The sequence below is a fragment of the uncultured Tateyamaria sp. genome (assembly GCF_947503045.1).
Lineage (GTDB): Bacteria > Pseudomonadota > Alphaproteobacteria > Rhodobacterales > Rhodobacteraceae > Tateyamaria.
In genome coordinates, this window is record NZ_CANNCF010000001.1 from 946133 (window position 1) to 1172762 (window position 226630).

The 226630-nt window shown below is 61.3% G+C and carries 216 protein-coding genes, 5 tRNA genes and 2 pseudogenes (1 of these 223 only partly in view); 131 read left to right on the forward strand and 92 right to left on the reverse strand.

What is annotated here, in order from left to right:
* The 8 genes from Q1A89_RS04835 to Q1A89_RS04870 form a co-directional block, all read left to right on the forward strand.
* Window positions 1–432 carry the 3' portion of a cytochrome c oxidase subunit 3 gene (locus Q1A89_RS04835; RefSeq protein ID WP_299724466.1) on the forward strand. The gene continues 423 nt to the left of window position 1, outside the view, so only the last 432 of its 855 coding nucleotides appear in the window; the start codon falls outside the window, past its left edge; its stop codon occupies window positions 430–432.
* Between the two features lie 80 nt (window positions 433–512).
* Window positions 513–1190 (forward strand): SURF1 family protein, encoded by a 678-nt coding sequence (locus Q1A89_RS04840; protein ID WP_299724468.1) that lies wholly within the window; start codon window positions 513–515, stop codon window positions 1188–1190.
* Between the two features lie 13 nt (window positions 1191–1203).
* A complete protein-coding gene (thrC, locus tag Q1A89_RS04845; RefSeq protein WP_299724470.1) occupies window positions 1204–2592 on the forward strand; it encodes a threonine synthase in 1389 nt (462 codons plus the stop codon).
* 10 nt (window positions 2593–2602) lie between these two features.
* Window positions 2603–3865: a pitrilysin family protein gene (locus Q1A89_RS04850; RefSeq protein WP_299724472.1), complete on the forward strand. Its 1263-nt coding sequence runs from the start codon at window positions 2603–2605 to the stop codon at window positions 3863–3865.
* Window positions 3865–4449, forward strand: a complete 585-nt coding sequence (locus Q1A89_RS04855) for a GNAT family protein (protein WP_299724474.1) — start codon at window positions 3865–3867, stop codon at window positions 4447–4449. Before Q1A89_RS04850 ends, Q1A89_RS04855 begins: the two co-directional genes overlap by 1 nt.
* 64 nt (window positions 4450–4513) lie before the next feature.
* A complete protein-coding gene (locus Q1A89_RS04860) occupies window positions 4514–5344 on the forward strand; it encodes an MBL fold metallo-hydrolase (RefSeq protein WP_299724476.1) in 831 nt (276 codons plus the stop codon).
* A 62-nt stretch (window positions 5345–5406) separates the two neighbouring features.
* Window positions 5407–6819 carry an FAD-binding oxidoreductase gene (locus tag Q1A89_RS04865; RefSeq protein ID WP_299724478.1) on the forward strand — a complete coding sequence of 471 codons (1413 nt, stop codon included), beginning with the start codon at window positions 5407–5409 and terminating at the stop codon, window positions 6817–6819.
* 127 nt (window positions 6820–6946) lie between these two features.
* The gene (locus tag Q1A89_RS04870) at window positions 6947–7651 is read left to right on the forward strand and encodes an SGNH/GDSL hydrolase family protein (protein ID WP_299724480.1); all 705 of its coding nucleotides are present in this window, start codon (window positions 6947–6949) and stop codon (window positions 7649–7651) included.
* A gap of 113 nt (window positions 7652–7764) precedes the next feature.
* Here the strand turns inward: Q1A89_RS04870 and Q1A89_RS04875 are convergent, their stop codons facing one another.
* The 5 genes from Q1A89_RS04875 to Q1A89_RS04895 form a co-directional block, all read right to left on the reverse strand.
* Window positions 7765–8295 carry an adenine phosphoribosyltransferase gene (locus Q1A89_RS04875; protein ID WP_299724482.1) on the reverse strand — a complete coding sequence of 177 codons (531 nt, stop codon included), beginning with the start codon at window positions 8293–8295 and terminating at the stop codon, window positions 7765–7767.
* A complete protein-coding gene (locus Q1A89_RS04880) occupies window positions 8292–8915 on the reverse strand; it encodes a LysE family translocator (protein WP_299724484.1) in 624 nt (207 codons plus the stop codon). Before Q1A89_RS04880 ends, Q1A89_RS04875 begins: the two co-directional genes overlap by 4 nt.
* A gap of 15 nt (window positions 8916–8930) precedes the next feature.
* Entirely contained in the window at window positions 8931–9602 is a 672-nt protein-coding gene (locus tag Q1A89_RS04885) for a DUF2927 domain-containing protein (RefSeq protein WP_299724486.1), read from the reverse strand.
* Entirely contained in the window at window positions 9599–10471 is an 873-nt protein-coding gene (locus Q1A89_RS04890; RefSeq protein WP_299724488.1) for an S-methyl-5'-thioadenosine phosphorylase, read from the reverse strand. The genes Q1A89_RS04885 and Q1A89_RS04890 overlap by 4 nt, the downstream gene beginning before the upstream one ends.
* A 142-nt stretch (window positions 10472–10613) precedes the next feature.
* Window positions 10614–12497, reverse strand: coding sequence for a hypothetical protein (locus tag Q1A89_RS04895; protein ID WP_299724490.1), 1884 nt, complete (start codon window positions 12495–12497; stop codon window positions 10614–10616).
* A 229-nt stretch (window positions 12498–12726) separates the two neighbouring features.
* Here Q1A89_RS04895 and Q1A89_RS04900 point away from each other — a divergent pair, with 229 nt between their 5' ends.
* Window positions 12727–14340, forward strand: a complete 1614-nt coding sequence (locus Q1A89_RS04900; RefSeq protein WP_299726097.1) for a SulP family inorganic anion transporter — start codon at window positions 12727–12729, stop codon at window positions 14338–14340.
* Window positions 14341–14411: 71 nt separating this feature from the next.
* Here Q1A89_RS04900 and Q1A89_RS04905 read toward each other — a convergent pair whose 3' ends face one another.
* Window positions 14412–15323: an AraC family transcriptional regulator gene (locus tag Q1A89_RS04905; RefSeq protein WP_299724492.1), complete on the reverse strand. Its 912-nt coding sequence runs from the start codon at window positions 15321–15323 to the stop codon at window positions 14412–14414.
* 128 nt (window positions 15324–15451) lie between these two features.
* Here Q1A89_RS04905 and Q1A89_RS04910 point away from each other — a divergent pair, with 128 nt between their 5' ends.
* A complete protein-coding gene (locus Q1A89_RS04910; protein WP_299724494.1) occupies window positions 15452–16291 on the forward strand; it encodes a cysteine hydrolase in 840 nt (279 codons plus the stop codon).
* A gap of 102 nt (window positions 16292–16393) precedes the next feature.
* Complete coding sequence (locus tag Q1A89_RS04915; protein ID WP_299724496.1) at window positions 16394–16516, forward strand: hypothetical protein; 123 nt, start codon at window positions 16394–16396, stop codon at window positions 16514–16516.
* Window positions 16517–16618: 102 nt separating this feature from the next.
* Here Q1A89_RS04915 and Q1A89_RS04920 read toward each other — a convergent pair whose 3' ends face one another.
* Window positions 16619–17224 (reverse strand): flavin reductase family protein, encoded by a 606-nt coding sequence (locus Q1A89_RS04920; protein WP_299724498.1) that lies wholly within the window; start codon window positions 17222–17224, stop codon window positions 16619–16621.
* An 89-nt stretch (window positions 17225–17313) separates the two neighbouring features.
* On the opposite strand from Q1A89_RS04920, the gene Q1A89_RS04925 reads away from it, so the two are divergent.
* Window positions 17314–17799 (forward strand): N-acetyltransferase, encoded by a 486-nt coding sequence (locus Q1A89_RS04925; RefSeq protein WP_299724500.1) that lies wholly within the window; start codon window positions 17314–17316, stop codon window positions 17797–17799.
* 31 nt (window positions 17800–17830) lie between these two features.
* Complete coding sequence (locus Q1A89_RS04930) at window positions 17831–18589, forward strand: EcsC family protein (RefSeq protein WP_299724502.1); 759 nt, start codon at window positions 17831–17833, stop codon at window positions 18587–18589.
* Here Q1A89_RS04930 and modC read toward each other — a convergent pair.
* From modC to modA, 3 genes are read right to left on the reverse strand one after another with little or no spacing between them, the layout of a single operon-like run.
* Entirely contained in the window at window positions 18573–19661 is a 1089-nt protein-coding gene (modC, locus tag Q1A89_RS04935; protein WP_299724504.1) for a molybdenum ABC transporter ATP-binding protein, read from the reverse strand. The two genes, Q1A89_RS04930 and modC, sit on opposite strands and share 17 nt — an antisense overlap.
* Window positions 19658–20350: a molybdate ABC transporter permease subunit gene (modB, locus tag Q1A89_RS04940; RefSeq protein ID WP_299724506.1), complete on the reverse strand. Its 693-nt coding sequence runs from the start codon at window positions 20348–20350 to the stop codon at window positions 19658–19660. The genes modC and modB overlap by 4 nt, the downstream gene beginning before the upstream one ends.
* On the reverse strand, window positions 20347–21081 hold the full coding sequence (modA, locus tag Q1A89_RS04945; protein ID WP_299724508.1) for a molybdate ABC transporter substrate-binding protein: 735 nt from the start codon (window positions 21079–21081) through the stop codon (window positions 20347–20349). The genes modB and modA overlap by 4 nt, the downstream gene beginning before the upstream one ends.
* Window positions 21082–21271: 190 nt before the next feature.
* Here modA and Q1A89_RS04950 point away from each other — a divergent pair, with 190 nt between their 5' ends.
* The 5 genes from Q1A89_RS04950 to ptsP all read left to right on the forward strand — a co-directional run bounded on the left by Q1A89_RS04950 (window position 21272) and on the right by ptsP (window position 26685).
* On the forward strand, window positions 21272–21736 hold the full coding sequence (locus Q1A89_RS04950; RefSeq protein WP_299724510.1) for an NUDIX hydrolase: 465 nt from the start codon (window positions 21272–21274) through the stop codon (window positions 21734–21736).
* A 52-nt stretch (window positions 21737–21788) separates the two neighbouring features.
* Complete coding sequence (locus Q1A89_RS04955; protein WP_299724512.1) at window positions 21789–22232, forward strand: DUF1178 family protein; 444 nt, start codon at window positions 21789–21791, stop codon at window positions 22230–22232.
* A gap of 4 nt (window positions 22233–22236) precedes the next feature.
* The gene (locus Q1A89_RS04960) at window positions 22237–22878 is read left to right on the forward strand and encodes an SDR family NAD(P)-dependent oxidoreductase (RefSeq protein ID WP_299724514.1); all 642 of its coding nucleotides are present in this window, start codon (window positions 22237–22239) and stop codon (window positions 22876–22878) included.
* Between the two features lie 177 nt (window positions 22879–23055).
* On the forward strand, window positions 23056–24294 hold the full coding sequence (locus tag Q1A89_RS04965; RefSeq protein ID WP_299724516.1) for an aspartate kinase: 1239 nt from the start codon (window positions 23056–23058) through the stop codon (window positions 24292–24294).
* Between the two features lie 150 nt (window positions 24295–24444).
* Window positions 24445–26685, forward strand: coding sequence for a phosphoenolpyruvate--protein phosphotransferase (ptsP, locus tag Q1A89_RS04970; RefSeq protein ID WP_299724518.1), 2241 nt, complete (start codon window positions 24445–24447; stop codon window positions 26683–26685).
* A gap of 298 nt (window positions 26686–26983) precedes the next feature.
* On the opposite strand, the gene ugpC is transcribed toward ptsP, so the two are convergent.
* Window positions 26984–28045: a sn-glycerol-3-phosphate ABC transporter ATP-binding protein UgpC gene (ugpC, locus tag Q1A89_RS04975; RefSeq protein ID WP_299724520.1), complete on the reverse strand. Its 1062-nt coding sequence runs from the start codon at window positions 28043–28045 to the stop codon at window positions 26984–26986.
* Window positions 28046–28073: 28 nt separating this feature from the next.
* Window positions 28074–28862 (reverse strand): IclR family transcriptional regulator, encoded by a 789-nt coding sequence (locus tag Q1A89_RS04980; protein WP_299724522.1) that lies wholly within the window; start codon window positions 28860–28862, stop codon window positions 28074–28076.
* A gap of 203 nt (window positions 28863–29065) precedes the next feature.
* Between Q1A89_RS04980 and Q1A89_RS04985 the strand changes: the two genes are divergently transcribed.
* The 11 genes and pseudogenes from Q1A89_RS04985 (at window position 29066) to arsJ (ending at window position 41740) form a co-directional block, all read left to right on the forward strand.
* Window positions 29066–30298 carry an extracellular solute-binding protein gene (locus Q1A89_RS04985; RefSeq protein WP_299724524.1) on the forward strand — a complete coding sequence of 411 codons (1233 nt, stop codon included), beginning with the start codon at window positions 29066–29068 and terminating at the stop codon, window positions 30296–30298.
* A gap of 154 nt (window positions 30299–30452) precedes the next feature.
* Window positions 30453–31448 carry a sugar ABC transporter permease gene (locus tag Q1A89_RS04990; protein WP_299724526.1) on the forward strand — a complete coding sequence of 332 codons (996 nt, stop codon included), beginning with the start codon at window positions 30453–30455 and terminating at the stop codon, window positions 31446–31448.
* Complete coding sequence (locus Q1A89_RS04995) at window positions 31448–32296, forward strand: carbohydrate ABC transporter permease (protein ID WP_299724528.1); 849 nt, start codon at window positions 31448–31450, stop codon at window positions 32294–32296. Before Q1A89_RS04990 ends, Q1A89_RS04995 begins: the two co-directional genes overlap by 1 nt.
* Complete coding sequence (locus tag Q1A89_RS05000; RefSeq protein ID WP_299724530.1) at window positions 32293–34377, forward strand: alpha-galactosidase; 2085 nt, start codon at window positions 32293–32295, stop codon at window positions 34375–34377. Before Q1A89_RS04995 ends, Q1A89_RS05000 begins: the two co-directional genes overlap by 4 nt.
* A gap of 22 nt (window positions 34378–34399) precedes the next feature.
* Complete coding sequence (locus Q1A89_RS05005) at window positions 34400–35170, forward strand: SDR family oxidoreductase (RefSeq protein WP_299724532.1); 771 nt, start codon at window positions 34400–34402, stop codon at window positions 35168–35170.
* A gap of 59 nt (window positions 35171–35229) precedes the next feature.
* A pseudogene (locus Q1A89_RS05010) lies at window positions 35230–36053 on the forward strand (2-dehydro-3-deoxygalactonokinase).
* On the forward strand, window positions 36050–36652 hold the full coding sequence (locus tag Q1A89_RS05015; protein WP_299724534.1) for a 2-dehydro-3-deoxy-6-phosphogalactonate aldolase: 603 nt from the start codon (window positions 36050–36052) through the stop codon (window positions 36650–36652). Before Q1A89_RS05010 ends, Q1A89_RS05015 begins: the two are co-directional and overlap by 4 nt.
* Window positions 36652–37485: an SMP-30/gluconolactonase/LRE family protein gene (locus Q1A89_RS05020; protein WP_299724536.1), complete on the forward strand. Its 834-nt coding sequence runs from the start codon at window positions 36652–36654 to the stop codon at window positions 37483–37485. Before Q1A89_RS05015 ends, Q1A89_RS05020 begins: the two co-directional genes overlap by 1 nt.
* Window positions 37482–39413, forward strand: coding sequence for a beta-galactosidase (locus tag Q1A89_RS05025; RefSeq protein ID WP_299724538.1), 1932 nt, complete (start codon window positions 37482–37484; stop codon window positions 39411–39413). Before Q1A89_RS05020 ends, Q1A89_RS05025 begins: the two co-directional genes overlap by 4 nt.
* A 75-nt stretch (window positions 39414–39488) precedes the next feature.
* Complete coding sequence (locus Q1A89_RS05030; RefSeq protein ID WP_299724541.1) at window positions 39489–40481, forward strand: ArsJ-associated glyceraldehyde-3-phosphate dehydrogenase; 993 nt, start codon at window positions 39489–39491, stop codon at window positions 40479–40481.
* Entirely contained in the window at window positions 40478–41740 is a 1263-nt protein-coding gene (gene arsJ / locus Q1A89_RS05035; RefSeq protein ID WP_299724543.1) for an organoarsenical effux MFS transporter ArsJ, read from the forward strand. Before Q1A89_RS05030 ends, arsJ begins: the two co-directional genes overlap by 4 nt.
* Here the strand turns inward: arsJ and Q1A89_RS05040 are convergent.
* Both Q1A89_RS05040 and ltnD read right to left on the reverse strand, forming a co-directional pair.
* Window positions 41706–42455, reverse strand: coding sequence for a TIM barrel protein (locus Q1A89_RS05040; RefSeq protein ID WP_299724545.1), 750 nt, complete (start codon window positions 42453–42455; stop codon window positions 41706–41708). The genes arsJ and Q1A89_RS05040 overlap by 35 nt on opposite strands.
* On the reverse strand, window positions 42452–43357 hold the full coding sequence (gene ltnD, locus Q1A89_RS05045; protein WP_299724546.1) for an L-threonate dehydrogenase: 906 nt from the start codon (window positions 43355–43357) through the stop codon (window positions 42452–42454). Before ltnD ends, Q1A89_RS05040 begins: the two co-directional genes overlap by 4 nt.
* A gap of 169 nt (window positions 43358–43526) precedes the next feature.
* Here ltnD and Q1A89_RS05050 point away from each other — a divergent pair, with 169 nt between their 5' ends.
* The gene (locus tag Q1A89_RS05050) at window positions 43527–44483 is read left to right on the forward strand and encodes a formylglycine-generating enzyme family protein (RefSeq protein WP_299724547.1); all 957 of its coding nucleotides are present in this window, start codon (window positions 43527–43529) and stop codon (window positions 44481–44483) included.
* Between the two features lie 70 nt (window positions 44484–44553).
* Here Q1A89_RS05050 and Q1A89_RS05055 read toward each other — a convergent pair.
* Window positions 44554–44627: transfer RNA gene (locus Q1A89_RS05055), tRNA-Cys, on the reverse strand.
* Window positions 44628–44781: 154 nt separating this feature from the next.
* Between Q1A89_RS05055 and Q1A89_RS05060 the strand changes: the two genes are divergently transcribed.
* From Q1A89_RS05060 to Q1A89_RS05075, 4 genes are all read left to right on the forward strand, one after another.
* Window positions 44782–45435: a protein-L-isoaspartate O-methyltransferase gene (locus tag Q1A89_RS05060; RefSeq protein WP_299724549.1), complete on the forward strand. Its 654-nt coding sequence runs from the start codon at window positions 44782–44784 to the stop codon at window positions 45433–45435.
* A gap of 51 nt (window positions 45436–45486) precedes the next feature.
* A complete protein-coding gene (locus Q1A89_RS05065) occupies window positions 45487–46914 on the forward strand; it encodes a TolC family outer membrane protein (protein ID WP_299724551.1) in 1428 nt (475 codons plus the stop codon).
* Window positions 46915–47000: 86 nt separating this feature from the next.
* On the forward strand, window positions 47001–48185 hold the full coding sequence (locus tag Q1A89_RS05070; RefSeq protein ID WP_299724553.1) for a hypothetical protein: 1185 nt from the start codon (window positions 47001–47003) through the stop codon (window positions 48183–48185).
* Between the two features lie 46 nt (window positions 48186–48231).
* A complete protein-coding gene (locus tag Q1A89_RS05075) occupies window positions 48232–48810 on the forward strand; it encodes a cobalamin biosynthesis protein CobQ (RefSeq protein ID WP_299724555.1) in 579 nt (192 codons plus the stop codon).
* Window positions 48811–48964: 154 nt separating this feature from the next.
* Here Q1A89_RS05075 and Q1A89_RS05080 read toward each other — a convergent pair whose 3' ends face one another.
* Entirely contained in the window at window positions 48965–49285 is a 321-nt protein-coding gene (locus Q1A89_RS05080; protein ID WP_008228933.1) for a DUF6280 family protein, read from the reverse strand.
* A 221-nt stretch (window positions 49286–49506) separates the two neighbouring features.
* Between Q1A89_RS05080 and efp the strand changes: the two genes are divergently transcribed.
* A complete protein-coding gene (gene efp, locus Q1A89_RS05085; RefSeq protein WP_299724558.1) occupies window positions 49507–50070 on the forward strand; it encodes an elongation factor P in 564 nt (187 codons plus the stop codon).
* Window positions 50071–50118: 48 nt separating this feature from the next.
* On the opposite strand, the gene Q1A89_RS05090 is transcribed toward efp, so the two are convergent.
* Window positions 50119–50865 (reverse strand): folate-binding protein, encoded by a 747-nt coding sequence (locus Q1A89_RS05090; protein ID WP_299724560.1) that lies wholly within the window; start codon window positions 50863–50865, stop codon window positions 50119–50121.
* A gap of 69 nt (window positions 50866–50934) precedes the next feature.
* On the opposite strand from Q1A89_RS05090, the gene Q1A89_RS05095 reads away from it, so the two are divergent.
* Window positions 50935–51603, forward strand: coding sequence for a glycosyltransferase (locus Q1A89_RS05095; protein WP_299724562.1), 669 nt, complete (start codon window positions 50935–50937; stop codon window positions 51601–51603).
* A gap of 9 nt (window positions 51604–51612) precedes the next feature.
* Here Q1A89_RS05095 and Q1A89_RS05100 read toward each other — a convergent pair whose 3' ends face one another.
* On the reverse strand, window positions 51613–53391 hold the full coding sequence (locus tag Q1A89_RS05100; RefSeq protein WP_299724564.1) for an ABC transporter ATP-binding protein: 1779 nt from the start codon (window positions 53389–53391) through the stop codon (window positions 51613–51615).
* A gap of 249 nt (window positions 53392–53640) precedes the next feature.
* On the opposite strand from Q1A89_RS05100, the gene Q1A89_RS05105 reads away from it, so the two are divergent.
* Complete coding sequence (locus Q1A89_RS05105; RefSeq protein WP_299724566.1) at window positions 53641–54849, forward strand: aminotransferase class V-fold PLP-dependent enzyme; 1209 nt, start codon at window positions 53641–53643, stop codon at window positions 54847–54849.
* Window positions 54850–54938: 89 nt separating this feature from the next.
* Here Q1A89_RS05105 and Q1A89_RS05110 read toward each other — a convergent pair whose 3' ends face one another.
* Both Q1A89_RS05110 and Q1A89_RS05115 read right to left on the reverse strand, forming a co-directional pair.
* Window positions 54939–55172 carry a hypothetical protein gene (locus Q1A89_RS05110; RefSeq protein WP_299724568.1) on the reverse strand — a complete coding sequence of 78 codons (234 nt, stop codon included), beginning with the start codon at window positions 55170–55172 and terminating at the stop codon, window positions 54939–54941.
* 40 nt (window positions 55173–55212) lie between these two features.
* A complete protein-coding gene (locus tag Q1A89_RS05115) occupies window positions 55213–56316 on the reverse strand; it encodes a pyridoxal phosphate-dependent aminotransferase (protein WP_299724570.1) in 1104 nt (367 codons plus the stop codon).
* Between the two features lie 99 nt (window positions 56317–56415).
* Here Q1A89_RS05115 and Q1A89_RS05120 point away from each other — a divergent pair, with 99 nt between their 5' ends.
* Together Q1A89_RS05120 and Q1A89_RS05125 are read left to right on the forward strand one after the other, a co-directional pair.
* Window positions 56416–56583, forward strand: coding sequence for a Tat pathway signal protein (locus Q1A89_RS05120; RefSeq protein WP_299724572.1), 168 nt, complete (start codon window positions 56416–56418; stop codon window positions 56581–56583).
* 80 nt (window positions 56584–56663) lie between these two features.
* Window positions 56664–57464 (forward strand): crotonase/enoyl-CoA hydratase family protein, encoded by an 801-nt coding sequence (locus Q1A89_RS05125; protein ID WP_299724575.1) that lies wholly within the window; start codon window positions 56664–56666, stop codon window positions 57462–57464.
* 128 nt (window positions 57465–57592) lie between these two features.
* Here the strand turns inward: Q1A89_RS05125 and Q1A89_RS05130 are convergent, their stop codons facing one another.
* Window positions 57593–57895, reverse strand: a complete 303-nt coding sequence (locus Q1A89_RS05130) for a DnaJ family domain-containing protein (RefSeq protein WP_366524444.1) — start codon at window positions 57893–57895, stop codon at window positions 57593–57595.
* A 107-nt stretch (window positions 57896–58002) separates the two neighbouring features.
* Window positions 58003–61050 carry a valine--tRNA ligase gene (locus Q1A89_RS05135; protein ID WP_299724579.1) on the reverse strand — a complete coding sequence of 1016 codons (3048 nt, stop codon included), beginning with the start codon at window positions 61048–61050 and terminating at the stop codon, window positions 58003–58005.
* Window positions 61051–61152: 102 nt separating this feature from the next.
* On the opposite strand from Q1A89_RS05135, the gene Q1A89_RS05140 reads away from it, so the two are divergent.
* The 3 genes from Q1A89_RS05140 (at window position 61153) to Q1A89_RS05150 (ending at window position 65359) form a co-directional block, all read left to right on the forward strand.
* Window positions 61153–61911, forward strand: a complete 759-nt coding sequence (locus tag Q1A89_RS05140; RefSeq protein WP_299724581.1) for a DUF3592 domain-containing protein — start codon at window positions 61153–61155, stop codon at window positions 61909–61911.
* 81 nt (window positions 61912–61992) lie between these two features.
* Entirely contained in the window at window positions 61993–64290 is a 2298-nt protein-coding gene (locus tag Q1A89_RS05145) for a xanthine dehydrogenase family protein molybdopterin-binding subunit (protein WP_299724583.1), read from the forward strand.
* Complete coding sequence (locus Q1A89_RS05150) at window positions 64268–65359, forward strand: DUF2235 domain-containing protein (protein WP_299724585.1); 1092 nt, start codon at window positions 64268–64270, stop codon at window positions 65357–65359. The genes Q1A89_RS05145 and Q1A89_RS05150 overlap by 23 nt, the downstream gene beginning before the upstream one ends.
* Before the next feature lie 32 nt (window positions 65360–65391).
* Here the strand turns inward: Q1A89_RS05150 and Q1A89_RS05155 are convergent, their stop codons facing one another.
* Both Q1A89_RS05155 and metF read right to left on the reverse strand, forming a co-directional pair.
* Complete coding sequence (locus Q1A89_RS05155; protein WP_299724587.1) at window positions 65392–65871, reverse strand: PaaI family thioesterase; 480 nt, start codon at window positions 65869–65871, stop codon at window positions 65392–65394.
* Between the two features lie 143 nt (window positions 65872–66014).
* Window positions 66015–66872, reverse strand: coding sequence for a methylenetetrahydrofolate reductase [NAD(P)H] (metF, locus tag Q1A89_RS05160; protein ID WP_299724591.1), 858 nt, complete (start codon window positions 66870–66872; stop codon window positions 66015–66017).
* A gap of 90 nt (window positions 66873–66962) precedes the next feature.
* Between metF and Q1A89_RS05165 the strand changes: the two genes are divergently transcribed.
* Window positions 66963–67868 (forward strand): LysR family transcriptional regulator, encoded by a 906-nt coding sequence (locus Q1A89_RS05165; RefSeq protein ID WP_299724593.1) that lies wholly within the window; start codon window positions 66963–66965, stop codon window positions 67866–67868.
* 147 nt (window positions 67869–68015) lie between these two features.
* Here the strand turns inward: Q1A89_RS05165 and Q1A89_RS05170 are convergent, their stop codons facing one another.
* The gene (locus Q1A89_RS05170; RefSeq protein WP_299724596.1) at window positions 68016–69053 is read right to left on the reverse strand and encodes an NADP-dependent oxidoreductase; all 1038 of its coding nucleotides are present in this window, start codon (window positions 69051–69053) and stop codon (window positions 68016–68018) included.
* Window positions 69054–69167: 114 nt separating this feature from the next.
* On the opposite strand from Q1A89_RS05170, the gene Q1A89_RS05175 reads away from it, so the two are divergent.
* Complete coding sequence (locus Q1A89_RS05175) at window positions 69168–69953, forward strand: inositol monophosphatase family protein (protein WP_299724599.1); 786 nt, start codon at window positions 69168–69170, stop codon at window positions 69951–69953.
* On the opposite strand, the gene Q1A89_RS05180 is transcribed toward Q1A89_RS05175, so the two are convergent.
* The 3 genes from Q1A89_RS05180 to putA form a co-directional block, all read right to left on the reverse strand.
* Window positions 69950–70312: a GFA family protein gene (locus Q1A89_RS05180; protein ID WP_299724601.1), complete on the reverse strand. Its 363-nt coding sequence runs from the start codon at window positions 70310–70312 to the stop codon at window positions 69950–69952. The genes Q1A89_RS05175 and Q1A89_RS05180 overlap by 4 nt on opposite strands.
* On the reverse strand, window positions 70309–71043 hold the full coding sequence (locus Q1A89_RS05185) for a rhomboid family intramembrane serine protease (protein ID WP_299724603.1): 735 nt from the start codon (window positions 71041–71043) through the stop codon (window positions 70309–70311). The genes Q1A89_RS05180 and Q1A89_RS05185 overlap by 4 nt, the downstream gene beginning before the upstream one ends.
* Window positions 71044–71139: 96 nt before the next feature.
* On the reverse strand, window positions 71140–74550 hold the full coding sequence (putA, locus tag Q1A89_RS05190; protein WP_299724606.1) for a bifunctional proline dehydrogenase/L-glutamate gamma-semialdehyde dehydrogenase PutA: 3411 nt from the start codon (window positions 74548–74550) through the stop codon (window positions 71140–71142).
* 127 nt (window positions 74551–74677) lie between these two features.
* Between putA and Q1A89_RS05195 the strand changes: the two genes are divergently transcribed.
* The 4 genes from Q1A89_RS05195 (at window position 74678) to Q1A89_RS05210 (ending at window position 78798) form a co-directional block, all read left to right on the forward strand.
* Window positions 74678–75133: an Lrp/AsnC ligand binding domain-containing protein gene (locus Q1A89_RS05195; protein WP_299724608.1), complete on the forward strand. Its 456-nt coding sequence runs from the start codon at window positions 74678–74680 to the stop codon at window positions 75131–75133.
* 50 nt (window positions 75134–75183) lie between these two features.
* On the forward strand, window positions 75184–75738 hold the full coding sequence (locus Q1A89_RS05200) for a tetratricopeptide repeat protein (RefSeq protein WP_299724610.1): 555 nt from the start codon (window positions 75184–75186) through the stop codon (window positions 75736–75738).
* 45 nt (window positions 75739–75783) lie between these two features.
* A tRNA-Leu gene (locus tag Q1A89_RS05205) sits at window positions 75784–75869 on the forward strand.
* 343 nt (window positions 75870–76212) lie between these two features.
* On the forward strand, window positions 76213–78798 hold the full coding sequence (locus Q1A89_RS05210) for a methyl-accepting chemotaxis protein (RefSeq protein WP_299724612.1): 2586 nt from the start codon (window positions 76213–76215) through the stop codon (window positions 78796–78798).
* A gap of 211 nt (window positions 78799–79009) precedes the next feature.
* Here the strand turns inward: Q1A89_RS05210 and metG are convergent, their stop codons facing one another.
* From metG to Q1A89_RS05230, 4 genes are all read right to left on the reverse strand, one after another.
* Window positions 79010–80722: a methionine--tRNA ligase gene (gene metG, locus Q1A89_RS05215; protein WP_299724614.1), complete on the reverse strand. Its 1713-nt coding sequence runs from the start codon at window positions 80720–80722 to the stop codon at window positions 79010–79012.
* A 72-nt stretch (window positions 80723–80794) separates the two neighbouring features.
* Window positions 80795–82018, reverse strand: a complete 1224-nt coding sequence (locus Q1A89_RS05220; protein ID WP_299724616.1) for an MFS transporter — start codon at window positions 82016–82018, stop codon at window positions 80795–80797.
* A gap of 58 nt (window positions 82019–82076) precedes the next feature.
* Complete coding sequence (locus Q1A89_RS05225) at window positions 82077–82664, reverse strand: YceI family protein (protein WP_299724618.1); 588 nt, start codon at window positions 82662–82664, stop codon at window positions 82077–82079.
* Between the two features lie 103 nt (window positions 82665–82767).
* Entirely contained in the window at window positions 82768–83424 is a 657-nt protein-coding gene (locus Q1A89_RS05230) for a hypothetical protein (RefSeq protein WP_299724620.1), read from the reverse strand.
* A gap of 114 nt (window positions 83425–83538) precedes the next feature.
* On the opposite strand from Q1A89_RS05230, the gene Q1A89_RS05235 reads away from it, so the two are divergent.
* From Q1A89_RS05235 to Q1A89_RS05255, 5 genes are all read left to right on the forward strand, one after another.
* Window positions 83539–84582 (forward strand): aldo/keto reductase, encoded by a 1044-nt coding sequence (locus Q1A89_RS05235; RefSeq protein WP_299724622.1) that lies wholly within the window; start codon window positions 83539–83541, stop codon window positions 84580–84582.
* 255 nt (window positions 84583–84837) lie between these two features.
* Window positions 84838–85749, forward strand: coding sequence for a 3-keto-5-aminohexanoate cleavage protein (locus Q1A89_RS05240; RefSeq protein ID WP_299724624.1), 912 nt, complete (start codon window positions 84838–84840; stop codon window positions 85747–85749).
* A 41-nt stretch (window positions 85750–85790) separates the two neighbouring features.
* Window positions 85791–86282, forward strand: coding sequence for a lipocalin family protein (locus Q1A89_RS05245; protein ID WP_299724626.1), 492 nt, complete (start codon window positions 85791–85793; stop codon window positions 86280–86282).
* Entirely contained in the window at window positions 86279–87751 is a 1473-nt protein-coding gene (locus Q1A89_RS05250) for a carnitine 3-dehydrogenase (protein ID WP_299724628.1), read from the forward strand. The genes Q1A89_RS05245 and Q1A89_RS05250 overlap by 4 nt, the downstream gene beginning before the upstream one ends.
* Window positions 87748–88494: an SDR family oxidoreductase gene (locus Q1A89_RS05255; RefSeq protein WP_299724630.1), complete on the forward strand. Its 747-nt coding sequence runs from the start codon at window positions 87748–87750 to the stop codon at window positions 88492–88494. The genes Q1A89_RS05250 and Q1A89_RS05255 overlap by 4 nt, the downstream gene beginning before the upstream one ends.
* Window positions 88495–88576: 82 nt before the next feature.
* Here the strand turns inward: Q1A89_RS05255 and Q1A89_RS05260 are convergent, their stop codons facing one another.
* Window positions 88577–89437 carry a helix-turn-helix transcriptional regulator gene (locus Q1A89_RS05260; RefSeq protein ID WP_299724632.1) on the reverse strand — a complete coding sequence of 287 codons (861 nt, stop codon included), beginning with the start codon at window positions 89435–89437 and terminating at the stop codon, window positions 88577–88579.
* A 106-nt stretch (window positions 89438–89543) separates the two neighbouring features.
* Between Q1A89_RS05260 and Q1A89_RS05265 the strand changes: the two genes are divergently transcribed.
* Both Q1A89_RS05265 and Q1A89_RS05270 read left to right on the forward strand, forming a co-directional pair.
* The gene (locus Q1A89_RS05265) at window positions 89544–90473 is read left to right on the forward strand and encodes a fatty acid desaturase (protein WP_299724634.1); all 930 of its coding nucleotides are present in this window, start codon (window positions 89544–89546) and stop codon (window positions 90471–90473) included.
* A 16-nt stretch (window positions 90474–90489) separates the two neighbouring features.
* Window positions 90490–91392 carry an EamA family transporter gene (locus Q1A89_RS05270; RefSeq protein WP_299724635.1) on the forward strand — a complete coding sequence of 301 codons (903 nt, stop codon included), beginning with the start codon at window positions 90490–90492 and terminating at the stop codon, window positions 91390–91392.
* 27 nt (window positions 91393–91419) lie between these two features.
* Here the strand turns inward: Q1A89_RS05270 and Q1A89_RS05275 are convergent, their stop codons facing one another.
* Together Q1A89_RS05275 and Q1A89_RS05280 are read right to left on the reverse strand one after the other, a co-directional pair.
* Window positions 91420–92118: an NUDIX hydrolase gene (locus tag Q1A89_RS05275; RefSeq protein ID WP_299724637.1), complete on the reverse strand. Its 699-nt coding sequence runs from the start codon at window positions 92116–92118 to the stop codon at window positions 91420–91422.
* Window positions 92119–92163: 45 nt separating this feature from the next.
* Window positions 92164–92571, reverse strand: coding sequence for a DUF983 domain-containing protein (locus tag Q1A89_RS05280; protein WP_299724639.1), 408 nt, complete (start codon window positions 92569–92571; stop codon window positions 92164–92166).
* Window positions 92572–92772: 201 nt separating this feature from the next.
* Here Q1A89_RS05280 and Q1A89_RS05285 point away from each other — a divergent pair, with 201 nt between their 5' ends.
* The 4 genes from Q1A89_RS05285 to Q1A89_RS05300 all read left to right on the forward strand — a co-directional run bounded on the left by Q1A89_RS05285 (window position 92773) and on the right by Q1A89_RS05300 (window position 94720).
* Complete coding sequence (locus tag Q1A89_RS05285; RefSeq protein ID WP_299724641.1) at window positions 92773–93222, forward strand: EF-hand domain-containing protein; 450 nt, start codon at window positions 92773–92775, stop codon at window positions 93220–93222.
* 63 nt (window positions 93223–93285) lie between these two features.
* Window positions 93286–93870, forward strand: a complete 585-nt coding sequence (locus tag Q1A89_RS05290; protein WP_299726099.1) for an RNA polymerase sigma factor — start codon at window positions 93286–93288, stop codon at window positions 93868–93870.
* A gap of 5 nt (window positions 93871–93875) precedes the next feature.
* Entirely contained in the window at window positions 93876–94244 is a 369-nt protein-coding gene (locus Q1A89_RS05295; RefSeq protein ID WP_299724643.1) for a hypothetical protein, read from the forward strand.
* Window positions 94245–94246: 2 nt separating this feature from the next.
* Window positions 94247–94720: a periplasmic heavy metal sensor gene (locus Q1A89_RS05300; RefSeq protein ID WP_299724645.1), complete on the forward strand. Its 474-nt coding sequence runs from the start codon at window positions 94247–94249 to the stop codon at window positions 94718–94720.
* Window positions 94721–94732: 12 nt separating this feature from the next.
* Here Q1A89_RS05300 and Q1A89_RS05305 read toward each other — a convergent pair whose 3' ends face one another.
* Window positions 94733–96130 (reverse strand): diguanylate cyclase, encoded by a 1398-nt coding sequence (locus Q1A89_RS05305; RefSeq protein WP_299724647.1) that lies wholly within the window; start codon window positions 96128–96130, stop codon window positions 94733–94735.
* Between the two features lie 95 nt (window positions 96131–96225).
* On the opposite strand from Q1A89_RS05305, the gene Q1A89_RS05310 reads away from it, so the two are divergent.
* The 9 genes from Q1A89_RS05310 to Q1A89_RS05350 all read left to right on the forward strand — a co-directional run bounded on the left by Q1A89_RS05310 (window position 96226) and on the right by Q1A89_RS05350 (window position 103762).
* Window positions 96226–96510 (forward strand): DUF3572 domain-containing protein, encoded by a 285-nt coding sequence (locus Q1A89_RS05310; protein WP_299724649.1) that lies wholly within the window; start codon window positions 96226–96228, stop codon window positions 96508–96510.
* Between the two features lie 26 nt (window positions 96511–96536).
* A complete protein-coding gene (locus Q1A89_RS05315; RefSeq protein ID WP_299726102.1) occupies window positions 96537–97223 on the forward strand; it encodes an HAD family hydrolase in 687 nt (228 codons plus the stop codon).
* Between the two features lie 111 nt (window positions 97224–97334).
* Window positions 97335–98897, forward strand: a complete 1563-nt coding sequence (locus Q1A89_RS05320; protein WP_299724651.1) for a trimethylamine methyltransferase family protein — start codon at window positions 97335–97337, stop codon at window positions 98895–98897.
* A gap of 103 nt (window positions 98898–99000) precedes the next feature.
* A complete protein-coding gene (locus tag Q1A89_RS05325) occupies window positions 99001–99588 on the forward strand; it encodes a heme NO-binding domain-containing protein (RefSeq protein WP_299724653.1) in 588 nt (195 codons plus the stop codon).
* Entirely contained in the window at window positions 99585–100622 is a 1038-nt protein-coding gene (locus Q1A89_RS05330) for a diguanylate cyclase (RefSeq protein WP_299724655.1), read from the forward strand. The genes Q1A89_RS05325 and Q1A89_RS05330 overlap by 4 nt, the downstream gene beginning before the upstream one ends.
* Window positions 100623–101038: 416 nt before the next feature.
* Window positions 101039–101188, forward strand: coding sequence for a light-harvesting antenna LH1, beta subunit (gene pufB, locus Q1A89_RS05335; protein ID WP_299726105.1), 150 nt, complete (start codon window positions 101039–101041; stop codon window positions 101186–101188).
* Between the two features lie 12 nt (window positions 101189–101200).
* Entirely contained in the window at window positions 101201–101524 is a 324-nt protein-coding gene (locus tag Q1A89_RS05340) for a light-harvesting protein (RefSeq protein ID WP_299724657.1), read from the forward strand.
* A gap of 100 nt (window positions 101525–101624) precedes the next feature.
* Window positions 101625–103082 (forward strand): PucC family protein, encoded by a 1458-nt coding sequence (locus Q1A89_RS05345; protein ID WP_299724659.1) that lies wholly within the window; start codon window positions 101625–101627, stop codon window positions 103080–103082.
* Window positions 103079–103762 carry a hypothetical protein gene (locus tag Q1A89_RS05350; RefSeq protein WP_299724661.1) on the forward strand — a complete coding sequence of 228 codons (684 nt, stop codon included), beginning with the start codon at window positions 103079–103081 and terminating at the stop codon, window positions 103760–103762. The genes Q1A89_RS05345 and Q1A89_RS05350 overlap by 4 nt, the downstream gene beginning before the upstream one ends.
* A 221-nt stretch (window positions 103763–103983) precedes the next feature.
* Here Q1A89_RS05350 and Q1A89_RS05355 read toward each other — a convergent pair.
* The 5 genes from Q1A89_RS05355 to Q1A89_RS05375 all read right to left on the reverse strand — a co-directional run bounded on the left by Q1A89_RS05355 (window position 103984) and on the right by Q1A89_RS05375 (window position 108596).
* A tRNA-Glu gene (locus Q1A89_RS05355) sits at window positions 103984–104058 on the reverse strand.
* 88 nt (window positions 104059–104146) lie between these two features.
* Window positions 104147–105886, reverse strand: coding sequence for a single-stranded-DNA-specific exonuclease RecJ (gene recJ, locus Q1A89_RS05360; protein ID WP_299724663.1), 1740 nt, complete (start codon window positions 105884–105886; stop codon window positions 104147–104149).
* Between the two features lie 49 nt (window positions 105887–105935).
* Window positions 105936–106904, reverse strand: a complete 969-nt coding sequence (gene glpX / locus Q1A89_RS05365) for a class II fructose-bisphosphatase (protein ID WP_299724665.1) — start codon at window positions 106902–106904, stop codon at window positions 105936–105938.
* Window positions 106905–106931: 27 nt separating this feature from the next.
* The gene (locus Q1A89_RS05370) at window positions 106932–108218 is read right to left on the reverse strand and encodes a homoserine dehydrogenase (protein ID WP_299724667.1); all 1287 of its coding nucleotides are present in this window, start codon (window positions 108216–108218) and stop codon (window positions 106932–106934) included.
* 96 nt (window positions 108219–108314) lie between these two features.
* Window positions 108315–108596 (reverse strand): hypothetical protein, encoded by a 282-nt coding sequence (locus Q1A89_RS05375; protein WP_299724669.1) that lies wholly within the window; start codon window positions 108594–108596, stop codon window positions 108315–108317.
* A 113-nt stretch (window positions 108597–108709) separates the two neighbouring features.
* Here Q1A89_RS05375 and Q1A89_RS05380 point away from each other — a divergent pair, with 113 nt between their 5' ends.
* The gene (locus tag Q1A89_RS05380; protein WP_299724671.1) at window positions 108710–109312 is read left to right on the forward strand and encodes a TetR/AcrR family transcriptional regulator; all 603 of its coding nucleotides are present in this window, start codon (window positions 108710–108712) and stop codon (window positions 109310–109312) included.
* Between the two features lie 334 nt (window positions 109313–109646).
* Here the strand turns inward: Q1A89_RS05380 and Q1A89_RS05385 are convergent, their stop codons facing one another.
* The 6 genes from Q1A89_RS05385 to Q1A89_RS05410 form a co-directional block, all read right to left on the reverse strand.
* A complete protein-coding gene (locus Q1A89_RS05385; protein ID WP_299724673.1) occupies window positions 109647–110075 on the reverse strand; it encodes a hypothetical protein in 429 nt (142 codons plus the stop codon).
* Window positions 110075–110497, reverse strand: a complete 423-nt coding sequence (locus tag Q1A89_RS05390; RefSeq protein ID WP_299724675.1) for an SRPBCC domain-containing protein — start codon at window positions 110495–110497, stop codon at window positions 110075–110077. Before Q1A89_RS05390 ends, Q1A89_RS05385 begins: the two co-directional genes overlap by 1 nt.
* Window positions 110494–110814: a metalloregulator ArsR/SmtB family transcription factor gene (locus Q1A89_RS05395; protein ID WP_299724677.1), complete on the reverse strand. Its 321-nt coding sequence runs from the start codon at window positions 110812–110814 to the stop codon at window positions 110494–110496. The genes Q1A89_RS05390 and Q1A89_RS05395 overlap by 4 nt, the downstream gene beginning before the upstream one ends.
* Window positions 110811–111221, reverse strand: coding sequence for a cupin domain-containing protein (locus Q1A89_RS05400; RefSeq protein WP_299724679.1), 411 nt, complete (start codon window positions 111219–111221; stop codon window positions 110811–110813). The genes Q1A89_RS05395 and Q1A89_RS05400 overlap by 4 nt, the downstream gene beginning before the upstream one ends.
* A gap of 113 nt (window positions 111222–111334) precedes the next feature.
* On the reverse strand, window positions 111335–112099 hold the full coding sequence (locus Q1A89_RS05405; RefSeq protein WP_299724681.1) for a hypothetical protein: 765 nt from the start codon (window positions 112097–112099) through the stop codon (window positions 111335–111337).
* Entirely contained in the window at window positions 112096–113370 is a 1275-nt protein-coding gene (locus tag Q1A89_RS05410; protein ID WP_299724683.1) for a hypothetical protein, read from the reverse strand. Before Q1A89_RS05410 ends, Q1A89_RS05405 begins: the two co-directional genes overlap by 4 nt.
* Window positions 113371–113476: 106 nt before the next feature.
* Here Q1A89_RS05410 and Q1A89_RS05415 point away from each other — a divergent pair, with 106 nt between their 5' ends.
* The gene (locus Q1A89_RS05415; protein WP_299724685.1) at window positions 113477–113947 is read left to right on the forward strand and encodes an MmcB family DNA repair protein; all 471 of its coding nucleotides are present in this window, start codon (window positions 113477–113479) and stop codon (window positions 113945–113947) included.
* 4 nt (window positions 113948–113951) lie between these two features.
* On the opposite strand, the gene Q1A89_RS05420 is transcribed toward Q1A89_RS05415, so the two are convergent.
* From Q1A89_RS05420 to Q1A89_RS05430, 3 genes are all read right to left on the reverse strand, one after another.
* Complete coding sequence (locus Q1A89_RS05420; RefSeq protein WP_299724687.1) at window positions 113952–114536, reverse strand: ferric reductase-like transmembrane domain-containing protein; 585 nt, start codon at window positions 114534–114536, stop codon at window positions 113952–113954.
* A gap of 17 nt (window positions 114537–114553) precedes the next feature.
* Window positions 114554–115045: a twin-arginine translocation pathway signal gene (locus tag Q1A89_RS05425; protein ID WP_299724689.1), complete on the reverse strand. Its 492-nt coding sequence runs from the start codon at window positions 115043–115045 to the stop codon at window positions 114554–114556.
* 126 nt (window positions 115046–115171) lie between these two features.
* Window positions 115172–115360: a DUF6324 family protein gene (locus tag Q1A89_RS05430; RefSeq protein WP_299724691.1), complete on the reverse strand. Its 189-nt coding sequence runs from the start codon at window positions 115358–115360 to the stop codon at window positions 115172–115174.
* A 57-nt stretch (window positions 115361–115417) separates the two neighbouring features.
* On the opposite strand from Q1A89_RS05430, the gene Q1A89_RS05435 reads away from it, so the two are divergent.
* Window positions 115418–115924 carry a GNAT family N-acetyltransferase gene (locus Q1A89_RS05435; protein ID WP_299724693.1) on the forward strand — a complete coding sequence of 169 codons (507 nt, stop codon included), beginning with the start codon at window positions 115418–115420 and terminating at the stop codon, window positions 115922–115924.
* A 43-nt stretch (window positions 115925–115967) separates the two neighbouring features.
* Window positions 115968–116044: transfer RNA gene (locus Q1A89_RS05440), tRNA-His, on the forward strand.
* 156 nt (window positions 116045–116200) lie between these two features.
* Here the strand turns inward: Q1A89_RS05440 and Q1A89_RS05445 are convergent.
* A complete protein-coding gene (locus Q1A89_RS05445) occupies window positions 116201–116518 on the reverse strand; it encodes a DUF6476 family protein (RefSeq protein ID WP_299724695.1) in 318 nt (105 codons plus the stop codon).
* Here Q1A89_RS05445 and Q1A89_RS05450 point away from each other — a divergent pair.
* The 10 genes from Q1A89_RS05450 to Q1A89_RS05495 all read left to right on the forward strand — a co-directional run bounded on the left by Q1A89_RS05450 (window position 116490) and on the right by Q1A89_RS05495 (window position 125645).
* Complete coding sequence (locus Q1A89_RS05450; protein ID WP_299724697.1) at window positions 116490–117512, forward strand: RluA family pseudouridine synthase; 1023 nt, start codon at window positions 116490–116492, stop codon at window positions 117510–117512. The genes Q1A89_RS05445 and Q1A89_RS05450 overlap by 29 nt on opposite strands.
* A gap of 254 nt (window positions 117513–117766) precedes the next feature.
* Complete coding sequence (rpoH, locus tag Q1A89_RS05455) at window positions 117767–118663, forward strand: RNA polymerase sigma factor RpoH (RefSeq protein ID WP_299724699.1); 897 nt, start codon at window positions 117767–117769, stop codon at window positions 118661–118663.
* Window positions 118664–118819: 156 nt separating this feature from the next.
* Entirely contained in the window at window positions 118820–119623 is an 804-nt protein-coding gene (locus tag Q1A89_RS05460) for a transglycosylase domain-containing protein (RefSeq protein ID WP_299724701.1), read from the forward strand.
* Between the two features lie 312 nt (window positions 119624–119935).
* Complete coding sequence (locus Q1A89_RS05465) at window positions 119936–120856, forward strand: hypothetical protein (protein WP_299724702.1); 921 nt, start codon at window positions 119936–119938, stop codon at window positions 120854–120856.
* Window positions 120857–120902: 46 nt separating this feature from the next.
* The gene (locus Q1A89_RS05470; RefSeq protein WP_299724704.1) at window positions 120903–121889 is read left to right on the forward strand and encodes a Gfo/Idh/MocA family oxidoreductase; all 987 of its coding nucleotides are present in this window, start codon (window positions 120903–120905) and stop codon (window positions 121887–121889) included.
* Between the two features lie 45 nt (window positions 121890–121934).
* On the forward strand, window positions 121935–122204 hold the full coding sequence (locus Q1A89_RS05475; protein ID WP_299724706.1) for a DksA/TraR family C4-type zinc finger protein: 270 nt from the start codon (window positions 121935–121937) through the stop codon (window positions 122202–122204).
* A 128-nt stretch (window positions 122205–122332) separates the two neighbouring features.
* Complete coding sequence (locus Q1A89_RS05480) at window positions 122333–123400, forward strand: AraC family transcriptional regulator (RefSeq protein ID WP_299724708.1); 1068 nt, start codon at window positions 122333–122335, stop codon at window positions 123398–123400.
* A 75-nt stretch (window positions 123401–123475) separates the two neighbouring features.
* A complete protein-coding gene (locus tag Q1A89_RS05485; RefSeq protein WP_299724710.1) occupies window positions 123476–123634 on the forward strand; it encodes a hypothetical protein in 159 nt (52 codons plus the stop codon).
* Window positions 123635–123887: 253 nt separating this feature from the next.
* Window positions 123888–124736 (forward strand): VPLPA-CTERM sorting domain-containing protein, encoded by an 849-nt coding sequence (locus Q1A89_RS05490; protein WP_299724712.1) that lies wholly within the window; start codon window positions 123888–123890, stop codon window positions 124734–124736.
* Between the two features lie 165 nt (window positions 124737–124901).
* Entirely contained in the window at window positions 124902–125645 is a 744-nt protein-coding gene (locus Q1A89_RS05495) for a hypothetical protein (RefSeq protein WP_299724714.1), read from the forward strand.
* Between the two features lie 64 nt (window positions 125646–125709).
* On the opposite strand, the gene Q1A89_RS05500 is transcribed toward Q1A89_RS05495, so the two are convergent.
* The 7 genes from Q1A89_RS05500 to Q1A89_RS05530 all read right to left on the reverse strand — a co-directional run bounded on the left by Q1A89_RS05500 (window position 125710) and on the right by Q1A89_RS05530 (window position 133451).
* A complete protein-coding gene (locus Q1A89_RS05500; RefSeq protein ID WP_299724716.1) occupies window positions 125710–127530 on the reverse strand; it encodes a M3 family oligoendopeptidase in 1821 nt (606 codons plus the stop codon).
* 139 nt (window positions 127531–127669) lie between these two features.
* Window positions 127670–128452, reverse strand: a complete 783-nt coding sequence (locus Q1A89_RS05505; RefSeq protein WP_299726108.1) for an amidohydrolase family protein — start codon at window positions 128450–128452, stop codon at window positions 127670–127672.
* A 257-nt stretch (window positions 128453–128709) separates the two neighbouring features.
* Entirely contained in the window at window positions 128710–129414 is a 705-nt protein-coding gene (locus tag Q1A89_RS05510; RefSeq protein ID WP_299724718.1) for a class I SAM-dependent methyltransferase, read from the reverse strand.
* A gap of 179 nt (window positions 129415–129593) precedes the next feature.
* The gene (locus Q1A89_RS05515) at window positions 129594–131186 is read right to left on the reverse strand and encodes an ATP-dependent DNA ligase (RefSeq protein WP_299724720.1); all 1593 of its coding nucleotides are present in this window, start codon (window positions 131184–131186) and stop codon (window positions 129594–129596) included.
* Window positions 131183–132181 carry a ligase-associated DNA damage response exonuclease gene (locus Q1A89_RS05520; RefSeq protein ID WP_299724722.1) on the reverse strand — a complete coding sequence of 333 codons (999 nt, stop codon included), beginning with the start codon at window positions 132179–132181 and terminating at the stop codon, window positions 131183–131185. The genes Q1A89_RS05515 and Q1A89_RS05520 overlap by 4 nt, the downstream gene beginning before the upstream one ends.
* Window positions 132182–132219: 38 nt before the next feature.
* Window positions 132220–133161, reverse strand: a complete 942-nt coding sequence (locus Q1A89_RS05525; RefSeq protein WP_299724724.1) for an alpha/beta hydrolase — start codon at window positions 133159–133161, stop codon at window positions 132220–132222.
* On the reverse strand, window positions 133161–133451 hold the full coding sequence (locus tag Q1A89_RS05530) for an SCP2 sterol-binding domain-containing protein (RefSeq protein ID WP_299724726.1): 291 nt from the start codon (window positions 133449–133451) through the stop codon (window positions 133161–133163). Before Q1A89_RS05530 ends, Q1A89_RS05525 begins: the two co-directional genes overlap by 1 nt.
* A 74-nt stretch (window positions 133452–133525) precedes the next feature.
* On the opposite strand from Q1A89_RS05530, the gene Q1A89_RS05535 reads away from it, so the two are divergent.
* From Q1A89_RS05535 to Q1A89_RS05555, 5 genes are all read left to right on the forward strand, one after another.
* Window positions 133526–134083, forward strand: coding sequence for a tetratricopeptide repeat protein (locus tag Q1A89_RS05535; protein WP_299724728.1), 558 nt, complete (start codon window positions 133526–133528; stop codon window positions 134081–134083).
* Between the two features lie 30 nt (window positions 134084–134113).
* On the forward strand, window positions 134114–136972 hold the full coding sequence (locus Q1A89_RS05540) for a helicase-related protein (RefSeq protein ID WP_299724730.1): 2859 nt from the start codon (window positions 134114–134116) through the stop codon (window positions 136970–136972).
* On the forward strand, window positions 136973–137359 hold the full coding sequence (locus tag Q1A89_RS05545) for an RNA-binding S4 domain-containing protein (protein ID WP_299724732.1): 387 nt from the start codon (window positions 136973–136975) through the stop codon (window positions 137357–137359).
* Between the two features lie 52 nt (window positions 137360–137411).
* Window positions 137412–137747, forward strand: a complete 336-nt coding sequence (gene fdxA, locus Q1A89_RS05550) for a ferredoxin FdxA (protein WP_299724734.1) — start codon at window positions 137412–137414, stop codon at window positions 137745–137747.
* Window positions 137748–138053: 306 nt separating this feature from the next.
* Window positions 138054–138566: a CarD family transcriptional regulator gene (locus tag Q1A89_RS05555; protein WP_299724736.1), complete on the forward strand. Its 513-nt coding sequence runs from the start codon at window positions 138054–138056 to the stop codon at window positions 138564–138566.
* A gap of 53 nt (window positions 138567–138619) precedes the next feature.
* On the opposite strand, the gene cobS is transcribed toward Q1A89_RS05555, so the two are convergent.
* Complete coding sequence (gene cobS, locus Q1A89_RS05560; protein WP_299724738.1) at window positions 138620–139381, reverse strand: adenosylcobinamide-GDP ribazoletransferase; 762 nt, start codon at window positions 139379–139381, stop codon at window positions 138620–138622.
* Between the two features lie 72 nt (window positions 139382–139453).
* On the opposite strand from cobS, the gene cobT reads away from it, so the two are divergent.
* Complete coding sequence (gene cobT, locus Q1A89_RS05565) at window positions 139454–140461, forward strand: nicotinate-nucleotide--dimethylbenzimidazole phosphoribosyltransferase (RefSeq protein ID WP_299724740.1); 1008 nt, start codon at window positions 139454–139456, stop codon at window positions 140459–140461.
* Between the two features lie 74 nt (window positions 140462–140535).
* Here cobT and Q1A89_RS05570 read toward each other — a convergent pair whose 3' ends face one another.
* Window positions 140536–142413, reverse strand: coding sequence for a monovalent cation:proton antiporter-2 (CPA2) family protein (locus Q1A89_RS05570; RefSeq protein ID WP_299724742.1), 1878 nt, complete (start codon window positions 142411–142413; stop codon window positions 140536–140538).
* Window positions 142414–142541: 128 nt separating this feature from the next.
* The gene (locus Q1A89_RS05575; protein WP_299724744.1) at window positions 142542–142997 is read right to left on the reverse strand and encodes an Lrp/AsnC family transcriptional regulator; all 456 of its coding nucleotides are present in this window, start codon (window positions 142995–142997) and stop codon (window positions 142542–142544) included.
* Between the two features lie 137 nt (window positions 142998–143134).
* Here Q1A89_RS05575 and hppD point away from each other — a divergent pair, with 137 nt between their 5' ends.
* Window positions 143135–144229, forward strand: a complete 1095-nt coding sequence (gene hppD, locus Q1A89_RS05580; protein WP_299724746.1) for a 4-hydroxyphenylpyruvate dioxygenase — start codon at window positions 143135–143137, stop codon at window positions 144227–144229.
* Between the two features lie 52 nt (window positions 144230–144281).
* Here the strand turns inward: hppD and Q1A89_RS05585 are convergent, their stop codons facing one another.
* From Q1A89_RS05585 to Q1A89_RS05620, 8 genes are all read right to left on the reverse strand, one after another.
* Window positions 144282–146924: a hypothetical protein gene (locus Q1A89_RS05585; protein ID WP_299724749.1), complete on the reverse strand. Its 2643-nt coding sequence runs from the start codon at window positions 146922–146924 to the stop codon at window positions 144282–144284.
* A gap of 143 nt (window positions 146925–147067) precedes the next feature.
* The gene (locus Q1A89_RS05590; protein WP_299724751.1) at window positions 147068–148360 is read right to left on the reverse strand and encodes an O-acetylhomoserine aminocarboxypropyltransferase/cysteine synthase family protein; all 1293 of its coding nucleotides are present in this window, start codon (window positions 148358–148360) and stop codon (window positions 147068–147070) included.
* A gap of 128 nt (window positions 148361–148488) precedes the next feature.
* A complete protein-coding gene (locus Q1A89_RS05595; protein WP_299724753.1) occupies window positions 148489–148884 on the reverse strand; it encodes a hypothetical protein in 396 nt (131 codons plus the stop codon).
* Between the two features lie 150 nt (window positions 148885–149034).
* Window positions 149035–150045, reverse strand: coding sequence for a hypothetical protein (locus tag Q1A89_RS05600; RefSeq protein WP_299724755.1), 1011 nt, complete (start codon window positions 150043–150045; stop codon window positions 149035–149037).
* 72 nt (window positions 150046–150117) lie between these two features.
* The gene (locus Q1A89_RS05605) at window positions 150118–150381 is read right to left on the reverse strand and encodes a hypothetical protein (protein ID WP_299724757.1); all 264 of its coding nucleotides are present in this window, start codon (window positions 150379–150381) and stop codon (window positions 150118–150120) included.
* Window positions 150378–151133, reverse strand: coding sequence for a hypothetical protein (locus tag Q1A89_RS05610; RefSeq protein WP_299724759.1), 756 nt, complete (start codon window positions 151131–151133; stop codon window positions 150378–150380). The genes Q1A89_RS05605 and Q1A89_RS05610 overlap by 4 nt, the downstream gene beginning before the upstream one ends.
* A complete protein-coding gene (locus Q1A89_RS05615) occupies window positions 151130–152197 on the reverse strand; it encodes a Rieske 2Fe-2S domain-containing protein (protein WP_299724761.1) in 1068 nt (355 codons plus the stop codon). Before Q1A89_RS05615 ends, Q1A89_RS05610 begins: the two co-directional genes overlap by 4 nt.
* Window positions 152194–152565 carry a hypothetical protein gene (locus Q1A89_RS05620; protein WP_299724763.1) on the reverse strand — a complete coding sequence of 124 codons (372 nt, stop codon included), beginning with the start codon at window positions 152563–152565 and terminating at the stop codon, window positions 152194–152196. Before Q1A89_RS05620 ends, Q1A89_RS05615 begins: the two co-directional genes overlap by 4 nt.
* Window positions 152566–152867: 302 nt before the next feature.
* On the opposite strand from Q1A89_RS05620, the gene Q1A89_RS05625 reads away from it, so the two are divergent.
* The 4 genes from Q1A89_RS05625 (at window position 152868) to Q1A89_RS05640 (ending at window position 158861) form a co-directional block, all read left to right on the forward strand.
* Window positions 152868–153833, forward strand: coding sequence for a glycine betaine ABC transporter substrate-binding protein (locus Q1A89_RS05625; protein ID WP_299724765.1), 966 nt, complete (start codon window positions 152868–152870; stop codon window positions 153831–153833).
* An 89-nt stretch (window positions 153834–153922) separates the two neighbouring features.
* A complete protein-coding gene (locus tag Q1A89_RS05630) occupies window positions 153923–154957 on the forward strand; it encodes an ABC transporter permease subunit (protein ID WP_299724767.1) in 1035 nt (344 codons plus the stop codon).
* Window positions 154958–154968: 11 nt separating this feature from the next.
* Entirely contained in the window at window positions 154969–156006 is a 1038-nt protein-coding gene (locus Q1A89_RS05635; RefSeq protein WP_299724769.1) for a betaine/proline/choline family ABC transporter ATP-binding protein, read from the forward strand.
* A 131-nt stretch (window positions 156007–156137) separates the two neighbouring features.
* Window positions 156138–158861 (forward strand): patatin-like phospholipase family protein, encoded by a 2724-nt coding sequence (locus tag Q1A89_RS05640; RefSeq protein ID WP_299724771.1) that lies wholly within the window; start codon window positions 156138–156140, stop codon window positions 158859–158861.
* A 19-nt stretch (window positions 158862–158880) separates the two neighbouring features.
* Here Q1A89_RS05640 and Q1A89_RS05645 read toward each other — a convergent pair whose 3' ends face one another.
* The 4 genes from Q1A89_RS05645 to Q1A89_RS05660 all read right to left on the reverse strand — a co-directional run bounded on the left by Q1A89_RS05645 (window position 158881) and on the right by Q1A89_RS05660 (window position 165559).
* Window positions 158881–160776, reverse strand: coding sequence for a HEAT repeat domain-containing protein (locus Q1A89_RS05645; RefSeq protein WP_299724773.1), 1896 nt, complete (start codon window positions 160774–160776; stop codon window positions 158881–158883).
* Window positions 160773–162710, reverse strand: coding sequence for a hypothetical protein (locus tag Q1A89_RS05650; protein ID WP_299724775.1), 1938 nt, complete (start codon window positions 162708–162710; stop codon window positions 160773–160775). The genes Q1A89_RS05645 and Q1A89_RS05650 overlap by 4 nt, the downstream gene beginning before the upstream one ends.
* A gap of 56 nt (window positions 162711–162766) precedes the next feature.
* Entirely contained in the window at window positions 162767–164506 is a 1740-nt protein-coding gene (locus Q1A89_RS05655) for a toll/interleukin-1 receptor domain-containing protein (protein WP_299724777.1), read from the reverse strand.
* A 150-nt stretch (window positions 164507–164656) separates the two neighbouring features.
* Entirely contained in the window at window positions 164657–165559 is a 903-nt protein-coding gene (locus Q1A89_RS05660) for a peptidoglycan-binding protein (RefSeq protein ID WP_299724779.1), read from the reverse strand.
* A 215-nt stretch (window positions 165560–165774) separates the two neighbouring features.
* Here Q1A89_RS05660 and Q1A89_RS05665 point away from each other — a divergent pair, with 215 nt between their 5' ends.
* Window positions 165775–167454 carry an adenylate/guanylate cyclase domain-containing protein gene (locus Q1A89_RS05665; RefSeq protein ID WP_299724781.1) on the forward strand — a complete coding sequence of 560 codons (1680 nt, stop codon included), beginning with the start codon at window positions 165775–165777 and terminating at the stop codon, window positions 167452–167454.
* 4 nt (window positions 167455–167458) lie between these two features.
* On the opposite strand, the gene araD is transcribed toward Q1A89_RS05665, so the two are convergent.
* Window positions 167459–169189: an L-arabinonate dehydratase gene (gene araD, locus Q1A89_RS05670; RefSeq protein ID WP_299724783.1), complete on the reverse strand. Its 1731-nt coding sequence runs from the start codon at window positions 169187–169189 to the stop codon at window positions 167459–167461.
* Window positions 169190–169414: 225 nt separating this feature from the next.
* Here araD and Q1A89_RS05675 point away from each other — a divergent pair, with 225 nt between their 5' ends.
* The 6 genes from Q1A89_RS05675 (at window position 169415) to Q1A89_RS05700 (ending at window position 180815) form a co-directional block, all read left to right on the forward strand.
* The gene (locus Q1A89_RS05675; protein WP_299724785.1) at window positions 169415–173998 is read left to right on the forward strand and encodes a molybdopterin cofactor-binding domain-containing protein; all 4584 of its coding nucleotides are present in this window, start codon (window positions 169415–169417) and stop codon (window positions 173996–173998) included.
* A gap of 28 nt (window positions 173999–174026) precedes the next feature.
* Window positions 174027–175025, forward strand: coding sequence for a nucleoside hydrolase (locus Q1A89_RS05680; protein ID WP_299724787.1), 999 nt, complete (start codon window positions 174027–174029; stop codon window positions 175023–175025).
* Between the two features lie 36 nt (window positions 175026–175061).
* Window positions 175062–175805, forward strand: a complete 744-nt coding sequence (locus Q1A89_RS05685) for an ABC transporter substrate-binding protein (protein ID WP_299724789.1) — start codon at window positions 175062–175064, stop codon at window positions 175803–175805.
* A 72-nt stretch (window positions 175806–175877) separates the two neighbouring features.
* Window positions 175878–176630: an ABC transporter substrate-binding protein gene (locus Q1A89_RS05690; protein ID WP_299724791.1), complete on the forward strand. Its 753-nt coding sequence runs from the start codon at window positions 175878–175880 to the stop codon at window positions 176628–176630.
* A complete protein-coding gene (locus tag Q1A89_RS05695; protein WP_299724793.1) occupies window positions 176608–179763 on the forward strand; it encodes a response regulator in 3156 nt (1051 codons plus the stop codon). The genes Q1A89_RS05690 and Q1A89_RS05695 overlap by 23 nt, the downstream gene beginning before the upstream one ends.
* Entirely contained in the window at window positions 179763–180815 is a 1053-nt protein-coding gene (locus Q1A89_RS05700) for an adenylate/guanylate cyclase domain-containing protein (RefSeq protein WP_299724794.1), read from the forward strand. The genes Q1A89_RS05695 and Q1A89_RS05700 overlap by 1 nt, the downstream gene beginning before the upstream one ends.
* Here the strand turns inward: Q1A89_RS05700 and Q1A89_RS05705 are convergent.
* The 5 genes from Q1A89_RS05705 to Q1A89_RS05725 form a co-directional block, all read right to left on the reverse strand.
* Window positions 180812–181501 carry a dimethylsulfonioproprionate lyase family protein gene (locus Q1A89_RS05705; RefSeq protein WP_299726111.1) on the reverse strand — a complete coding sequence of 230 codons (690 nt, stop codon included), beginning with the start codon at window positions 181499–181501 and terminating at the stop codon, window positions 180812–180814. The two genes, Q1A89_RS05700 and Q1A89_RS05705, sit on opposite strands and share 4 nt — an antisense overlap.
* 129 nt (window positions 181502–181630) lie before the next feature.
* Window positions 181631–184963, reverse strand: a complete 3333-nt coding sequence (carB, locus tag Q1A89_RS05710) for a carbamoyl-phosphate synthase large subunit (RefSeq protein WP_299724795.1) — start codon at window positions 184961–184963, stop codon at window positions 181631–181633.
* Between the two features lie 204 nt (window positions 184964–185167).
* A complete protein-coding gene (locus Q1A89_RS05715; RefSeq protein ID WP_299724796.1) occupies window positions 185168–185566 on the reverse strand; it encodes a hypothetical protein in 399 nt (132 codons plus the stop codon).
* A gap of 86 nt (window positions 185567–185652) precedes the next feature.
* Window positions 185653–186921, reverse strand: coding sequence for a cyclopropane-fatty-acyl-phospholipid synthase family protein (locus Q1A89_RS05720; RefSeq protein ID WP_299724797.1), 1269 nt, complete (start codon window positions 186919–186921; stop codon window positions 185653–185655).
* Between the two features lie 64 nt (window positions 186922–186985).
* Window positions 186986–187750 (reverse strand): alpha/beta fold hydrolase, encoded by a 765-nt coding sequence (locus Q1A89_RS05725; protein WP_299724799.1) that lies wholly within the window; start codon window positions 187748–187750, stop codon window positions 186986–186988.
* 72 nt (window positions 187751–187822) lie between these two features.
* Between Q1A89_RS05725 and Q1A89_RS05730 the strand changes: the two genes are divergently transcribed.
* From Q1A89_RS05730 to Q1A89_RS05775, 10 genes are all read left to right on the forward strand, one after another.
* Window positions 187823–188203, forward strand: coding sequence for a hypothetical protein (locus tag Q1A89_RS05730; protein WP_299724801.1), 381 nt, complete (start codon window positions 187823–187825; stop codon window positions 188201–188203).
* Window positions 188204–188957: 754 nt separating this feature from the next.
* Window positions 188958–190271 carry a sugar ABC transporter substrate-binding protein gene (locus Q1A89_RS05735; protein WP_299724803.1) on the forward strand — a complete coding sequence of 438 codons (1314 nt, stop codon included), beginning with the start codon at window positions 188958–188960 and terminating at the stop codon, window positions 190269–190271.
* A gap of 129 nt (window positions 190272–190400) precedes the next feature.
* On the forward strand, window positions 190401–191264 hold the full coding sequence (locus tag Q1A89_RS05740) for a sugar ABC transporter permease (RefSeq protein WP_299724805.1): 864 nt from the start codon (window positions 190401–190403) through the stop codon (window positions 191262–191264).
* Between the two features lie 18 nt (window positions 191265–191282).
* Window positions 191283–192113, forward strand: coding sequence for a carbohydrate ABC transporter permease (locus tag Q1A89_RS05745; protein WP_299724807.1), 831 nt, complete (start codon window positions 191283–191285; stop codon window positions 192111–192113).
* A gap of 11 nt (window positions 192114–192124) precedes the next feature.
* Window positions 192125–193129: an ABC transporter ATP-binding protein gene (locus Q1A89_RS05750; RefSeq protein WP_299724809.1), complete on the forward strand. Its 1005-nt coding sequence runs from the start codon at window positions 192125–192127 to the stop codon at window positions 193127–193129.
* 118 nt (window positions 193130–193247) lie between these two features.
* Window positions 193248–194729, forward strand: a complete 1482-nt coding sequence (locus Q1A89_RS05755) for a mannitol dehydrogenase family protein (RefSeq protein WP_299724811.1) — start codon at window positions 193248–193250, stop codon at window positions 194727–194729.
* 268 nt (window positions 194730–194997) lie between these two features.
* Window positions 194998–195399, forward strand: coding sequence for a hypothetical protein (locus Q1A89_RS05760; RefSeq protein WP_299724813.1), 402 nt, complete (start codon window positions 194998–195000; stop codon window positions 195397–195399).
* Window positions 195399–196769, forward strand: a complete 1371-nt coding sequence (locus Q1A89_RS05765; protein ID WP_299724815.1) for a relaxase/mobilization nuclease domain-containing protein — start codon at window positions 195399–195401, stop codon at window positions 196767–196769. The genes Q1A89_RS05760 and Q1A89_RS05765 overlap by 1 nt, the downstream gene beginning before the upstream one ends.
* 24 nt (window positions 196770–196793) lie before the next feature.
* Window positions 196794–197024 (forward strand): hypothetical protein, encoded by a 231-nt coding sequence (locus Q1A89_RS05770; protein WP_299724817.1) that lies wholly within the window; start codon window positions 196794–196796, stop codon window positions 197022–197024.
* Between the two features lie 53 nt (window positions 197025–197077).
* On the forward strand, window positions 197078–197353 hold the full coding sequence (locus Q1A89_RS05775) for a hypothetical protein (RefSeq protein ID WP_299724819.1): 276 nt from the start codon (window positions 197078–197080) through the stop codon (window positions 197351–197353).
* A 90-nt stretch (window positions 197354–197443) separates the two neighbouring features.
* Here the strand turns inward: Q1A89_RS05775 and Q1A89_RS05780 are convergent, their stop codons facing one another.
* Window positions 197444–197893 carry a hypothetical protein gene (locus Q1A89_RS05780; protein ID WP_299724821.1) on the reverse strand — a complete coding sequence of 150 codons (450 nt, stop codon included), beginning with the start codon at window positions 197891–197893 and terminating at the stop codon, window positions 197444–197446.
* Window positions 197890–198126 (reverse strand): hypothetical protein, encoded by a 237-nt coding sequence (locus tag Q1A89_RS05785; protein ID WP_299724822.1) that lies wholly within the window; start codon window positions 198124–198126, stop codon window positions 197890–197892. The genes Q1A89_RS05780 and Q1A89_RS05785 overlap by 4 nt, the downstream gene beginning before the upstream one ends.
* A 541-nt stretch (window positions 198127–198667) precedes the next feature.
* Here Q1A89_RS05785 and Q1A89_RS05790 point away from each other — a divergent pair.
* Together Q1A89_RS05790 and Q1A89_RS05795 are read left to right on the forward strand one after the other, a co-directional pair.
* Window positions 198668–198847, forward strand: a complete 180-nt coding sequence (locus Q1A89_RS05790; protein ID WP_299724824.1) for a hypothetical protein — start codon at window positions 198668–198670, stop codon at window positions 198845–198847.
* Window positions 198848–198971: 124 nt separating this feature from the next.
* Entirely contained in the window at window positions 198972–199241 is a 270-nt protein-coding gene (locus Q1A89_RS05795; protein WP_299724826.1) for a hypothetical protein, read from the forward strand.
* Between the two features lie 13 nt (window positions 199242–199254).
* Here Q1A89_RS05795 and Q1A89_RS05800 read toward each other — a convergent pair whose 3' ends face one another.
* A complete protein-coding gene (locus Q1A89_RS05800; RefSeq protein ID WP_299724828.1) occupies window positions 199255–200730 on the reverse strand; it encodes an RES domain-containing protein in 1476 nt (491 codons plus the stop codon).
* Between the two features lie 128 nt (window positions 200731–200858).
* On the reverse strand, window positions 200859–201764 hold the full coding sequence (locus tag Q1A89_RS05805) for a zincin-like metallopeptidase domain-containing protein (RefSeq protein WP_299724830.1): 906 nt from the start codon (window positions 201762–201764) through the stop codon (window positions 200859–200861).
* 397 nt (window positions 201765–202161) lie between these two features.
* Here Q1A89_RS05805 and Q1A89_RS05810 point away from each other — a divergent pair, with 397 nt between their 5' ends.
* From Q1A89_RS05810 to Q1A89_RS05830, 5 genes are read left to right on the forward strand one after another with little or no spacing between them, the layout of a single operon-like run.
* Complete coding sequence (locus tag Q1A89_RS05810; RefSeq protein WP_299724832.1) at window positions 202162–202494, forward strand: HigA family addiction module antitoxin; 333 nt, start codon at window positions 202162–202164, stop codon at window positions 202492–202494.
* Window positions 202491–203507, forward strand: coding sequence for a site-specific DNA-methyltransferase (locus Q1A89_RS05815; protein ID WP_299724834.1), 1017 nt, complete (start codon window positions 202491–202493; stop codon window positions 203505–203507). The genes Q1A89_RS05810 and Q1A89_RS05815 overlap by 4 nt, the downstream gene beginning before the upstream one ends.
* On the forward strand, window positions 203504–205078 hold the full coding sequence (locus tag Q1A89_RS05820; protein ID WP_299724836.1) for an ATP-binding protein: 1575 nt from the start codon (window positions 203504–203506) through the stop codon (window positions 205076–205078). Before Q1A89_RS05815 ends, Q1A89_RS05820 begins: the two co-directional genes overlap by 4 nt.
* 6 nt (window positions 205079–205084) lie before the next feature.
* A complete protein-coding gene (locus Q1A89_RS05825) occupies window positions 205085–206239 on the forward strand; it encodes a DEAD/DEAH box helicase (protein WP_299724838.1) in 1155 nt (384 codons plus the stop codon).
* On the forward strand, window positions 206236–207012 hold the full coding sequence (locus Q1A89_RS05830; protein ID WP_299724840.1) for a hypothetical protein: 777 nt from the start codon (window positions 206236–206238) through the stop codon (window positions 207010–207012). Before Q1A89_RS05825 ends, Q1A89_RS05830 begins: the two co-directional genes overlap by 4 nt.
* 524 nt (window positions 207013–207536) lie before the next feature.
* On the opposite strand, the gene Q1A89_RS05835 is transcribed toward Q1A89_RS05830, so the two are convergent.
* From Q1A89_RS05835 to Q1A89_RS05850, 4 genes are all read right to left on the reverse strand, one after another.
* Window positions 207537–208094, reverse strand: coding sequence for a hypothetical protein (locus Q1A89_RS05835; RefSeq protein ID WP_299724842.1), 558 nt, complete (start codon window positions 208092–208094; stop codon window positions 207537–207539).
* Between the two features lie 4 nt (window positions 208095–208098).
* Window positions 208099–208452, reverse strand: coding sequence for a hypothetical protein (locus Q1A89_RS05840; protein WP_299724844.1), 354 nt, complete (start codon window positions 208450–208452; stop codon window positions 208099–208101).
* Window positions 208453–208522: 70 nt separating this feature from the next.
* Window positions 208523–208762, reverse strand: a complete 240-nt coding sequence (locus Q1A89_RS05845) for a hypothetical protein (RefSeq protein ID WP_299724846.1) — start codon at window positions 208760–208762, stop codon at window positions 208523–208525.
* A gap of 100 nt (window positions 208763–208862) precedes the next feature.
* Window positions 208863–209696 (reverse strand): hypothetical protein, encoded by an 834-nt coding sequence (locus Q1A89_RS05850; protein ID WP_299724848.1) that lies wholly within the window; start codon window positions 209694–209696, stop codon window positions 208863–208865.
* Between the two features lie 274 nt (window positions 209697–209970).
* Here Q1A89_RS05850 and Q1A89_RS05855 point away from each other — a divergent pair, with 274 nt between their 5' ends.
* The 5 genes and pseudogenes from Q1A89_RS05855 to Q1A89_RS05875 form a co-directional block, all read left to right on the forward strand.
* A complete protein-coding gene (locus Q1A89_RS05855) occupies window positions 209971–210267 on the forward strand; it encodes a hypothetical protein (RefSeq protein ID WP_299724850.1) in 297 nt (98 codons plus the stop codon).
* Window positions 210268–210282: 15 nt separating this feature from the next.
* The gene (locus tag Q1A89_RS05860) at window positions 210283–210522 is read left to right on the forward strand and encodes a hypothetical protein (protein WP_299724852.1); all 240 of its coding nucleotides are present in this window, start codon (window positions 210283–210285) and stop codon (window positions 210520–210522) included.
* Between the two features lie 72 nt (window positions 210523–210594).
* Entirely contained in the window at window positions 210595–212229 is a 1635-nt protein-coding gene (locus Q1A89_RS05865; RefSeq protein ID WP_299724854.1) for a type IV secretory system conjugative DNA transfer family protein, read from the forward strand.
* Between the two features lie 39 nt (window positions 212230–212268).
* The gene (locus Q1A89_RS05870; RefSeq protein WP_299724856.1) at window positions 212269–212865 is read left to right on the forward strand and encodes a hypothetical protein; all 597 of its coding nucleotides are present in this window, start codon (window positions 212269–212271) and stop codon (window positions 212863–212865) included.
* Between the two features lie 26 nt (window positions 212866–212891).
* Window positions 212892–213917: pseudogene (locus Q1A89_RS05875) on the forward strand (recombinase family protein); the annotation flags it as partial.
* A 511-nt stretch (window positions 213918–214428) separates the two neighbouring features.
* On the opposite strand, the gene Q1A89_RS05880 reads toward Q1A89_RS05875, so the two are convergent.
* Window positions 214429–214512 (reverse strand) — tRNA-Tyr (locus Q1A89_RS05880).
* 120 nt (window positions 214513–214632) lie between these two features.
* On the opposite strand from Q1A89_RS05880, the gene rlmB reads away from it, so the two are divergent.
* Both rlmB and Q1A89_RS05895 read left to right on the forward strand, forming a co-directional pair.
* Window positions 214633–215409 carry a 23S rRNA (guanosine(2251)-2'-O)-methyltransferase RlmB gene (gene rlmB / locus Q1A89_RS05885; protein ID WP_299724858.1) on the forward strand — a complete coding sequence of 259 codons (777 nt, stop codon included), beginning with the start codon at window positions 214633–214635 and terminating at the stop codon, window positions 215407–215409.
* A 531-nt stretch (window positions 215410–215940) separates the two neighbouring features.
* Window positions 215941–216420: a CoA-binding protein gene (locus tag Q1A89_RS05895; protein ID WP_299724860.1), complete on the forward strand. Its 480-nt coding sequence runs from the start codon at window positions 215941–215943 to the stop codon at window positions 216418–216420.
* A gap of 15 nt (window positions 216421–216435) precedes the next feature.
* On the opposite strand, the gene Q1A89_RS05900 is transcribed toward Q1A89_RS05895, so the two are convergent.
* Entirely contained in the window at window positions 216436–216840 is a 405-nt protein-coding gene (locus Q1A89_RS05900; protein WP_299724862.1) for a DUF2147 domain-containing protein, read from the reverse strand.
* A 164-nt stretch (window positions 216841–217004) separates the two neighbouring features.
* Window positions 217005–217385: a DUF2147 domain-containing protein gene (locus Q1A89_RS05905; protein ID WP_299724864.1), complete on the reverse strand. Its 381-nt coding sequence runs from the start codon at window positions 217383–217385 to the stop codon at window positions 217005–217007.
* Window positions 217386–217519: 134 nt separating this feature from the next.
* Between Q1A89_RS05905 and hisA the strand changes: the two genes are divergently transcribed.
* A complete protein-coding gene (hisA, locus tag Q1A89_RS05910) occupies window positions 217520–218239 on the forward strand; it encodes a 1-(5-phosphoribosyl)-5-[(5-phosphoribosylamino)methylideneamino]imidazole-4-carboxamide isomerase (RefSeq protein WP_299724866.1) in 720 nt (239 codons plus the stop codon).
* A gap of 3 nt (window positions 218240–218242) precedes the next feature.
* Here hisA and Q1A89_RS05915 read toward each other — a convergent pair whose 3' ends face one another.
* Window positions 218243–218695: a DUF302 domain-containing protein gene (locus Q1A89_RS05915; RefSeq protein ID WP_299724868.1), complete on the reverse strand. Its 453-nt coding sequence runs from the start codon at window positions 218693–218695 to the stop codon at window positions 218243–218245.
* A gap of 256 nt (window positions 218696–218951) precedes the next feature.
* Between Q1A89_RS05915 and hisF the strand changes: the two genes are divergently transcribed.
* The 6 genes from hisF to Q1A89_RS05945 all read left to right on the forward strand — a co-directional run bounded on the left by hisF (window position 218952) and on the right by Q1A89_RS05945 (window position 225976).
* Complete coding sequence (gene hisF / locus Q1A89_RS05920; protein WP_299724870.1) at window positions 218952–219713, forward strand: imidazole glycerol phosphate synthase subunit HisF; 762 nt, start codon at window positions 218952–218954, stop codon at window positions 219711–219713.
* Window positions 219714–219765: 52 nt separating this feature from the next.
* Window positions 219766–220074: a phosphoribosyl-ATP diphosphatase gene (locus Q1A89_RS05925; protein WP_299724872.1), complete on the forward strand. Its 309-nt coding sequence runs from the start codon at window positions 219766–219768 to the stop codon at window positions 220072–220074.
* Between the two features lie 117 nt (window positions 220075–220191).
* Window positions 220192–223638 (forward strand): pyruvate carboxylase, encoded by a 3447-nt coding sequence (locus Q1A89_RS05930; protein ID WP_299724874.1) that lies wholly within the window; start codon window positions 220192–220194, stop codon window positions 223636–223638.
* Entirely contained in the window at window positions 223635–224300 is a 666-nt protein-coding gene (locus Q1A89_RS05935; protein ID WP_299724876.1) for a phosphotransferase, read from the forward strand. The genes Q1A89_RS05930 and Q1A89_RS05935 overlap by 4 nt, the downstream gene beginning before the upstream one ends.
* 109 nt (window positions 224301–224409) lie before the next feature.
* A complete protein-coding gene (locus Q1A89_RS05940; protein ID WP_299724878.1) occupies window positions 224410–225558 on the forward strand; it encodes an MFS transporter in 1149 nt (382 codons plus the stop codon).
* Window positions 225559–225598: 40 nt separating this feature from the next.
* Window positions 225599–225976 carry a VOC family protein gene (locus Q1A89_RS05945; protein WP_299724880.1) on the forward strand — a complete coding sequence of 126 codons (378 nt, stop codon included), beginning with the start codon at window positions 225599–225601 and terminating at the stop codon, window positions 225974–225976.
* 6 nt (window positions 225977–225982) lie between these two features.
* Here Q1A89_RS05945 and Q1A89_RS05950 read toward each other — a convergent pair whose 3' ends face one another.
* Window positions 225983–226462 (reverse strand): hypothetical protein, encoded by a 480-nt coding sequence (locus Q1A89_RS05950; protein WP_299724883.1) that lies wholly within the window; start codon window positions 226460–226462, stop codon window positions 225983–225985.
* Window positions 226463–226630 lie beyond the last annotated feature (168 nt).

Here is a 226630-nt window from a genome sequence, read left to right on the forward strand (position 1 = left end):
CCGCTGATCAACACGCTGATCCTGTTGTTGTCGGGCTGTGCCGTCACATGGGCGCACCACGCGCTGGTGCATGGCGGACCGCGCAAGGACCTGATCAATGGGCTGGCGATTGCCGTTGTTCTGGGCCTGCTCTTCACCTTCTTCCAGGCCTATGAATACTCCTATCTGCTCTATCAGGGCTGGCAGTTCGGCGAGGACACGTTCTTTTCCGCCTTCTTCATGGCCACCGGCTTTCACGGCGCGCATGTGATCATCGGCACCATCTTTTTGTTCGTGTGCCTTGTGCGCTCGATGAAAGGTGACTTTACCGCCGAAAAGCACATCGGGTTCGAGGCTGCCGCCTGGTACTGGCACTTTGTGGACGTGGTCTGGCTGTTCCTGTTCTTTGCCGTCTACATCTGGGGTGTCGCTCAGATGCCCGGCGCGCACTAAGCCCCAGCGGCGACAACGAAAGACAAAGGCGCGCGGTTTCCGCGCGCTTTTTCAATTTTGACGGAGGCAAGAGAGGCGTAATGCGGCTGTGGTTTGGTCTGATTGTCGGTGTGATCGGAGTCGGTATTTTGCTGGCGCTTGGCACATGGCAGGTCCAGCGGCTGGCGTGGAAACAGGACCTGCTGGCCCGGATCGAGGCGCAGATCGACGCCGACCCGGTGCCGCTGGCCGAGGCTCTCGCGCCTGAGTTTCGCCGCTACGCTCCCGTGACTGTCACCGGCACTTTCGGGGCAGGGGATGCGTTCCTGACCGCTCTGGCCTCGCGCAAGACCACCGGCGCCGTCTACCGCATCATCCGACCCTTCGAGGCCGAGGGCCATGGTCGCATCCTGATCGACACCGGTTGGCTGCGCGACGGCGAAGACGTGCCGGGCGCACCACAGGTGCGCCTTACGTTGGTCGGCAACCTTGATGCCCCCAACGAGATCGACGGCTTTACCCCCGCGCCCGATCTGGAAAAAAACATCTGGTTCGCCCGCGACGTATCTGCCATGGCCGCCGCCCTGAACACCGCCCCGGTGCTGGTGGTGCTGCGTGATGAGCCGGAAATTGACCTTGGCGTGACGCCCTGGCCCGTAGACACGGCTGGTATTCCGAACGATCACCTGCAATACGCCCTGACGTGGTTTTCCCTTGCCGTGATCTGGGGGGGCATGACCACCTATTTCCTGCTGCGCACTCGCCGCAGCCTGCGCTGAGAAAGACGAACCAATGCGCTATATCTCGACCCGTGGCCAAGCGCCCGCGCTGACATTTGAGGACACGATGCTGACCGGGCTGGCCCGTGACGGCGGCCTATACGTGCCCGAAACCATCCCGCAGATGGACGCCCACGCCATCGCTGCGATGGGCGGGCAGTCTTACGAAGAGATCGCCTATACCGTGATGCGCCCCTTTGTCGGCGATACGTTCACGGATGCCGAATTCCGCGGCTGCATCAACCGCGCTTATGCGGGCTTTGGTCATGCCGCCCGCGCGCCGCTGGTTCAGCTGGATCAGGGGCATTTTCTGCTAGAGCTGTTTCACGGGCCCACGCTCGCCTTTAAGGATTTTGCGATGCAGCTGATCGGTCAGCTGTTCCAGACCGCCCTTGCGCGGCGCGGGGAACGGGTGACAATCGTGGGGGCAACCTCGGGCGACACAGGCTCTGCCGCGATCGAGGCGTTCCGGGGTCTCGACAATGTCGATGTCTTCATCCTCTACCCGCACAACCGCGTCAGCGAAGTGCAGCGGCGCCAGATGACGACGCCTACCGAATCCAATGTGCACGCACTGGCTGTGGATGGCGATTTCGACGACTGTCAGGCCCGCCTCAAGGACATGTTCAACGATTTTGATTTCCGCGACGGGGTCAAACTGGCAGGTGTGAACTCGATCAACTGGGCGCGGGTGCTGGCGCAAGTGGTCTACTACTTCTCTGCCGCTGCCTCTTTGGGTGCACCCACGCGCAAAGTCAGCTTTACCGTGCCCACGGGCAATTTCGGCGACATCTTTGCAGGTTACATCGCCAAACGTATGGGCCTGCCCATTGACCGTCTCGTTGTGGCGACCAACCAGAACGATATCCTGCACCGCGCGCTGTCGGGACAGGGCTATCACAAGGGCGACACGATACCCTCGATCAGCCCGTCGATGGACATTCAGGTCAGCTCGAACTTTGAGCGTGCCCTGTTTGATGCCTATGGGCGCGACGGCAAGGCGGTGGCGCAACTGATGGACGAATTGAAGGCTGGTGGGTTTGAAGTGAGTCAAGGCGCGATGCAGGCCCTGCAGGATCACTTTGACTCTGGCCGTGCGTCTGAGGCGGACACAAGTGCCGCCATCACCCGCACGTTGAAAGAGACGGGTGAGCTGCTGTGCCCACACTCTGCCGTCGGGGTTCACGTGGCCGCTGATCACATTGATCCGGCCACGCCCATGGTCACGCTCGCCACCGCCCATCCGGCGAAATTCCCGGATGCGGTCGAGGCAGCGACAGGTATCCGCCCCCCTCTTCCCCCGCGCATGGCGGACCTGTATGAACGGCCCGAACGGCTGACCCGTGTGCCCAATGATCTTGAGGCACTCAAGGCCCATATCAAAGACCACCGCGCCAGATGAGAGCACCGAATTGAACACGCAGACACATACCCTTTCCAACGGCTTTCGCATCGTCACCGAACATATGCCCAGCCTCGCCTCGGCCTCGATTGGCATCTGGGTCGGCGCAGGCGCGCGCCATGAGGCGACCGAGCAGAATGGCATCGCGCATTTCCTGGAACACATGGCGTTCAAGGGCACGCAAAAGCGCACTGCCTTGCAGATTGCGGAATCCATCGAGGACGTGGGGGGTTATATCAACGCCTATACCAGCCGCGAGGTGACCGCCTATTACGTGCGCGTTCTGGAAAACGATGTGCCGCTGGCGTTGGATGTGCTGGCCGACATTCTGCTGAACCCCGTCTTTGACGAGAGCGAGATCGAGGTCGAGCGGGGTGTGATCCTGCAGGAAATCGGGCAGGCGCTCGACACACCCGATGATGTGATTTTCGATTGGCTGCAGGAACAGGCCTATCCCGAACAGCCCCTTGGGCGCACCATTCTGGGCCCATCCGAACGTGTCTCGGCCTTTGATCGCGCGGACCTGTCCCGCTTTGTCGATCAACACTATGGCCCCGAGCAGATGATCCTGTCGGCGGCCGGGGCCGTCGATCACGACGCCATCGTGCGCATGGCCGAAGAGTTCTTTGGCCACTTGCCGCGCCGCCCCTTGCTGGTGGCCGACACAGCCCGGTTTTCGGGTGGCGAGGTGCGTCAGGGCAAGGCGCTCGAACAGGCGCATTTCGCGCTGGCTTTTGAGTCGCCCGGCTACCGCGACGATGCGATCTATACCGCCCAAGTCTATGCCAGCGCGCTGGGCGGCGGCATGTCCTCGCGCCTGTTTCAGGAAATCCGCGAGAACCGGGGCCTGTGTTACACAATCTTTGCCCAGGCCGGGGCCTATGCCGATACCGGCATGACCACGATCTATGCGGGCACCTCCGCCGAGCAAATCGGCGATCTCGCCACCATAACGGTGGACGAGATGAAGCGTGCGGCGGGCGACATCAGCCAGGCCGAAGTTGACCGGGCGCGCGCACAGATGAAGGCCGGGCTGCTGATGGGTCTTGAAAGCCCGTCCAACAGGGCTGAACGACTGGCGCGGCTGGTGCAGATCTGGGACAGGGTGCCCCCCCTGGAAGAAAGCGTGGCGCTGATTGATGCGATCACCGTGCGGGACGTGCGCGACTTTGCCGAGCAGATGGCGAGCCGCGCGCCGATGGCCATGGCGCTCTACGGCCCCGTCGACGCCGCCCCCAGCCGCGATGCCCTAGAGGAGCGCCGCGCCGCCTGATGCTGCTCACCAAACGGAAATTGCAGATCGAGACTGAGCGCATGTCGCTGCGCCCGCCGTCTCATTCCGATTTTCGCACATGGACGGCGCTGCGTGTGGCCAGTGCCGATCACCTGACCCCGTGGGAGCCGAGCTGGGCCAGCGATCACCTGACGCGCAAGGCCTTCACCAACCGGGTGTATTGGGCGCAACGCTCGGTCGCCGCCGGAACGGCGCTGCCCCTGTTCCTGATTCGGCGCAAGGATGACGCGCTGATGGGGGCGATCACGCTCGACAATATCCGGCGCGGCCCTGCACAGGCGGGCACGCTTGGGTACTGGACCGGCGCGCAATATGCGCGGCAAGGCTATATGCGCGAGGCGATCCTGTCGGTGGTACACTACGCCTTCAACCGCCTTGACCTCAGCCGGATCGAGGCCGCCTGCCTGCCGGAAAACGCAGCCTCACGGGCTTTGCTGGAAACCTGCGGGTTCAAATATGAAGGGGTGGCGCAAAGCTATCTGCAGATCGACGGGCGCTGGCGCACCCACGTTCTTTATGCAGCCCTGCGCATGGATCGACGCGGGCGGACCGAAGCCGGGTAAAATTCTCACACAGAATTTTGCCAAGACTTTTGGAAAAAGTCTTGCCCTGCTCTAAACTCATTCCATGCGTGTCCTTATTCTCAGCCTTGCAATCCTTGTGCTGCCGCTGGCCGTTGCCGCACAGCAAACCCGCACCCCCAGCCATTGCATTGCGCTGGCGGGCGACATTGACGGCGCCACATTTGTGCACAAGGCCAGTTACAATGTAGATGTCGCGTCCGAAACGGTGCGCATTCACTATATCGCCCATGCCTCTTTCCTGATCCGCACGGCGGGTGGGCTGAATATGGTGACCGACTTCACCGGCTTTACCGGCTCCGCCCCGATGATCCCGGATGTGGTCACCATGAACCACGCCCATGAAACCCACTGGACTGCCTTTCCTGACCCGGCCATCCCCCATGTGCTGCCGGGCTGGGGGGAGTTTGGCCAAGGCATCGATCACCGTGTCGATCTGGGCGAAGTGCTGGTGCGCAATGTCTCTACCGATATCCGCTCGCAGTTTTCCGGCATCGAGGACAACGGCAATTCCATCTTTATCTTTGAAGTTGCTGGCCTGTGCATCGGCCATCTGGGGCATTTGCATCACGAACCCAATGACGAACAATACGCGGCCATCGGGCGGCTGGATGTGGTCATGGCGGCCGTGGACGGGGGCATGACAGTCGATCTGCCCACGATGATGCGGATCGTTGATCGGTTGCGCTCGTCCATCGTGATCCCGATGCACTGGTTCGGGGACTATACGTTGAATGAGTTTCTTAACGGAATGCGGGATACATTCCAGATTGTAGATGTCGGGGGGCCGGCGCTGGACGTGTCGCTGGACCGCCTGCCGAGCCGTCCAACGATTATGGTGTTGCGCCCGGCTTGGCTGCAAGTACAAGCGGAATAGCCTCGGGCGCCTTGGTGTGCCCGACCGGGCGCTGTAAACGTCAGAGCCGAAGGGGCCGACCGATGCTGAACTCCCTGACCGCAGACCGCGTGGACGCCATGCGCGCCGTTCTGCCTGACGACAGGTTTTCCGAGGCAGATGAAGGGCAGTTGCAGGAACCGCGCGGGCGCTATCAGGGCACCGTAGGCCTTGTCGCACGCCCCCGCACCACGCAAGAGGTGGCGGCCCTTGTGCGCGCCGCGTCCGAGGCCCGCGTGCCGGTGATCCCCTATGGCGGTGGCACTGGTCTGGTGGGCGGACAGGTGGTGCCCGATGGCCCGCTGCCGCTGGTGCTCAGCCTTGATCGCATGAATGCCGTGCGCGACGTCTATCGTCAGGAAAACGTGCTGGTGGCCGAGGCGGGCGCGATCCTGACGGATGTCCAGGATGCCGCGGCCAAGGTGCGCCGCCTGTTCCCGCTGTCGCTGGCCTCAGAAGGGTCTGCGCGAGTGGGCGGGCTGCTTTCCACCAATGCAGGTGGAACAGGCGTTCTGCGCTATGGCAATGCGCGCGATCTGTGTCTGGGGATCGAGGCGGTGCTGCCTTCGGGCGAGATCTATCAAGGGCTCAGCCGCCTGCGCAAAGACAACACCGGCTATGACCTTCGCCACCTCTTGATCGGGGCCGAAGGCACGCTTGGCATCATCACGGCCGCCTCGCTCAAACTGTTTGCCCAGCCATCGCAGATGGGCACCGCCCTGCTGCAAGTGGATTCCCCCGGTGCGGCCCTGCTGCTGCTGGCGCTGGTGCGCGAGCAGGTTGGCGAAAGTGTCAGCGCGTTCGAACTCATCCACCGCCAAGGCTTTGATTTTCTGGCCGAAACCATGCCGGATTTGCGCAATCCCTGGTCCGAAACACCCGAATGGTGCGTGCTGATCGAACTTGGCCTTTCCGGCGGTGTAACGCCGCAATCGGCACTTGAGCGGATATTCGAAACCGGGGTCGCCGATGGGCTGGTTGTCGACGGTATGATCGCCCAAAGCGAGGCGCAGCGCGCGGATTTCTGGTCCATCCGCGAAAGCATCCCCGAAGCCAACCGCAGGGTCGGTTCGGTGTCGTCGCATGACATCTCATTGCCCCTTGGTGCACTTGCGGATTTCATCACCGAAGGGGGCAAGCGTATCGCGGCCCTTGGCCTGTTCCGCATCAACTGCTTTGGTCATGTGGGCGACGGCAATCTGCACTACAACGTCTTTCCCATGCCCGGCAAAACCCGCGCCGATCACATGGCCGAGCGCGAGCAGATCAAATCGATTGTGCACGATCTGGTGCACGAGATGAGCGGGTCCGTCAGTGCAGAGCACGGGATCGGGCGGCTCAAGGTCGGCGATCTGGAACGCTATGGCGATCCGGCGAAACTGGCGGCGATGCGGGCGATCAAGGCGGCCCTCGACCCGCTTGGCATCATGAACCCCGGTGCGGTGCTGCGCGCCTGATCTTGCCGTGGCCCCTGCGTCATGGCTATTCTGTCCCGCGTTCGGGGATGGGTGCGATGAATCGCTCTGGCAATAACACTTCACGGGATCAAGCGGGCCTGCCCAAGGCTGGTGGGGGCCTGCGCCCATGAAACCCGTGACCAACCTGCTGCGGCTGCCCATCATCCTGCCACAGGCACTGTGGGTCGCGGCCCGTGCGGTCCGCCTGCCCGAACCACCGGGCCCGCGCGAGGGGCAAGACGGAGAAGGCGCGCCGCTGCGTGTGCTGATCCTCGGTGACAGCTCTGCCGCGGGTGTCGGGGTCGATCATCAGGATCAGGCCCTGTCCGGGCGACTGGTTGCGCGGCTTGGCCACACCCATACGGTCTATTGGCAGCTTTGGGCGCAGTCCGGCCTGACCACGTCTGCGGCGCTGCGTCTGCTATCGGAGCATTCACATCAACGCTTTGATCTTGCAGTGGTCGCGCTGGGAGTAAATGACGTCAAGAATGGGGTGCATGTGACGCGCTGGCAGTCCAATTACGCGCGCCTGATCGGGATGCTGAAACGGCGCTTTGGCGTGCGGCGCATCTATGCCTCCGGCGTGCCGCCAATGGGGGCCTTCCCGCTGTTGCCGCAACCGTTGCGGGGCACGCTCGGGGACCGCGCGACGCGCTTTGACGCGACGCTCGTCGCCTTGTGCCAACGCGAGCCGGGGGTTGTGCATATGCCATTCGACGTCGATCTCGACCCCGGCATGATGGCGGCGGACGGCTTTCACCCCGGTGCAAAAGTCTACGACATCTGGGCAGAGCGCATTGTAGCGGCACTCTCAGAAGATCCACTCGACTGAGTCAAACCGCAGGCCTGATCGCAGGTCCCAAACCTTCTCTGATTCCAAAAAATCCTCCCCGAAGGGCCGGACAGCCACCCGCACCTGCGACACAAAAAAAGCGCACCAAACGCCTACTCCCCGTCAAAGGCACACAAGGCTTGAACCTCCATCCCCATGGCCTCAAGCCGCGCGCGTCCACCCAGATCGGGCAGATCGATCACGAATGCGCAGGAGACAATCTCGCCTCCGAGTCGCTCGACCAGCTTGATGCCCGCCTCGGCTGTGCCGCCAGTGGCCAGCAGATCGTCCACCACCAGGATCTTTTCCCCTGGCTGAATAGCGTCATCGTGCAGCTCCACAATCGCCTCGCCATATTCCAGCGTGTAGGCCTGCGAGATCGTCGTGCCGGGCAGTTTGCCCTTCTTACGGATCGGGACGAAGCCCACCGACAACTGGTGCGCGATGGCGCCGCCAAGGATGAACCCGCGCGCCTCAAGGCCCACGACCTTGTCTATATTTATGCCCGCATAGGGGTGCAGCATCTGGTCGATGGCCATGCGAAACCCCCGTGGGTCGGCAAACAGCGTGGTGACATCGCGAAACATGATCCCCTCATGGGGGAAATCGACGATGGTGCGGATGTAGTCCTGAACAGTCTTCATTGTGCTCTCCGAAGGGTGGCGGTGAGGATGCCCATGGCCACCAGCGTGGCGCCGCCCGCGCGGGTGAGCCATGTGATGATATTGGGCCGCGCGATCATCGCCCGCATCCGGTCCGCCAGCAGCGCATAGGCCAGCGCGTTGATAGCGGCCAGCGCGCAGAACGTGGCAATCAGGATGGCGAACTGGGGCAGCAGGGCGGCGTCCGGTCGAATGAACTGCGGCACGAACGCGATGAAAAAGGCAATAGATTTGGGGTTGAGGGCAGTGACGGTCGCCGCGTGGCCAAAGACACCGCGCGCCGTGATGTCCGCGTGGGGCAGGGCCAGCCCGTCGGACGGGGCCGAGCGGATCAGCTTGATCCCCAGCCAGATCAGATAGGCAGCACCCACCCATTTGAGCACGGTGAACAGCGTGGCGGAGGCCAGCACCAGCGCTCCAAGCCCCAGCAGCGAGGCTGTCATCGCGATCAGATCACCCACGGCCACCCCGGCAGCAGAAGCCACGGCAACCGAGCGGCCCTTGGATAGCGCATAGCTGAGCACCAACAGCACAGTCGGCCCGGGAATGAGAAGCAGCGCAATCGAGGCGGCCACAAAGGTCAGCCAGATGTCGAGGAGCATGGGCGATTTCCTGTCTTATTTACGGTCATAGTGCATGCGGATGGCGGTCGCGTCCTGGCGAAAAAGCCGCTTCACATGGTTGCTTCTCTCATCAAAGATCGAATTGCGGCGATAATGCAAATTGCTGATATCTGTCAGCAGCCCAAGACTTTGGACCAGCTCTTCGAGGATGATCGACTTGATGTCTGCAATCCCGGTGTCGGGGGTCACGATGATGACGCTCTTAGTGATCCGCTTGGCCCCATCCCACCACACGTGGACATAGGCCGCGCCAATCTGGTTGCCGTCGAGATCGTCAATGCCGGTGTCCTGCAGCACGCTGTCTTCGGGCAGGTCCAGCAACATGACCGAAATGTCCGGTTTGCCTGTGGTGCGGGTAATCGTGACGCCCGCCTCAAGCTTTGAAATTTCACTAGCGGCCCGTGTCAGCGCCGCGTCGATCAGGCGCGCATTGCGCTCAGGAAAGGTGGGGTCGGTCCGGGTGATGGCGACGCTCAGACGCTTGGCCTTACTGGCTGGCCAGCGCACGATATCCTTGCGGCAAGGTCCGCCCGGATCGGCTGCGCAGGCGACCAGCCGGTAAAAGTCGCGGTCCGACAACGGCCCCTTGGTTATGATGTATTCCTGCGCCGATGCAGGGATGGTCGTCAGGAAAATCGCCATCAATGCCAGTAGTTTACGGATCACAGCATCCGCCCGGCCACCGCGTCCAGCTTGGCCAGGACCGCCGGGTCGCGCTTTTCCGGGGCGGTCATGATTGCGAATTCGAGCGCGCGGTCGCAGCCGTGCGGGCAGGGCGCGCGCTCGACCCCGAGCAAAGCAGGCAGTTCGGCGACCATGGCGCGGGCCTTGCCCGCGTTGCCCATGAGCGTCTCAATAATCTTGGTCACATCGACCTCGCCGTGATCAGGGTGCCAGCTGTCATAATCGGTGATCATCGCGACGGAGGCATAGCAGAGCTCGGCCTCGCGGGCGAGCTTGGCCTCGGGCATGTTGGTCATGCCGATCACATCCGCCCCCCAGCTATCCCGGTACATTTTAGACTCGGCCAATGTCGAGAATTGCGGCCCCTCCATCGCGAGGTAAGTGCCTGATGTGTGAACATTAATTCCCACACCTCGCGCGGCAGTGATGCACGCTTCGGACAGGCGCGGGCAGGTGGGGTGGGCGACGCTCACATGGGCGACACAACCCGTGCCAAAGAAGGACTTTTCGCGGGCGAATGTCCGGTCGATGAACTGATCCACCACGACAAAATCGCCCGGCGCCATCTCTTCGCGGAAACTGCCGCAGGCGGAGACCGAGATCACATCCGTCACCCCCAACCGCTTGAGGGCGTCGATGTTGGCCCGGTAAGGCACGGTGGTGGGCGAATGCACATGACCCCGCCCGTGTCGGGGCAGAAAGGCCATGTCGACCCCATTCAAACTGCCTGTCAGGATCTGGTCGGAGGGCGTGCCCCAGGGTGAGTCCACGCTGACCCATTCCGCCCCTTCGAGCCCGTCGATGTCATAGATGCCTGAGCCGCCGATCACGGCAATTTTCGTCTGGGTCATGGAGGGCCTCAAGTGTCGCTGGTTGGTCGTTTTACGGGGCGAAAACGGCCTGTCACACCCCGTGCACAAGGCGTACACAACCTGTGCACCGCCTGTACACCCCCGCCGCACGCACAACGGCGCGAACACGCAACAGGCAGCGTCATTCGCGGCGAATGATCCCGGTGATGGCGGCGGCCCCAAGGGCGGTGACGATCCAGCCCATCACCGTCAATATCCAACTGCCCCACCACAAATGAAAACCCCACGGGCCGCGGGTTGTGGAGGGTGACCAGGCCGCGGTTTGCCCAAAGTCGATGATCGGGATGACAACATCAAAGCCATAGGCATAGCGGTTGAACGTCTCCCAATCGCGCCCCGGCGCAATTGCGCGCCATTGCGCAAGGGTGAGGTCGCTGGCTGCGGGCAGGCGGTCACCGGCCCAGGCAGCGGCCGGGTGGGGATCGGTTTCGGCCAGAACCGTCCAGTCATCCGAGACCAGAACAGGGGGAGCATTGGGGGCAAAGCTGCCCTCCTCCCATGCGAAATGGGCGGGGACAATGGTGCCAAGGATCAGAACGGCGAGGGCTGCCACGCTGCGAAACGGGTAGTGGCCATAGCCCACCAAAAGGCGCAACAGGAAGTTCCAGAAGCTGAACCAGACCGTCAGCAGAACGGCGACACCGCGCCCGGATTTCCGACGCTCGTCCTGCGCGCTGGCCCGGCGCAGGCGTTCGCGCGTGAACATAACCCGCCGCGCGTCTTCGTCGTGTCCGGTCTCGCGCAGGAATTTTGCATATTGGGAATAAGGTTGCGGGCGAAACTCGTCATCGAAATAGCTGCCGTTTTCCAACCAATCCATCCGCATATGCGAGGCCGACACCTTGCCCCGGATCCGGTCATAGGTGAAGCCGTCCAAATATAGTGCCGTGCGGTCGGGCCAGTTGTCGGGATGATCGTCCAGTTCGGCCACATGCGCGCCATTGAGGCTGATGGCCCCCGACGCATGTTCGACCTTTTTCCACACAAACGCATGCTCGACCCGCATCGCCTTTCCATTGAATGCATGCCCGGAATCGTTGCGCAGCTTGACCCGTTCGCAGGTCAACCGTCCCGAAATGCGCGCGCCCGCCAACAGGATTTCGCCGGTGCTGTCACAACCATCAAGGCGCACGGCCCCCTGAACGGTTGCACCGCCCAAGGACAGGGATTGGCCCGATCTCGTGGCGATCAGCGTTGTCTGCTGCGCATAGAGCCCGCCGATGGTGGCGCCGTTCAGCCGGATTTCTCCGGTGCTGTGAAAGGGTTTGGTGACCGCATTCTTGTCGGTCTTGACCCGTGGGTGCAAAAACACGCCGCCCGCAATATGCGCATCGGGTGCCGAAATGGCGAATTCGGTTTGGACGTTGATCTGCGCGCTGGTGCAGCCGAGTTGCCCGCCGATCCTGATGCCATTCAGATCAAGGGTGCTGAAGGCGATGACGCTGTCCAGAAAGACGTCGCCTTCGATTTTGGCCCCCTGGGCGTTGAAGGCGGTGCCGTGTTCGACTGCCAGATGCGCGCGCGCGCAATCAAGTTGCCCGCCGATTGTGGTCCCTTTCAGATCGATGGTGCCAGCCGCCGTGATGTCGTGCAAAAAGACATTGCCTTCGATCACAGCGCCCTGCGCGACCCAGTCTTTCAGGATGCTGCCGCTGAGGTTTACCATTCTGAACCGGGTTTGCGCGCTGTCAAAACGGCTTTCGAAATGACAGTTTTCCAGCTGCACCGCGCCATGCGTCGTCGCAAGGTTCAGATCAAGCGCACCCGTGATATAGCCACCGATCAGATGTACGCCGCGCTCATCCACGGCGCAGGCCTCGCACCCGCCCAACAGCAGATACCGCAGAATGTCGGCCCGTATCGTTCGGGCAGGATCGGGGGAGGTGGGGCAGGCGCCATCGTCCAGCGCGCATGGAACACCAGCCTTGCTGGCCTCGATCAGATCGGTTTCGGCCGTGGTCGGCTCCTGATCCAAAACCTCTGCATAGGTCCGCAATATCGCCATGAGGTCTCCGGAGTGATGCGCGTCCGCGTCAGCCTAGCCGATCTTGCCCTTTTGTTAACCCTGATCTGCCATGTGCCTCGAAGAATACGGTGACTTTTTCGGCGTCGCCTTTACCTGACGGGCTGCATGCGCCCGCTGGCATGGTCATTCCAGAACCGATCCGTTAAGGGCCAGTCAAAGCAGTAGACGAAAAGACAGGACACCCATGGCCTTTTTCGATTTTTCGAACATGCGCACCAAGACCCGCTTTGGCGATTTCTCCATCTCACCCGGCGAGGTCAAGCTGACCCCGGCGCAAATCCGCACCGACCTGTTGTCCGGTCTCACCGTGGCGCTGGCGCTGGTGCCCGAGGCGGTGGCCTTTGCCTTTGTGGCCGGTGTGCATCCGCTGGTCGGGCTTTATGCGGCGTTCATGGTTGGGCTGATCACGGCGATCTTCGGGGGCCGTCCGGGCATGATTTCAGGGGCCACGGGGGCGCTCGCCGTTGTGATGGTCGCGCTGGTGGCCCAGCACGGCGTTGAGTACCTTTTTGCGACCGTTGTATTGATGGGTCTGCTGCAGATTTTTGCCGGTGTCATGCAATGGGGCAAGTTCATTCGCCTTGTGCCGCATCCGGTCATGCTGGGCTTTGTAAATGGCCTCGCCATCGTGATTTTCCTGGCGCAACTCACCCAGTTCAAGGTGCCGGGCACGGCCGAGGCGTCGGGCCATGGCATGGCGGGGGGCGCGTGGCTGACCGGTCTGCCGCTTTACCTGATGCTAGGCCTTGTGGGGCTGACGATGGTGATCATTTGGCTCTCGCCGCGTGTGACGCGGCTGATCCCAGCACCTTTGGCGGGCATCGGGATTGTTGCGGCCATCGTCATCGGCTTTGGCCTTGATGTGCCGCGTGTGGGCGACCTTGCCAGCATCGAAGGCGGGCTGCCGCCCTTCCATATCCCGGCGGTGCCGTTCACCCTTGAAACGCTGCGGATCATCCTGCCTTACGCGATCATTCTGGCCGCCATTGGCCTGATCGAAAGCCTGCTGACCCTGAACCTTGTTGGCGATCTGACCAAGCAGCGCGGGGGGGCCAGCCAGGAATGCATCGCCCAAGGCGTGGCCAACACGGCCACCGGGTTCTTTGGTGGTATGGGGGGCTGTGCGATGATCGGGCAGTCGATGATCAACGTGAAATCCGGGGGGCGCACGCGTATTGCAGGCGTGTCGGCGGCACTGTTCCTCCTCGCCTTTATCCTTGTCGGCTCCAGCGTGATCGAACTGATCCCGCTCGCCGCGCTGGTTGGCGTGATGTTCATGGTGGTGATCGGGACATTTGCGTGGAACTCGCTGAAAATCCTGCGCAAAGTGCCGCTGACAGATGCCTTTGTCATCGTGCTGGTCACGGTTGTGACGGTGATGGAAGACCTTGCAGTCGCTGTGGTTGTGGGCGTGATCGTGAGCGCGCTGGCCTATGCGTGGAACAATGCGCGGCGCATCCATGCCACGACCCGCGACTCGGTGACCGAGGCGGGGGCCAAGGTCTATGAAATCCACGGCCCGCTGTTCTTTGGCTCTGCCACCGGGTTCATCGAGATGTTCGACGTCGAAAACGACCCGCGCGAGGTGATCATCGATTTCGCCGACAGCCGGGTGGTAGACCAGTCCGCCCTGCAGGCGATCGAGGCAGTGGCGGGCAAATACGAAGAGCTGGGCAAGCGCGTGCAGCTGCGCCACCTGACCCATGACTGCCACAAGCTGCTGACCAAGGCAGGGCACCTGATCGTGGACAGTGATGACGACCCGGATTACGAGATCGCCACGGATTACGGCGTGCGGACGGGGATTTTGGGCGACCACTGAGGGCGCGTCACATGTCCGACAGTTCTGCCCGTTGAGGCGCTCGTTCTTTCCGAACGGCCAGCCGCCAACCGCTAGCCGCCCTGCCGGGAGGCCCGAAAATCACGTGGAGACTGGCCAGTCTTGGCCTCAAACGCGCGGGTAAAGGCGCTGCGCGAGGCAAAGCCGACAAGGTCCGCCACGCGTTTGATCGGGACATCCGTCATTTCCAGCAGATGACCCGCCCGGCGCATGCGCAGATCCCGCAACAACTCCATCGGTCCCGACCCGTAGGCCTCGGCAAAGCGTTTGGCAAAGGCCGCGCGGCTCATGCTCACATGTGTGGCCAGACTTTCGACGGTGTGCGGCTCTCCGGGTTTGTCCAGCATCAGCTTGAGTGCGTTCCAAATGGAGGGATCGGCCAGCGCGGCCATCCAGCGCAGCGCGCTTTCATTCTCGGTCAGCCGTTTGCGCAGCATGTCGATCACGCATTGCATCAAGAGGGCGCGGATCATGGCGCGACTGCCCAGCGTGGGGTTGGATACTTCGGCCAGCAGGGCCTGCAGGGCCGGGCGCATGTGACTGGGGGAGGACACGTTCTCGATCATCGGCTCGCGGATCACATCAATGATGTCCCGGATGCCGCGCAGACCAACCGTCACATGGGCGCAGAGCGCGGTCAGTTGCCCGCTATCGACCTGTTCGGACCCGGCCATGAGGCTGGCCAGTTTCAAAGCGGCAGGTTTGCATTCGGGAATGGGGTGACTGGTGCCGCCGAAACTGTGCAACGCATGGCTTTGCAGGGCGGGAATGAACACCAGCATGCCGCGCGACACCTTGATTGGGGGCCGCGCCCGCAGGCTGATTTCCCCTTCACCCGAGAGAATGTAGTGCAACGTGGCCGAGGCATCCCGCCCCAGCCCCAGATCACAGGCCCCGCGCAACTCGCACAAGGCGAACGGATCGGTCGAGATTTCCAGCTCGTCAAAGATGTGGTCGTATTTCATGGGGCCAAACTAGCCGGGATTCAGACGCAAAGGCACCCCAAAGTCCGCTCGGGCACGCCTTTGAGACGAAAAGGCACGCGCGCTGCCATAGCTCTGGATCATCGAAACGCAAATGAGAGATTGATTCCATGTGCAACTGCAATGATCACGATCACAATCACAACGGCTCACATATCACCCGGCGCGCCGCGCTGCGCGGGGGTGTTGCGGCCACGGCCGCCGCAGCAACTGTCGCCGTCGGCGCGCAGTCTGCCGATGCCCAGCAGGCCAACCCCTATGCCGCACCGGCAGAGCCTGCATTGCCGCCATCGGACATGAAGCTGGACCTGTCGCGTGCCGCGCTGGTGGTCACCGACCCGCAGATCGACTTCCTCCATCCCGAGGGGGTCACATGGGGCGTCATCGGCGCCAGCGTGACCGAGCACAACACCGTCGACAATATCGAGGCGCTGTTCAAAGCCGCCAAGGCCGCCGACATCACCACAGCCGTGTCGCCGCACTACTACTATCCCACCGATCACGGCTGGAAATTCGAAGGTGCGCTCGAAAAACTGATGCACAAGATCGGCATGTTCGACCGCAAGGGCGCGCTCAATCTGGATGGGTTTGAAGGCTCCGGCGCGGACTGGATGCCCCAGTACAAGAAGTACATCGAGGATGGCAAAACCATCGTGACCTCGCCGCACAAGGTCTATGGCAACGACACCAATGACCTGTCGCTGCAACTGCGCAAACGGGGCGTGGATCAGGTGATCCTTGCGGGCATGTCCGCCAACCTGTGCACCGAAAGCCATATGCGCGAATTGCTGGAAGACGGGTTCGAGGTTGCCGTGGTCCGCGATGCCACCGCGGCGGCGATGCTGCCCGAGGGCGACGGTTACCTCGCCGCGCTGATCAACTTCCGCTACATGGCCAACGCGGTCTGGAGCACGGAAGAAGCGCTGGCACAAATCAAGGCAGCGGCGTAAGCACTGTCTGTAAGACCCACCTACCTCGCATGGACGGGGTAGGTGGGCCGTCGTTGTGCCGCGCATTGCGACGCCGACGACCCCACCAAGGAGCCACAGAAAATGAAAAAGATTGACGTAGAAGATGATCTGAAACGCTCGAAATTTCTGATCAAGGCCATGCTTTTGCAAGTCGTCGTGGTCTTGCTGATCATGTTCGCCTATTGGATCTATCTGAAGATGTGAGGCGCGCCGTAATTGGCGAGGCCAAACCTGTCATTCATGCCCGAGACTTCATGAATGACAGCCTTCGTGCGTCGGCCATATCACCTGCCGACGCCAAAAAACCTACTCCCCCGGCCGTTTCAGGCTGAACTTGTCCCGGATCACCGAATAATCCCTATACCCAAGGCGCGTCAGGGGCTGGTATTGCAGAACGTCAAAGATTCCGTCCACGATGCAATCATCGCGCAGATGCACGCCGACGACTTCGCCGAACACCACGTAATTCGCGGCCCCCTCGATCTGCACGATCTGGGTCATCTTGCATTCCAGCGCTGCCGGGGCCGCGCCGACGCGGGCGCAATTGATCTCGCTGCAGTTGGCCTTTTCGATTGCCGCCAGTTCGAATTCGTCCGTCGTGGCCTCCCACGGCCCCGAGGTCTGGTTCATCGCATCCTTCATCGCGTATTCCACCACGTTCACGCAGAACACGCCCGTGTCGCGGATATTGGCCACCGAATCCTTGGTCCCGTCCCGGTCGTCTTTGGCTCCGGTCGAGGCGAACATGACCTGCGGCGGGACGTAAGCGACTCCGTTGAAGAACGAATAGGGTGCCAGATTGTCCGACCCGTCCGATCCGCGCGTGGAAATCCAGCCGATGGGGCGCGGTGTCACGATGGCATTGAACGGGTTGTGGGGCAGGCCATGGCCGGTTTCGGGACGGTAGAACATCGCATCTCCTGACGTGTCGTTTGCGCAAGCACTACCCCCATGCTAGGGCGACAGCCACCCCTGACGAGCCAGTGTGACCCGCGACGCCCATGTTCCAATTGACCAAAGAGACGCCCGGCGACTGGTGGGAGGTCGAGGCCTTGTATGACCTGTGCTTTGCGCCCGGGCGCGAGGCGTTGTCCTCGTATCGCCTGCGCGACGGGGTGCCGTCGGTGGCTGCGCTGAACCTTGTGGCGCGTGATGACACGGACACGCTGGGCGGGGCGATCCGGTACTGGCCTGTGCGCATCGGTGCGGCCCGGTCCTTGTTGCTGGGTCCCGTCGCCGTGCACCCGACCCATCAGGGTGAGGGCCTTGGCGCGCTGTTGATCGAAGCCTCGCTTGAAACCGCCGCCGCACAGGGGTGGGAGCGGGTGCTGCTGGTGGGGGATGCGCCCTATTACGGGCGCTTTGGCTTTGCCCGGCTGGATCACGTCGCGATGCCCCCGCCGACCAATCCCGAACGTGTTCTGGGCCATGCGCTGCGCCCCGGTGCATGGGACGGAATTGCAGGGGATGTGGTGCGTTCGGATTGAAACCGGGCCTGTGCACCCCAATCTATTCCCTATGAACGAAGTTGTACTTGCCCGCCCGCCCATTGATCCCGACACCGAAATCGAGCGCCTTGCCCGGCGCTACAAGGCCGCCGGTGGCATGGGTATTCAGGTGCTCAACACCCTTGGCACACAGGCCGACGGGCTGCTGGATCGCTTGCCCGCACCGGTGCGCGCCCAACTTGATGCCGCCACGCGCGCGGCCCTGTTGCAGGCGATGAGTGCCGCCAGTCAGTCCCGCCGGCTGGTCCCCGATCAGGCCGAATGGCTCAATTCTGCCGTCAGCACGGCGATGGGCGCGGCAGGTGGCTTTGGCGGCTTGCCGACCGCGCTGGCCGAACTGCCCGTGACCACCACGCTTTTGTTGCGGGTGATCGAAGGGGTGGCGGTCGAGCATGGTTTTGATCCGGAGGCGGACTCGGTGCGTTTTGACTGCGTGCAGGTCTTTGCCGCCGCCGGGCCGCTGGCCCATGACGACGGGTCCGACCTTGCCTTTCTGTCGGCCCGCGTTGCGCTGACCGGCGCTGCGATGCAGGCGATCATCGCCCGTGTGGCCCCCCGTCTGGCCGTGGTGATGGGTCAGAAACTGGCCGCCCAAGCGGTGCCTGTTCTGGGTGCTGTGGCGGGGGCGGCGACGAATTACGCCTATACAAGCTACTATACGGACGTCGCCCATGTGCATTTCGGTTTGCGCCGGCTCGCGATCGAGGCCGATCAGCCGCACGAGCGCATGGTGGATCGTCTGAGGGCCGAGGTTAAGGCGCTGACGTGACCTCGCCCGAGATGGCGTTTTGCGCCACGGACGTGGCCTTGAGAATGGCAAACAGCGCCTGACCTTGTGTCAGCCCCATCGCACTCACCGCCCGCGCGGTCACCCGCGCAAGCAGCGCATCCCCTGCCGCATCCAGTGCAATGGCCGCCCCGGGCCCGTCGCCCGTGCGCATCGCGGTGACCGTGACGGGCAGGATGTTTTGCGCGCTGAGGCCCTGCGGCATCTCAAGGGACAGCAATACGTCCTGCGCCAGCACCCGCAACCGCACCTGCGCGCCCACCGGGGCCTGCACGCCCAGGAGGTTGAGCGTACCTGCGGCCACCTGCAGCGTACTCAGCCCGTCCGCGCCATGCGCCACCACCTTGGCCTGCAACACCGCACCCGCCTCGCGCACGCCCAGCAGGGGGATGGCGGCGGGGTCGGCCATCACCTCAAACAGCGGGCCGGAACGTGCCACGCGTCCACCGGACAGCAGCACCATCTGATCGGCCAGCCGCGCGACCTCGTCCACGGCGTGGCTGACATAGAGGATCGGCACGCCGGTTTCCGATTTCAGCCGGTCGAGATAGGGCAGGATGTCGGATTTGCGTGGTCCGTCGAGGGCGGCAAGCGGTTCGTCCATCAGCAGCAACTGCGGGTCGGCGAGGAGAGCGCGACCGAGGGCCACCCGCTGCTTTTCCCCACCGGACAGGGTGGCAGGACGCCGTTCCAGCAGCTCGCCCAGTCCCAGCAAGTCAATGATATGGCTGCGTGTTTTGGGTTGCGCCCCGAAACGGCGCGCATAGTCGAGGTTTTGCGCCACGCTCAGATGCGGAAACAGACGCGCGTCCTGAAACACGTATCCGACCCGGCGTTTGTGCGGGGGCAGGCAGGTGCTTGCGTCGTTGAACACCCTGCCATCAAGGCTGATCTGCGCCTTGTCCGGGCGCAGCAGCCCCGCGACTGCATTCACGATGGTGGTCTTGCCTGCGCCGGAGCGTCCGAAAAGTGCGGTGACACCCGGCCCGGCCTCGAACGCGACGTCGAGGTCCAACCCGTCAAAGCGGTGGGAGAGGGCGACTGAGAGGCTCATGCGCCTGCAATCCGTGCTGCAACCCGCCGCGCCAGCCATTCCGACAGGACCACGGCCCCGAGCGCCAGCACGCAGGCCCAGAGGACCAGCGAAATGGCGGTTGCTTCGCCGCCGGGCACCTGCAGCAGGGCATAAATGGCAGAGGGCAGTGTCTGCGTCTCGCCGGGGATGTTGGCGACAAATGTGATGGTGGCCCCGAACTCGCCGATGGCCTTGGCAAAGCCCATGACCGCACCCGCAAGGATGCCGGGCAGGATAAGAGGCAGGGTGATGGTGGCAAAGACCGCATAGCCGGGGGCGCCGAGGGTGCGGGCGGCGTCCTCGATCTTGGGATCGACCGCCTCGATGGCGAGGCGAATGGCGCGCACCATGAGGGGAAAGCCCATGACGATGGCTGCGAGAACCGCGCCCGTCCAGCGAAAGGCCAGCACAAGGCCCAAGGTCTGTTCAAGGAACCGCCCCGCAGGCCCGGTGCGCCCAAAGGCGATCAGCAGCAGATAGCCGGTGACGACAGGCGGCAGGACCAGCGGCAGGTGGACGGCGGCGTTGAGCAGGGATTTGCCCCAAAACTCACGCCGCGCCAGCAGCCAGGCGATCCAGGTGGCAAGGGGCAGGGCCAGAAGGGTGGCCACCACGCCGACCAACAGCGACAGGCGCAGGGCGTCCCAACCTGAGGGATCAAGGCTCATGGCAGGGCCACGAAGCCCGCAGCCACGAATGGCGCGGTGTGCTGGGTGAGATGATCAAGAAAGGCCTGCCCGGACGGCGATAGCGCAACCGCGTGATAAAGGATTTGCGGATGCTGCTCTGCCGGGATCGTCCAGACCACTCCGACTTGCCCGCTGGCCTGCGCGTCCGAGGCATAAACAATGCCAAGCGGTGTTTCCTTGCGCGCCACAAGGGCGAGGGCGGCGCGCACGTTTTCGGTTTCGGCCAGATGCGGGCGCAGGTTTTCCCACGCGCCGAGATGGGTCAGCCACGCCTTGGCATAGATGCCCCCAGGTACGGATTGGTGCTGCCCCATGGCCAGCCGCCCGTCACCTAGCGCCGTGCGCAGTGTCGCGCCGTCCATCTGATCAAAGGCGGTCGTCCCGTTTGGTGCGATCAGGACAAGCCGGTTGGACAGGATGGGGCGGGCGGGGGTCTCTGTATGTCCTTCGTCCAACAGCCAATCGGCCCATGTTTTATTGGCCAAAATGACAATATCCGCAGGCGCTCCAAGGCTGACCTGACGTGCAAGCGTGCCGCTGCCGCCATAGCTGACCGTGCTGTTCACGTCATAGTGTTCGGCGATGGCGTCGAGCGGTCCCTGCAGGCTGGCGGCTGCAAATATGCGCAGCGGATCGGCATTTGCCTGCGCAGACAGACAGGCAAGCGCAAGCATCAGCGCCAAGCCTTTGATCCAGTTGTACGTTTTCATGTCCGGGGCACTATTGGCCAAGCCATGGGAGGGCTCAAGCCGAATTTCGCGTATCGTGGACATGCGTGGTTAACGAAATCTGAACACCGAATCGCATATGTCTTTGGAATCGGAAAGAAATCTGGCATTTCTCGTCGAGGTCGCATATATTATAGGCAAAGAAACGGAGATTTGGGCAGTGACGGCCCCCATGATCAAGCAGCTTCCCTTGTCCTTTGGACAGGCCGATAAGAAAGATGTGCGCACGCAGTTTGCAGCACTCTGCTATCGTGTGAAGAACGACAAGATTCAGGTCTTGCTGGTAACATCCCGTGGGTCTGGCCGCTGGATCATCCCCAAGGGTTGGCCTATGGACGGCAAGACGCCGACCGAAAGTGCGGCCATCGAAGCCTGGGAAGAGGCGGGGGTCAAAGGCATCGCCGATCCGCGTCCTTTGGGTCTGTTTTCCTACAGCAAAATTCTCGACGAGGTCGAACATGACCTGCCCTGCGTGGCGATGGTCTATGGGCTCAAGGTCAAATCGCTGGCGCGCGACTTTCCCGAAGCCGGACAGCGGACCCGCAAATGGGTCGGCCGCAAAAAGGCGGCAAGCCTTGTAGATGAGCCGGAATTGGCCCGCATCCTGCGCGATTTTGACCCGCGCGCGATCTACTGAACCTGCGGGCGCCCATTGCGGTTTTACCCGGTGGGATTATGTTGAGAGCGACATGATCAAGTACACTTTGAAATGCGGCGACGGACACGCCTTTGACAGCTGGTTTGCCAGTGCGTCGGCCTATGACAGTCTGGCCGCGTCCGGGCATCTGGCCTGCATGACGTGCGGGTCGACCGCAGTGGAAAAGGCCGTCATGACACCCCGTGTCAGCACATCGAAAGCCGTGGCCGCCAGAGTCGGTACGGATCAGCCTGAAGCGCCTGATGCGACCCCATCCGAGGTCGAAGCGGCTCTGTCAAAGATGCGCGCCGAGGTGGAAAAGAACGCCGCTTACGTCGGCAATGACTTTGCGCGGCAAGCCCGCGACATGCATCTGGGCGACGTGCCGGACAAACCGATCTGGGGTGAGGCCAACGCCAAGGAAGCCAAGGCCCTGATCGAAGATGGCGTGCCCGTGGCCCCGTTGCCCTTTATTCCAACGCGCAAAGTGAACTGACCTTATGAATATCGTGATTACCGGAGCGACCCGTGGCATCGGCGCGGGCCTGTCGGCGCATTACAGCGGTGCAGGTCACAGCGTGGTCGGCACGGGCCGGTCTGCCGGGGCGGATGTGACGCTGGACGTGACCCAGCCCAGTGATCACAGCGCTCTGGCCGAGCGTCTGGCGGGCGTGCCGATTGATCTGCTGGTGTGCAATGCGGGCGTCTATCTGGACAAGGGCGCGGCGCTTGAGACCGGCTATGCCGCCGATTTGTGGTCACAGAGTTTTGCGGCCAATGTCACGGGCGTGTTCCTGACCATTCAGGCGTTGCTGCCCAACCTGCGTCTGGCCGCGCGTCCCAAGATCGCGGTCATTTCCTCGCAAATGGCCTCGCACACCAATGCGCCCGGCGGCAGCTATATCTACCGCGCCTCAAAAGCGGCGGTGCTGAACCTGGGCCGCAATCTGGCCAGCGATCTGGCGGGCGAAGTGGCCGTGGGGATCTATCATCCGGGCTGGGTGCAGACGGATTTGGGTGGGTCTTCGGCGGCGATCACGGTGGAGGAGTCTGTGACCGGGCTGGTGCAGCGCTTTGATGCCTTGAGCCATGAGACAACGGGGTGTTTCGAGACATGGGACGGCCGCGCGCACCCGTACTGAGCCGCGATCCTATGGCCGCTTGCGCGACGCCATTTTTTGGGGGGCTCTGCCCCCGTCGCTCACGCGCCTCCCCCGGGATTTTTGAAAACAGAGAAGGACCCCTTTGGCGTGCGTTGCCTTGCAACTGGCGAAGGGGGGCGATAAGGCCCGAGCGGAGTAATTTTCCGAGGCCAATCCATGCCTGTACTGGTGATGAAATTCGGTGGCACCTCTGTGGCCACTCTGGACCGCATCCGCCGCGCCGCCAAGCGAGTGGGCGTCGAGGTGGCCAAGGGGTATGATGTGATCGTCATTGTGTCTGCCATGTCCGGCAAGACCAACGAACTGGTCGGGTGGGTCAACGAGACCTCGCCGCTGTTTGATGCGCGCGAATATGATGCGGTTGTGTCCAGCGGCGAGAACGTAACCGCCGGGCTGATGGCGCTGACTTTGCAGGAAATGGATGTGCCCGCGCGCAGCTGGCAGGGCTGGCAGGTGCCGGTGCGCACCACATCGGCCCATTCCAGCGCCCGGATCGAAGAGATCCCGGCCGACAATATCAATGCCAAGTTTGCGGAAGGTATGCGCGTGGCTGTGGTTGCAGGCTTTCAGGGCGTCAGCCCCGAGGGACGCATCACCACGCTGGGCCGGGGCGGGTCGGACACGACCGCTGTTGCCTTTGCCGCCGCCTTTGAGGCCGAGCGCTGTGATATCTATACGGATGTGGATGGGGTCTATACCACCGATCCGCGCATCACCGCCAAGGCGCGCAAGCTCGATCGGATCGCCTTTGAGGAAATGCTGGAACTGGCCTCGCTCGGGGCCAAGGTGCTGCAAACCCGCTCGGTCGAACTGGCGATGCGCTATAAGGTGCGCCTGCGGGTCTTGAGCAGTTTTGAGGAACAATCGGACGAGGCCGGTACGCTGGTCTGCGACGAGGAGGACATCATGGAAAGCAATGTTGTGGCCGGTGTGGCTTATAGCCGGGATGAGGCCAAGATGACGCTGGTGAGCGTGGCGGACCGCCCGGGCATCGCGGCGGCCATCTTTACCGCGCTCAGCGAGGGCGGCGTCAATGTCGATATGATTGTTCAAAACATCAGTGAGGAAGGGCGCACCGACATGACCTTTTCCTGTCCCACTGATCAGGTCAAACGTGCGCAAAAGGCCATGGACGAGGCCCAGAGTGCGGGCGTGATCAACTTTCACGAGCTGATTGCCGACACCGAAGTGGCCAAGGTCAGCGTGGTCGGCATCGGCATGCGCAGCCACACAGGTGTTGCGGCCAAGATGTTTGAATGCCTGAGCGCCGAGGGGATCAACATCAAGGTGATCACCACCTCAGAGATCAAGATTTCCGTGCTGATCGACCGTAAGTACATGGAACTTGCGGTGCAGGCGCTGCATGACGCATTCGAGTTGCACAAGGCCGCCTGATTGGTGACGCATACGGCCGCGTTTCGCGCGCGTCGGCCCGAATTTCTACCATAAGTGGAAATTCGCCGGATCACACGGCGCTTTGCCGTTTCGCTTTTGCCGGGGCTGTGATCTAATCTGTGATTGCACGAGATTGAGGGGCGGGGGCCAATGGCCGAACGGGTGGAAACAGAAAGCCGCAAGCTTTTGGGGCGGTTACGTGACGCGATGGCCGGGGATGATGCCGGGCAGGCGCGGCTGGACAAGATCACCCATCTGATCGCGGACAGCATCGGCACCGAGGTCTGTTCGATCTACCTGTTTCGCGACGAGGACACGCTCGAGCTTTGCGCCACCGAAGGGCTGAACCCTGAATCGGTGCACCGCACCCGCATGCGTCTGGGCGAGGGGCTTGTGGGCCGCGTGGCGCGCCGCCGCCAGGTGGTGAACACCGCAAATGCCCCCAAGGCGCGCGGTTTTCGCTTTATGCCCGAAACCGGCGAAGAAGTGTTTTCCAGCTTTCTTGGTGTGCCTGTACAGCGTCTGGGCGAGGCGCTGGGCGTGCTGGTTGTGCAATCCAAAGAGGCGCGCGAGTTTTCCGCCGACGAGGTGTATGCGCTCGAAGTGGTCGCGATGGTCTTGGCCGAAATGACCGAGCTTGGCGCGTTCGTCGGCGAGGCCGGGGGCATGGGCAAGCGCCACAGCCAGCCCGTGATGCTGCGCGGCACAGTTGCGCAGGAAGGAGTCGCCGAGGGCCATATCTGGCTGCACGAACCGCGCGTTGTCGTCACCAACCCGATTGCCGACGACCCCCATCGCGAATTGGAACGCCTGAAGGAGGCGGTCGAGGAATTGCGCGTGGGTGTAGACAAGATGCTGGCGCTGGCCAGTGTCGACAAGGACCAGGCCGAGGTGCTCGAGGCTTACCGGATGTTCGCCAATTCCAAGGGCTGGATGCGCCGGATGGAAGAGGACATCTCCAACGGGTTGAGCGCCGAAGCCGCGGTGGAAAAGGAACAATCGCTGGCCCGCGCCCGGATGGGGCAGGCGAGTGACAACTACCTGCGCGAACGGCTCAGCGATCTGGACGACCTGTCCAACCGCCTGCTGCGTATTCTGACCGGGCAGGGCAAGGACACGGGCGCCGAGATGCCGGATGATCCGATCCTTGTGGCCCGCAACATTGGCCCTGCCGAGTTGCTTGATTATGGGCGCAGCCTCAAGGGGATCGTGCTTGAGGCAGGCTCAGTCGGCTCTCATGCCGCCATCGTGGCGCGTGCGCTGGCCATTCCGCTGATCGTCCATGCGGACCGGTCCACGCTCGAGGCGCTGAACGGTGATCATGTTCTGGTGGATGGCGAGCAGGGCATCGTGCATCTGCGCCCCGATGACTCTGTGGTCAGTGCCTTTCGCGACAAGATGGCGATGCAGGCGGCCGCCGCCGAGCGCTATGTCTCGATCCGCGACAAACCGGCCCAGACCCTGTGCGGCGAGGTGATTTCGCTGACGATGAATGCGGGTCTGATGGCCGATCTGCCCTCGCTTGAGGGATCCGGCGCGGAAGGGGTCGGGCTGTTTCGCACCGAATTGCAGTTCCTGATCCGCAACCAGATGCCGAAACGATCGGAACTCTCGGCGCTTTATGCCCGCGTGCTGGATGCGGCGCAGGGCAAGAAGGTGGTGTTCCGCACACTCGACATCGGGTCGGACAAGGTGCTGCCCTATATGAAACCCAATGATGAGCCGAACCCGGCGCTCGGTTGGCGCGCGATCCGGGTCGGACTCGATAAACCCGGCGTGATGCAAATGCAGTTGCAGGCGCTGTTGCGCGCTGCGGCAGGGCGACCCTTGACGGTGATGTTTCCCTTTGTCGCGCAGTTCGAGGAATACACCCTCGCCTGCGCGCAGATGGACAAGGCCATCGAACGCGAGCGGTCCCTGGGCCACGTGCTGCCCGAGGACATCGAAGTGGGCGCGATGCTCGAAACGCCCAGCCTCGCCTTTGCGCCACAAAAGTTCTTTGAAGAAGTTGGTTTCCTGTCGATCGGGGGCAACGACCTCAAACAGTTCTTCTTTGCCGCGGACCGAGAGAATGAGCGGGTGCGGCGGCGCTATGACACGCTCAACGTCTCGTTCCTCAGCTTTATCGAGCGGATTGTGGAGCGCTGTGAAGTCACCAAAACGCCGTTGTCCTTCTGCGGTGAGGATGCAGGACGCCCGGTCGAGGCATTGTGTCTTGCCGCCATCGGGTTGCGCAATCTGTCGATGCGCCCCGCCTCAATCGGGCCGGTCAAGTCCTTGCTGCGCCGGTCTAATCTGGAAGAGGTGCGCAAAGTGATCGCGGATGCGCGCCACAGAGGCGAAATGAACGTCCGGCCCGCGATTATGGAGTACCTGCGCCAGCAGGGCTGATTTCATTAACATTTCAGATGGTTGCGCGTGATCTTTCAGGTCACGCGTCAGCTTATTCTGTGGATAACTCTACGTTCAGAAAGCGTTCATTCTAAATAGAAAAGCACGCCTCTTTTTGTAAATTACTAACAATAATTCCACCTTACTCACCATACTTGGGAACAAAATTGCACAAAAACGATAAAATTCCAAAATAAACCCCAGAACGGCAATCCACATATCCACAGTGCCGCTGAACACAAAAAAACCGCCCGGGCGGACGCGCGGGCGGCTTGTGGTGCGTGATATGTGGCGAGGTTTAGCGCAGGCGCGCCTCGCTTTTGGCATCAAAGAACATGGTGCGTTCCTGATCAAAGGTCACGGTGACCTCAGTGCCTTCTTCCATCGCCAGATCGCCGCGGCTTTCGACAACCAGTCGCTCGCCTGTCGGCGTGTTGAGGTAGTCATAGGCCACGCCACCCAACCGCTCGCGGATGTCGAGGGTGATGGCCGAGGCGCCGGCGGTCAGTTCCATGTCCTGCGGGCGCACGCCGACAATCACGTCGCTGCCTTCGGCGGGCAGGGCGACGGATGTGGGCACCACCGTGTCGGACAGGGCAGGGACGCGCACAGCACCCTTTTCGGCCACACCATTCACAAAGTTCATCGCCGGAGAGCCGATGAACCCGGCCACGAACTTGTTGTCGGGGTCCTGATAGAGATGCATCGGGCTGCCGACCTGTTCGATATAGCCTGCGCGCAGCACCACGATCTTGTCGGCCAGCGTCATGGCCTCGACCTGATCGTGTGTCACGTAGATCATCGTGGTGCCCAGTTCCTTGTGCAGACGGGCGATTTCGACCCGCATGTCGACGCGCAGTTCGGCGTCGAGGTTGGACAGCGGCTCGTCAAACAGGAACACTTCGGGCCCGCGCACAATCGAGCGGCCAATGGCGACCCGCTGACGCTGACCACCCGACAGGGCAGCAGGTTTGCGGTCCAGATACTCGTCGAGCTTGAGGATCTTGGAGGCCCCATCGACCTTGCGGTCAATCTCGGCCTTGTCGACCCCGTTCATTTTCAGTCCAAACCCCATGTTTTCCTTGACCGTCATGTGCGGATAAAGCGCGTAGGTCTGGAACACCATCGCCACGCCGCGCGCTGCGGGGTCCATGTGGGTCACATCGCGGGTGCCGATGTTGATCTGGCCGTCTGACGTTTCTTCCAGCCCCGCAATCATGCGCAGCAGCGTGGACTTGCCACAGCCCGAGGGGCCGACAAAGACACAGAATTCGCCATCATCAATGGTCAGGTCCACACCGTGGATAACCTGTGTGGCCCCGTATCGTTTGATCGCTTTGTGAAGTGTCACTCCGGTCATTGGTCTCCCCCTTCGAGTTCAGGAATGGTTATTGGCTTGGGAACTGCCAGTTGGCGGTGGCCTGCGCGATCTCTCGCGCGGTTGATTTCAGATGCGGTGCAAGTCTGGTCAGATCGGCCAGGGATTTGCGCGCAGTAGATGTGGTGACGCTGAGCGCGCCAATGGCGCGGCCTGTTTCGGACAGGATCGGGGCCGCAACGCAGATAATGCCGGGCTCATGCTCTTCGCGGTCATAGGCGACACCCTCGGCGCGAATCACTTCGAGTTCGGCTGACAGGCTGTCGCGGTCGGTGTGGGTGTTGGCGGTATGGGCAAACCAGGCTTGCTGAGACAGGGCCATTTCGCGGGCGTCATCGCCCAGAAAGGCGATCATGGCCTTGCCGACACCCGTGCAATAGCCGGGGCCAACCTTGCCGGCCTGAGAAAACATCTCGATCGGGTCGGCGGCGTTGCGTTTGTCCACATACAGAACCTGCCCCCCGTCCAGTTGCGCCAGGTGCACGGTTTCCCCCAGCGTTTCGCTGAGCCTATCAATATGAGGCCGCGCGATGGGCGCAAGGGAGCTTTGCCGCCACGCCGCATGCGCAAGGCTGACAAGGCGCAGGCCTGGCGCATAGGTCTGGCGATCCACATCATAGCGCAGCATGCCCAGATTGGTCAGCGTCTGCACCAGCCGATACAGCGTTGCCTTGGGGTGAGGGGACAGGGTCAACAACTCGGAAAACCGCACGGGCCGTTCGGCCTGCGCAACCAGGTCCAGCACTTCGAGCGCCTTGCCAATGGTGCCGTCCCCGGATCTTGGGGCTGCGGTGTTCATCTGATTGGTCCTCCCAAACCGCCCGACAGGAATCTGTTGACCTGCCGAACATGTCACCGCATAGTTCCGATAGTTGGAATGCAGTTTCACTATGTGGAACTTCTATGAGACGAGACTGTAAGTCAAAAGAAATCTGACTTTCCGTTTCCGGGCCGATGAGACATGGTCCGAAAACGGGAGAAACGGAACTAAGGGAGGAAACCATGTTCCTGAATATGAAAACCGCCGTGGCGGCAATTGCCCTGTCGGCTATGGCTGGCAGTGCGTTCGCGCGCGATCTGGTCATCAACTTTGACGACCTCAACCCGGGCCCCAAAAAGGGCTTTGATGATGCTGTGGCACTTTTCCAAAAGGAAAACCCCGACATCAACGTGATCGTCAACATCAACGACCGCGAAGCCCACAAAACGGCGATTCGGAACTTTCTGACGGCCGAAGCGCCTGACGTGACAAGCTGGTACCCCGGCAACCGCATGGCCCCCTTTGTTGACGCTGGACTGTTCCAGCCTGTCGACGATGTCTGGGAAGAAAACGGCTTCAACGACGATCTGGCCGCGATCAAACCCACGATGAGCCGCGATGGCAAAATCTGGGGTGTGCCTTACAGCTACTACCAGTGGGGCATCTACTACCGCAAAGACATCTTTGACCTGCTGGAGCTGGAAGAGCCCCAGACATGGGACGAGCTGCTGGCGGCCTGTGGCAAGATGAAAGAGAACGGCGTCACACCCTTCACCATCGGCACCAAGTTCCTGTGGACCGCGGCTGGCGTGTTTGACTACTTGAACCTGCGCACCAACGGTTATGACGTGCACAACGCACTGACCGCGGGCGAGATCAAGTACACCGATCCGCGCATCCGGGCCACATTCTCCAACTGGGAAACGCTGATCAACGAGTGTGGCTTTGTCGACAACCACGCCTCGATGAGCTGGCAGGACGCCATCGCACCTTTCGCCAATGGCGATGCGGCGATGTATGTCATGGGCAACTTCTCGGTCGATGGCTACAAGAACGCCGGTCTGACCGAAGAGCAGATCGACTTCATGCCGTTCCCGACAATTGATGCGTCCATCCCCGGTGCCGAAGAAGCGCCTGCAGACGCGTTCTTTATCCCCACAAACGCCAAGAACGTCGAAGATGCCAAGAAATTCCTGGCCTTCGTTGCGCGCCCTGACGTGCAGACCCAGTGGAACAAGACCATTGGTCAGCTGCCCATCAACTCCAAGGCGGACATTTCGGACGACAAGTTCATTCAGGAAGGCTTTGCCCTGCTGAACGGCGCGTCTGGTCTGGCGCAGTTCTTTGACCGCGACGCCCCGGCCGAAATGGCCAAGGCAGGCATGGAAGGCTTCCAGGAATTCATGCTGGACCCCTCCAAGGTCGACGCGATCCTTGAGCGTCTGGATACGGTTCAGGCCGAAGTCTACAAGTAAGTACGACATGGGGCGGGCCACGTTGCCCGCCCCACCTTTTGCCTATCAACACGTTGTAAGTGCTATGTTTTAGCGTTTTCAAAGGGTTGGTTTGTCGCCCCATATCCTGCGACCCCGACGCCGATCAGGCCCGATATCATATCAGGAGTCCGTCATGACCCACGCCGCTGTCCCCGATACCACTGCCTCTGCCCGACCCAGTTGGGTCAAGCGCAACAAGCTGGCCATCGCGCCGTGGATATTCCTGATCCCCGCGCTGATCTTTTTCGCCATCTACGTGGTGATCCCCATTTTCCAGAGCCTCTGGCTCAGCCTTTATGAATGGAACGGGCTGTATTCGGCAGATGGCGAAAGCACCGCCACTTGGGTCGGCTTTCAGAACTACGCCAAGCTCTGGGATGATCCGAACTTCTGGACCTCGCTGCGCAACAACCTGGCCTGGCTGATCCTGTTCATGCTGGCGGTGCCGCTGGGCCTGTTCATCGCGCTGTTCCTGAACCAGACGGTTCCGGGGATGCGGTTTTACAAGTCGATGTTCTTCTTCCCCTTCGTGATCTCACAGGTCGTTGTGGGCCTGATCTTTGGCTGGTTCTACAACCCGGATTTCGGGGTGGTCGGCACGTTGTGGAAGGCGGTGTTCTGCGAGGAAACCACCAACATTCTGGGCAATGTGACCTTCACCTGTTCGCGCCCCGCGCCTGACATTCTGTCGAGCCCGGAATGGGCGACCTATGGCATCATTGCCGCCGGTCTCTGGCCGCAGATCGCCTATTGCATGATCCTGTATCTCACAGGCCTCAACAACGTCGCCGCTGACCAGATCGAGGCCGCGCGCCTTGATGGGGCCAAGGGCTGGAAAATGCTGTGGTACGTGGTTGTCCCACAACTCAAGCCCGCGACCTTCATCGCCATCGTTGTGACGGTGATCGGGGCGCTGCGATCGTTCGATATGATTGCGATCATGACGCAGGGCGGGCCGTTCGGCTCGACCAACGTGCTGTCGCATTACATGTACGAAGTCGCGATTTCCGAATATGGCGAACGGTATGGGTACGGTTCGTCCGTGGCCACCGTGCTGTTCGGTATCATGTTGATCTTCATCAGCTATTTCCTGTGGCAGATGTACCAAGACGAAAAGGGGGGCCGCTGATGTTTCCGCGTCCAGTAGAAAAATCCACCGCCACCGTCCGCTATTCCTATCAGGCCTTCCTGCCTGTGGCCCTGATCCTGTGGCTGCTGCCGCTGCTGGCCATTTTCCTGACCTCGATCAGGTCGGCGGCCGACATCAACTCGGGCAACGTCTTTGGCTGGCCGTCCGAATTTGCGCTGATCGAAAACTACTCTGCGGTTTTCACCCAGTCAGCGGCGGCACAATACATGTGGAACTCGGTGCTGATCACCGTGCCCACCGTGATGATCTCGGTCGCCCTTGCCTGCCTCGCAGGCTACGCGCTGGCGATCTACAAGTTCCGGGTCGCTTTGCCGCTGTTTTTCCTGTTCGTGGCGGGCAACTTCATTCCGTTCCAGATCCTCATGGTGCCGGTGCGCGACATGTCGGTCCAAACCGGGCTTTATGACACCATCGCGGGTCAGTTCCTGTTCCACGCGGCCTTCCAGACCGGGTTCTGCACGCTGTTTATGCGGAACTTTATCAAGGCCTTGCCCTTTGATCTGATCGAATCCGCGCGGATCGAAGGCATCGCGGAGTGGAAGATCTTCTGGTACGTGATCCTGCCCCTCGTGCGCCCTGCGATTGCAGCGCTCGCGGTGCTGATCTTTACCTTTGTGTGGAACGACTTTTTCTGGGCCAACGTGCTGACCCAGGGCGAGTCCGCAAAACCGATCACGGCCGGTGTGCGTGCGCTCAACGGTCAGTTCGTGAACAACTGGCATCTGGTGTCTGCAGCCTCGCTGCTGGCAGCGATCCCACCTGTGGCGTGCTTCTTCCTGATGCAGCGCCACTTTATTTCCGGCCTGACGATGGGAGCCGTGAAGTGAGCGCATGCTGGCGTCTGGATGACGGACGCCAGACTTTGGTTCTCGGCTCTGACCGGGGTCGGCTGGCTGAGGTCGTCTATTGGGGACCCAGCCTGCCGGAGACCGAAGATCTGGCCACGCTATACGAAGCCTATACCCTCGATGTGACCGGCGGCATGCTGGATCTGAACCCGGAGCTGAGCATCTGCCCGGAATCCACGCGGTCCTTTCCCGGCCAACCGGGGCTGATCATCCGCAACGGGGACGGCACGCCGTTCCTGCCCAAGTTCTGTCTGGAGCGCGCCGATCTGGGCGAGAACGTGTTGATCCTGACCTATATGGATCAGACCCGCGTGCTGACCTATCGCGCCCGTTTTGCCATTGATCCCACCACCCACATCATCGAGGCCAGCGCCGAGGTCGAGGCAGACCAGCCCATGCACCTGCACTGGTTAAGCGCGCCGGTGTTTCCAGCGCCGCAACTGAGCGACGAGATGATCGATTTCGCCGGGCGCTGGTGTGGCGAATTCCAGATGAACCGCACGCCGTGGTCACCGGGCATCCGCTACCGCGAGAACCGCACGGGGCGCACGGGGCACGAACATTTCCCCGGCCTGATCGTGCCGGTGCGCGGGGCCTCGAACGCGACCGGGCAGGCCTATGCCTTTCACTATGGTTGGTCCGGCGGGCACCGGATGGTCGCCGAAGAGCTGCCCGATGGCCGCCGCCAGATCCAGTTCGGCCATGCCGCAAGGATGGAAGGGCAGGCGCAAAAGCACTTTTCGACCGGCAAGCTTTATGCCGTGTTTTCCGACGATGGTCTGAATGGCTGCGCAGTCGCGTTCCAGCGCCACCTGCGCGACCGGGTGGTGACATTTCCCCGCCCCGAGGCGTCGCGCCCGGTGCATTACAACTGCTGGGAAGCGGTCTATTTCAACCACAATCTCGACGAGCTCAAGGACATCGCTGACCGCGCCGCCGCCCTCGGGGCCGAGCGGTTCGTGCTGGATGATGGCTGGTTCGGCAATCGCGATGACGACACGCAGGCCCTGTCCGATTGGGAGGTCGATCCGCGCAAGTATCCCGACGGTCTCACGCCGTTGATCGACCACGTCAAAGGCTGCGGTATGACCTTTGGCATCTGGTTCGAGCCCGAGATGATCAACCCGAATTCGGACATCTTCCGTGCCCATCCCGACTGGGCGCTGGGGAGCGAGGATCAGATCATGGGCCGCCAGCAGATGGCGCTCAATATGGCGCTGCCTGCTGTGCAGTCCTTTCTCTTTGCGCGGATCGGCGACATCCTGTCCCGCCACGACATCGAATATATCAAATGGGACCACAACCGCGTGCTGCCCATGCCTGATGCGGCCCAGACGCGGGGGTCTTATGCGCTGCTGGATCGGTTGCGCCGCGAGTTTCCGCATGTGGAGATTGAAAGCTGCGCGTCCGGGGGCGGCCGCATCGACTTTGGTATCATGGAGCGCACCCAGCGGGTCTGGCTGTCAGACTCAAATGACGCGGTCGAAAGGCTGCGCATCCAGCACAACGCGTCGATCTTTTTGCCCATGGCCGTCACTGGCAGCCATGTGGGCCCGCGCACCTGTCACACTTCGGGGCGCACGCTCGACATCCGGTTCCGCGCCTGGGTCGCCGCCCAACGCCATATGGGGTTCGAGATGGACCCGCGTGAGTTGACCGAGGAAGAGGCCAAGGTTCTGCGCGAGGTCACCAACTGGTGGAAGGCCAACCGCGACTGGATGTATGGCGCCGATATCCTGCGTCTGGACAGTGCCGACCCGGCGGTGATCGCGGAACAGCATCTGGAAGAGGGCGGTGGGCAATTTGTCGTCTTTGCCGGCAAGGCCGCCACCTCGGACCAGATCGCGCCGCGCCCCCTGCGCCTGACCCGGCTGACGCCGGACGCAAAGTACCGGATCGAGCTGATCAATCGCGACGATGTCGGCGTGTTGTCGCGCGGTGCAAATGCGCTGAAATCCGGCCCGCTGGTGGTGAGCGGGGCCTACCTGATGTATCATGGGCTTACTCTGCCGTGGAGTTTCCCCGAACGGATGTGGGTGATCAAAGGCGATCTGGCCTGACCCGCACGAAAGAGAGTTTGAGATGAAAGAGACAGTGACATTCCACGACCTGAACGGCGCTTCGGTGTTCATCACCGGCGGCGGTTCTGGCATCGGCGCGTCCCTCACCGAAGGGTTTCTGGAACAGGGCGCCAAGGTGGCCTTTGTCCAGCGCTCGGACGCGACCGCATTCTGTGACGAGATGGAGGCCAAGTACGGCACCCGCCCGCTGTTCATGCCCTGCGACATCACCGACGATGCCGCGCTCAAGGCCTGTATCGAACAGGCCAGTGCGGCCCATGGCGCCGTCACGACGCTGGTCAACAACGCCGCCAACGACAAGCGCCACAGCACGGCAGAGGTCGACAGTGACTTTTTCGACTGGATGATCGCGATCAACCTCAAGGCCTATTTCTTTGCCTGTCAGGCGGTCATGCCCCGCATGCAGGCGGCTGGCGGCGGGTCGATCATCAACTTTTCCTCGATCAGCTACATGATGGGGAATGCGGGCTATCCGCTTTACACCAGCGCCAATTCGGCGATCAACGGCATGACCCGCAGCCTCGCGCGCGAGTTCGGCCCCGACAAGATCCGCGTGAACGCGCTGGCGCCCGGTTGGGTGCTGACGCAAAAGCAGCTGGATCAGTGGGCGACGCCCGACGGATTGGCCGCACATATGGACCGCCAGTGCCTCAAGGAACATCTTGAACCGCGCGACATCGTGGGGGCTGTGCTGTTCATGGCCTCGGATGCGAGCCGGATGATGACAGGGCAGGCGGTTGTCGTGGACGGTGGCGTGGCGGTGACGGGCTGATGGCAAAAGGGACGTGGATCGCAGTGGATTGGGGCACGTCGCAATTGCGCGCGTGGCTGATGCGCGGCGATGGCCACATCCTTGAACGACGCCAGTCCGATGCGGGCATGGGCACACTGGCGCGCGACGGGTTTGAACCGGCCTTGCGCGCCCTTGTGGGTGACGCGCTGCCCGCCCCGGTACTGGCCTGCGGCATGGTCGGCTCGCGTCAGGGCTGGATTGAGGCACCTTATCTACAACCCCCTGCGCGCCCCCCGGCGCGGCCGAGGCTGTCGCAGTGCCCGGTATGGATGTGCGCATCCTGCCCGGTGTCAAACAGGACCACCCCGCAGATGTGATGCGCGGCGAGGAAACCCAGATCGCAGGATATCTGGCCACCCATCCGGGCTTTGACGGCGTGATCTGCCTGCCCGGCACTCATACCAAGTGGGTCCATGTGAGTGCGGGTGAAATCGTGAGCTTCCGCACCGCGATGACAGGCGAGATGTTTGCCCTTCTGTCCACCCAATCGGTGCTGCGCCACTCGATGGGCGCGGGCTGGGACGCGGACAGTTTTGCCGCCGGGATCGATCAGGCGATCTCCAAACCTGAAGGGCTGGCCGCCGCCCTGTTTTCGCTGCGCGCCGAAGGGTTGCTGGCCGGGCTCAACCCCGATGCCGCCCGCGCGCGCCTGTCGGGTCTGTTGATCGGTGCCGAACTGGCCGCCATGCGCCCCTATTGGCTGGGCCAACAGGTTGCGCTGATCGGCGCCGAAAGCCTCAGCCGCGCCTATGCAGAGGCCCTTGCCCTGCAATCCGTTCCCTGCCACAGCGCAGGCGTCGAAGACATGACCCTCGCAGGCCTCACCGCCGCATGGTCCCAAATCTATGGAGAAGCCGCATGAGCCGGGAAATCATCGCCATTCTGCGCGGCATCGCGCCAGACGAGGCCGAAGCCGTCGCGGATGCATTGGTCGACGCAGGTATCACCCGGATCGAAGTGCCGCTGAACTCTCCGCAACCCTTTGACAGCATTTCGAAAATGCTGCTGGCCCATGGTTCCCATGCGATGATCGGGGCAGGGACCGTGCTCGACGTGCGCGACGTGGAAAAGCTGCACAAGATGGGCGCGCATATGGTGGTGTCTCCGGATGCGAACGCGACCATTATCGTGGCGACCAAACAGGCGGGCATGATGTCCTTTCCCGGTGTGATGACGCCCACCGAATGCTTTGCAGCACTTCAGGCGGGGGCCGACGGGCTGAAACTGTTTCCGGCCTCGCTGCTCGGGGTCGAGGGGCTCAAGGCCATCGGTGCGGTGCTGCCCAAAGGGACCAAGGCCTATGCCGTGGGCGGCGTGGGTCCGGCGAATTTCGCCGACTGGTTTGCCGCCGGGATCACCGGGTTCGGCATCGGCTCCGCGCTTTACAAACCGGGCATGTCCGTGGCGGATGTCGCGGCGCGGGCGGCGGATATGGTTGCGGCCTACGACGCAGGCGCGTGATGGAGGTCTTTGACGACCGTGCCTGCGCCCTCGGCGAGGGGCCGCTCTGGCATCCGATCCGGAACGAACTGTTCTGGTTCGATATTCTGAACAAGACCCTGCATGCCAAGGGCGAAAACCGCCAAAGCTGGACCTTTGATGACCATGTCTCGGCTGCGGGCTGGGTGGATGAAAACACCCTGCTGATGGCCTCGGCCACGGGCCTGTGGCGCTTTGACATCCCGACCGGCGCGCGCGAACTGGTGACACCGCTTGAGGCCGACAACCCGGTCACCCGCTCAAATGACGGGCGCGCCGACCTGCAGGGCGGTTTCTGGATCGGAACGATGGGGATCAAGGCCGAGGCCTATGCCGGGTCCATCTATCGCTATTACCGGGGCGAGCTGCGCCAGCTCTTTGATCGTATCACCATCTCCAACGCGATCTGTTTTGCACCGGACGGGCAGGTGGCCTATTTCTGCGATACTTTTTCCAAGCAAATCCAGAAGGTTGCGCTGGATACTGACGGATGGCCATCGGCCGAACCGCAGGTTTTTCTGGACCTGCGCGAGGATGGGTTGAACCCTGATGGCGCGGTTGTGGACAGTCTTGGCAACCTCTGGAACGCGCAATGGGGCGCCAGCCGCATGGCCTGCTACGCGCCCGACGGCACATATCTGCGCCACGTTGAGACCCCCGCCGCGCAAACCACATGCCCGGCCTTTGGTGGCCCCGAGGGCACAACCCTGTTTGCCACCTCCGCCGCTGATGGCACGGACGAAGCGCAAGGCGGCATGACCTTTGCCGTTGATGCAGGCGTCAAAGGCCAACGCGAACATCAGGTGATCCTATGAAACGCACACTTGGCGTCTGTTACTACCCCGAACACTGGCCCGAGGCGCAATGGGCCGAGGATGCCGCCCGCATGGCTGCCCTTGGCCTCACATGGGTGCGCATCGGTGAATTCGCGTGGAAACGGATGGAGCCGGTCGAGGGAGAATATGACTTTGACTGGTTGGACCGGGCGATCGAGACTTTGGGCGCGGCAGGCCTCACGGTTGTTCTGGGCACACCCACCGCCACGCCACCGGCCTGGGTTGTGGCCAAGCACCCTGACATGTTGCCCGTCGATGCAGAGGGGCGCGTGCGCGGCTATGGCTCGCGCCGCCACTACTGCTTTTCCCACGCCGGGTATCTGTCCGAATGCTGCCGGATCGTCACCCGCATGGCCGAGCGCTACGGCGCAAACCCGGATGTGGGCGCGTGGCAGACCGACAATGAATATAGCTGCCACGACACCACTCTCAGCTATTCAGACTGCGCCACCCGTGCCTTTCGCGACTGGCTGCGCACACAGTTTCCCGCGCCGGAATCCTATCGCGGCAATGACGGCGATATCGATGCGCTGAATGCGGCATGGGGCAACGTCTTCTGGTCGATGGACTATGATGATTTCGACCAGATCGGCCTGCCCAACCTCACCGTGACCGAAGTGAACCCGGCCCATGCTCACGCCTTCCGCCGGTTTTCTTCCGATCAGGTGGTGGCCTTCAACCGCGCGCAGGTCGACATCATTCGCGCGCATTCCGAGGCGCCGATTGCCCACAACTACATGGGGCGGATCACGGATTTCGATCACTTCAAGGTCGGCGCCGATCTCGATATCGCGTCCTGGGACAGCTACCCACTGGGCTTTCTCGAGGACCGCTCGGGCGGGTCGGATGCGCACAAGCGTGCCTACGCGCAGCAGGGCGACCCGGATTTTCAGGCCTTCCACCATGACCTCTACCGCGCTGTCGGCAAGGACGGGCGTTGGTGGGTGATGGAACAACAACCCGGCCCGGTGAACTGGGCGCCCTACAACCCCGCCCCCTTGCCGGGCATGGTGCGCCTCTGGACTTGGGAGGCCTTTGCCCATGGCGCCGAGGCGGTCTGTTATTTCCGCTGGCGTCAGGCACCGTTCGCGCAGGAACAGATGCATGCGGGTCTTTTGCGCCCGGACTCAGCCGAGGCGGAGGCCTTTGGCGAGGCCGCGCTCGTGATGGCGGAGCTGGCCGACGCCCCGGACGTCGCCCCTGCGCAGGCCCCGGTCGCCATCATATTCGACTATGGTGCAGATGCGATGTGGGCGGTGCAGCCGCACGGGGCAGGCCTCAGCTATTTCGGGTTGGTCTTTGACTGGTATCGTGCGTGCCGCAAGTTAGGTCTGTCCGTGGATATTCTGCCTCCAACGGCGCGCGACTTTGACGGCTATGCACTGGTGCTGGTGCCCGGGATGATGCATATGCCCGACGATTTGAAGGGCGCCCTAGATGCGGCGGAAGGTCAGGTTGTGCTGGGCCCCCGCAGCGGCGCACGCGACACGCATTTCTCGATCCCCACGCCGCTGCCTCCGGCATGGCCCGGCAGTGACTTGACGGTCGCGCGGGTACAGTCCATGCGGCCCGACATGCCGGTGCCGGTCGACGGCGGCGGGCAGGTGGTCGGTTATCTCGAACAGGTCGAGGGCGGCAGCGAGGTTTTGCTGCGCACAGAGGACGGCGCACCCGTCGCGCTGCGCTGTTCGGACCATGTGAGCTATGTCGCGGGCTGGCTGGACGATGCCGCCCATATGCGCGTGCTGCGCAGCGTCGCGCCTGATCTGGAGGTACATGAGATGCCGGACTCTGTACGTCGCCGGGAAACCGGGGGTGAAGTGTTCTGGTTCAACTACGGTGCGCAAGATGCTGAAGTGGAAGGTAAAGTTCTGCCAGTTGCCGGAGTTCTGCGCCGCCCACGCTAGCTTTTTGCGCGCTGTCATGGAATTGTCATGCAGGACTGTCATAGCCCGCAGAGTGCTTCACACGAAAGACGCCCCATGACCACATATGCCCTGAACGGCCTTGGCCGCATCGGAAAGCTGGCGCTGCGCCCTCTGCTTGAGGGCGGCTGCGACATCGCCTTTGTCAACGATGCGGTGGGTGATCCGGCGATGCACGCCCACCTGCTCGAATTCGACACCGTGCATGGGCGCTGGCCTGCAGAGTTCGCCGCCGATGCCGACAGTATCACCATCGACGGCACCCGCATCCCCGCCCATGGCATGCGCCGGATCGAGGAATTGCCGCTGGATAGCGTTGATGTCGTCATCGACTGCACTGGCGTGTTCAAGACCGAAGCCGCGCTCGCGCCCTACTTTGCCGCCGGGGTGAAAAAGGTTGTCGTCTCCGCCCCGGTCAAGGACGGTGACACAGCCAATATCGTGTTCGGGGTCAACAATGCGGCCTATACCGGGCAGCCGATTGTCACGGCAGCATCATGTACAACCAATTGCTTAGCACCCGTTGTTAAAGTGATTCACGAAGGGTTGGGGATCAAGCACGTTTCGATCACGACGATCCATGACGTGACCAACACGCAGACCATTGTGGACCGTCCGGCCAAGGATTGGCGGCGCGCGCGGTCGGCGCTCAACTCGATGATCCCGACCACCACGGGCTCGGCCACGGCCATCACGCTGATCTATCCAGAACTGACCGGCAAGCTGAACGGCCACGCGGTGCGCATCCCGCTGCTCAACGCTTCGCTCACCGACTGCGTGTTCGAGGTGGAGAGGGCCACAACCGTCGAAGAGGTCAACGCCCTGTTCGAGGCGGCGGCAGCGGGTCCGTTATATGGGATTCTCGGCTATGAAACCCGCCCGCTGGTGTCTTCGGACTACACCAACGATCCCCGTTCCAGTATTGTGGATGCGCTTTCCACTATGGTGGTGAACGGCACGCAGGTGAAGATTTACGCCTGGTATGACAACGAATGGGGTTACGCCCATCGGCTGGTCGATGTCGCGCAAATGGTGGGCGCATCCCTGTGAGCAGGCCTGCGGGCTTTGCGGCCTATGTGGCGGTGACGGCGGCCTATTGGGCCTTCATGCTGACGGACGGGGCGTTGCGGATGCTGGTGCTGTTGCATTTCAACAGCCTTGGCTTTTCGCCCGTGCAACTGGCCTATCTTTTTGTCCTTTATGAGATCGCGGGCGTGATCACGAATCTGTCCGCCGGATGGATCGCGGCGCGGTTCGGGCTGACCTCGACGCTTTATGTCGGTCTTGGCCTTCAGGTGGTGGCACTGATCGCGCTCGCACAGCTTGATCCGGGCTGGAGCGTTGCCGCCTCGGTCGTGTTCGTGATGTGCGTGCAGGGGATGTCGGGTGTGGCCAAGGATCTGGCCAAGATGTCCTCCAAATCCGCGGTCAAACTGCTCGCGCCCGAGGGCGATGGGTTGTTTCGCTGGGTCGCGCTGCTGACGGGATCCAAGAACGCGGTGAAGGGCTTGGGCTTTCTTCTTGGGGCAGGGGCGCTGGCATTGTTCGGTTTCGTTCCATCCGTTCTGGGTATGGCCGTGATGCTGGGCGTCATCCTGTTGGTTGTGGGCATGCGCATGCCGCCGGGCCTGCCGGTCGGTCGCAAGGGCGCAAAGTTCAGAGAGGTCATTTCGAAAAACGCGCGCATCAACTGGCTGAGCCTCGCCCGTGTCTTTCTGTTCGGGGCGCGGGATGTGTGGTTTGTGGTCGGAATCCCGATCTATTTCTATGCGGTGCTCAGCGACGGGACACCGGACGGCCAGCGCGCCGCCTTTTTTATGATCGGCACCTTCATGGCACTTTGGGTGATCCTGTACGGGGCCGTTCAGGCGCGCGCGCCCGCCATCCTGCGCAGTGCGGGGCGGTCGGAGGCCGACCTTGCAGCCGCCGCCCGGTTCTGGGTCGCCACGCTGTTCTTCGTTCCTGCTACGCTTGCCATCGCCGCATTTCTGGCAGGTGCGCCGACCCTGTGGCTGACCGGGGCGGTGGTCATTGGATTGCTCATCTTTGGCGTGTTGTTTGCGCTTAACTCGTCCCTGCATTCCTACCTCATCCTCGCCTTTACCAGCGCAGGCCGTGTGACGATGGATGTGGGGTTTTACTATATGGCCAACGCCGCGGGGCGTTTGATCGGCACGGTTCTTTCGGGCCTGACATATCAGATCGGTGGCCTGCCGCTGTGTCTGGGCACTGCCGCCCTCATGATTGCCCTCAGTTGGCTGTCGATCGGGCGGATCAGCCGCGAAAACGCGCCATCCAACCCAGCGTAGCGTCCGTATCGCCGCCCGGTTTATACTCCGCCCCCAATGGGGCGGGCCAGTCGGCGAGGGCGGCAAAGATATGGGCATAATCCAGCTCGCCATGATCCGGCGCGCCCCGGTCGGGGACAGATGCAAACTGGATATGGCCGATGATGTCGCGCAAGGCACCAAGGCGCGTGGTCACGTCACCTTCGTTCCGGCCCACATGGTAACAGTCGAACATCAGCTTGAGATTGGGTGCGGCGACCTCGTCAATGATGGCGCGGGCCTGATCCGTGGTGGACAGGAAGTAGCCCGGCGCGTCATGGCGGTTCAGCGGTTCGATCAGGATCATCTTGTCCGTTGCCGCGCACGCAAAGCGCAAGTTGTCCACAAAGGTTACGTGCGCTGCATCCCTGTGGCCAAAGCCGCACATCACGTGGATCGCACCTGCATTCACGACACTCGCATATGCAATGGATTCTTCGATTGCCGCGCGCGCCTCGTCTTCCCGCCCCGGCAGTGCGGCAAGGCCGTTTTCGCCCCCCGCCACATCGCCGCGCCGCGTGTTGAGGCCCAGCATCGGCAGGCCGGTGGTGTCCAAAGTGGCCCGAACGTCCTCGGCGGGCGTGTCATAGGGCCAATGGCACTCAACCGCGTCGAACCCGGCGGCCTTGGCGGCGCGGATGGCGTCGGGCAACGGTCGGTCCGCCCACAGGAACCCGAGATTTGCCGAGAACCTCATGGCTTTTCCCCCGGCAGGGTCAGCCCGGCGTTGCGGGCATAGACCTTGGCCACCGCCGCGTCATCCTCGCCCCCCATCCCCATGCCCGCGGCGGCGATGAACTGTTGTAGAGCGGCTGCCGTGATCGGGGCGGAGAAGCTGGCGGATTTGGCCACGTCCAACACGATGCCCAGATCCTTGGGCCAGATATTGACGGAAGAGTGCGGCGTGTAGTCGCCCGCCACGATGTGGGGCGCGCGGTTTTCCAGCATCCAGCTGGTGCCCGCGCATTTGCTGATCACTTCGACGAATTGCGCGGGCTCCACCCCTTGGGTCATGCCGAAGGTCAGCGCCTCGGCCATGGTCGCGATATGCACGCCTGCGAGCAGCTGGTTGACCGCCTTCATGGCCGATCCGGGGCCTGCCTGATCGCCCAATTCGAACACGGTTGTGGCTGTCGCATCAAGCACGGGGCGGGCAGCGGCAAAGGCCTCCGGCGTGCCCGAGGCCATCACTGACAACGCGCCTTGCGCGGCCTTGAGCGACCCGCCCGAGATCGGCGCATCAAGGTAATGGACGCCGAAATCGGTGCACATTGCCTCCATCCGGCGGGCAAAGTCGGGCGGTACGGTGGCGCAGGCCATGACGACCGCGCCCTTGCGCATCAGCGGCGCGACGCCATTGGGCCCAAACAGCACGGTTTTGGTCTGCTCAGCGTTCAAAACGACCACGATGACTGCATCAAGGGTCGCGGCCACGTCCGCGATCGCGCCGGGCGCACCACCTGCGGCGGCAAAGCGGGCCGTCTGTTCGGGAGAGACATCAAAGCCATAGGTTTCGTGCCCCGCCGCGAGGCAGGATTGCGCAATCCCGTAGCCCATGGAGCCAAGCCCGATGACAGCGGTGCGGTGTGAAGTGGTCATGGAGGTCTCCAAATTTTGTGGCGCGTTGGGGCAGTGTTCGGCAATCCGCGCGGCAAGCGCAAGGGGCAGGGGGCGGCGGCGCGGATCGGCGCGCTGTGCGGTCTTGCAATCCGGGCCCTGCGCGGGTCACGTTGTGCGGGCAGATCAGGCAGGCACGGCACAGGATTTCATGACTGAGGCAAGCGAGACACCGTCCGCAACATCTGGCAAAGGCTGTTGTCTGCCCGCGCGGGCGCGCGATGCGGCGCTTTCGCCTTTTGCAACCACACTCCGATCTGCGCCGCCCGCTGATACCGTGGACATCCCCGGCGGCACCGCCTTGGTCGGGACCAACACACCCGTCCTTGTGGCGGATGGCGAAGGCCCTTTGCAGCGAAAGAAGATCAAACCGTTCCGGATGGATGCAACCACCGTGACAAACGCACGGTTCCAGGCCTTTGTGGATGACACCGGCTATGTCACCGAGGCCGAGCGGATCGGCGATTCCTTTGTTTTCATGAACTTCTTGCCCGATGATGCCCCGCCCACCCGGGCCGTGGCCGAAGCCCCTTGGTGGCGCGTGGTCGATGGCACCCACTGGCGTTGCCCGCACGGGCCGGGATCAGAGGCCGCGGTGCTGGCCGATCATCCGGTCACCCACATCACCTGGAATGACGCGCGCGCCTTTGGCGAATGGGCCGGGGGGCGCCTGCCGACCGAAGTTGAATGGGAGCACGCCGCGCGCGGCGGCCTTGGCGACGTGCCTTACCCATGGGGGGACGCCGCACCCGATGATACAGGCCACTTCCCCTGCAATATCTGGCAAGGCCAGTTCCCGCAGGCCGACCTTGGCCTGGATGGCCATATCGGCACCGCACCGGCCCGATCTTTTGAGCCCAACGGTTATGGGCTGTTCAACATGGTCGGAAATGTGTGGGAATGGACGTCGCAACCGTTCAAGGTACATTCGCTGAAAAAGTCCGTTCAGGCCGCTCATGCGGGCAAGGCCGGGTTCAAGCTGAGCAAGGGCGGGTCGTTTCTATGCCACGCATCCTATTGCTTTCGCTACAGAATAGCGGCGCGCAGTGGCACGTCACCGGACAGCTCGACGTCCCATCACGGTTTTCGACTGGTCTATGCACCCTGACGAGGGAGGATTGCGGTTAGGGTCGGGCGTAGATGGCCGCCTGCGCATCGGATTTGTCGTTGAGATTAGATGGAGGCGAGTACCGGAATCGAACCGGTGTACACGGATTTGCAATCCGCTGCGTAACCACTCCGCCAACTCGCCAGCCGTGGTGCGAGGGCTGCGATAGCTTATCTCATAATCGCGCGCAAGGGCGCCTGTAGATCAAAGCCTGCATTCAGTGCGCTCGCGCGTTGCCCCGGGGCGCGGGATGTGGCACATCTGGGTTCAGGATTCTGAACGAACGAGTTTAGCAGCGATGACCGACTTTTCCGCCCGCCGTACAATGATGGTCGACACCCAGGTGCGTCCGTCGGATGTGACCAAATTTCCCATCATCGACGCCATGTTATCCGTCAAGCGCGAAGACTTTGTTCCGGCCGCCAAACGCGAGGCCGCCTATATGGGCGAGAACCTCGGCCTTGGGGGCGGGCGTGTGCTGCTTGAGCCGCGCACATTGGCCAAGATGCTGGATGCGCTGGACATTGATCAGGACGAGTTGGTGCTCGATGTGGGCGCGGCCTATGGCTATTCCTCGGCCGTCATTGCCCATATGGCTGTCGCCGTTGTCGCCCTCGAAGAAGACGGCGACATGGCCCACGAAGCCGAAGAGGGGCTGATGTCGGCCGGTATGGACAATGTGATCGTGCACACGGGCCCCCTGAACGAGGGCGCGCCGGATCATGGCCCCTATGATGTCATCGTGGTCGAAGGCGGGGTCAGCCATCTGCCCGACGCGATCCTTGCCCAATTGAAAGACGGCGGGCGGATTGCCTGCCTGTTCATGGACGGGGCCCTGGGCGAAGTGCGCATCGGCTACAAGCTGGACGGACGCATGCATTGGCGCCGCTCGTTCAATGCAGGGGCGCCGATTCTGCCGGGCTTTGAAAAACACAACGCCTTCCAGTTCTGAACAGATCACTTCGGTGCCACGCGGCCACCCATGCAACAGGGGACAGACACCATGAGCAAGACAGGACAAAGCGGCATGTGGCGACGGACTGCGGCGGTATTTGCTGTCATTGCAGGTCTTGGTGCCCCTGCCGCCCTCGCCGACACGCTGGCTGACGCCCTTGTCGGTGCCTATGGCCACAGTGGGCTGCTGGATCAGAACCGCGCCCTGTTGCGCGCGGCGGACGAGGATGTGGCGATCGCCGCCTCCGTCCTGCGCCCGATCATTTCGTGGTCCGGCGATCTCACCCGTCAGTTTGGCAATTCGACGTCTCTGGCCACTGGTGGTGTGACGCGCGACGCGGGATCGACCACCGCGTCCTTGGGCCTTGAGGCGACATTGCAGCTGTTTGATGGCGGCGCGGATGCCGCACGCATCGAGGCCAGCAAGGAAACCGTATTGGCCACGCGCGCTTCGCTTTTGACCATTGAACAGAACGTGCTGCTGCGCGCGGCGGTTGCGTTTTTCAACGTCGGACGCCAGCAGGAGTTCGTGGCCCTGCGTCAGAACAACCTGCGCCTGTTGCAACAGGAACTGCGCGCCTCCGAAGACCGGTTCGAAGTCGGCGAGGTGACCCGCACCGACGTGGCACTGGCCGAGGCCGCCGTGGCGCAGGCCCGCAGCAACCTGGCCGACGCCCAGCGTGACCTGGTGCAGGCCCAGGCCGAATATGCCAACGCGACGGGCCGCAAACCCGGACGTCTGTCCGCCGTGCCGAGCTTGCCACGTACCACCACCGACATTGCCAGCGCCCAGGGCGTAGCCGTCCGCTCGCATCCCGAGATGGAGCAGGCCCGCCGTCAGGTTGCAGCCAACGAATTGCTGATCACGGCGGCTGTGGCGGATACGTTGCCCACCGTGTCGCTGCGCGGCACCCTTGGTGTGCAGGAAAACCTCGGCGACCGCTCGGGCTCGGAAACCGGCTCGATTGGCGTGAATGTCGGCGGACCGATCTATCGCGGGGGCGAGTTGAGCGCCCGTGAGCGCCGCGCCATGGCGGTGCGCGATGCCGCGCGTGGCAACCTGCACAACGTGCGCCATAACGTGCAGCAGGACGTGGTGAACGCGATTTCGAACCTTGTGGCTGCGCGCGCCAGCCTTTCGGCCTCGGAACGCCAGATCCGGGCGGCCCGCGTTGCCTTTCAGGGCGTGCGCGAAGAGGCCACATTGGGGGCCCGCACCACGCTGGATGTTCTGGATGCCGAACAGGACCTGCTGGATGCCGAAACCAACCGGATTTCCGCGCAGGCCGATCAATACATCGCCGCCTATCAGGTTCTCGAATCGATGGGGCTGCTGACAGCCCAGCGATTGGGCCTGCCGGTGCAGATCTATGACCCCGCCGCATATTACAACCTGGTGAAGTCAGGCCCGGTCAAGCGTTCAAAGCAAGGCCAACAGCTCGATCGGGTAATCCGATCCCTTCAACCATCTGATTAAGGTTTTCACCACAGTGTTGTGCGACTCTTTTGTGCGGGCTAGACTGCATATCGAGGTTGAGAGTGGTAAAAAAAATGTCTGATCCGATGACCAACACTGATGTGGAGGACGTTCTTGCGTCTATTCGACGCCTGGTGTCCGATAACACGCGGCCCGGTTCCACACCCGTCCAGCAACCGCCAAGTGACCGTCTGGTTTTGACGCCGTCCCTGCGCGTGCCAGAGGATGATCCGGCGAACGCGCCCGAAGAGGCCGAGGCTGAGATGGCCGACGTCGAAGACGAGGCTGACGCAGAGGAAGAAACGCTGTCGCAATTTGCGCAATCGGCGTTTTCGAAAGAACCCGCTGACGAGGCTGGGAAAATTGACGTTCGCGTTCAGGGATACACGCCAGCGGATGACAGCGATCTGATCGCCTCGCTGTCCTCGGAAGGGTTCAGCAAGCCGCTGGATCCACCTGTCCAAGCGGATGCGCACGCCGATGCGGAGAGCGTGGTCGAAGATCTGAGCGACGAACATGCAGACGTGCCTGACGACACAGGCAATGATGATGTTGACGCCGCACTGGTTGCCACCGCTCTGACCGAGGCCGGGCTGCTTGAAACAGTGAATGCGGAAGAAAACGTGCAAGACGCCGAAGTGCCCGAGGATTGGGCAGAAGAGGTGGAAGACGCCGCCGCCGCGCCGGACGAGGACGAGGACGAGGGCAGCACCGCCGAGGCTGAGACGCCTGACCCCATGCCGCGCAGTCTGAGTGAAAAGATCGAAGCATTGGAAACTTTGGTCGGTGAGCGCCGCGATCAGTTCGAACCGGACGATCCGGGCGTCGATGCCTATGCGGGCACGGAACCACCCGCGATGGAGTGGGAAGACGCCGACGTTGAAGAAGATGATGTCGCGGAAAACGAGACGGCCGAGGCGGATGCCGCATTCGAGGTGACCGAAGTCGAAGAGGTCGCGCCCGAAGTTGAAGCGGTCGAAACTGAAACCTCGGAGCCTGAGGTCGCCGAAGTTGAAGCGGTCGAAGTCGAAGAGGTCGTCGAAGACCAGAGTGCAACCGAAGCGCCCCGCGTCGATGAAACGGCCGCCGTCGCATCCGCCCTCTTTGCATCGGATGACGATGTGCTGGACGAGGATGCGCTGCGCGAACTGATCAGCGACATCGTGCGCGAAGAGTTGCAAGGCGCGCTGGGCGAGCGGATCACGCGCAACGTGCGCAAACTGGTGCGCCGCGAAATCCATCGCGCGCTGGCCGCACAAGACCTGGAATGAGGCGGGGCAGGCCCGGCGCAAAGCGTGCCGTGCGTCCCAGGGCCAAGTGAATACTCCTGCGCATCTGCTGATCGGAGCGGCCATTTTTGGCCGTCCAGCCCACACACCCATAGTTCTTGGCGCGTTTGCGGGCGCATTGCTTCCCGATTTGTCGCTTTATCTGATGGCGGGCGCCGCCCTGTTTGTCATGGCGATTCCGCCGTCCCGGGTCTTTAACGAGCTCTACTATTCCGACGAATGGCAGACTGTTTTTGCCATCGACAATTCGTTCCTGCTGTGGGGGCTGCTGCTGGGCCTTGCGCTGTGGCGGCAGGCGCCGTGGGCAATTGCGCTGGCGAGCGCGGCACTCCTGCACCTCGCGCTTGATTTTCCGCTGCATCATGATGACGGGCGGCCGCATTTCTGGCCTGCCTCCGCGTGGGTTTACGAAAGCCCGATCAGCTATTGGGACCGTGCGCATGGCGCGTTTTGGGTGGCGCCGTTTGAGGCAGGGCTGGCGCTGATCAGTGCGGTCGTTCTGTGGTTGCGTCGGGTGCCGCTGTGGGCGGCAGTGTTGACGGCTATTCTGGTGCTGGCCGAGTTTTGGATTGTTCGTAAGTGGCTGTTTTTCTTTATCGACAGCTAGGGCAGGGGTCGCGCGTGGCACGGTGAAGGTGTGGATTTCGCGGGTCTTTGGGTGGCCCGGCGTCTTGGCCACGAATGAAAACGACCAGAGGCCAGACAAAAGAAAACGCGCCCGGCAGAAGGGCGCGTTTTCCTTAACAGCGAGATTTGGTAGATCAGGCGGCTTCGGCCTGTTGTGCCGCGTTGCGACGCTCGGATTCTTCGCGGCTCAGCGCGACCGAAGTGCGGACACCTTTGCCAACAAAATCCATCAAACCGGTCACAACCCGTTCGTTGGGGTCGATACCGGCGCAGCTCAGCACTTCGCGGCCGTCGCGCGAACGTGCCCAGCGGGCGATTTGCTCTGGGCCATTGCCATATTTCTTGTCATCCGCGATGGCGTCATCAAGCGCTGCCAACACCACGGCTGCAAACAGTTTACGTGCACGGTTGCCTTGTTCGTTGTTAAAGGCTGTGCCGTCAACGAAGTCTTTCATTCGTCGTCCTTTCTTTTTTTCTTGCTCTTGTGTTTTTCGGCGTGACGCCCGTTATGGCCTATATCAGTCGATTCGGATACCCTGTATTTGCATGGCACCCTTGCGTTTTCTGCATGGCTTGCTGCAGGTGCAGCACCGCATTTGGTTGCCTTGCAGGGCATCCACACCCGAGATATAGGGTGCGTCAAACATTCATCAACCTTTTGCCATGGTTTCGCCACATGCCTAAAATCAACGGAAACGAAATTCGCCCCGGAAACGTGCTTGAGCACAACGGCGGCCTGTGGGCGGCGGTCAAGGTCGATCACGTAAAGCCCGGAAAGGGCGGGGCATTTGCCCAGGTCGAGATGCGCAATCTGCGCAACGGCTCCAAGCTGAACGAACGCTTTCGCAGCGCCGACAAGGTCGAGCGTGTGCGTCTTGAGCAGAAGGATCAGCAGTTCCTGTACGAAAATGACGGGATGCTGGTGTTCATGGACACCGACACCTACGAGCAGATCGAACTTCCTTCCGAAATCCTCGGCGAACGGCGTCCGTTCCTGCAGGACGGCATGACCATCGTTGTCGAATTTCACGAGGCCGAAGCGCTGAACGCGACCCTGCCGCAAAAGGTGGTCTGCAAGATCGTGGAGACTGAACCCGTGGTCAAAGGCCAGACAGCGGCGAACTCGTTCAAGCCCGCGACGCTGGACAATGGCCTCAAGGTGATGGTGCCACCCTTCGTCGGACAGGACGAGGACATTGTGGTCAACACCGAAACCATGGAATATTCCGAACGCGCCTGACGTCTGAGGAGGCCATAAGCCGATACGGGTTTTGAAACGGAAACTGTCTCAGGTTCCGTCGCCGCCCCATGACACTGCCGCATCTCCCGCTGTCATCGCGTCGCCCGCCCTGTCAAAGCGCAGGTAAGCGATGGCCTGCGCGTCGGTTCGGCTCAGCAGCGTGCCTGCCACTTTGTCACCCGCCATGATCGGCGTGCCTGGTGCTGCGTCCCCGGACACGCTCACCTGTGCGAGGCCTTTGCGCAGGGTTGTCTTGTGCTTCATCCGCGCGGTCACTTCCTGACCGACATAGCAGCCCTTGCGGAAGTCCACACCATTGAGCGCCTCAAACCCGGCCTCGAGGATGAAGGTGTCAGGGGTCAATTCGACCCCGGCCTCAGGGATCAGATGTGCGACCCGCAATGCGGTCCAGTCAACTTCGTCCTCGACCTGCGGATGATCGCGATAGGCCCGCCAGCCAAGCGCCTCATGGCGCGGGTCCATCGCCCCATCCTCCGGGCAGGGCCCGGTCCCGCGATGCACAAACAGACCGGCATCCGCAATCGCCACATCAGCGCGCAGCTTGTACATCCCCAGCCGCGTGCGCAGCATGTCCGCTTGATCGGCATCGGCGTCCAGCAACACATCCTCGCCGTCCGCTGCGAGGAAAAAGTCGGCCAGATACTTGCCCTGCGGCGTCAGCAGCGCGGCATAGACCAAGCCCGCATCGATCTTGCCCACGTCATTGGTCACCAGCCCTTGCAGGAAACTGCGTGTATCGGTCCCCGACAGTCGGAAAACATGGCGTGCGGACAAGGCGCGTTCCTTTCACTTTGCTCCCTAGTCATATAACAGGCTGAAGCACCGGAAAAAGGGGGCGCGCGCGTGCCTGCACCACTGTCTGTCATTATCCCGACGCTGAATGCGGGCCAGAGCCTGCCTGCGTGCCTGAGTGCGCTGATGGAAGGCGTCGAGGCCGGGCTGATTGCCGAGTTGATCATTTCGGATGGCGGGTCGGTCGATGACACGCTGGCGCAAGCCGATGCCTGGGGCGCACATATCGTGACGGGTCCCGCCTCACGCGGTGGGCAGCTGCGGCGCGGCTGTGCACAGGGCAGGGCGGGCTGGTTCCTGGTGCTCCATGCCGACACGGTGCTGTCACCGGGCTGGACGGCGGCGGTTGGGGCGCATCTCGGCACCCGTAAGGCGGGGTATTTCCAGTTGCGCTTTGATCGGGGCGGGCGCGTGGTTGCGGCCTGGGCCAATCTGCGCGCGCGCCTCTTTGGGCTGCCTTACGGCGATCAGGGCCTGCTGATCCCGCGCGCGCTCTATTCCCATGTGGACGGGTACCGCGACATTCCCTTGATGGAGGACGTCGCCATGGCGCGCAGCCTCAGGGGCCAATTGGTGGCGCTCGATGCGGTTGCCGTCACAAGTGCGGCCAAGTATCGCCGTCAGGGGTGGGTGCGGCGTGGCGCGCGCAATCTGTGGACCTTGCTGCGGTATTTTGCAGGCGCGGATGTCACAACGCTGGCGCGTCAGTACCGGCGTTAGGGCAGGGCCTTACCCGATGAAACGCGCGCGGATGCGGGCCAGCAGGCCGTGGCCTGAGGTTGTCTCGCCCATATTGGTCTTTCCCAATGCGCGGGCGCGCACCCCGTCGATCACGGTTTTTCCGTCACGGAACTGCAAACGGTAAAGATCGGCATAGATGCCGCCACGCTCCAGCAACTCTTCGTGGGTGCCGGTGTCCTTGACCTCGCCGCGGTCCATCACGATGATCTTGTCCGCCCCCTGAATGGTCGACAACCGGTGTGCGATCACAAGTGTCGTGCGTCCCGCCGACAGCCGATCCAGCGCGTCCTGCACCACCTTTTCGGATTGCGCATCAAGGGCCGAGGTCGCCTCGTCCAGCAACAGCACCGGGGTGTCGCGCAACAGCGCGCGCGCGATCACCACACGCTGGCGCTGGCCACCGGACAGGGCTGATCCGCGCGGGCCCACATGGGTGTCGAGCCCGTTTGGCAGCTTGTCCAGAAAGTCGGTGACGTGGGCGGCAACAAGGGCGGCTTTCAACGCCTCTTCGGAGGTGTCGTCATGGCCGAGCAGAATGTTCTCGCGCAGGGTTTCGTCAAACAGCAGCGCCTCCTGGGTGACCACCGAATAGATGCCGCGCAGGTCCTCGAGGTCCATGTCCTTGATGGCGACGCCGCCGACGCGCACGGTGCCGTCCTGTGCGTCCACAAGGCGGGTCAGCAGGTTGAAGATCGACGATTTCCCTGCCCCCGAGGCCCCAACAAGAGCCGTGGTTTCACCGGGGCGGGCCACCAGCGACACGTCTTTCAGCACCCGCGTATCGCCATAGGACAGCGACACATTCTCAAGTTTGATTTCGGGCACGCCGATCGGCGGTTTGGCCGGATTTGCGGGCGAGGAGAGGGCAAGTGGCGCGTCCAACAGTTCCTTGACCCGTTCGATAGAGGCCGCCGCCGTCTGCCACAGCCCCGAAATGGCGCCCAGGCGGCGCATCGGGTCAAAGGCAAAGCCCATGGCGGTGAAGAAGGTCATGAACTGGCCGATGGTCTTTTCGCCCGAGATGATCTCGGACCCGCCATAGAGGATGACAGCCATGAACCCCACGCCCGAGATGATATCGATCATCGCGGGGATCGCGGCCCCACCAAAGGCGGTTTTGATCTCGGTCTTGACGAACCGGTTGGTCAGCGACCGGTACTGGCGGGCCTGATAGCGTTCCAGCGCGTTCAGCTTGACCTGCACGATGCCATGGAACACTTCGTCCAGCCGGGTTGCGAGATGCGCGCCCAGATCGCGTGACTTGCCAGCCTGGCGGCGGACATATCGTTGTGCGGTGGCCGCAGGCAGCACCAGAACAGGGATCCCGACGCAAGCCAGCAGCGCCCAGATCGGATCGACACTGATTGCGACCCCCAAAAGCACCAAAAGCCCCAGAAAATCGCGCCCGGCCCCTGTGATGATGGCGCGCCAGACATCACCAACCGCGCCGACATCCCCCTGCACCCGCTGGATCAGAAAGCCGGGCGGGTGGGTCTGGTGAAATGCGCCGTCCTGCAACATGATCCGGTCCAGCAGGTCCATGCGCAGCGCCGCCCCGGTTTTAAGCGCAACCCGCGTCAAAAGCAGCTTTTGCACCACCGACGAGCTCGCGCGGATCACGAAGATCGCGATCACGAACAGCCCCACCCAGATCAGCATGTCGCCTTCGCCCTGCACGAACACATTGTCGAACATGGGCTGCATCATGTAGCTGAGCGCGCCCAGCATGGATCCTTCGATCAGCATGAAAAAGATGGCGATCATCATGATGCCGGTGTGCTGCTTTAAATAGCTGTGCCAAAGCCATTTGAGCAGCGGCCCGGAGGCAGCGCTGGGTTTTTCTGGAGTGTCAGGAGAAGTCACGCGTGGCGTTCGAGCGGCGGGTGCCGCGCTCCAATGGTTAACCTTGAGGGAAAGGTGTAGCTTGCGCGTCAGTGCGGGGCAAGCATTGAGGGTGATTGACGCCGCGCGGCGGCACGCTAGGGTCCGCGACAGCCCAACCCGCCGGAGACGTTCATGCCCACGACCCCCATTGCCAGCTTTGGCCGCGATTATCTTGCCATTCCGGGCCCTTCGGTGATCCCCGACGCGGTGCTGCGCGCCATGCACCGGGCCGCGCCCAATATCTATGCGGGCGAATTGATCGATCTGACGGCAAGCCTTGTGCCCGACCTCAAGGCGGTCGCCCGCACGCAGGGCGATGTGGCGATGTATATCGGCAATGGCCACGCAGCTTGGGAGGCCGCATTGGCCAACACCATTCAGCCCGGAGATACGGTGCTGGTGCCCGCAACGGGCCGGTTCGGCATCGGTTGGGGCGAGATGGCCGCCGGTCTCGGCGCCGAGGTCGAAACCCTCGATTTCGGCAAGCGCGCGCCCATGGACATGGACCGCATCGCCGAGACCCTGCGCGCCGACAAGGCACACAAGATCAAGGCTGTACTGGCCGTGCATGTGGACACCTCGACCTCGATCCGCAACGACATTGCCGCCCTGCGCGCGACACTGGACGCTGTCGAACATCCGGCCCTGTTGATGGCCGATTGCATCGCCTCTCTGGGCTGTGATGTGTTCGAGATGGACGCCTGGGGCGTCGATGTGATGGTCGCGGGATGCCAGAAAGGGCTGATGGTGCCGCCGGGCATGTGTTTCGTCTTTTTTAATGCCAAGGCCGCGGCCGTGCGCACAGCGATGCCCCGCGTCAGCTGCTATTGGGATTGGCAACCGCGCGCCAATCCCGAAGAGTTCTACATGTACTGGAACGGCACTGCGCCGACCCATCACCTCTACGGCCTGCGCGCCGCGCTCGACATGCTGCACGGTGAGGGGGTGGAGGCGGTGTGGAAGCGTCACGCCCTGCTGGCCCGCGCCATCTGGGCCGCCTGCGATGCATGGGGGCAGGCTGGCCCGCTCGAGCTGAACGTCGCCGATCCAGCCGATCGAAGCTGTGCTGTGACCGCCCTGCGCATCGGTGCGCCCAACGGCACGGCCCTGCGCGACTGGGTCGAGCAGAATATCGGGCTTACCCTAGGTATTGGCCTTGGTATGGCGGCGCCGGGTGACCCGGCCTGGCACGGGTTCTTCCGGCTTGGCCATATGGGCCATGTGAACGGGCACATGATCATGGGTCTGCTGGGCGGGATCGAAGCGGGCCTCCGTGCGCTCGACATCCCGCACGGGTCCGGTGCGCTTGAGGCGGCAGCGAAGGTGATCAGTGAGGGCTGACGCACCGACAATAGCGCGCACGTCCTCTTCTCTGATTTCAAAAATCCCGGGGGAGTCCGCAGGACGGGGGCAGAGCCCCCAATCCGGTTTCAAATCTGCTTGCCCCGCCGGATCGACGCGGCCTGACGGGCCGCGGCCCAGACTCGTGCGCGTTCCATCAGGTGGTTGACGCCAATGGCCAACAACATCGCCGCGATCAGGCCCCAAATCGCCCAGATCAATACGAGAACCCACGTGATATTCACACCGAACATGGCGATGCAGGCAGTTGTGTAGTTGGGCGCGCGACCCACGGGTTTGTTGTCCATAATGGCCTCGGACATAAAGCAGACGGGTTAAATTATAGTGCAGCGATTTCTGCTGTCAGCCCCCTCGCGCATCCTTGATCGCACCCGGCAGGGCGTCCGCCAATGCGTCCAGATCGATGTCCGTGCCGCAACTGATGCGGATGCAGCGGTTTTGTGGGGCGGCAAAGGGCATACGCACGAAAATGCCGCGCGCAATCAGGCCATCAAGGATGGCTTTGGCCAAGGTCCCGTCACACCCGCAGTCAATTGCAACAAAGTTTGTGGCTGAGCGCAGCGGTATCAGCCCGTTGTCGCGGGCAATTTGTGCGATCCGGGCGCGGGAGACCTCGATCCGGCTCAGCACCCAGGTCAGGTGATCCTGATCGGCCAACGCTGCCAGCGCCCCGGCTTGTGCGGCGCGGTTCATCCCAAAATGGTTGCGCACCTTGTTGAACGCATCAATCAGCGCAGCGGCCCCGATGGCATAGCCCACCCGCGCGCCAGCCATGCCGTAAACCTTTGAAAAGGTGCGTAAACGGATCACGCGCGGATCGTCTGGTTCGATGTCAGGCGCCGTGCCCGCGGGCGCGCATTCCACATAAGCCTCGTCCAGCACCAGCAGGCAGCCCTCGGGCAGATCCTCAAGCGCGCGCAGCAGGGTGGGGCCGTCATGCCACGTGCCCATCGGATTGTCGGGATTGGCCAGATAGACCAGCTTGGCACCCGTTTCGCGCGCCTTGGCAAAGAGCGCTGCTGGGTCTTCGTGATCGTCGCGATAGGGCACCTTGTGCAGCATGCCGCCAAATCCTGCGACGTGGTAGTTGAAGGTTGGATAGGCCCCATCAGATGTCACCACGTGATCGCCGGGGCCAATGAACAGGCGCACGAGATAACCGAGCAATCCATCGATCCCTTCGCCCACCATGATATTGCCAGGCGAGACCTGCAGATGGCTCGCCAGCGCGGCGCGCAGCTCAAAGCTTTCGGGATCGCCATAGTTCCACATGTCCGCCGCCGCCATCGCCTCCAGCGCGCGCGGGGAGGGGCCAAAGTTGTTTTCGTTGGCCCCAAGGCGGGCGACAAAGGCGGCGTTTCGGGCGCGTTCCTGCGCTTCGGGACCGACAAAAGGCACGGTCGAGGGCAGGCTGGCGGCGAGCGGGGTAAAGCGAAAATCGGTCATGCAAGCAGGCCTAGCGCGCAGGTCGCGCCGGGGCAAGGATTTGGAGATCGCGCCCGTCGCCCCTATATGAGAATCGTTCGCAACTGGAGGGCATGACATATGGCCAGGATGACACGACGCGGCTTTCTCGCCACGGCGGCAGCGGCAAGCACGGTTCGGGCTGTCCCCGGCCTGACCTTGCGCACGGGCGGCGGGCGGCATGTGCTGCGGCTGGTTTATGACAAGGGGTTGCGCATGATGCGCGCCATCGACACCTTCGTACCCTGAAGCGCGCGGTGCCGCGAGGTTTCGCTGGCGCGGGCGCGCGGGATGGGCTTGGGTGGCCCAAACAGCAGGAGCGTTGCCCGATGATCGACCCCACCCGCGTCACCGTCACCTATGACAGTCACATCGCCCATGTGCGCCTGACGCGCAGTGACAAGATAAATGCCGTCGATCAGGCCATGATCGACGCGGTCATCGCGGCAGGCAACGAGGTCGCGGCCAGCGACGCGCGGGTCTGTGTGATCTCGGGCGAGGGCAAGGGGTTTTGTGCAGGTATCGATATTGCTGGTCTTGGCGCAATGATTGGCAAGGATCCGCAGGATTTGCTGATGCCCCGCACCCACGGCGAGGGCACAACGAACCAATGGCAGGAAGTGGCGATGGTCTGGACCCGCTGCCCCATGCCGGTGATCGTGGCAATCCACGGCGTCTGTTATGGTGCGGGCCTGCAACTGGCCCTTGGCGGTGATATTCGCATTGCCGCACTAGATGCGAAACTGGCGGTGATGGAGATGAAATGGGGCATCGTGCCGGACATGGGCGGCATGGTGCTGTTGCCGCGTCTGGTGCGCAGCGACGTGTTGCGGCGTTTGACCTACACGGCCACACCGGTTGAGGCAGCACAAGCCGAGGCATGGGGGCTGGTCACCGAAATCGCTGATGATCCGCTGGCCGCGGCCATGGAATTGGCGGAAGGTCTTGTGTTGAAATCCCCCTCTGCCCTGCGTGCGGCCAAGGGGCTGATTGCGTTCAGTGAAACACACGGGACGGATGAGGTGTTGCTGGAGGAAAGCCGGGTGCAGGCAGAGCTGATCGGCAAGCCGGATCAGATGGAAGTGGTCGCGGCAACCTTCCAGAAACGCGCACCGAAGTTTGCAGGCTAAGGGCGTTTTGATCCAAAGGCCGCCTGACGGCGACGCGATTTTATGAAGGGGCTCTGCCCCTGGCCTTCGGCCACCCCGGGATTTTTTTAAAACAGAGAAGTTGAGGACCGCATGGCGGCGCGGTTTCGTCAGCCGAAGAAACGTTTGCGCGCCTCGCGGGCGATATTGTAACGCAGCTCAAGCTCCGCGATCTTCGCACTTTGTGCCTTGCGTGCGGCCGGGTCGGTCAGGGTGTTGAACTGGGCGCGGGCCGCGAGCAGTTGCTTTTTGAGGTCAAACTCTTCGGGCAGCACACCGGCCTCGGCCATCATCCCCATTGCCGCGGCCTCGCCTGCGTCTTGGCCTGTGGGTCGCTCGGGCAGGGGTTTGCCTGCGCCTTCCAGATCGGACAGGCCACCCTCGGCCTGGGTTTTGGCAATCTGGCGTTCCACGAGAGATCTGAAGCTGCGTGACATAGGCCCAGTATAGCATGAGTGCGGGATATCCGTAAGGTGCAGGTGTCCTGCGCCTAGTACTCCATGGCATGCCCGTGCAGGTTTTAGCCCAGTTCCTTGAGACGGTTCAGCGCCTCGTTCAGTTTGGCTTCTTCTTCTTCGCGCAAGGCGAGGTTTTGTTTGGTTTCTTCGACCACCTCTTCGGGAGCGCTTTCGGCGAATTTCGGGTTCTTGAGCCGTCCACGCAGGCCGCCGAGTTCCTTGGCAAGCTTGCCCAGCGTCTTTTCAAGCCGCGCGATTTCCGCGCCGACATCGATCACATCGGCCAGTGGCAGGCCGAATGTACCGCCGGAGATGGCCAGCGCGACGGTGCCTTTTGGGAAATCATCAACTTCGCTCAGCGATTCCAACCGGGCAAAGCGTTTGATCAGCGTCTCGTTGCGCCCATAGGCGGCTTTGGCGGTGTCCTCGAACCCTTTGACCACCAGCGGCACATAGGCCCCTACAGGCACATGCATCTGCGCGCGGGCCGAGCGGATGCTTTCGATCAGGCGGATCACCCAGTTGAGTTCGGCGTCCGCTGCGGCGTCCACCAGATCGGTGGTGTAGTCGGGCCAGTCGGCGTGGATCAACGGCTTGGGCCGGTCTTTTTTGCCCCAAAGCTCTTCGGTGATGAAGGGCATGATGGGATGCAGCAGGATCAGGCATTGATCGAGCGCCCAGGCATAGGTCGCCTTGGTTTCCGCGATTTCCTCCGGTGTGCCTTCGTCAAAGATCGGCTTGGTGAATTCCAGATACCAGTCGCAGAATGTGTTCCAGGTGAACGCATAAAGCGCGTTTGCCGCATCGTTGAAGCGGTAGTCGGCAAGGGCGGCATCGACAACCTCGCGGGTTTTGGCAATCTCGCCCTTGATCCAGCGGTTGAGCGGGTGGGCAGTGTCGGGCACCGCGTCCGTGTGGGGCACTTCAAAGGTGCCACGCATGTCGCCGTAGCTGGCCGCGTTCCAGAGCTTGGTGCCGAAGTTGCGGTAGCCTGCGATACGCTGGGTGTCGAGTTTCAGCGCGCCTCCCAGCGAGGCCATGGCCGCATTGGTAAAGCGCAGCGCGTCGGCCCCGTATTCCTCGATCAGATCGAGCGGGTCGATCACGTTGCCAGTCGATTTGGACATCTTCTTGCCCTTGGCGTCGCGCACGAGGCCATGCAGATAAACGGTGTCAAAGGGCACCTGACCGACCACGGCCAGTTGCATCATCATCATCCGCGCCACCCAGAAGAACAGGATATCCTGCCCGGTGATCAGATCAGAGGTGGGGAAGTAGCGTTTGAGCGCATCCGTATCCTCGGGCCAGCCCAGCGTGCCGATGGGCCAGAGACCAGAGGAAAACCATGTATCCAGCACATCCGGATCGCGCCACAGCCGCACGGGCTGGCCATCTTCCTGATAGGGCAGGCTGATCGCCTCTTGTGGGGTCTGCGCCTCGGTATCGACAAGGAAGCCCTGCGCGCCGGTGGTGCCGTAGTACTGGCCCGCCAGCCCAAGGGCCTCGTCATGGGTTGCGGCACAGAAATGCACCGGCTTGGTGATGTCCCATTCGTCGGATTCGGTGCCATCGTCGTTGACTGTGTGGGTCACGCTGGGCCCGTACCAGACGGGGATCTGGTGGCCCCACCACAGCTGGCGCGAGATGCACCAGGGTTCGATGTTTTCGAGCCAGTGGAAATAGGTCTTTTCGCCGGACTCGGGGATGATTTTCACATCACCATCGCGCACTGCATCAAGGGCCGGGCCGACGATCTTGTCGGTGTCCACGAACCATTGATCGGTCAGCAGGGGCTCGATCACCACTTTGGAGCGGTCACCGAAGGGTTGCATGATCGGTTTGGATTCCACGAAGGGTCGGCTCTCGGTGACGTCGTTGCCGTCCGCGTCCGTCGAGATGACCGCTTCCATCACAGCGAGCCCTTCGGCGGTGATTTCGGCCACAACCCGTTTGCGCGCTTCGAACCGGTCAAGGCCGCGATACTCGTCCGGAACAAGGTTCATCAGGGCGATCATCGCCTCGTCGAACGCCTGCTCTCGGGCGGCGATTTTCTGGGCGACTGCCGCCTCTTCGGCGTAGGGCTTTCCGTCGGCACGCATGGCGCCGCGCGTGTCCATCAGGTTGTACATCGGGATGTTGCCGCGCTTGGCCACCTGGTAGTCGTTAAAGTCATGTGCGCCGGTGATCTTGACTGCGCCCGAGCCAAAATCCTTGTCCGGATATTCATCCGTGATGATCGGGATCAGGCGGCGGTGCTCTTTCGGCCCAACAGGAATCTCGCAGAGTTTTCCGATGATTGGCGCGTAACGTTCATCTGATGGGTGAACAGCCACTGCGCCGTCGCCGAGCATGGTTTCAGGCCGCGTTGTGGCAATCGAGATATAGTCGCGCGTCTCGGACAGAACGACGTTTCCGTCCTCGTCCTTCTCCTCGTAGGTGTATGTTTCGCCCCCCGCCAGCGGGTATTTGAAGTGCCACATGTGCCCGGCCACTTCGATGTTTTCCACCTCGAGGTCGGAAATCGCGGTTTCGAAATGCGGGTCCCAGTTGACCAACCGCTTGCCGCGATAGATCAGGCCCTGATTGTACATCTCGATGAACACTTTGATCACCGCGTCATGGAAATTGCCCTGGGCCACGTCTGCAGGCGCGCCGGGTGCGCCGGACATTGTGAAGGCCTCGCGCGACCAGTCGCAACTGGCCCCCAGCCGCTTGAGCTGGGAGACGATCGTGCCGCCGGATTCCGCTTTCCATTCCCAAATCTTGGCGGTGAAAGCCTCGCGGCCCAGCTCGGTGCGCGAGGGTTGTTGCTGCTCGGCCAGACGCCGTTCGACCACCATCTGGGTCGCAATCCCGGCATGATCGGTGCCGGGCTGCCAGAGCGTGTCGAACCCGCGCATCCGGTGCCAGCGCACAAGGATGTCCTGCAGCGTGTTGTTAAAGGCATGGCCCATGTGCAGCACGCCGGTGACGTTGGGGGGCGGGATCATCACGCAATAGCTGGCTGCATCCGTGCGGGCATTGGCTCCGGCCGCGAAACAGCCCCGCGCCTCCCAACCGGCGTAGATGCGTGCCTCGACTTCGGCTGCGTCGAATTTTTCCAGTGCCATGATGCGTGGCCCCCTTTGTCTGCTGGGCCGTGAGATAGCGGGGGGGCGGGGCGAAGGAAAGGGGGGTTTTGGGATGCGCGGTGCTGGGCTAGCCTTGCGCGCATGAGCGATCTGACAAACGGGCCCGCGCCGGGCTTTTGGCGCATGTTGTGGCGGACAGGGGGCATGTTGCCGCTGTTCCTGGCGATATTCACGGTGGTGATGTCACTGATCAGCATGGCGGAATTGCGCAAGGGCCTCGCCTTTGCCTCGCGCGGGGTCGAGGTGAGCGGAGAGGTTCTGGATCGCGCTGAAAAGCGTGTGCGCCGCGATGATCGTTGGGAAACGGACTATTACCTGACGGTCCGTTACGATGCGCAAGGCAGGGTGATGGAGAAGCGGCGCAAGGTGCTCAAGCGTGTGTATGAAGCCTCTGACATCGGATCAACGCGCCGCGTGCGCTACCTGCCTGAGAAGCCCGAGACAGTCGAGTTCGAGATCGGATCGACGCTGGCCTCGGGCAAGATGATGCGCTGGTTGTCGCTGGCTCTTGGCATCGCAACACTTGCCGCTCTGTGGTGGAAGGGCGGGCGCGCCGTCGATGCGATCCGGGCGCGCAAGTTCGGAGCCTCGCAATGGGTCACGGTGACAGGCATTCGCGAGATCAAGCACAAGAACGGGCGGTCTTATCAACTGCAATGGACGAACAGCGACTTCACCACCGGCAGCAGCCTTACGGCAGGGCGCGAGGCCACCTTTGCGCCTTACCCGCCGGGTACGAAAATCGAAGTTTTTCGTGGCGCCAAGGGCCATATGTGGTGGGTCGGCGATGTTGGCCCGCGCAATGCCGCCGCAACCGTGCCGTCCGTGGGCAAATCCTAGTCACTGCTGGCTCTGGACACGGGGGCCGCATCCGCTAGGTTCGCCCCAGACTGATGCCGCATCGAATGCAGGAGCGCCCCCATGGACAAATTCGGAAAAAGCCAACCCGTCACCCGCCGCGAAGATATGCGGTTCCTGACGGGAGAAGGGCGTTACGTGGACGATATCGCACCTGCGAACGCCTTGCAGTGCTTTGTTTTTCGCTCTCCCGTGGCGCATGCCAGCATCACCGAACTGGATGTCAGCGACGCCAGGGCAGCCGAAGGCGTGCACGCCGTCTACACCCTCGCCGATCTGGAAGCTGCGGGTATGAATGTCGGCATGCAGGGCGCGACGATGAAAAACCGCGATGGCAGCGAGGGCGCTGCGCCCGAACGGCCCATCCTTGCCCGCACCCGCCTGCGCTTTGTCGGGGAGCCGATTGCAGTGATTGTGGCCGACACGCTGACCCAGGCCCGTGACGCGGCGGAATTGATCATGCTCGACTATGACGACCTGCCCGCCAAGATGGACATGATCGCAGGCGGCGAGACCCTGCACGACGAGGCGCCGGACAACATGGCCTATGACTGGCACATGGGCGACAAGGACGCGACCGATGCGGCCTTTGCCTCTGCTGCTCGGGTGGTCAGCCTTGATGTGGGGGACAACCGGATCATCGTGAACTCGATGGAGCCGCGCGGTTGCTATGCCGAGATGGAAGGCGAACGGTTGCATGTTGCCATCAACGGGCAGGGGGTCTGGGGGCCAAAAGGGCAACTGGCCAAGGCGCTGGATGTCGATCCCGACACCATCCGCGTGACCAACCCCGACACCGGCGGCGGGTTCGGCATGAAGGGGATGATGTACCCTGAATATTTCGTGCTGGCCCATGCCGCGCGCGATCTCAAGCGCCCGGTGCGCTGGATGTCCGAACGGACCGAGGCGATGCTGAGCGACAATGCCGGGCGTGATCTGACCTCGCTGACCGAACTGGCCTTTGACGAGAACCACAAGATCATCGGTTACCGCGTCTTTAACGAGGCCAATATGGGCGCCTACAACTCGCAATTTGCCCAAGCCATTCAGACGCAACTGTTTTCACGGGTGCTGATGGGGGTCTATGACGTGCAGACGACCTATCTGCGCTCGGTCGGCTATTACACGAACACCACACAGGTTGATGCCTATCGCGGGGCCGGGCGGCCCGAGGCGATCTATATCCTTGAGCGGGCCATGGACCGCGCGGCGCGCGAATTGGGTGTGGACCCGCTCGAGTTGCGGCGCATCAACTTTATCAAGCCCCACCAGTTTCCTTATGCCGCGGCAACAGGCGAAACCTATGACGTGGGCGATTTTGACAAGGTACTGTCCCGCGCCGAGGTCGAGGCCGACATTCCCGGCTTTGCCGCGCGTCGGGCGCGAGATGCGGACAAGGGTCTGCTGCGGGGCATGGGGCTGTGTTACTATATCGAAAGTATTTTGGGTGATCCTTCGGAGTCAGCAAAGGTTGAATACACCGATGAGGGTCGCGTGAATATCTACGTGGGCACACAATCCAACGGGCAGGGCCACGAGACGGTCTATGCGCAGTTCCTGAGTGATCAGACCGGCATTCCGGTCGATCTGATTGACGTTGTCCAAGGCGATTCCGACCGGATCAAGGTGGGCGGCGGCACGGGCGGGTCGCGCTCGGTCACGGTGCAGAATAACGCGACGCTCGCCACGGTTGGCGCGATGACAGAGGCGTTCAGTGCCTTCCTTGCCGAAGAGATGGGCGTGCCTGCGAGCGAAGTGTCCTTTGACGACGAAGTGTTCCGGGCCGAAGGGTCGAACATGAGCCCGACCATGCTGGACGTGGCCGACATGGCCCGTGAGAAGGGCCGCGAGGACCTCTTGGTTCACGAACGCCGCGTCACGCTTGAGGCGCGCAGTTTCCCCAATGGCTGTCACGTTGCCGAGGTCGTGATCGATCCCGATACTGGCGTGACCACGTGCGACCGCTATACTGTCGTTGATGATTTCGGCAATCTTATCAACCCGCTGCTGGCCGAAGGTCAGGTGCATGGCGGGGTTGTGCAGGGCATCGGGCAGGCACTGACCGAGCACGTGATCTTTGACGAGGATGGCCAATTGCTCACGGCAAGTTTCATGGACTACGCCTTGCCGCGTGCCGCTGACGTACCCATGATTGGTTTCACGTCAGAACCGGTGCCGTCCACGGCTAACATCATGGGGATGAAGGGCTGCGGCGAGGCCGGGACGGTCGGCGCATTGGCCGCCGTGTCCAACGCGGTGCAGGATGCACTTTGGGATCGCGGCGTGCGGCAGGCGGACATGCCGTTCACACCGCTGAAAGTATGGGAACTGTTGAAGGATGATGTTATCGCGGCTGAATAGGACTGTTGCAGGCTGGCTGAAAGGCCGGTTTGGCGCAGGAACGGCCCAGGTGGACCCGCCGACGCGGGGCCGCACCATCCACGTCATCATCATCGACGGCACCATGTCGAGCCTTGATCCCGGCGACGAGACCAATGCCGGTTTGCTGGCCAAGCTGCTCGGCGAGGTCGGCAATGAGGTGTCCCTCTATTACGAACCGGGTCTGCAGTGGTCGGAATGGCGCCGGGCGGGCGACGTTCTGTTCGGCCGGGGCATCAACCGCCAGATCCGGCGCGCCTATGGCTATCTTGCATCGCGGTATCGCCCGGGTGATCGGATCTTCTTTTTTGGGTATTCGCGGGGGGCCTATGCGGTGCGTTCGCTGGCCGGGATCATCGACCGGGTGGGTTTGCTGCGCGCCGATGCCGCGACCGAGCGTAACATTCGCGACGTTTATCGCCATTATGAGTGTTCCCCCGGCGGTGACGCGGCCCGCATCTTTGCCCGCAACAATTGCCACGCCGAGATCGAGATCGAGATGATCGGGGCGTGGGATACGGTCAAATCGCTGGGGCTGAACATGCCCTATCTCTGGCGTCTGAGCGCGCCGCGCCACGCCTTTCACAACCACGCGCTGGGCAAGTCGGTCAAACACGGGTTTCACGCGCTGGCCCGCAACGAAACCCGCGTCGCCTATGCGCCGGTGATGTGGGACACCCGCGACGATTGGGACGGCCATCTGGTGCAGATGTGGTTTCGTGGGACACATGGTGACGTGGGCGGGCACCTGTCCGGCTATGACGCATCCCGCCCCTTGTCCAACATTCCGCTGGTGTGGATGCTGGAACAGGCCGAGGGCTGCGGGTTGCCACTGCCCGACGGGTGGGCCGAGGGTTTTCCGCAGGACGCCACGGCACCCTCGGTCGGGACCTTCAGCGGCTTTGGGCGCTGGTTCATCACCCGCAAGCCGCGCAAAGTCGGTCTTGATCCGTCCGAGCGTGTGCACCCTTCCGTTTCGCACGCCCCGCCGCCGAAAGGCTGGACCGAGCGCTTGTCGGGATGGCGGGGTCGGGGGGCTGACGCGCTTTGAGCGATGCTCAAAGACGCCCCACCCACCGTCCCTCAGCGCAGTTTCATGATGATGCAGGTGGTCGAGCCGGTGGCATAGAGTTTGCCATCCTTCACCCCGCGGATTTCACCTGACGCAACGCCGGTGGAGCGGCCTGCATGATCGATGATGCCGATGCAGTCGATCTCTGTCCCCAGCGGGATCGCGCGGGTGATGTTTATCTTGTATTCGAGCGTTGTGTAGACCGACCCGGCGGGCACTTTGGTCATCACAGCACAGGCCATCGCACTGTCGAGCAGCGTGCCGTACCAGCCCCCATGCACCGTGCCCATCGGGTTGGTGACATTAAATTCCGGCGTACCGCGAAAGGTCACGCGCCCGTCCTCGACGCTGTGCACAGTGTAGCCCATGGTCTGCGAAATCGGTGGTCCGGGCAGTTTGCCGGCCGCCATGCCTTGCATGAAGTCGAGGCCGGACATGGACAGGAGCGCATCCATATCAAGCAGGTCGTCGAGCGAATTGGCGATGGGCATGGGCGTCTCCGGCGGTGTTATGCTTGGAGACTATGTCAATTAGACTGATCGGTCTAGTGCTGTTGTGTCACCCTCGGAGGGGGCCAGCCCCCTCGGCCTTTGGCCTCACCCCCGTGGTATTTCCGGTCAGAAGAAACGGGTGATCACGCGACGTTGCGGATGTTGGCCGCAGGCACCAGCCCCAAGGCGCGGCAGACTTGCAACGTCAGCTCGGGGCGGTTGAGCGTATAGAAATGCAGTGCATCGACCCCTTCTTCGATCAGCGTGTCGCACAGGTCGCTGCAATGGGTCAGCGCATAAAGGTCGGCGTGGCCGTGGCGCGTGGCCCGGTCGAATTCGCTGGCGATGACGGCAGGAATAGGTGTGCCGCACCGCTTTGCGAACTTTTGGGCGCTGGCCCAGTTGGCGATGGGCAGGATACCCGGCGTGATCGGCGCTGTGATCCCGGCATCGGCGCAGGCATCGCGGAACCGCAGGAAAGTGTCCGCCTCGAAAAAGAACTGGGTGATCGCCTCGGAAGCGCCCGCGTCGATCTTGGCCTTCAGCCAGTCGATGTTCTGCGCCATTGAGGCCGCGTCGGGATGGCTGTCGGGATAGGCGCCGACGCGGATGTTGAAGCCGCCCGCCTCTGCAAGCGCTTCGATCAGCTCGACGCTGTTGGTGAACCCGTCTGCGTGGGGTTCGAACGTGCCGCCATCAATGGCGTCCCCGCGCAGGGCGACGATGTCGGTGATTCCGGATTTCTTGTAGCGCTCGGCCACGCGCAACACGTCTGCCCGGCTTTGGCCGGTGCAGGTCAGGTGCGCGGCGACGCGCAGACCGGAGGTCTTGCGTAAGGTTTGCGCCGATTCTTGCGTCAATTCGCGGGTCGATCCGCCTGCGCCATAGGTGACAGAGACAAAGCGCGGATCAAGCGGGGCAAGCGTTTTGACCGTATCCCACAGGTGAAAGGAGGCATTCAGCGACTTCGGGGGGAAGGTCTCAAACGACAGGGCGGTCATGGCACGGGTTCCTTATGAGGTTGCAATGACTATGCGCTGCGCGGTATCTTGAAGCAAATTCATAACATTCATCATAAACATGAGGCGCGCATGCATATTGAGTTTCGCCACCTGCGCACGATCAAGGCGATTCACGAAGCGGGTGGGCTGGCCCGGGCCGCGGATCAGCTGCACATCACCCAGTCCGCCCTCAGCCATCAGGTGAAGGGTTTGGAGGATCAGGCCGGGGTGGAGCTGTTTGTCCGCCGCTCCAAACCGCTGAAACTGTCCGCCGCCGGATTGCGCCTGTTGCGGCTGGCCGAGCAGGTGCTGCCGCAGGTCGAGGCGCTGCAGGCCGAGTTCACAGGTCTGCGGGACGGGTCATCGGGACGGTTGCATATCGCGATTGAGTGCCATGCCTGTTTCGAGTGGCTGTTCCCGGTGCTTGAGCAGTTTCGCCGTGCCTGGCCAGATGTAGATGTGGACATTCGCCCCGGTCTCGCCTTTGACGCGCTGCCTGCGCTGATGAAGGAAGAGGTTGATCTGGTTGTGTCCTCTGATCCCGAGGATCTGGCGGGGGTGGAGTTCGTGGAACTCTTTGATTACGCGCCGGTTTTTGTGGCGGCCAGCACGCATCCTCTGGCGCAGAAACCTTTCGTGGAGGCGGCGGATTTTCGCGGTGAGACCCTGATCACCTATCCGGTGGAGCGCACGCGGCTGGATGTGTTCAGCCAATTGTTGATCCCGGCCAAGGTGGAGCCTGCTGCTGTCCGGCAGGCGGAGTTGACGGCTGTCATTTTGTTGCTTGTGGCCTCGAACCGGGGGGTGTCCGTGCTGCCCGATTGGGTGGTGCGAGAGGTGAAGTATTCCAGCGATTATGTGACCCGACCCCTAACCGAGCATGGTCTTACGCGGCGCCTTTATGCGGCGGTGCGCAGTGATGAGCGCGACAAGCCATATATGCAGAAGCTGATTGAGTTGGCACGGGTCGAGGCGCGCAAGTTGCAGAGTGCGTGAGGGTGTCGGACGGCTCTGTTTGCCTACGGCAAATGCGCCCGCCCGCCGACCCATTTCCGTGCGCTTTTTGGTTCGACTGTGTGGCTGATCGCTTTTCCTTGAAAAGCAATCCTTGCCACCGGTCGCGGTCAACTGCGTGATTGCGACCTAGGCTAGCTTCACCAGTTGCTTGCCCCTGTTGCGCCCTTCCAACAGGCCGATAAAGGCCGCCGGCGCATTCTCCAGCCCTTCGGCGATCTCCTCGACCACCTTGATCTCGCCGCTGACAACTCTCGGGGCCACATCAGCAAGGAAGTCAGGCATGCGGTCCCAGTGGTTGGAGATAATGAAGCCCTGCACCGCGAGGTGTTGCACAAGAATGGTGCGCCACAGGGCCGGGACGGACATCGCAGCCTCTGCCCCCGCGCCAAGACCGCCCGCATTGTACCACGAGATCATGCCGCAGAGCGGGATGCGCCCATGGGTGTTCATGAGCGGGATCACCGCCTCAAGCACCTTGCCGCCAACATTTTCGAAGTAGATGTCGATGCCATCGGGCGTGGCCTCGGCCAGTGCTTTGCGCAAGGACCGCGCATCCGGGTAGGCGCGGTGATCAAGGCAGGCGTCAAAGCCGAACGTATCACGCGCCAGCGCACATTTGTCCGCCCCGCCAGCGATGCCCACGGTGCGCAGCCCCAGCGATTTTGCCAGTTGTCCGACCATGGAACCCACCGGGCCGGTGGCGGCGGCCACAACTAGCGTTTCACCTGCCTTTGGCTTGCCGATCTCGTGCAGCGCGTACCAGCCGGTAAAGCCGGGCATGCCCAGCACGCCGAGGCAGGTGGTGATCGGGACCGCGTCGGGGTCGATCCTGCGGCACATACGCGCGTCAGCCACCGCATGAGTGGCCCAGCCGAACGACCCCATTGCGACGTCGCCCGGTTTGAACCGGTCCGAATTGGAGGCGATCACCTCGCCCACACCGCCGCCTTCCATGGTGCCCCCGATCGGCACTGCAGCCGCATAGGATTTGCTGTCGTCCATGCGCCCGCGCATGTAGGGATCAAGCGACATGTAATGGACCCGTACCAGCACTTCGCCCGCACCCGGTGTCGGAAAGGGCGCGGTTTCAAGGCTGAAATTGGCAGGCGTCGGCGCCCCTTCGGGACGGCTGGCGAGGGTGATGTGCTGCATCTGGTCGGACATGGTGCGCTCCTCTTGGGCTTGCATCACCTGAACAGGCGCCAGCCCCCTTGGCAAGGGCAGCCGCGGCGCGTATAGCGCGCCTCTGATCCCTTTCCCCGTTTTCGGAGCGACCTGATGGCTGCCAGCGCAAATCTCAACATCATGATGAAGGCCGCGCGCAAGGCGGGCCGGTCGCTGGCCAAGGATTTTCGCGAGGTCGAGAACCTGCAGGTGTCGATGAAAGGGGCAGGGGATTTCGTCTCCAAGGCCGATCTGGCCGCCGAGGCCATCATCAAGGAAGAGTTGCGCACCGCCCGTCCGACCTATGGCTGGCTGGCCGAGGAAGGTGGCGAAGAACCGGGCGAAGACCCGACGCGCCGCTGGATTGTCGACCCGCTGGATGGCACCACGAACTTTCTGCACGGGCTGCCCCATTGGGCCGTGTCCATCGCGCTGGAACACAAGGGCCAGGTGGTGGCGGGTGTGGTCTATGACCCGGCCAAAGACGAGCTGTTCTTTGCCGAAAAGGGGCAGGGCGCCTTCATGAATGACCAGCGCCTGCGCGTGTCTGGCCGGTCCAAGATGATCGAGGGGCTGTTTTCGACCGGTCTGCCCTTTGGTGGGCGCGCTGACCTGCCCGAAACCTTGCAAGAGCTTGCCCGTCTGATGCCGGTCTGTTCCGGTGTGCGCCGCTTTGGAGCGGCAGCACTTGACCTCGCTTACGTCGCGGCGGGTCGCTATGACGGCTATTGGGAACGCCGTTTGAACGCCTGGGACATTGCCGCCGGCCTTTTGATTGTGCGCGAGGCGGGCGGCTTTGCCGAGCCTCTGAGGCCAGACGGCAACATCCTTGAAGATGGCGAGATCATCTGCGCCAATGAGCCGATGTTCCCGCAGCTCTCCAAGATCATCCGCGCCTAAGGCTTGCGATCCGAGGGGTGATTTACCCCGTCTGACCAGGGGATGGGCTCATGCTCGGCCGGGTTCACCTCGTCCAGCGTGCCCATGTTGACGCCGATATGGTCGGGATTGGCGCGCTGGTTGTGATACATGTAGATGCCGCAGACCTTGCAGAAATGGTGCCGCGCGGTGTTGGTGCCCCATTGATACAAGGTGAGTGCCTCCGCGCCCTGCACGATCTTGACGCCGTCTTTGGGTGCCACCACCGCCGGGGCTGCGCGGCGTCGGCAGAACGAACAGGTGCAACGTTGCGCTGTGCCCAACCCGTCCAGCAATTGCACCTCAAGCACAACGGCGCCGCAATGACAGGACGCTCTCATCGCCGCACCTTGGGGATGCGCGAGGTGGCATAGGTCGCCTCGGGGTGGGGCGGATGCCCATCGGTGCGCCGCCAGAACCCGACCGCGCCGCGTTTGAGCCAGAGCGGCAGGGTCAGTGCAAGACCCGCGACAAAGCCACCCGCATGGGCCCAATAGGCCACGCCGCCTGCTTCGACATCCGCCCCGATGCCGCCCACGAATTGCATTGCAAACCAAACGGCCAGCATGATCCAGGCCGGGATCGGAAAGATGCGGATGAAGATCACGAGGATCAGCAGAATATCGACACGCGCCTTGGGAAACAGCAACAGATAGCTGCCCATGACCCCCGCAATCGCGCCGGAAGCCCCCACCGTTGGCACGGACGAACCCGGCGAGGCGAGCACATGCACCAGACCGGCCGCAATGCCTGCCGCGAGGTAGAAGACAAGGTAGGGCACGTGTCCCATCTCGTCCTCGATGTTGTCGCCAAAGATCCACAAAAACAGCATGTTGCCGATCAGGTGCATCCAGCCTCCGTGCAGGAACATGGAGCTGACAAGCGTGCTGAACCCGTCTCCGGACGTTATCCTTGCGGGAATCGCCGCATAGTCAAAGAAGAAGGCGTTGAGCGCGCGCGGGTCGTTGAACAGTGCCACATAGCTGAGGAAAATGCCGATATTGGCGGCCATCAGCATGTAGGTCACATAAGGGATGCGGCCCGAGGGATTGTGATCACGGATAGGAAACATGGGCGAACACTTGGCCGGGGCGCGCCGCGCGTCAAGGGGCGAGGCGGAAACCGAGACGGTTTCCGGGCCGTTTTTCGCCTCGAAAAACGCGTGCGTTCAGCTGGCAGCGCCCAGCAACGCCGTGTTGCCGCCCGAGGCCGTGACATCGACGCAGACGTGGCGTTCATAGGTGGCATGGGCGCGGTCGGGCCGTCCGGTGATCAGTGGAATGATGGGTCCAGTGCGAGCCGCCAGATCACGCTCGAGGCGATGTGCCGTTTCATCGTCGCCCCACCACAGGACGCCGCCATAGTTGGGTCCGTCGGTCAGCGCAGCGGGTGGGATCGATCCCACCGCTTTGATGGCGATTCCACCTGCTGCTTCGACCGCTTTGGCCTGTGCCGCTGCGGCTTTGGCGCCCGGGCCAGCGCACAGGAGTGAGGGTCGGGGCGCGTGGCTGAGGACGTTGGATTCTCCGGTCGGGCCGGGCAGGGGCGTGCTGGACAGGACCTTGTGGTCCTGTGCGGGCAAGGCAGGCAGAGGGGCGTCGTTTGCCCATGCCTCTTCTGTTGCGGCAAGCGCAGGCGCGCGGAACCGCAACAGGTAGTCCGGCCCGCCCGCTTTGGGCCCAGTGCCAGAAAGTCCAACGCCGCCAAAGGGTTGGCTGCCCACAATGGCGCCGATCTGGTTGCGGTTCACATAGATGTTTCCGGCCCTGATCCGTTCGGAGACGTGCTCGACCCGGTCATCGATCCGGCTGTGCAGCCCAAAGGTGAGCCCATAGCCCGTGGCGTTGATGTCATCGATCACCTGATCCAGTTCACCGGATTTGAACGTCGCCAGATGCAGGACCGGGCCAAAGACCTCGCGCGTCAGATCACCAATCCCGTCGACCCGGATCAGGGTGGGCGGGACAAATGTGCCGTCCGGCGGTGTCTTGAGCCGATGGATGAGCCGCCCGGCGTCGGTTGCGGCCTTGATATGGTCCTCGATCCCGGCGCGCGCGGCCTCGTCAATGACCGGGCCTATGTCGTTGGACAGCATCCATGGATTGCCTACGTTCAACGCCTCCATCGCGCCGATCAGCATCTCGGTAAAGGCGGGGGCGATGTCGGCCTGCACGTAAAGGCAGCGCAGGGCCGAACAGCGTTGGCCTGCGGATTGAAAGGCACTTTCGATCACGCTGCGCACGGCCTGTTCCGGCAATGCGGTGCTGTCCACGATCATTGCGTTGAGCCCACCCGTTTCCGCGATAAGCGGTGTGCCGGGGTGGCCATGTTCGGCGAGGCTTGCGCGGATGCGCAGCGCCGTATCGGTGGATCCGGTAAACGCCACACCGTTGGCGCGCCCTTGCGCTGTAAGCGCCGCGCCAACCTGTCCATCACCGGGCAACAGTTGCATTGCCGAGAGAGGCACGCCCGCCTCATGTAGCAGCGAGATGGCGAGATGGGCGATCAGCGGGGTTTGCTCGGCCGGTTTGGCCAACACCGCATTGCCAGCAGCCAAAGCGGCAGAGATCTGGCCGGTAAAGATCGCAAGCGGAAAGTTCCAGGGCGAGATGCAGACAAAGGTGCCTGCAGGTGCATCACCTTCGGCCTGACTGGCGTAATAGCGCAGGAAATCAACGGCTTCGCGCAGTTCCGCGACGGCGTCCATGAGCGTTTTGCCGGCCTCGCGCGCCAGAAGAGCAAAGACCTCGCCAAAGCGCGCCTCGTAAAGGTCGGCCGCTGCGTTGAGGATGCGTGCCCGCTCGGATGCGGGTGCCGTCCACGGGCTCGCATCCGCAAAGGCTTGCGTCACGGTGTCAGTCGTCGCCTCTGTCACATGGCCCACCACGTCGGTGCGATCAGCGGGGTTCAGGATGTCGAGCTTCGGGCCGTCACTGGCTGTGACAGTCAGTGGTACTGCCGTCCAGCGATGCGCGGCAAAGGGATCGCGGGCTGCACTGATCTGGGTCAGCGTGCCAGTGTTCGTGATGTCGAACCCGCGCGCATTGGGTCGCTCGGGCATGAACAGATTGGGCCCGTCCGGGATGGTGATCGCGGTTTCTGCCAATTGGTCAAACGGGTCGGCGGCGACCACCTCGGGCGGCACATCGACGTCCACGATCTGGTTCACAAAGCTGGAATTTGCCCCGTTTTCCAATAGCCTGCGCACGAGATAGGCCAAGAGATCGCGATGCGCGCCCACCGGCGCGTAGATGCGGCAGCGCGTGCCTCGCGCGCGCAGTACAATCGAGTGCAACGCCTCGCCCATGCCATGCAGGCGCTGGAATTCGTAAGGCTGGTCGTCGGCCATGTGCAGGATCGCGGCCACCGTGTGGGCGTTGTGGGTGGCAAATTGCGGATAGATCCTGTCGGTCATCCCCAGCAGCTTGCGCGCGTTCGAGATATAGGACACGTCCGTCGCCGCCTTGCGGGTGAACACGGGAAAGCCCGCAACCCCCAGCACCTGTGCGCGCTTGATTTCGGTGTCCCAATAGGCCCCCTTGACCAACCGCACCATGATGCGCCGGTCGTGCCGCTGCGCCATGTCATAAAGCGCGTCGATCACTTGCGAGGCACGCGGCCCATAGGCCTGCACAACGATGCCGAACCCGTCCCAGTCGGTCAGCGCCTCGTCCCCCAGCACCGCCTCGATCACTTCGAGGCTGAGGGACAGGCGGTCGGCTTCTTCCGCGTCCACATTCAGACCCATGCCCGCTGACTTCGCCAGCAGCGCAAGCGAGCGCAGGCGCGGCACCAGATCACGCAAGACGCGGTCTTCTTGTGCGCGCTCATAGCGGGGGTGCAGGGCGGAAAGTTTGACCGAGATACCGGGGTTTTCGCGGATATCGTCATGCAGACAAGCCCGCGCGATGGCCGAAATGGCGCGCGAATAGGACAGATGGTAGCGCCGCGCGTCGGCCTCGGTCAGGGCTGCTTCGCCCAGCATGTCATAGGAATAGGTGAAGCCCTTGGCCTCCATCCCGGCGGCGCGGTCCATGGCTGCATCAATGTCCTCACCAAGGACGAACTGACGGCCCATTTCCTTCATCGCGCGGGACACGGCGGCACGGATCACAGGCTCGCCCATGCGCTTGATCGCGCCGCGCAGATGCTTGATCGGCCCCGGTTGGTCATCATCCAGCACGCGCCCTGTCAGCATCAGCGCCCAGGTCGAAGCGTTGACGAGACTGGAGGTCGAATGCCCCAGATGTTTGCCCCAGTTGGACGGCGCGATCTTGTCCTCGATCAGCGCGTCGATCGTGTCGGCATCCGGCACCCGCAGCAAGGCCTCGGCCAGACACATCAACGCGATCCCCTCGTCGGTGGACAGGCCATATTCAGCGAGGAAAACCTCCATCAGTCCGGGTGCCGCCTGCGTGCGGATCGCACTCACCAGCCGTGCCGCATCTGCGCAGATGTCCGCGCGATCTGCCGCCGACAATTGGGCCGATGCGATCAAGTCACGCAGCACTGCGTCAGGATCGCCATACATCCCCGCATCCAGTGCCAATGCGAGGTCAAGGCCAGTGTCACGCGCCATTTCGGTTTCCTTTCTCATTTCGCGCAGTATATCAGGAGCATATCAGTGAAATTCATCAAAGATGGCGGAGATGGCAGAACAAAATCGTGAAAAGACAGGGAATGACCGCGCAAAACGGCTTTCTGGCATGGATCAGTTTGATCAATCGATTCTCACCGCGCTCGCCGAAGACGGGCGGATGAGCATCACCGACCTTGCCGCGCGCATTGGGCTCTCCAAATCGCCAACCCAGGCACGGCTGCGGCGCCTTGAGGCCATTGGCGTTATTATGGGCTATCGCGCGCTGCTGGATCCGATTTCGCTGGGCCTTGATCATGTCGCCTTTGTCGAGGTGCGCCTGACGGACACGCGTGAAGCGGCACTCAAGGCTTTTAACGCGGCTGTCCAGAACATTCCCCAAATCGAACAAGCCCATATGATCGCGGGAAATTTCGACTATCTGCTCAAGGTGCGCACCCGCGATATGGCCCAATATCGCGCCTTTCTGGGCGATGTCGTGTCTACATTGCCGCATGTCGCCGCCACATCAACCTTTGTGGCCATGGAGGCCGTCAAAGAGGTCATGCTGCCCGGAATCGAATGATCACGCATCTGTTGATTTGACCTCGCGCGCTCCTGGCGCATCATGGGCGCATGAAACCTTTCTATTTCCTTGCGCTGCTGGCCGCGCCCGTATGGGCCGAGGCCTGCCCGCCCAGCCCGGATCATTCCGTCGCGCTGACCGCCCTTATCGACCAGATCCGCGCCGCTCCGGATGAACGCGCTGCCCAGCCCATTTCCGGCCAGATGTGGGAGTTGTGGCTGGATGCACCCGATGCCGCCGCGCAAGAGGTGCTCGACATGGGCATGCGCCAGCGCAACAACTACGATTTCGTAGGCTCTCTGGTGTCGTTTGATCGGCTTGTCGAATACTGCCCGGACTATGCCGAAGGCTACAATCAACGCGCCTTTACCCGCTTTTTGCGCGAAAACTACACCGCTGCCCTTGTCGATCTGGACGCAGCCCTCGCCCTGTCACCCGACCATGTGGGCGCACAGTCGGGGCGCGCGCTGACCCTGATGAACCTTGGCCGTGTGGACGAGGCGCGTGTGCAGATGGAAGAAGCGCTTAAAAACAATCCATGGCTGTCGGAACGGGCACTTTTGGCCAAAGGCGCCCCGCTTGGTCCCAAGGGTGAGGATATCTGAGCCCGGGCTTGAGAAGCCTTGCGTGATTGCCTAACAAGGCGGGGCGCGGGCGTGATGGAATGGTAGACATATCAGACTTAAAATCTGAAGGGGTTCGCCCCGTGTGGGTTCGAGTCCCACCGCCCGCACCACAGCGAGAATTGCGAAACCAAAGAGGTTCCCGCGGCCCGTCATCGGCAAGGTGACTTGGGTTTTTGCGAACAATTCTCGCCAAATGCCGTTTGATATTTGACCCCGCGGCGCACGCATTTCTGGCGCCGTCCGCAGGAGTTGATGTGGCTTGGCGTACCGTTAGATTCCGGTGTTGGGGCTGGCCATTACCGTTCAGCATGAGAAATTCTGCCAGCCGACCGGGCCCGTCGCCCAGGAAATACAAGCCTGTTAATCGGGCGGTAAGAGAGCTGGTTTAGCACCGCCCCATCCCAAAAGCCGCCCAATCCATTGTGCGGCACAGCTTAACGATAGGTAGTGGCAATGCGCTTTTTCGGGCTTTCGTGGTTCAAACTGTCCAAACTGAACAGTGTTCTCGTCAAGGCGGCCCTGATCGCCGGGCTTATGACCCTATCGGTGGTGATCACGAAATCGGCGCTAAACGGATCGGCCAAACGCGACCTGATCAGCGAGGCTAAAACGGAACGGGCAACGGATGTCACCGCCTTGCTTGCCATGCAGTCCGGCGGCGCGATCAAGTTCGGAAACGAGGTCGCCGTGAGCACGACAGCGACCGGCGTTGTCGAAGCCGCCCAACCCGATATGCTGGGCGCTTTGGTGATGAATACAAACGGAATAATCCTGCACGAGAGCGAGGGGGTGGACCTGCAAACCCCCGAAGCGCTGGCGATGATCCAACGGGCGATCGAAAGCGGCACAAAGGTCATTTCCGATGACGGCCTGATGATCGCCGCACCGGCCCTGTTCGGGAACGACAACGCTGTCGCGGGCGCAGTTCTGACACACTGGACCAGCGAACACTCGATTTCCGCCCTGCGCGAAGCAGAGGCGGATTCACTCCTGGCGAGCGCCGTCGTTTTCCTGATTGCCATGCTGGGAAACTGTTTTTTCCTTTGGTTTACGATGTCGCGTCCACTGGATCAGGTGGGCCAAGCCATCGATGAAGTGGCCAACAAGAACTATGATCTGGATATTCCACATACCGGGCGCGGTGACGAGATCGGCGGCATTGCCAACCGCATCGAAGAATTGCGCAGCCGTTTGAAAAAAGTGCAGGGGCTTCAACGCGATGCGGCCTTCAAGAGTGCGGCCTTCGAGGGGAGTTCGGTGCCGATGATGATGGTGGACGATGCCCTCAGGATCAAGTTTGTGAATCCCGAATGTGTGGCGCTGCTGGACAGTTTGATGCCTGACCTCGCCAAAGACTGGCCAGAGGCAAAACCAGGTGGGTGGATCGGTTTGGATCTTGGAGCCTTGCCTGCTATCGCCGCTACCGCGGTGCAGGACGATGCGGCAGACAGTGATGCCGGGCACGAAATTTCCCTGCGCGTTGGCGAGCGTGACATCGCCGTTCAGATCAACCCGGCATTTGATCACAAGTCCCGCCGCATCGGCGCAGTGATCGAATGGAACGATTGCACCGTCGAGTTGCGCAATGCAGCCGTTCTTGGTGGCATCGATACGTCGCAGATGCGGCTCGATTTCGATTCCACCGGCATGTGCCTGTCGATGAATGATGTAGCACGTGAGCGTCTGTCGATTGGGTCCGGTGATGAGCTGGGTCAGTCGCTGGCGCAGATGATGCGGACCGAACAGATGGACGGCGTGCGCGGACACGAGGTGGCGTCCTCCGCCATGTCAGGCGAGCCGGTGCACGGCAAAATTCACCTTGTTGCCGCAGGCGGGGAAGGTGTTGTTGTCGATGGTGGTTTCGTCCCGGTCCGCGCACAAAACGGTGCGGTTGAGCGGATCATCCTGCTTGGATCAGACGTAACGGATGCAGAACACGAGATGAGAGCGGCGCGCGAAAAACAGGCGCGTGTTACCAAGGAACAGAATGAGGTTGTGGCGGCTTTGGGTGAAGCGCTCAAGCGGCTGTCACAAGGGGACCTTGCCAACGATCTCGGGACCGCCTTTCCAGAGGAATACGAAGACTTGCGCGCAAACTTCAATCTTGCGATTTCTTCGCTGCGCGAAGCGGTCGGATCAGTCTCGCAAAATGTCGAGTCCATTCGAAACGAAACCTCGGAGATTACCACCGCAGCAGATGATCTGTCCCGGCGCACGGAACGGCAAGCCGCAACACTTGAGGAAACGGCGGCCGCGCTTGACGAATTGACATCGTCCGTTCGGTCCGCAGCGGATGGCGCAGATGCGGCCAGCAAAATGTCTGCCGATGCGCAAGCCAATGCGGAGCAGGGCGGCGTGGTCGCAGGCCAGGCGGTCAAGGCGATGGATGAAATCAAGACATCCTCGCAGCAGATTTCAAAAATCACCAGTGTCATTGACGACATCGCCTTCCAGACGAATTTGCTGGCGCTCAATGCCGGGGTCGAGGCGGCACGGGCCGGCGAAGCAGGGCGCGGATTTGCGGTCGTTGCCACTGAAGTGAGGGCATTGGCGCAGCGGTCGTCCGATGCGGCGCGGGAAATCAACACGCTCATTTCGGACAGTGCAAATCAGGTTCAGCAGGGAGTTGATCTGGTGGACCGTACCGGTGCGGCCCTCTCGGCGATTGTTACGTCCGTGTCAGATATTTCCGAACGTGTCGCCGAAATCGCAAGTTCCGCACGCGAACAGTCCGCCGGTTTGAACGAGATCAACGTCGCCGTGAACGAATTGGACCACGTAACACAGCAAAACGCCGCGATGTTCGAAGAAACGACCGCCGCAAGCCACGCATTGACGTCAGAGGCCGATGGTCTTGCATCTGCAGTGGCCAAGTTCAAGTTGGGGGATACCTATACGTCAGTTGAACGGATCAAGACTCCGGCGCAAACAACACCAGATTTGCCGCGGGCGGCGCCTGTTCCGGCTGTATCCGGAAACGCAGCCCTTGCGATAGAACACACAAGCCCCGTATCCGAAACAGGGTGGGAAGAGTTTTAGGGCAGCAGCGGGAAAGCGCATGAAGCGCTTTTACGTGCCGGGCGGCGATCATCTTTGATCAAATGTGAAACTTGTGCTCGAAAAGCTTGGCCTCACGCCAGCGCCGACTTACGGTATCATACCCCAGGCCATTACATCGGCGGCTCAAAGCCGCTGGCGGGCACTCTAGGCAAGCGGCAGAAACGGCGCCAAGCGCCCGTTCGTCATTTGCTCAGCTGCGCACCCCAGAAAAACGTTGCTGCCAATCTTCGCGGGCTTCATCCGTGATTTTTGCAAACAGATTGTCCGGCACGGAAAATGCATGGCCCGGGGGCAGCAGCGCCAGAGCAGAGGCCGCATCTTGTGGCCAATCCAGCGTCTCCAGCCCCAGCGCGGACTGCATCGTGGCGCAAGCCTCCGGAATGAATGGCGTCGAAAGCGCCGCATAAAGGCCGATCAGGTTCAGACCCATGCGGATCTGCATTGCGGCTGTATCCTCATCTTCCTTGATGGATGTCCAGGGTGCGGAGGATTGCAGGTATTCGTTGCCTGCCACCCAGATCGCGCGCAATTCCTGTGCCGACTTGCGCACCTCCATCGCATCCATCATTGCAGAATAACGTGCGATGCGGGCGTCCAGATCCGCGATCAATGCGGTCTCGCGTGCACCAAAGACAGTCCCTTCCGGCACTGTTTCACCAAATTTCGAGCGGCAGAACTTGGTGACGCGACTCACGAAATTGCCCAGCACATCCGCCAGATCCTTGTTCACCCCTTGCTGGAACAACTCCCATGTAAACTCGGAATCCGATGTCTCGGGGCAATTGGACAACAACCACCAGCGCCAGTAGTCGCTGGGCAGGATCTCCAGCGCCTGATCCATGAACACACCGCGCCCCTGGCTGGTCGAGAATTGGCCACCGTCATAATTGAGATAATTGAAGGACTTGAGGTGATCGACCATCTTCCATGGCTCGCCCGATCCGAGGATCGTTGCGGGAAAGCCGAGCGTATGGAACGGCACGTTGTCCTTGCCCATGAACTGGGTGTAGCGCACGTCGTCGGCGCCCTTGTCGGTGCGCCACCAGCGCTCCCAATCCGCGCCGTCATTGGCTTCGGACCATTCGCCCGCGCAGGCGATGTATTCGATGGGTGCGTCGAACCAGACATAGAACACCTTCCCTTCCATCCCCGGCCAGTCGGCATCGCCGCGCCGCACCGGGATGCCCCAATACAGATCGCGCGTGATCCCGCGATCCTGCAGACCATCGCCGTCATGCAGCCATTTCTTGGCAATCGAAGTGGTCAGAACCGGCCAGTCCTTTTTGCTGTCGATCCATGCATCCAGATCGTCCTTGAGCGCGGACTGTCGCAGATAGAGATGCTTGGTCTCGCGCACCTCCAGATCAGTGGAGCCCGAAATGGCCGAGCGCGGATCGATCAGATCGGTGGGATCAAGCTGCTTGGTGCAGTTTTCGCACTGGTCCCCACGGGCTTTGTCATAGCTGCAATTGGGGCAGGTGCCTTCTATGTAGCGGTCGGGCAAATAGCGTCCATCGGCATTGGAATAGACCTGTTTTTCAGACACTTCGCGGATCAGATCCGCATCGGCAAGGCGGCCTGCGAAGTGTTGCGTCAGCGCATGGTTTTGCGGCGATGAAGAGCGCCCGAAATGATCAAAGGACAGCCCGAACCCTTCGGCGATCTTTGCCTGAACCGCGTGCATTTCCGCGCAATACTTGTCCACCGGCTTGCCCGCCTTGGCCGCAGCCAGTTCGGCAGGTGTTCCGTGCTCATCCGTGGCGCACAGGAACAGCACCTCGTTGCCGCGGGCGCGTTGATAGCGCGCATAAAGATCGGCTGGCAGCTGGCTGCCGATCAGATTGCCGAGATGTTTGATCCCGTTGATGTAGGGAATGGCAGAGGTAATCAGGTGACGCTGCATAACTGGGGCCTTTGCATGGGTGCGCCCCGTCTAGCAGTGCCGCGCGGCCGGGAAAAGACCCCGGCACGCCTCTTAGTCGCGCTCGCGACTGCGCCCGGTGAGCCGTCCGATCAGGAAGGACGTGCGTGGGGAATAGACATAGCGTGTGCGCGTCGCAGGCGTGGCCCGCGCGCGCATCCGCGCCAGACCAAAAAGGATCAGCAAACCGTGCCCGACCGAGATCATCGCAAAAAGGGCCGGCGGGCCATAGGCGTCGATCAGGGCGGAGGCGGTGAACGGTGCTGCGATAGCGCCAACGGCGAAGTAGAACATGAGCGCGGCTGACAATTCGACCCGCTCCGAGCTGTCGGCAAAGTCATGGGCGTGTGCTGCGGCGACCGAATAGATCGGGAATGTGGTCAACCCGAACAGGCCCGCCGTCAGCATGATTCCGACTGTGCCCAGCCCACTGGCCAGCACGGTGATGCCACAACTGACCATGGCCGCGCCGGACAGCCAGATCAGCACCCAGCGGCGGTCGAACTTGTCTGCAAGCCAGCCGACCGGGTATTGCGCCAGCGCCCCGCCCAGCACGAAAGAGGCCAGAAACCACGCGATTTGCGACGTGCTGAGGCCCACCTCTTGCCCGTAGATTGGTCCGACCATCCGAAAAGACGCGCTCGACAGCGCCGCCACGATCACACCTGCTGCGGCAAGCGGCGAGCGTTCAAAAGCGAGGCGCGGTCTGAGCCGGGGTGAGGTTGGTGTTTCAGGCTGTTGCGCCCTCGTCAGGGTGAGCGGCAACAGGGCGGCGCAGCAGACGATGGCGAGGATGTTGTAGCTGACATAACTTGCCGGTTCGAGCACGCTAATCACCAGTTGCGCCGTCAGCGACGCCCCCATGTCCACAACGCGGTAGACCCCCATCGCCCGCCCGCGGGTTTCGTTGGTGACTTTGGCCTGCAGCCAGGCTTCGATCACGGTATAGCATCCGGCCACGCACATTCCGGACGCGATCCGCATCACGGCCCAGGCCATGGGGTCGAGGATCAGCATATGGGCGATCAGCGCGATGGCCCCCGTGGCGGTAAAGGCGGCAAAGGCGCGTGAGTGCCCAACGCTGCCCATCAGGCGTGGGGCCCACCAGCATCCGATGAAGAAGCCCAGAAAGTGGGCCGAGCCGAGGATCCCGATGTCTTGCGTGCTGAACCCAAGTGCAAAGCCCGACAAGGCGTCCAGCGGCCCCAGCGAACCCGAGCTGAGCTGCAACAGGATGACGGACACAAACAAGGCGGCCAGGGATATGAGCATGCGCATGCCCGGAACCTGACGCAATTGCGTCCCCGCTCCAAGTCTGTTTCCGACACCGGGCGGTTTAGAGTGTCGTTTCGATCTGCGCCTTGATTTCGATGTGAACCGAGTCGCCGACCAGATCGCTGTACCCGCGCGCGCCAAAATCGTGCCGGTTGACCGTGCCGTTGAGGCGGACGTTCAACCGGTCATGTTCGTGCGCCGCACGTCCTGCCGGGCGAAACAGATGCGCGTCAAAGCGCGCCTCGCGCGTGACCCCGCGCAGGGTCAGCAACCCGTCAAGCGTGGCGCCGTCCGACATCCGACCCTGCGCCCCGAGGGTCACCCGGGTCGAGCGGAACCGCGCCAGCGGAAACGCGGCGGCGGCCAGAACACTGTCGGATTTCAACGCTTCGGTTGCCAGCATCATGCCGGTGCGTGCCCGCCGCACATCCGCGATTACATCGGCGGTGGATGCCGCGAGGTTGCGCCTGTCGATGCTGAGGTCTGCCCGCTCGATCGGAACTGTGCCTGTGACCGGGATGCCGCCGAGGGTGAACGTGTAGCTGATGGTCGCGCCATCCGGTCCCAGCCCATAGGGCTGTGCGCGGGCGTTCCCGGGTAGGGCCAGCGCGGCCAGCGCACCGGCAAGGAGAGTTCTGCGTTGCATCATCTGCCTCGGTCTGCTCTTGGGGCTCTGATCCTTGGTACGGCCAGACCCCTTATTTTTGTGTAAACATGCGTGCAGAATGCGTGGGTCGTCTTGGTGCCTTGTCTCAGGCAACTTTTATTCTGTGCGTAATATGGGGCAGGGGCTGTGCGGGGTCGCGCGCGACGTGCCAGGCCTGTTCGGGGGCAGTGCGCGCCCTGAGCCGGGTCAGCGTCCAGCCCCCCGCCGACCCCTTGTGATCAGGCGCCAGATGCCAGCGGCTTTCCACGCCCTGCGCACCCCCCATGCCCGGCGTCAGCAGCAGACCCAGAGGCGCGCGCCCCTGCACCTTGCCCCCGGTCTCTGCCGCCAGATGCATCCGCCGCACCGCCGTGAGGCCGGGCAGCCCCGGCAGGTCGGCCACCGCCAGCGACACCGCCCCGGCGCGCAGCACTTCCTCCATGCTCCACAGCACATCCTCGGCCCGTTTGGGGTGCACAAGGATCAGGCGGGCCGGGTCGATAAAGGGCATCATCCCGCAGGGGTTCAGCCGGTCCGCGCTCCAGTCCGGGGCAATCCAGATCACCGGCCCGGTGGTCTGCGTGGCCAGCCACAGGGCCAGACGGTGGCGCGCAGATCCGCATGCCTCGTGTACCCGCCCCAGCGCCAGCCCGTGCCCCAGCCCATGCCGCGCGCCTTCTGCCAATATGGGCAGGCAAGGCGTTTCGCGGACCGGTCCGCGCTGCAGAAGAGGGTGGTGTACGGGCATGCCTGCATCATACATGTTCCATATTTGTTCTCAATCGCTTCTTGGTTTACAAGGCGCAGAAAATTCACTTGCCCATAACGGTTTGCCCGCTAGGGTCCCATCCAGCGATCAGGTGAAAGGACATGAGGCATGGAGCGACGCAAACTGGGACGGACCGATATCGAGGTGTCTGCGCTGTGCCTTGGCTCCATGACATGGGGCACCCAGAACACCGCCGAAGAGGGCCACGCCCAGATCGAGCGGGCGCTTGAGGCGGGCATCAACTTTATCGACACCGCCGAAATGTATCCCGTCAATCCGATCCGGGCCGAGACCATCGGGCGCACAGAGCGGATCATCGGCCTGTGGTTCGAACGGGGCGGGGCGCGACAGGACGTCGTGCTCGCCACCAAGCATTCGGGCGAGGGGATGCGCCATGTGCGCGACGGCGCGCCGATCACCGGCGAGACGATCCGCGAAACAGTCGAGGGGTCACTGCGCCGCTTGCAGACCGATTATATCGACCTTTATCAGTTTCACTGGCCCAATCGCGGCAGCTATATGTTTCGCAAGAACTGGACCTATGATCCGACCGGGTCCGACCCCGCTGCGGTCCGCCAGAACATGGCCGATTGCATGGGTGCGCTGCAGGCCGAGGTCGAACGCGGCACCATCCGCGCCTTTGGCCTGTCCAACGAAAGTGCATGGGGCACCGGTCAGTGGCTGGCCGCGGCCGAGGCCACAGGGGGGCCGCGTGTGGCCTCCATGCAGAACGAATACTCATTGCTGTGCCGTCACTACGACACCGACATGTCCGAGATGAGCATATACGAAGATGTTGGTTTGCTTGCCTTTTCTCCGCTCGCTGCGGGTCTGTTGACGGGCAAGTACCAGGATGGGGTCGTGCCCGAAGGCTCGCGCATGTCCCTCAATCCCGAGATGGGCGGACGCAAGACGACGCGTGTGTTTGGCGCGGTGCAGGCCTATCTCGATATCGCTGCCCGGCATGGCCTTGATCCGGTGCAGATGGCGCTGGCCTGGTGCATGACCCGGCCCTTCATGTGTTCGGTGATTTTCGGTGCCACGACACTCGACCAGTTGGAGGTTGCGCTGGGGGCCGCTGATCTCAGGCTGAGCGATACGGTGCTGGACGAGATCACCAGAACCCACCGCGCCCATCCGATGCCGTATTGACCGCACGCCCTTTTGTATGAGCAACGGCGTGGGGGCGTGGTGCCCTTTCGCTTGACGTTGGAATAGCCGCTTTGCAGGCGATCTGGCACGATTTCCCTTGTAAAATGAAGCCGTTGGAAGTTCTGCAGAGGATGCCAGTGCGCCGCATATGGGCCCCGCGTCCATAGCGTTTTTTGTCCGACGATTGACGTTTTGGGACTAGCGCAAGCGTCTATGATCGCGAGAGTGGGGGAAAGTCGCGAAAGGACCGCACCCATGCCGCTTTCCATGAACAAAGACGTTTTTATCACCTGCGCCGTGACCGGGTCGGGCGGCACGCAGGACCGCAGCCCGCATGTGCCGCGCTCTCCGGCGCAGATCGCCGAAAGCGCCATCGCCGCGGCCAAGGCCGGGGCGGCCATTGTCCATTGCCATGTGCGGGACCCGGACACCGGGGTGCCGAGCAGAAAACTTGAGTATTATCGGGAGGTTACGCAGCGCATTCGCGACGCGGACGTGGACGTTGTGCTGAATCTCACCGCCGGGATGGGGGGTGATATCGTCTTTGGCCCGACCGAAAACCCGATGCCGCCGATTGAAGGTACGGATATGATCGGGGCCTCCGCGCGGGTGCAGCATGTCGCCGAATGCCTGCCTGAAATCTGCACGCTGGATTGCGGGACGATGAACTTTGCCGAGGCCGATTACGTGATGACCAACACGCCCGGCATGCTGACCGCGATGGGGTCCATGATGACTGCGCTGGGCGTCAAGCCCGAGATCGAAGCCTTTGATACGGGCCATTTGTGGTATGCAAAACAATTGGTTAGCGATGGCGTTCTGGACAGTCCGGCGCTGGTGCAACTGTGCATGGGTGTGCCCTGGGGCGCGCCGGATGACCTCAACACTTTCATGGCGATGGTCAACAACGTGCCCGACGACTGGACCTTTTCCGCCTTTGGGCTGGGGCGCAATCAGATGGCATATGTGGCCGCCGCCGTGCTGGCCGGGGGCAATGTGCGTGTCGGGCTTGAGGACAATCTGTGGCTGGGCAAGGGAGAGCTGGCGCAGAACTGGCAACTCGTCGAACGGGCGGGCTCCATCATCGAAAACATGGGTGCGCGGGTGATCGGGCCGGGCGAAGTGCGCGAGAAACTGGGGCTGGTCAAGCGGGCGCCAAAGGCGTGAAAACGGCGATACACAAGGCGTGCACACAGTGTGCACAGGCTGTGCACCGAATTGCTGCATCGGCGGCGTTTACGCTTGCGCTGGTGGGCTGCGCGCAGGTTTCCGACCGCGGCGATGATCCGGCGCTGATCCGCAATCCGACGGTGCCGATCGGGGCGATCCAGCGGTTCGAAGCCGCCAAATTCGACGGCGACTGGCGGGTACATGCAAGCGCGGGCGGCGACTGGGCGCTACGTGAGTTCACCGTGTCGGGCAGCGCCACCGCGTGGCGCGAGGCGGCGGGCGCGGCGACGATTGCGCCGCGCGCAACGGGCATCCTTCAACTGACCTACGATGACGGCACGCAGCGCGATCTGTGGGTGGTCTGGACCGATCCGGATCACCATACGGTGGCGCTTGGCAACCCCGAGGGCGACTTTGGATTCATTGCCACGCGCGCGGGCCGCTTTCGCGCGGATCAGGTGACGGCGGCGGGGCAGGTTCTGGATTTCAACGGTTATCGGACGGACGCATGGGAGGTGCGGGCAAGATGAAGACAGCGGCAATCATCGGCGGCGGTGTCATTGGCGGCGGTTGGGCTGCGCGGTTCCTGCTGAATGGCTGGGACGTGCGGGTCTGCGACCCCGACCCGGAGGCCGAAGCCAAGCTGGCCCCGGTGCTCGCGCAGGCCCGCCGCGCGCTGCCGAGCCTCACGGATGTGGCCTTGCCCGACGAGGGGCGGATCAGCTTTCACACCGACATGGCCGAGGCTGTCGCGGGCGTGGACTGGATACAGGAAAGCGTGCCGGAGCGGTTGGAGATCAAGCACAAGGTGCTGGCCGCCATACAAAGCGCGTGCCCGGCGGATGCGATCATCGGATCATCCACGAGTGGGTTCAAACCCTCCGAATTGCAGCAGGGTGCCGCGCGGCCCGGTCAGATCATGGTCTGTCATCCGTTCAACCCGGTCTACCTGATGCCGCTGATCGAGGTGGTGCCGTCGCCGGAGACCGACCCGGCGCTGGTGGAAAAGGCCGAAGGTATCCTGCGCAGTCTTGGTCATTTTCCCCTGCGCGTGCGCAAGGAAATTGACGCCCATATCGCGGACCGGTTTCTTGAGGCGGTCTGGCGCGAGGCGCTGTGGCTGGTCAAGGACGGGGTCGCCACGACCGAGGAAATCGACGAGGCCATCCGCATGGGATTCGGCATCCGCTGGGCGCAGATGGGTCTGTTTGACACCTATCGCACCGCCGGGGGCGAGGCGGGGATGCGCCATTTCATGGCCCAGTTCGGCCCCGCGCTGCAGTGGCCCTGGACCAAGTTGATGGATGTGCCCGAGTTCACGGATGAGCTGGTGGACCTGATCGCGGGTCAGTCGGATGCACAGTCGGGCCACATGAGTATTGCCGAGATGCTGAAGGCCCGCGACGACAATCTGGTGGGTATGATGCGGTCCCTCAAGGCCAATGACTGGGGCGCGGGGGCGGTGATGAACGCCCATGAGGCGTCCTTGCGCGCAGGCACGGTGCTCGGCGCGCATGCGGATGATCTGGAGGATGTGTCCGCCCCCATTCTGACCGTGCGCCGTGCTGTGCCGCTTGATTGGACCGACTACAATGGGCACATGAACGAGGCGCGGTATTTGCAGGCCTTTGGCGATGCGACGGACCGGTTCATGGCGCTGATTGGCTGCGATGCGGCGTATATCGCGACGGGGGGCAGCTATTTCACCGCCGAGACCCATATTCGCCATGTGGACGAGGTCCATGCCGGCGCGGTGATCGAGATACGCACGCAGGTGCTGGCGGGTGCGGGCAAGAAGCTGCACCTGTTTCACGGGATGTTTGAGGGGGACCGATTGCTCGCCACGGGGGAGCATTTTCTGCTGCATGTGAGCCTTGAGAGCCGCCGCCCGTCCGAGCCGTCGGCGGGGATTGTTGCCGCCTTGGCGCGCATTGCAAGCGCCCATGCGGACCTGCCTGTGCCTGAAGGCGCCGGGCGTGCGGTGGGTCAGCGCCCGTGACCCGCACCCTGATCACCGCAGGGGCTTCGGGGATTGGGCTGGCCATGGCAGAGGCCTTTGCCGCGCGCGGCGATGAGGTTTGGGTCACGGATGTGGACGGCGCTGCGTTGGAGAACTTGCCCGCCGGGATCGAGGGCCGCTTTTGCGATGTCACGGACGAGGCGCGCATGGCCGAGGTGATGGCCGAGGCCGGGACGCTTGATGTGCTCTGCGCCAATGCCGGGATCGCGGGGCCCACGGCATTGATCGAGGACGTCGCGCTGGCAGACTGGCGCGCCTGCGTGGCCGTCAATCTGGAGGGCGCGTTTCTGGCCGCCAAGCTGGCGCTGCCTGCGATGAAGGCAGCGGGGTCGGGGGCGGTGATCTTTACCTCGTCCACTGCTGGCCTTTACGGCTATCCCAACCGCGCGCCCTATGCGGCGGCCAAGTGGGCGATCATCGGTTTGATGAAGACCGTCGCGATGGAGGCCGGTCCCTTTGGCGTGCGCGCCAATGCGATCTGCCCCGGTGCTGTGGAAGGCGCGCGCATGGAAGGTGTGTTGGCCCGCGAGGCGGCGGCCAAGGGCATGAGCCGCGATCAGGTCTATGAGGGATATGCGTCGGGCACATCCATGCGCCGATTTGTCGAGGCCCGAGATATTGCCGAGATGGCTGTTTTTCTGGGCTCGGAGGCGGCACGGCTTGTGTCGGGACAGGTGATTGCGGTGGATGGACATACGGAGAATCCCGACCCAAAACTCTGAGCGGGGCGTGATCCAAAGGAGCGCGCTGGCGCGCGCACGACATGTTTGATTGGGACGGCTTCGGCGCTCACCGAAACAGAGATCACTTGATTTGGCGGCGCAGGCTGTCGAGATGTGCGGGCACGTCGCGCGCTGTAAATGCGGCCTGGCGCACCAACTCGTCGAAATGCAGGGACAGGGTTTCGATCCGCTCGCGGTCGCGGAACGCCATGTAGTGCCCGCCAGTGTAAAGCACCGCGAGCAGCGGGCCAAAGACCGTGATTGGTGCCGAATAAAGTTGCCGTGCATCAAAGAGGTAGAGCCGGAGGCGCGGATAAAGCTGTGTGGCGAGGTCCTGCAGGTGGTCTAGCTGGGCGGTGCGTGTCTCACACGGCAGCCCCTCGTAATAGCCGGTGCCAGCGGTAAAGCTGTGCAGCTCGTATAGAGGCATGGCGATTTCGTAATCCGAGCGCGCGGCGCGCATCCAGTCGAGCCGGTCGCGTGAGGCGTTGATCGCCTGCGCCGTGGTCCGCCCGAGATGGGGGGTGTATTCCCATTCGAGCATGCATTGCGTTTTCAGCATGTCGGGCAGGCCAGCGGGGACGTGGCGGATTTTGTAGCCTGCAGCCTCTTTGTGCCAGCCAAAGATCCGTTCATCGACCAATGCGCGTGGGGCTTGCGTGAGGGTGAGGGCGGCTGCGGTCAGGGCCGCTGCACTTTCCGGCCGGTCCGACAGGCCCAGCAGCCAGTCGGCTGACACCCCGAGCGCCTGCGCGCAGGCCCCCACCACCTGCGCGCCGGGCAGGCGGGCGTTGTCGCCGGACAGGGCTTGCGAGATTGTCGAGCGGTCGGCACCGATCTGGCGCGCGAGGCCGCTTTGGCTGGTGCCCGAGGCCTGCATGGCCCGCGCAAGTCGACGGCGGAAGCGGTCGGCGCGGTCGCGTTTGTCGATGATATCACTCATCTGGTGATATTTGTCACATATTGTAGAGCTTGTTAACAATTTTCGGAATTCGTGCGCAGGCGGGTGCGCGATACGCTGGCGCATCTTGTTCCGGAGCGCTGATCCCATGCCACCCCTGCCTCAGACCCAACGCTTGCCCGCAGATCGGGCGCATCGCGTGGAATGGGTGACGCTGGGTCTGTATCTGGGCTGCGTTGGGGCGGTGCTTGCGAGCCTGTTTGTGCTGGCGCCATGGTCCCTTGGGTTGGCGGTTGTCGTGCTGACCCTTGCGCTGGTTCTGCATTCCTCCATCAGCCACGAGGTGTTGCATGGCCATCCGTTTCCGTCCCGCATCGCGAGTGAGGCGCTTGTTCTGGTCAATCCGGGGCTGTTCGTGCCCTATCTGCGCTTTCGCGACACCCATCTGGCGCACCATCAGGACGCGCGCCTGACCGACCCTTATGACGATCCGGAATCGAACTATCTCGACCCCGGTGTCTGGGAGGTGTTGCCGCGCCCGCTGCGCTGGATACTGGCGTGGAACAACACCCTTGCGGGGCGGATTGTGCTGGGGCCGATCCTGTCGCAGATGGCGTTCATGCGTTGTGACTGGCGCGCGATCCGGCAGGGGGATGCGCAGGTGATCAAGGGCTGGCTATTGCATCTGCCGGGCGTGGCGCTGGTGCTGGGCGTGGTCTGGGCGGCGCCCATGGGTCTGGGCTGGTACCTTCTGGCCTGTTATGCCGCACTTTCGATCCTGAAAATCCGCACCTTTCTGGAGCATCAGGCCCACGTCCTGTCGCGGGGCCGCACGGTGATCGTCGAAGATCGCGGGTTGCTCGCTTTTCTCTTTCTGAACAACAACCTGCACGTGGTGCATCACATGCATCCGCGGGTGCCATGGTACCGCTTGCCACGGCTTTACCGCGCCAATGCCGCGCGCTACCTCGCCTGCAATGAGGGTTATCGCTATGGCTCTTACCGAGAGGTGTTTGCCCGCCATTTCTGGAGAGCAAAGGACCCTGTGGCCCATCCGCTCTGGTCGCCCGATCCCTGATCGCGCATAGAGGGGCATGACCCTCTGGATTCCCATCACGCTGGCGGCGGCGCTGTTTCAGACGCTGCGATTCATGCTGCAACGGCAATTGTCGCTGGGCACGCTGAGTGCGGGCGGGGCAACGCTGGCGCGGTTCATGTATTCGGCCCCTTTGGTGGCGGTGCTGATCGTCATCTACATGGGCGCGACCGGGCAGGACTGGCCCCGCTTTGGCGCGACATTCTGGGTCTACGGCGCGGCGGGGGGGCTTGCGCAGATTCTGGCGACCGTAGCGACCGTGATGTTGTTTCAGGCGCGCAATTTCGCGGTCGGGATCACCTTTAAAAAGACCGAAGTCATGCAGGCCGTTCTGGTGGGCTGGGTGCTGCTGGGGGATACGGTCAGCGGGCTTGGTTTTGCCGCCATTGGCCTTGGGCTGGTGGGCGTGTTGTTGCTGTCGGCCCCGCCGGAACTTGTGCGGGTCGGCTGGCGGGACATGGCCAATCGCTCGGTTGGTCTGGGCCTTGGGGCAGGGCTGCTGTTTGCGGTGTCGGGGGTCTGTTATCGTGGCGCCTCGCTGAGCCTTGGGATGGAGGATCCGCTGGCGCGCGCGGGACTGACCCTGTCGGCGGTCACGGCAATGCAATTTACGGCAATGGTGATCTGGTTGCGCTGGCGCGATCCGGGGCAGGTGCGTGCGGTCTGGGATGCGCGGCGCGTGGCCGTTTGGGTGGGGCTGATGTCGATGCTGGGCTCGTTTTGCTGGTTCACGGCCTTCACCCTGCAGAACGCGGCTTACGTGAATGCGGTCGGGCAGGTGGAACTGGTGCTGAGCGCGCTGGCCTCGGTCATCGTGTTTCGCGAGGCGATCAGTGCGCGCGAATGGCTGGGGATGGGTGTGTTGCTGGGCTCGATCCTGATGCTGATTGCGGTTATCTGATCCGGGCACAGGTGTCCTGCGCCCGGCTCACTCCCGCAATTCGATGCCGCGCAGACGCAGGAACAGGCTTTCTTCTTCATTGTTCTTGAAGTACGGCACGCTGGCGGGCGGGGCGGGGTCATGCACGCGCGCGGCGATCTCGCTCAGTACCACTTCGGTGATGAAGGGCATGTCAAAGCTGCGCACCGCGTCCAGCGCGATCCATTGCAAGTGCGACAGCTCGTCCGAGGCGGCGGTGAAGTCATCCGGATCGGAGGCCAGATCGTCGGCATCAATCAGGAAGAACCGCGCATCAAAGCGCCGGGGGCGGCCCGGCGGGGTCAGCGCGCGGAACACGAATTGCAGCGGGGCAGCATGGGGCAGGTGTCCGGTGGCTGCAAAGCTGTGCCAGTCGGGTGGTGGTGCGTGCCAGTCGCCCGGTGTGCCCAGAACCTGCCCGGTTTCCTCGAACAATTCGCGGATGGCCGCCGCCGCCAGTGCCGGGGCCAGCCCCGGCGGGCTGTCATCGTCAAGCCGTGTGGCGTTGGGATCGGCCACCGGTGTGGCCAGCGGGACGGCGTGATCGCCCTGATCCACGGCACCGCCGGGAAAGACGAATTTGTTCGGCATGAACACGGCCTTGGCCCCGCGCTGGCCCATCAGGATGCGCGGCGCGGTGCTGCGGTCGCGCAGCACAATCACGGTGGATGCGTCGCGGATCTGGCTTTTGTCGATCTGTTGGCTCATCTGCGCCTTGCTCTGCTTGCCTCGTTGCAGGCGACGTTAAGCGCATCACCGGGCCTGTGCAAATCCGCCCATGCCGCGCGCCCATTGAAAGGCGACAATCGCCCCCTTGAGCCGGGGCAGCAAATAAAGTGACAGCGCCACGCAGCCCACCGCAAAGACGGTGAACAGCACCAGCGGTTCGGGGCGCCATTTCACAAAGGCAAAGTGCAACAGCGGCACCATCAGGTGCCCCACCAGCAGGATCGTCAGATAAGCCGGTCCGTCATCGGCGCGGTGGTGCGCGTAGTTCAGATTGCACACCGGGCAGGTGTCGGCCACCTTGAGATAGCCCTTGAGCAGGCGGCCCTGACCGCAGCGCGGGCACTTGCGCCGCCAGCCGCGAAACAGGGCAGGGCGGACGGGCCGTTCGGGGGCCGTATCAGGTGTGGGTGCGGATGTGGGATCGGTCTGCACGAAAAATGTCCTTCGCTGCGATGACGTCTATATGCGCCTGCCCGTGCCAATAAGGAATGGCGGATCGTGGCCTTGCGTCGCGATGTCGCGCAGGTTGGGACAAAACTTTTTGCGACGGAAATATCCGGCGCCACCGTTTGATGGGTATGGCGCGGTTGGAACACTCTGCCCGCCCAGAGGTAAAAACGGAGTACACGACACATGAAACGTACAACATTCATCACCGTAATCGCAGCAGCCGCGGTGGGTCTGACCACCTTGTCCGCCATGGCCCGCGAAGGCCGCCCGGACTTTGCCACGCTGGATGCGGATGGCAATGGCGAGGTCACGTTGAGCGAATTGCAGGCCCAGGGTGCGGCCCGGTTTGCTGCCGCCGACACCGATGGCGACGGGTTTTTGACCCAGGGTGAACTCGAAGCCGCCGCGCGGGACCGTGCCGCCGATCGCGCGACCCGGATGCTGGAGCGGATGGATGCCAACGAGGATGGCAAGCTGTCCGCAGACGAGATCAAGCACCCCCGTCGCGACCCGGCCCGCATGTTCGAGCGCCTTGATGCCGACAACAGCGGTGGCATCTCCGAAGAGGAATTCCAGGAGGCCCGTGCCCGGTTCCACGAGCGTCGCGGCGGCAAAAAGAACAGCGACAACTAAGAGCAGCCCCGTCCTGCCCCTTGCAAACGGGGGCGGTGCGGGGATAGCCCGGACCTGATGGCCATGCCGCTTGATACTGATCCGCACACGGATGACGCCGACCTGCTGGCCCGTTATGCCAAGGGTGACGGTGGTGCGGCGCGTGTGTTGACTGTCCGGCTGACGCCTTACGCTTACGGGCAGGCGGTGCGGTTGCTGGGCGACAGGGCCGAGGCCGAGGATGTGGCCCAGGAGGCCATGTTGCGCCTGTGGCGCATCGCGCCGGACTGGCGCGCGGGTGAGGCCAGGGTGACCACATGGCTGTACCGGGTGGTGGCCAATCTGTGCACGGACCGGCTGCGCAAACGTGGCCGGGCGTCGCTGCCTCTGGACGAGGTGACCGAACCGCAGGATCCGGCCCCGTCCGCCGAGGCGCGCCTGCAGGGCCAGGCCCGCATGGCCGCCTTGCGCGCCGCCCTTGCCGACCTGCCCGAGCGGCAGCGGATCGCGGTGATGATGCGCCATTTTGAGGGTGCCTCGAATCCGGAGATTGCTACGGCCCTCGGGATCAGCACCGAAGCGGTGGAAAGCCTGACCGCGCGGGGCAAACGCGCCCTTGCGGCAGCCCTAAAGGGCCAGGCCAGCGCCCTTGGATATGAAGAAGGATGACCGATATGACCCAGCCCCCAAAACAGCCCGATGAGGCGGAATGGATCGACGGCCTGCTGGACGAGCTTGCCGGGACGCCCCTGCCGGACACGCCGGATGATCTGATGGCGCGGGTTCTGGGCGATGGGCAGGCGCTGATGCCGCCCCCCGGCGGGCCGCGCGCGCCGGTACCTTGGTGGCGTCAGGTCGTGGAGGGCATTGGCGGCTGGACGGCAGTGGGTGGCCTTGTGGCCGCCGCCGCCACAGGCTTTGTCGTTGGCCTCGGCGGCTTGGACGACATGGGCCTGTCTACCCCTTGGGTGTTGGGGGAGGAGGCATATTATGACAGCCTTGGCACGCTGGATGCCTTTGGCTGGGATATGGAAGAGGGTTGAACATGAACGCAGAGACCACACCCAGACGCTGCCCGCTCTGGATCAAGATCGCGTTGGCGCTGTCGCTGGCACTCAACCTTGCCATCGCCGGTCTAGTGGCCGGATTTGTCTTGCGGGGTGGACCCTTGGCGGGGCGCGGCCCGTCGATGGGTTATGCGATGCCTTATGTGCTGGCCTTGCCGCGCGAGGACCGTCGCGAGGTGTTTCGCACCTTGCGAAACGACAAGGACCTGCCCGACAGGCGCGCGCGACGTGCTGCGTATAGCGAGATGATTGCCGCCCTGCAGGCCACCCCGTTTGAAGTGTCGGCGGTCGAAGCCGTGCTGGCCCGACAGGGCGAGGGTGCTTCGCGTGTGCAGGCGGTGGCGCAGGCGGCGTGGCTTGAAGCGGTGTCAGGGTTCAGCGATGAAGAGCGGCTGGCCTATACCGCGCGCATGCAGGAGGCGCTGGATCGTCGCAAGCCGCGCAAGAAATAGGCGGGGCGGCCCTCAGGCGGCGGGGCGCAGCAGCGTGACCCGGTCCCGCCCTTCGGCTTTGGCCCCGTAAAGCGCCTTGTCTGCCCGATCCAGCAGCGCCTCGGCGTTCATCGGCAGTGTTCGGGCTGCGTTGATTGTCGGATCGCAGACCGTCAGACCAATCGAGATCGTGGCTGTCACGAGGGTCGCTTGCCCCGGCACCTCGAACGGTGTATTGCGGATCATGCGGCACAGCCGCTGGGCGGCCTTGCGCGCATTGCTGAGGCCCGCGCCGGGCATCACGATCAGGAACTCTTCGCCCCCGATACGCGCCACAAGGTCCACCGCACGCAGGTTTTCCCGCAAACGCCGCGCAGTTTCGACCAGCACCGCGTCGCCTGCGGCATGGCCATGGGTGTCGTTGATCCGTTTGAAATGATCCATGTCCGCGACCATGACGGCAAAGGGTTTCTTGGATTGCGCCGACCGGTCGGCGATCCGCGCCAGATGCGGCATCGCGTAGCGGCGGTTGTGCAGGCCTGTCAGCGGGTCGATCACCGCCGCCTCGATGCCCGAACGCACGGTGTCGCGCAGCGCATCCGACATCCGCTTGCGCGCCATCAGCGTATCGAGGCGCAGGGCAAGTTCTGCTGGATCCCGATCAAACCCCATCAGGTCATTGGCCCCCATATCCAGCATCTGCGCCCCAAGGCGCGGATCGGGATCGACCTGCACCACCATGATGGCGCTGTGGCGGGTCGCCCCGTGGCTGCGGATCGTGGCGAGAAGGCCCAGCATCTCCGGTCCCCGATCCGGTTCGATCACCAGCACAAAGGCATCCGGTGCGGTGTCAGTCGCATCGCCCGTGACGCCTGTGGCCGGGGTGCACAGGGCCAGATGTGCGGACAGGATCGGTCTGAGAGCGGCCTGCCATGGTTCGAGGTTGTTTGGATTGGTCGAGATCACCCGCACGGACTGGCGCGGGCCGAATTGGGCGCTCGGCTCGGCAAATCCGAGCGCGCGCGACGTGCCGTCCCGCAAGGTCCATTCACTGGCCGAGGCATAGGCCCGCATCACCGACCGGGTCCGCGCCAGCAGCAGCATGTCATCCACCGGGCGTTCCAGCACATCCTCGACTCCGGCGGCAAACAGGCGCTGGCGGTCACGCGTCGCACCCGGCGCGCCGATCACCATCACCGGGACCTTGCCGTTCAGCCCGACCTTGCGCAGTCGCGCGAGCAGTCGCACCGCGTCGCCATCGGGCAGGGTGTCGGCACACAGGATCATGTCGGGGACGGTTTTTGCGATCAGGCCCATCGCCTCGCCGATGCTGCCCGCCTGCATGATTTCGTAATGACTGGCCGCTAGTTTGACACGCAACACGATTCGGTTTGTTGCGATGGCGTCAATGACGAGGATCTTACCGTGCATCGGCCGTGTCCATTTCGTTACAATTCCTGTGCATTCGTTTTTTGTTGGTTTAAGTTAACAAAGGGTTTCCAAACGTGCCGAAAGGGCCAAATGGGATGGCAATGTCGCAAGAATCCGCCGAAGTGGTCGGTTTGAAGGCGCTGGGCTGGATGGCGGGCAACGAAGAGCTGCTGCCCGTATTCCTTGGTGCGACCGGCGCAAGCGAGGCGGATTTGCGCGCTGGCGCCTCCGATCCGGCCTTTCTGGGCGCGCTGTTGGACTTCATCATGATGGACGATGCGTGGGTGCGCGCGTTTTGTGACAGCGCCGGGATTGCCTATGATCAGCCAATGTATGCGCGCGTTGCCCTGCCGGGTGGTGATCAGGTGCATTGGACGTGAGCGGTGTGACCCCGCCGATCAAGGGCATGATCTTTGACAAGGACGGCACTTTGTTTGACTTCGCCACAACATGGGAGGCCTGGGCGGCAGCCTTTTTGCTGCGTATCGCTGGCGGTGATCGGGGCCACGCGGCGGTTCTGGGCAGTGCCATTGGCTTTGATTTCAAGGCGCGCCGGTTTGCCCGCGATTCCCTGGTGATTGCAGGCACCGCCGGAGAGGTGGCCGCAGCCCTCGCCCCGCATGTGCCCGAGACGTCGCCGGAACAGTTGCTGGGGATGCTCAATGAAGAAGCCGGGCAGGCGCCGCAGGCCGAGGCCGTTCCACTGGTGCCGTTTCTGGCGGCCCTGCGTGCCCGTGGGTTGGCCCTTGGCGTCGCGACCAATGACGCCGAGGCCCCGGCGCGCGCCCATCTGGAGGCCGCAGGCGTCACCGGCCATTTCGATTTTATCGCCGGGTTTGACAGCGGCCATGGCGGCAAGCCTGCGCCGGGGCAGTTGCTGGCCTTTTGTGCCGCCACCGGGCTGAGCCCGGACACGGTCGTGATGGTCGGGGACAGCCTGCATGACCTGCGCGCGGGGCAGGCGGCGGGCATGCGCTGTGTCGCCGTGCTGACCGGGATGGCCGACGCGGACGACCTTTCCCCCTTTGCGCAGATCGTGTTGCCGGACATCGGTCATATCCCCGACTGGCTGGATACTGTGGCCACAGCCTAGGTCAACACGACGCCTCCGCCCTTGAAAACGACATAGGCCGTCGCAAACGGCAATGTCGCCGCGCGCTGCCTGAGGTGTCTTGGGAGGCGAACCGCAGCGGAGGGACATGCCATGGCTGACACCGAGACAAGGCGCAAGACACGCGGCGGCGGGCGCGCCGGGGCGGCCGCACGTCGTGGCGGAGCCGTGATCGAGCAGATGCCGTGGAACCCGCCGGTCCTGATTGATCCTCCTGTCGAGCCGCTGTCCCCCGAAGGGGTCGCTGCGATCCACGATGGTGCGATGCGAATCCTCGAAGAGATCGGAATCCAGTTCCTGAACGAAGAGGCCCTTGTCATCCTGCGCGAAGCGGGATGCAAGGTGGACGGCGATCTGGTCTTTATGGACCGGGAATTCGTGATGGAAATGGTGGGCAAGGCCCCGTCCGAGTTCACGCTGACCCCGCGCAATCTGGACCGCAAGATCACCATCGGCGGGCGGCACATCACCTTTGGCAATGTCTCTTCGCCACCGAATTACTGGGATATGAACATCGGAACCAAGGTGCCCGGCACCCGCGAGATGTGCGCCAACCTGCTGAAACTCACGCAGTATTTCAACTGCATCCACTTTGCTGGCGGCTATCCGGTAGAACCGGTGGACATCCACGCGAGCGTGCGCCACCTCGACGTGGTCTATGACAAGCTGACGCTGACCGACAAGGTGATGCACGCCTATTCGTTGGGCAAGGAGCGGGTCGAGGACGTGATGGAGATGGTGCGCATCGCCGGCGGCCTCACGGACGCCGAATTCGAAGCCTCACCTCGGATGTACACCAATATCAACTCGACCTCGCCGTTGAAACACGACCACCCGATGATCGACGGTTGTCTGCGGCTGGTACGGCGCGGGCAGGCGGTGGTGGTGACCCCGTTTACCCTTGCGGGCGCGATGGCCCCTGTGACCATGGCAGGTGCTGTGGCCCAGTCCATCGCCGAGGCGCTGTGTGCCATTGCCCTGTTCCAATATGTGCGCCCCGGCACGCCCTGCGCGATCGGGACATTTACCTCGAATGTGGACATGAAATCGGGCGCACCCGCCTTTGGCACACCGGAATACATGCGTGCGACTCAGATGACCGGGCAACTGGCGCGGTTTTACGGATTGCCCATGCGCTCATCAGGTGTGTGCGCGGCCAATGTGCCGGACGGGCAGGCCATGTGGGAGACCTCAAATTCGCTCTGGGCGGCGGTGCAATCGGGCACCAACATGGTCTATCACGCGGCAGGCTGGCTTGAGGGCGGGCTGATCGCGAGCCCCGAGAAATTCATCATGGATTGCGAGATTCTTCAGCAAATTCAACGCTATCTGGACCCGTCCCTGACAGCCACAGGCCCCGATGAGATCGCGCTGGACGCGATCAAGTCAGTGGGCAATGCCGGCCACTTCTTTGGCATCCAGCATACGCAGGACCGCTATGCGACCGCATTTTACCAACCCTTCCTGAGTGACTGGAAAAACTATGAAGGCTGGGAGGCGTCGGGCGGCGTCTGGACGCAGGAGCGCGCGCATACGATGTTCAAGAATATCATCAACAATTTCGAAGCCCCCCCTCTTGATCCCGCGATCCGTGATGAGCTGGCCGATTTCGTGGCGCGACGCAAATCCGAAGGGGGCGCCCCCACCGACTTTTGACGCAGGTTTTCCGGTCGCCAAAAGTGAATAGATTTTTATCTGTTATCGGATTGTTTAGTCCTGATTGCCAAGAATGCTGGCGAGGATTTGGGATTAGACCGTCATGCATGGGCTTATAAACAGGGCAATACAGCGTTTTGTCGTCGACAGCTATGGGGCTGACACGTGGGTCGAGGTCGCGCGCATCGCCAATCTGGGCTTTGTCGAATTCGAATCCATGCTGACTTATGATGATGATCTGACGCCGACAGTGCTCGATTCCGTCAGCTTTGTGCTGGACCGTGGCCGCGACGAGGTGATGGAAGATATCGGGACCTATCTGGTCTCGCATCCCAATGTCGAGGCGCTGCGCCGCCTGCTGCGATTCAGCGGCGTCGATTTTGTCGAATTCCTGCATTCCCTTGATGACCTGCCCGACCGCGCCCGCCTTGCCGTGTCGGATCTGAAATTGCCGCGCATCGAATTGCAGGATCATGCACCCGGACAGTTCAGCCTGATCTGTCAAAGCGAGATTGAAGGTTATGGCCATGTGATGATGGGTGTTCTGCGCGCCATGGCCGATGATTACGGAGTGTTGGCCGTGCTGGAACATGAAGGATCCGGAGAGGGGATAGAAACCATTTCGATCAGCCTGATCGAAACCGAATTTGCAGAGGGCCGGTCATTCGAACTTGGCGCGCGTACGCTATGACGGGGGATGAACGTCTCACACGCACGCTGGATGTCCTGTGCCCGATGCATATTTTGCTATCGGACACGGGCGAGGTGATCCATGCCGGACCGACGGTTCAGAAACTGCGCCCGGACACCCCACTTGAGGGGAAAAAGTTCCTCGATATCTTTGATCTGAAGCGGCCGCGCGCCATCACCACGATGGACCATCTGCGCGAAAGTGCGGGCACCAAGCTGCATCTGCAATTGCGCGATGAGCCGCAGACCGAGATCAAGGGCGTGCTGATGCCTGCGCCCGCCGAGGGCCAAAGCATCGTCAACCTGTCCTTTGGTATTTCGGTCGTGGATGCGGTCACGGATTATGCCCTGACCAGCGCGGATTTTGCCGCCACCGACCTCACGGTCGAGATGCTGTACCTGGTCGAGGCGAAATCGGCGGCCATGGATGCCTCGCGCAAGCTGAACCTGCGCCTCAAAGGGGCGATGATTGCCGCCGAGGAACAGGCGTTCACCGACACTTTGACCGGTCTCAAGAACCGCCGCGCCATGGATCACGTGCTGGCCCGCCATGTCGAATGGGGTACACGATTTGGCCTGATGCAGGTCGACCTGGACTGGTTCAAGGCAGTGAACGACACGCTCGGCCATGCCGCGGGCGACTATGTCTTGCAGACAGTTGCACGCATCATGGTCGAGGAAACCCGCGAAAGCGACACGGTCGCCCGCGTCGGCGGGGACGAGTTCGTGATCATCCTGCCATACGCCCACGGGACCGAAGCGCTCGAAGGGATCGGGCAGCGCATCATCGATCAATTGTCCCGCCCGATCACCTACCAGGGAGAGGTGTGCAAAATCTCTGCCAGCATCGGAATGGCCTTTCACGAACCCCAGTCCCCGCAGACCGTGGCCGAGATCATGGACAATGCCGATGTCGCGCTCTACGCCTCCAAGGCCAATGGCCGGGCGACGCAGACGCTCTATGATCCCGCCTTGCGCAACCGGGCGATGCCTGCGCTGGACCGCGACAGCAACGACTTTGAACGGCAGTCCTGATGGGCCGTATGCCACCGGTGAAATTGCCCGTTAAGCGTCTCTGACACAAAAAGAATCGCAGGCGGATGCATGCCCGCCGGGTGGCCGAATCCGCCTGAATCTCTACGCAAACAGACGTTTCAGAATGGTGGCTGCCCACCGCCACGTCGAAAAGTCCTGCCAACCGTCTTGCCAAACAGTGCTGCGTAAGTGCTTGTCAGCGCGCATTTGCGGTCCAAAACGCAGGTTTTGAGCGGGCTGATCACCAAGCCAAAAGGCAGCATTCTGCAGATGTACATCTGGATTTACACTTGAATGTGTCAGATAATGCTGACACAGTGCGGAATACAGTGTGCGTTTATAGGTGCATGGACCAAGGCACGAAATGGTCCAGACCACCGACCCCGGCTTTAACACACGGAGGAATGAACGTGGCGATAAGTGAAGACAAAGTCTGGCCAACCGGCCTGACGCTCGAAGAAGCAGAAGAGGTGCATAGCTACCTCATCGACGGGACACGCGTATTTGGCGCGATTGCCCTGCTGGCCCACATCCTGGTCGCTGTTGCGACCCCATGGCTCGGATAGGGGAGGCACACTATGAACAACGCAAAAATGTGGTTGGTCGTAAAACCAACAGTGGGTGTGCCCCTGTTCCTCACAGCGGTTGCGGTCGGCTCTTTCGCCGTGCACGTTGCCGTGCTGAGCAACACGACATGGGTGGCTGATTTCCTGTCCGGCAACGAGCTCGGTTCAGGATCTGAATCCGCCGCACTGGTGCCGGACGTGGACACAGACGTGGCCAAGGCATCCTATGTGCTCCCCTCGACAGACGGCTCACGCGAAGTGACGATCATCATCGACGGCGTCCCGGTCAAGGCGATCCTGCAGCCACCGGAGTTGCACGCTGCAATAACGCAATAACGCATTCAGCCCGCTGCCCCGTGTCTGCGGGCTGAATCATTCATGTGGCTGTGTCCGTGCGAGGTTGCGCGACACGGGCCCTTTTGTGGCAACCTGAACGATGTTTGACTATCGCACATTTGCAACGCGGAAACTGGTGGCTTTGGCCCCCAAATACCTGCCGTTCGCGGATGTGGCCACGCCTGATTTACCCCTGTCCCGCCTGCTGCGCCTGTCCCTGTTTCAGGTGACCGTCGGCATGGCGCTGGTGCTGCTGGTCGGCACCCTGAACCGCGTCATGATTGTCGAGCTTTCGGTGCCCGCGACTCTGGTGGCTGTCATGCTGGCCCTGCCGCTGCTCTTTGCCCCGTTGCGCACGCTGATCGGGTTCAAATCCGACACCCATGTATCCGCCCTTGGCCTGCGCCGTGTGCCCTACATCTGGAAGGGCACTCTGCTGCAGTTTGGCGGCTTTGCCATCATGCCTTTTGCCCTGCTGGTGCTGTCCGGTTATGGCGAGGCGGTCGATGCGCCGCGTTGGATCGGCTATAGTTCGGCTGGCCTGTCCTTTTTGCTGGTGGGCGCCGGGGTGCACATGGTGCAGACCGTCGGCCTTGCCCTGGCCACTGACCTTGTCCGCACCGAAGATCAGCCCAAGGTCGTGGGACTGATGTATGTCATGCTGCTGGTGGGCATGGTAATCAGTGCTCTGGTCTTTGGCGCGTTGCTTGAAACCTACTCTCCGGGGCGGTTGATCCAGGTCATCCAGGGGGCCGCCGTGGTCACCGTGGCCCTGAACCTCGTGGCCCTGTGGCAGCAGGAACCGCGTGACCGTGCCCGTGCCCAACAGATGAAGGTTACCCCCAAAGTGCCCTTTGCAAAGGCCTGGGCCACGATGATGCGCGCACCCGGCATGCTGCGCCTGCTTGTGGTGATCGGCCTTGGCACCTTTGGCTTTGGCATGGCGGATGTGCTACTGGAACCCTATGGCGGGCAGGCCCTTGGCCTGTCGGTGGCGAGCACGACGAAACTGACCGCGCTTCTGGCGGCAGGCACATTGGTCGGCTTTGGCGTGGCCTCGTGTGCACTGGGGCAGGGCGCAAATCCGGACAGCTATGCGATGATCGGGGCCGCCATCGGCATTCCCGGTTTCCTTGCCATCATCGCCTCGTCCCAAGGGGCAGGGCTGGCTCTGTTCCTTGCGGGCACCTTGGCTACGGGCGTTGGTGCGGGCCTCTTTGGCCATGCCACGCTGACGGCCGCGATCCGCCACGCACCGCGCGACCGGATAGGATTGGCCCTTGGCGCCTGGGGCGCTGTGCAGGCTACGGCCGCAGGTCTTGGCGTCGCCAGCGCAGGCATTGTGCGCGATATCATCGTGGGCTGGCAGGGCGCCACTGGAACGGCGGCCCAAACGCCCTATACTTTCGTATTCATGGTTGAGGTCGTCTTTTTGATGCTCGCAATCGCCGTCCTGGTGCCCGCCCTCGCGGCACAGAAAAAACAGAAACACACGCTGGGCCGACGGGCACTGGCGGAACGAAACACTGCAAGTTCAAATCCGGTGGAGGTCCCATGACAACAATCATTTCCCGCGTGTTCCCAGACAAAGCGTCCGCAGACAAGGCAGGCGACCGCCTGATCTATCGCGGCGTCCCGGCGCGTGACTGCATGGTCATCAGTACGCAGGACGACGAGAAATTGGCCGCTGATATGGATGCCGCACTGATCGATGACAGTGCGAAAAAGGCCTATGCCAAGGCCGTCAAATCCGGCAATGCCGTGCTGGTCATTCACGCCACGTACAAGCCCCTGACGGCGGCGACCATCGTGCGCGAAACGCTGGCCAAATATGACACGATCGACGTCGGCGATGTGGTCGACGACTACTATGTGCCCGATGGGCCGCGCTCTGCGCCGCGCGTGCTGGGCAACCACCCGCTGTTCCTGACAGTCCGCCCCAAGCGCACCGGATATCGCGGTCGCCCGATCACACCGGGCTTTGGCTTTCGCCTGCTGAGTGCGCGCAAAGAGCGCACGTCGGCCATTCGCGGCGGCGGTTTCAAGTCCCGCATGTTCTGGCCGACGCCTTTGCTGTCCAAGAAGCAGCGCAAAAAGTCGGTGATCAGCGGTGGACGTTACATGTCCAAGAGCTTCTGGCCGATGCCGCTCTTGTCGACGAAAGAGCGTTCGAATTCGGTGATCCGCGGTGGCGATTTACCCTTTTCCCGCGCATTGGGCTGGCCGCCTGTCGCCTGAGCGTCGCTCTGACCCGGAACACTTTGTTCAGGGCGAGGATTGCGCCGACCTGTTCTTGGGTGTGAAAATTGATAGGCGTGCAGCCAATCCGCTGCGCGCCTTTTTTGATGCGTGGTGGCCTGTGTTGATTCTGTTTTTGGCGGCACGACGCAAAACGGCGCGCGCCGCGCGTGACTTATGCGTTTCATGTGCCGGAGAGCCACAGTCGCTTGGGCAAGCAATGGCATCCCGTAGGGGAATCGAACCCCTCTTTCCAGGTTGAAAACCTGGCGTCCTAACCGATAGACGAACGGGACACAAACTGTGTGCGGTTCTTTAGGCAATCGGGGTATTGGGCGCAAGCGGAAAAATCGCCCGTGCGCCAGATTGTCTGCGCTTATGCTGTCAGGCGGGCGCGGCGTCTTCGAGGCGCAGTTGCACGCTTTGTCGTCCCCGGAACGTGTTGATTTCCAGACGCCCCGCCAGATGAAATGCAGCGCCCCCGTGATCAGACAGGGCAGGACCCAACGGGCCGTCAAACGCGCCAAAGGCAATCGCATCGAGCCGCGCACCGCCCGGCGGTCCAAAGGTCAGTTTCAGGTGGCTTTCGCCCACCCGTTTGGCATAGCCGATCCGCATGCCCGCAAAGGCAAAGCGTGGCGCGGGCGCGCCTGCGCCAAAGGGCCCGGCGGCGTCGATCTGTTCCAGCAGGGCGACAGTGGCGGCCTCGGGCATCAGCGCCCCGCTCAGGCGCAAATCGGCAGGGCCAAGGGCGTCGGCGCCTTGCTTGACCAGCAGTTCTGACAGGCGGCTCATGGCCGCGTCGATCTTATCTTCGGCCACGGTCAGCCCGGCGGCCATCTTGTGCCCGCCGCCCTTGATCAGCAGCCCCTCGGTCGCCAGCCGCTGGATCGGTGCGCCAAGGTCGATGCCGGACACGGACCGGCCCGAACCCTTGCCGATGCCATCCTCGACCCCGATCACGATTGCGGGTCGGTTGGTCGCCTCTTTCAGCCGCGAAGCCACGATGCCGACAACGCCGGGGTGCCAGCCGGGGCCTGCTGCCCAGGCGAGGCCGCCGTCGATCCCGCGTTCTTCGGCCTGTGCAAGGGCGGCGGCGCGCACCGAAGCTTCGATATCGCGCCGTTCGGCGTTGAGCGTGTTGAGCCGTTCGGCCAATGCGGTGGCCTCGTGCGGATCGGAGGTGGCGAGCAGCCGCGCGCCCAGATCAGCCTGCCCGATCCGCCCGCCTGCATTGATGCGCGGCCCCAAAAGGTATCCGAGGTGATAGGGGGTGGGGGCCGTGTCCATCCCCGCCACATCGGCCAGTGCCACAAGGCCGGGGCGGTCACGGCGCGCCATCACGGTCAGCCCTTGGCGCACAAAGGCGCGGTTCACGCCCGTCAGCGGGGCGACATCGGCCACTGTGGCCAGCCCCACGAGGTCGAGCAGCGCCATGAGGTCGGGGCCTTTCGTGCCTGCTCCGCGCATCTGCCGCCCGGCCTCGACCAGCAGCAGGAACACGACCGCCGCGGCACAGAGATGCGCCAGTGCGCCATCCTCGTCCTGCCGATTGGGGTTCACCACACTGTGGGCAGGGGGCAGTGTCTCGGCCCCGAGGTGGTGGTCCAGCACAACCACATCCGCCCCCTTCGCCGCCGCGATGGGACCGTGGGAAAGCGTGCCGCAATCCACGCAGATGATCAGGTCGTGTTCGCCGGCGAGGGTCGCCATCGCCTCGTCATTTGGCCCGTAGCCTTCGTCGATACGGTCGGGCACATAAAGCGTCGCGGGACGTCCCAGATCGCGCAGCCACGTGAGCAGCAGGGCAGCAGAGCTGCCGCCATCCACGTCGTAGTCGGCAAAGATGGCGATGCGCTGGCGCTGGTTGACGGCCGCCAACACGCGAGTGGCCGCGCGCTCCATATCGCGCAGGCAGCGCGGGTCGGGCATCAGATCGCGCAAAGTCGGGGCGAGGTAGGCCTGCGCCTGCTCTGCCGGAACTCTGGCGCGGGCGAGGATGTGACAGACTGCGTGGGGCAGGGCGGTTTGCTGCACGAGTGCTTCGCTTGCGCGCGCAAGATCGGCCGCGGGGCCGACCCAACGCCGTCCGGTCAGCGAGTGTTCCACATCCAGAAACGCCACGCTGTCCCCTTTTTCGAAGTGTTCAATTCATGCGCCCGCGTGGGTGCGTTCAGACTGTGTGCACAGGTGTGCGGTAGTTGATGCGCCGCACCGAGCCGGTTTTCGAGCGCATCAGCAACGTCTCGCAGGTCAGCCAGCCGGGTTCGCGGTGCACTGCGGACAAGAGCGAACCCTCGGTCACGCCGGTTGCGGCAAAGATCACGTCTTGGGTCACCATGTCGTCGCGCCCGTAGACGCGGTTGAGGTCGGTGATGCCAGCCTTGGCGGCGCGCCCTTTCTCGTCGTCATTGCGGAACATGAGACGACCATAGATCTGCCCGCCCATGCATTTGAGGGCGGCGGCGGCCAATACCCCTTCGGGTGCGCCCCCTTCGCCCATATACATGTCGATGCCGGTGGAGGGATCGGCGCAGTGCATGACCCCGGCCACATCGCCATCGGTGATCAGGCGGATCGAGGCGCCCGTGGCGCGCACGGCGGCGATCATCGTCTCGTGGCGGGGGCGTTCGAGGATGCAGACGGTGATGTCAGCGGCTTCGCAGCCCTTGGCCGCGGCCAGTGCTGCGACCCGTTCGGCGGGGTCCATGTCCAGCGTCACGGTGTCGGCGGCAAAGCCGGGGCCGATGGCGAGCTTGTCCATGTAGACGTCGGGCGCGTGCAGCATCGAGCCCCGTGGCCCCATGGCGATCACGGTCAGGGCGTTGGGCATGTCCTTGGCCGTCAGCGTGGTCCCTTCGAGCGGATCGAGTGCGATGTCCACGCCGGGGCCGTTGCCGGTGCCCACCTCTTCGCCGATGAAGAGCATGGGCGCTTCGTCCCGCTCACCCTCACCGATGACCACAACGCCCGCGATATCCAGCAGGTTCAGTTGTTCGCGCATCGCGTTGACGGCGGCCTGATCGGCGGCCTTTTCATCGCCGTGCCCGACCAGCCGGGCCGAGGCGAGTGCGGCGGCTTCGGACACGCGGGCAAGGCCCAGTGACAGCATGCGGTCCTGAAAAATCGAAGTGGTGGTCATGGGCAAAGTCCTTTTTGGTAAATCGGCTCAGACGGATTCAATCCGCAGCACGACAGGGTCCGACAGCACGACATCGGTGGTTTTCATCGCGCTGATGGCGACATCGAGATCCGCGCGGGTGGTTTTATGGGTCACGATCAGCACCGGGGCCGAGGCATCCGAATGTTCGTATTGGCGCATCCGGTCGATACTGACCCCCGCATCCCCCAATAGGGTGGCGATCTTGGCCAGCGCGCCGGGTTTGTCGACCAGCGCCATGCGCAAATAATAAGGGGCAGGCAGAACGGCACTGGCGCGCTCGGCTGTGTCCAGAGTGGCGGCAGGCTGGCCAAAGACGGGCAGGCGCACCCCGCGCGCGATATCGCTGACATCGCCCATCACGGCACTGGCGGTCGGGCCTTCGCCCGCGCCGGGGCCGCGCAGCACGATCTGTTCGACGGCGTCACCCTCGATGGCGACCATGTTGGTGCCACCCTGCAACTGGCCCATGGGCGAGGTCGCGGGCACAAGGCAGGGCATCATGCGCTGTTCCAGCCCACGCCCCGTGCGCTGGGCCACGCCCAGCAGCTTGATCTTGAAGCCCATGTCGTCGGCATGGCGGATGTCGTCGATGCTGACCCGCTCGATGCCTTCCAGCTCGATCCCGTCGAAGTCCACCCGCGTGCCAAAGGCAATCGAGGACAGGATGGCCAGTTTGTGGGCCGCATCGATGCCGCCCACGTCCAGTTGTGGATCGGCTTCGAGGTATCCCAGCGCGTCGGCCTCGGCAAAGACCTCGGCGTAGGAGAGGCCTGCGCTTTCCATGCGGGTCAGGATGTAATTGCACGACCCGTTCATCACACCCACGATCCGCTTGATATCGTTGCCCGCGAGCCCTTCGGTCAGGGCCTTGATCACCGGGATACCCCCGGCCACGGCGGCTTCGTAGCGCAGGGAGACGCCTGCGGCCTCCGCCGCTTCGGCCAGCGCCTGACCGTGGATGGCGAGCATTGCCTTGTTGGCGGTGACCACGTCCTTGCCTGCGGCGATGGCCGCTTCGACCGAGGCCTTGGCCGGGCCATCGGTGCCGCCCATCAACTCGACATAGACATCCACATCATCGCGGGTGGCCAGGGCGACGGGATCGTCTTCCCAGGCATAGGCCGAGAGTGAGACGCCGCGATCCTTGTTTGCATCGCGCGCACTGACCGCAGTGATCGAGATGTCGCGCCCGGTGCGGGCGGCAAGCAGAGCACGGTGCTGGCGCACGATCTTGACCACGCCGATACCGACCGTTCCCAATCCGGCAATGCCGAGGCGCAGGGGTGCGTTCATGTCGGTGTCCTTTGTTTGTATCCGGGGCCGTTTCACGGGCTGTCGCTGGCGATGTAGCGGGTTCCGTGCAGGGGTGCAATTGCTGCGCGCACCTTGTCAGTTGCGCACTGTGTCGAGCCGGGTCTGATCGTCTGCACCCACGATTTCGCGCCGTTGCAAGGCGGCCGCGCGCGCGCGCAGGGCGGCGATACGTGCATCAAGCGCTGTTGTGGTTTCTTCGGGGTCCGTGCGGGTGGCGCCCCCCGCGCCCAACTGGGCAGAGGGCACAAAGTCGGGAAAGTCCGCGTTTTCCAGATTTGGTGGGACCGTGCCGTCAAGGTCGGGAAACTGCGTGCAGGCCGCAAGGGCCAGACAGAGGGTTAGGATCGCGCTGCGCATCACCTGGCAGGTCTCCGCTTGGGGCCGAAGTGTCGGGGAAAGTGATGCACCATGCACCGGGCCCGCGCAAGCGCCGCTTGGTTTTGAACAAGCGTTCAGTTAAACCAAGGCCCATGGCCCGCACCACAGGTTCCCATTCCGACATCACCGGCCCGCGCGTGCGCGCAGCGGCGCTGAAACTGTTTGCGCGTGACGGCTTTGCCGCCGTGTCGATGCGCCAGATTGCCCGCGAGGTCGGTGTGCAGGCGGGGGCGTTGTACAACTACACGCCGGACAAACAGACGCTGCTTTTTGATCTGATGCGCACCCATATGGAGGAGTTGCTGGAGGCGCTGCCTGCCCCTGCCGATGCCTCCGTCATGGACCGGCTTGAGGAGTTTGTGCGGTTTCACATCGCCTTTCACCACGAACGCCCCGATGCGGTGTTCATCGCCTACATGGAGCTGCGCAGTCTGGAGCCGGAGAACTTTGCCCGGATCGAAGCGTTGCGGCGGCGGTATGAAACGGCGCTGGAGGATATTCTCGCCGCGGGAGCAGCGCAGGATGTGTTTGTCGTGGCTGACACCAAGATCACCACGTTGGCCGTGATTGCGATGCTGACCGGCGTCACCACGTGGTTTCGCGCCGGTGGGCGGCTGAGCCTTGGGGCCGTGCAGGATCAGTATTGGGACATGGTGCGGCGCATGGTGACGCGCCCGCCCGGCGGGACTGTTTGACCCTGCGGGCCAAAGGCGCCCGCCCGCCGACCCGCAGGCCTGTTCTGAGGGGAAAGCGACGGGAACCACCACAGCCGTTTGGTTCTCTCATTCCCGAGGACCTGTATATACAGGTGGGTGCCAGGTAAACGGACCAGGATCCGCACAGAGCCAGCTCCCTCGGAATTGCTTAAGGCCACCGGAATGCAACCTGTCACGAGATGGGCAGAACCCGTCAATGAGGTAGATAGGGTGTCGGGTGCTGCGCGGCAATAGCGCTGTTGCGTCCTTGGGTGACGGGCCCTCCGGGGGGGATTTTTTGAAATCAGAGAAGGGGGCTCTGGCGGGTGTTGCGCTATGTGGTGTTGGGCGCGCCTTGTGCGCCGTTGAGGTGGTCGCGCAGGCTGGTTTCAAAGAAGTGCTGCCAGCCCCGCATGCAGATGTCGAAACAGGGCAGGGTGGGGACGAGGCCGCGATGGGTCAGTTGGATTTGGCTCCCCGTATCTGTGCCTGTGATCTGCCAGAGCAGCGTTGTCCCGACCCATTCGGCGCGGTCATCGACGCCGTCCATGATCATATGCGCATCCGTGCAGGTCCAGCTGAAGGCCGTGTCCGATCTTTCGGGATCAAAATGGAACGTGGCGTGGCTGTTGTTGAAACGGGTGGTAAAGCCTGTGTCTGTGCGTTCGATCCGTGTCGACCACCACTGTTCCAGATCGTGTGTGATGGCGTGCGCCGCCCGATCCAGCGGCGCAGTGGTTGTGATGGTGGCGCTGTAGTCCATCAGTCGTCACCACCGTGCAGGGCAGCGCGCATCTGCATGAAGTGGTCGTCCCAGCCCTTGTCGAGCGCGAGGGTCAGGCCAAACGCTTCGGCCCCTTGTGGCAGGCCCTCATGTTCGAGCGACAGTTCCGTCCCGCCCGGCACATCGCGCAGGTTCCATTTGACTGTGCTGGTCGCGTCGCCCATTGGGCCGACCGTGAACGTGTATTCCAGGTAGTCGGGTGCGCGTGCGGCGATCACCTCACCCCGGATCAGCAGATCGCCACTGGTGGTGCCGAACATTTCCAGCTTTTCGCCCTGTGCCAGCGCGGATTTCGGCGCGTGGAACCATTTTGCCAGATGTTCGGGCTGGGTCAGGTAGTCCCAGACCATGGCCCGTGGTGCCTTGAGGTAGATGGTTTTGCGCAGCTTCGTGTCGGTCATTGGATGTCCTTTTCAATGGCGGTTTTGAGGGCAGCGAGGCGGTCGTCCCAGAAGTGATCGAAGATTTCGAACCAGGACAGGACCGGCGCGAGGCCGATGGGGTTGAGGCGATTGATACGTTCGCGGCCGCGTGGTTCGACCTGGATGAGGCCGCCATCGCTGAGCACTGTGAGGTGCTTTTTGACAGCGGCGCGGGTCATGTCGAAGCGGTCTGAGACCTGCGCAATTGTCATGTCCTCGTGGCTGAGCAGGCGCAGGATGTCGCGCCGCGTCGGGTCTGCCAGCGCGCGAAAGGCGTTTTGGGCCGGATCGCTCATGGCTGCACCGGGACAAAGTCAAAGGCGCCGTCCTGATAGAGCATCGTGACGCAGGGCGTGTCCGACACGCAGGACGAGATGTGAGGCAGGTGGGCTGGCACATGGTAGTAGCTGCCCGGCCCGATGATTGTCGGGTCTTTCTGACCGAGCGTGGCGTGAGTCATTTGCCCTTCGACCATCACGCCGAACATGTCTGCAGATTTCACATGGGGCGGGCTGATGGTGCCGCCGGGCAGGCGCACCATGGCAAAGTAGGCCTCGCTCCATCGGTCCCCGGAGAGGGCGGCAAAGGCGACCCCTTCCGGGGTGGTTTCCCAAGCAAGGGACTGGGGCGGCGCGACGGTGATATCGGGGTCTGCAAGCGCAGGTGTGGCTGCGGCGATCAGGGCGAGGGCAAGATGTTTCACGATGGGGTCCATTCTTGTGATACCGTTTGGTTTCACTACGATGGAGTACCAAATGGTATTATGTCAAGGCGTGAAATTGCACTTTATGTGCTGCATTAATTTGGAAGCTTAGATTATTGATTTTCAGTCAGGAAATTGTATTTTTCTAACTCGTCTGGCAAAAGCACATAGATTTCATCCGGCGGTGTCGACAGCGCATGCTGCATTACCAGCGGGTCGATTCCCATCTCGTCGAGATAGGTCATGACCTCGCCCTGACCGCGCTGGATGTCCTCGACCGCGAAGGCGGCGGGCAAGAATGTGTTTTCGCCGAAATAGTGCTGATGGACGCCCACCGAAGCGTCGTTAGAGATGTCCCGTTTGGTGCCAGCGGCCAGCAGATACGGGCAGGCCGAATAGCAGAATTCGCCCGCCAGCATCTGGGTGTCGATCCCTTGGGCGCGGATATGCCGTCCCAGTGTCAGCGCGTCACCGACCGAGCCGCCAGGGCTTTGCAGGATCAGTGTCTCGGGGGCGGGGTCGGCCGCTTCAAGCAGCCCGATCAGGCGCTCGGCGTCGCCGGCACGAATGCCGCCTTCGAGCCGGTAAGTTGTCCCATCTGACACACTCAGCACCAGACGGTCGGGCAATTCGCCGGGATCGCGCGCGGGCTGCACCACGGGGCGGTCGCGGTCGGGGCGGAAGGTGCGCCGCTGGTCGCCGGGGCGCACGGGTTCGGTCAGGCGCGGGGCGTCGGGACCGAAGCTTGGCAGGCGCAGCCCTTGCATGTCGCCGATCACCAGCAGACCGCCAAGGCCGAGTTGAAAGATCAGGATGCCCATGAGCACCCGCGCCACGGGGCTGCGCTGTTTGGGTAGGGTGTCTTGCGTGTCGTTCATTCGGCGGCCCGGTGCGGCACTGGTCGCGGCGCGGGCATATCGCGCTCGTGCATCGTGTCCTCGACCTCGCGCATGGCCGCCATGGCAGCGCGCAATTCGGCGAGGGTCAGCGTGTCTTCGATGGCGGTGCCTTCGCGCCCGCCGCGGATCGCGGATTGGGTGATGGCGAGGATGAAGACCAGCACGGCTGGCAACAGATCGATGGCGATGGCCCCGGCCCAGGACGGCACGAAATTGCGCGCATATAGGATCACGGCATCCGCTGAGGAAATGGGTGTATAGGTCACGTCCGTGACCGGCTGCATCGCCTGCACGGCTTGGGCGGCGCGTTCGAGCGTGGTGGCGCGTTGGGCGAGCACTTCGAGCACGGAAGAGATGGTCGCCGCCTGATCGGCGCGCCCTTCGGTGGTGGAGCCGTCAAGTTCGGGCAGCACCACGGACGCGGCGAGGTCTTGTGCGGCCCGTTCGACCAGAGGGGCCACGGACAACTGGCGCAATTGAGTGATCAGGCCAGCGAGGCGCACGGCCTGTTCGGAAAATTCGACGCTACGCGCCTCGACCGGGCCGGGTTCGACGGTGAGGGCGCGCATGCGCGACAGGATCGCGTTGCCTTCGGTAAAGGACGCCTCGACCAGCGGAGTTTGCGCGCTGATCTGCCCTTCAAGCCCCGAAAGCTCCGCCGCCTTTTGTCGCAACACGCGGAAAACGGCACCCCGGCCTGCGAGGCCCGACAGCGAGCCTGCCGCCTCTTGCTCGCTCAGATCCTCGAACGACTGGCGCACGCGCGCCACATCCCGTTCCAGCGATTGCGCGGTCAGGGCGACCTCGTGGGCGCGCTCAAGACTGACCTGATAGTCCTGCACGGTCTTGGCCAGATGCTGTTCGACGGCCGCCGATCCGGCGAGGGCAGCCGCGTTTAGCCATGACGACATCGCCACAATGGCAAGCGAGCCTGCGCCCATGGCCACCATCAACCCGATCCGCGCACGTGCCGAACGCACGGCGGGAAAGAGGCGCATCATGTAGGACCAGAAGACAAAAATCCCCACCGACACAGCCACCGAATAGGCGATGGCCGCAAAGACCGACATGGCGCCGTTTTCATCAAGCAGCGAGGACACCCCGAGATAGGTATAGATGCCCGACGCCGTGGCCAGCACCCCAAGGGCAGTGCCCGAAAACGTATCGAGCCATCCCAGATGCCCCTCAAGCTCGCGCGCATAGCGCACGCCGCGGGCTTGCGCCTCGGTCAGGCGGGTGTCGTTGGTCATGTCGCTCCCCCGGTTGGTTGGGGATAAGGTAGGCGCACAAGGGTCTTACGCCAAGGCCCCGCGATGTGCGCTTGCTTTTGTTCAGGTTTTGTTCATATTTGTGAACATGCAAAATGTCCTCGATCCCGCCCCTTTGGCGCCCGACCTCATGCCCGGCCAGTTGCTGGCGCGCGGCGTGGCGCGTCATCTGGCGAGCCTTGGCTGGGTGAGCGTCGAGGAGCTGGTGCCTGCGCGCGGTTTGCGCGTTGATGTGATGGCCCTTGGCCCCAAGGGCGAGATCTGGGTGATCGAGTGCAAATCCAGCCGCGCCGATTTCATGAGCGATTCCAAGTGGGAGGGGTATCTTGAGTGGTGTGACCGGTTTTTCTGGGCCGTGGACGGAGATTTCCCAGTTGATCTGCTGCCCGAGGACAGCGGGTTGATCATTGCCGATGCCTATGACGCCGAAATCATCCGCATGGCCCCCGAGGACAAGCTGGCCGCCGCCCGGCGCAAGGTCATGGTGCAGAAATTCGCCACCCATGCGGCGCGTCGGTTGCACAGCTTGCGCGATCCGGGCGCGGGGCTGGGCTGGTAACGGGCTAGCGCCCTTGACCGTATCGCCTCCACAAGACCCAGGCCAGACTGACGGCGGCAGTCGCACAAAGCGCCAGTTTCGAATACCAGCCCATCGTGCCTTCGATCTGCACGGCATGGATGATGGTTGCGGCAACAATCAGGATCGCAAGACATGTATGCACGGCCCGCCATACGCGCGGTGGCAGGCGCAGGCGGCGCCATGTGGCGGCCAGCAGTGCGGTGGCCAGAATGGCCCACATCCCCACCACCCCGTAGACCGAAAACGGAGTGGGCGAGACCAGCAGCAGCGCATCTAGCGCATCCGGCGGACTGGTCAGGTACAGGCCACCGACGTGCAGGCCCACAAGGATCAGCAGGCTGGCGCCCAGCCGTTGGTGCCACTTGCGCTGCTGTGGCGGCGCGATATCGGGCATACGCCCGCGCGCCAGCAACGGTTGCAGGGTCAAGAGGCCAAGGGCCGCGACTCCGGCAAGGCTCGCCACCACATAGGCCGCGTTACGGCTGGCTTGCAGTGGGCTGCTTGCGGCGATTGCAAGCGGAACAAGCACCAAAAGGGCCAGCCCGCCCCAGATCGCAACTCTAGCCATTGCGCTGTGCGTCTGGATCAGGCCGGGGCAAGGACGAAATCGGCGGCCACGCTGGTGTCGGAGGCGCTGGGCATGACCGGGCGCAGGAACACGGTTTTAAAGTCCGGATCGTCATAGGCCAGATGCGCGTGGGGCTGGCCAAAGTTCGGAACGATCTGCTCCATTTCGAGGCGGTAGCTGCCGTCCGCTTGCGTCAGCACGCTGCCGTGGTTGCGCGGCTCGCGCTCTCCGCCCAGCGTGGTGGCGGCCCAGATCTGGATGCGCACACCGCTGAGCGGGGCACCATCCGTCGCCGCGCGTACGCTGCCATAGACGAAAAAGCCGCTGCCGAGCTTGTCGACCAACGGTGCGTTGGGGCGGTAGTTGTTGCTGCCCCCGCGCATGGTTTGTGTGGGTTCAAGCGCCGTTGCCGCACGGGCGGGCCGGATCAGGGCAGGGGCGGCAAGGCTGGCGGTAAAGGCGGTGGCACCGATCAGAAGGGACCGGCGGGATGGGTCGGGGCGATGCATCTTGTCTTTCCTTGGTATGTGCGTTGGGCGGAAGTGTAGCGCAATGCGCGTGCAGAAACAGCCCGCCTTACGGGGTTGTGAGCGGTGCAGGCGCGGTGTCGCCTGAAATCTGGGAAAGAGTGAGGTCTAGCGAGAGATCGCGGCGGCTGCCTTGGCGGCGGCGCGGATTTCATCAGCGATTTCGTTGGCCTCGTCCGGGTCAAAGTCCATCGGAATCTCGACGCCCTTGGATTCAACGTAGATGCGCACCATGCCCTGATCTGTCGGGCCGATCTGCATGTTGGCTTCGATGTCGCGTTCGCTGTTGATACCCATACTCGCCTCCGGGTTGACGTGCGGTGTCTGCTAGCCCGTGTGGGCTTGAAAGGCAAGATGAGCAAAGGCAGGGTGCGGGGCATGAGTGATGTGACCCTGCGCCCGTTCGAACCGCGTGATGTCGACTGGCTGGTCGAGCGTCACGCGACCCTTTATGCGCAGTCCGAGGGGTTTGACGAGACGTTCGGCCCCTTGGTGCGTTCGATCCTTGACGGGTTTGTTGCGGATCATGATGAGGCCTGTGAGGCGGGCTGGATTGCGATGGACGGCGCGGACCGTCTGGGGTCGATCTTTTGTGTGCGCCATGATGAGAGCACGGCCAAGCTGCGCCTGTTTCTGCTTGTCCCCGAGGCGCGTGGGAAGGGAGTGGGCCGCCTGTTGCTGGAGCGTTGCATGGGGTTTGCCCGCGAGGCCGGATATGCCGGTATGCAGCTTTGGACTCACGAAAGCCATCGTGCAGCCTGTGCCCTTTACGTCCGTACGGGCTGGAGCCTGACCGAGTCGCATCCGGTCCATTCCTTTGGGCAGGATCTGGTGGAGCAGACGTGGATTTATCGCTTTTGACGGTCTTGCAATCGGGCTTTGCGAGGGGTATTTGAGCGTCAGTGCCGCCTTAGCTCAGTAGGTTAGAGCGCTTGATTGTGGATCAAGAGGTCCCTGGTTCGAGACCAGGAGGTGGTACCACTCCTTTTTCTCAAAGCGAAAAAGAGTGGTTGTGGGGTTAAGAGTGTTTGCAAGGCAAACGCGCGGCCCCACACAGATGATCCATAAAGCCCGTGTTTTTTTCGTGTCGCCCGGTGCACTCTTTGCTGTCGCAAATTCGCCCACCCGCCGGCCCGTTTACTCCAGCACGATTGTCTGGCGCAGTGTCCCTGTCACCTGATCATAGATCAGAATCTCGTCGTCTTCGGTCACCACGCCGAACCAGTCTGAGCCCACGGTAAAGGCCGTCGCGGTCGCCCCGTCGGGCAGCGTCACCCGGTCAGGCAGGGTCAGGGATGCCGGTGCTTCATTCAGGCGGATGACAAGCAGCGAGACCACCGTTACAACGCCGCCAATCATGATGACGGTCAGCACCGTCACCAATCGCCGCAGGAACCGCAGATTTGCCGGTTCAATAGGGATCTCGATGTCGTCCAACCGCCTGTCCTTTGTCATTGCGGATGATCCGCCCGCACGTCTTGATAAGGCGATTGCGCGCGACGTGCCAGAGGGCGCGGCCCTGTCGCGCACCCGGCTGGCCAAGCTGATGGCCGAAGGGGTGGTGACAGTCGATGGCGCCGTGGCGACCGACCCCAAGGCCCGTGTGGCCGCCGGGGCCGTGATCCGCGTCGAGATGCAGGAGGCTCAGGAGAGCCACATCCTGCCCGAGCCCATCCCGCTGGACGTCGTTTACGAGGACGGTGATCTGATTGTGGTCAACAAACCTGCGGGCATGGTGGTCCACCCGGCCCCCGGCTCGCCCTCTGGCACGCTGGTCAATGCGCTGATGCACCATTGCGGCGACGATCTGTCCGGGGTGGGGGGCATGAAACGCCCGGGCATCGTGCATCGCATCGACAAGGACACCAGCGGGTTGCTGGTTGTTGCCAAGTCCGACGCCGCCCATCACGGGCTGGCCGCTCAATTCGCCGCCCACACGGTCGAGCGGTACTATCGCGCGCTGGTTTATGGTGTGCCGGACGCCAATGATCCACGCCTGCGCGGCATCAAGGGGGCGAGTTTCGAGCCGGGCAATGTGCTCAAGCTCACCACGCAACTGGCCCGCCACAAGACTGACCGACAGCGGCAGGCGGTGCTGTTTCAGGGCGGGCGGCACGCGGTGACGCGTGCGCGCCTTGTGGCCCGCTATGGCACGCCCGAGGTGTTGGCGCAGGTCGAATGCTGGCTGGAAACCGGGCGTACCCACCAGATCCGCGTGCATATGGCCCATGCGGGCCACGGCCTTGTGGGTGATCCTGTCTATGGCGGGCGGCGCAAGCTGGCGCGTGGCGCGCTGAGTGAGGCGGCGGCGGAGGCCATTGCGGGATTTGGCCGTCAGGCGCTGCACGCGGCGGTGTTGGGTTTCGTGCATCCGGTGTCGGGTGAGGCCATGCGCTTTGAAGCGCCCTTGCCAGAGGATTTTCAGGCCCTGCTGGATGTGCTTGGCTGAACGTGCGGACCCCATTCTGTAACAATTCGAGTTCGAAACCGGTCGGTACAGAACAGAAATCCCGAATTTGACCCCGTTTTTGCAACGAACAGCACATGCGCGTGAGGGCACAGTCGTGGCCCTGCCGTCCGCCCTTCGCATATGTCAGATTACGAACAAGCGCTTTTGCCCTTGTCGGGGCGCGGGCGCGGACCCATATAGATGTTAAGCCCATAAACATCCCCGAAAAGGATGGGGCATTCAGGAGGGACCACATGGCCAATTACGCAAATCTGCCCGCTCCCACGCCAGAAGGTGGGTTGAACCGGTACATGCAGGAAATCCGCAAGTTTCCGCTGCTGGAGCCCGAAGAGGAATACATGCTGGCCAAGCGCTGGGTCGAGGAACAGGACACTGAGTCCGCCCACCGCATGGTCACAAGCCACCTGCGCCTCGCTGCCAAGATCGCCATGGGCTATCGCGGCTATGGCCTGCCACAGGCCGAGGTGATTTCCGAGGCCAATGTGGGCCTGATGCAGGCGGTCAAACGCTTTGATCCCGAAAAAGGGTTTCGTCTGGCGACCTATGCGATGTGGTGGATCCGCGCCTCGATCCAGGAATATATCCTGCGCTCGTGGAGCCTTGTGAAGCTTGGCACAACATCGGCTCAGAAAAAGCTGTTCTTCAACCTGCGCAAGGCCAAGAACAAGATTGGCGCGTTGGAAGAGGGCGATATGCGGCCCGAAAACGTACAACGGATTGCGACCGATCTGGGCGTGACCGAAGCCGAAGTCATCAGCATGAACCGCCGTCTGTCGGGCGGGGATGCGTCGCTGAACGCGACCGTCGGCTCCGAAGGCGAAGGGACCATGCAATGGCAGGACTGGCTTGAGGACGAAAGTGCCGATCAGGCGGGCGACTACGAGGCGCGCGACGAGTTGGAAGTGCGCCGCGAGATGCTGGCCGAGGCACTGGATGTGCTCAATGACCGCGAAAAGGACATCCTGACCCAGCGCCGTCTCGCCGAACAGGTGATCACGCTGGAGGACCTGTCCGAGCAATACGGCGTCAGCCGCGAACGTATCCGCCAGATCGAGGTCCGTGCATTTGAAAAACTGCAGAAAAAGATGCGCGAGATCGCGAGGGCCAAGGGGTTGATGGCGACAGCCTGACCTTCTTATGCTACGGTTTTGGAAAGGCCCCGCCGGTTGCGCGGGGCCTTTTTTCGTTGAGAAATGATATGCGTCAGGCGCGCGTTGACGAATGCGCGGCAAGTGTGTCCGCGCCTTCGGTTTGTTCCGTTCCAGGTGCTTCGAGGTGATGGCGCCATGAAAGGCGGCTCCGAGCCCAAAATTCTTGACGCAGCATGCACTGCAATTGGCCGCTTCGAAAATTTCGTGGCAGGTTGGAGCGATGCGCGACCACTGATATGTTTCGCAGAACAGTGCTCGGGGCGAGATAGTGTGAGAATGAAGCGCTTTGCGAAATATTTTGCGTTCTTGGTCGTTCTCTGCGTCGCCGCTGGTTTTGGATATGGCGTGATGGGTTACCGGGACGCGGTACGTCAGTCGGACGAATACGCCGAGCGGGCAAGAGCACTGATCGCGGGTGGTCGTGGGCCAGCGAGGTTAGGTGCCGAACGTCTCCGGCAACTTATCCTGGTGCAAGACCCCGGATATCTCGAGCATTGGGGTCTCGACCTTTCGACACCAGGTGCCGGGCTGACAACGATCTCTCAATCGCTTTCCAAACGCCTGGGGTTCGATGATTTTCAACCTGGTATCGGAAAGATACGCCAAACCGGTTTTGCTTTGGGCCTGGAAAGCCGCCTCGACAAGGATCAGATACTGACGCTTTGGCTTGATACCGTCGAAATGGGGCGCGGTCCTGACGGCTGGATGACCGGGTTTTTCCATGCAAGTGATAACCTCTACGGCAGGCCTCCGGTAAATCTGACAGATTACGAGTTTCATCGCCTCCTCGCTGTTCTCATTGCACCAGGTCAGTACCGACTGCTCGAAGACGATCAGTCGCTTGAGGAGCGTGTTTCTAGGATCGCCAGGCTCGTGTCGGGAAATTGCAGTCCCAATGATCAAAGAGATGTCTGGCTTGTGGGTTGCGCAGCGTCCTAGAGCATCGTGCAAATACTATTGATTGATTTCTAACACTTAAGAGCGGACATTCCGAGGTGATGGTCGAATGCTCGCTTCGTCCGGCTCAACAGATTGCTGCTAAACCATAAATATTGGAATCGCAGCGCATCTCCATCATCCTTCGTCGGATCCTTTTCTGGAACATTGAGGCAAGCTTGGTAATCCGCTTCATATCCGCCGGGCCGCGTTTTGGTAAATCGGCCCACTGGGGGGATAACAGAATAGATGAGACTTGCGCGTGTGATCCGGGCCGGGTTTTGATTTGCCCCTCTTGCAGGTAGCGTCCTGTCCATGACGCAGATGGTGTTTCACGTGCCGCGCAGTTGGCTGAGTTTCAGGGGCGAGGGGTTGGCGCCGTTCTATCTGCGCCTGATTGAGGGGCTGGAGGCGCGGGATGTGTCTTACGCCGTCGAGGTGCTGGACCGGGACGCCCTGCCGGACCGGTTGATGCGTGATGAGGCCGTTCACGTGGTTCATCATGGCCGCTTTGCCCATCCGCGCGTGCGCAATGCGGATGTCGCCTATATCTACCCGTTCTGGAATTTTGATCCCAAGGGCATCCGCGCCTTTTCCTCGATCGCGGATATGCCTTTTGAGCAGAACAGTATTGACCCGGACATTGCCCGTCCGTTTTTTCGTCGTTTGCGCAAGCGGATGGTGGGCAAGCGCACGTCGCGCTATGCCCAGCCCGACGCGGTGAGCGATCTGGGCCCGGTTGCAGCGGCCGTGTTCCTGCAATCGGAAGGGCACCGGGTGGTGGGGGAGACCTGCTATCTCGACCGGTGGGAAATGTTGGATGGGGTTTGTGCAGCTCTTGACGGCCCCATTGTCGTCAAACCGCACCCCCGCGACCGCGATCCGGCGACGCAAGCCGGGCTGCGGGAACGCCTTGCTCGCTTTCCGCATCTGCGCGTCAGCGACGGCAACATCCACGATCTGATCGCGGCGGCTGCACGGGTGGTGACCATCAACTCGGCCGTTGGAATCGAAGCCTACCTGCATCGCACGCCCGTTGTGTTGTGTGGCCAGTCCGATTTTCATCACATCGCGGATGTGGCGCGCTCGGGTGCCGACCTGGCTGCGATCCTGGGTCGACGCCCGCGCAAACGCGCCTATGACAAGTTCATCTGGTGGTATTTTGCCGATCAGTGTCTGAGCAGCGTGGACGGTGATCTGGCGGACCGGGTGATGGCGCGCTGCGGGTTGAACTGACCTGTCTGGCCGCTATGGTGGCGCTAACAAGCGCGAGGAGAGTGATATGGGCGAACCGGTGAGATGGGGTATTCTTGGGGCGGCGAATTTTGCCCGCCAACACATGGCTCCGGCCATTCATGCCGCAAAGGGCGCGAAACTGGTGGCGCTGGCGACCTCGAGCCCGGCCAAGGCCGATGGGTTCAAGGCGTTCTGCCCGGACCTGTTTGTCCATGACAGCTATGACGCGCTGCTCGCCGATCCGGGCGTGGACGCGGTCTATATCCCGCTGCCCAACCACCTGCATCTGGAATGGTCGCTCAAGGCGCTTGCCGCAGGCAAGCACGTGCTGTGCGAAAAACCGATGGCGATGGCGGCGGACCAATATGAGGAGCTGATCGCGGCCCGCAATGCCTCGGGCTGTTTCGCAACTGAAGCCTACATGATCGTGCACCACCCCCAGTGGCAGCATGCCCGCGCGCTCTATCAGGAGGGGTCCATTGGCGACCTCATCCATGTCGAGGGGCTGTTTTGCTATGACAACGGTTCTGACCCCGGCAATGTACGCAACAAGCCTGACACCGGCGGTGGCGGCATTCCAGACATCGGCGTCTATACCTACGGTGCCACCCGCTGGCTGAGCGGGGAAGAACCCGACACCATCACCCACGCGGATGTGGATTTCGAGAACGGTGTGGACGTGCTGGCCCGCGTCTCGGCCCGGTTCCCGTCCTTTTCGGCGCATTGGGTCAACTCGATGCGGATGCACCCGTTTCAACAGATGACTTTTGTCGGCTCGAAAGGCGTGATCAAGCTGACGGCCCCGTTCAATGCGGGCGTGTCCAGCACTGCGCGGGTCGAGTTGCAGGACAATATGGCGCACCCCCCCGTGATGACCGAAACCCGCTATCCGGGCGTGAACCACTACGTGCTGCAGGTCGAAGCCTTTGGCGCACATGTGCGCGACGGAGCTGCTTATCCCTGGACCCTTGAGGATGCGCGCAGCACGCAGGCAATGATTGACGCGATCTTTGCAAAGGTCAATTCTGGCTGATGTGCCCGGTGCGGCACGTTTGACCGGCAGGAGGCATGTGGGATCATGGCAGGAGGATGGGCCAAGGACGGCGCGGTGTCAGAACAGATCGAAGCCTCGATCTCGGACGAGCTGGCGCGCATGAAAGCGCGGCGCGCGCCAGTGGGCGAGAGCCTGACCCATTGCGCCGAATGCGAAGAGCCGATTCCCGAGGCCCGTCGTAAGGCCCTGCCTGGGGTCAAACTGTGCGTGGACTGCGTGGCCGAACGAGATGCGGAATATCAGCGGCGCGGTGGGATCAATCGGCGTGGGAGCAAGGATTCACAGCTCAAGTGACGCGGAGTGCGCGGCTCCAAGTCGCCGATTTTCGGAATCGGCGCGTCTTTTTCAGAAATTGGCGCGCGTCCTGCCGCTCAATCGTTTAAGATCGGGTCAGCAATTCGGGCTGTCGAAGGGGTGAGTCCATGATCTACCTTGACCTTGCACTGCGCGGCGGTGGCATCACGCTGTTGCTCTTGCTGGCGTTTCTGCTGTGGCGCGCACCCATCGGGCTGGAAGGCCGGGTCGCCGTGACGGCCCTTGCCATATCCAAGGCCGCCTTTCTGATCACGACCGCGGCCATCCCGCTGGATCTGCCGCCGCTTGTTCTGTCCAACATCACCTTTCTTTCCGTTCTGACGCCCGCGGCGATCACATGGCTGATCGTGAGCATATTCCTTGATCCGCCATGGTGGCGGTGGCCGTGGATTGCGGCAGGTCTGGCAACGTCCGGCGCGCTTTATGCACACACGATGTTTCCCGAAACGACGCCCTATTGCCTGACGATGGGCGTGGGGCTGTATGGGGCGCTGTTCCTGCTTGCGCTTTGGTCGGCGCGGGATGATCTGGTGGAATGCCGATGCCGGGCGCGGCCGGGCTTTGCCTCTGCAATTGCGGGGCTTGCGCTGTTTTTGACCGGGGCACAAGCGGTTGGAGCCCTTGAGGAAGGCACAGTCGTGCTCGCACTGTTTCAGGCCATCGGGGTCTTTGCCGTCACACTGGCCTTTGCGATCTGGCTGTTACGCCCCGATGCCGACCGCTGGCCGGGAGAGCAGGAACCAGTGGCCGATACGGCGCGTCCTTCGCCCGAGGATGCGCTGGATGCAGCCCTGATTGCGCGGATCAATGCGGCGATGGCCGGTGGGATCTGGCGCGAAGAGGGGCTGACAATCGGGGCATTGGCCAATTCGCTTGCCGTGCCCGAACACCGTCTGCGTCGGGCGATCAATCAGGGCCTCGGCCACCGGAACTTTTCCAGCTTCATCAACCGGGCGCGCATTGATGCCGCACGCACGACGCTGCAGGACCCGGCGCGGATGAACACCACCGTGCTTGAAATCGCCTATGATGTCGGCTTTGCCTCGGTTGGTCCTTTCAACCGGGCCTTCCGCGCCGAAGTGGGCCAAAGCCCGACCGAATACCGGCGCGCCGCGATGTCGGGCACCTTTGCCGATTCTGAAAATTCCGCGCCGATCGTTGCAAACCTGCACTGATTTTCGAATGCGGCGCGCGGTGCGCCACTTCCATGGGCATCTCTTGGGTATCGATCCAACCACAGGAGATGACCCATGCGTGAACTTGCCCTTGCCTTTCTGATTGCCGTCGCCAGCTATGGCCCCGTTCAGGCGATGGGGAACGTGACAATGCCCCCGTCGACCTATCCCGCGCCGGACGCCTTTTGCGGCTTTATGCAGCCCTGTTCCGGCAAGGCCGCCCAAAAGCGGTAACAAGAACGACTTGATGTGACATGTGGTGGGCGGCGTCGCCCATCACCTTCCCGAATTTCCGCGCAGATGCCCGGACGACTTCGCGGGCGCCCTCACTGCTATTCCCGCAAACAGCGAATTAAGGGATGATATTGCAGATCGATACCTGCAATTTCAGGTCGATTGGACATTCCCTTTCCAAAATGCGACCTAACTTTGGTCAGGGCGTAAGGGAAACGCGCCCCGGGGGTATTAATGGGGAAAGGGAATTTACGTGACACAATTCAATTCAACCTGGCTCGCCACGGCGGGTGCGGCTGCGACTGTGCTGGCCTTTACGGCGATGAGCGCCTCGGCGGCGTCGGTCACCAGCAATGCGATCTTCGGGTCTGGCAATGCCAATGGCGGGTTCACGATTGACACGGGCATCTATGGCGACCCTGTCGTTCTGGGGAATGATCTGCCCGTCGCTGAGCTGGGTTTGCGGGCCAAACTTCGCTTTGACGAGAACAACCAGCCGCAGAACGAATTCAACTACGACGGTGTCGACACCTACACGTTTACCGCTGGCTTGCCTCCGTCCGGTTTCGGATTTGCCCCCGGCAGCACGGGCACGGCGACATGGAACTTTGAGTGGAGTATTGGGTCCGACAGCCAGTTTCCCGGACTTCCGCTGGAGAATGTCACGTCGGTCAACGCGCTGACCTATGAGTTGCGCATTGACGGGGATGCAGGCGCGGGCACTGATTTCCTTGTTTTTGATCCGATCAACGTGCCCTTTGCGGATCATTCCTTTGGCACGTCTGTGACCGGTGCGGGGGCAGGGGTCGAGGCCGTAGATGGGGCGGATTATGCCAACCTGATCGCGACAAGTTCGCTGGCCCAGAATTCGTGGAACTACGAATTCTTCAACAATCCCGGCTCGCCGCTGGCGTTTTTTGATGCGCGCAATGCGGGCAGCTACCGGATCGAGCTTGAGGCCTTTTCGAACGGCGTGAGCATTGCCAGCACGGGGATCAACGTCAATGTCGTGCCTGCCGTGCCGCTGCCTGCTGGCCTTGGCCTTCTGCTGGGCGGTCTGGGCGTCTTTGGTCTGATGGCACGGCGTCGAAAGACGGCCTGAACCGTCACCAGCGTTTGAAATGACAAGGGCGACTCCAGCGCGGGGTCGCCTTTTTTCGTGCTGGGATGCAATGAACGGGGGATACGTGCGCTGAGCCGCGTGCGGCTTAACGCGCTATCAACCAATGCCTTGTTATGCAGGGGCGACCCTTTAGAGGAAGTTGACATGCTGCAGGGCGCACAATCTGTTCAGACGACACCGACCTATTACGAACCCGAAACAAAGTCAGGCGACGTAGAACAGCACAAATTGCGGGTTCTGATCGACGAGGTTGCGACGCTGCGCGGGCTGACCATTCAAATGGCCCTGCGCCTTATGTCGCTTGCGGCGGCTGATACCGACGCACAGCGCGCCGACCTCGTGCAGGAATTTCGCACGCTGTTTGCCCAATTTCAAAAGAACATGGACATGCTGTTCAGCTCGGACCCCCCGAGTTCCGAGCAATGCGAGAATGTCGAATGGATCAGGTCCATTGTTCAAAGCGATACCGAAAGGTCCGGACAGCTGCGCGACGTTGTGGCGACCGTCAAGAACATGGAAAGGTCGCTGATGTCCGGCAAGGTGCCCAGCTTTGACGAAGCGCGCGGCTTTTTTGATAAGAACTGGCCGATCGTGCGGGACAAGATGACCCAGATCATTTGGGATCTCTGGGCGGATCTGGACGACCGAAAATCAGACGCGATGAACGAAAACGCGTCCCTGAAATCGACCCTCAAGGTCACGCTGTCCGACATCAAACGCTTTTCAACGGCGATCCGCATGATTGCGATCAACACGGCCGTGCTGGCCTCGCGCCCGCAGGAATCGGGCGCCGGGTTCAAGGTGATTTCGCAAGAAGTGAAACAGCTGTCCGAGGATATTGATCAAAGCACGGGCCGCGCCAATGACGCCTTGTCCGGAATGCTCTGACACGTCACCGTGGCGCCTTGCCATGACCGCAGGCGGTCGATGATGGACGTCATTTCAGCGCGGTTCAGCTCTCCATCGCTTCCAATTCGTCGATAAAGCCCGAAATCATGCTCAGCCCCTTATCCCAGAATTTCGGATCAGACGCATCAAGGCCAAAGGGCGCCAGCAATTCCTTGTGGTGCTTGGATCCACCCGCCTTGAGCATATCGAAGTATTTCTCCTCAAAACCCTGCGTGCCCTCGGCGTAAACCGAGTAAAGCGCGTTCACGAGCCCGTCGCCAAATGCGTAGGCATAGACGTAAAAGGGCGAGTGTACGAAATGGGGAATATAGGCCCAGAATGTCTCGTAACCGTCCATGAATTCAAAGGCAGGCCCAAGGGATTCGGCCTGCACCGACATCCACAGCGCGTTGATATCGTCCGGCGTCAGTTCTCCGCCGCGACGGGCCTCGTGTAATTTGCATTCAAAGTCGTAAAACGCGATCTGGCGCACCACCGTGTTGATCATATCCTCGACTTTACCCGCCAGCATCACCTTGCGCTGAGCGTCATCCTTGGCGCCGTCCAGCATCTTGCGGAAGGTGAGCATTTCGCCAAAGACCGATGCCGTTTCGGCCAATGTAAGGGGGGTCGAGGACAGCATCTCGCCCTGACCCGCGGCAAGCACCTGATGCACGCCGTGGCCCAATTCATGCGCCAGCGTCATCACATCGCGCGGTTTGCCCAAGTAGTTGAGCATCACGTAGGGGTGCACATCCGTCACCGTGGGATGCGCAAAGGCACCCGGCGCTTTGCCCGGTTTGACGCCCGCGTCGATCCAGCCTTTTTTGAAAAACGGCTGGGCCAATTCGCCCATGCGCGGGTCAAATGCGGTGTAGGCGTCCATCACCGTCTTTTCCGCCTCGTCCCAGCCGACAATACGCGGGTCTTCCATCGGCAGCGGCGCGTTGCGGTCCCAGACCTGCATGACATCCAGACCCAGCCATTTGCGCTTGAGCTCGTAATACCGGTGGCTGAGTTTCGGATAGGCGGCGACAACGGCGTTGCGCAGTGCCTCGACCACTTCGGGTTCGACCTGGTTGGACAGATGCCGCCCGGTCTGCGCCGTCGGCATGCCGCGCCAGCGGTCCATGATCTCTTTTTCCTTGGCTTGCGTGTTGTGAACGCGGGCAAAGGTTTTGATATTGCTGGAAAACACCTCGGCCAACTCGCGCGCCGCGGTTTCACGCTTCTTGCGATCGGGATCGGTTAGAAAGTTCAGCGTGCCTTCGATGTTGAGCGCGTCGCCGTCGATATTGAATTCGAGCCCGGCAATGGTTTCGTCAAACAACCGCTCCCACGCATCGCCCACCACACCGAGGTCGTGCAGGAACTTCTCCATCTCGTCAGACAGCTGATAAGGTTTCATCGCGCGGATGCGATCAAAGATCGGCTTGTAGCGGGCAAGGTCCGCGTTTTGTGTCAGCAGCCCGCTCAGGTGATCGTCCTCAAGCCGGTTCAGTTCGAGTGTGAAGAAGACCAGCGGCGTGGTGTAATTGGTCACGCTTTCCTGCACGTCGGACATGAATTTCGCCCGGTCTGCATCCGTGGTCAGCTGGTAATAGCGCAGGCCGGCAAAGGACATGATCCGCCCGGCAATCTGGTTGATCCGTTCCTGGCGCCGGATGCAGTCCAGTAAACCTGCGGCATCCAGATCAGCCAGTTTCCCCTCGTAATCGGCGGCGAAGCTGGCGCAGGCCGATTCCAGCCAGTCGAGGTCGCGTTTCAGCTCCGGAGCGTCTTCGCCGGTGTAGAGGTCATCAAGGTTCCATTCAGGCAGGTCGCCCAGCGGTTCATCCCCGTTGGAAGCATTAACGTCGCGGACGGGGAAGGGCAGGTGAAACATGAAAAACCTCTTTGGTGTGTCGCGCCATAGGTATTGCCGGATTGGGGCGGGGGCAAGTGTTTCGCCGCTGTTGTGCAGCGGCGACCGACCGGGGGGCCAGCCCCCCGGACCCCCCGTGGTATTTTTGGTCAGAAGAAGATCAAGGCAGGAAAAGCCGATCGGGGTTGGCACACAGGATTTTCTGGCGTTCCTCGGCGCTGGTGATGGCGCTGAAACTGTCGGCCAGCGCGCTGGCATGTGGCATGTGCACACCGTTGAGCATCAGGTAAGGCCAGTCCGACCCCCACAGGCAATGATCCGGGTTTGCGTCGATCAGGCGTCGGATCAGCGGGGTGGCGGCATTCCAATCCGCGCAGAACCGGTAGGGGGCTGAGAGTTTGACATAGACCTGCCGCTCGCTTAGCAAGGCGCAAAGCGTGTCGATGGCGGGGGTATCCACGGCCATATCGGTGGGCCAGCCGCAATGATCGATCACGACCGGAACGGGCAGGGCGCGAATATCGTCGGCAATCTGCTCGATATGTTTGTCCGCATGGATGAGGATCTGGAGATGCATGCCGTGATCGGCAAGTGCGGCGGCCATATCCCGCGCGCCCTCCCAGGACAGCAACCCACCATGCACGTAGTTGAGGCGCACGGCGACCATGTTGGCCGCAGCGAAGGCTTTGACCTCCTGTGCGCTTGCCCCGTCCGGCAGCAAGCCGACCCCCTTGAACCCGTCGCCCATTGCACTGACCGCTTCGCGCGTCACGCTGATATCGCCGCCGTAAAGGATGGTATGCACGATCAGCCCTTTGTTGCATCCAAGGGCGGCCAGATGGGCGCGGTACATCGCCAGCCAATCGTCGAAATCGTAACCGGGCGCCGGGTTCTCCACGCGTGTGGGTGACAGCAGATGCTGAGGTCCACCCAGAAGATGCACGTGGGCGTCCCATGCTCCCTGAGGAAACGGTTTGGCGGGCGGCGTCGGGGCGAAGGGTGGGTTTGAATTATCCAAATGTCTCCAACATTTGATCGAGGGCAGCGACGGTCAAAACAAGTAAGTTGCCCAGTGCCTTAAATTTGTCGCCAATACTGACGAAGTAGGTTCTTCTTGGCGAAGAAAGTTATCGAATTGCCATCTGACGCGACCACACGCGAGCAGCAGGAAAAGCGTCACAACATTCGGCCATCATATGGTTATTGCTTTGGGCTTGGGTACATGTCCTCCGACACGTCTCCCGGAACCAAGTCCCATTTCAGTTTGGATTTGTCATAGGGGCCAGTTTTGCGCGCAACACTGAACACAACGCCATTCAATTTGTGCTTGTACATGTCCTGCATTGCCGGATCGGTCGTCAATGCGATAGGGCGCATACCAAGGCCTTCGTCCGATGCCAGCAGCTCGAAACCTGTGATGGGGTTGAAAAGGCCGCGAAAGGCGTTCTTTGGAAACCGCCAGAAATCCCAGGGCATTTCATGTTCGGGCCAAGCCGGGTGTGTGATGGTAAAAACATAGCCGCCTGGTTTCAGGACGCGGTTTATTTCCATTGCCGCCTTCCACGGAAACATCAAGTGCTCGAAAACAGCAACTGAATACACTACATCAAAATGATTGTTCGGCACCAGAGAAGAAAGCGCGTGCGCATCGCCCACAATATCCACATTCTCACCGGGAAGAACGTCCATGCCCACGTACTCGGTTGCTTTTGGAAAACTCTTGTGCCCGATATGACCGGTGACATTACGCGACCCGACTTCAAGCACTTTCAGGTCGTCGATTTCATTCGCCTTGGCTATCCATCGATCGAACTCCACCTTGGCGGGCTCAAGGTTGTGGTCCGACCTTGATGATTTGGACATGGAGTTGAGAATCTTCAGGAGCTTGAGGTGAACTTTTTTCATTCGGGACCTTGATGTAATGTAAAGCCGTCTGTGTGATCGAGGTTCAGTCATAGCTGAGCGTCTTTCCATTGGAAAGCGTGGATACTAAATGGGCATCGTTCTCCGCGTGGACCGTCAACACGACTGGGAAGGTTCGGCTGGGGCAAGGCGGAGATGCAATGTACTCCGAGTCACGCGTGTTATCCGAAGGTGTTCAGCATGTCATTGAGGTCATCGAGGCTGTTGGCCTCGTTTATCGGCTTATCATGGCGCCAGCGCGACATGCGGGGAAAGCGCAAGGCGACGCCGGATTTGTGCCGGGGCGAGGCCTGGATGCCTTCGAAGGCAATCTCGAACACGTGTTCGGGCGTGACGCTGCGCACCGGGCCAAACCGCTCACGCGTGTTCTTTTTCACCCATGCGGTGATCCGGCGAAACTCGTCGTCGGTGAGCCCGGAATAGGCCTTGGTGAAGGGGATCAGCTCGTTTCCTTTCCAGACTGCAAATGTGAAATCGGTGAACAGGTTGGCGCGCCGTCCGTGCCCGGATTGGGCGTAGATCATCACGGCGTCGATTGTGAGCGGGTCGAGCTTCCATTTCCACCAGTCGCCTTTCTTGCGGCCCGTAAGATAGGGGCTGTCCAGACGTTTCAGCATCAGCCCTTCGGCTGACGCATCGCGCGCGGTTGCGCGGATGGCGGCGAGCGCCTCCCAACTGTCAAATGCCACGCTGGGAGAGAGCTTGACAGGTGTATCTGAGGGGAGATTATCACATAGATCGCAGAGGGTTGCGCGTCGTTTCGCAAGTGGTTTTTGCCGGATATCGTCGCCCTGCCATTCCAGCAGATCATAGGCGTAAAGGATGACTGGAGCTTCGCTCAGCAGTTTTTTCGGGACCGTCTTGCGCCCGATCCGTTTTTGTAAGGCGTTGAAGGATTGCAGCCCGTCGCTGCTCCAGACCAGCAGTTCGCCGTCCAGAACGGTGCCATCGGGGATGAAATCCAGCGCACGGGCGAGTTCGGGAAAGCGGTGGGTCATCAACTCTTCGCCGCGTGACCAGACATAGTGAGCGCCGTCCCGCAGGATCAATTGGCCGCGGATGCCGTCCCACTTCCATTCTGCTTGCCACTCCTCTGGCTCACCGAGGGTTTCGGCAGCCGCATCAAGCCCATAGGCGAGGTAGAACGGGTAGGGGCGCGAGGCGTCGGAAGTGGGATCTTCCGCCTCGATCAGCTGTTCCCACGTGGTGCTGGCCGGATCCCAGTCGCCCATCAGGCGGTGCGCCATTTCGGCCTCGCCCCGGCCTGTGGCGCGGGCCAGTGCGCGGGTCATCAGTTTCTGGCTGATGCCGATGCGAAAACCACCAGTCAGCAGCTTGTTGAACAGGAACCGCTGGGTGGTATCGAGGCTGTCCCATGCGCTGAGTACCTCGGTCTTGCGCGCGTCTTCATCCACATCAGAAAGGCTGCGCAACAGATTGATCCAGTGAGATAAACCATGGTCTGTATCGGACGCTGGTGGCGGCAGCACCAGCGCGATGGTTTCGGCCAGATCACCGACGATTGGGTAGGACTCCTCGAACAGCCACAGGGGGATGCCCGCCACCTCGGCGCCCCATTCGCGCAGGCGCGTTGTTGTCACCGCTCGCTTGGGGCGGCGGCCAGAGAAGATGGCGATGGTCCAGATCCGGTCGGTTTCGGGTGCGGTCTGGAAGTAGTCTGCCAAGGCCGCAACCTTGACCGTGGTCTTTGTGGATTGGTCGATGGCGTTGAACAGGGCAGCAAAGGATTTCATGCGGCGTCCTCGGCCTCATCCCCGCCGAATTCGGTTGGGACCACCTGCGCGTTCCAGCCGGATTCACTCAGATAGCGCGCGAAGATGTCTGTGTAACCGTGCGTAACATATATGTTTTCTGCGCCAGTGGCTTTGATCGCCTCAAGCAGTCCCGACCAGTCCGGATGGTCAGAGATGACAAACCCCCGATCCCCTGAGCGTCGCCGCCTGATACCGCGCAGGGCCATCCAGCCGCTGGCAAAGGCGGTCTCGTTCGGGCCGAACTTGCGCGCCCATGCGGAATCGAGCGCTGAGGGCGGCGCAAGCACAAGCGCACCGGGATGATCCTTGGGCACAAGGTCGGGGCCTGCCAGAACCGTTGTGGGCAGGTCGATGCCCTGCGCGCGCATCACGGCATTGGTGTTCTCTATGGCGGTGTGGGTCAGGATCTGGCCGATCTCGGGGTCCAGCAGGGTCAGCAAGCGCTGCGCCTTGCCAAGCGCGTAGCAGCCCAGAAAGGCCGTCTTTCCTGCCGCCGCGCACCCGGCCCACCATGCATTGATCTGCGCGGCGATCTCGCGTTGGTCCTGCCAGCGGAATACGGGCAGGCCGAACGTGCTTTCGGTGATGAAGTGATGGCAGGTCACCGGCTCGAACGGGGTCGAAAGCCCGTCATCGACCACCTTGTAGTCACCTGAGGCCACCCAGACCTCGCCTGCGACTTCGACACGGATCTGGGCGGAACCGGGCACATGGCCTGCTGGGTGAAAGGACACCGATGCCCCGCCAATCTGGCGCACTTCGCCGTAACTCACTGTTTCAAGGGGGATATCACCCAACCGATGGCGCATGACCGGGGCGGCCAGATCCGTTGCAAGATACGCCCCCATACCGCCGCGCGCGTGATCGGCGTGGCCATGGGTGATCAGCGCCCGGGGTACGGGCCGCCACGGGTCGATGTAGAAATCGCCAGCGGGGCAATAGATGCCGGAAGGGGTGAAGGTCAGCGCGCTCATGGGCGCAAACCTAGCATGGGATCAGCGCGACGCCAGCCTCAGGCGGCCTGTGCGAAGCGGTCGGCGATGGTGTCAAAGATGTCAGCGCGCGCCTCGGGGCCTTCCATCAACACTTCGTGTTCGCCGCCGGGGATGACGTGCAGGGTACCGTTGGACCAGCTTTCCATGCGCGCCTCGATGCGGCCGATATGCACGATGCGTTCGTTGGTGCCCAGAAATGCGTCCGCCTGGACCGCAGGGGCGGGCATGCGTGCAAGAGCGAGCGTTTCGGCCAGTGCCTCGCGCAGCCACACGAAGCTGGGCCCGCCCAGTTCCAATTCGGGATGAGCGAGCAACTGGGCGCGCATCATCTCGAACATCTCTTCATCGGAGGTCAGCAGGTTGTCCTCGAACGGGGCGGTCAGCACATAGGAGTCAAGGACCCGTCCGGGCGGCAGGCGGTGCCCATGGCCGATGGCAGGCATGACCTGCCCAAGGGCCCACGCGACGGGGCGCAGTGGGGCAGCGATGCGAATGCCCCACATTGGACCGGTAAAGGCGGCGGCCGCCACCTCGAGCCCTTCGTGTAGCGAGCGCAAGCCGATGCAGCCGCCCATCGAATGACCAAGCAGATAGAACGGTTCGGGCAGGCCAAGCTCGCGCGCCGCTTCGACCATTGCGTCCACGTCTTTTTGGTAGTCGGCAAACAGGCCGACATGACCGACGCGGTTTTCGTCCAGCAACCGGTCGGCAAGGCCCTGACCGCGCCAGTCGATGATCAGGCTCGCAAAACCGCGCGCCGCAAGGTCACCGGCGGCAGGCGCGTATTTTTCAACATATTCGGTGCGCCCGGGAAACAGGAGGACAGTGCCTTTGGCCTGATCCGGGCGATAGACGCCCAGCCGGATGCGCACGCCGTCGCTGGCGTGTACCCAATAGGCGGCCCCGTCCAGTGGTGCGGGGCTCACATCGGTAAAGAGGGGGGCCGCCGCAAGGGTCATCAGGCCAGGACAGATGCCAGTGTCATCGCCATGCCCATGTCGCCATCAACTTTCAGCTTGCCGGTCATGAAGGCAGATGTGGGGTTGGTTTCACCCGAAAGGATCGACTTGAACGTTTCGGCATCCGCAGACAGGGTCACATCCGCAGGCTCGTCACCCGCGCGCGCGCCAGAGGCGTCCATCATCACGGCACCTTCGCCTTCGATGTCGAACTTCGCAGTGCCGGTAAAATCGGCGCCGGCCAGCTTTTCGTTCAGCACGACGACAGCTTCGTTCACGGTGTCACTCATCTTTGATGCCCTTTTTGGCTGCGACCGCCTATGCGTCTCTGGAATTTACCGCGCGGCCTGTTACATTCATCGTTATGGGCACACATTTGCGTAAACTCTACCCTGTCGTCACGGCACTTTTACTGACAGTAGGGAATTCCTTACCCGGGCACGCGCAATCTTCTCTTGACGAGATGATGCAGTCGCTGCGCAAGGCACAACCTGCAGAGGCCATTCGCCTCAGCCGCGAGATCGAGCGGGAGTGGGCCAAATCGGGGTCCACCTCGCTGGATATGCTGCTGCGCCGGGGCCGCGAGGCGCTGGAGGAAGAGCAGATCGACATCGCCATCGAGCACCTGACGGCCGTGACCGATCACGCCCCAGAATTTGCCGAAGGCTGGCATGCCCGCGCCACCGCGTTTTACATGAAAGGCCTTTATGGCCCCGCCCTGGATGACCTGCAGCGCGCGTTGATCCTGAACCCGGAAAACTACAACGCCCTATTTGGTCTGGGCGTGATGTTGCAGGAATTCGGCGATGATGCGCGGGCGCGGGACGCGTTCCGGCAGGTTCTCGACTTGCATCCCAACCACGAAAACGCCAGCAAGGCGCTTGAGCAGCTCAAAACCAGAGGCATCGGCCTCGAGCTTTAACAAGTACCGAGCCATCGGGGGGATCAGCCCATGTCGGGCGACGCACGCGTGGTGGCCGTTCTCGGCCCCACCAACACAGGCAAGACCACCTATGCCATTGAACGGATGCTGGGCCACCGCACAGGTGTGATCGGCCTGCCGCTGCGCCTGCTCGCGCGCGAAGTCTATGACCGTATTGTTGCGCTGCGCGGTCCATCTGTCGTGGCCCTTGTCACGGGCGAAGAACGTATCGTGCCGCCCCGCACCCAGTATTGGGTCTGCACGGTCGAGGCGATGCCGGACGGCATGGGCGTCGATTTTCTGGCTGTGGACGAAATCCAGCTCTGTGCCGATCCAGAACGGGGCCATGTGTTCACCGACCGTCTGCTGCGCGCGCGCGGCCTGCACGAAACCCTGTTTCTGGGGGCCGACACCATGCGCGGCCCGATCCGCGCGCTGGTGCCCGAGGCGCAGTACATGCACCGCGAACGCATGTCCCAGCTGGTCTATTCGGGTCAGAAGAAGGTCAGCCGCATGCGCCCCCGCTCGGCCATCGTGGGGTTTTCGGTCGACAACGTCTATGCCATCGCCGAGCTGATCCGCCGTCAAAAGGGCGGGGCGGCGGTGGTGATGGGCGCGCTGTCCCCGCGCACCCGCAACGCGCAGGTGGACATGTACCAGAACGGCGAGGTCGACTTTCTGGTGGCCACGGATGCCATCGGCATGGGCCTGAACCTCGACATCGATCATGTCGCGTTTTCGTCGCTGTCCAAATTCGACGGGCGCCGGATGCGCCCGCTGGCTCCCAATGAACTTGCCCAGATCGCGGGCCGCGCCGGGCGGGGCCAAAAGGATGGTACGTTCGGAGTGACGGGCGATGTGCGCCCGCTCGATGACGGTACGGCGCAGGCGATCATGGATCACCGGTTCACGCCGCTGCAAAAGCTGCAATGGCGCAACCATGCGCTGCAATTCGGCACTATCGACGCCCTTGTCCGCAGCCTTGAGTCACCGCCCGATCACGAGGTGCTGGTGAGGGCGCGTGAGGCGGACGACGTCATGGCGCTGAAATCGCTGGCCGAAAGTGCGGAAGTTACCGCGCGCTGCACCGACGGCCCGTCAGTGCGCCTGCTCTGGGATGTCTGCCGGGTGCCCGATTTTCGCGGCATCAGCCATCAGGAACATTCCGGGCTGCTGGACGTTGTGTTTCGATACCTGCACGAACGCGGCTCCATCCCCAATGACTGGATGGCGCGCCAGATCAAGCGCATTGACCGCTCGGACGGCGACATCGATGCGATCAGCAAACGACTGGCGTTTATCCGCACATGGACCTATGTGGCGCAACGCAAGGGGTGGGTGGACGATATAGACCATTGGCGCAGCGAGACGCGCCATGTAGAAGACCGCTTGTCAGATGCTCTTCATGAAAAGCTGACACAAAGATTTGTAGACCGGCGCACTTCTGTGTTGTTGCGCCGGCTGGGCCAGAAGGAGGCCATGGTGGCCGAAGTAAACGATCAGGGTGAAGTGAGCGTCGAGGGCGAGTTCGTCGGCAAGTTGGACGGGTTCCGGTTCTCTCAGGACAAGGGCGCAGGTGCAGCCGAGGCCAAGACGATCAAGACTGCGGCCTTGCAGGCGCTGGCCCCCCATTTCCATCTGCGTGCGGATCGCTTTTACAACGCTCCTGACACCGAAATCGACTTTACCGAGCAAGGTGGCCTGATGTGGGGTTCCGCTGCCGTGGGCAAGCTGGTTGCCGGGTCGGATGCGCTGAAGCCCCAAGTCGAAGTGTTTGTGGACGATGTCGCTGGCCCCGAGGTTGCCCAGAAAGTGCAGCGCCGGGCGCAGCATTTCATCGACCGCAAGGTGGCGGCCCTGTTCGAACCACTTTTGAACATGCAGCGCGACGAGGCGCTGACGGGCCTTGCCAAGGGCTTTGCCTTTCGTCTGATCGAAGCGCTTGGCGTGCTGCCCCGCGCGGCTGTGGCGGACGAGGTCAAGGCATTGGATCAGGACGCGCGCGGCGCGCTGCGCAAGCATGGCATCCGCTTTGGCCAGTTCACCATCTTCATGCCCTTGCTGCTGAAACCCGCCCCGACACGCTTGCGTCTGGTGCTGTGGTCACTCTCCAAAAACTTGGGCGAGTTCCCCGAATCCCCACCCCCCGGTCTGGTCACCATTCCTGCGATGAAAGACGCAGGCGAAGGTGCCGACACGATGGCCGGGTATCGCAACGCAGGTGAACGCGCGATCCGCATCGACATGCTGGAACGTCTGGCGGACATGCTGCGGGCCGAGGATTCGCGCGGCGGCTTCGAGGCCAAGGCCGACATGTTGTCGATCACCGGCATGACGCTGGAACAGTTTGCGAGTCTCATGGAAGGACTTGGCTACAAGGCTGAAAAGGGCGAACGGGAGAAGGTAAAACCTGTTACAGCCGTTGTGACCGAAGAACCCAAGGCCGATGCGCCAGTTATGGATGCAGACGCCCCTGCCGATGTGCCGGAGGGCGTTGCCGATATCCCCGACGAGGGTCAGGCCCCGGTAATGGCCGAAGCCGCAGAAACCCCCGAAGTGCCCGCCGAGATCCCGGCCGTATCTGACACCGAAGTCGAACCGGGTACAGCCGCTGATGCAGAGGTCGCAGCCCCTGAGATCGAGGTGTTCTACACCTTTACCTGGGGTCGTGCCCCTGCGGCCAATCGTGGCCGCCCGGCGCAAGGCGGCAAACCGCGCGGCAAGGGCGGGCAGGGTGGCAAGCCCAAAGGCAAGGGCAAGGGCCCGCGCCGGGACGGCGATGGCGGCAAGGGGCAGAACTTTTCCGCCCGTCCGCCTCGTAAGGAAAAGCAGATCGATCCCGACAACCCCTTTGCGGCAGCCCTCATGGGGCTCAAGGACAACAAGTAGGTGTCCGACCCAAGCGACAAACTGCGGCTGGACAAATGGCTGTGGTTTGCGCGCTTTTTCAAGACGCGATCCCTCTCGGCGGCCCGTGTGGCCGCAGGCGATGTGCGTGTGAATGGCGAGCGGGTCACCAAGCGGGCCACAACCATTTCGGCAGGCGATGTGCTGACCTTTGCGATCGGCGATCGCGTGCGCATCATCGAGGTGGTTGCCATCGGCACACGGCGCGGTCCTGCGCCCGAAGCACAGACGCTTTACTCCGATATGTCCCCCGAAGCGGCCCCGCGCGAAACGCCCGTTTCGGAAAATCCGCGCTTTGAGGGAAAAGGGCGGCCAACCAAGCGGGACCGACGGCAGGGCGATCTTTCCCGTGCCCGCCACCTTGAATGATACGTCACACTCATTTACCTACCCCGCTGACCCATATGATACGAGCGCCCGCATGACCTATATCGTCAATGATTCCTGCATTGCCTGCAAATACACCGACTGCGTCGAAGTCTGCCCGGTGGATTGCTTTTATGAAGGCGAGAACATGCTGGTGATCCATCCGGACGAATGCATCGACTGCGGTGTGTGCGAACCCGAATGCCCCGCTGACGCGATCCGCCCGGACACGGAGCCGGACATGGAAAAGTGGGTCGAGTTCAACCGCAAGTATTCCGAGATGTGGCCGGTCATCATCACCAAGAAAGACCCGCTGCCCACCGCCGACCAGATGGACGGCAAGGAAGGCAAGATGGAGATGTTCTCCGAAGCGCCGGGCGAGGGTGGCTGAGCCAGTCCGAATCGCCTGATAGGGGTCGAATTTCTGCACCTGCGGCATGAACTGCGCGGCGTAAGGGGCTGAAAAACAGCCAGCTTTCCACCTGTGCCTCAAGGTAAGCTTTCGAATCTTCGATTTTTGTGTTATGTTACCGTTACAACTGACAGACGGATGCACCCTTGGCCGGTCGACCACCGACGCTGGCCCGCTGAAAAACTCGACCCGAACCGCACCTTAGGCGTGGCATGCTTGCCCCGGCTGATGCGGATTTGACTGTCGAAAAAGGGCCGCGTTCGATGCGTCTTATGAGGATCAAGAATGACAAAATCAAAGAAACTCGACTTTCGCCCCAATGAATTTGTGGTCTACCCCGCGCATGGTGTTGGCCAGATCATTTCGGTTGAAAGCCAGGAAGTGGCAGGCATTTCACTCGAGCTGTTCGTGATCTCGTTCGAAAAGGACAAGATGACGCTGCGCGTACCCACCAACAAGGCGACCGAAATCGGGATGCGCGCCCTGTCGAGCCCGGATGTCATTGCGCACGCCATGAAGACCCTGAAGGGCAAGGCCAAGGTCAAACGCGCCATGTGGTCGCGCCGTGCACAGGAATACGAACAAAAGATCAACTCGGGCGACCTGATCGCGATTGCCGAAGTGGTCCGCGACCTGCACCGCACCGATGATCAGCGCGAGCAAAGCTATTCCGAGCGTCAGCTTTACGAAGCGGCTCTTGAGCGTTTGACCCGCGAAGTCGCGGCCGTATCGGGTGGCGACGAGGTTGCGGCCTCCAAGGAAGTGGGTGATGTGCTGACCAGCCGCGTCGCGGCCTGATCCACGCACCTTAGCGAATTTGACAAAGCGCGCCTCGTCGGGGCGCGCTTTTTCTATATAAGGGCGGCGAGGGTCAGCAGGACGGCGATTTCCGTGCAGACTTGTGCAGCCCCCAGAATGTCACCCGTCTGACCGCCGATCTTGGCTTTTGCCAGCGCCCCGATCCCTGCGGCCACACCACCCGCGATGATCAGCGCTACCAGACCCGGCCCTCCGGCAAGGACGATCCCGCAGGTGGCTGCGATTAGCATGGCCGTGATAACGGGGCCCGCGTCCGGCCGCCCGACACTATGGGCCAGCCCGGTTTCGCGCGCATGGGGCAGGGCCAGCATCAACGGCGTCATCATGGCGCGAGACATGACCAAGGCGGCGACCAGCCCGCCCGCGCCCACCTCGGCCAGCCCCAGCCAGCGCAGACCCATCGCGAGGATCAGCGCAAGCATGCCGTAGGCCCCGATCCGGCTGTCTTTCATGATCTCGAGCCGTCGCGCTGCGTCTTGCCCACCCCACAGCCCGTCAGCGGTGTCGGCCAGGCCGTCCTCGTGCATGGCACCCGTCAGCAGCACCAGCGCCGCCAACATCAGCCCCGCGGCGAGCATCGGCGAAAGACCGATCAGCAGGGCCACCCAACCGATCAGGGCCGCCATCCCACCGAGCACCAGCCCCACCAGCGGATAGGCCCAGACGGCCCGCGCCCCTTGGGCAAAGGCGTGATTGGGCAGGCGCGGCAGCGGCAGGCGCGTGAGCAGCACAAAGGCCGCAGGCACGTCCCATAGGCGCTGTTGCACGGTGGTGTCGGTTTCTTCGGCTGCCATGTCCGGTCCTGACTTGCGGCTGGGTTTGCATTGGGTAAAGAGCATGGGACAAACAGGCAAGGACCAGACGCGATGAGCTTTGACACATTGGACGGATTGCGTGCCCTTTTGGGCGACATGCCGGGGCAGGACGCTGCAGCAGTGGCCGGGGCCGAGGCGCGCAACGGGCAGTTGACCAAACCCCCCGGCGCGCTGGGGCGTCTTGAGGATCTGGCGATCTGGTATGCGGGCTGGCGCGGTGATGCGCGCCCTGCGATTAACGCGCCACAAGTCATTGTCTTTGCGGGCAATCACGGGGTGGCAGCGCGCGGCGTGTCTGCATTTCCGCCTGAGGTGACCGTGCAGATGGTGGCAAATTTCGAACATGGCGGTGCGGCGATCAACCAGTTGGCCAAGGCATTTGGCGCGCGCATGGACGTGGTGGCGCTGGACCTTGAGACACCGACAGCAGATTTCACAACTGGCCCTGCGATGCGCGAGACCGAGGTGGTCGCGGCCCTGCGCGCGGGCTGGGATGCAGTTGATGAAGGCAGCGATCTGTTGGTCGTGGGCGAGATGGGTATTGGCAACACAACTTCGGCTGCGGCCATCGCCGCGCGTCTATTTGGTGGCGACGGGGCCGACTGGACCGGGCGGGGCACCGGCGTCGAGGGTGACGCGCTGGCGCTGAAAACCCAGGTGGTGAATGATGCGCTGGCCGCGCACAGTGATGCGGGCGACGGGCTGGATGTCCTGATGTGTCTTGGCGGGCGCGAGTTGGCTGGCATGGCCGGTGCCATCGCGCGCGCGCGGTCCTTGCGCATTCCGGTGATCATGGACGGGTTCATCTGCACCGCCGCTGCCGCCTGTCTGGAACACACCACGCCGGGTGCGCTTGATCACGTTGTGGCTGGTCATCAAAGTGCTGAAGGGGCGCATCCGCGTATGCTGGAGGCCTTGGGCAAGGCACCGCTTTTGTCGCTGGGCCTGCGCCTAGGTGAAGGATCGGGGGCGGCGCTGGCAATTGGCGTGTTGAAAGGGGCCGTCGCCTGCCATTCGGGCATGGCCACCTTTGCCGAGGCCGGTGTGGCGGACGGATAAGGGTGCCGGGCGGCTCTGTTTTCATGGCGCTGAAAGCGCATGAAAAGACGCCCGCCCGCCGACCCACGCACGGCTCAGGCCCGTTTGGGTTCGTCCTGCCGGGCGGAGAGTGAAACTTCGAGGTCCTTTTCCAACTCGCGCGCGCGCGCCACATAGGCGTCGTTCTTGGAGGTGGGGATGCTTGGATCCCACAGCTCGGCGAGTTGACGCACCGCGTCCCGGTCATGGGTATAGAACAGGTGTTCGGCCTCGGCCGCTTCGTATTCGCTGAGACCCAGGTTTTCGAGCGCATAGCGCCCGGCCCGCAGCGAGGAATCAAACATCTCGCGCACGATATCATCCGCCCCCGCTTGATAGAGGTTGTAGACATGCACCCGGTCATAGGCCCGCGCGATGATATGGATGTCGGGCCGCACCTTGCGCGCATAGGCCACAAGCCGCGTGGCGGCCTTTGCATCATCGAGCGCAACCACGAGGATGCTGGCGGTGTCGATTCCGGCGGCATGCAGAATGTCGGGGCGGCTGGGATCACCCAGAAAACTCTTGAACCCGAACCGGCGCATCAGGGCGATGGTTTCCATGTCGTGATCCAGCACCACCGTCTTGAAGCCCGTGCCTTGCAGCAGCCGGTTCACGATCTGCCCAAACCGCCCGATCCCTGCGATGATGACAGGGCCTTGTTCATCGATCTCGTCGGCCTCGATTTCGCCATGGCTTTCGGCCATGCGTTTGGAAATCACCTCATAAAGGATGAACAGCAGCGGTGTGATCAGCATCGTCAGCGCAATGACCAGCAGCAGGGTTTCGGCCACCGATTGCGGGATGACACCCTGACCGACCGAAAACGCGGCCAAAACAAAGCCAAACTCGCCCGCCTGCGCAAGGCCGAGAGTGAACAGCCAGCGATCCCGCCCCCTGATTTTGAAGGTGACGGCCAGAATATAAAGCACAAGTCCCTTGAGAAAGATCACCAGCAGCGCCATCGACAACAGTGCAGGCCAGTCCGCAAACAGAAGGGCAAAGTTGATGCCCGCCCCTACGGTGATAAAGAACAGACCCAGAAGTAGGCCCTTGAACGGTTCGAGGTCGGTTTCCAGCTCGTGACGGAATTCAGAGCTGGCCAGCACCACACCGGCCAGAAACGCTCCCAGCGCAGGCGAGAGGCCCACGAGCATCATCAGGAACGAAATCGACACGACGATCAGCAGGGCAAGGGCCGTGTACATCTCGCGCAGGCGCGCGGCGTGGATAAAGCGGAACACGGGCCGGGTGAGGAAAATGCCCGCCAGAATGACTGCCGCCACTGCGCCGATGGTCACAAGGGTCACACCCCATGCAGGCAGCCCGTCCACAAGGCTGAGCGTGCCGTGCCCGTGGCCGCCGCCGTGATCGTCATTGGCCAGCCCGATCGATCCGTCAGGTGCGATCTGCACCGGCAGGGTGACCGCGATCAGCGGCAGAAAGGCAAGGATCGGGATCACCGCGATGTCCTGCGTCAGCAGCACCGAGAACACGGAGCGTCCGCCGCCCGTCTGCATCAGCCCCTTTTCCGACAGGGTCTGCAGCACGATGGCCGTCGAGGACAGGGCCAGCGTGAGGCCAATGGCCAGCGCCACGCCCCAGGGCTGGTCGTAGGCCATCGCCACGCCCATCAGTGCAAGCGTCGACAGCACCACCTGCGCGCCGCCCAGCCCCAGCAGCTTGTGCCGCATGTCCCAAAGCGCGCGGGGTTCAAGCTCGAGCCCGATCAGGAACAGCATCATCACCACGCCAAATTCGGCAAAGTGCTGCAAATCCTCGGTCTCGGCCCCGACGAGGCCCAGAACCGGCCCGATCAGGATGCCAGCTGCCAGATAGCCCAGCACCGAGCCCAACCCAAGCCGCGCGGCTATGGGCACGGCCAGCACGGCGGCTGCCAGATAGATCGATGCCTGATAGAGAAAGCTTTCCATGACCATGGCCCCTGAGGTTGGCCTGAGGATGTGAGGCTTTGGCCCCGAGTACAACCGGCAACACGCATGAAAGGCCGACAAAGCCATGCAATCGGTGACGCGATGCGCGATTTTGTGCGAGGGTCGGCTCAGGTCGGCAAGGGGCCGTCCCGTTTCAGCTGGTCCATCACGATCTGGCTGTGCACCCGCGCGACGGCAGGGTGGGGCAGCAGCACGTCGTGGATCAACCGGTTAAGCGCGCTCAGATCGGCGCAATAGACCCGCAAGAGGTAATCCGCATCGCCGGTCATCGCCCAGGCGCTGGTAATTTCGGGCCGTGTGTCGAGCAGGCGGGCAAAGCTGGCAGAATGTTCCGGCCCGTGGGTGCTGAGGTGGACCTGCACGAACCCCTGCACACTCAGTCCCAGCCGCGTGGCATCAAGGCGAGCGACATAACCTTCGATATAGCCCTCGGCCTCCAGCCGCTGGCGACGGCGCCCGATCTGGCTGGCCGACAGGTTCAGCTGCTCGCTCAACTCTTGGGCGGTGAGGTGGGCATTGTGCTGAAGAGCGGCCAGAAGGCGGGAATCAGTGGAATCAAGCATGTGCGATCATTCCTGCATGGTTGTAGGGAATTATGCGGGAAGCGTGCATGATTTGGAAGTTCGGAGCGTTGATTTGCGCACAAAATGCACCGATGGCGGTGTAAACTGCGCGAAATCGCCTTGTCAGGAGACGCAGCATGGGTCCTTTTCCGCACGATGCCCCGAAATCAGAGATCACCGAAGCCAACCCAATGGGCACGGACGGGTTCGAGTTTGTCGAATTCGCCCATTCCGACCCAGAAGAGCTGCGCACCGTGTTCACGCGCATGGGATACAAGAAGGTGGCCCGTCACAAGACCAAGGCCATCGAGCTGTGGCAGCAGGGCGACATCACCTATGTGCTGAACGCCGAGCCGAACAGCTTTGGCGCGCGCTTTGTCGAGGCGCACGGGCCCTGCGCGCCGTCCATGGGCTGGCGGATCGTGGATGCGCAGGCCGCCTTTGAGCGGGCGCTGTCACTCGGGGCTGAGCCTTACGAGGGCGATGACAAGGTCCTGGACGTGCCTGCGATCTACGGGATCGGGGGCAGCCTGATCTATTTCGTGGACCAGTATTATGACACCTCGCCGTACAATGACGAATACGAGTGGCTCGAACAATCCAAGCCGCGCGGCGTCGGGTTCTTCTACCTCGATCACCTCACCCACAACGTCCACAAGGGCAATATGGACACGTGGTTCCGTTTTTACGGAGACCTGTTCAACTTCAAGGAAATCCGCTTTTTCGACATCGAGGGCAAATTCACCGGGCTGCTCAGTCGGGCGCTGACCTCGCCTTGCGGTCGCATCCGTATCCCGATCAATGAAGACCGGGGCGAGACCGGGCAGATCGTGGCCTATCTCAACAAATACAAGGGCGAGGGCATCCAGCACATCGCAGTGGGCTCGGACGACATCTATGACAGCACCGACGCGATTGCGGAAAACGGGCTCAAGTTCATGCCCGGTCCACCGGATGCCTACTACGATCTGAGCAAATCGCGCGTTGTCGGCCATGAAGAGCCGCTGGACCGGATGCGCAAGCACGGCATCCTGATTGATGGCGAAGGCGTCGTGGATGGCGGTGAGACCAAGATCCTGCTGCAGATATTCTCGAAAACCGTGATCGGACCGATCTTTTTCGAGTTCATCCAGCGCAAAGGCGATGACGGTTTCGGAGAGGGGAACTTCAAAGCGCTCTTCGAAAGCATCGAGCAGGAACAGATCGACAGCGGAGAGCTGGCCGCCGAGTAGGGCGGCGTTTTCTGATATCAGAAAACCGGGCGGAAACCGTGCCGGTTTCCGTTCAGCCCTGCGGCATCTTCAGCACCAGATTGCGCCCGCTTTTCTGATAGCGCAGCTCGGAATCGCCAATGGCTGATACACGGCCTCCGTCGAAACGATCCCCCACTTCGACCTTTTGATACCGCCCGTTTGGCAGGCGCACCAAAGCGCGCCGGTTGGACGGGGTGCCATAGACCCCGATCAGGTTCACGCGACGCAGGTTGATCGCGTTGCGCACGGTTGCTTCGCGCGCAACGGAAGCCGTGGAGGGAATGGAAGGTGTGACCGTGCGCGGCGCAACGGAGGCCACGCGCGCAGGCGCCGGGGTCGCTGCCGGTGCGGGGGTGGCGCGCGCGACGATCCGCTGGAAATTGCGTGGCCGGGTTTCTGGGCGCAGAGAGGAGGCTGCGGCAAGGGCTGAAGGTGGTGCCTCTTCCTCGACCTCTTCGCGCTGCAAATCATCCGCCTCTTGCGGTGCTTGCGGGCGCAGGCGCGGGCGCAGACCGGCCAGTTCGCTGCGCGACAGCCCGCCCAGCGTGGCCCGTTCGTTCTGTTCGACCAAATCGGTCGGGCGCAGTTGCGGACGTATTTGGGTCACGACGGATATGTTGGGGTTCACCGCCTCGCCGGTTTCAAGCCGCACAAGCGACGCGGGCGGTTCGACCGGGGGACGTCCCAGATAGACGGTAAACCCATCCGGGCTGAGCGCGCCCTCGATTGTCGGAATGATGCGCCCTTGCGCGTCGCGGGCGAAATTCGTACCCGCTGCCGCCGGAGAGGTCACAAGCGCCAACTGGCGGTCCGTCTGGAACGAGGCTGCGCTGGGCAGGGCAACCGCATCAAGCGCCGGACTGACCGGGTCGATGCCGGTCACATAGAGGTCTTCGATCTCGATCAGGCCGGTGGGGGCGGGCACCTCTGGTGCCTTGGGCCAGATGCCGGTGACCGCATAACGCGCCTCGAGTGCTGCGGCGTCCAGTTCTTCGGGTGCAACCGGGTCGGGCAACGGGTCGCGCAGCGCGTCGAGCACGGCGGCATCCTCGGCACTCAGCCCATCCTCGCTGAGGCTGTCGTTGAGTGCGGCCACAACGACGCCATCAGCCGCTGCCTCGACATCCGGTTCCAATTCGGTGGTCGCCCCGACATCTTCGGCCAAAGACGCGCGGGTGTCGTCCGGGAGGGTCGAAGCCAGCGTGCGTTCCTGACGGGGGAACAGGCGCGCGAGCCCCTCATCCAGAAACACCGAAGCCCAGGCCGCGACACCGGCCAGAAACACCAGCAGCACCGCCATCAGGATCAGGCCCAGATAGCGGGGCTTTCCACCCACAGCACCGTCGCCGCGCGCGCCAAACACGGTCATCCGCTCGGTTTCGAGCGTCGCTTTTCCGGACCGGTCGGCATTTGCGACAACGCGGGCGGCGGCACGCGGGCTTGCCTCGTCCGTTGTTGGAGGTGCCTTGCGCCGCGACAGGAACCCGCCGGCGCGGGATTTGGCGGGCGTGACCAGCGGGGGCGCGGCCCGGTCTTCGGGCGCTGCCGCCAGAGGGGGCGGGCTTGGGCGCAGGCTGTCGGTTGCCGATTTGGGAGGTACAGACAGGTTGATCTCTTCCGGCGCCTTGCGGGGCGGCGGCGGGTCTGCATCGGTGGCTTTGTCTTGCCCCGATGGAGGCGCAGTCAGCGGCGGTGTTGTGCGCGCAGGTGCTTTGTCTCGCGACACACCGCCAAGGCGCAGAGGCGCGGCGGTGGAGGACGGATCCTGTCGCCGCCGCGTGGCGAACCCAAGCAGCGGCGGGGTTGTCGTTTCAACTTCTGCTTCGGCGGCACTTGGGGTGTCATCCGCTGCTTGAGGTGCCGCATCTGTTGCGGGCTCGTCGATGGGCAGGACCGGCGCAGTGACGTTGGCTGCAATGACGGGTGAGACTTCGGGCGTTTCCGCCTCTGGTTCGTCTTCAGGTGCAGGTGCGGGGGGAGCGGGCTCAGGCGCAGCTTCGCTCTCTTCCGGCTCTGGCGTTGCCTCGCTCACTTCGGGGGCGGGATCAGGCGGTGTGTCCTCTTTGACGGGCTCCGGCGCGGGTGCCTCTGCAATTGGCTCAACGACTGGCGGCGCGGATTCTTCCGGCTTGTCCACGATGACAACGCGCACGCCATCAGGCTCGACCTCGGTACCGGGCGGTAGGGCCGTTCCGGCATGGGCGGTGGGGCCAAAGAACGGCTCGCCCAGAAACTCCGCCCCGATCCCGGCGGCAACAAAGCTGAGCGGGGTAAAACCGTGCTGGACGGCAAAGTCTTCGGCCTCTTGCAGGGTCTCGCGGGCAACGGCGGCCACGTGGGTCGCATCGCCATCGGGCGAGATGTCAAAGGCCAGCGCGTCCACCGGGTAGGGGGTCGCGCCGTCCAGGGCCACGCGCGCAGCGGCGCGCCGGGCCGCGTCGTCCATGCCGGGAGTATCGATGGTCAGATATTTGATCTGCTCATCCGGGATGATCAGCTTGGTGCTGAGCGTTCCGGAGGCCACCGCCTCACCGCTTTTGCGCAGGTCGGCCAGCGCATCGCCCAAGGTTGGGTCGGACACCGACACTTCGCCCAAGCGATGCCAGCCACCCGCAGCGCGCTGCAGCAGGCGGATCCCGTCAAAGGACAAGGACAGCGCAAATTCAGGCTTCATGGTCGGCCCTTAGCAAGTTTGGTGCAGGGATGAAACGCACCTCTCAGTCGTACTTAGGATAAAGCAGGACTTTGCCCATGCAAAGTAAAAGCCGTGTACGGCCCTGCGCGCCCAATCGGGTACATGCGCAGGGACGCATAGGGTTAGCTCGCGGCCTTGGACAGGGCCTGATCCAGATCTGCGATCAGGTCGTTGACATCTTCGGTCCCGATCGAGACGCGCACGACTTCGGGGGCGGCCCCGGCAGCGCGCTGTTGTTCGACCGTCAACTGGCGGTGCGTGGTCGAAGCCGAGTGGATGATCAGCGAACGCGCATCCCCAAGGTTGGCCACGTGGCTGAAGATCTCCAGCGCGTTGACAAGCTTGACGCAGGCCTCGTAGCCACCCTTGATCGCAAAGGTGAACAGCCCGCCCGCACCGCGCGGGCAAATCTTGGCCACACGGTCATAATAGGGCGAGGATTTCAGACCTGCATAGGTGACGTATTCGACCCGGTCATCCGCTTCGAGCCAGTTGGCGATCTTGACCGCGTTTTCGACATGGCGGTCCATGCGCAGGGAAAGGGTTTCGGTGCCCATCAGCGTATAGTGTGCTGCTTGCGGGTTCATCGTCATACCCAGATCGCGCAAGCCGATGGCGATCCCGTGGAAGGTAAAGGCGAGCGGGCCGAACGTCTCGTGAAACTTGAGCCCGTGATAGGCCTGTTCCGGCTGGGACAGGGATGGGAACTTGTCATTTGCGGACCAGTCGAACTTGCCGGAATCCACCACGCAGCCGCCCGTCACGGTGCCGTTGCCGGTGAGGTATTTGGTGGTCGAGTGCACAACCAGCGTGGCGCCGTGTTCGATCGGGCGGCACAGGTAAGGTGTGGCTGTGGTGTTGTCGACTATCAGCGGGATCTCAGCTGCATCCGCAATGGCCGCAATGGCATCGAGATCGGTGATGTAGCCGCCGGGGTTGGCGATGGATTCGCAGAAGACCGCGCGGGTCTTGTCGTTGATCGCTGCCTTGACCGCATCGAGATCGTCAAAGTCGACAAATGTCGCCTCCCAGCCGAAGCGTTTGATGGTGTGGCTGAACTGCGTGACGGTGCCGCCGTAAAGGCGGGTCGAGACGACAACGTTCATGCCCGGCGACATCAGCGGAAACAGCGCCATGATCTGCGCTGCGTGACCCGAGGAGCAGCACACGCCGCCCACGCCGCCTTCGAGCGTGGCAATGCGTTCCTGCAGCACGGCGACCGTGGGGTTGGTCAGGCGGGAATAGATGTATCCGACCTCCTGCAGGTTAAAGAGGGCGGCGGCGTGTTCGGCGTCGCGAAACACATAGGCCGTGGTCTGATAGATCGGCGTCTGGCGCGACCCGGTGGCCGGGTCAGGGCGGGCGCCTGCGTGAATTTGAAGGGTGTCAAAGCCGTATTTCGGACCGTCGGTCATGTCTGTCTTCCTTTGCCATGGGGCGCTGTGGTTGCGCTATCGATAGGCAAAGCGGACGGTCTGGGCAAGGTGGTGGCGCAAGAATTGGCCGCGATCAGCGCAAGGCAGGGGCCCAGCACCGGGGGATGTCAGGCGATCTTGGGCATCGCGATACTGGCGGGCACTTCGGGAAAGGCGAGGACGGTATATTCGACCAATTCGATCCGTGGAAACAGCGCGCCCGCATCGCGATAGAACACGTAATGCACCTGGCTGGTGCGCAGGCAGACCCCGTCGGCGTTGATGTGATCCCACTCGACCCATACGTTGGAGTATCCATTCACCGTCAGGCCTTCGGCCAGAATGCGCGGGTTCATCCGGACAATCCCGGCCCGGATGGCCGCATCGCGGTACAGCGACAAGCCCTCTTTGAGGGTGCAGGCGGCCCCGAACACCTGCAATCCGTCATCTGCATAAAGCGGCATGGGATATGCGAAATGCTCGGCAACAGAATCCAGCCGGTTTTCCCAAAAGTTCCGTGCCATATTTTCAAGAAATCGAAGGTTGAGATGTGCCACGACGACGCTCCACCAAAGGTTTTAATTAACTCGCCAGTCAAATAACATTTGCGCGTCAGTTTTTCACCCGCGTAAATTGAATTGATCGCGGATTCCGAATTTTACGTCGCGTCACATCTAGCGCATCCAGAATCCGTTGGACTTGATGCGGTTTCGGATCGCCTGTTCCCGGCGGGGCATGGCGTTCTGATCGAACAGGGCGCGCACCTTTGCGCCGCGTCCCTGAAAGACCATGCGCTTGATCGGATCGTAGCCTTTGAGCACTTTTTTGATCTTGTTGGGGCTGCAAACCTCTTCGAGCGTGTCGATGACAGTTTGTTTTTCGCGCGCGTAAAGCAGCGGGAACAGGCGGTAGTGACAACTGACGGGCCCGTCGAGATAGGCATGTACATCGCTGTTGCGCCCGCCGCCTAGGCTGTGGATGACCAGCGGCAGCGCCACCTGATCCAGCCACGGGTCAAGCGACTGGCAGACCAGCGCATCAGGCGGCGTGTCGCGGATATGCAGCGCGTATTCAAGAAACCTTTCGCCAAAGACATGCGGGCATTTGCCAAAGAAATAGCCCGCATTGAAATAGAGATATCGCTTCCAGTATTCGTCCGGCTCGCTCAGATCGAGGCTGCTTTCGAAATCGAGATCGAAGGCGTCATATAACGATTTCCAGATTTCGGTATAGCCGGGTCCATAAAGTTCCAATTTCGGCCACGTGTCGGTGCGCCGCATCGAGGCACTGGGCCGCGCGAAATCGAATGGGACATCGGCCAGTTCGCCGGTGATCAGTGTGTCGCTGTCAAAGAATACGAACGGTTCTCCCTTGGGCAAGGCGGAGAGCATTTCGATCTTATTGCCGGGGGGATAGGTCTGGCCGAAGTGTTTGGACTGAAACGGCACAATTTCCGCACCCTGTTCGGCCAGCGCGTCGCGCACGTCCACCGCATCGATACGCGGATCCTTGGGCCACAAGGGTCCAGGCTGGGGTTCGCAGATCAGCACCCGTCCTTTGAACTTGGGACTTTTGGCGCGCAGGGACGTCACGAACAGCAACGCTTCATAGCTCAGCCGTCCGGATTGGCCGACAAGCGCCACGTTAAACGGTTTTGCCGCCTTTTTTGCGGGTTTGCGTGCCATGTTCGCCTGCTCTGAATTCTTTGTCTTTGGCGCAACTATACAATCATAAGTATTCCGATAAAGCCTCGATCTCTATTCCGGCGGCGGGTTCAGCCGGTCGTAGAGTTTTTGCAGCACTGTCAGCACCAGAAAGGCGCCAACCGCCCAGATCAGCAGTTCGAAGGGGGCGAAATCCGTACCCCGCAGCCATTGACCCACAAGGCTGCCCTGCGGACGCAGCGCCTCGATCCCGAACAACCCGCTGCGCGGCCAGAGCGACAGGGTCCAGAACCGCGAGAGGTAAAAGAACACGGCCGCCACCACGAGTACAAAAGCCATCCAGATCAGGCGTTTCATGGCGTCACCTTGATTGTGTCGGTGTCGATTTCCCAGACCAGCAGGTCGCCGCGTCTGGTGATTTCGCCCTCGGCTGTGATGAATTGCGCCACATAGTCATAGGCCGCGCGGGGCAGGCGGGTGCCGTCCGGGCCGGTCACCAGCAGGAATTCTTCGCCCAGAACGGGCTGGGACGACACGAAAATGGGCGGCACATCCCCCAAGAGGCACAAATTCGCACAAGCCTTGTGCGCAAGTCCCCGCCCGGGACGCATCGCACCTGCGAGACACTTTCCGTCGCAAATCTCGCCGGTCAACTGCCAGCGGCCCTGCGGTTCGGCGACTATCTCGGGCGCGTCACCTTCGGCAGCCTTGAGCCCGTTGCGCCCTCCGCGCAACTGCATCATGTAAAGGTCGCCACGTTCGAGGATGATACCGGACACTTCGGCCAGTTGCCCGTTCAGCGGCATTGCGCGGCTGTCGACACCGGATTTGCCACCTGCCGTCATCATGAAACTGTCGCCCGGTTTGATCCGGTCATTGCCTTTTGTGACATGGATCACCGGGTAGGGGGTCATTTCCACCACGCCCGTTACCGTCTGGCGACCATAGTCAAAGCGGAACGCGCCGGGGCCGGGATCGTCCTGAGTCACACCCATGATATATCCGGCCGCCGCCAGACCACCGATCAGCACCACGCAGACCGACAGCAGGAAGATGCGCAAAGGGCCGGGGACGGGCAGGTAGCCGACGAAAAAGGGCTTGTCGCTCATGCGGGCTCTCCTTGCGGCAGGGGGGTGGCTTCGGGCAGGGGCAGGGGGTCGACATAGGTGCCCGGCGGATTGGCGTCCGGGTGCACCTCGACAACGCCATCCTCAAGGCGCAGGCGGTAGGTCGGCACCATTTCGGTGAACGGCGCAGGCGAGCGGCCCGAGCGCACGTCATATTGGAACCCGTGCCACGGGCAGGTCACAAGGCAGTCGATCACGCGTCCCTCGCCCAAGGGGCCGTTCTGGTGCGCGCAGGCGTTCGAGATGGCCGACAACTGTCCCTCCATCAGATAGACAGCGACGCGGTCGCCGTTGGGCAGGCGGGTGATCTTGGCAAAGCCTTCGCGAAAGGCCTCTGGGCGCGCCACTTTGATCCAGGCGCCGTCGCGGGCGGCGGCATCGCCACGTTCCGACCACCAGGCCGCAAGGTGCAACACAATCACCGCCGCTGCCCCGACAAGGAACATCGCGGTGAACACGTGGTTTTGCTGGTCCTGCAGAATGCCGAGGCTGATATGGGCCGCAACCGAGAAATAGGCCGCATAGATCAGGTAATGCAGCCGTTTCCAAACGGGCGGTGTGAGGAACTTGAGCCAGAAATCATGGCTGGTCGTGGCCAGAACCAGCAGGCAGATCAGGGCGAAAATCCCAAAGAGTTCAAAGGGAAAGCCCGCGATCTGGCCAAAGCTGGAATTTGCATAAAGCAGGCCGACATATTTATTCGAACTGGAAAAGGCGAAGTACCAGTTGAGGATATATCCCGCATGGGTGATCGCCACAAAGGTGGTCATGACGCCGAAATGTCGCCGGTTGTAGAGCAGCGGCAGGAACCGCCTGTTCAGCCGCGCGGCAGGGCCGATGCACAGAATGATCGTCAGCATCACAAAAGCACAGGCCCCAAAGGCCCGGGCGTTGTGGATCTGCGGGTTGATGGCTGGCTCGTAGCTGAGGACCTCGGGCGTGATGTAAAGAAAGATCCACAGAAAGGCGGCGACCCCGGCGAGCATCACGCCGTCATAGATCCACTTGTTCCGGTTCCACTGAACGGGGGTATATTTGACGCTCATTGGCTGTCACCGGTGCTGAGCTGCACGGGCTCTGCGTCGGCAGGCCAGGTCTGGCGCACAGCAAAGCCGGTGATGACAACGGCGACAATGGCGATGCTCATCGCGATGACGGACACGCCATACCATCCTCGCACGGCACGGTAACGACCAGCCCATCCTGCGGCCTCGGTTTCGATCTGCCACCAGCGCCACAGCACGATGGGCCAGATCAGCAAGACGCCGGGGATCAACAGAGGACGAAAGATGTAGGCACCACGGGCATCCTCGTCGATGCGATCCATACCGATGGTCAGAAACACAGCCGCCACAAGGCCGCCGATGATGCCCCATGTTTGCATTGCCATAACAAGGGCCTGTGCAGCATCCATGCGGCGGTTCTCCAGTTTTGTCTTTTGTTCCAGTGCTGCGGCGACCCTAACAAGGGGATCGGCCGGGGCAAAGTGCAGAAGTCGCGGATTTTCGCGCAGGGTGGCAATTGTGATCTTGCGCAGAGGCCGACGCCAGCCCGGATGTCGGCACGCTGTTTCGGGTGCCGCTGCGGCAGGATTTGACCCGGGATGGTGTCGCAGCCACCCAAAAAACGGCGCAATTGCACTGGTCCCGGCGTGTTTTATTGGTTTATCAAAGCGCATCACCAAACAAATACAGCCAAAAAACAGGGAACAAGATCATGAAAAAGCTCGCTTTTGCCGCCACATTGATGATGGGGACGTCTGCGGCCTCCATCGCCGCCGCCGATTGTGGCGAAGTGTCGATCACCGAAATGGACTGGGCTTCGTCGGCCGTTGTGACCTATGTCGCCAAGTTCCTGCTGGAGCAGGGTTATGGGTGCGCGGTCAGCACTGTGCCCACCACAACGGAGCCTGCGATGGCCTCGGTCGCCGAAACTGGACAACCCGATATCCTGACCGAGCTTTGGACCAGCTACACCTCGGTTTATGAAGAGTTGCGCGAGGCAGGCAAGCTGGTCGAACTGAGCAAGGTGCTTTCCGATGGCGGCGTCGAGGCATGGTGGATCCCCGCCTATCTCGCCGAGGCCCACCCCGAACTGACCACCCTTGAAGGCATCAAGGCCAATCCCGAACTGGTTGGCGGACGCTTCCATGACTGCCCGTCGGGCTGGGGCTGCGACATCACCAACCATAACAACTTCAAGGCCGCAGGCCTCGATCAGGCGGGTGTCGAACGCTTCCAGCATGGATCGGGCGAGACGCTGGCCACCGCTATCGCCGCTGCGGCTGAGGCCAAGGAGCCATGGTTCGGTTATTACTGGGCGCCCACATCCGTGTTGGGCAAGTACCCGATGGTGCAGGTTGAAATGCCCGCCTATGACGCCGACACCCATATCTGCAACGGGCTTGAGGATTGCGCCACGCCGGGCCTGTCCGCCTATCCCGTCTCGAACGTGGTGACGGCCGCAACGCAGGCCTTTGTCGACCGCGAGCCCGATGCGGCGGCTCTGATGCAAAACCTCACCTTCACCAACGCCCAGATGGGTGACGTGCTGGCATGGCAGGAAAACAACCAGGCCTCTTACGAAGAGGCGGCGGTCTATTTCCTGACCACCTACAAGGACACCTGGGGTGGCTGGCTGAACGATGAGGCCCGCGAAAAGCTGGCAGCCCTGCTGCAATAAGCGCCACGACACCAGCCCTGCGCGCCACACATTTGGTGCGCAGGGTTCAACAACAAGCCCGATAACGGGCGCTGGGACGGGAACATTCCATGGCGCGCTATGACGCTTTTTTCGACACGCTCGGGCTTCGTGACTGGTGCGATGCGGACAAGACCGACGCGCCTTTGTCCATGGCTCAACTTCTCGCGCAGGCCCAGGGCGATGGCGGAGAGGTGGAGACACCGGGGCTGCCTTTTCCGTCGCTGGATGAGTTGCATCAGGCCTGCTCCAAGATCGGCCAGACCCGTGATCTGACCGAGGGGCTGGAAAACGGATTCCTGTCGATCCGGTCCGAATTGAAATACGTCCTCGACCCGATCACGCAGCCCCTGTCATGGATGCTGGACGGCACGCTGTTTGTATTTGAGTCCGCGCCGTGGTGGGTGATGATGCCCGCGCTTTTGCTGCTCACATGGTTTGTCAGCCGCTCGCGTGCGGTAACGTGGTTTGTCACCTTTGTGCTGCTGTTTTTTGCCTTCATCGACCACTACGAAGTGGCGATGCAGACGCTGGCCATCGTCTTTGTCTGTACCGGCATTTCCGTGGCCTTTGGCGTGCCCATTGGTATCGGAATGAGCAAATCGGACACCGCGCAACGCAGTATTGTCCCGCTGCTTGACCTGCTGCAGACTTTGCCGACCTTTGTCTATCTGATCCCGTTGATTTTCCTGTTTCCTGTCACGGAATCAAAGCTTTATGGCATTGCCATCATCCTTTACGCGATCGTCCCCGTCATCCGTCTAACCGATCTGGGCATACGGCTGGTCGACAAGGACGTGATCGAGGCGGCCAACGCCTTTGGCCTGACCTCGTGGCAAAAACTGACGCGGGTGGAACTCCCCCTGGCCCTGCCCAACATCATGGCGGGCGTGAACCAGACCATCATGATGAGCCTTGCGATGGTTGTGATCGCCTCGCTTGTGTCGGCCCCCGGACTGGGTGTGCTGGTGCTGCGTGGCATCCGGGCGCTGGATCTGGGCGTGGGGATTGTAGCGGGCCTCGGCATTGTGCTGCTGGCCGTGGTCCTTGACCGGGTGTCCAAGGCGGCCCTCAACCGCGTCGATACGCGCGCGAAAACGAAATAGGAGGCCGAGCCATGACACCCAAAGTCTCCATTCGCGGTCTTTACAAGATCTTTGGTGCCGACGCCAAATCCCTTGTGCCGCTTGTGCAGGGGGGTATGGACAAGGCCACGCTCTTGGATCAGCACCGCCACGTGTTGGGCTTGCAGGACATCAATGTCGATATGCAGCCCGGTGAAATCACAGTGATCATGGGCCTGTCGGGTTCGGGCAAGTCCACGCTGATCCGCCACCTCAACCGGCTGATTGACCCCACTGCGGGCGAAATTCTGGTTGATGGCACGGATGTGATGTCGCTGGACGGCGATGCACTGCGCCAAATGCGGCAAAAACGCATGTCGATGGTGTTTCAGAAATTCGCGCTGTTGCCGCACAAGACGGTGCTGGAAAACGCCCAACTTCCCCTCAGCGTGCAGGGCGCCGAGCGAAAGCAGCAGGATGAAGAGGGGCGCAAATGGCTGGCCCGCGTTGGTCTGGATGGGTTCGAGGGACGCTATCCCGCGCAACTGTCCGGCGGCATGCAGCAGCGGGTGGGTATTGCGCGCGCGCTGACGGCCAATACCGATATCATGCTGATGGACGAGGCGTTCTCGGCCCTTGATCCGCTCATTCGCACCGACATGCAGAACCTGCTCTTGGAACTGCAGAAAGAATTGCAAAAGACCATCATCTTTATCACCCATGATCTCGATGAGGCGCTGAAACTCGCCGACCACCTCGTGATCCTCAAGGACGGCGCGGTGGTGCAGCAGGGCGAGCCGCAAGGCATCCTGCTCAACCCGGCTGATCCCTACATCGAAGACTTTGTCAGCGACATCAACCGCGCCCGCGTGCTGCGGGTGCGGTCGGTCATGCGCCCGCTCAGCCGGGACAGTTTTGACGGGGATGTGGCGGCCAATTCGAACCTCGAGGATATGATCGGCCTCTCGGATGGCGACACAAGCCTGACCTACCGGGTGATGGACGGGGACGAGGCTGTAGGCCAGCTCGATATGAAGGACCTGGTCAAGGCGCTGGTGCCTCGGGTTTCGGGGCAGGACACCGCTGCCTGAACGTGCGCACGCACAAGACGACATTGACGCGCATCCCCTTTCCGGCAACTCTGGGTTGGCGTAGCAGCATGCCGGGATTTAGCCGGTGACAGCCTGCATGTGCGCCTCATTTGAGACCAAGGAATTGAGATATGTGCGCTGCCAAGCCCCCGAATGTTCCCACCGGTCCTGACGCTGTCGCCGCGCACAAGTTCCTGACCGAAATCCTGACCCGCGTCGCCACGCAACGCCTGCATTTCAGCGAAGGCGATGAAAAGGTCGCTCTCGACAGCCTTTACGAGCTGTTTGGGCTCGCCCGCAAGACGATCTCGGACAATGTCGGCTGCACCGAGTTCTCAGAGGTGACAGTCGCGTTTTTGAATGGCGACTTTCGCGCCTTCATGGCCAAATGGCATCGCAAACGTCTGGCGGGAGAGTTGGACACCCGCGACGGGGCGGTCGAGTTCCGCACTGCCCTGCGCGGCATTCAGGACGAATTCCGTGCCTTTGCCAAAGTGCTGCACAAGATGGCGCACGGCCCGGACCTGCCCGACTTCCCCCCCGATCGCAATGACAAGGCCTTTCCAGACGCGCCGCTGGTCTTTGGCATTCCAAAGAACCCAAAGGAAGGGATGGTCCCACAGGAACACGGCGACCGGAATCCCATCCATATCGTGGATCGCATCAACGCCTCCGAGGCCGAGGCCATCACCAAACGTCGTGCCCGGTTTACGCCACCCCCTCCCGACGAAGACAAGGGGCCGCTTACAGATGTGGCTGGATTGGCGCTCTCGGGGGGCGGAATCCGCTCGGCCAGTTTCAGCCTTGGGGTGGCGCAGGTGTTGGCAAAGCATTCCAAGATCATGAACAGCATCGACCTGATGTCGACGGTTAGCGGGGGTGGATTCACCGGCGCGTTCCTCTCGCGCCGTATCGCCGATGGTGGCACAGAAGCTGTGGCCAACCCCGAGGGGCCGGATACAGAGGCGGTGCGCTATCTGCGCCAGCGGGCCAACTACCTCACCACCGGCAATGCCATGATCACGCTGGGTCTGATGTTCAACCTGCTGGCTGGCATGATCCTGAACTGGACGGCCCCGGCGGCGCTGATCGCGGTGCTGGTGTCGGTCATGCATCTGCTTGAGGTGTTTGATCTACCGGCCATGGCGCTGGGTCTGCTGGCGAGTGTGTGCCTCGCCGTGACGGCCACGACGCTGTTGATGGCCCCGTATTCGCTTGGGCGGGTTCGGGATTTCGGCATCTGGTTCTTTTCGCTCAGCGCAGGCGGGTTGCTGGCCATGCTGCTATTCAAATTCGACTACCAGAATCTGGTTCTGTTCAGCGCGGTGTCAGCCGGTGTCGCCTTTGTGACCTATGCATGGCTGCCCTACAGTCTGGGCCGATTACGCCTTGGGGCGATGTGGTTCTTTTCTCTGGCCGCTGCGTTCCTGTTGGCGCTGTTCCTCGTGGATCAGGGTTACCAGTTGTTTGAGACTATGGTCGAGAACGAGTGGGCGGTGACAAGCGCCTCTTTGGCCACGGTTGCGGCGGCCCTTCCGGCCATATCGCGGGTGTTGCCGATGCTGGGGCAGGCCTGGGTGCGCATGATCGGCAACCGGATCGTGATGACCATCGCCTCCATCGCCGTGCCGTTGCTGGCGCTCATGGCGGGCTATGCGCTGTATTACCTCGGGACGAGCACTGAGTTCGGGGTGCCTATGGCCTTTCTGGACGCACAGATCAAACCCGGTTTGACAGTGGTGCTGATCATCGCGGCGGGCCTTGTCGTGACCGCGCTGGGCGTGATCAACATCAATGCGACGGGACCGCACTGGCTCTATCGCCAGCAACTGGCCAACACCTTTGTGCGGCTGGATCAGAACGGATCAACGGATGTGCCTCTGTCCGATCTCGACCCAGAGCAAAAGGCGCCTTACCTGCTGCTCAACGCCGTGGTGAACCTGCCCAACTCCGAACGGATCGAGATGCGCGAACGACGCGGGGATTTCTTTGTGTTTTCAAAGAATTGGTGCGGCTCTCCGGTGACGGGGTATCGGCCCACCGGCCACTGGCTGCGCTGGCCCAAGACCAAGCTTGACCTTGCCACGGCCGTGGCCACCTCGGGCGCTGCGGTGGCACCGCATATGGCACTGTTGTCGATGTCTTCGGCGCGCGCGCTTTTGTCATTCCTCAACATCCGCCTCGGGTTCTGGGTGCGTCGTCCAAGCCTTGACCAGACGGGTCCCGTGGGGACGGGCGGGCGACCTGGGGCGTGGATGCTGCTGCGCGAAATGCTTGGCTTTGCCATGGATGAAAAGCGAGAGTGGATGATGCTGACGGATGGCGCGCATCTGGAAAACTCGGCCATCTACGAGTTGCTGCGCCGTCGCTGCAAATTCATCGTGGCCGTCGATGCAAGTGCCGAGAAGGATGGCAGCTTTCGCACCATCCTCACGCTTGTGCGTCATGCGGGCGTCGATTTTGGCGTGCGCATCCACACCGACCTCAAGGAGTTGCGCGCAGACCCCGAAACCGGGTTGTCGCGTGCCCATGGCGGGCTGTGCGAGATCGACTATCCGGGGGTCGACGGCCAGCCAGCGGGCAAGGGGCTGCTGCTGATCATGAAACTGTCCATGACCGGCAACGAAAGCGAGTTGGTCAATGCCTACCGCCACGCCAATCCCGCCTTTCCCAATGTCTCGACCGCCGATCAGTTCTTTGACGAGCACCAGTTCGAGGCCTTTCGCCAGCTGGGCGCGCACGCGGCGCAGTCCATGTTGGAGCCTGCCCTCGTGGGCGATGGCGGCGAGGTGAGCAGCGTCGCGGACTGGCTCACACGGCTCTATCAGCGCATTCCGCCTGATCTGGATCGGTGATGGGTGCGGCAGTGCTGCCTTAGTCGTCGTCATTCAACGGGGCTGCGTTCGGCGCCCATTTAAGTTCGACCATGAACACCAGATCGGCAGCCTCCCGGGCCACGCCGCTGCGGGCGGTCATGTTCAGTGGCATGTAGGTGTTCATCACGTAAGCGATCTTCGTCTGGAAATGAGCGATGATATCGACAAAGTCGACCGTCCGTTTCTGCATATCCGCAATGAGAATGGTTTCGCCTTTCGCGATCTCCTGTTGAAACAGTTCCGGGTCGCGCCATGGGCGTTCGTCGATTTCTACTCCGTTCACCCAGATCACCAACTCGGTCACGCGCCCATTGCGCATGGCAGTCACCGACAGGTCCAGTTCGCCCTCGCTGTCAGCAGTCATGACCACCCTGTCGGACCGCTTGAATTCAAAGAACTCGCTGATGGCCACAGGTCCGGCCGCCTCGACACGATCCGCCAGGAGATAAACTTCGCCCGCCCGTTCTTCGAAAACGCCTGATAGGTCGCCGGGCATTTCCGGCCGGTAAACCGCGTTCAGAAGATCATCCGCCAGCTCGCGCAATCGGCGTGCGGATGGCCCGTCTTCGATCTCGTCCACGATGTTCTGGACATCAAGAACCAGTTGGCGGTTCTTGCCATCCGTTTCCAATTGTTCCCTGAGATGGCTCAGGTTCTCGACGACCAGTTTTTCCCATGCCCGCATCAGCGTACGGGCGGATTCCTTGGCCTTCAGGTCCTCGGGGCTGGCTTGGCGCAAGGCAATCGGTATCGCTTCGCCACGCCCCGGTGGGGACAGACCCGAACCGGGCGCAAGGGTCACAATGGCCATGAAGACCACCGCCAACCCGGCTAGCGACATCCACAGCACCTTGTTGTAAAACAGCGAGTGTTTCGTCTCGCCGGTATGCCTGACCTGATTGCCGAAACTGCCTTTGTGGATCGCCATGAACAGCGCAATCGGCACCGTGAACAGAAGAAATCCGCTCATGGTTTCGCCGTAGTCATACCAGTCCGGCTCGATCGCATCGAATATCCACAGCAGGCAGGAATAGACCAGTATCAACACGCCGAGGGTCACCAGACACAAAAGCAGCGGATAGGCCACGCGTTGCCGAATTCGCGTTGCAACGTTGAGCGCGAGGCGCACAAAGAACAGCGGGACGACGACGTAAAGGATCACGGGCCAATAGAATTCACTGTCCAGTGGTTCACCGACGATCCAGGCAAACAGCGTGACCAAGACAATGGGAATGACCGAGAATTTGACCACCGACATCGCATCCACATAGGCAATCACGCTGCGTCGGAAGGCCAGCGTGGGCGGGGCAAAGACCGTGGCCAGCGGAACACCGATGAACAACACACAGCCAATGGCCGCAAAAGGCCCGACGATGTAGATGTCCTCGTCAGGATTGTCGATCAACAGCCAACCCACGAACAAGGTCAGCACAACCGCCATGATCATTGCGATCAGCAATTGTCGGTTCAGTATCCGCGCCATGAACCCGAATTCGTTCTTGCGCGAAAACAGCAGTTGGCGGTTGAGTTTGCGTGTGGCGCGCGCCTCCTGCCACCAGTTTCCAAAGCCAGCAAACAGCGAGGTGTCCGTGCCCTTTGCGACCCGGTCCGCGCTGCGCACCCAGTTCAGGATGTGAGGCTTGCCTTTTTGTGGTGCAAAGCGCTGGGCGAGGGTGGGCTGGACGGCCTGCAATTGGGCCGGGCTCAGGGTTGTGATCTGGTCCGTCGCACAGGCGTTGACCTGCGGGTCGTCGTCTTGCATCGCAAGATCAAGCAGCAGTTCAGCCGCCTCCGGCGTGCCATCTGCCACCAGCGCGTCGCACAGGTTGCGCCGCACGGCCGGATCATCGGCGTTCGCGTATTGCTGCATGATGGAAAGGACGTTGCTGCTCATGCGACATCCTCTTGGTCTTCATCCGTCTTGGAGCCGCGCCGCAAAGTTGCCTGACGGATCGAAAACAGTTTCTGGAACCCTTCGACGGACAGCCCTTTCTGGATGGCCGCGTGGATCACGAGGTCCACGACTTCGGGGGTCCAGTGGCAGCGATCCGCGTTTTCGAGCAACGCGACCACCGCGTTGCGGGTCAGGTTCTCGGCCCGTTGGGCAAGGTCAACGTCGGCTTTGTCCCCGCGCGTGGCAAAGGCGTTTGCCACCGACCGCTGGGCAAAGCGGAACAGCTTTTCGGATGGATTGACGTGATGCACGATTTCCGACTGCAGCGGATCGATCAGGAATTCATGCGCGATTTCCACAAATTGGCTACCCATGCGGGCCTCTTGACGGACAATGCCGCTGGCCTGCATGTCAAGGATCAGAGCGGCCCGCTTGCTTGCATCGCGCAGCGCACCACCAACAAGAGTGCTGTATTCCACCACGTTGCGCTTGCTGCTTTGGGTCAACAGGTCCGACAGCATGTCGAGGATTTCGAGCTGGTCTGCGCGTTCGAACGTGTCGAGGATTTCCTTGAAATACTCCTGCTGAATCCGAACCGTGCCACCGGTCTTCTTCATGAAGTCGTCATAGGAAATTTGCGGAATGGACTTGCCCGGGTGGTGCGTCAGCTCGGCCCCGAACAGCTGCCAGATCTTGTCACAGACGATCTGGATATGGGCCGGTTCGACAAACCGGTCCTCTTTCTTGAGCGCGTTGATCACTTCGCCATAGATTTCGTCGCCATAACTGTAGCCAAAGGCCTCGGCGGGGTTCTGGATGGCGGCGCGCGCATCGTTGATGGTGAGATAATCCAGCCGGTAGCGCGAAGTTTGCCGCTTGGACGCAATATCGGGGACGGCGGCAAGCTGGCCGATATACTCGTCGCGCATCGACAGAACGACCGAGATCGGCAGCACCGTGCCGTGCGGTCCAATCGGTTTCAGCAGGCGGCGCAGCTCATCAAAGAAACTGGGGCGCAGCCGCCAGTCGGGCTTGTCCTCTTCGGCCACGCCGGGCTGGGCGTCATCGGTATAAAGCGTAAAGATCTGTTCGAACTGGTCGATGACCAGGCACAGCGCATACCCCGCCTGATGATCCGCCCATTTCTCGCAGAAGTGTTTGAAAAATTGCACGAATCCGAATTCGGGCAGGTCCAGGATTTCGATCCACTCGCGATGGGCCGCACGGGCGTGGGGCGAGTCCATGAGCGTATGAATCTCGCGCAAGGTGGCGCCTTTCCAAAGGTCGTCCTCGATGCCTTGGCCGATCTCGTCCAAGGAAAAGAACATGCGGAAATGGCGCCAATAGGCGCGGATATCCATGGTCCCGGCCAGCAGTTTGCAAAAGAAAGGCGTCGTGCGCCCGCCGCGATGGCGGTATTCGTCGAACGAAAGCTTGCTGACCTCAAAGGCGGCCAGCAGGTTGCGCCGGGCCGGGTTCTCACTTTCGATGGCGTCAAAACGCTCGAGCACCGCTTCGAGCGGTTGGTCGGCAAGGTCGGGGTCGAATTCCAGCATCGCCGCAATTGCATCGGCCTCGCATTCGGGGGGCGGGATCAGTTGCAGGATCGAGGCCACGCGCACGGCCTCAAGCGGGTCGCTTTGCGGGGTCAGGCGCACCGTGTGAATGCCGGTTTCCTCGATCCGCGGGATCACGCGGGCATTGAGGATCGAGGTTTTCCCGGCCCCTGACTGCGCATGCAGAATGCACAGCTGACCCTTGAGGAACAGCGAGGCCATCTCGCGTTCTTCGCGCACACGCCCGAAAAACAGCGGTGAATCCTCGAACTGGTAGCTGTCGGTGCCCTTGTAGGGTTCTTCGCCGACTGTGGCGCGGGTGTATTCCAGCTTCAGTTTCTCGGCCCGTGCGCCATAACCCTCAGGCGGGGCGCGCAAACCATCCAGGCGCCCTCGCTTTGGCGCGCTTGGCGGTGCGGGGGCCTCGGGGTTCATCAGGCTGTCTGCGCCATCGAGGGCGCAGTGCCTTTTGGTTCAAACTCCTTTTCCAACGCCCGTAAAAACGCTTCCTGCCCGGGTTTGACCTCGATGAGGTTCAGGGTGCTTGCATGGTGTTTGAGGTTGTCGCGCATGGCTTCTTCCATCTGCAAAAGCCAGCCGTCCCGGAACCGCTTGGTCAGCCCCTCGCGCGCGCGCGGCACCACGTAGCGGTTGATACGCGTGGCGCGGAAGGGCACCCGCCAGACGGCTTCGGCGGCCTGTTGCACTTCGGTCAGCAAAAACGACGTACCAAACACCACGGAGGGCGCGATTTTGAGCCGTTCTTCGACCGCGGATGGCACCAAATCCTCGATCCGGGTCAGTTCAAACAGTTGTTCGTTGTTTACGACGCAACTGTCATCGACATCGATGGAGCCGTGGTATTTGAACAGGATGCAGCCTTCCATGTCGTCAAAACTCAGATCGCGCGCAGTCGAGGGCTGGGTGTAATCGTCCACCCCGCCGCGGTAGCCCTGGCGTGTGGAACTGGCATAGCGGTTGGCGTTTTCGGGCAAGGCGTCGGCGAGAAAGTTAAGCGCCTGTTCTTCGGCATCATCCCCGTCGCGCGGAAGGATCAGCGGCTGGCTGTCTTCGTCGAACGCATCGCTCAGGATCAGGGTTTCACCCTGAATTTGCGAACGCACGCTTTGGATGATCAGACAGTCGGGCAGCTTGACGGTCACCCGCGTGAAGTCCACGCCGTGATACATCATGTGCCATTCGAGGTTGGTGCCAAAGTTCGTGGTAAAGATCATCGGGGCAGGGGTGCGCCGTCGCCGCGTTGTCTCGGCCGTTTCCAGAAGCAATCTCAGCACTTTGGCCAACTGGTCGTAAAAACCGCTGTTGCGCTTTTGCCTTGTGTTGAGAATGGTTTTGAGGCGTGACTGCACAAGGCGGGAATCCCCTTTGCCCATGGACAGCCAACTGGCCACCAGTTCCAGCGGCAACACACCGGAATCCTCGTCGTCCTGGGGCAAGAAATCGCCTTTTTCCTTGATCAGATGCGCGACCTCCCACGGGCTGGGTTCACCGGATTCCGGCCAGCGCAGGTTCTGCTCCTGACCAAAATCCTCGCCCGAGGGCGCTTCCATCCCGGTCAGCGGGCCGATCAGAAAGTTCAGCCCGAATTGGCGCACATCGCGGCGCAATTGTTCGGGGATGCCGTGATAGGGGTCTTCTTCGGTCGCGGCGGCATCATGACGGTTCTGGCGCGATCGGTGTGCGGGTTGTGCAACGGGGCCGCTGCCGTCGCCGGCATCACGTGGCGGCAAATTGCGCTCGCCGCGTACCCGGTCCACGACCCGCAGGATTTTCTGGATGGGTACGGTGTCTTCAAGGTGACTGAAGATGATAGGTGGAAAGCTGCGGAACCGCGCCCCCGGATCGGCAGGCGTGGCACCTGGCAGGATGACGGTGATCAGTGAGAACTTGGAATCAATGGCGAAATTGAACCCCATATCCAGTTCAAAATTCTGATATCGCCCGACCCCGGCAGGCCCCCAACAGCCTGCAAACACAAGCGTTTTGTCAAAGGCGGCATCGATTTCCGAACCGGCAATGCGGTCGTTTTCCATGTCCTGATCGTCAAAGAACACAGAACACCCGGCCTCGGTCAACGCTGTGCAAAGGGCGCGTGCGGCAGGTTTGTCTCTGGAGTTGTGCGACAGGAATACGTCGTAAAAATCTGCAGTCATTATACTCAGCGGTCCAAATAATATTTCAACCCTAGGCAGAAGGTTAATGCAGATTAACGGATTTGCACAGCCCTCAGTGCGGACAGGTGCTGATCAAAAGGCAAAACCGGAGGCCGCATACCGAGCGCGTGCACGAGTGCTGCAGCACCGTCAGGGGTTCCACGTGGTCGGAATGCCAAGGTTGGGTTTGCGGTTGTTCAGCGCGTCGATATAGGCGTCCATATTGTGGTTGAGCCCACCCCTTGGCGATTTGTGGCGCAGAATACTTGTCTGGCCCATCCGGTGAAAACTGCTGGGCAGAAAGCAGACGATATCGTCATCGCGGCAGATCGACAGCGACAACTCTTCCAGCGCAATCGGACCGTTGGATTTGCGCGGCCGTGGCGCGGCAAAGCCGATGGCAGGCGTCGCCCAGGTCTTGGACAGGATCTGCGCCGAGGCCGCGCCCAGGGAATGGCCAATGATCATCGTTGGCCAGTCGTTGGGGTCATCCCCGATCCAGGTGCGGATCTTGTTGGCGTGCTGAAAGAACCCCTGATGCCAGACCGTGCGCGAAAACCCGAGCCGCGTGCGGGTGTCCACCTTTTGCCGCTTGGCCTCTTGCCGAAAGGACAGCTTGCGTTTGCCGACGCCCCAAAGCCGCAGGTTAAAGCGCAAATAATCGTTCAGTGAATTGCTGCCCGGGATCAGCAGGCAGCGGTTGTTAAGCATATAGGCTTCGACCCCGGGCTTCGTGCAGCGCTTGGTGACGTGCAGCCCGTAAGTGGTCTTGATCAGCGTATCGCCCGCCGTCGCGTGGCGCGGGTGCAGCTTGTAGGCCGCGGCCGCCATATGTGCGGCGGTCATGACGGACATCGCATGGGGCCGTCGGTTGCCGAACAGTGCGCGATAGGTCTGGCTGCCCACGACACCGTCCACCACCAACCCGGCGCGCCGTTGAAAGGCCCGCACCGCCGCGTCCGTCTTGGCCCCCCAGACCCCGTCGATGGGGCCGGGCGTGTAGCCCAGCGTGGTCAGGCGGCGCTGTATGCTTTTCCAGTCTCTGGCTGACAAGGTGCGTGTCTCCTGCAGGTGGGTCCGGTGAACTCTATGGGCGCTTTCCCCGTCGTGCAACGTATGGTCGTGCTGTCCGAATGCGCCCGGCGCACAGGCCCAAACTGTAGTTCTGCGCCCCCCACATGTGCGTTAAATCTTGCGTGCCTGTCCAAATGTGGTCACTCTGCCGGTGGGGAAATGTGGCCAATCCACTTTGGCACCGGGGGTACATTATGCAACGCAGTCTGGCTGCCGTCCTTGTCGCGGATGTGGCGGGCTATTCCGAGTTGATGGGCGACAATGCCGAGGCCACGCTGAGCGCCCTCAAACGCCTTCGGACCGAGATTTTTCGCCCCGCTGTCGCCTCGCGCAGTGGCCGTGTGGTCAAAAGCATGGGGGATGGCTGGATCGTGCTGTTTTCCGCAGCGGCGGATGCGGCGACATGCGCGCTGCAGATACAGGAGTTGCTGGCCACTGACCCGACCCATCATGACCCCAAGATGCTGCTGCGTCTGGGCGTGCATTTGGGTGATGTGATCGAAGATGAGGAAGACGTGTTCGGCGATGGTGTGAATGTCGCCGCCCGTCTCGAGGAATTTGCCCGCCCTGGCACCATAGCCATATCGGATGCGGTGTTTGGCAGCCTTGATGGCACGCTGCGCCCCTCCTTTGACGATGCGGGCGAGCGGCTGCTCAAGAACATCGCCAAGCCCGTGCGCGTGTGGACCGGCGGCAGTGCCCCCGACGCCTCTTATGCAGGGGCGGCCAAGGCCGACCGGCCTCACGTGGTCATCCAGCCTGTGCAAACCTCGGACACCCGCACCGAGGTGATCGAGCTTGCGGACGCCCTTACGGGCGATGTGCTGACCTATCTCGGCGCCACGCACTGGCTGTCGGTGACCAGCGGAGCCAGCCATGATCACGCCTATTCCCTGACCTCGCGCCTGCGGGCCAGTGGCGCGCGCTTGCGCCTTGAAGTGCGCCTTGTTGGCCCCATGGGGGCCGAGTTGTGGGCGACCAAGATCGACGGCGATATGGAAGATGCCTTTGACTGGCAGGACAGCACGGGCGAAACCCTTGTCTCGCATGTGCTGGCGGCCGTGTTCGATGCTGAGCGGCGTGTGCTCGACAAGCTGAGCCTGCCCGAGATGAGCGCCAATCAGTGCGAATTGCGCGGCCAACTGGCGCTCGATCATCTGGACCCCGAGGCCTTTGCCGCAGCACTCACCTATTCCAGTGCAGCCATCGAAAAAGATCCCGCATCTGCGCCTGCACTGGCGCTCGCGTTGGTGTCCTACCTGTCGGCGGCTGTGATGGGCTTTGACAGCGTCACCGCCCCATATGCCCGTTCGATCCCGAAATGGTGTGCGGCTGCGGCACCGCTGGCCCCTGATCACGCACATCTGCATCTTGCCCTTGGCGTTACCGCTTATGCCGAGGCGCGCGACCCGGTCACCTTGCGCAAGATCATCGACAAGGCCCTGCGCCAATCCTCATCCGACTATGTGACGCTGGTGCTGAGCGGTTGGGCCTATGTCTGGATCGGCGATCACCGCGCGGCCGTCGACTGCCTGTCCAAGGCCTGGACCTTTGGCCGTCAAAGCCCGTGGTCGCTGGCGATCAAGGGCGGGCTTGCCTTTGCCTCGCTGCAGACGGGCGATGATGCAGGCGCGATTGCCCATGCCCGCGAGGGGCTGGAGACAAGCGCGGACTACGCGACGCTGCACCGGGTGTTGGCGGCGGCCCATGCCCATCAGGGCGAGGAAGAGGCCGCACAGGCCGCACTGGCCGCAGCCTTGGCCGCCGACCCGCAGGATTCCATCCGCGCGATCCGGGCGCGCAACCTTTTTGCCGATTATGACAGCGGCAATCGCTATCTGGACGGGCTGCGCTTGGCGGGAATGCCGGAATAGAGCGCTAGTGGATGTCGGGTTCCGGCACCGGCGCGCCGAACCCGGTTTCGAGATAGTCGAAATCACAGCCCTTGTCGGCCTGCTGGATATGACGCGCAAACATCCAGCCATATCCGCGCTGATAGCGTGGGGCAGGGGCGGTCCAGGCGGCGCGGCGTTCGTCCAGTTCCGTATCGCTCAGTTGCACGTTCAGGGTCCGGTTGGGCACATCCAGTTCGATGATGTCCCCCGTCTTGATCAGCGCCAGCGGCCCGCCGATGAATGCCTCGGGTGCGACATGCAGGATGCAGGCCCCGAAGGACGTGCCTGACATCCGCGCATCCGACAGGCGCACCATGTCGCGCAGACCCAGTTTCAGCAGGGCCTTGGGCATCGGGATCATGCCCCATTCGGGCATGCCCGGCCCGCCCTGAGGTCCTGCATTCCTCAGCACCAGCACGCTGTCGGGGGTCATGGGATAGTCTTCGTCGTTGATGATCTCCTTAAGCGCCTCATAGCTGTCAGCCACGATGGCGGGCCCTGTGTGCGTCTGGAATTTGGGGTCCATGGCGGCGGGTTTGATCACCGCCCCGTCGGGCGCAAGATTGCCGCGCAGCACGGCGAGCGATCCTTCGGCGTAGACCGGGTTGGTGAGGGGTCGGATGACGTCAATGTTGAAGTTTTTTGCGTGCGCAATGTCCTCGCCCAGCGTCTTGCCGGTCACGGTTGTGACGGACAAATCAAGCTTGTCCCCCAGCTCCTGCATCAAGGCAGGCAAGCCGCCTGCATAGAAAAAGTCCTCCATCAGGTATTCGGTGCCTGAGGGGCGGATATTGGCGATGACGGGCGTGGTGCGCCCCACCGCGTCGATATCATCAAGACCCAGCGGCACACCGGCACGCCGTGCCATTGCGATGAGGTGAATGATCGCGTTGGTCGAACAGCCTGTGGCCATGGCAACGGTGACCGCGTTGCGGGTGGCGGCTTGGGTGATGATCTTGTTTGGCGTCAGATCCTCCCAGACCATGTCGACGATGCGTCGCCCGCAGGCCGCGGCCATGCGCTTGTGCCCTGCATCCGGGGCCGGGATCGACGAGGCCCCGGGCAGGGTCAGCCCGAACCCTTCGGCAATCGACATCATGGTCGAGGCGGTGCCCATGGTCATGCAGGTGCCGTAGGAACGCGCGATACCGCCCTGTACACCCTCCCATTCCGCCGCGCCAATGTTGCCTGCACGCCGCTCGTCCCAGTATTTCCACACATCCGTGCCCGAGCCGAGCTTTTGCCCCGCGTAGTTTCCCCTTAGCATCGCGCCCGCAGGCATGAAGATCATCGGCAGCCCCATGGACACCGCGCCCATGACCAGCGCCGGAGTGGATTTGTCACACCCCCCCATCAGCACCACGCCGTCGACGGGATGGCTGCGCAGGGTCTCTTCGACCTCGATGGCACCGAGATTGCGGTAGAGCATCGAAGTTGGTTTCAGGAACTGTTCGGCAAAGTCGTGCACGGGCAGCTCGGCAGGCGTGCCCCCAGCCTGCAGGATGCCGCGTTTCACCCATTCGGCGCGGTCGCGCAGGTGGTGATGGCAGGGGGACAGGTCCGACCACGTGTTGATGATGGCGATGACCGGCTTGCCGTTCCAATCTTCGCCGGTCCAGCCCATCTGGGCCGCGCGGCTGCGATGGCCCATGGAACGCAGATCATCCGGGGCGAACCAACGGGCGGAACGCAGGTCTTTGGCATCTTTGGGCATGGGCGTACGGGTCCGTTTCTTATTCTGGGCACAGGGCCTGCGCCTCAGGCTAGCACCTTGCCCGCAGCCTTGCCACAGCGCTGCAACCACCTGCTCAAGACAGGGGCACCTGAGGTTGTTCAGCTTACTTGCTGCTATTGAGCGGCGGGCTGATCCAATTGATTTATTGCAATATTTGATCCGTGCTGTACCACTTTGGGCTGTATACTGCTTCTGGGGGAAGAAATGGTACACCAAAAGACAGCGACGCCCGCGTCGCCTGAGGCCACGCCTGTGCAGTTCATTCTGAATGGCGCTCATGTCAGTCTGGACGATGTTTCACCCCATGCGCTGCTGATCGATTACCTCTATTCCCCTGCCGTTGGTCTCAAGGGGCCCAAGCTCGTTTGTGGTGAGGCCGGGTGCGGTGCCTGTACGGTCATGGAGACCTCGTGGGACGAGCAGGCGGGCTGTTTCGTCAAGCGCGCGGTCAATTCCTGTGTGCGCCCGCTGGCCTCTCTGGACGGGGCGATGATCACCACCACCGAAGGGATCGGATCAACGCGCGAGGGGCTGGACAAGGTGCAATACGCGCTGGCCGCGCATAATGGGTCACAATGCGGGTTCTGCTCAGCGGGGTTCGTGATGAACATGTACACGCTGCTGCAAAACGCCCAAGGCGGTTTGAGCGAGGCCGAGATCGAGCAGAGTTTCGACGGGCACATCTGCCGCTGCACCGGCTATCGCCCCATTCTGGACGGGTTTAAGACCTTTGCCGATGACTACAACGCCCCTGACACGCCCCAGCAGATCGAAGTGGCCAAGGGCTGGTTACCTGCCGTCGATCTTGGCGACCGGGCCTTGCCGCCGCCAGGCAAGTTCGTGGGCTATATGCGGACCCCGAACCTCGCGCTCTATGAGAACGGCTATCAAAGCTATGCGCGCGCCACGGATCACGACACATTGCTGGGCCTGCTGTCGGAGCCTGCGCCTTATCCGGGCGGGCGGCGGCTGGTTCTGGGCAACACCAGCATCGGGATTTACAAAACCGTGGCGATCTATGGCGAGGCGGCGATCAGCCCGCCCAACCATGTCGATGTTTCGCGCGTGGCCAGCCTGCAGGGCGTGGCACCGCTCAGCACCGAAGCAGACGGCGCAAACCTGCTTGATATCGGCGCAGGGGTGACGCTTGCGCAACTGATCGACACGCTGGAAGCGCAGGTCGCCGCCGCGCCCGAAGGCCATGTGCGCGCCTATGTCGGCATGCTGCGCCACTTGCGCATCGTCGCCAACCTGCAGGTGCGGGCCGTGGCATCCGTCGGCGGCAATATCGCGATGGCAACGAATTACGGCTTTGCCTCGGATGTCATTGTGCTGCTGGCCGCCCTGCGCAGCATGGTGACGGTGCACGCTGTGGGCACGACGGACGCACCCAGGCAGGTGCCGGTTCTGGACCTGCCGCAACAGGACCCCGAGGCTGAAACGTTCCATGTCTACACCCGCTTTGCCCCCACCACCGGGGTTGGGCCGGACTGGTATTTCTCCAGCCACAAGGTGCGCGCGCGCCCCGACAACTCTCATGCAATCGTCAACAACGCGTTGTCTGTCAAGCTGAGCGGTGGGCAGGTGAGCGAAGCCTCGTTGGTCTTCAATGGGCTCAAGCCCATGCTGCAGGACGGCGTTGTGCGCAGCTTTGGCGGCAACCCTGCGTTTCAGGCCGTGCAGATGGAGGCGGTCGAAGAGGCACTCATCTGCCACGCCTGGGACGACACCGCTTTGCAAGCCGGGCTGGCCGCCCTAGAGGCGGAGTTGGAGCGCGTGGTTCCGAATGACTTGCCACCTGTCGAAACGGTGCCTTGGGCCTATCGCAAGTCGCTGGCGCGGGCGTTGTTTTTCAAATCCTTTGTCGAGATCGCAGATCAGGCCGGGGCACAGGTGAGCGAGGCCAGTCAGAGTGCGGCAGGCCCGATCCTGCGCGGTGTGTCGGGCGGGCGGCAAAGCTATAATGATTACCCCGAGGAATTGCCGCTATCGGCGCCGCTGATCAAGCTGTCGGCCTTCATGCAGACCACCGGTGAGGCGGAATACACCCAGACGCTGGAGGCCCCGCAGGCCACCTGGGACGGGGCCTATGTTTATTCCCGCGCGCCTTTGGGGCGATTTCATTTCCAGACGTCCGACGGCAAACGCGCGACGCCCGCCGAAGTGGTGGCGGACATGCAGGCGCAGGGCTTTGAGCAGCTTTTGGGCATGGTTACTTATGACGATGTGCCCAACAAGGTGGGCAACTGGGCGGGCATGGGTTTTGACGAGCCGATTTTTGTGCCCGCCGATGGGACGGAACTCCCGAATTCTGTGACAAAGGCCGCGGCGCAAGAGGCGACGTTCCAGCCCGGCGCGTTTACCTCATCCGGTGCGCCGCTCGCGCTGGTCTTTGCCAAGGACGCGCAAACGGCGCGGCAATTGGCGGCCTATATCCGGTTCAACCACGTGGTCGAATTGCCGGACGATGCGCCTGTGTTGTCGCTGGAAGAGGCAATTGCCCAGGACAAGGCATTCCCCGACGACCCCGTGACAAGCCCGACGCTCAGCCATATCCAGTCCATCACCCGGCCCGGCAGCGACCGCGACTGGCTCGACAGCCCGGACAAGACCATTGCGGGGTGCACCACTATCACCGGCAGCCACAGCACCGGGGCGCAGAACCACTTTTACCTCGAAACCCAGACGACGCTGGCCATTCCCGGCGAACACGGGGCGATGACGCTGTTTGCCTCGACCCAGAACCTGGCTGACAACCAGTATGGCGCGGCGCACGCGCTGGGCGTGTCGGCCAACAAGGTGGCTGTGAAACTGACCCGCGTGGGCGGCGGCTTTGGCGGCAAGCAGATGCGCACGGCCTTTACCTCGACGGCAGCGGCAGTGGCGGCGGCGGCGCTGAACCGGCCCGTGCGCCTCGCCCTTGATCGCAACACAAACATGATTATGCAGGGCAACCGGCACCCGTTCCATGCGGATTACCGCGTGTCCTTTGATCCCAACGGCAAGATCATGGGCACGGAGGTCGATTTCAAATCCGATGGCGGCTGCACCTATGACATCTCGTTCAATGTCATGGATTTTGTCCAGCTTCTGGCCGAGAACATCTATGACATCCCCACATGGCGTACGACCGGTAACGTGTTTCGGACAAACAAGATTTCTTCCACCGCCTATCGTGGTTTCGGCATCATCCAGTGCATGAATATCATCGAGGGGATCATCGCCCACGTCGCCCATGATGCAGGGCTGAGTGTCGAAGCGGTGCGCGCGCAGAACATGTATGTGCGAGGTCGCGATGTCGCCGGTCCGTTTGCTTTGAGCGCGCAGGCGCTTGCTGCACTGACGACGATGGACGTGTTTTCAAAAGAACAGATGGCGGCGCTGGCAAGCATCGGCGATGCTCCTTACGCCAGCGAGCCGGACTTTCGCGCCGCCGTTGAAGCGGTGATCAGCCCAAGCCCGGCGCAAATGATGCTGCTTTTGGATTTTGCCACACAGGCGCATGGGTTCACGCCCTATATGCAGCCGCTCGACAAGTTCAACATCGACACGACCTATCAGGAACTGGTGCGCGACCCGGAATATGCTCAGCGCGTACAGGCCGTGGCCGATTTCAATGCCGCCAACCGCTGGAAAAAACGGGGCATTTTCTCGATGCCGCTGAAGTATGGCAATGCGTTTACCGGCCCGCGTGGGGCGCTCAATCAGGGCGGGGCTTATGTGGTGGCCTATTCCGATGACGGATCAGTTTTGGTGCGCCACGGCGGGGTTGAATTGGGGCAGGGACTGCAGACCCAGATGGCCCAGATCGCTGCGCGCACGCTGGGCATTCCGCTTGAAAAGATCCAGATGGGATCGACCACAACCGAGGTGGTCGCCGACGCCTCACCCACCGCCGCTTCGACAGCTTCCGACCTCAATGGCGGGGCGGTGGAGCTGGCTTGTCGGGACCTGCGTGCCCGGCTTGAGGACTTCTGCCGCAATCTCGAACAGTTCAGCTACCGCGACATCCAGCACAATCGCACCCCGGCCGAGGCGGGCTACAAGGACATGGTCGAGGCGGTGGTGAACAACTGGCGCACCCGTTGGGCCGACTGCTGGGACATGGTCGTGAGCCTTGCCTTTCAGAACCGGATCAACCTGGCCTGCAGTGCGCGCTACGCGGTGCCGGACTATACGGCAGTGGATGGTCGCCACCCCATCGGCAACCCGTTCCTCTACCACCTCTATTCCGCAGCCATATCCGAGGTCGAACTCGATGTGCTGACCGGCGAGTGGAACTTTGTCCGCGCCGACATTCGCGGCGACATCGGCAAGTCGCTGAACCCGCTTTTGGACGTGGGCCAGATCGAGGGCGCATTCATTCAGGGCCTCGGCTATCTCACCACCGAAGAGATGCTATGGCAGACCGCCGATCAAGCTCCCATTGAAGGTTTCGAGACCGGTGCGCTGCTGACCTATGGCACGTGGGCCTACAAACCGCCCACAATCAACTCGATCCCCGAAGATTTCCGGGTCAGCATCGTCAATAACGCAGGCACAAATGCCACGGGCATGAACGAAACCGGGCCAGCACCTGCGGATTCCGGCGTTAAAGCCTCCAAAGGGGCCAGCGAGTTTGGCCTGGTCCTGGCCAACTCGGCCTTTTACGCGCTGCATGCCGCCGTGATGGCCGCGCGCAAGGATGCAGGTGTGACCGATTGGGTCGACATCCCGGCGCCTGCGACCGTTCCACGCCTGTTCATGGCCTCTCATCCCACATGTGACCAGTTTTCCATCGGTTCATAAGCCGTCCTTAAATTTTCGGAGACCACAGATGAACAAAACCCCATTGCTTGTGACCCATGATGGATCGGTGGACGAATTTGCCTCGATTGCGCTGCTGTGCGGGGCTGACTTTCAGGCGCGCTTTGACATCAAGGGGGTCGTGGTCATCAACGGGGACACGCTGGGTGTGCCTGCCTATTATTGCACCAAGCGCATTCTGAATATGTGTGGACAGGGGCAGGTGCCCGTGGGCCTGAGTGCCGCGCGGGCCATCAACGGCTTTCCCTGGGCCTACCGGCAGTTTCCGCTGATCCTGAACACGCTGCCTGCCTTGCCCGAAATCCAAGGCCTTGAGGGCCAATGCATCCCGGACGGCGACGAGTTGCTGGCCAACGTCATGATGGAGGCCGGCGACGGCGAGTTGGTGGTGCTGAACCTGGGCGGGTTGACCCCGTTTGCGCAAGTGGCAGGCAAGTTGAACCTGTGGCACAAGGTCAAATCAATGTTCTGGATGGGCGGGGTGCTTGACGGCGTGGAGGGCAATATCGACGGCGGCATTGTGCCCGGAGCCCCAGGTTTTTCGGAATGGAACGTGTTCTTTGATCCGCCTGCCGTGCAGGAGGTTTATGACAACTGCAAACCGGCTGAAATCTATCAATTTCCACTGAATGTCACCAACGCCTATCCCAACAGCGCCAAATGGATACGCAACAGCCTGAACCCGTCGGCGCGCGCGGGCCATCAGGTTGTGGATTTTCTGGCCAATGCTTATGCGGCTGTGGTTCCGCAGGGGGGCGCGTCGCTCTGGGATGTGGTCACGACGATTGGCCTGATGAACAGCGGCAACGCGGCGGGTGTCACATTTTATGAGTATACGCAGGCGGATGTCTGGGTAGAGTCGGCCTATGGCCCGAACGAAGGACGGCTGATGCCCGCGACCTCGGGTGGCGGACGCACGATCAACGTGGCCACGGAAAATGAGCCAGCAGACGTGGTCAGCGCCTATGCGCTCCAGCAATGGGAGACGATTCCGAACCATGGGACCTGAGATGAATGATTGGTTGAAGTCGGGGGAGGGCGCGTGATGGGCATAGCGCGCAGAACCCTCATCGGGGCGGTTGCCGCGCTTTGGCTGGGGGCCGGAGGTGTCTGGGCGGCCGAGATCACGATGACCTTCGGAGATTCCACGCCGCCTTACGCCTTCAGTGACACCGGCACCGGCCTTGAGGTCGACATCGTGCGCGAGGCACTGGCCCATCGGGGCCACACCCTTGTGCCCAGTTTTGTGCCCGCCGCCCGGGTCGAGCGGCAGTTCAAGCGCGGACTGGTCGATGCGGCCTCCAAGGATCCGGGTAAGACGCTCGAAGGGCCGGACGCGTTCTATGCAGATGTCTCGGTTGATTTCTACGACGTACTTATCTCACTGTCCGAGCGCGATTTGACGCTTGCGGCACCCGAGGATCTGGATGGGTTGCAAGTTCTGGCCTTTCAGAACGCGTGGATGTTCTTTCCAAATTGGTTGGGGCGGGTGCGCGACGAGGGGCGCTATTCCGAGACTTCCGACCAGTCCGAACAGGTCCGCGCCCTGGCAAGCGGGCTGGTCGACGTGGTGGTGGCGGATCGCTCGATCTTTAACTACCACGCGCGCCAATGGGCCAGCGACAACGCCGAGACGATGCCAGCACTGACGATTAGCGAATTTCAGCCCCCCTTGCGCGTGCGCCCGGTGTTTCGGGATGCCGCGATCCGTGACGATTTCAACGCCGGTCTGGCGCATCTCAAACAGACGGGGCGGTATGATGAACTTGTCGACATGTATCTTGAGTAGCGGATCTGTGAACGCGCCTGCATGGCGCTGTCTGACCAAGTTGTGCACACATTTTTGGAAAGGAGTGACCCGATGACTTTGGCAACACGCAGTGTCACCGCGCTGGCAGCAGCCCTTTTCGCGGTCGCAAGCTGGACGCAAGAGGTCGGGGCCGAGGCGCTGACCATGACATTCGGGGCCTCTATCCCACCTTATGCCTTTCCCGACACCGGGCGTGGGATCGAAGTTGATATCATCCGCGAGGCGCTGGCGCTGTCGGGGATCGAACTTGAACCCGTTTACGTTCCCGCGCGCCGCATCGCCTTTGAGTTTATCCAGGGCAAGGTCGATGCGGCCTCAAAGGATCAGGGCGAGGATCTGGCCGCGCATGGCGGCATCTACGGCGAGGTGTCGGTGCAGTTTCAGGACGTGATCTTTACCCTTGAGGAACGCGCGCTGGACGTCACTGATCCGAGTGATCTGGAGGGGCTGCGGGTGGTGGCGTTCCAAAACGCGTCCAAACACTATTCCGACTGGCTGTCGCCGCTGCAGGGCAGCGCGAATTACACCGAAACCGCCGATCAAAGCCTGCAGGTCAAAATGCTGCACCGGGGCCGGGCGGATGTGATCGTGGCCGACCGCAACATCGTGCAATACCTCACCAAACTGGTGGCCGAAGAGGGCAAGATCGAGATCAAGCCCGTGCAGACCACCAGTTTTGCCGATCCCTGGGGCTATCGCCCCGCCTTCCGCACCGAAGAGCTGCGCGACAAGTTCAATGCCGGTCTCAAGACGCTGATCGACTCGGGCCGCTATCAGGAGATTGTCGATAGCTACGTCAACTGATCCTCCACGGGCGCGGCCGCGCCTGCGCACGCTGCGTGCCAAGTTCCTGCTGTATATCGTGCCGCTGGTCCTGTCGGCCATTGTCGTGGTGTTTGGCCTGTTTGAATACAGCGCCAACCAGCGCGCCAGCCAGCAATTGCTGAACCGGCTGGACCAGTTGCTGACCATGCAGGTGCAGGTCCTGTCCCGCCCGCTGTGGAACCTGTCTCAGGAACAGATCGAGCTGATCGTGTCGGCCATTGAGGTGGACAATGACGTGCTTGGGGTCGCGGTCTATGACGAGGCGGGCGATCTGCTGGCCCACAAGGGCCAGATCGAGGGGATGGAGGGCAACCGGTTTTTCGGGGAACGCGACATCGTGCAGGCCAGTGCCTCTGCCGAACAGGTGGTTGGAACGCTTGCCATTTCCCTGACCCCGGCCAGCGTGCGCGATGAACGCAACACGCGCCTGATTTTTGCAGCCGGTCTTGCCGCCGTGCTGATGGGGGCCATCATCATCAGTGCGCTGGTCGCCAATCGACGCACCATCGGCGTGCCGCTTGACCTCTTGCTGGGCTCGATCAATCAGCTGCGTCAGGGCAAGGGGCGCAGGCCCGTTGACTGGTCCAGCGGCGACGAGATGGGTGAAGTGATCATGGCCTATAACGAAATGCTCGCCCGTCAGGCCTCGGACGAGCAAAGCCTACGCACTGCCAATGACGAATTGGAAGCCCGCGTTGAAATGCGCACCCACGAGTTGTCCGTGGCAAGCCAACAACTGACCGACGCCATCGAAAGCATGTCCGAGGGTTTTGCCCTTTATGATGCGCAGGACAGGCTGGTGCTGTGCAACACGACCTACCGCGAAAACATCTACACCGCCCCGTCCGAGACGCTGAAACTGGGCATGACCTTTGAAGAGGTGGTCGACCAGATTGCCAGCTCGGGCGAGGTGCGCAAAGCGACCGAAGACCCCGAAGGCTGGGCCAAACAGCGCATCGCCCATCACCGCACACCCGGCAAGCCGCTGCTCGAACAACGCCGCGATGGCAGTTGGATTCAGATCACCGAATACCCCACGGCTGTGGGCGGCGTGGTGGGCATTTACTCTGACCTTACCGAACTCAAACGCCTATCCGTCGAGTTGGAAGAGGCCAAGAACGTGGCCGAGGCCGCGAACGATGCCAAGAGCACCTTTTTGGCCACAATGAGCCATGAAATCCGCACCCCGATGAACGGGGTCATCGGCATGTCGAACCTGTTGTTGGACACAGAACTTGATGACGAACAGCGCGACTTCACCGAAACCATCAACAAATCTGCCGAGGATTTGCTGAACATTATCAACGATATCCTCGACTTCAGCCGGGTGGACAGTGGCAAGCTGGAACTTGAGCGGCTGCCATTTGATCTGCGCACCTGCATGGAAGAGTCGGTGGACCTCGTGGCCGTAATCGCCGCCGAAAAAGGGCTCGATCTGGCCTATGAAATGGGCCCCGATGTCCCTGCGATGATCGTGGGTGATCCGATGCGGCTGCGTCAGGTTCTGCTGAACCTGCTCAACAATGCGATCAAATTCACCCAGAAGGGTGATGTGGTTCTGAGCGTTGTGATGACTGGCAAAGGGGCAGCGGCAGGCACGCGGCGCCTGCAGTTCTCGGTGCGCGATTCCGGGATCGGCATCCCCGAGGACCGGATGGACAGCCTGTTCCGTTCGTTCAGCCAGGTCGATGCCTCGACCACGCGCCGTTATGGCGGTACCGGGTTGGGGCTGGCGATTTCCAAACGGCTGGTCGAGTTGATGGGCGGGCGCATCTGGGTCGACAGTGCGGTGGGCAAGGGCACGATCTTTCACTTTGCCATCGATTTCGAGATGGGCGCGCTGCCCAGCCCCAATGCCAAGGAAGAAGCGCGCACCGGGCTGGCCGGGCGCCATGTGCTCATCGTCGATGACAACGCCACCAACCGGCGCATTCTGGACGTGCAGACCCGCGACTGGGGCATGCTGCCCAGTGTCGTGACGACCGGTCGCGAGGCAATGGACCTGCTGCACGGTGCGGGGCGGTTTGATGCGGTGATCCTTGATCTGTCGATGCCGGAAGAGGACGGGCTGACGTTGGCGGCGCGTATCCGCGAAATCCCGGCCCGCAAAGATGTTCCGCTGATCCTGCTCAGCTCCATCGGGCGGGCGGTCACCGGACGTCAGGACGAATTCGACGCCATCGGCTTTGCCAGCGTACTGCAGAAACCGATCAAGCCATCGCCGCTGCTGAATGCTCTGGTGTCCGAATTCGGCATTCAGACCACCGCCCCGGACTTGGAGACCGCAGCGGCCCGCACGACGCTGGACACCGAGATGGCCAAGCGGCTGCCTTTGCGGATATTGCTGGTGGATGATCACCCCACCAACCAGAAACTGGCACAGATGCTGCTGTCACGCCTCGGCTACCGGTCAGACGTGGCCTCCAACGGGGTCGAGGCACTTGAGGCGATGCGCCTGCAGGCCTATGACGTGATCCTGATGGATATAGAAATGCCCGAGATGGACGGGATGGAGGCCACGCGCCGCATTCACAAGGAATGGGGCAACCGTGCGCCCAAGATCGTCGCCATGACCGCCAATGCGATGCGCGGGGATCGCGACAAATACCTGTCGATGGGTATGGATCAATACATCTCCAAACCGATCCGGGTGGCTGCCCTTGTGCGCGCGCTTGAGGCCGTGGCGTCCTCGATTGCCCCGGCACCGCCGCCCAAACCGGCAGGCTACGAGATCACGGCTGTGCCGCGTGACAATAGCCCTTGTCTCGATGATGCTGCGCTCAAGAACCTTTTGGATGTGATTGGTGGCGACAAGGTGGCGTTGACCGAATTGATCGACAGCTTTCTCGGGGAAGGGGTCAGACTGATGGCACAGATGCGCGAAGCCTATGCGGGCGAGGATGTCGACACGTTGCGCCGCGCGGCCCATTCGATGAAATCGAGCAGCACCGATTTCGGCGCCAAGTCGCTGGCCGCGCTGACCCGCGAACTGGAAGCGCGGGCCCGCGATCTGGACCTGACGGGTGGCGACGAATTGCTGAACGAAATCGAGACGACCTTCAATCGCGTCAGCATGGCCTTGCAAAAACTGCGCGTCACGGGGGCGAGTTGATGGATCAGACCCACGCAGGGGCGTCGATCCTTGTGGTCGATGATAACCTGACCAGCCGACTGAAAATGTCCATGGCTGTCAAGCAGTTGGGCCACCTGACCGAAGCCGCGCAAGATGGGCGAGAGGCGCTGGCGCTGCTCAATGACGGGCTGTTTGATCTGGTGCTTCTGGACATCGAAATGCCCGTGCTGGATGGCTACGCCGTGCTTGAGGCGATGAAGGCGGACCCTGCCTTGCGCGACATTCCGGTCATCGTCATCTCGGCGGTCGAGGATATGGAGGCCATCGTCAAGGGGATCGAACTGGGCGCGCAGGATTTTCTGCCCAAGGATTTCGACCGGGTTCTCTTTGCCGCGCGGGTCGGCGCCTGCCTTGCCCAAAAGCAATTGCGCGATCAGGAGGCGACCTATCTGGCCCAAATCGAAACCGAGCGCCGCCGCGCCGACGATCTGCTACATGCGACCCTGCCTGCGCGCGCGGTGAGCGAACTCAAGGCTACAAACGAGGTCAAACCCCGCCGCTATGAAGACGTTGTGGTGATGATGGTCGATGTGGTGAACTTTACCGATTATTGCGACAAGAACCCGCCCGAACTGGCCGTGCGCCATCTGCAAAACCTTGTTTCGCGTTTCGAGGAAATCACGTTTTCCCACGGGTTGGAAAAGATCAAGACGATGGGCGATGCCTATATGGCGACGGCCGATCTGTTGCTGCCCCATGCCGATGCGGCGCTTGCCACGGCCGCCTGCGCGCTCGACATGCGCCGGGTGGCGGCCAGCGTCACGAACGGCTGGCAGGTGCGCATCGGCTTTCACATCGGCCCCGTCGTGGCCGGGGTGATCGGCCAGCACCAGCACCTGTTCGATCTGTGGGGCGACACGGTCAACACCGCCGCGCGTATCACCTCGATGGCCAGCCCCGATACCGTCTACGCCAGTGCGGATATCTGGGCCCGGATTGAGGGCAAATGCACAGGCCAAAGCAAGGGCGCATTGCCTGCCAAGGGCAAGGGCGAATTGGATGTTTTCCAGATCGACGGGCTGGTGAGTTAGGACGGTTGGCGCGCCTTGCGCGTCGCCGTCAGCTTCATATCCGGGGCAGCCAGCCGCGCCTCGGGGCCGCACCACGCATAGGCCAGCAGGCAGGGGTCGCGATCCCCGGTGGTGATGCGGTGTTCGTGCCCGGAGCGGTTCAGGATCAGCGACCCGGGCGCAAAGACGGCCGCATTGTTTTCTGACCACGCGCCCGAGATCGAAATATAGCTTTCCTCGATATCCGTGTGGCTGTGCTGGGGATAGGTCGTGTTCGGCGCAAACAGGACAAAGCCGAGGATCAGTGTGTCACATTGCACAGGCCCCTTGGGGCCAAGCACTTCGCAATAGGCGTATTTCTGGGCCAGCGCACGCGACAGTTTTTCATAGCCGTATTCCCAGCTCAGATCGTCACGCACTTCGCGCAGGGCCCGCGCCATGCCCTGCATTGCGCCCCGTTCACCCAAATCGAGCGCGCGAGCGAAATGGGCCGTGACGGGCTTTTCCGCAGGCTCTGGTGCCAGCATCGCGGGGTTCGCGGCGATGGTGGCTGACAAGCGATCCCGCACCCGTTTGCGGTGACTACGGATTGCGGCGCTGCCTCCGGCTGAACCAAGGCGGTAAAGCGCGTCGAATTCGCGCAACAGATAGAGCCAGTTGGGGCGATCCGTCAGGCGAACGGTGCCATCGGTTGTGGGGGCAGGCAAGCTGGTCAACGCGCATTTCTCCTGACGCTGGCATGAGGCAGTTGCACTTGCGCTAACGGCTGCGTGGCCCGCGCGCAATGGTTTCGCACGTCGCCCCGGTGAGCAGGGCACCATCTGCCTGTTTCTGTGTCAGCCCTGCAGCGCCTTCACACCCACATCACCCTGCGCCTGTTCGCGGATCGCGAGGGCGGCGGCATAGGACCCGGCGGCAGTGGTGAAATAGGGGATCTTGTCATAAAGCGCGATGGAACGGATGGACTTGGAATCCTCGACCGCCTGCGCCCCTTCGGTGGTATTGAGCACCAGCTGGATGCGTCCGTCCTTCATCATGTCTGTGACATCGGGCCGCCCCTCATAGACCTTGTTCACGGTCGCGCAAGGCACGCCTTGACCCTCGTACCACGCTGCCGTGCCGCGCGTCGCGACAAGGGTAAAGCCGAGACCCGTCAGGATTTGCGCGGCTTCCAGCATGTCGGGCGTCTTGTCCGCATCCTTGATCGAGATGAAGGCACATCCTTCGTTTGGCAGCACCATGCCTGCACCCATCTGCGCCTTGAGGAAGGCGCGCGCGAAGGTGCGATCCCACCCCATGACTTCGCCAGTAGAGCGCATTTCAGGGCCCAAGATCGTATCCACGCCGGGGAAGCGGGCGAAGGGCAGTACCGCCTCTTTGACCGAGAACCACGGCATGTTGGGATCGGCCAGCGTCATCGGATCGCCAAGGGGCAGCACCGCGTCATAGCTGGCGGTCGCATCGTAAGGTGCGCGCAGCGGGAAGTTGCTGAGCGGCTCGCCTGCCATGATGCGCGCGGCGATGGAGGCGATCGCTGAGTCCGTCGCCTTGGCCACAAAGGGCACGGTGCGCGAGGCGCGCGGGTTGACCTCGATCAGGAAGATATCCTCTCCCTGCACGGCAAACTGGATGTTCATCAGGCCAACAACGTTCAGAGCCAGGGCAAGGGCGCGGGTTTGCACCTCGACCTCGGCAATCACCTCGGGCGAGAGGGAATAGGGAGGCAGCGAACAGGCACTGTCACCGGAATGCACGCCCGCCTCTTCGATGTGCTGCATGATGCCTGCGACGTGGACGTCGGTGCCATCACAAAGCGCATCCACGTCCAACTCGACCGCGCCCGCGAGGTAGCTGTCCAGCAGAACGGGGCTGTCGCCCGACACCACAACCGCCTCGGCGATATAGCGTTTGAGCTGGCCCATATCCCGCACAATCTCCATCGCGCGCCCGCCCAGCACGTAAGAGGGGCGGATCACGAGGGGAAAGCCGATCCCTTCCGCGATTTCAAGGGCTTGGGCGTCAGAATGGGCGATGCCGTTCTTCGGTTGCTTGAGGCCGAGACCCTGCACAAGCTTCTGGAACCGCTCGCGGTCTTCGGCCAGATCGATTGCGTCCGGCGTGGTGCCGAGAATGGGAATGCCCGCCTCCTGCAGCGCATTGGCGAGCTTCAGCGGGGTCTGTCCGCCAAACTGTACGATGACGCCGTGCAGGGTGCCGTTTTCCTGCTCTTTGGTGAGGATTTCCATCACATGTTCAAAGGTGAGAGGCTCGAAATACAGCCGGTCCGAGGTGTCATAATCGGTCGACACCGTCTCGGGGTTGCAGTTGATCATGATGGTTTCATAGCCCGCGTCGGTCAGCGCGAAACAGGCGTGACAGCAGCAGTAGTCAAACTCGATCCCCTGACCGATCCGGTTCGGGCCGCCGCCCAGGATCACAACCTTTTTGCGGTCCGTCGGGCGGGCCTCGCATTCCACATCGCCAAAGACCGGCGTTTCGTAAGTGGAATACATATAGGGCGTCTGGGCCTCGAATTCGGCGGCACAGGTGTCGATACGCTTGAACACGGCGGTGACGCCTGCATCCTGGCGCAGCTTGCGCACGTCCTGTTCGCTCTTACCCGACAGGTTGGCAAGTCGGGCGTCGGAAAAGCCCATCATCTTGAGCGCGCGCAGCCCTTCCTCGTCCGTGGGCAAGCCGTTCACGACCACATGCGCCTCGACCTGTACGATTTCACGCAGGCGCGACAGGAACCAGGGGTCGAACATGGTGACGCCGTGGATTTCATCATCCGACAGCCCGTGGCGCATGGCCTGCGCAATCAGGCGCAACCGGTCCGGGGTCTGCACCGAGATCGCCTTGACGATGGCGGCCTTGTCGGGTGCGCCGGGAATGTCGATGTCATCGAGGCCCGTCAGGCCGGATTCCATGCTCGCCAGCGCTTTTTGCAGGGACTCGTGGAAGGTACGGCCAACGGCCATGACTTCGCCCACGGATTTCATTGCCGTAGTCAGCGTGGCCTCGGAGCCCGGGAATTTTTCGAAGGCGAATTTGGGGATTTTGGTCACGACATAGTCGATTGTGGGCTCGAAAGAGGCGGGCGTCACCTTGGTGATGTCATTGTCGAGCTCGTCGAGCGTGTAGCCCACGGCCAGCTTGGCCGCGATCTTGGCGATGGGGAAACCTGTCGCCTTGGAGGCCAGAGCCGAAGAGCGTGACACGCGCGGGTTCATCTCGATCACCACCATGCGCCCATCGACGGGGTTGATCGCCCATTGTACGTTCGAGCCGCCCGTTTCCACGCCAATCTCGCGCAGCACGGCGATCGAGTGGTTGCGCATGATCTGGTATTCTTTGTCCGTCAGCGTCAGCGCCGGAGCCACAGTGATGGAGTCCCCGGTGTGCACGCCCATCGGGTCCACGTTTTCGATGGAACAGACGATGATGGCGTTGTCGGCCGTGTCGCGCACAACTTCCATCTCGTATTCTTTCCAGCCCAACAGGGACTCGTCCACGAGGATCTGGCCCACTGGTGAGGCATCCATGCCAGAACGGCAGATCGCCATATAGTCGTCGCGGTTGTAGGCCACGCCGCCACCTGTTCCCCCAAGGGTAAAGGCCGGGCGGATAATGGCCGGAAGGCCGATGTCTTCGAGTGTTTCAAGCGCAATGGCGACCCCGGCATTGAGGTCTTTCTTGCCATTGGCATCCTTGGGCGCCGTCACAATTGTGGCGCGGGGGTTTTCGATGCCAAGGCGGTCCATCGCATCGCGGAACAGCTTGCGGTCTTCGGCCATCTCGATGGCTTCACGCTTGGCGCCGATCATTTCGACGCCGTATTTCTCGAGCACGCCCATTTCCTCAAGCGCGAGCGAGGTGTTCAGGCCGGTCTGTCCGCCCATGGTGGGCAACAGCGCGTCGGGGCGTTCCTTTTCGATGATCTTGGCGACAACTTCGGGGGTGATGGGTTCGATGTAGGTGGCGTCGGCAAGCCCGGGATCGGTCATGATCGTGGCCGGGTTCGAGTTCACAAGAACGACCCGGTAGCCTTCTTCGCGCAGTGCCTTGCAGGCCTGGGCGCCGGAATAGTCAAACTCGCAGGCTTGTCCGATAACGATGGGGCCCGCGCCGATGATCATGATCGACTGTATGTCGGTACGCTTTGGCATCCCTGGCCCCCCGGATGTGACACGTGGCTGCGCCACCGGGCGCAAGCAAATTGTCTGCGTTATAGGCATGGTGCGGGAAGGTGCAAGGGGGGGCAGGCGCATTCGCGGCGCACCTGCGAAATTGGCACCAGCCACGCATGTAAAAGGGGGCCATATGGCCCCCGATAGTGCTTAAATGCGATCCTATTTGGAAAGGGAGGAGATTTACCGTCCGATCAGGCGCGACAGGAGCGAGCGCGATTGTTCCGAAGCGGCAGCAATCGGCGCGCCGACGGGCACTGCTGTTGCGGCAGGGGTCGGAGTTTGCGCATGAGCCGGGGCCGCAGCTGGTGCCGGAGCCGGTTTGCTGGGCGCACTCATCGCGCCGCGCAAATGCGGGGGACGCTGTACGCCGCCACGTTCTGCAGCGCAGGCTGCCGTCGCCGCACCGGGCATGGGGCGGGGCGGCATTGTTGCTGCTTCGCTTGCAGACTCAAAGTTGGCGTCATCCAGAAGGTGGGCCTGGCCCTGTTCTTCCAGAATTTCGCGAACAGACCGCATCATACGCGTGGTGCGTTCGCTTGCAGGTTCGCTTTTCAGTTCCTGGCGCTGTCCGTATTCCATGTCTTGCGACCTCCGTTCTGGACCCGGACGGGCATACGTCCTGTCCGTTTCATCCACGATGGCCGTCGAACATGGCGAGAATGTGGTCAAATCTGGGTCAATGCGTGCTGATTGTGCGCATTCTGCCTTGATCGCGCTTGTGCGGGCATCACAGTCTCGGGCGGATAGAGATAGTCCCGCGTCAGCGGCACCGCATCGCGCTTGTGTGCCAGTTGCAGGTGATAGACCCCTTGCATCTGATGTTCGAAGGCGAGGATGCAGATTGTCAGGTAATAGCGGAACATGCGCACAAACCGGTCGTCATACATCGCGCTGATCCGGGGCAGGTTGGCCTCGAACCGCTCGCGCCAGTGGCGGATCGTCTTGGCATAGTGCAGCCGCCACACCTCGATATCCGCCTGCCACAGGCCCGAGCGTTCGACGGCGGGGGCAAGTTCGGACAAAGACGGGACATAGCCGCCGGGAAAGATGTATTTGGTGATCCAGCTTGATTGCGCCATGGGTGGGCCGGAGCGTCCGATGGTGTGGATCAGCGCGATCCCGTTCGGGTCCAGCAATTCGGCCACGCGGGCAAAGTAGGTGTCGAAATTGGGCACACCCACATGTTCCAGCATCCCTACCGACACGATCCGGTCAAACCTGCCGTCGACATGGCGGTAGTCCTGCAACTCGAACTGCGCCAGCGGCGACAGCCCTTCGGCGGCGGCCCTTTTGCGTGCTGTGGACAGTTGATTTTCGCTCAGTGTGATCCCCGTGACCGCACAGCCGTAATCGCGTGCAAGGGTCAGCGCCATGCCGCCCCAGCCACAGCCGATATCCAGCACCCGCATGCCCGGTTCCAGCCGCAGCTTGGCGGCGATATGGGCCTTTTTTGCGACTTGGGCCTCTTCCAGCGTCATGTCCGGGTCGCGGAAATAGGCACAGGAATACTGCATGTCCGCATCCAGAAAGAGGCGGTAGAGATCGTCGGAGATATCGTAGTGATGCGCCACATTGCGCCGCGCCGTTTGCGGCGCATTGCGCTGAAGAAAGCCGCGTACATGAAACCGAGCGCGGTTGGCGATCAGCACCCAAGGCGGTATCCGCCCTTTGAACCGGTTGCGCACGATGACGGTCATCACCTCTTCGAGCGTGCAGTTGCGCGGTGTCACACGCCCGTCCATGTACCCCTCGCCAAGGCCGAGGTCCGGGTTCAGGATGATCGCACGCACAGACGCAGTATCAGCAAAGTGCAGATGCGCATGCGCGCCGGTTTCGGGTCCGTAATGGCGCGTCTCGCCATTTGGATAGGTGATGGACAGACGGTCCTCGACCATCATGCCAGTTAGAAATCGATCAAGCAGCTGGTCCCACATTGCGCCACTCCTCTTGCCACTTCCTGCTGTAAAAGTGGGGCGGGCGAGGGGGTTACGTCAAGGATCAGCCCGCGATTGTGTCCAGATATGCCCTCACGGTCGCTTCAAAAGCGCGTGGGTTGTCCGCGTGCAACCAGTGTCCTGCGCCCGGGATCTTGGCAAAACGGGCCTCTGGGAACAGTCCCTTGATCGTGGGGCGATGGTCGTGCGTGACGTAATCCGACTCGGCGCCTTTCAGGAATAGGGTCGGCCCCTCGTGGCTGGCCTCGAGCGTCGGAAAGCCAATAATACTGTCCATATTCGCCGCCAGCGCGTCGAGGTTCAGTCGCCAACGCTGTTCCTTGATATCGAGAGACTGGGTCAGAAAACTGGTCAGCGCAGGTTCGACCCCAAGGCGGGCCAATTGCTCGTTGGCCTCGGAACGGCGGGTCAAGAGGGACAGGTCCACCGCGCGCATAGCCGTGATGAACTGCATCTGTGTGTGTATATACCCGATCGGCGCGATGTCAGCGATGATCAGACGGCGCAGCGTGTGGGGCCGGGTCAGGGCCAGCACCATCGCGGCCTTGCCGCCCATGGAATGACCAACCACATCCATTGGAGCACCGAGGTGATCAATGACCTGCGCCAGGTCTCCGGCCAGCGCGGCATAGCTGTTGTCATCGTCCCAAAAGCTGGTGCCGTGGTTGCGCATGTCCACCGTGACAACGCGCCGTGTGTCCGACAGCCGTTTGGCGATCACACCCCAGTTGCGCCCCGACCCGTAAAGGCCGTGGACAATCAACAGCGGTGTGCCGGGGCCATCCCCGTGGGTTGTATAGGCAAGCATGGGGCAGGCTTAGCCCGGAAATGTCGCGTGAACCAGAGGGATTGAACTGGCAGGCATCGCTGGGGTAGTGCGATGCGGATGGTAAGCGAAGACAGCATCAAAAAGCACAGCGCGCGCATTCAAAGCGCGTTGACCGGGGCCTTTGGCGTCCGCGCCAAATCGCTGTCTTCCGCCTTGCGCAAGACGGGGCGGCGGCTGCCCAAGCGGCTTCACGCGCAGGCCCGGCTGATCGTGGATGCAGAAGGTCTTGGTGGCAACCCGCGGCTGCTGCGCCAAGTCGACGGCGCGGCCCTCGCACAGGCCGAGGACGCCGTGGTCCGCTGGCTCGACACCATCGACCGGGCGGATCGGCGTAAAGGGTTCTGGATTTGGGTCGGTGCGATGATCGGGTTCAATCTGTTGCTGATCGTCGCCGCGGTGGTGGTCTGGATGTGGTGGACCGGCCGGGTCTGAGGGCTGCGCAGGCGCTCCTGCGATCTTCGGGCGACGGGTGCTGGCCCAACTCCGACAATTCTCAAAGCTAATGGGTTAAGGCGCATAGAGATGGTCTCTGTCCGTCGATGACGATCCGAAACAGGCCGCGGTTTATCATAGCGTCAGATTATTACACGTGTGAAAGAAATGCGCGTATTTTGACATGAGTTGGGGCTGCGCAGCAGGGGTTTCGCTGTTTTTTGGGGTGAAAGGGCGGGCTGCGCTGCACCAGAAGTTTTCGCGATGAAAGAACGCCAGCCATCTGGCTGATGTGTTGTGATTCGTTCGATTCGGCGCTGCTGTTTGTATTTGGGGCAGGGGTGCTTGAGTCCACAAAACAAGGTCTGTCGTGCAAATGGCATCATGGCGCGGGCGCGGACAAACGTGTCCGAACGTGCTTTTGTTGATGATCCAAGGCCATTTCAGGCCATGGCGGGGCGTTTACAGGCTCTCCTTTGCCACATGAACGGTGTTTACAGATTCGCGCAAAGGTCGGTTTTTCACGGAAATGCCCGTGGAAAGGCAGGCGGATCGCCCTAGTTCATTGATATGGAAAGCAATGTGAGGAGGCAGCGCTTTGCGGAGTCTGCCTTTAGAATCAATAGGTCGGCCCTGATCAAGCGTAAGACCATGCGTGCCGCGCAGTGCCCGGTTTTTGAGCGTTAAGAAAATCTCTTGACCTGTAGTCATCTTTACGCAATTCTTTCCGTGTGTAAAAAAGGGAGGACACTTAATGTCTATCAAACGCACTCTGCTGAGTACGGTGGTCGGCCTTGGCCTGACAGCTGGCATCGCAGCAGCCGATGGCCACTCGGCCACGATCACGATCGCAACTGTCAACAACGGCGACATGATCCGTATGCAGGGCTATACTGATCAATTCACCGCTGAATCCGGCATCGCCGTCGAGTGGGTCACACTGGAAGAGAACGTTCTGCGTTCGCGTGTGACAACGGACATCACCACCAAGGGTGGCCAGTTCGACATCATGACAATCGGCATGTACGAAACACCCATCTGGGGCGCCAATGGCTGGCTTGTGCCGCTGGACGATCTGTCCGCCGAATACGACGCCGGTGACATCCTGCCCGCAATGGCCGGTGGCCTGAGCCATGACGGCACGCTCTATGCCGCACCGTTCTACGGTGAATCCTCGATGGTCATGTATCGCACCGACCTGATGGAAAAAGCCGGCATGGAAATGCCTGCAGCCCCCACATGGGAATTCATCCGCGACGCGGCGGCTGCCATGACCGACCGCGACAACGAGATCAACGGCATCTGCCTGCGCGGCAAGGCCGGTTGGGGTGAGGGCGGTGCGTTCATCACAGCGATGTCCAACTCGTTTGGCGCACGCTGGTTCGACATGGAGTGGAACGCGCAGTTTGACACCGACGCATGGGCCAACACTCTTAACTTCTTCAAGGACATGATGGATGCATCCGGCCCGTCCGGTTACGCCACCAATGGCTTCAACGAAAACCTGAACCTGTTCAACCAGGGTAAATGCGGCATGTGGATCGACGCCACAGTTGCGGCGTCCTTCGTGACAGGCGACGGTTCCACTGTTGCAGATTCGGTTGGTTTTGCACTGGCACCCGACAACGGTCTGGGCAAACGCTCCAACTGGCTCTGGGCATGGGCGCTGGCGATCCCTGCGGGCACACAGCAAGAAGCTGAAGCCAAGCAGTTCATCGAATGGGCCACAGGCAAAGGCTATATCGAGCTGGTCGCAGCCAACGAAGGCTGGGCAAACGTGCCTCCGGGCGCACGCACATCGCTGTACGAGAACCCAGAGTACCAGAAGGTACCGTTCGCACAGATGACACTGGACTCCATCCTGTCGGCCAATCCCAACGAGTCGACTGTGGAACCAAGCCCCTATGTGGGTGTCCAGTTCGCCGCGATCCCGGAGTTTGCGGGCATCGCGACACAAGTCAGCCAGGAATTCTCGGCGGCTTATGCAGGTCAACAGACCGTAGAAGAAGCGTTGGCGAAGGCTCAGGCCATCACTGACGAAGCTATGGAAGCGGCTGGCTACAAGTAAGCCCTGCTTCACTAAACCAGAGGGCGGCGGTGTTCGCGTCGCCCTCTGTATAACAAGTGCCAAACAAGCTAACCTTTTCCATCTGGCAGCGCCGTGACAGGCCGCTGCTCATAGAGGAGACGTGTCAAAATGGCTACCAAAGCTTCCCGATCCGCCGCCCGCGCCATGATGGCCCCTGCCGTCGTATTGCTGCTGGGCTGGATGCTGGTCCCCCTGATCATGACCCTGTGGTTCTCGTTCCGCACCTACCTGCCACTGCGCGGTGGAGATCAGGGCTGGACCGGGTTCGACAACTATGTCCGTTTCGTCACCTCCAGTTCGTTCTGGCCCGCGATCTCGACCACGCTGATCCTGTTGATCGGGGTTCTGGTCATCACCATCGTGCTGGGCGTTCTGCTCGCGATCCTGCTGGATCAGCCAATGTGGGGGCAGGGGGTTGTGCGTATCCTCGTAATCGCCCCGTTCTTTGTGATGCCGACCGTGTCCGCGCTGGTGTGGAAGAATATCTTTATGGATCCCACCAACGGGCTGTTTGCGCACCTGTGGAAATTCTTCGGGGCTGAGCCGGTCAGTTGGCTGTCAGATGCGGCGATGCCGTCGATCATCCTGATCGTAAGCTGGCAATGGCTGCCCTTTGCGACTCTGATCCTGCTGACGGCCATCCAGTCGCTGGACGGCGAACAGATGGAAGCGGCCGAAATGGACGGGGCCTCCGTCCTGTCGCGGTTCTTCTTTATCGCGCTGCCGCACCTCAGCCGCGCGATCACTATTGTGATCCTGATCCAGACGATTTTCCTTCTGGCCATCTTTGCCGAGATTTTCGTGACCACCGGTGGCGCCTTTGGCACCCGAACGCTGAGTTACCTGATCTTCCAGCGTGTGCTTGAAAGTCAGAACATCGGACTTGGGTCTGCGGGCGGCGTTTACGCCATCATCCTTGCCAACATCGTTGCCATCTTCCTGATGCGCATCGTCGGCAAGAACCTCGATTGAACAAGGGAGGACGACATTATGGCACGTGCTGTGACAAACCAACGTAAGGCGATCAATACCGCCGCGGCCTGGATTATCGGTCTGCTGATCTTCTTCCCGATCCTGTGGACGATCCTGACCAGCTTCAAGACCGAAGCCCAGGCGATCAGTGACCCACCGGTGTTCCTGTTCTTTCAGTGGACCACCGAGAACTATTCCACCGTGATGGAGCGGTCCAACTATGGCCGGTTCCTGTGGAACTCGATCTTCATCGCGGGGGGCTCTACTATCCTCGGGCTGATCATCGCGATCCCTGCAGCCTGGTCGATGGCCTTTGTGCCGTCCCGCCGGACCAAGGACATCCTGCTCTGGATGCTCTCGACCAAGATGCTGCCAGCGGTGGGCGTGCTTTACCCGATCTACCTGTTGTTCATTCAGTTTGGGCTGCTCGACAATGTCTATGGGCTGACCTTCATCCTGATGTTGATCAACCTGCCGATTATCGTGTGGATGCTGTACACCTACTTCCGTGAAATTCCGGGCGAGATCCTGGAAGCGGCGCGGATGGACGGGGCCAACCTCAAATCCGAGATCCTCTATGTGCTGACGCCGATGGCGATCCCGGGCATCGCCTCGACCATGCTGCTCAACTTCATCCTGGCCTGGAACGAAGCGTTCTGGACGCTGAACCTGACGGCGGCCAAAGCGGCCCCCCTGACGGCCTTCATCGCCAGTTACTCAAGCCCCGAGGGCTTGTTCTACGCCAAATTGAGTGCGGCCTCGACCATGGCCATCGCACCCATCCTGATCATGGGCTGGTTCAGCCAGAAACAACTCGTCCGGGGTCTCACCTTCGGCGCAGTGAAATAAGGAGCACCACTATGGGACGTATTCAGCTCAAGCAGGTTCAGAAGAAATTCGGTGACGTCGAAGTCATCCCGCCTCTGGACCTTGAAATCAACGATGGCGAGTTCGTGGTCTTTGTTGGCCCGTCGGGCTGCGGCAAATCCACCCTGCTGCGTCTGATCGCGGGACTTGAGGACACAACCTCTGGCCTGATCGAGATCGACGGCGCGGACGCAACGGCCCTACCACCGGCCAAGCGGCGCCTCGCGATGGTGTTCCAGTCCTATGCGCTTTATCCGCATATGACGGTGCGCAAGAACATCGCCTTTCCGATGCGGATGGCGGGCATGGATCAGGCCGAACAGGAAAAGCGGATCGCTTCGGCGGCCAAGGCGCTGAACCTGACCGACTACCTTGATCGCCGCCCCGGCCAGTTGTCCGGCGGTCAGCGTCAGCGGGTAGCCATTGGACGCGCCATTGTGCGTGAACCGGCGGCCTTCCTCTTTGACGAGCCTCTGTCCAACCTCGACGCTGCCCTGCGGGTCGGCATGCGGATGGAGATTTCCGAACTGCACAAGAAACTGGCCACCACCATGGTCTATGTGACCCACGATCAGGTCGAAGCCATGACCATGGCCGACAAGATCGTTGTCCTGCAGGCCGGCGTGATCGAACAGGTGGGCAGCCCGCTTGAGCTCTATCACACGCCGCGCAACAAGTTCGTTGCCGGTTTCATCGGCAGCCCCAAGATGAACCTCATCGAAGGGCCCGAAGCGGCCAAGCACGACGCCCACACCATCGGCATCCGCCCCGAGCACATCGAGGTATCCACGACCGAAGGACAATGGCAGGGCACCGTTGGTGTGGCCGAGCATCTGGGGTCCGACACGTTCATCCACATTCATGGCATTCCCGGCTGTGATCCGATGACCGTGCGCGCCAGCGGTGACGTGTCGGTGCGCCATGGCGACACTGTTCATCTCACACCGATTGCCTCGCAAATCCACAAGTTCGGGGCAGACGGTTTGCGCATGTCATGAGGCAGCGAATGCAACAGCAGTTCCGCGTGACGGACACGGCGCGCGGGACAGACAGACCGATGCGGGGTCTGCTGATCCCGCAGGCGGAACCCGTGCAAAGTGGCAAGTGGATGAACTGATGTTGGACTCGATACAAAAGCTTTCGAACTCCGGTCTGCGTGACCTGCCCACCGCTGTAAATGTGCCGGCCTATGATCGCTCTGCGATCCGTCCGGGCATCGTGCATATTGGTCTGGGCAACTTTCACCGCGCGCATCAGGCGTGGTATCTGCACCGCCTGATGCAGCAGGGTGACGCGATGGACTGGGGCATCATCGGCGCTGGTGTGCGCGCCGGCGACGAGGCGCAGCGCAAACGTCTCGAGGCGCAGGACTACCTCACCACGCTGATCGAACTGGACCCGACAGGCCGCTCTGCCGAAGTGACGGGGTCGATGATCGGCTTTGTCCCGGTCGAGGCGGACAATGCCGCCCTGATCGCACAGATGGCCGACCCGATGATCCGCATCGTGGCCCTGACCGTGACCGAAGGCGGGTATTATATCGACCCGGTCACCAAGGCCTTTGATGCCGCGCACCCGGATATGGTCCACGACGCGACCAACCCCGACACGCCCCGCACCGCCTTTGGTGCGATGATTGCCGCATTGCGCCTGCGCCGCGATGCAGGCACCGGTCCGTTCACAGGGCAAAGCTGTGACAACCTGCAGGGCAACGGTCGCATCCTGCGCCAGACTCTGGTGTCGCTGGCCCGTCTGTCGGACCCGACCCTTGCGGATTGGATCGACGCCAACTGCACCTTCCCGGATTCGATGGTCGATTGCATTGTGCCCGCCACCGGCCCGAAAGAGCTGGAGCTGGTGCGCAGCTTTGGCATCGACGACGCCGCCCCGGTGACACACGAAAACTACCGCCAATGGGTGATCGAGGATTCCTTTTGCGCAGGCCGCCCCGACTGGGACAAGGCAGGCGCGACGTTCACGGATGATGTGCACGCATTCGAAGCGATGAAGATCCGTATCCTCAATGGCGGTCACCAGCTGATTGCAGATGCGGGCGAGGTCTGTTCGGTCGAGTTCATCGCAGGCTGCATGGCCCACCCGCTGATCGGCGACTACTTTCGCCGCGTGGCCGGAACCGAGATCGCGTTGCAGGTCGACCCGGTGCCCGGCATGACGCCGGAAACTTACGTCAACCTGATTGACCGGCGCTTTTCCAACCCCGAAATCGTCGACACGGTGCGCCGCGTGGCCTTTGATGGCTCCTCGCGCCAGACCGGGTTCATCCTGCCCACCCTGCGCGATGCATTGGCCAAGGGCGACCCCATCGAGGGACTGTCCCTGTCGCAAGCCATCTGGGCGCGCATGTGCGAGGGCACACGGCAGGACGGCAGCGCAATAGCCGCCAACGATCCCATCTGGGACAGCCTGAACGCTGCCGCCAAAGCGGCCAAGACCCGCCCCGTGATATGGTTGGACCAGCGCGAGCTGTACGGTGATCTGTCTGACAACGCGGTGTTCCGGGACAGCTTTACGCGCTGGCTGACGCTGATCTGGGATCAAGGGGTTGAGGCGGCGTTGACGGCCTATCTGAAGGGGTAGGGGCGCGGCTTTGTTCGACCATCAACCCGTTCGCTGTCGGACGATGCGCGAACGAAATACGTAATCGCGAAACACATCCACCGGGTTCCTCGCAGGAGCTCGGAACATTCATTTCCGAATTTCGATCCACTGGATCGAACTTTTTGCTTCGCAAAATGGAAATGAATGGTGGACCTCACTGTAGTAGAATCGAACCGTTTGTTCGAGGCTCTACAGGACTGGGAAAGCCAGCTCGCACAACATGATCTAAGTGATCTGTGGTGCGACAATGACAATATCGCGCCATAATTTCAATGACATAGCCGCTGGCAATGATGCCAAGAAACGGGAAGCCCCTTTCTCGCTGCGGCTGTCCTTTGCCGAAAAAGCTGCTCTGCGTGATCTCGCAGGCGATATGCCCCTTGGTGCCTACATCAAGGCTGTCTTGAAGGATGCCATCCAGAACAAGAAGAAGATCGCGCCAAGCGCTAATCCCAAAGCTTTGGGCCGTGTTCTTGGCCAGCTTGGTAAAAGCAAACTATCCCAAAACGTCAATCAGCTCGCCAAAGCGGTGAATGTTGGCGCTCTGCCTGTCACACCGGAGACCGAAAGCGAGTTGCGCCAAGCCTGCGCGGATATTGCCGCGATGCGCCAAGAGTTGATGCGCGCCCTCAAATATGGAGGGCCATAATGATCCTCAAAGCCAAAGAACGCGGAAACGCGCCCCAACTTGCAAGATACCTCATGTCTATGAAGGACAATGAGCATGTTGAACTACATGATTTACGTGGGTTCGTAAGCGATGATTTGGATTCGGCCTTCGATGAAGCGGAAGCGCTGGCAAAAGGCACGAAGTGCAAAAATCACCTGTTCTCAATGAGCCTGAACCCGCCGCAGGACAAACAGGTGGAATGCCACGTTTTCGAAGCAGCGATTGACCGGATTGAGCGCAAGCTTGATCTGACCGATCATCAACGCGCCATCGTCTTCCATGAAAAGGAAGGCAGACGCCATGCCCATGCCGTATGGAGCCGTATCGACAGTGATGCGATGCGCGCCAAAAACATGGCCTTTTTCAAGCAAAAGCTGATGGATGTATCGCGCGATATCTATCTGGAAAACGGATGGGACATGCCAAAGGGCATGCTGGATCGCTCGATGCGCAATCCTCTCAACTATTCCCGCGAAGAATGGCAACAGGCCAAACGCGCCAAGCAAGACTCGAAGCTGATCAAGGCGGCTATTCAGGACGCCTGGAAGAATTCGGATAGTGCCGAAGCCCTGAAGGCTGCGCTGGAAGAAAAAGGCTTCTTCCTTGCAAAGGGTGATCGCAGATCAGCCGTTGCCATTGATGTGCGCGGTGAAACCTTCTCGCTGTCCCGCTGGTCGGGCGTGAAGGCAAAGGATGTGCGCGAGCGTCTGGGCAAGGATGCTGATCTGCCTAGCGTTGATCAGACTAAGGCGCAAATCGCCTCGCGCATGACGGACAAGCTAAAATCCTATCTGAATGACGTCGATGCTGGCTATCGCCGTGCCTCCCCGGCTGTGGAGATGAAACGGCAAGAGCTGATCGCGCGCCATCAGCAGCAACGCGATGAGGCGACAAAACGTATCCAGCTTCGCGAACAGCGCGAGATGGCAGAACGTGCTGCCCGTTTGCCGAAGGGTTTCAGCGGAATCTGGTCTCGCCTGACGGGCAAGCTTTCACAGATCAAACAGGACAATGAGTTTGAAGCCTTGCGTGCATGGCAGCGTGACCGCGCCGAGAAGGATGCGCTCGTCCAGCGCCAGCTTGATGAAAGGCAAAGGCTACAGACGGCTATCAACAAAATGCGCGAAGACCGCGCTCGCGAAGTATCCGAAATCCGCAAGGAGATTGCAGCCTATATCGCCATGAAGCGTGGGGATGTGCCGAGTCTTGATGCTGCACAAAAAGCAAAGGACATCGCCAAGGACAAGCAACAGACGCGAAAGCGTGATGACCAGCTTGAACGGGTGCGCCGTGAGCGTTCCCGCGAGAGGAGTCGTGATCGTGGTTTTGATCACGGCCCTGAATTTTAACGAGCAAACGAAAGGAGGTCGCCCATGACTACCAACATGCGACATACATTAATGCTCAATCTGGACGCGGCACACGCCGCACAACTAAACGATCTGGCCAAGCACTTTCGGCTTGCCGCTGAGGACACTATCCGGCTGGCCATTCGGCTGACCCATGCCCGATTGGGAAAGCCCGATGTGCTGGTACCGGAGTTCAAACCGAGCGCAGAGCGTGAAGAATGGCATGACGACGAAGATGACCACACGCCAAGCTAGCAAATCGGGCGTCAGTCAGCATAACCTAACGGTTACACAGAGAGGACACAGTGATGATTGACTATGACGACGATTGGCAGGAAGTTTATCACTCTTATCATAATGATCATCTAGAGGAAGAATGTGATACGATCATCAAAAGCTTAGGTCCGGATGGCGCAAACTTCTTGCACCTCAGAGTGACACCGAAAGGCTGCCGCATCATCGAATTAATTGATCATTACAAAGGCGTAACGCTAACCAAGGATCAGCTTGATCGCTTCATTGAAGAATTGAAGCTGATATCTGATGAGTTGGGAAAACAGGAGCCGTGGCAAGAAGGCAGCTGAATTGCCACAAACTTGCGCGATTTGCGAAGATGAATTCGAGCATAAATAGAACAATAAGAAAGAACCGCCCCATCTGAGGCGGCTCTTTACTTAAAGTAAATCAAGCAGATTAATCTGCTGAGGCGTTTCTTCTTCAGACGGAAGAAAGATGACGCTTGGTCCGATCAAGACGTAGGGCCGCTTGCCGTGCTGGACGTGCATACCGTGATAGAAACCTTCTTGGCGCTGTCCTGCTGCTGTGTTGCTACGGACAATCTGGCCATAAGTTTGCGGCTCTCCATCGAAGAATTTTGCAGGGATGAGTTGGTAAGCTTCAACGGAGCGTGACTTGCCATTGGAAACCATTCCGGTGTTCACCCACATGGCGTTTTGCCATTTGAACGGCTTTCTCACGGCACCTTCGAGTCCGATCTTATCGGCGCTGTAGGAGGCGGCGATATCACCTTCGCCGATGATCTTATCCCTCTTGTGGCACCAGGTGCCTGATTCAAAGCGGGATGGATCGATGCGAAATTCTTTCTTTGCGATGGGAGCGCTCATGAGCGCCCCGCTTCGTTTGAGGTTTCTGGAGTATCTGCCAGCGGCAGGCGCAGGACGATACGGCCATTGATTGGGCAGGTTTCCAGTTGGAGTGTGTATCCCCGCCCGTCCTTGTGCTTCCATGCGGCTCCGACGTTGGTCCAGAAGGACTTTTCGCCCTTTTGATTCACGTGCCATGCCAGATAATCCGGCGCGTTCAATGGGAGTGTTTGGTTGGTTTTTTCGCGTGCCATGTTGTTTCTCCTTTGTTTGGGTCTTGCTTGCTAACGCCCTCCCGACAAGCCGGAGGCAAAGGATCAGACTTCATGTTCAACACGGATTTTTGGAGCGGGCAGGACATTGAAGGCTGAGCTGCATCCGGTCAGGGATTCATGGGCTTTTGTTGCAAGCCAGACCGAGACAACGGATAGAAAGACGGCGCGAGATAGAAGAAATCCGGCCAGACCATGACGACCCGCGCTCACGGTTAAAGCTGCCGCGTGCATTAGTCCTCTAGCGATAATCCGTAACTGGGGCGGCAACGTGCCGCGCTTGCCAGATCAAGACGGGCGGCTGACAGGCATATACAGACCATTTGTAATCAAGGCCGCGTTGCTCCAGCAGTGCTGGACGCGATGTCCGTCTCAAACCGTCTAAGCGCTTCATACCCATCCACCATTTCGCATTTCAAACAGACACCCGAACACACCAGGGGCCTTTGCTGGGCCGATGATGTGCGTGGGGCCGAAAGGCCCTGAGTGGTTCGGGGCCTCCTTGAAGCAAAAGGAGGATACGATGAAACTCGTCTCACGCTTTGAAGCAGCATCCCGCAATACCGCCGAGCTGCACGGCCTTCTCAAGCAGGCCTTTAATGCCTTTGCCGCTGCCCCGCGCGGCTCAGAGCAGCGCCGCGATGCCTTGGCATCGATGCGCAATATCGAGAATGAACTTAGCTCTCGTCAGCCAGGCTTCTAACCTCATCGCGGTCAACTATCAGGTTGGCCGTGATAACCTTTTCGTCGCCGGATGGCAGAGGTGACTTCTGACCTGGTTTCTGGTAAAATTTTGCCAATGAAACGGAAAACAATCGGGGTAGATCATGGAGCGAGATGTCTATTATTATCAATTCTATACACAGCAAGGCACAGTGAGCATCTTGCCTGAGCCCGCCGGGCGCTGGAAGGTGATGTACGGTGAAGACAATCTTGGTTCTTATCACTCGCCAGAGGCAGCGGCAGATGATGTAAGCGGTGGGCACACATTTGAGCCGTCCAACGGCGTTGATCTCGGCGAGCTTGGCATTCCAGATGATCTTGGAGACTGGACCAAAAAGCTCTTTGCGAGCATCAGCCGTTTGCGTCCGGCCTAGCCAACATGCTGCCCTAAAATGGCGGGTCTTTCTTTTCCCATCTGTGCCGTTTAACCGAATAACTGCCCGTGTCGATACGGACAGAGCGAACTTCGTGAACCGTGACTGAATCAAGGTCTATTTCAAGCGTTTTCTCACGCGGGTCGTAATCTGCATAATCTTCCCAATCCATGCCGAGCATGTCGGAGAAACGTGGTCCGGTTTTCTTGCGCTCGTCAGCCTCATCAGCATCTTCTTCGGGCGGGGTTTCCTCAATGACCGTATAATCCGGCTCGGGGCCGTCTTCATACTGGGTGTAGGTGCGCGCACTGATCTCTGTGCCTTTCGGGATATCTATTTCGCGTGTCCGCGAAGCCTTGTGAAACAGCACAAGATTGACCCCATCACCACCAACCTGAACCGAGGGGAACAAGATGCCATCCAGCTGCATCTTGTTTTCAGTTGCAAGGTAATCGGAAATGGCCTGCGTCGGCAGGTACGCCATTTCCTGATCGTCGGGCATGACGGGCTTAGCCATCCGGTTACTCAGAGTCTGGAGAAACGCCATGCGACCGAGCCTGTTGGCATATTCGGCATCAAAAATGCTGCCGCTCTCGTGAACGTTATCCAGTGCGCTCAGATCAAGCAGTTTCAATGGGCGAATGATGTTGAAGCGCGCAAGAGCGACTTTGCTGCCTACTGGAGGGCGGACTTCTGCGAGAACTATGTCTGGTGAGGTAGCCCCATAGAAAACAGAGATACCGCGCGCATTCATGCGGCCCGCTCCTGCCGCCGAAGCGGGCGGCGCGGCCAAGCCGCGATCTGGACGGGAAATCGCTTCTTCAAGCGGCTCGTCGGACTGGAACATCCGCCCGCGATATAGATGGGTAATGTCGCTCTTCGGTCCGGCAGATACAACCAAAGGAGTGCCGTCTGCCGTACGCATATTTTCGATTTTGTCGAAAAGTTCTCCCAGATAACCAGATGCGGTACGGCTGAAGAACCGCGCCTCCGTCTTGATCAGCGATTCAAAGTAATCCCAGCGCTCCCGCCAATCACTATCACCCGGCATGACCTCCTCATAGTGGGCATCCGAGGAGAATTCGCACTCATCATCCAGGGCCGCTTCTTCGAAGTCGAAATTCCGGTATTCCAGAATGTTTTGGACATCGTGCGCCGCTTCTTCCGATATGTCTGCCGCGTCCATAATCGCATAGACGGTTTGCTGACCATCGCGATCCCAATCGTAGTCGATCTCTTTGTCCCGAAGCATGGCATATTGATACGAGTTCGGCTGGTTTGCAGTGCGCTCAAAATGGCTCTCGAAGGCGGTCTCGACTGCGTCGGCTAGTGCTTCCAGCGTGAGACATGGAGCCTCCTCTCCGCAATATGAGCAAAGTTGTTCAGACTCGTGTTTTTCAACGAGTGCCGAGAGGTAGGCTTCGCCGATACAAGAGGAGCAAATCGTCTCCTCTTGCAACTCTTCAATCTCGTGTCTTTCCTTTACCATTCCGACACTCTAGCGCGCCATAACATGTTGTAAAGCATAATCAAAAGTGACTTTTTAGAGATGGAAGAGTCCTCAAAAACGGCTGGCTAGTCAGGCCAGCCTAAATTTTTCTCTTGCAAGGTGCCGCCTTATGCGGCGGCTCCTTGCTGCTCTTCCTCAATCATAGGCTGGCACCCATGCAAAAAATCAGCGGCGCGCTGCGCATGGGCAGCAGCGGAAAAGATCGCCCGCTTGTCTTCCTTCAAAACCTTCAACCAGTTCTGAATATAGGCGGCGTGATCGCTTCGGACCTTGGGTGTCAGTTCAAGATCAGCGCAAAGAAATGCTGCGCCCAACTCGGCAACCAACTCTTCACGGGCATAGCCTTCATCACCCCATTTCTTGCGCCCAAACTCACGGTCAAGGCGGCTCTTGTGCTTTGTCCAGTGCGTGAGTTCATGCGCTAAAGTTGCGTAGTATGCTTCTGGGCTGCGGAATGTCTCGAAATACGGCATTTGCACATGATCGCTGCCACCACTGTAAAAAGCGCGGTTGCCGCCATGCCTGATATCGGCGCGGGTGTGATTGAAAAATTCCTCCGCATGATCGATCCGCAAATCCGGATCAATGATCGGCTCGGGCTTGGAATAGTAGTGCTCGGGCAAGCCTTCGATCTGATCGACATTGAACACGCTGTAACCCTTCATGAACGGAATTTTCCGCTTTTCGTCCTGCCCGTTCTCGCCTTCCTCAGTTTTGGTGATGGTGTTGGCGTAAACTACCAGATTGCCGCACTCGCCCTTCTTCACATGCGCGCCCAACTCCTTGGCTTGGCGGAAGGTCATCCAGTACGGGGAGAGATATCCGGCCTCGACCGATGCGCCCCACAGCATCAAAATGTTGATTCCGTTATAGGGCATGCCGTTATGCCGTAGCGGCTTGGTGATCTTGCCCTCCAGATTTCCGCTGCTCCAAGGCTTGAGCCAGCTCAGCTCGCCTTGCTCCAGATCAGCGATGATCTTGTCTGTTACTTTCTGATAAATATCTATCTTCATTGGTCTTTTCCCTTCATTGGATAGTCAGTTGCGCATGCAACTGGACTAGGCCTGTGCCAATGAGCAGGGGGATGGCCGTCAATGATCCGCGAAGGCGCGAGGGGGATCACCCGCCCTGCACGAACGAAGAGAGGAAGGACGGGGATACACGCCAAAGCGCGCCCAACGGGCGCTTGGGTCTTGATGGTCAGGGGCTGCAAGCCCCAAACTAAAGGAAAGAAGTGTCAGCCGTTCACGGCTGTCCATGTCCCGCGCAAGGGATGGACGCCGCGAGGCCGAGACTACAGGCTCGGTTCACGACAGCCCGATCCGCAAGGATGCGCCAAACTCGGGCACTTTACACTTGACGTAACGCGGAAGAAAACTGACGTTGCCGCTGACATCTACGAGGATACTCATGAATATTTCTGATATTCGGCGGGTGCCGCACCCAGGGCAGACATTAAGACAACGCTTGAAAACCGCTGGTCTCAGCGCTGCGGCACTATCTCGTCGATTGAATGTTCCAACAAACCGCGTCACAAGCATCATGAATGGACAGCGTTCTATCAGCGGTGACACTGCATTGAGATTAGCGCATTTCTTTCAAACATCCCCCGACTATTGGTTGGGACTACAGGTGGAGTATGAATTGTTTAAGGCTGTAAAAGAAAAAGGGCGCGAAATTGTCGATCTTCCGACCATTCAATCTACTGGGAACGATATTGAAAACGGCTGGAAGCAAGTATGACCATTAATCCAGCCAATCAAGACGAAGTCTCCGATGGTTTGCACCCCACTGTTTACGAAACGGCAAAGGGCCGCCTCATAAATAGTCGGATTGAAGATTTTATTGATGGTGACCTCGGCCAGCAATATGCCGAACAAGTCGATCTGATTGTTACCTCACCGCCTTTTCCGCTTCTTACCAAGAAGAAATACGGTAATGAGTCAGGGGAGCAATACCTCAACTGGCTCAGTGAGCTTGCCCCAAAACTGACCAGTCTTTTGAAGCCTGAAGGCTCCATTGTGATCGAGATCGGGAATGCTTGGGAACGCGGCGAGCCTGTCATGTCTACGCTTCCGCTGGAGGCGCTTCTGGCCTTCAAGAAAGCTGCGGGCCTGCATCTTTGCCAGCAAGTCATCTGTCACAACCCGGCGCGACTTCCAAGTCCTGCGGAATGGGTGACGGTCAATCGCTGGCGGCTCAAGGATTCCTATACGCATGTGTGGTGGATGTCCAAAACACCAAGACCGAAAGCTGATAACAAGAAGGTTCTTGTCCCCTACAGCAAGGGCATGAAGCAACTTCTCAAGAAACAATCCTACAATGCTGGCAAGCGGCCATCTGGCCATGATATTTCCAAGACAGGGTTCCTCAAAGATCACGGCGGTGCCATCGCGCCCAATGTTGTTGATCTTACTGACGCGGCCTTAATTCCTGAGTCTTTGCTTCGGTTTAGTAATACCGGATGGGATGCAGGCTATAGAAAATACTGCGAAGACAATGGCCATGAAGCACACCCGGCGCGCATGCAAGCAGGGCTTGCCGCGTTCTTCATTCAACTGCTCACCGAAGAGGATAATCTGATCATGGACCCGTTTGCTGGCTCCAATACCACCGGGGCGGTTGCCGAGGGGCTTGGCCGTTCGTGGCTGGGGGTTGAAGCGCACCGTGATTATGCGGAAGGATCGCGTGGCCGACTTCTGGAGCAAATCGTTGGCGGCGACATTACTGGTGAAGACGGAGACAAAGATCAATGAGCGATGCACTTGAAGCCGAACTGTCAATTGGTCCGCAAGCCTTAAGTGCCTATAGCCGTCTAAGCTATACGATGTGGCATGCCTTGGCAGAGTTCATCGATAACTCGACGCAATCGCGTTTGAACTATGAGGGCATTATTGATGATGTGCTTCAAGAAGAAGGCACGCCTCTTGTTGTGGACATTGTTTACAACAGGTTAGAGCGACTGATCCGCATTTCCGATAACTCTATTGGAATGACGAATGCTGATCTTGTTGAAGCGCTCCGCGTCGCGCATCCGACAAATGACAGCAAAGGCCGCTCCAAATACGGCATGGGTATGAAAACCGCTGCGTGCTGGATTGGCAAAAGCTGGCGGGTCATTACATCTGAATGGGGCAGTCCCGAAGAATGGACCGCAGAGATCGATGTAGAGGCCATTGCCCATCAAGGTGCGCGCGTGCCGCTTTCAAAGAAGGATGTATCGACCGATAGCCATTACACGATCATCGAGATTTTTGATCTGAACAGAAATATTCAAAAACGCACCGAGGAGAACATCCGGGCCTATCTCGGCTCGATGTACCGAAATGATATCATGGCTGGCACGATGAAGCTGCTTTACGGCGGCGAAGAAATTTCCCCGCCAGATGAAGCGCCTTTTGATACAGACGCAGAAGGCCGTCCCATGAAGCTGGAGCTGGACGGTCTTGTGATTGGCGGAAAGCCGATTACAGGCTGGGTCGGTGTATTGAAGAAGGGTGGCCGTAAATATGGCGGCTTTTCCCTGTTTCAGAACGGTCGTCAGATTCAGGGCTTCCCGAATGCGTGGAAGCCGCGCAGCATCTTCGGCGGCGTTGATGACGAAGGTGCAAACAACCTTGTTGCACAGCGACTTACAGGTGTCCTGAATCTGGATGGATTTGATGTATCGCATACCAAAGATGCGATCTTGTTTCAGGGAGATGAGGAAGAAGATCTGGAAACAAGCCTCGCGAAGATCACGCAAGACTATCGAGCCTATGCTACCAAGCGGCGCGGCGAGCGCACGCAGGTCTGGTCGCGTGAGAAAATCAGAGACCTTGTGAAAACGATGAGCAAGGAGTTCGCAAGCTCTGAGATGAGCGATGCGGTCAACAATACTGTCTTGCCGCCTCTTGAGGCTATACTCGCCAACAACCAGCGTCAGGTTTCAGCGCTGAGTGAAGATGATTACCTTGCCAACTTTACGGTTGGCGGGCAGATCAATATCAGGGTCGCACTACAAGAGCGCAGTGAGCATGATCCATATGTTTCTATTGTTGCGGCAGCAGAGCCGGATACAATCAATATCGTTATCAACCGCCTGCACCCTTACTACGAGTCCTTGGAGACATCCGAGGCGATTGATGAATGCATCCGCCAGTATATTTATGATGCGATTTCAGAGTATAAGGTTCATAAGCAGCAAGCCGCAGTCAATCCTGATAGCGTGCGCCGTGGCAAAGATACACTGCTGCGGGTGCAAGAACTAAAAATCGAGAACAGTGCCGCCGCACTGGAGCGAGAAGTCATAGTCGCCACCGTGCCGGGAACCGAGAGTGGCGGGTAGTATGTGATGCCAGCCCAGGAACTCAGGCGTTGGCAGCATGAAGCTATGGATGCTTGGCTCGCAAACCAGAAACGTGGCATTGTTGGCGCGGTCACGGGCGGCGGCAAAACAGTCTTTGCACTGGCCAGCATTCTGCGCACGCGGCCTGAAACAACGCTTATTGTTGTTCCGACTGTCGCATTGCTGGATCAGTGGTGGGAGGAAACAACCAGCTTTTTCGGTTTGCGGCTGGACGATGTAAATCTCATCACTGGCCGAAAAAAGCTGGTGCGCGGCACTATCAATATCAGTGTTCTCAATACTGCGGCCAAGCTGAAACCAAACTGGCCCGCCCAAGACGCTATGCTCGTTATTGATGAGTGCCATAAGGCAGCAAGCGATAAATTCAGCGCTGTTCTTGATCTACCTGCGGAACAACGCTTGGGGCTGTCTGCAACGCCAGAGCGCCCCTATGATGACGGCTTATCCGAAAAGCTCATTCCGACCCTTGGAGACGTCATCTACCAATACACTTATGCCGACGCGTTGCGCGACAAGGTGATCGTTCCGTTCGTTCTTGAAAACGTGGTCTTTGAACTTGAGGAAGACCGCGAAGCGTCTTACGCGAAGCTCACACGAATGATTGCCCGCGCGATCTCGGAACATGGGGCGGAAGCGCCCGAGACAATCAGCCTGTTCTTGCGGCGATCCCGTATCCTGAATTTGAGCCCTTCAAGGGTGGAAATAACACTGCGTCTTGTTGCAGCGCATAGAAGCGAACGCATTCTTGTTTTTCATGAAGATGTCGAGGCTTGCACGGTCATCCATGAAGTTTTGAAGGCGAGCGGTGTTCGGGCAGAGCTTTATCACGCCGGACTGCCAGCAAAGACCAGAGCGCAAGCGCTTGCCGATTTTCGCCAAGGGCGCGCTAGTGTGCTTGTGACGTGCCGCGCCCTTGATGAAGGCTTCAACGTGCCGGAAACTGAAGTTGGAATTATTGCCGCCAGCACAGCAACGCGCAGGCAGCGCATCCAAAGGTTGGGCCGGGTCTTACGCCCTGCCAAGGGTAAGGACACTGCGCGAATCTACACGCTCGTTGCAACCAAAGCAGAGATTGACCGATTGCAAGCCGAAGAAGACGAACTTGAGGGTGTCGCCAGCGTTTCGTGGAGTCACGCATGAGAAAAATGATGATCTCCCCGTGCCAGCCAGATCATATATTCTCGATGTGTGATCCGGAACTGCCAAGCGAGACCGAGTTTGAGGCAATAACGCTGCGCGCCTTCGGATGCCTGTTTCCTCAATATCAATGCGTCGTCTTTGGTGGGCGTTTCTCATACGAGGACGAAAACCGCAAACCGGATTTGGCGATGATCGCGCGCGATAATTCGCACTGGTTTGTTGTGGAAGTAGAACTGGTTTCGCATTCGTTAGAAGGTCACGTACTGCCGCAAGTTCGGACCTTTCGCTATGGAGAGCCACAAAAAGAATGTGCCAGCATCTTGTCGCGGGAGCTTAGCGTTGATCTGGGGGCTGCGCAGACCTTGATTGATAGAGTGCCGCGCGCTGTAGTCGTTGTCGTGAACAAATCACGGTCGGATTGGCATCATGCGATGCGCGCACATCAAATACAGCTTCTGACGGTAACGCGGTTTGTCTCTGAAGAAGGACGTGAGGCCTTCGAGATTGACGGGACATTGGCTGCCGCGAAAGAAAGCATAGGATTTGGCGTCTATAGCGCACCGGACGCAATGATCCGGTTTCTGGCCAACGTAAATTTGCCGGACGGACACATTCAGATGGACAGCCTCGGCGGCGGCGCAAGCCTCTGGCGGGTTATTCGCGACGAGCGCCACGCATGGGTTTCGAAAGACAGTGGTCGTCCAGACATTCCGGATGGAGCGCATGTGCAATTGCTTCGCACTTATGATGGGCGCATTACGATGCGACTTTGAAGGCGAGCGTGGCACAATGATCTTGATGAAGTCATCTCCATGACATGGCGGCATCCAAACGGCGGACGGTTGGTCTCGATGAAATCGTCTGGATGAAATCCTCATGGGGGTATCGGCCGGGAGCAGGAACGCTCCCCTGATTGGTGGTCAAACGGGCAGCGGTTTGTGCATGGTTCGGTGTTGGTGGAGAGGCACGTCTCCAAGCCCAACGACTGAAAGAACGGGGATACGTTCTACTGGCTCTGGAATGGGCTCTATGCCCTGATCTGAGCCATGGGCTGGGGGGATGCAACGGGGGCGCGCAAGTCTGTAAGACTGGAGCGGGCCCCCTTGCCAAGATGTATGTGGTAGTACCACGTACACATCTTGCAGGGCTCAAATTTCGAAGATTTCACCGTCCGTGTTGGTACTACACTGGACTTTGATTCAATCAGAGAACATCTTACATACTGGGTTTTAGTGTCAGATGTCAGGTGTTGACACTCAACGAGGCGAGAAGCGTGCCAATCTTAAACCAAGCTCCTTTATTCAGCACAACAAAAGGGCCAGCCCAAAGAGAAGAACCACACCCCCGCCCGCCGAACCGACACAACATCGATCTGCGGCTGCTCAACCGATGCCTCATCAGCGGCAGAGGCCAACATCAAGTAAAGAGACGGTCCTACCGCCTCCAGCATACTTTCAACAGACGGCTCGACGCCTTGTTCCTCGAGTTGATCCACAACATCAATAATCGAAGCGGCGACCAGCATTCTCGCGCCTACTGAAATGGACGGCCATTCTTCGACCCTGGGCAAAGAGAAAAAACGTTGCTCAAGCAAGGTCGGGTCATAGACTTCGGACAGTATCTGAGACTCAATTATTAGGTCTGAATTTCGAGCACCCTCGGCCCTAGTCAAAATCTGGGCAAAAAGATCATCTTGGTCAATCGCCACGTCGCCGCTCCGCATTAACTCGACAAGTTCAAGTGCACTGGCGACATAAGGGTTTCCAAGAGCTTCTTGGATATCAGTTGTCTGGGCAAAAGAAGGTCCGACGAACAACAATGAGAACATCGCACCAAAAAAATGAAGGCGAATCATCAAGTTAACTCACTTTTCTAATGATTGTTAAAATAAGACAGATACCGCCAGAAAGAAAAGAGCCGAGCTGCAATATGCCATTTGTTACGATGACGCCCGAATATGCATCGAACGACTCAGAGTTATAGCTTGCAATTACGCCGCCGAAAGCAAGATAGCCGAAAAATATGCTCAAGCTAAAAAGCGCTAACGCCCAACCTACCAGCGGCTTACTCAACGCTCCGGGAGAGGCAGAGCTCGCAAATCCTGCAAAAATAGCAAACACCCCAGCTGACATGATCATCAACTGAAGTATCAAGTCTTTTGCTGAGCCCAGAGCCTCAACATGGCCATTTGTGACTAAAGACACTTCCTGCATGATCTGAACTCAGCAACGATTGCGGCTTGTGTCGAAGGCTAGCAGCTTGGCGATGATTGTCAAAGTATCGTTAGCTTGGCGTCGGTGGCTCGTCGACGTTTGATTTTGCTGCGTTCTTGATGAGCAGCGCGGCAATCGTCGCCGCCGAAGCAACAGCCGTAAATTGAGCAGCAGACTCGGCCACGTTATTTGAAGTTCCTATTGCGTTTGCGGCATGGAAAACGATGTTTGTTGGGATGACACTAGAAAATGTTGCAAAAATTGCTGTCAGCGGAGTGTTGTTTCCAATTCTATTGAGTGTGTTTTTCATTGAGACCTCAGAGTAATAGTTAAATTAAAACAATTAACTTAGTCGAATTAATATGTCAACATTACTGACATATTTTGGAATTGCGCCTTGGGATTGGATGCTAAATTGATACAAATCGAATAGCTGGATTAATTTTCATACTGATCCTTATCGCACATTGATTATTTTTACCTTTTTTCTTACGATTAAGCATTCTCTGGCGTGCGTGTTTTCTGCGCCATGCTGAAACCGAGAACCCTCGCTTTGACCATTGCTCGGGTTCGGGCAGATGGAAGTTCGCATAGGGAAATTTGTAAGGTTCGATCCGTATCCAAGAGTGGGGATTACCGTCAGGTTCCATTGGGTCATCCTGCATGTCATCCAGAATATGCTTCATCATGATCTTGATATGCTGTTGATCTATTTGATCTCGCGGCAACCCTCCCGGTGACTCTGTGCGATAGCAGGCGAGACCGACATCAGCACGCGCATCCGTCATACCCTTATGAGCGACCAGCAGTGCTCGAATCTCCATATGAAAGACGTCATCGGGCGTTCCGACGTTTTCGCTGCTGACCAGTGCATGGAAACTCTCCAAAGACATGGCGTCCCTCGCGTTCTGAATCAGGTTGTGTGCTGTGTCATCCAGAAAGCGTTGATAGGCATCCTGCCCCTGATCCAGATGATGTTGGCATATTCCCGCATCGCTTCGCCAAAGCTGCGGTTCGACAAATTTGTGAAAGATGTAGCGACCCATGCAGCGAAAGAGCTTCGCAATCGTCTTCTCACTGGGAGGCATTGGGATGTGTGGGTTGCGAAAAAGCAAGTAACGCGCGCGCGCGTTGGCAGCTGATCGCCCCTGCAGGAACAGCTCCAGCAGCCAGACAAACTCCTGTTCGGAGAGCTTGGAGCGCCGCGCGAAGCGGTTTTTTGGTGTGTAAATCACGCGGCCCATAATTTTATATGGGTCCTCAAGGCCTTATTGCAAAGTCGTACACTCAACTTCCTGAGTTTACAGCTACGTTCTGGCGCGAGCCTTTTTTCGAACGCGTGCAATGGTCAAATGTCGATCACCCCAAACGAAATGCAGCCCTCGCTGCACGGGGGATCGGGGAAAGACTTACCCTCGACAACTATACGCAAACTCACCCGCTGAAACACCCGTTTCAGCGATTCCAACAACTCACCCTGCTGTCAGGCGGGGCATCAAAACGGAGGATGAGAAGATAATGATGAACCCAAACCAACACGGCCCAAATGGTCAGGGCGGCGGCATGAATATGAAGGACGGCTTTGCCAGCACGCTTGCTGCGATGATCTCGGTTCTTCTCAGCGCACCGCTTAACGAGTTCACCCAGCCATACGTCATTTTGTATGCGCAGCGAACTTATGCACCTGAACTGGTCAATCTGATCGCCATCGTCTGGATGATCCTGTGCTGGCCGCTCGTCTTCTTCGCGGCGCGCGCAAGCATCATCGCAGGCCTCACAGCGGCAGGCGTCTACCTCGCCTATCGCTTTATCTAATCCCTGAAACCAATCATGAAAGGAAGCATCATGCCCCATGTCCCTGAGGAAAAAGAAATCCCTGGCCGCGTTGCTTTACGCAACCGGGTTATTGGAATTGGCCTGATCTGCGCACTGTTTGCCGTTGCAACGGTAAGCAAAGGTGATGGAGGAGCGTTCCTCTTCTGGAGCATCCCAGCAGGTTTGCTGCTGTTCATTGCTAGCAAGATCAGAACCCACAAAAAGCTGACCGCCTATGGCGGAACCTATCGCTAAACGACCGGACGGCCTCGCTGCTCTTTGAGGCCGTCCACCACTCACCAAATTAGAAACCCGGAAAGCTCAACCATGCTCGCACATGATCATCCATACGGCTCGGCGCGTTTCGCCTCCGACCTTGAAGTGCACCAAGCATTCAAGAGCCAGGGTGGTGTACCGTTTGGCTTCTATAATGGCCGTAAGCTGTTCCACTCCAAGAAAGCAGGTATGCTGCTGATCGGCGGCGCGGGCTCCGGCAAGTTCACGAGCGTTCTTTCCCACATCATCAATGCGAGCGGACGGGACGGCGAGCCTGCCCGCTATGCTATCTTCGATCCCAAGCGCGAGCTGCGCGCAGTGCTGGAGCCATATCTGGCGAGCATTGGCGCTGCTGTGTATGAAATCAATCCCTACGGCGTGCATGGCGCGCAAGGCAATCGTCTCTCGCTTCTTGCGCATCTCACGCCGGACTCCCCAAGGCTGGTGGCCGATAGCAGGCGTGTAGCCCGCACCTTTATCCCCGAGAGCGAAGGGGGACGCGATCAGTTCTTTGAGCAAAAGGCCCAGAACTGGCTGGACGCGCTAATTCGCGGCCTTGTCCATCTGGATGGCGGGGTTTCTCCTGCCTCGATCTACAAACTGCTTGGCACGATCCGCGCCGCGCCTGAAGCGTGGGATGAAATGGCAGAGATCATGGCCGCGATGGGCGAGCCTGATCTGGCTGTCGCCTATGCCGAGATGCGTGAAATGCGCCTTGAGAGTGAGCGCACCTATCAATCCGTCATGGGCGAGTTGTCCAATCGCCTGTCGTTCATGGCGGACGGCGCTTTACAAGACGCCTTCGTCTCGGGCACTGAGGCCGAGTTCTCACTGGATATTTTATGCGAAGACACAAACCAGCCTGTTTTCGTGTTCTTCGTTATGCCGCCGGAACTGACCGAACAGAACGCGCCACTGATCCGGCAGTTCTTTTCGAGCCTTCGCACAATCAAGCAGCAGCACCCCAGATCTCCAACGCTCATTCTGGTGATTGATGAAGCGGCGCAGCTTGGTAGTTTCCCTGAGGTTGCGGATTTCTATTCCATCGGCAGAGGCTTTGGCCTGTGCCCGATCACGGTCTATCAGGACCTTGGCCAGATCAGAAAGAACCTTGGGCCAACGGGCGCGATGACGCTCTCGGCCAGCAGCGATCTGGAAGTCTATCTGGGCGGCGGTATCTCTGATCTGGATACCGCGCGGCATTTAAGCGCCAAGCTCGGAAATCAGACCTTATCCCTTGATGATCCGCTGACGCAGCAGCGCGCTGGCCGCGCCAAGCGTGAAGCCATTCTGGCAGCGTTCCGTGGACAGGCCGATCCATACAAGACAGGCGCTGCTTTGCGCGCCCTTGATTACGAGATGAGCCACCAGCGCAAGCAGGCGCGCCCCTTGCGCACGCCCGAAGAGATATTGGCCATGCCGCATAACCAGGCTTTGGTCATGCCATCAGGCTACGGCATCCCGCCCTTCATCGCGCAGAAGAAGCCGTATTTTGAGGTGAAGGACTACACAGGCCTCTATGGCCCGAACCCGTATTTTGATCGCGATATGGACAGCGTTTCTGTGCCGGGCTGGCCGTGGCGCAAGCGCCTCAAGATGATCCGCGAGGCCGTCCCATCCAGCCATGCTCATCTACCGCAATACGCAAACGGCACATGGACGTTTGTGCAAGGGTATCGCCCTTAAACCACCAAGACCCGTAACCTCAACCAAAAGGAGAACACCATGATTGCAAAGACAAAAATATCGCCGCGAGGCGGCAGAATTTGTGAATCACGCATAAAATATGTTAAAATGAAGTATGAGGTGAATGAAGGCTCACAGCCACTTGGCGAGCCGAACGTCATTCATCCAGCCGCCTCTGTTGATCAACGAGAGGCACCTTCAAGGGCAGACGGAAATCATGCACATCCGGTAATTTCGGATGAGGAAACGCGCACGCCAAAAACCAGTGTGGGAAAGGAGAGTGCGACCATGACAGAGTATAACGATGTCACAGTCGAAGACGAAAGCAAGCTAAGCGATGCGCTGGACGCTGCTCTCGAAAAAGCACCAATGAAGTCCGTTGGGATCGATGTCGAGAAGTATCAGGCGTATCTAGATGATCCTGACCTATCTGATGAAGAAAGAGAGCAGCTCGTTCTTTTGATCTGGCAGATCATGATGGCTTTCGTAGACCTTGGCTTTGGCGTGCATCCAGTTCAGCAAGCCTGTGGACAAGTTCCCGAAAGCGTTGATGAGACGGGCAATCGGGATTCAAGCATGCTAAGTTCAAGCTCAACCACGTTGAGTGACACATTTAACCACATTGCGGCAGAGTAAGTCTCGCCGCCAGATAAGGAGGAGTCATGAATCATGCAGTAACACATAAGACCGAAGCGCAGAGTGCGCTGATCTATTGCCGTGTCTCTGACAAAAAACAGAAGACCGATGGCCATGGCTTGGAAAGCCAGGAGCATCGTTGCCGACAGTATGCCGATGAGCGCGGCTATGAGGTCGATATGGTCTTTCCCGACGATATTACGGGCGGGACAGATTTCATGGAAAGACCCGGTATGCGCGCCATGTTGGCATATCTCGACGCCAAGCAGGGTCAATCCTACGTCGTCATTTTCGACGATTTGAAGCGCTTTGCGCGTAACACGGAATTCCATATCAAGCTGCGCCGGGAGTTTGCCGAGCGCGGTGCCCGTGTCGAATGCCTGAACTTCAAGTTTGAAGACAGCCCCGAAGGCCGCTTCATCGAAACTATTATTGCCGCGCAAGGCCAGCTTGAGCGCGAACAAAACAGCCGTCAGGTTGTTCAGAAGATGAAGGCCCGCGTGGAAAAAGGCTATTATGTGTTTTATCCACCAGTCGGTTATCGCTACTCCAAGGACCGCCAGCACGGCAAACTGCTTGTGCGCGAGGAGCCTGTGGCAACTGTCATTGCTGAGGCTCTCGAAGGCTATGCCTCTGGCCGTTTTCGCTCCCAGGTCGAAGTAAAACGGTTTCTGGAATCCAGACCAGAGTTTCCCAAAAGTGGCTCTAGTGGATATGTGCATCCTTCTAAAGTGAAAGACATGCTGATGAAGCCTGTCTATGCGGGCTATGTCGAAGCCCCCAACTGGGGCGTTAGTGTTCGCAAAGGCCACCACGAACCACTAATAGATTTTGAAACACACGAGCGCATCCAGACTATCTTGAACGGAAAGGTCTATGCGCCCGCGCGAAAAGATATCAATGAAGATTTCCCACTGCGTGGATTTGTGGCTTGTGATGATTGTGGCGAGCCGATGACCTCCTGCTGGTCGAAAGGCCGCAAGAAGCACTACGCTTACTACCTTTGCGATACTCCAAATTGCGCCTCCAAACGCAAGTCTATCCCACGTGCCAAGATTGAAGACGGAGCAGAGGCCGTTCTGCAAACGCTACAGCCTGCTCGACCGCTTGTTGAGATGGCACGCGCCATGTTCAAAGACCTGTGGGCTCTTCGGCTATCTGAGGCCGAACAGGCGAAGGTTACGCTCCAGGCACAGATCAAAGGCTTAGAGAAGCAAACGCAGGCACTGCTTGACCGCATCGTAGACGCCACAAGCGAGTCTGTGATCAAGGCTTACGAGGATCGCATTGATAAGCTGGAGCGTCAGAAGTTCGCTCTGCTGGAAAAGTCTGACAACTTGGCTCCAACACATAGGGACCAGAGTGTAGTTATCGAACCAGCTTTGAATTTCTTGGCAAACCCTTGGAATATTTATAAAAAAGGCAGCTTCACTGTACGCCAGACAGTGCTTCGATTGGCTCTTTCAGAGCCGTTGAGGTTCTGCCGTAATGAGGGTTATCGAACCGCTAAAACTACCTTTCCATTCAAGGTGTTAGCGGATTTTTCAACACAAAAGTGTGAGATGGTGGGCGACCCTGGAATCGAACCAGGCGTGCGTCTCCGCGAGGGAGTTACAGTCCCCTGCCACACCTTGCGGCCTGTCGCCCACTGCGCCATTAGGGTAAGAAACCCGGCAGCGTGAGCGCGTGAGTATCGCCACCCAATTGAAGGGTCAAGGCAGAAATTCAGCACCCGCGCCGCACAGGCAGACCCCGAATGAGGACACCATGAAAAAACCCAAATGGGTCGTGCAGAAAGAGCAGGCGAAAAAGGCGGATGCGGCGGCGACAGTGTGGCTGTTTGGCCTGCATGCGGTGCGCGACGCACTGATGAACCCAAGTCGTGAAAAACTGCAACTCATCGTCACTCTGAACGCACAGACCAAGCTGGAAGAGGCCATCGCGGCGGCAGGGATCGAACCAACAGTTGTCGATGCCCGCAAGTTCACCGCGCCACTTGATCCCGGATCGGTGCATCAGGGGGCGGCGCTCGAGGTCAAACCACTGGAATGGGGCAATCTGGCGGACGTGGCCATCGGCGCGGACACCCCGCGCCTGATCCTGCTGGATCGGGTGACGGACCCGCACAATGTCGGCGCGATCCTGCGCTCGGCTGAAGTGCTGGGGGCGTCCGCGGTGATCGGCATGCGCCATCACGCAGCGCCCGAGACTGGCGCGCTGGCCAAGACGGCCTCGGGCGCGCTTGAACGCCAGCCCTATCTGCGGGTGCGCAATCTGGCAGACGCCATCATCGAATTACAGGGCATGGGATATCTGGTGCTGGGGCTGGATGGCGAGGCCGAACAGACCATCGAATCTGCGCTGTCGGGGCAAAAGGACCGTGCGGTTGCGCTGGTGCTGGGCGCCGAAGGGCCGGGATTGCGCCAAAAGACGCGCGAAACCTGCGATATGCTGGTGCGCATTGACGCAAGCAGCGGATTTGGATCACTCAACGTCTCAAATGCGGCGGCCATCGCCCTATATGCATCCAAGGACCATAGCTAAGAGGCCGACCATCGCCTACCCGACGAAAATCGCCACATGCTGTTACTGCGGCACCCGCGCCGCCCTTGTGATGAAGGCCAGCGGGCGACACGAACTGGCTTGCTCCAAATGCGGCGCGCCCCTGCATGACCTGAAAATGCTGCCCCGCGACAGATCAGGGGATCGCGAGGTCGTGCGGGCCTCACCCCTGCGACAGAAATCGCATAATAAGACCAAACCACCCAAACCGGTCAAAAAATCCCGAAAACGCAAAAAATCCCGGTGGGGCGATCTGTTCGAAGACGCCTTTGACATCATTGAAGATATTTTTGACTGACCGCTTCGGCGCGCGGAAATTCGCCGATATCGGTTAAGGTTTCGTTCACAGATTTGAGAGAGACACTTTTACAGAGCCGAGATGACCTTATCTCGTGTTGTGAGCCACAGGTCTGGAACTCCTGTGGATATTCACTGTCCCTCGTTCCGCACTTTAACGCCCCTTTCGCTTTGCGATCGGGGCGTTTTTTTGTCAGAGGGGGCATAGCAGGGAGAATGCGTGTGGCAGAAACCTATTCGGATCAGGACTTGCGGGATGTGCTGCGGCGTACAAAATCCGTGGCCGTTGTGGGTATGTCCGCCAATTCGGTCCGCCCAAGCTATTTCGTGGCCCGTTATCTGTCGCTGAAAGGGTTCAATGTCTATCCTGTGAATCCGGGATATGCCGGGCAAAGCCTGTTTGGCCAGAAGATTGTGGGCCAGCTGTCGGACTTGCCGGAGCCCGTGGACATGGTCGATATCTTTCGCCGCTCAGAGGCCGTGCCCGAGATCGTAGATGAGGCCCTTGCGACGCTGCCTGACCTCAAAACCATCTGGATGCAGATCGGTGTCTCTCACCCCGAGGCCGCGGAAAAAGCGCGCGCCCGCGGCATCACCGTCATCCAGAATCGCTGCCCCAAGATCGAATACCAGCGCCTGTTCGGTGAATTGCGCATGGGCGGGTTCAACACCGGAATCATCTCGTCCAAGCTGTAGGCGGGACCGGGGTAGCTATTGCAGGCGTGTCCAGACCTGGCTTTGACAGACCGGGCCAAGGCATCCGCTGACCGTCATCCTATTGCCGGCAACCGACAAACGGCCGCGATACTCGCGCTGATGGGCGGGGACAAAGGCGCGGCCGACATAATCCGTGCCTTGCCGCGCCATATCCCAGAACACCTTTTGACCCACCGTGGGGGCCGCGATAGGTGTACCACCCCTGTCATAGACCTTGACGATTGTGCCGCAGATCGCGCTGCCGCAGGGCGTGGCCTTCACATTGGCCACTTGCCCCTTTTGGTCGGGCTGGGTGCGCCACAGGCCAACCGGATCGGCCGCCAGCGCCGTTGGTGCACCGAGCGTAAATACAACGCTCATCGCCGCAAGATGTGGTTTGATGTCAATTGGTCTGGTCACTTTTGCACCCCTCTCGACCCTGTCATGGTCTGTTCGGTGCACCCTCGTGGGGTCTGCACCCGAGTTCGGGACCACAGGATAGAGAACTGCGGGCGCCGTTCAAGCCAAACAAAAACCCGCGCCAAAAGACGCGGGTTTCAGCCGATTACAACCGGATGGGCGCCTTAGTTGACGCGGGTCCACGTCTGTTTCTTGCAGAAGGGGCCAACACAGCCAGACACATTCAGTGTATTGCCGTTGAGCGACATCTTGGATTTGAACACCTTGCCCGTTGAAGGCTGCCAGATCTTGCCCGAGCCATAGCTGCCGTCGCCTGCGGGCACCATGTCCCAGACCAACTGCTTGCCGATGTTTTCGGATGCGATTGGGCCGCTTGCGTCAAAGGCCTTGGCGATCGTGCCGCAGATATTGGCGCCACATGGTTTCATCGCGATATGGGCATAAGCCCCATCATCGACTTCGGTTTTCCATGTCCCGGCGACCGGGTCTGCAAATGCGGTGCTGGCCAAAAGCGTCATGGCCGCAGCGATCATCAGTCGTTTCATGCGTGTTCTCCTCCACTACGTGGGCAATTGTGCGGTATCGACCCGGTTCAGATCAACAATGACCTAGGGTCGCGTTGCATTTCGTGACGCAAGGTGACAGACGGGCGGCGTCATCTGAAAAAGGCCAATATCCCATGATCCTCTACCCCGCCATCGACCTCAAGGACGGACAGGCCGTGCGCCTCGTGCATGGGGATATGGAGCGTGCGACCGTCTTCAATGACGACCCCGCCGCACAGGCCCGCACCTTTGTTGAGGCCGGGTGTGCATGGCTGCATCTGGTGGACCTCAACGGCGCCTTTGCCGGTGCTCCCGTGAATGCGGCCCCGGTCGAGGCGATCCTCAAGGCCTGCCCGGTCCCCGCCCAGTTGGGGGGCGGCATCCGCGACATGGGCACAATCGAGATGTGGCTCGACAAGGGGCTGGAACGGGTGATCCTCGGCACCGTGGCCGTCGAAAACCCTGATCTTGTGCGCGAAGCGGCGCGCGCTTTTCCCGGCCATGTCGCCGTCGGCATTGATGCGCGCGGTGGCAAGGTGGCGACCAAGGGCTGGGCGACAGAAACGGATGTGGATGTCACGGACCTTGCCAAATCCTTCGAAGACGCGGGGGTTTCGGCGATCATTTACACGGACATCAACCGCGACGGGGCGATGGGAGGGCCAAACATCGAGGCCACACAAAGCCTCGCGCGCGCCGTGTCTATCCCGGTGATTGCCTCCGGTGGCGTATCGTCACTGGAGGATCTGAGCGCGCTCAAGGCCACCGGCGTGATCGCAGGGGCGATTTCGGGGCGGGCGCTATATGACGGGGCCATTGATCTGGCCGCCGCCTTGTCGTTGCTTGAGGGGTAGGGCCTACTTGGCCACCCCGTCCGTGAATTTGCCCAACGCGCCGGTCATGACCTTGAGGTAAGGTGCATCGCCGGATACACCGCCCAGGCGGGTCAGCATTTCGGTGGGGTCTTCATAGGCAATCATGGTCTTGCCGGTGCTGTCTTCATAGACCAGCACCTTGAGTGGCAGAAACAGGCCCGACACCGGATCGTCCTTGATTGCGGGCGTGCCGACCTTGGGGTTGCCAAAGATCAGCAGTTGCGAGGCGCCGATATCCTCATCAATCGATGCTGCACCAGCCCCGTGATCCACGCGGGCAAAGATTTTCAGCCCGGCGCCTTCCATCGTAGCGACCAATTGATCCACCGTTTCGACCACACCTGTTGCGGCCTCCTTGCGAATGATCCCACTGTCTCCTGCCATTGCTGTCCCCGCCATGGCGATGATCACCGCCGCTGTTGCTAGAATTTTCATAAACTCATCCTTCCGTTTACGCGCGCCATCATGCGGATATGTCCGTGCGCTGCCAGCAAAATTCCCGTGATCGGTGTTGGACCGCCGATGGGGCAGGGCATACCGGGTCCCGGGTCCCGTGCTTCTCTGTTTTCAAAAAATCCCGGGGTGAGCCCGCAGGGCGAGGGGCAGAGCCCCTCATTTTCACTTGATGCGCATCAGGTGCGGTGACCACAGCCCCTTTCCACGCCCCACAAACCGCACTATCAGGGCGCTCATGTTGAAAACCCGCATCATCCCCTGTCTCGACGTCGCCGACGGGCGTGTGGTCAAGGGCGTGAACTTTGTCGACTTGATCGACGCAGGCGACCCGGTCGCCGCCGCACAGGCCTATGATGCTGCGGGCGCGGACGAGTTGTGCTTTCTCGACATTCACGCCACCCATGAAAACCGTGGCACCATGTTTGATCTGGTGCGGCGCACGGCCGAGCAATGCTTTATCCCCCTGACGGTCGGGGGCGGCGTGCGCACGGTGGCCGATGTGCGGGCGCTTCTGCTCGCGGGCGCGGACAAGGTGTCGTTCAACTCCGCGGCCGTGGCTGACCCCGACGTGCTGACACGTGCGGCGGACCAGTTCGGCAGCCAGTGCATCGTCTGCGCTATCGATGCCAAGACGGTTGAGCCTGGACGCTGGGAAATCTTCACCCATGGCGGGCGCAAATCCACAGGCATTGATGCAGTCGAATTCGCGCTCACCGCGGCGGCCAAAGGGGCAGGGGAGATCCTGCTGACCTCCATGGACCGCGACGGCACGCGCGCCGGGTTTAACCTGCCACTCACCCGCGCGATTTCGGATGCCGTGCCGATCCCTGTGATCGCCTCCGGAGGAGTCGGCACGCTCGACCACCTCGTGGACGGGGTTACCCAAGGTGGTGCCTCGGCGGTGCTGGCCGCTTCGATCTTTCACTTCGGTGATTTCACGATTGCGCAGGCCAAGGCCCACATGGCCGCCGCCGGCATCCCGATGAGGTTGACATGACACACACGATTTCAGGCAAGCGCAATGACGCACATGGTTTCAGGCAAGCGCTATGACGCTTGACGATCTCTTCTCCACGATCGAGGCCCGTAAGGGCGCGGACCCGGACACGTCCTGGACGGCCAAGCTGCTCTCAATGGGGCCGGAAAAATGCGCCGAGAAGTTTGGCGAAGAGGCGGTGGAGGCCATTATCGAGGCCGTAAAAGGCGACAAGGTCGCGCTGACCGGCGAAGCGGCGGATGTGCTCTATCATCTGCTGGTGATGCTGTCCGCGCGTGATGTGGCGCTGGCAGATGTGATGGCCGAACTGGCCCGTCGCCAGGGCACATCCGGCATTGATGAAAAAGCGGCGCGCGGCTGAGGCGCAGGGCAACTGTGCCTTGCGGGACTTTACCCAGAACTACGAGTTGTTCACGTCGCGTAAACGTCTTATGAATTGCTGCAACTGCACAATAGCCCGTCCGGAGAACCCCGTCCTATGTCCGATTTCAAGAAAATCCTGATTGCAAACCGGGGTGAGATCGCCATCCGCATCATGCGCGCCGCCAACGAGATGGGCAAGAAAACGGTCGCCGTTTTTGCCGAGGAAGACAAGTTGGGCCTGCACCGTTTTAAGGCGGACGAAGCCTACCGCATCGGTGAGGGGCTGGGACCAGTGGCGGCGTACCTCTCTATCGACGAGATGATCCGCGTTGCCCGCGAAAGTGGAGCCGATGCGATCCACCCGGGCTATGGCCTCTTGTCCGAAAACCCCGAATTCGTGGATGCCTGCGAAAAAAGCGGCATCACCTTCATCGGCCCACGCTCTGAAACCATGCGCGCTCTGGGCGACAAGGCCAGCGCCCGTCGCGTCGCCATCGAAGCGGGTGTGCCCGTGATCCCGGCGACCGAAGTGCTGGGCGACGACATGAAAGCGATCAAGAAAGAGGCCAAGGAGGTCGGCTATCCCCTGATGCTCAAGGCGTCCTGGGGCGGCGGAGGCCGGGGCATGCGCCCGATCATGTCCGAAGACGAGGTCGAGGAAAAAGTCCTCGAAGGCCGCCGCGAGGCCGAGGCCGCCTTCGGCAACGGCGAAGGGTATCTCGAAAAGATGATCCTCAAGGCCCGCCACGTCGAGGTGCAGATCCTCGGCGACAAACATGGCGGCATGTATCACCTGTTCGAGCGCGACTGCTCGGTGCAGCGCCGCAACCAGAAGGTGGTCGAACGCGCCCCTGCGCCTTACCTGAGCGAAGACCAGCGTGCCGAGATTTGCGAGCTTGGCTACAAGATATGCAAACACGTCAATTATGAATGCGCGGGCACCGTCGAATTCCTGATGGATATGGACGACGGCAAATTCTATTTCATCGAGGTGAACCCGCGCGTGCAGGTCGAGCATACTGTCACAGAAGAAGTGACAGGTATCGACATTGTACAGGCCCAAATCCTGATCGCCGAAGGCAAGACCATCGCCGAGGCCACCGGCAAGCCGACTCAAAAAGACGTCGTCCTGACCGGGCACGCCCTGCAGACGCGGATCACCACCGAGGATCCACAAAACAACTTCATCCCCGATTATGGCCGCATCACCGCGTACCGCGAGGCGACCGGTATGGGTATTCGCCTTGATGGCGGTACCGCCTATGCCGGCGGCGTCATCACGCGCTACTACGACAGCCTGCTGACCAAGGTGACGGCCAAGGCGCCGACCCCGGAAATGGCCATTGCCCGCATGGACCGGGCCCTGCGCGAATTCCGCATCCGCGGCGTGTCCACCAACATCGCCTTTGTCGAAAACCTGCTGAAACACCCGACATTCCTCGACAACACCTATCACACCAAGTTCATCGACGAGACGCCGGAACTCTTCACCTTCAAACGTCGCCGTGACCGCGGCACCAAGGTGCTGACCTATATCGCCGACATCACCGTAAACGGGCATCCGGAGGTCAAGGACCGCCCGCGCCCCCGCGCGGACCTGAAACAACCCAAACCGCCCGCCTTGCAGGCCGACCCCTCCCATCAGATGGGCACCCGCAACCTGCTCGAACAGAAGGGCCCGCAGGCGGTGGCGGACTGGATGAAACAGCAGCAACAACTGCTGATCACCGACACCACCATGCGCGACGGGCACCAGTCGCTCTTGGCCACGCGCATGCGCAGCCATGACATGATCAAGGTGGCCCCCGCCTATGCCGCCAACCTGCCGCAACTGTTCTCGGTCGAATGCTGGGGTGGCGCGACCTTTGACGTGGCCTATCGCTTCTTGCAGGAATGCCCCTGGCAGCGCCTGCGCGATTTGCGCGAGCGGATGCCGAACCTGATGACCCAGATGCTGCTGCGCGGCGCGAACGGGGTGGGCTACACCAATTATCCCGACAATGTGGTGCAGGAATTCGTGCGCGTCGCGGCCCAAACAGGTGTGGATGTCTTCCGCGTCTTTGACAGCCTCAACTGGGTGGAAAACATGCGCGTCGCGATGGACGCGGTGATCGAGAACAACAAGATCTGCGAAGGCACCGTTTGCTATACCGGCGATATCCTGAACCCGGACCGCGCCAAATATGACCTCAAATACTACGTGGACATGGGCAACCAGCTGAAAGACGCGGGTGCGCACATACTGGGCCTCAAGGATATGGCAGGACTTCTGAAACCTGCCGCCGCCCGCGTGCTGGTCAAGGCGCTGAAACAAGAGGTCGGCCTGCCGATTCACTTTCATACCCATGACACGGCCGGCATCGCCAGCGCCACCATTCTGGCCGCGGCTGAGGCGGGCGTGGATGCGGTGGATTGCGCCATGGACGCGCTGTCGGGGAACACGAGCCAAGCCACCCTCGGCACCGTAGTGGGGGCGTTGCAGAACACCGACCGCGACACCGGTCTGTCGGTCGATGCGATCCGCGACATCTCGGATTACTGGGAATCGGTGCGCGATCACTACGCCGCGTTTGAAAGCGGCATGCAGGCCCCATCCTCCGAAGTGTACTTGCACGAAATGCCGGGTGGGCAGTTCACCAACCTCAAGGCGCAGGCGCGCTCGCTTGGCCTCGAAGAACGCTGGCACGAGGTCGCGCGGACCTATGCGGATGTAAACCAGATGTTCGGCGATATCGTGAAAGTGACGCCATCGTCCAAGGTTGTTGGGGACATGGCGCTGATGATGGTTAGCCAGAACCTGACCCGGGCCGAAGTTGAGGATCCGGACAAGGACGTCGCCTTTCCGGACTCGGTTGTGGACATGATGCGCGGCAATCTCGGTCAGCCTCCGGGCGGCTTCCCGGTTGGCATCCAGACCAAGGCGCTCAAGGGAGAGGCCCCGAACACGAAACGCCCCGGCGCAGATGTGCCTGCCGTCGATATCGAAGCCACCCGCGCGGACCTGTCGGTGCAGCTTGAGGGGCGCGAGGTGGATGATGAGGACCTGAACGGCTATCTGATGTATCCCAAGGTGTTCCTCGACTATATGGGCCGTCACCGCACATACGGCCCCGTCCGTGTCTTGCCGACCAAGACTTTTTTCTACGGGATGGAACCGGGTGAAGAGATCACTGCCGAGATCGACCCGGGCAAGACGCTCGAGATCCGACTGCAAGCGGTGGGTGAAACCAACGAGGACGGCGAGGCCAAGGTTTTCTTTGAACTCAACGGCCAGCCCCGCGTGATCCGCGTGCCCAACCGTCTGGTGAAATCGACCACGGTGCAGCGGCCCAAGGCCGAGGTTGGCAACGCCAATCACATCGGCGCGCCCATGCCGGGTGTTGTGGCGAGCGTTGGCGTGCAGGTCGGCCAGGAGGTCTGTGAAGGTGATCTGCTGTTGACCATCGAGGCAATGAAGATGGAGACCGGCATCCACGCCGAGCGGGACGCGGTGGTCAAGGCCGTGCATGTCGGCCCCGGCGGGCAGATCGACGCCAAGGACCTGCTGGTCGAGCTGGAGTGAACCCGCCGCTGGCCGCGTGGGATTTGTCGGGCGATGCGCGTCCGCTGCCCGGCGGCCATCGCAACACGGTGCTGCGCGTCGGGAACCATGTGCTGAAGACAACCCGGCGGTCCGAAGCCGCCTTGCGCTGGTTGGAGCCGGTGCAGACGGGTGCCGCGACTTGCGGGCTGTACGCGCCGCGTCTGTTGCCGAGCCGCGATGGCAGTTTGAATGTCGAGGGCTGGACCTGCGAGCCGTATTGCGCGGGTGTTCCGACCTCGCCGTGTGACATAGCCGGAAACATGCGCGACTTTCATGCGCTTGGCGGGGACATCCCGCAACGTCCGGGTTTTGCCTCGGCGCGGGATTTGCTTGAGCGCGATGCCGGAGGAGACGTAGACCTGTCGGCCATGCCAGGCGAGTTGGCGGCGTCCCTGCGCGCAGTATGGTCGGACCTTGCAGGCGCCGAAACTGCCATCCACGCCGATCTCAACCCTTCGAACATCCTGCGCGATGCCGACGGGCGCGTCACGCTCATCGACTGGGACGAAGCGCGCCGCGATGTGACCTTGTTTGACAGCGCCGATGCCGCGCACCCGGCGCGACAGGCCTGGGAAGTCGCCTGTTGCTGGCACATCGAACCGGATCGCGCCCGCACCCTCGCACATCTGTTTTCACTCTGAAACAAAACCGTCAAAGCGGTTTGAAACGGGCTTGCACCGGGTGATCAACTCGGCAAGGGCTGGTGCGTGGCGCTGATGCGTCCCGACCCGTTCAACGCAGGAGAGGCTGATGACCCCGCCCAGCAATCGCGCCACATGGATGGCTGTGTCGGCCATGTTCATCCTGAACGGCGCGCTTTATGGCATCTGGGCCTCGCGCATTCCGGCAATGGCGGTGCGCCATGATCTCGATGCGGGCGCGTTGGGTCTTTTGCTGTTGCTGCTGGCCGGGGGTGCGATTGCGGCGTTTCCACTGGCCGGACGCTTTGCAGATCGCTTTGGTGCGGCCATGATCACGCTGCGCATCGCGGTGGCCTATACCGTCGCGCTGGCGCTCACCGCGCTGGCTCCGAACGTGGCAAGCCTTGCCTTTGCGCTGATGATCTTTGGCGCGACCCATGGCGCAATGGATGTCGCGATGAACACATGGGCGGGCGAGGCCGAGCGGCATATCGCGCGTCCCGTCATGTCCTCGTTTCACGCGATGTTCAGCCTTGGTGCCGGGCTGGGGGCGGCGAGCGGGTTCGCGGCTGAGCATTGGGGTGTTGGTATACCGCTGCATTTCATTGTGACCGGCGCAGGCGTGGCTGTGGTCACCCTTGCTTTTGCGCGCATCGGCTGGGTCTCTCCCACCCGCGACAGCCTGTCCGACACGCCGCTGTTCCCGCTGCCCAAGGGGCCACTCATCGCTGTGGGCCTCATCGCCTTTTGCACCTCGATGGGCGAAGGCGCGATGGTGGACTGGAGCGCGCTGTTGCTGATCGAAACCGCAGGTGTGACCGCAGCCCATGCGGCGCTTGGCTATTCGGTGTTTTCGGTGGCCATGGTGATCACGCGTCTGCTGGGCGATCAGGCCACGCGCGCCTTTGGACCGACCCCCACGGCGCGCGTGGCCGGGGTGATCGCGACCCTTGGCGCGGTCAGTGCCGTGGCCTCGACCAGTTACGGCGTGACGCTTGTGGGCTTCGCGCTGATGGGCATTGGCTATGCGGTGATCATGCCGCTGGCCTTTTCCCGCGCCGCGCGGGACCCGCATTTGCCGCCCGGTACAGCCATCGCGAGTGTGTCCACCTTAGGCTATGGCGGCTTGCTGCTGGGCCCGCCGCTGATCGGGTTTGTCGCCCATGCCACCACTTTGCGCACCGGCTTTGGGCTGCTGGCGGTGCTGGCCGCCCTGATCGTCGTGCTGGCCGGAGCGGTGCGGGCGCGCAAAGACTAGGCTCTTGTGCACTATGGCGCGTTGCGGCAAGGGAGAAGGCATGCAACTTGCCGCCGTCTCTCTCATCGTGCCTGATTATGATGCCGCCATCGCCTTTTATTGCGGGGTCTTGGGGTTTGAACTGGTCGCAGACATCGATCAGGGCCGCAAACGCTGGGTCGAAGTGCGCCCGCAAGGGGGCGGTGCATCCTTTGTGCTGGCGCGGGCGGATGGGCCAGACCAGCGGGCCGCGATCGGCGCCCAAGGCGCGGGCCGTGTCTGGCTGTTCCTGCAAACCGACAATTTTGCGGCTGACCAAGCGCGTCTGATCAAGGCCGGTGTCAGTTTCGAAGAAACGCCGCGCGTCGAATCCTACGGCACCGTTGCCGTGTTTCGCGACAGCTTCGGCAACCGCTGGGACCTGATCGAGCGGCGCTAGTACCGCTCAGTTGGTCTTGGCCGTATCAAAGGCCTGCATCATCGCGTTGGTGAACCCACTGTCTTTCATCTGGCGCAGGGGGATGTCGAACAGGCCACAGGACTTTTCGATCTGGACGGAAACACGGTCGCTGATTGCGTCGGGCCGGAACGTCAGTTGCGCAAGGCTTTCAGCCGTAGCGAGTTGGGGCAGGGCGGCCTCCATCCTGTCCAGCATCTCGTCCGTGCCCTGGGTGCCGGCGGCAGTGTTGTACTGTTCGAGCACACAGGCCCCCGCTACGCGGTCCTCGTCCCCCCAACCGGTGTCGGGCAGGGTCGCCTGCATGTCGCGCGCATCTCCACCGATCGCCTCCATCTCGCGCACCAGCAGGCGGGCGCGTTCAAGGTTGATCTGCTCTGAGAGGGCTTCGAACCGTTCAAGCTGGCTTTGGGCAAACGCGGCCACTGGGGACAGCAACAACAGCGCGACGAGGGCAGGGCGGATCAAGGGACTCTCCTTCGGGACGGGAACTCGCGCGCGACCTTTTCCTGTCTTTGGCGGGACTGCAAGGGCGCGTGAGCGCCTTTGGTGACTCCGTGACCTGTCGCGAGCGGGCGTGTACGGCGGAGCGGTCAGAACGCAGGCTGCGTTGTGCTTTCTCCGGGTGATTTTTGT

Excerpts from the sequence above, each read along its gene's own strand:
- Q1A89_RS05770 (WP_299724817.1), top strand. The coding sequence starts at position 196,794 with ATGACTACCAACATGCGACATACATTAATGCTCAATCTGGACGCGGCA.
- Q1A89_RS04930 (WP_299724502.1), top strand. The coding sequence starts at position 17,831 with ATGAACGAAGTTGTACTTGCCCGCCCGCCCATTGATCCCGACACCGAA.
- Q1A89_RS05305 (WP_299724647.1), bottom strand. The coding sequence starts at position 96,130 with ATGCACGGTAAGATCCTCGTCATTGACGCCATCGCAACAAACCGAATC.
- Q1A89_RS05200 (WP_299724610.1), top strand. The coding sequence starts at position 75,184 with ATGAAACCTTTCTATTTCCTTGCGCTGCTGGCCGCGCCCGTATGGGCC.
- Q1A89_RS05320 (WP_299724651.1), top strand. The coding sequence starts at position 97,335 with ATGGCTGACACCGAGACAAGGCGCAAGACACGCGGCGGCGGGCGCGCC.
- Q1A89_RS05795 (WP_299724826.1), top strand. The coding sequence starts at position 198,972 with ATGGAGCGAGATGTCTATTATTATCAATTCTATACACAGCAAGGCACA.
- Q1A89_RS05425 (WP_299724689.1), bottom strand. The coding sequence starts at position 115,045 with ATGCATCGCCCCGACCCATCCCGCCGGTCCCTTCTGATCGGTGCCACC.
- glpX (WP_299724665.1), bottom strand. The coding sequence starts at position 106,904 with ATGACCACCACTTCGATTTTTCAGGACCGCATGCTGTCACTGGGCCTT.
- Q1A89_RS05645 (WP_299724773.1), bottom strand. The coding sequence starts at position 160,776 with ATGAGCAGCAACGTCCTTTCCATCATGCAGCAATACGCGAACGCCGAT.
- Q1A89_RS05475 (WP_299724706.1), top strand. The coding sequence starts at position 121,935 with ATGGCAGGAGGATGGGCCAAGGACGGCGCGGTGTCAGAACAGATCGAA.
- Q1A89_RS05740 (WP_299724805.1), top strand. The coding sequence starts at position 190,401 with ATGGCTACCAAAGCTTCCCGATCCGCCGCCCGCGCCATGATGGCCCCT.
- Q1A89_RS05430 (WP_299724691.1), bottom strand. The coding sequence starts at position 115,360 with ATGGGTATCAACAGCGAACGCGACATCGAAGCCAACATGCAGATCGGC.
- Q1A89_RS04870 (WP_299724480.1), top strand. The coding sequence starts at position 6,947 with ATGAAACCCGTGACCAACCTGCTGCGGCTGCCCATCATCCTGCCACAG.
- Q1A89_RS05915 (WP_299724868.1), bottom strand. The coding sequence starts at position 218,695 with ATGAAAATTCTAGCAACAGCGGCGGTGATCATCGCCATGGCGGGGACA.
- Q1A89_RS05865 (WP_299724854.1), top strand. The coding sequence starts at position 210,595 with ATGCTCGCACATGATCATCCATACGGCTCGGCGCGTTTCGCCTCCGAC.
- Q1A89_RS05790 (WP_299724824.1), top strand. The coding sequence starts at position 198,668 with ATGAAACTCGTCTCACGCTTTGAAGCAGCATCCCGCAATACCGCCGAG.
- Q1A89_RS05115 (WP_299724570.1), bottom strand. The coding sequence starts at position 56,316 with ATGACCGATTTTCGCTTTACCCCGCTCGCCGCCAGCCTGCCCTCGACC.
- Q1A89_RS04965 (WP_299724516.1), top strand. The coding sequence starts at position 23,056 with ATGCCTGTACTGGTGATGAAATTCGGTGGCACCTCTGTGGCCACTCTG.
- Q1A89_RS05470 (WP_299724704.1), top strand. The coding sequence starts at position 120,903 with ATGGGCGAACCGGTGAGATGGGGTATTCTTGGGGCGGCGAATTTTGCC.
- Q1A89_RS05745 (WP_299724807.1), top strand. The coding sequence starts at position 191,283 with ATGGCACGTGCTGTGACAAACCAACGTAAGGCGATCAATACCGCCGCG.
- Q1A89_RS05925 (WP_299724872.1), top strand. The coding sequence starts at position 219,766 with ATGACGCTTGACGATCTCTTCTCCACGATCGAGGCCCGTAAGGGCGCG.
- Q1A89_RS05385 (WP_299724673.1), bottom strand. The coding sequence starts at position 110,075 with ATGGACTACAGCGCCACCATCACAACCACTGCGCCGCTGGATCGGGCG.
- Q1A89_RS05610 (WP_299724759.1), bottom strand. The coding sequence starts at position 151,133 with ATGAGCGACAAGCCCTTTTTCGTCGGCTACCTGCCCGTCCCCGGCCCT.
- Q1A89_RS05945 (WP_299724880.1), top strand. The coding sequence starts at position 225,599 with ATGCAACTTGCCGCCGTCTCTCTCATCGTGCCTGATTATGATGCCGCC.
- Q1A89_RS05700 (WP_299724794.1), top strand. The coding sequence starts at position 179,763 with ATGGATCAGACCCACGCAGGGGCGTCGATCCTTGTGGTCGATGATAAC.
- Q1A89_RS05105 (WP_299724566.1), top strand. The coding sequence starts at position 53,641 with ATGCCCACGACCCCCATTGCCAGCTTTGGCCGCGATTATCTTGCCATT.
- Q1A89_RS05685 (WP_299724789.1), top strand. The coding sequence starts at position 175,062 with ATGGGCATAGCGCGCAGAACCCTCATCGGGGCGGTTGCCGCGCTTTGG.
- thrC (WP_299724470.1), top strand. The coding sequence starts at position 1,204 with ATGCGCTATATCTCGACCCGTGGCCAAGCGCCCGCGCTGACATTTGAG.
- Q1A89_RS05780 (WP_299724821.1), bottom strand. The coding sequence starts at position 197,893 with ATGAGCGCTCCCATCGCAAAGAAAGAATTTCGCATCGATCCATCCCGC.
- Q1A89_RS05390 (WP_299724675.1), bottom strand. The coding sequence starts at position 110,497 with ATGACCGACACGAAGCTGCGCAAAACCATCTACCTCAAGGCACCACGG.
- Q1A89_RS05330 (WP_299724655.1), top strand. The coding sequence starts at position 99,585 with ATGACGGGGGATGAACGTCTCACACGCACGCTGGATGTCCTGTGCCCG.
- Q1A89_RS05595 (WP_299724753.1), bottom strand. The coding sequence starts at position 148,884 with ATGGCACGGAACTTTTGGGAAAACCGGCTGGATTCTGTTGCCGAGCAT.
- Q1A89_RS04865 (WP_299724478.1), top strand. The coding sequence starts at position 5,407 with ATGCTGAACTCCCTGACCGCAGACCGCGTGGACGCCATGCGCGCCGTT.
- Q1A89_RS04980 (WP_299724522.1), bottom strand. The coding sequence starts at position 28,862 with ATGAACACCGCAGCCCCAAGATCCGGGGACGGCACCATTGGCAAGGCG.
- Q1A89_RS04880 (WP_299724484.1), bottom strand. The coding sequence starts at position 8,915 with ATGCTCCTCGACATCTGGCTGACCTTTGTGGCCGCCTCGATTGCGCTG.
- Q1A89_RS05465 (WP_299724702.1), top strand. The coding sequence starts at position 119,936 with ATGACGCAGATGGTGTTTCACGTGCCGCGCAGTTGGCTGAGTTTCAGG.
- Q1A89_RS05720 (WP_299724797.1), bottom strand. The coding sequence starts at position 186,921 with ATGTGGGACCAGCTGCTTGATCGATTTCTAACTGGCATGATGGTCGAG.
- Q1A89_RS05375 (WP_299724669.1), bottom strand. The coding sequence starts at position 108,596 with ATGCGCAGCGCGATCCTAACCCTCTGTCTGGCCCTTGCGGCCTGCACG.
- Q1A89_RS05405 (WP_299724681.1), bottom strand. The coding sequence starts at position 112,099 with ATGAACGACACGCAAGACACCCTACCCAAACAGCGCAGCCCCGTGGCG.
- Q1A89_RS05175 (WP_299724599.1), top strand. The coding sequence starts at position 69,168 with ATGGCTGCCAGCGCAAATCTCAACATCATGATGAAGGCCGCGCGCAAG.
- Q1A89_RS04960 (WP_299724514.1), top strand. The coding sequence starts at position 22,237 with ATGAATATCGTGATTACCGGAGCGACCCGTGGCATCGGCGCGGGCCTG.
- Q1A89_RS05195 (WP_299724608.1), top strand. The coding sequence starts at position 74,678 with ATGGATCAGTTTGATCAATCGATTCTCACCGCGCTCGCCGAAGACGGG.
- Q1A89_RS05635 (WP_299724769.1), top strand. The coding sequence starts at position 154,969 with ATGACACCCAAAGTCTCCATTCGCGGTCTTTACAAGATCTTTGGTGCC.
- fdxA (WP_299724734.1), top strand. The coding sequence starts at position 137,412 with ATGACCTATATCGTCAATGATTCCTGCATTGCCTGCAAATACACCGAC.
- Q1A89_RS05110 (WP_299724568.1), bottom strand. The coding sequence starts at position 55,172 with ATGTCCGAGGCCATTATGGACAACAAACCCGTGGGTCGCGCGCCCAAC.
- cobT (WP_299724740.1), top strand. The coding sequence starts at position 139,454 with ATGAGCTTTGACACATTGGACGGATTGCGTGCCCTTTTGGGCGACATG.
- Q1A89_RS05785 (WP_299724822.1), bottom strand. The coding sequence starts at position 198,126 with ATGGCACGCGAAAAAACCAACCAAACACTCCCATTGAACGCGCCGGAT.
- Q1A89_RS05665 (WP_299724781.1), top strand. The coding sequence starts at position 165,775 with ATGCAACGCAGTCTGGCTGCCGTCCTTGTCGCGGATGTGGCGGGCTAT.
- Q1A89_RS04905 (WP_299724492.1), bottom strand. The coding sequence starts at position 15,323 with ATGAAATACGACCACATCTTTGACGAGCTGGAAATCTCGACCGATCCG.
- Q1A89_RS05855 (WP_299724850.1), top strand. The coding sequence starts at position 209,971 with ATGATGAACCCAAACCAACACGGCCCAAATGGTCAGGGCGGCGGCATG.
- Q1A89_RS05180 (WP_299724601.1), bottom strand. The coding sequence starts at position 70,312 with ATGAGAGCGTCCTGTCATTGCGGCGCCGTTGTGCTTGAGGTGCAATTG.
- Q1A89_RS05625 (WP_299724765.1), top strand. The coding sequence starts at position 152,868 with ATGAAAAAGCTCGCTTTTGCCGCCACATTGATGATGGGGACGTCTGCG.
- Q1A89_RS04860 (WP_299724476.1), top strand. The coding sequence starts at position 4,514 with ATGCGTGTCCTTATTCTCAGCCTTGCAATCCTTGTGCTGCCGCTGGCC.
- Q1A89_RS05675 (WP_299724785.1), top strand. The coding sequence starts at position 169,415 with ATGGTACACCAAAAGACAGCGACGCCCGCGTCGCCTGAGGCCACGCCT.
- Q1A89_RS05300 (WP_299724645.1), top strand. The coding sequence starts at position 94,247 with ATGAACGCAGAGACCACACCCAGACGCTGCCCGCTCTGGATCAAGATC.
- efp (WP_299724558.1), top strand. The coding sequence starts at position 49,507 with ATGCCTAAAATCAACGGAAACGAAATTCGCCCCGGAAACGTGCTTGAG.
- Q1A89_RS05140 (WP_299724581.1), top strand. The coding sequence starts at position 61,153 with ATGAGCGATCTGACAAACGGGCCCGCGCCGGGCTTTTGGCGCATGTTG.
- Q1A89_RS05680 (WP_299724787.1), top strand. The coding sequence starts at position 174,027 with ATGAACAAAACCCCATTGCTTGTGACCCATGATGGATCGGTGGACGAA.
- Q1A89_RS05220 (WP_299724616.1), bottom strand. The coding sequence starts at position 82,018 with ATGCGCATGCTCATATCCCTGGCCGCCTTGTTTGTGTCCGTCATCCTG.
- Q1A89_RS05450 (WP_299724697.1), top strand. The coding sequence starts at position 116,490 with ATGTCGTCCAACCGCCTGTCCTTTGTCATTGCGGATGATCCGCCCGCA.
- Q1A89_RS04925 (WP_299724500.1), top strand. The coding sequence starts at position 17,314 with ATGTTCCAATTGACCAAAGAGACGCCCGGCGACTGGTGGGAGGTCGAG.
- Q1A89_RS05135 (WP_299724579.1), bottom strand. The coding sequence starts at position 61,050 with ATGGCACTGGAAAAATTCGACGCAGCCGAAGTCGAGGCACGCATCTAC.
- Q1A89_RS05575 (WP_299724744.1), bottom strand. The coding sequence starts at position 142,997 with ATGCTTGATTCCACTGATTCCCGCCTTCTGGCCGCTCTTCAGCACAAT.
- Q1A89_RS05040 (WP_299724545.1), bottom strand. The coding sequence starts at position 42,455 with ATGAGGTTCTCGGCAAATCTCGGGTTCCTGTGGGCGGACCGACCGTTG.
- Q1A89_RS04895 (WP_299724490.1), bottom strand. The coding sequence starts at position 12,497 with ATGGCGATATTGCGGACCTATGCAGAGGTTTTGGATCAGGAGCCGACC.
- Q1A89_RS05555 (WP_299724736.1), top strand. The coding sequence starts at position 138,054 with ATGACAAAATCAAAGAAACTCGACTTTCGCCCCAATGAATTTGTGGTC.
- Q1A89_RS05275 (WP_299724637.1), bottom strand. The coding sequence starts at position 92,118 with ATGAGCCAACAGATCGACAAAAGCCAGATCCGCGACGCATCCACCGTG.
- Q1A89_RS05725 (WP_299724799.1), bottom strand. The coding sequence starts at position 187,750 with ATGCTTGCCTATACAACCCACGGGGATGGCCCCGGCACACCGCTGTTG.
- Q1A89_RS05145 (WP_299724583.1), top strand. The coding sequence starts at position 61,993 with ATGGACAAATTCGGAAAAAGCCAACCCGTCACCCGCCGCGAAGATATG.
- Q1A89_RS04875 (WP_299724482.1), bottom strand. The coding sequence starts at position 8,295 with ATGAAGACTGTTCAGGACTACATCCGCACCATCGTCGATTTCCCCCAT.
- modB (WP_299724506.1), bottom strand. The coding sequence starts at position 20,350 with ATGAGCCTTGATCCCTCAGGTTGGGACGCCCTGCGCCTGTCGCTGTTG.
- Q1A89_RS05260 (WP_299724632.1), bottom strand. The coding sequence starts at position 89,437 with ATGAGTGATATCATCGACAAACGCGACCGCGCCGACCGCTTCCGCCGT.
- Q1A89_RS05735 (WP_299724803.1), top strand. The coding sequence starts at position 188,958 with ATGTCTATCAAACGCACTCTGCTGAGTACGGTGGTCGGCCTTGGCCTG.
- Q1A89_RS05350 (WP_299724661.1), top strand. The coding sequence starts at position 103,079 with ATGACAACAATCATTTCCCGCGTGTTCCCAGACAAAGCGTCCGCAGAC.
- Q1A89_RS04985 (WP_299724524.1), top strand. The coding sequence starts at position 29,066 with ATGTTCCTGAATATGAAAACCGCCGTGGCGGCAATTGCCCTGTCGGCT.
- cobS (WP_299724738.1), bottom strand. The coding sequence starts at position 139,381 with ATGGCAGCCGAAGAAACCGACACCACCGTGCAACAGCGCCTATGGGAC.
- Q1A89_RS05060 (WP_299724549.1), top strand. The coding sequence starts at position 44,782 with ATGACCGACTTTTCCGCCCGCCGTACAATGATGGTCGACACCCAGGTG.
- Q1A89_RS04920 (WP_299724498.1), bottom strand. The coding sequence starts at position 17,224 with ATGTTCTACCGTCCCGAAACCGGCCATGGCCTGCCCCACAACCCGTTC.
- ltnD (WP_299724546.1), bottom strand. The coding sequence starts at position 43,357 with ATGACCACTTCACACCGCACCGCTGTCATCGGGCTTGGCTCCATGGGC.
- Q1A89_RS05755 (WP_299724811.1), top strand. The coding sequence starts at position 193,248 with ATGTTGGACTCGATACAAAAGCTTTCGAACTCCGGTCTGCGTGACCTG.
- Q1A89_RS05615 (WP_299724761.1), bottom strand. The coding sequence starts at position 152,197 with ATGAGCGTCAAATATACCCCCGTTCAGTGGAACCGGAACAAGTGGATC.
- Q1A89_RS05905 (WP_299724864.1), bottom strand. The coding sequence starts at position 217,385 with ATGAAACGACTGATGATCGCTGCGGCCATGACGCTTTTGGCCAGCACC.
- Q1A89_RS05185 (WP_299724603.1), bottom strand. The coding sequence starts at position 71,043 with ATGTTTCCTATCCGTGATCACAATCCCTCGGGCCGCATCCCTTATGTG.
- Q1A89_RS04950 (WP_299724510.1), top strand. The coding sequence starts at position 21,272 with ATGATCAAGCAGCTTCCCTTGTCCTTTGGACAGGCCGATAAGAAAGAT.
- Q1A89_RS05775 (WP_299724819.1), top strand. The coding sequence starts at position 197,078 with ATGATTGACTATGACGACGATTGGCAGGAAGTTTATCACTCTTATCAT.
- Q1A89_RS05150 (WP_299724585.1), top strand. The coding sequence starts at position 64,268 with ATGATGTTATCGCGGCTGAATAGGACTGTTGCAGGCTGGCTGAAAGGC.
- Q1A89_RS05800 (WP_299724828.1), bottom strand. The coding sequence starts at position 200,730 with ATGGTAAAGGAAAGACACGAGATTGAAGAGTTGCAAGAGGAGACGATT.
- Q1A89_RS05155 (WP_299724587.1), bottom strand. The coding sequence starts at position 65,871 with ATGCCCATCGCCAATTCGCTCGACGACCTGCTTGATATGGATGCGCTC.
- Q1A89_RS05600 (WP_299724755.1), bottom strand. The coding sequence starts at position 150,045 with ATGGCACGCAAACCCGCAAAAAAGGCGGCAAAACCGTTTAACGTGGCG.
- Q1A89_RS05510 (WP_299724718.1), bottom strand. The coding sequence starts at position 129,414 with ATGAAAAAAGTTCACCTCAAGCTCCTGAAGATTCTCAACTCCATGTCC.
- Q1A89_RS05315 (WP_299726102.1), top strand. The coding sequence starts at position 96,537 with ATGATCTTTGACAAGGACGGCACTTTGTTTGACTTCGCCACAACATGG.
- araD (WP_299724783.1), bottom strand. The coding sequence starts at position 169,189 with ATGCCCAAAGATGCCAAAGACCTGCGTTCCGCCCGTTGGTTCGCCCCG.
- ugpC (WP_299724520.1), bottom strand. The coding sequence starts at position 28,045 with ATGACCGGAGTGACACTTCACAAAGCGATCAAACGATACGGGGCCACA.
- Q1A89_RS05250 (WP_299724628.1), top strand. The coding sequence starts at position 86,279 with ATGAAGACAGCGGCAATCATCGGCGGCGGTGTCATTGGCGGCGGTTGG.
- Q1A89_RS05895 (WP_299724860.1), top strand. The coding sequence starts at position 215,941 with ATGCGTGTGGCAGAAACCTATTCGGATCAGGACTTGCGGGATGTGCTG.
- Q1A89_RS05480 (WP_299724708.1), top strand. The coding sequence starts at position 122,333 with ATGATCTACCTTGACCTTGCACTGCGCGGCGGTGGCATCACGCTGTTG.
- hppD (WP_299724746.1), top strand. The coding sequence starts at position 143,135 with ATGGGTCCTTTTCCGCACGATGCCCCGAAATCAGAGATCACCGAAGCC.
- modC (WP_299724504.1), bottom strand. The coding sequence starts at position 19,661 with ATGAGCCTCTCAGTCGCCCTCTCCCACCGCTTTGACGGGTTGGACCTC.
- Q1A89_RS04990 (WP_299724526.1), top strand. The coding sequence starts at position 30,453 with ATGACCCACGCCGCTGTCCCCGATACCACTGCCTCTGCCCGACCCAGT.
- Q1A89_RS05630 (WP_299724767.1), top strand. The coding sequence starts at position 153,923 with ATGGCGCGCTATGACGCTTTTTTCGACACGCTCGGGCTTCGTGACTGG.
- Q1A89_RS04840 (WP_299724468.1), top strand. The coding sequence starts at position 513 with ATGCGGCTGTGGTTTGGTCTGATTGTCGGTGTGATCGGAGTCGGTATT.
- Q1A89_RS04900 (WP_299726097.1), top strand. The coding sequence starts at position 12,727 with ATGCGCACCAAGACCCGCTTTGGCGATTTCTCCATCTCACCCGGCGAG.
- Q1A89_RS05270 (WP_299724635.1), top strand. The coding sequence starts at position 90,490 with ATGACCCTCTGGATTCCCATCACGCTGGCGGCGGCGCTGTTTCAGACG.
- ptsP (WP_299724518.1), top strand. The coding sequence starts at position 24,445 with ATGGCCGAACGGGTGGAAACAGAAAGCCGCAAGCTTTTGGGGCGGTTA.
- Q1A89_RS05020 (WP_299724536.1), top strand. The coding sequence starts at position 36,652 with ATGGAGGTCTTTGACGACCGTGCCTGCGCCCTCGGCGAGGGGCCGCTC.
- Q1A89_RS05345 (WP_299724659.1), top strand. The coding sequence starts at position 101,625 with ATGTTTGACTATCGCACATTTGCAACGCGGAAACTGGTGGCTTTGGCC.
- Q1A89_RS05585 (WP_299724749.1), bottom strand. The coding sequence starts at position 146,924 with ATGAAGCCTGAATTTGCGCTGTCCTTGTCCTTTGACGGGATCCGCCTG.
- Q1A89_RS05170 (WP_299724596.1), bottom strand. The coding sequence starts at position 69,053 with ATGTCCGACCAGATGCAGCACATCACCCTCGCCAGCCGTCCCGAAGGG.
- Q1A89_RS05715 (WP_299724796.1), bottom strand. The coding sequence starts at position 185,566 with ATGGAATACGGACAGCGCCAGGAACTGAAAAGCGAACCTGCAAGCGAA.
- Q1A89_RS05030 (WP_299724541.1), top strand. The coding sequence starts at position 39,489 with ATGACCACATATGCCCTGAACGGCCTTGGCCGCATCGGAAAGCTGGCG.
- Q1A89_RS05080 (WP_008228933.1), bottom strand. The coding sequence starts at position 49,285 with ATGAAAGACTTCGTTGACGGCACAGCCTTTAACAACGAACAAGGCAAC.
- Q1A89_RS05325 (WP_299724653.1), top strand. The coding sequence starts at position 99,001 with ATGCATGGGCTTATAAACAGGGCAATACAGCGTTTTGTCGTCGACAGC.
- Q1A89_RS04910 (WP_299724494.1), top strand. The coding sequence starts at position 15,452 with ATGTGCAACTGCAATGATCACGATCACAATCACAACGGCTCACATATC.
- metF (WP_299724591.1), bottom strand. The coding sequence starts at position 66,872 with ATGACCGCCCTGTCGTTTGAGACCTTCCCCCCGAAGTCGCTGAATGCC.
- rpoH (WP_299724699.1), top strand. The coding sequence starts at position 117,767 with ATGGCCAATTACGCAAATCTGCCCGCTCCCACGCCAGAAGGTGGGTTG.
- Q1A89_RS05415 (WP_299724685.1), top strand. The coding sequence starts at position 113,477 with ATGCAAAATGTCCTCGATCCCGCCCCTTTGGCGCCCGACCTCATGCCC.
- Q1A89_RS05620 (WP_299724763.1), bottom strand. The coding sequence starts at position 152,565 with ATGGATGCTGCACAGGCCCTTGTTATGGCAATGCAAACATGGGGCATC.
- Q1A89_RS04855 (WP_299724474.1), top strand. The coding sequence starts at position 3,865 with ATGCTGCTCACCAAACGGAAATTGCAGATCGAGACTGAGCGCATGTCG.
- putA (WP_299724606.1), bottom strand. The coding sequence starts at position 74,550 with ATGGCGCGTGACACTGGCCTTGACCTCGCATTGGCACTGGATGCGGGG.
- Q1A89_RS05530 (WP_299724726.1), bottom strand. The coding sequence starts at position 133,451 with ATGAGTGACACCGTGAACGAAGCTGTCGTCGTGCTGAACGAAAAGCTG.
- Q1A89_RS05420 (WP_299724687.1), bottom strand. The coding sequence starts at position 114,536 with ATGGCTAGAGTTGCGATCTGGGGCGGGCTGGCCCTTTTGGTGCTTGTT.
- Q1A89_RS05765 (WP_299724815.1), top strand. The coding sequence starts at position 195,399 with ATGATCCTCAAAGCCAAAGAACGCGGAAACGCGCCCCAACTTGCAAGA.
- Q1A89_RS05860 (WP_299724852.1), top strand. The coding sequence starts at position 210,283 with ATGAAAGGAAGCATCATGCCCCATGTCCCTGAGGAAAAAGAAATCCCT.
- Q1A89_RS05065 (WP_299724551.1), top strand. The coding sequence starts at position 45,487 with ATGAGCAAGACAGGACAAAGCGGCATGTGGCGACGGACTGCGGCGGTA.
- Q1A89_RS05830 (WP_299724840.1), top strand. The coding sequence starts at position 206,236 with ATGAGAAAAATGATGATCTCCCCGTGCCAGCCAGATCATATATTCTCG.
- hisA (WP_299724866.1), top strand. The coding sequence starts at position 217,520 with ATGATCCTCTACCCCGCCATCGACCTCAAGGACGGACAGGCCGTGCGC.
- Q1A89_RS04995 (WP_299724528.1), top strand. The coding sequence starts at position 31,448 with ATGTTTCCGCGTCCAGTAGAAAAATCCACCGCCACCGTCCGCTATTCC.
- Q1A89_RS04890 (WP_299724488.1), bottom strand. The coding sequence starts at position 10,471 with ATGACCCAGACGAAAATTGCCGTGATCGGCGGCTCAGGCATCTATGAC.
- Q1A89_RS05760 (WP_299724813.1), top strand. The coding sequence starts at position 194,998 with ATGACAATATCGCGCCATAATTTCAATGACATAGCCGCTGGCAATGAT.
- Q1A89_RS05835 (WP_299724842.1), bottom strand. The coding sequence starts at position 208,094 with ATGATTCGCCTTCATTTTTTTGGTGCGATGTTCTCATTGTTGTTCGTC.
- Q1A89_RS05070 (WP_299724553.1), top strand. The coding sequence starts at position 47,001 with ATGACCAACACTGATGTGGAGGACGTTCTTGCGTCTATTCGACGCCTG.
- Q1A89_RS05535 (WP_299724728.1), top strand. The coding sequence starts at position 133,526 with ATGGGCACACATTTGCGTAAACTCTACCCTGTCGTCACGGCACTTTTA.
- Q1A89_RS05285 (WP_299724641.1), top strand. The coding sequence starts at position 92,773 with ATGAAACGTACAACATTCATCACCGTAATCGCAGCAGCCGCGGTGGGT.
- rlmB (WP_299724858.1), top strand. The coding sequence starts at position 214,633 with ATGAAAAAACCCAAATGGGTCGTGCAGAAAGAGCAGGCGAAAAAGGCG.
- Q1A89_RS05380 (WP_299724671.1), top strand. The coding sequence starts at position 108,710 with ATGGCCCGCACCACAGGTTCCCATTCCGACATCACCGGCCCGCGCGTG.
- Q1A89_RS05805 (WP_299724830.1), bottom strand. The coding sequence starts at position 201,764 with ATGAAGATAGATATTTATCAGAAAGTAACAGACAAGATCATCGCTGAT.
- Q1A89_RS05005 (WP_299724532.1), top strand. The coding sequence starts at position 34,400 with ATGAAAGAGACAGTGACATTCCACGACCTGAACGGCGCTTCGGTGTTC.
- Q1A89_RS05370 (WP_299724667.1), bottom strand. The coding sequence starts at position 108,218 with ATGAACGCACCCCTGCGCCTCGGCATTGCCGGATTGGGAACGGTCGGT.
- Q1A89_RS04955 (WP_299724512.1), top strand. The coding sequence starts at position 21,789 with ATGATCAAGTACACTTTGAAATGCGGCGACGGACACGCCTTTGACAGC.
- Q1A89_RS05410 (WP_299724683.1), bottom strand. The coding sequence starts at position 113,370 with ATGACCAACGACACCCGCCTGACCGAGGCGCAAGCCCGCGGCGTGCGC.
- Q1A89_RS05395 (WP_299724677.1), bottom strand. The coding sequence starts at position 110,814 with ATGAGCGATCCGGCCCAAAACGCCTTTCGCGCGCTGGCAGACCCGACG.
- Q1A89_RS05295 (WP_299724643.1), top strand. The coding sequence starts at position 93,876 with ATGACCCAGCCCCCAAAACAGCCCGATGAGGCGGAATGGATCGACGGC.
- carB (WP_299724795.1), bottom strand. The coding sequence starts at position 184,963 with ATGCCAAAGCGTACCGACATACAGTCGATCATGATCATCGGCGCGGGC.
- Q1A89_RS05340 (WP_299724657.1), top strand. The coding sequence starts at position 101,201 with ATGAACAACGCAAAAATGTGGTTGGTCGTAAAACCAACAGTGGGTGTG.
- Q1A89_RS05730 (WP_299724801.1), top strand. The coding sequence starts at position 187,823 with ATGCGGATGGTAAGCGAAGACAGCATCAAAAAGCACAGCGCGCGCATT.
- Q1A89_RS05265 (WP_299724634.1), top strand. The coding sequence starts at position 89,544 with ATGCCACCCCTGCCTCAGACCCAACGCTTGCCCGCAGATCGGGCGCAT.
- Q1A89_RS05605 (WP_299724757.1), bottom strand. The coding sequence starts at position 150,381 with ATGAAACGCCTGATCTGGATGGCTTTTGTACTCGTGGTGGCGGCCGTG.
- Q1A89_RS05100 (WP_299724564.1), bottom strand. The coding sequence starts at position 53,391 with ATGATGATCGCCATCTTTTTCATGCTGATCGAAGGATCCATGCTGGGC.
- Q1A89_RS05820 (WP_299724836.1), top strand. The coding sequence starts at position 203,504 with ATGAGCGATGCACTTGAAGCCGAACTGTCAATTGGTCCGCAAGCCTTA.
- Q1A89_RS05235 (WP_299724622.1), top strand. The coding sequence starts at position 83,539 with ATGGAGCGACGCAAACTGGGACGGACCGATATCGAGGTGTCTGCGCTG.
- Q1A89_RS05690 (WP_299724791.1), top strand. The coding sequence starts at position 175,878 with ATGACTTTGGCAACACGCAGTGTCACCGCGCTGGCAGCAGCCCTTTTC.
- Q1A89_RS05230 (WP_299724620.1), bottom strand. The coding sequence starts at position 83,424 with ATGTATGATGCAGGCATGCCCGTACACCACCCTCTTCTGCAGCGCGGA.
- Q1A89_RS05640 (WP_299724771.1), top strand. The coding sequence starts at position 156,138 with ATGTGCGCTGCCAAGCCCCCGAATGTTCCCACCGGTCCTGACGCTGTC.
- Q1A89_RS05025 (WP_299724538.1), top strand. The coding sequence starts at position 37,482 with ATGAAACGCACACTTGGCGTCTGTTACTACCCCGAACACTGGCCCGAG.
- Q1A89_RS05750 (WP_299724809.1), top strand. The coding sequence starts at position 192,125 with ATGGGACGTATTCAGCTCAAGCAGGTTCAGAAGAAATTCGGTGACGTC.
- hisF (WP_299724870.1), top strand. The coding sequence starts at position 218,952 with ATGTTGAAAACCCGCATCATCCCCTGTCTCGACGTCGCCGACGGGCGT.
- Q1A89_RS05815 (WP_299724834.1), top strand. The coding sequence starts at position 202,491 with ATGACCATTAATCCAGCCAATCAAGACGAAGTCTCCGATGGTTTGCAC.
- Q1A89_RS05840 (WP_299724844.1), bottom strand. The coding sequence starts at position 208,452 with ATGCAGGAAGTGTCTTTAGTCACAAATGGCCATGTTGAGGCTCTGGGC.
- Q1A89_RS05485 (WP_299724710.1), top strand. The coding sequence starts at position 123,476 with ATGCGTGAACTTGCCCTTGCCTTTCTGATTGCCGTCGCCAGCTATGGC.
- Q1A89_RS05845 (WP_299724846.1), bottom strand. The coding sequence starts at position 208,762 with ATGAAAAACACACTCAATAGAATTGGAAACAACACTCCGCTGACAGCA.
- Q1A89_RS05050 (WP_299724547.1), top strand. The coding sequence starts at position 43,527 with ATGACTGAGGCAAGCGAGACACCGTCCGCAACATCTGGCAAAGGCTGT.
- Q1A89_RS05525 (WP_299724724.1), bottom strand. The coding sequence starts at position 133,161 with ATGACCCTTGCGGCGGCCCCCCTCTTTACCGATGTGAGCCCCGCACCA.
- Q1A89_RS05460 (WP_299724701.1), top strand. The coding sequence starts at position 118,820 with ATGAAAGGCGGCTCCGAGCCCAAAATTCTTGACGCAGCATGCACTGCA.
- Q1A89_RS05120 (WP_299724572.1), top strand. The coding sequence starts at position 56,416 with ATGGCCAGGATGACACGACGCGGCTTTCTCGCCACGGCGGCAGCGGCA.
- Q1A89_RS05240 (WP_299724624.1), top strand. The coding sequence starts at position 84,838 with ATGCCGCTTTCCATGAACAAAGACGTTTTTATCACCTGCGCCGTGACC.
- Q1A89_RS05590 (WP_299724751.1), bottom strand. The coding sequence starts at position 148,360 with ATGACCGACGGTCCGAAATACGGCTTTGACACCCTTCAAATTCACGCA.
- Q1A89_RS05165 (WP_299724593.1), top strand. The coding sequence starts at position 66,963 with ATGCATATTGAGTTTCGCCACCTGCGCACGATCAAGGCGATTCACGAA.
- Q1A89_RS04915 (WP_299724496.1), top strand. The coding sequence starts at position 16,394 with ATGAAAAAGATTGACGTAGAAGATGATCTGAAACGCTCGAAATTTCTG.
- Q1A89_RS05210 (WP_299724612.1), top strand. The coding sequence starts at position 76,213 with ATGCGCTTTTTCGGGCTTTCGTGGTTCAAACTGTCCAAACTGAACAGT.
- Q1A89_RS05810 (WP_299724832.1), top strand. The coding sequence starts at position 202,162 with ATGAATATTTCTGATATTCGGCGGGTGCCGCACCCAGGGCAGACATTA.
- Q1A89_RS05540 (WP_299724730.1), top strand. The coding sequence starts at position 134,114 with ATGTCGGGCGACGCACGCGTGGTGGCCGTTCTCGGCCCCACCAACACA.
- modA (WP_299724508.1), bottom strand. The coding sequence starts at position 21,081 with ATGAAAACGTACAACTGGATCAAAGGCTTGGCGCTGATGCTTGCGCTT.
- Q1A89_RS05445 (WP_299724695.1), bottom strand. The coding sequence starts at position 116,518 with ATGACAAAGGACAGGCGGTTGGACGACATCGAGATCCCTATTGAACCG.
- Q1A89_RS05015 (WP_299724534.1), top strand. The coding sequence starts at position 36,050 with ATGAGCCGGGAAATCATCGCCATTCTGCGCGGCATCGCGCCAGACGAG.
- Q1A89_RS05495 (WP_299724714.1), top strand. The coding sequence starts at position 124,902 with ATGCTGCAGGGCGCACAATCTGTTCAGACGACACCGACCTATTACGAA.
- Q1A89_RS05310 (WP_299724649.1), top strand. The coding sequence starts at position 96,226 with ATGGCAATGTCGCAAGAATCCGCCGAAGTGGTCGGTTTGAAGGCGCTG.
- Q1A89_RS05655 (WP_299724777.1), bottom strand. The coding sequence starts at position 164,506 with ATGACTGCAGATTTTTACGACGTATTCCTGTCGCACAACTCCAGAGAC.
- Q1A89_RS05515 (WP_299724720.1), bottom strand. The coding sequence starts at position 131,186 with ATGAAATCCTTTGCTGCCCTGTTCAACGCCATCGACCAATCCACAAAG.
- Q1A89_RS05940 (WP_299724878.1), top strand. The coding sequence starts at position 224,410 with ATGACCCCGCCCAGCAATCGCGCCACATGGATGGCTGTGTCGGCCATG.
- Q1A89_RS05825 (WP_299724838.1), top strand. The coding sequence starts at position 205,085 with ATGCCAGCCCAGGAACTCAGGCGTTGGCAGCATGAAGCTATGGATGCT.
- Q1A89_RS05870 (WP_299724856.1), top strand. The coding sequence starts at position 212,269 with ATGATTGCAAAGACAAAAATATCGCCGCGAGGCGGCAGAATTTGTGAA.
- Q1A89_RS05125 (WP_299724575.1), top strand. The coding sequence starts at position 56,664 with ATGATCGACCCCACCCGCGTCACCGTCACCTATGACAGTCACATCGCC.
- Q1A89_RS05850 (WP_299724848.1), bottom strand. The coding sequence starts at position 209,696 with ATGGGCCGCGTGATTTACACACCAAAAAACCGCTTCGCGCGGCGCTCC.
- Q1A89_RS05500 (WP_299724716.1), bottom strand. The coding sequence starts at position 127,530 with ATGTTTCACCTGCCCTTCCCCGTCCGCGACGTTAATGCTTCCAACGGG.
- Q1A89_RS05930 (WP_299724874.1), top strand. The coding sequence starts at position 220,192 with ATGTCCGATTTCAAGAAAATCCTGATTGCAAACCGGGGTGAGATCGCC.
- Q1A89_RS05520 (WP_299724722.1), bottom strand. The coding sequence starts at position 132,181 with ATGAGCGCGCTGACCTTCACCCCTTCCGGCATCTATTGCCCCGCTGGC.
- Q1A89_RS05570 (WP_299724742.1), bottom strand. The coding sequence starts at position 142,413 with ATGGAAAGCTTTCTCTATCAGGCATCGATCTATCTGGCAGCCGCCGTG.
- Q1A89_RS05435 (WP_299724693.1), top strand. The coding sequence starts at position 115,418 with ATGAGCAAAGGCAGGGTGCGGGGCATGAGTGATGTGACCCTGCGCCCG.
- Q1A89_RS05290 (WP_299726099.1), top strand. The coding sequence starts at position 93,286 with ATGCCGCTTGATACTGATCCGCACACGGATGACGCCGACCTGCTGGCC.
- metG (WP_299724614.1), bottom strand. The coding sequence starts at position 80,722 with ATGCAGCGTCACCTGATTACCTCTGCCATTCCCTACATCAACGGGATC.
- Q1A89_RS05225 (WP_299724618.1), bottom strand. The coding sequence starts at position 82,664 with ATGATGCAACGCAGAACTCTCCTTGCCGGTGCGCTGGCCGCGCTGGCC.